Annotated in this window: 224 protein-coding genes and 4 tRNA genes (2 of these 228 only partly in view); 105 read left to right on the top strand and 123 right to left on the bottom strand. The window is 47.4% G+C overall.

Features of this window, described 5'->3' with window-relative positions:
- The 3 genes from gyrB to HH301_RS03285 all read left to right on the top strand — a co-directional run.
- Positions 1-1,751, top strand: partial view of a DNA topoisomerase (ATP-hydrolyzing) subunit B gene (gene gyrB, locus HH301_RS03295; RefSeq protein WP_169566643.1) — the 3' portion only. It extends 694 nt beyond the left edge of the window; only the last 1,751 of its 2,445 coding nucleotides appear in the window; the start codon falls outside the window, past its left edge; the stop codon is at positions 1,749-1,751.
- A gap of 73 nt (positions 1,752-1,824) precedes the next feature.
- Positions 1,825-2,211: a hypothetical protein gene (locus tag HH301_RS03290; protein WP_169566642.1), complete on the top strand. Its 387-nt coding sequence runs from the start codon at positions 1,825-1,827 to the stop codon at positions 2,209-2,211.
- Between the two features lie 106 nt (positions 2,212-2,317).
- Positions 2,318-4,426, top strand: a complete 2,109-nt coding sequence (locus HH301_RS03285) for a transglycosylase domain-containing protein (protein ID WP_169566641.1) — start codon at positions 2,318-2,320, stop codon at positions 4,424-4,426.
- Positions 4,427-4,432: 6 nt separating this feature from the next.
- Here the strand turns inward: HH301_RS03285 and HH301_RS03280 are convergent, their stop codons facing one another.
- The 5 genes from HH301_RS03280 to HH301_RS03260 form a co-directional block, all read right to left on the bottom strand.
- Positions 4,433-6,124, bottom strand: coding sequence for an acyl-CoA dehydrogenase family protein (locus HH301_RS03280; RefSeq protein WP_169566640.1), 1,692 nt, complete (start codon positions 6,122-6,124; stop codon positions 4,433-4,435).
- 94 nt (positions 6,125-6,218) lie between these two features.
- Positions 6,219-7,424, bottom strand: coding sequence for a multidrug effflux MFS transporter (locus HH301_RS03275; protein ID WP_169566639.1), 1,206 nt, complete (start codon positions 7,422-7,424; stop codon positions 6,219-6,221).
- 46 nt (positions 7,425-7,470) lie between these two features.
- Positions 7,471-8,208, bottom strand: a complete 738-nt coding sequence (locus tag HH301_RS03270) for a M48 family metallopeptidase (protein ID WP_169566638.1) — start codon at positions 8,206-8,208, stop codon at positions 7,471-7,473.
- A gap of 2 nt (positions 8,209-8,210) precedes the next feature.
- Positions 8,211-8,657, bottom strand: a complete 447-nt coding sequence (locus HH301_RS03265; RefSeq protein WP_169566637.1) for a YcgN family cysteine cluster protein — start codon at positions 8,655-8,657, stop codon at positions 8,211-8,213.
- Positions 8,658-8,689: 32 nt separating this feature from the next.
- Positions 8,690-9,913: a polyhydroxyalkanoate depolymerase gene (locus HH301_RS03260; protein WP_169566636.1), complete on the bottom strand. Its 1,224-nt coding sequence runs from the start codon at positions 9,911-9,913 to the stop codon at positions 8,690-8,692.
- Between the two features lie 180 nt (positions 9,914-10,093).
- Here HH301_RS03260 and HH301_RS03255 point away from each other — a divergent pair, with 180 nt between their 5' ends.
- Positions 10,094-10,630, top strand: a complete 537-nt coding sequence (locus tag HH301_RS03255) for an ankyrin repeat domain-containing protein (protein ID WP_169566635.1) — start codon at positions 10,094-10,096, stop codon at positions 10,628-10,630.
- Positions 10,631-10,650: 20 nt separating this feature from the next.
- Here the strand turns inward: HH301_RS03255 and HH301_RS03250 are convergent, their stop codons facing one another.
- A complete protein-coding gene (locus HH301_RS03250) occupies positions 10,651-11,331 on the bottom strand; it encodes a lipid-binding SYLF domain-containing protein (protein WP_169566634.1) in 681 nt (226 codons plus the stop codon).
- A gap of 236 nt (positions 11,332-11,567) precedes the next feature.
- Between HH301_RS03250 and HH301_RS03245 the strand changes: the two genes are divergently transcribed.
- The 4 genes from HH301_RS03245 to HH301_RS03230 all read left to right on the top strand — a co-directional run bounded on the left by HH301_RS03245 (position 11,568) and on the right by HH301_RS03230 (position 15,342).
- Positions 11,568-12,596 (top strand): MBL fold metallo-hydrolase, encoded by a 1,029-nt coding sequence (locus tag HH301_RS03245; RefSeq protein WP_169566633.1) that lies wholly within the window; start codon positions 11,568-11,570, stop codon positions 12,594-12,596.
- An 18-nt stretch (positions 12,597-12,614) separates the two neighbouring features.
- Complete coding sequence (locus HH301_RS03240; RefSeq protein ID WP_169566632.1) at positions 12,615-13,937, top strand: ActS/PrrB/RegB family redox-sensitive histidine kinase; 1,323 nt, start codon at positions 12,615-12,617, stop codon at positions 13,935-13,937.
- A gap of 74 nt (positions 13,938-14,011) precedes the next feature.
- Positions 14,012-14,539 carry an ActR/PrrA/RegA family redox response regulator transcription factor gene (locus tag HH301_RS03235; RefSeq protein WP_169569473.1) on the top strand — a complete coding sequence of 176 codons (528 nt, stop codon included), beginning with the start codon at positions 14,012-14,014 and terminating at the stop codon, positions 14,537-14,539.
- Positions 14,539-15,342 carry a DNA-methyltransferase gene (locus tag HH301_RS03230; protein ID WP_169566631.1) on the top strand — a complete coding sequence of 268 codons (804 nt, stop codon included), beginning with the start codon at positions 14,539-14,541 and terminating at the stop codon, positions 15,340-15,342. The genes HH301_RS03235 and HH301_RS03230 overlap by 1 nt, the downstream gene beginning before the upstream one ends.
- A 5-nt stretch (positions 15,343-15,347) precedes the next feature.
- Here HH301_RS03230 and HH301_RS03225 read toward each other — a convergent pair whose 3' ends face one another.
- Entirely contained in the window at positions 15,348-15,971 is a 624-nt protein-coding gene (locus HH301_RS03225; protein WP_169566630.1) for a VPLPA-CTERM sorting domain-containing protein, read from the bottom strand.
- 193 nt (positions 15,972-16,164) lie between these two features.
- Positions 16,165-16,764 carry a VPLPA-CTERM sorting domain-containing protein gene (locus HH301_RS03220; RefSeq protein WP_169566629.1) on the bottom strand — a complete coding sequence of 200 codons (600 nt, stop codon included), beginning with the start codon at positions 16,762-16,764 and terminating at the stop codon, positions 16,165-16,167.
- 403 nt (positions 16,765-17,167) lie between these two features.
- Between HH301_RS03220 and HH301_RS03215 the strand changes: the two genes are divergently transcribed.
- The 6 genes from HH301_RS03215 to HH301_RS03190 all read left to right on the top strand — a co-directional run bounded on the left by HH301_RS03215 (position 17,168) and on the right by HH301_RS03190 (position 22,973).
- Positions 17,168-18,409, top strand: coding sequence for a glycosyltransferase family 4 protein (locus tag HH301_RS03215; protein WP_169566628.1), 1,242 nt, complete (start codon positions 17,168-17,170; stop codon positions 18,407-18,409).
- 92 nt (positions 18,410-18,501) lie between these two features.
- On the top strand, positions 18,502-19,080 hold the full coding sequence (locus HH301_RS03210) for a D-sedoheptulose 7-phosphate isomerase (protein WP_169566627.1): 579 nt from the start codon (positions 18,502-18,504) through the stop codon (positions 19,078-19,080).
- 11 nt (positions 19,081-19,091) lie between these two features.
- Complete coding sequence (gene rfaE1, locus HH301_RS03205; RefSeq protein ID WP_169566626.1) at positions 19,092-20,570, top strand: D-glycero-beta-D-manno-heptose-7-phosphate kinase; 1,479 nt, start codon at positions 19,092-19,094, stop codon at positions 20,568-20,570.
- Positions 20,563-21,561 (top strand): ADP-glyceromanno-heptose 6-epimerase, encoded by a 999-nt coding sequence (gene rfaD / locus HH301_RS03200; RefSeq protein WP_169566625.1) that lies wholly within the window; start codon positions 20,563-20,565, stop codon positions 21,559-21,561. The genes rfaE1 and rfaD overlap by 8 nt, the downstream gene beginning before the upstream one ends.
- Before the next feature lie 271 nt (positions 21,562-21,832).
- Positions 21,833-22,480, top strand: coding sequence for a DUF547 domain-containing protein (locus tag HH301_RS03195; RefSeq protein ID WP_169566624.1), 648 nt, complete (start codon positions 21,833-21,835; stop codon positions 22,478-22,480).
- A gap of 94 nt (positions 22,481-22,574) precedes the next feature.
- Positions 22,575-22,973 carry a GFA family protein gene (locus tag HH301_RS03190; RefSeq protein ID WP_169566623.1) on the top strand — a complete coding sequence of 133 codons (399 nt, stop codon included), beginning with the start codon at positions 22,575-22,577 and terminating at the stop codon, positions 22,971-22,973.
- On the opposite strand, the gene HH301_RS03185 is transcribed toward HH301_RS03190, so the two are convergent.
- From HH301_RS03185 to HH301_RS03150, 8 genes are read right to left on the bottom strand one after another with little or no spacing between them, the layout of a single operon-like run.
- Positions 22,970-23,410 carry an MmcB family DNA repair protein gene (locus HH301_RS03185; protein ID WP_169566622.1) on the bottom strand — a complete coding sequence of 147 codons (441 nt, stop codon included), beginning with the start codon at positions 23,408-23,410 and terminating at the stop codon, positions 22,970-22,972. The two genes, HH301_RS03190 and HH301_RS03185, sit on opposite strands and share 4 nt — an antisense overlap.
- Positions 23,407-23,775: a helix-turn-helix domain-containing protein gene (locus HH301_RS03180; RefSeq protein WP_169566621.1), complete on the bottom strand. Its 369-nt coding sequence runs from the start codon at positions 23,773-23,775 to the stop codon at positions 23,407-23,409. The genes HH301_RS03185 and HH301_RS03180 overlap by 4 nt, the downstream gene beginning before the upstream one ends.
- 1 nt (position 23,776) lies before the next feature.
- Complete coding sequence (locus HH301_RS03175; RefSeq protein WP_169566620.1) at positions 23,777-24,412, bottom strand: Smr/MutS family protein; 636 nt, start codon at positions 24,410-24,412, stop codon at positions 23,777-23,779.
- Positions 24,413-24,458: 46 nt separating this feature from the next.
- Complete coding sequence (locus HH301_RS03170) at positions 24,459-25,145, bottom strand: LutC/YkgG family protein (protein ID WP_169566619.1); 687 nt, start codon at positions 25,143-25,145, stop codon at positions 24,459-24,461.
- A gap of 2 nt (positions 25,146-25,147) precedes the next feature.
- Positions 25,148-26,572 carry a LutB/LldF family L-lactate oxidation iron-sulfur protein gene (locus HH301_RS03165; RefSeq protein ID WP_169566618.1) on the bottom strand — a complete coding sequence of 475 codons (1,425 nt, stop codon included), beginning with the start codon at positions 26,570-26,572 and terminating at the stop codon, positions 25,148-25,150.
- On the bottom strand, positions 26,572-27,345 hold the full coding sequence (locus HH301_RS03160) for a (Fe-S)-binding protein (RefSeq protein WP_169566617.1): 774 nt from the start codon (positions 27,343-27,345) through the stop codon (positions 26,572-26,574). Before HH301_RS03160 ends, HH301_RS03165 begins: the two co-directional genes overlap by 1 nt.
- A 59-nt stretch (positions 27,346-27,404) precedes the next feature.
- Entirely contained in the window at positions 27,405-28,634 is a 1,230-nt protein-coding gene (gene mltA, locus HH301_RS03155; protein ID WP_169566616.1) for a murein transglycosylase A, read from the bottom strand.
- Between the two features lie 21 nt (positions 28,635-28,655).
- The gene (locus HH301_RS03150; RefSeq protein ID WP_169566615.1) at positions 28,656-29,351 is read right to left on the bottom strand and encodes a Tim44/TimA family putative adaptor protein; all 696 of its coding nucleotides are present in this window, start codon (positions 29,349-29,351) and stop codon (positions 28,656-28,658) included.
- A 168-nt stretch (positions 29,352-29,519) separates the two neighbouring features.
- Between HH301_RS03150 and HH301_RS03145 the strand changes: the two genes are divergently transcribed.
- Entirely contained in the window at positions 29,520-30,035 is a 516-nt protein-coding gene (locus tag HH301_RS03145; RefSeq protein WP_206378140.1) for an FxsA family protein, read from the top strand.
- 86 nt (positions 30,036-30,121) lie between these two features.
- A complete protein-coding gene (gene secB / locus HH301_RS03140; protein WP_169566614.1) occupies positions 30,122-30,619 on the top strand; it encodes a protein-export chaperone SecB in 498 nt (165 codons plus the stop codon).
- 65 nt (positions 30,620-30,684) lie between these two features.
- Here secB and dnaQ read toward each other — a convergent pair whose 3' ends face one another.
- From dnaQ to HH301_RS03115, 5 genes are read right to left on the bottom strand one after another with little or no spacing between them, the layout of a single operon-like run.
- Positions 30,685-31,353 carry a DNA polymerase III subunit epsilon gene (gene dnaQ, locus HH301_RS03135; protein ID WP_169566613.1) on the bottom strand — a complete coding sequence of 223 codons (669 nt, stop codon included), beginning with the start codon at positions 31,351-31,353 and terminating at the stop codon, positions 30,685-30,687.
- Positions 31,354-31,953, bottom strand: a complete 600-nt coding sequence (gene coaE / locus HH301_RS03130; protein ID WP_169566612.1) for a dephospho-CoA kinase — start codon at positions 31,951-31,953, stop codon at positions 31,354-31,356.
- Positions 31,954-31,955: 2 nt separating this feature from the next.
- Positions 31,956-32,807, bottom strand: a complete 852-nt coding sequence (locus HH301_RS03125) for a shikimate dehydrogenase (RefSeq protein WP_169566611.1) — start codon at positions 32,805-32,807, stop codon at positions 31,956-31,958.
- Positions 32,804-33,415: a Maf family protein gene (locus HH301_RS03120; protein WP_169566610.1), complete on the bottom strand. Its 612-nt coding sequence runs from the start codon at positions 33,413-33,415 to the stop codon at positions 32,804-32,806. Before HH301_RS03120 ends, HH301_RS03125 begins: the two co-directional genes overlap by 4 nt.
- Complete coding sequence (locus HH301_RS03115) at positions 33,412-34,242, bottom strand: pyruvate, water dikinase regulatory protein (RefSeq protein WP_169566609.1); 831 nt, start codon at positions 34,240-34,242, stop codon at positions 33,412-33,414. The genes HH301_RS03120 and HH301_RS03115 overlap by 4 nt, the downstream gene beginning before the upstream one ends.
- Positions 34,243-34,649: 407 nt before the next feature.
- Between HH301_RS03115 and hemE the strand changes: the two genes are divergently transcribed.
- The 6 genes from hemE to HH301_RS03085 all read left to right on the top strand — a co-directional run bounded on the left by hemE (position 34,650) and on the right by HH301_RS03085 (position 39,525).
- Positions 34,650-35,687 (top strand): uroporphyrinogen decarboxylase, encoded by a 1,038-nt coding sequence (gene hemE / locus HH301_RS03110; protein WP_169566608.1) that lies wholly within the window; start codon positions 34,650-34,652, stop codon positions 35,685-35,687.
- Positions 35,688-35,700: 13 nt separating this feature from the next.
- Positions 35,701-36,732, top strand: coding sequence for a ferrochelatase (gene hemH, locus HH301_RS03105; RefSeq protein ID WP_169566607.1), 1,032 nt, complete (start codon positions 35,701-35,703; stop codon positions 36,730-36,732).
- 15 nt (positions 36,733-36,747) lie between these two features.
- On the top strand, positions 36,748-37,197 hold the full coding sequence (gene hemJ / locus HH301_RS03100; RefSeq protein ID WP_169569471.1) for a protoporphyrinogen oxidase HemJ: 450 nt from the start codon (positions 36,748-36,750) through the stop codon (positions 37,195-37,197).
- Between the two features lie 245 nt (positions 37,198-37,442).
- The gene (gene rho, locus HH301_RS03095) at positions 37,443-38,699 is read left to right on the top strand and encodes a transcription termination factor Rho (protein WP_169566606.1); all 1,257 of its coding nucleotides are present in this window, start codon (positions 37,443-37,445) and stop codon (positions 38,697-38,699) included.
- A gap of 162 nt (positions 38,700-38,861) precedes the next feature.
- The gene (locus HH301_RS03090; protein ID WP_169566605.1) at positions 38,862-39,107 is read left to right on the top strand and encodes an AbrB/MazE/SpoVT family DNA-binding domain-containing protein; all 246 of its coding nucleotides are present in this window, start codon (positions 38,862-38,864) and stop codon (positions 39,105-39,107) included.
- Between the two features lie 10 nt (positions 39,108-39,117).
- Positions 39,118-39,525 carry a hypothetical protein gene (locus tag HH301_RS03085; protein ID WP_169566604.1) on the top strand — a complete coding sequence of 136 codons (408 nt, stop codon included), beginning with the start codon at positions 39,118-39,120 and terminating at the stop codon, positions 39,523-39,525.
- A 144-nt stretch (positions 39,526-39,669) separates the two neighbouring features.
- Here the strand turns inward: HH301_RS03085 and HH301_RS03080 are convergent, their stop codons facing one another.
- The 4 genes from HH301_RS03080 to HH301_RS03065 all read right to left on the bottom strand — a co-directional run bounded on the left by HH301_RS03080 (position 39,670) and on the right by HH301_RS03065 (position 43,996).
- Positions 39,670-40,236: a nucleotidyltransferase family protein gene (locus HH301_RS03080; protein ID WP_169566603.1), complete on the bottom strand. Its 567-nt coding sequence runs from the start codon at positions 40,234-40,236 to the stop codon at positions 39,670-39,672.
- 232 nt (positions 40,237-40,468) lie between these two features.
- Positions 40,469-41,443 (bottom strand): quinone oxidoreductase family protein, encoded by a 975-nt coding sequence (locus tag HH301_RS03075; RefSeq protein ID WP_169566602.1) that lies wholly within the window; start codon positions 41,441-41,443, stop codon positions 40,469-40,471.
- Between the two features lie 44 nt (positions 41,444-41,487).
- On the bottom strand, positions 41,488-41,967 hold the full coding sequence (locus HH301_RS03070; protein WP_169566601.1) for a methylated-DNA--[protein]-cysteine S-methyltransferase: 480 nt from the start codon (positions 41,965-41,967) through the stop codon (positions 41,488-41,490).
- A 4-nt stretch (positions 41,968-41,971) separates the two neighbouring features.
- Positions 41,972-43,996 (bottom strand): thioredoxin domain-containing protein, encoded by a 2,025-nt coding sequence (locus HH301_RS03065; RefSeq protein WP_169566600.1) that lies wholly within the window; start codon positions 43,994-43,996, stop codon positions 41,972-41,974.
- Between the two features lie 109 nt (positions 43,997-44,105).
- On the opposite strand from HH301_RS03065, the gene HH301_RS03060 reads away from it, so the two are divergent.
- From HH301_RS03060 to HH301_RS03035, 6 genes are all read left to right on the top strand, one after another.
- Positions 44,106-44,354: a DUF6489 family protein gene (locus HH301_RS03060; RefSeq protein ID WP_169566599.1), complete on the top strand. Its 249-nt coding sequence runs from the start codon at positions 44,106-44,108 to the stop codon at positions 44,352-44,354.
- A gap of 19 nt (positions 44,355-44,373) precedes the next feature.
- Positions 44,374-45,699: a tRNA uridine-5-carboxymethylaminomethyl(34) synthesis GTPase MnmE gene (gene mnmE / locus HH301_RS03055; protein WP_169566598.1), complete on the top strand. Its 1,326-nt coding sequence runs from the start codon at positions 44,374-44,376 to the stop codon at positions 45,697-45,699.
- Positions 45,700-45,795: 96 nt separating this feature from the next.
- A complete protein-coding gene (gene mnmG, locus HH301_RS03050) occupies positions 45,796-47,661 on the top strand; it encodes a tRNA uridine-5-carboxymethylaminomethyl(34) synthesis enzyme MnmG (RefSeq protein ID WP_169566597.1) in 1,866 nt (621 codons plus the stop codon).
- 9 nt (positions 47,662-47,670) lie between these two features.
- Positions 47,671-48,276 (top strand): 16S rRNA (guanine(527)-N(7))-methyltransferase RsmG, encoded by a 606-nt coding sequence (rsmG, locus tag HH301_RS03045; protein WP_169566596.1) that lies wholly within the window; start codon positions 47,671-47,673, stop codon positions 48,274-48,276.
- 14 nt (positions 48,277-48,290) lie between these two features.
- Positions 48,291-49,094, top strand: coding sequence for a ParA family protein (locus HH301_RS03040; RefSeq protein ID WP_169566595.1), 804 nt, complete (start codon positions 48,291-48,293; stop codon positions 49,092-49,094).
- Positions 49,095-49,112: 18 nt separating this feature from the next.
- Positions 49,113-50,060, top strand: a complete 948-nt coding sequence (locus HH301_RS03035; protein ID WP_169566594.1) for a ParB/RepB/Spo0J family partition protein — start codon at positions 49,113-49,115, stop codon at positions 50,058-50,060.
- Positions 50,061-50,071: 11 nt separating this feature from the next.
- Here HH301_RS03035 and holA read toward each other — a convergent pair whose 3' ends face one another.
- The 4 genes from holA to HH301_RS03015 all read right to left on the bottom strand — a co-directional run bounded on the left by holA (position 50,072) and on the right by HH301_RS03015 (position 54,774).
- Positions 50,072-51,091, bottom strand: coding sequence for a DNA polymerase III subunit delta (holA, locus tag HH301_RS03030; RefSeq protein WP_169566593.1), 1,020 nt, complete (start codon positions 51,089-51,091; stop codon positions 50,072-50,074).
- Positions 51,092-51,097: 6 nt separating this feature from the next.
- A complete protein-coding gene (gene lptE / locus HH301_RS03025) occupies positions 51,098-51,592 on the bottom strand; it encodes an LPS assembly lipoprotein LptE (protein WP_169566592.1) in 495 nt (164 codons plus the stop codon).
- Positions 51,582-54,140, bottom strand: coding sequence for a leucine--tRNA ligase (gene leuS, locus HH301_RS03020; protein ID WP_169566591.1), 2,559 nt, complete (start codon positions 54,138-54,140; stop codon positions 51,582-51,584). Before leuS ends, lptE begins: the two co-directional genes overlap by 11 nt.
- A gap of 76 nt (positions 54,141-54,216) precedes the next feature.
- Positions 54,217-54,774 (bottom strand): DUF3576 domain-containing protein, encoded by a 558-nt coding sequence (locus HH301_RS03015; protein ID WP_169566590.1) that lies wholly within the window; start codon positions 54,772-54,774, stop codon positions 54,217-54,219.
- Positions 54,775-55,210: 436 nt separating this feature from the next.
- Between HH301_RS03015 and HH301_RS03010 the strand changes: the two genes are divergently transcribed.
- From HH301_RS03010 to HH301_RS03000, 3 genes are all read left to right on the top strand, one after another.
- Positions 55,211-56,260: a porin gene (locus tag HH301_RS03010; protein WP_169566589.1), complete on the top strand. Its 1,050-nt coding sequence runs from the start codon at positions 55,211-55,213 to the stop codon at positions 56,258-56,260.
- A gap of 110 nt (positions 56,261-56,370) precedes the next feature.
- The gene (locus tag HH301_RS03005; RefSeq protein WP_169566588.1) at positions 56,371-57,210 is read left to right on the top strand and encodes a sulfotransferase domain-containing protein; all 840 of its coding nucleotides are present in this window, start codon (positions 56,371-56,373) and stop codon (positions 57,208-57,210) included.
- Positions 57,211-58,047 (top strand): sulfotransferase domain-containing protein, encoded by an 837-nt coding sequence (locus HH301_RS03000; RefSeq protein WP_169566587.1) that lies wholly within the window; start codon positions 57,211-57,213, stop codon positions 58,045-58,047.
- Here the strand turns inward: HH301_RS03000 and HH301_RS02995 are convergent.
- Positions 58,044-58,631, bottom strand: a complete 588-nt coding sequence (locus HH301_RS02995) for a thiamine phosphate synthase (protein ID WP_169566586.1) — start codon at positions 58,629-58,631, stop codon at positions 58,044-58,046. The genes HH301_RS03000 and HH301_RS02995 overlap by 4 nt on opposite strands.
- A 75-nt stretch (positions 58,632-58,706) precedes the next feature.
- Between HH301_RS02995 and HH301_RS02990 the strand changes: the two genes are divergently transcribed.
- Complete coding sequence (locus tag HH301_RS02990; protein ID WP_169566585.1) at positions 58,707-59,378, top strand: YggS family pyridoxal phosphate-dependent enzyme; 672 nt, start codon at positions 58,707-58,709, stop codon at positions 59,376-59,378.
- A 13-nt stretch (positions 59,379-59,391) separates the two neighbouring features.
- Here the strand turns inward: HH301_RS02990 and HH301_RS02985 are convergent, their stop codons facing one another.
- Positions 59,392-60,792 (bottom strand): MATE family efflux transporter, encoded by a 1,401-nt coding sequence (locus tag HH301_RS02985; RefSeq protein WP_169566584.1) that lies wholly within the window; start codon positions 60,790-60,792, stop codon positions 59,392-59,394.
- 100 nt (positions 60,793-60,892) lie between these two features.
- On the bottom strand, positions 60,893-61,408 hold the full coding sequence (locus HH301_RS02980) for a L,D-transpeptidase family protein (protein ID WP_169566583.1): 516 nt from the start codon (positions 61,406-61,408) through the stop codon (positions 60,893-60,895).
- Positions 61,409-61,461: 53 nt separating this feature from the next.
- On the opposite strand from HH301_RS02980, the gene HH301_RS02975 reads away from it, so the two are divergent.
- Positions 61,462-62,367, top strand: a complete 906-nt coding sequence (locus tag HH301_RS02975) for a DMT family transporter (protein WP_169566582.1) — start codon at positions 61,462-61,464, stop codon at positions 62,365-62,367.
- On the opposite strand, the gene HH301_RS02970 is transcribed toward HH301_RS02975, so the two are convergent.
- A complete protein-coding gene (locus HH301_RS02970; protein ID WP_169566581.1) occupies positions 62,364-63,353 on the bottom strand; it encodes a hypothetical protein in 990 nt (329 codons plus the stop codon). The genes HH301_RS02975 and HH301_RS02970 overlap by 4 nt on opposite strands.
- Before the next feature lie 148 nt (positions 63,354-63,501).
- Entirely contained in the window at positions 63,502-64,623 is a 1,122-nt protein-coding gene (gene ribA, locus HH301_RS02965) for a GTP cyclohydrolase II (RefSeq protein ID WP_169566580.1), read from the bottom strand.
- Between the two features lie 292 nt (positions 64,624-64,915).
- Between ribA and HH301_RS02960 the strand changes: the two genes are divergently transcribed.
- Entirely contained in the window at positions 64,916-65,605 is a 690-nt protein-coding gene (locus HH301_RS02960) for a response regulator transcription factor (RefSeq protein WP_169566579.1), read from the top strand.
- 8 nt (positions 65,606-65,613) lie between these two features.
- On the opposite strand, the gene HH301_RS02955 is transcribed toward HH301_RS02960, so the two are convergent.
- The 7 genes from HH301_RS02955 to HH301_RS02925 all read right to left on the bottom strand — a co-directional run bounded on the left by HH301_RS02955 (position 65,614) and on the right by HH301_RS02925 (position 72,170).
- Positions 65,614-66,918, bottom strand: a complete 1,305-nt coding sequence (locus HH301_RS02955; RefSeq protein ID WP_206378138.1) for a bifunctional folylpolyglutamate synthase/dihydrofolate synthase — start codon at positions 66,916-66,918, stop codon at positions 65,614-65,616.
- Positions 66,919-66,930: 12 nt separating this feature from the next.
- Positions 66,931-67,923: an acetyl-CoA carboxylase, carboxyltransferase subunit beta gene (gene accD, locus HH301_RS02950; RefSeq protein ID WP_169566578.1), complete on the bottom strand. Its 993-nt coding sequence runs from the start codon at positions 67,921-67,923 to the stop codon at positions 66,931-66,933.
- 15 nt (positions 67,924-67,938) lie between these two features.
- Entirely contained in the window at positions 67,939-68,751 is an 813-nt protein-coding gene (gene trpA / locus HH301_RS02945; protein ID WP_169569469.1) for a tryptophan synthase subunit alpha, read from the bottom strand.
- Positions 68,751-69,962, bottom strand: coding sequence for a tryptophan synthase subunit beta (gene trpB, locus HH301_RS02940; RefSeq protein WP_169566577.1), 1,212 nt, complete (start codon positions 69,960-69,962; stop codon positions 68,751-68,753). The genes trpA and trpB overlap by 1 nt, the downstream gene beginning before the upstream one ends.
- 12 nt (positions 69,963-69,974) lie before the next feature.
- Entirely contained in the window at positions 69,975-70,637 is a 663-nt protein-coding gene (locus HH301_RS02935; protein WP_169566576.1) for a phosphoribosylanthranilate isomerase, read from the bottom strand.
- Position 70,638: 1 nt separating this feature from the next.
- Positions 70,639-71,346 carry an orotidine-5'-phosphate decarboxylase gene (gene pyrF / locus HH301_RS02930; RefSeq protein WP_169566575.1) on the bottom strand — a complete coding sequence of 236 codons (708 nt, stop codon included), beginning with the start codon at positions 71,344-71,346 and terminating at the stop codon, positions 70,639-70,641.
- Positions 71,347-71,459: 113 nt separating this feature from the next.
- On the bottom strand, positions 71,460-72,170 hold the full coding sequence (locus HH301_RS02925) for a helix-turn-helix transcriptional regulator (protein WP_169566574.1): 711 nt from the start codon (positions 72,168-72,170) through the stop codon (positions 71,460-71,462).
- Between the two features lie 107 nt (positions 72,171-72,277).
- Between HH301_RS02925 and HH301_RS02920 the strand changes: the two genes are divergently transcribed.
- On the top strand, positions 72,278-73,057 hold the full coding sequence (locus HH301_RS02920) for a glutathione S-transferase family protein (RefSeq protein ID WP_169566573.1): 780 nt from the start codon (positions 72,278-72,280) through the stop codon (positions 73,055-73,057).
- Here the strand turns inward: HH301_RS02920 and HH301_RS02915 are convergent.
- The 6 genes from HH301_RS02915 to aroA all read right to left on the bottom strand — a co-directional run bounded on the left by HH301_RS02915 (position 73,035) and on the right by aroA (position 78,600).
- The gene (locus HH301_RS02915) at positions 73,035-73,409 is read right to left on the bottom strand and encodes a lipopolysaccharide assembly protein LapA domain-containing protein (RefSeq protein WP_169566572.1); all 375 of its coding nucleotides are present in this window, start codon (positions 73,407-73,409) and stop codon (positions 73,035-73,037) included. The two genes, HH301_RS02920 and HH301_RS02915, sit on opposite strands and share 23 nt — an antisense overlap.
- A 39-nt stretch (positions 73,410-73,448) precedes the next feature.
- On the bottom strand, positions 73,449-73,730 hold the full coding sequence (locus HH301_RS02910) for an integration host factor subunit beta (RefSeq protein ID WP_169566571.1): 282 nt from the start codon (positions 73,728-73,730) through the stop codon (positions 73,449-73,451).
- Positions 73,731-73,794: 64 nt separating this feature from the next.
- A complete protein-coding gene (gene sppA, locus HH301_RS02905; protein ID WP_169566570.1) occupies positions 73,795-74,700 on the bottom strand; it encodes a signal peptide peptidase SppA in 906 nt (301 codons plus the stop codon).
- A gap of 56 nt (positions 74,701-74,756) precedes the next feature.
- Positions 74,757-76,469 (bottom strand): 30S ribosomal protein S1, encoded by a 1,713-nt coding sequence (gene rpsA / locus HH301_RS02900; RefSeq protein ID WP_169566569.1) that lies wholly within the window; start codon positions 76,467-76,469, stop codon positions 74,757-74,759.
- A 152-nt stretch (positions 76,470-76,621) separates the two neighbouring features.
- A complete protein-coding gene (gene cmk, locus HH301_RS02895) occupies positions 76,622-77,251 on the bottom strand; it encodes a (d)CMP kinase (protein WP_169566568.1) in 630 nt (209 codons plus the stop codon).
- A complete protein-coding gene (gene aroA, locus HH301_RS02890) occupies positions 77,248-78,600 on the bottom strand; it encodes a 3-phosphoshikimate 1-carboxyvinyltransferase (RefSeq protein ID WP_169566567.1) in 1,353 nt (450 codons plus the stop codon). Before aroA ends, cmk begins: the two co-directional genes overlap by 4 nt.
- A gap of 200 nt (positions 78,601-78,800) precedes the next feature.
- Here aroA and HH301_RS02885 point away from each other — a divergent pair, with 200 nt between their 5' ends.
- On the top strand, positions 78,801-79,133 hold the full coding sequence (locus HH301_RS02885; protein WP_169566566.1) for a TIGR02300 family protein: 333 nt from the start codon (positions 78,801-78,803) through the stop codon (positions 79,131-79,133).
- Between the two features lie 98 nt (positions 79,134-79,231).
- Positions 79,232-79,307 (top strand) — tRNA-Ala (locus HH301_RS02880).
- Positions 79,308-79,343: 36 nt separating this feature from the next.
- On the opposite strand, the gene HH301_RS02875 is transcribed toward HH301_RS02880, so the two are convergent.
- Entirely contained in the window at positions 79,344-79,751 is a 408-nt protein-coding gene (locus tag HH301_RS02875; RefSeq protein WP_206378136.1) for a helix-turn-helix domain-containing protein, read from the bottom strand.
- Positions 79,752-79,854: 103 nt separating this feature from the next.
- Here HH301_RS02875 and tmpT point away from each other — a divergent pair, with 103 nt between their 5' ends.
- From tmpT to HH301_RS02850, 5 genes are all read left to right on the top strand, one after another.
- Positions 79,855-80,499, top strand: coding sequence for a thiopurine S-methyltransferase (gene tmpT / locus HH301_RS02870; RefSeq protein ID WP_169566565.1), 645 nt, complete (start codon positions 79,855-79,857; stop codon positions 80,497-80,499).
- A 118-nt stretch (positions 80,500-80,617) separates the two neighbouring features.
- A complete protein-coding gene (nthA, locus tag HH301_RS02865) occupies positions 80,618-81,238 on the top strand; it encodes a nitrile hydratase subunit alpha (protein WP_169566564.1) in 621 nt (206 codons plus the stop codon).
- On the top strand, positions 81,238-81,903 hold the full coding sequence (nthB, locus tag HH301_RS02860) for a nitrile hydratase subunit beta (RefSeq protein ID WP_169566563.1): 666 nt from the start codon (positions 81,238-81,240) through the stop codon (positions 81,901-81,903). The genes nthA and nthB overlap by 1 nt, the downstream gene beginning before the upstream one ends.
- Positions 81,900-82,262 (top strand): nitrile hydratase accessory protein, encoded by a 363-nt coding sequence (locus HH301_RS02855; RefSeq protein WP_169566562.1) that lies wholly within the window; start codon positions 81,900-81,902, stop codon positions 82,260-82,262. Before nthB ends, HH301_RS02855 begins: the two co-directional genes overlap by 4 nt.
- A 68-nt stretch (positions 82,263-82,330) precedes the next feature.
- Positions 82,331-82,606: a hypothetical protein gene (locus HH301_RS02850; protein WP_169566561.1), complete on the top strand. Its 276-nt coding sequence runs from the start codon at positions 82,331-82,333 to the stop codon at positions 82,604-82,606.
- Between the two features lie 57 nt (positions 82,607-82,663).
- Here HH301_RS02850 and HH301_RS02845 read toward each other — a convergent pair whose 3' ends face one another.
- On the bottom strand, positions 82,664-84,175 hold the full coding sequence (locus tag HH301_RS02845) for a 3-hydroxyacyl-CoA dehydrogenase (protein ID WP_169566560.1): 1,512 nt from the start codon (positions 84,173-84,175) through the stop codon (positions 82,664-82,666).
- A gap of 219 nt (positions 84,176-84,394) precedes the next feature.
- Between HH301_RS02845 and HH301_RS02840 the strand changes: the two genes are divergently transcribed.
- Together HH301_RS02840 and HH301_RS02835 are read left to right on the top strand one after the other, a co-directional pair.
- Positions 84,395-84,844 (top strand): Hsp20 family protein, encoded by a 450-nt coding sequence (locus HH301_RS02840; RefSeq protein WP_169569467.1) that lies wholly within the window; start codon positions 84,395-84,397, stop codon positions 84,842-84,844.
- 35 nt (positions 84,845-84,879) lie between these two features.
- Complete coding sequence (locus HH301_RS02835) at positions 84,880-85,098, top strand: hypothetical protein (protein ID WP_169566559.1); 219 nt, start codon at positions 84,880-84,882, stop codon at positions 85,096-85,098.
- Positions 85,099-85,163: 65 nt separating this feature from the next.
- On the opposite strand, the gene HH301_RS02830 is transcribed toward HH301_RS02835, so the two are convergent.
- The 9 genes from HH301_RS02830 to HH301_RS02790 all read right to left on the bottom strand — a co-directional run bounded on the left by HH301_RS02830 (position 85,164) and on the right by HH301_RS02790 (position 92,941).
- Positions 85,164-86,189 (bottom strand): M23 family metallopeptidase, encoded by a 1,026-nt coding sequence (locus HH301_RS02830; protein WP_169566558.1) that lies wholly within the window; start codon positions 86,187-86,189, stop codon positions 85,164-85,166.
- A gap of 89 nt (positions 86,190-86,278) precedes the next feature.
- Positions 86,279-86,737, bottom strand: a complete 459-nt coding sequence (gene ptsN / locus HH301_RS02825; RefSeq protein WP_169566557.1) for a PTS IIA-like nitrogen regulatory protein PtsN — start codon at positions 86,735-86,737, stop codon at positions 86,279-86,281.
- A gap of 56 nt (positions 86,738-86,793) precedes the next feature.
- The gene (hpf, locus tag HH301_RS02820; RefSeq protein WP_169566556.1) at positions 86,794-87,381 is read right to left on the bottom strand and encodes a ribosome hibernation-promoting factor, HPF/YfiA family; all 588 of its coding nucleotides are present in this window, start codon (positions 87,379-87,381) and stop codon (positions 86,794-86,796) included.
- A gap of 163 nt (positions 87,382-87,544) precedes the next feature.
- Positions 87,545-89,080, bottom strand: coding sequence for an RNA polymerase factor sigma-54 (rpoN, locus tag HH301_RS02815; RefSeq protein ID WP_169566555.1), 1,536 nt, complete (start codon positions 89,078-89,080; stop codon positions 87,545-87,547).
- A gap of 42 nt (positions 89,081-89,122) precedes the next feature.
- Positions 89,123-89,899: an LPS export ABC transporter ATP-binding protein gene (gene lptB, locus HH301_RS02810; protein ID WP_169566554.1), complete on the bottom strand. Its 777-nt coding sequence runs from the start codon at positions 89,897-89,899 to the stop codon at positions 89,123-89,125.
- Between the two features lie 14 nt (positions 89,900-89,913).
- Complete coding sequence (gene lptA, locus HH301_RS02805; RefSeq protein WP_169566553.1) at positions 89,914-90,480, bottom strand: lipopolysaccharide transport periplasmic protein LptA; 567 nt, start codon at positions 90,478-90,480, stop codon at positions 89,914-89,916.
- 14 nt (positions 90,481-90,494) lie between these two features.
- Positions 90,495-91,190 carry an LPS export ABC transporter periplasmic protein LptC gene (gene lptC / locus HH301_RS02800; protein ID WP_169566552.1) on the bottom strand — a complete coding sequence of 232 codons (696 nt, stop codon included), beginning with the start codon at positions 91,188-91,190 and terminating at the stop codon, positions 90,495-90,497.
- 3 nt (positions 91,191-91,193) lie between these two features.
- Positions 91,194-92,195 carry a KpsF/GutQ family sugar-phosphate isomerase gene (locus tag HH301_RS02795; RefSeq protein ID WP_206378135.1) on the bottom strand — a complete coding sequence of 334 codons (1,002 nt, stop codon included), beginning with the start codon at positions 92,193-92,195 and terminating at the stop codon, positions 91,194-91,196.
- A 131-nt stretch (positions 92,196-92,326) separates the two neighbouring features.
- The gene (locus HH301_RS02790; RefSeq protein ID WP_169566551.1) at positions 92,327-92,941 is read right to left on the bottom strand and encodes a ribonuclease D; all 615 of its coding nucleotides are present in this window, start codon (positions 92,939-92,941) and stop codon (positions 92,327-92,329) included.
- Positions 92,942-93,053: 112 nt separating this feature from the next.
- Here HH301_RS02790 and HH301_RS02785 point away from each other — a divergent pair, with 112 nt between their 5' ends.
- The gene (locus tag HH301_RS02785; protein WP_169566550.1) at positions 93,054-93,416 is read left to right on the top strand and encodes a YigZ family protein; all 363 of its coding nucleotides are present in this window, start codon (positions 93,054-93,056) and stop codon (positions 93,414-93,416) included.
- 2 nt (positions 93,417-93,418) lie between these two features.
- Here HH301_RS02785 and HH301_RS02780 read toward each other — a convergent pair whose 3' ends face one another.
- Positions 93,419-93,832 carry an OsmC family protein gene (locus tag HH301_RS02780; protein WP_169566549.1) on the bottom strand — a complete coding sequence of 138 codons (414 nt, stop codon included), beginning with the start codon at positions 93,830-93,832 and terminating at the stop codon, positions 93,419-93,421.
- A 112-nt stretch (positions 93,833-93,944) separates the two neighbouring features.
- A complete protein-coding gene (locus HH301_RS02775) occupies positions 93,945-94,673 on the bottom strand; it encodes a substrate-binding periplasmic protein (RefSeq protein WP_169566548.1) in 729 nt (242 codons plus the stop codon).
- Between the two features lie 535 nt (positions 94,674-95,208).
- Here HH301_RS02775 and HH301_RS02770 point away from each other — a divergent pair.
- On the top strand, positions 95,209-95,421 hold the full coding sequence (locus tag HH301_RS02770; protein ID WP_169566547.1) for a hypothetical protein: 213 nt from the start codon (positions 95,209-95,211) through the stop codon (positions 95,419-95,421).
- A gap of 9 nt (positions 95,422-95,430) precedes the next feature.
- A complete protein-coding gene (locus HH301_RS02765) occupies positions 95,431-96,126 on the top strand; it encodes an IS6 family transposase (RefSeq protein ID WP_169566546.1) in 696 nt (231 codons plus the stop codon).
- Positions 96,127-96,250: 124 nt separating this feature from the next.
- Here the strand turns inward: HH301_RS02765 and HH301_RS02760 are convergent, their stop codons facing one another.
- The 3 genes from HH301_RS02760 to HH301_RS17935 all read right to left on the bottom strand — a co-directional run bounded on the left by HH301_RS02760 (position 96,251) and on the right by HH301_RS17935 (position 97,806).
- Positions 96,251-96,895, bottom strand: a complete 645-nt coding sequence (locus HH301_RS02760; protein WP_169566545.1) for a hypothetical protein — start codon at positions 96,893-96,895, stop codon at positions 96,251-96,253.
- A 107-nt stretch (positions 96,896-97,002) separates the two neighbouring features.
- Positions 97,003-97,581, bottom strand: coding sequence for an Arm DNA-binding domain-containing protein (locus HH301_RS02755; protein ID WP_169566544.1), 579 nt, complete (start codon positions 97,579-97,581; stop codon positions 97,003-97,005).
- 12 nt (positions 97,582-97,593) lie between these two features.
- Positions 97,594-97,806 (bottom strand): hypothetical protein, encoded by a 213-nt coding sequence (locus HH301_RS17935; RefSeq protein ID WP_169566543.1) that lies wholly within the window; start codon positions 97,804-97,806, stop codon positions 97,594-97,596.
- Between the two features lie 165 nt (positions 97,807-97,971).
- Between HH301_RS17935 and HH301_RS02745 the strand changes: the two genes are divergently transcribed.
- The gene (locus tag HH301_RS02745; protein ID WP_169566542.1) at positions 97,972-98,193 is read left to right on the top strand and encodes a helix-turn-helix domain-containing protein; all 222 of its coding nucleotides are present in this window, start codon (positions 97,972-97,974) and stop codon (positions 98,191-98,193) included.
- Between the two features lie 190 nt (positions 98,194-98,383).
- Here the strand turns inward: HH301_RS02745 and HH301_RS02740 are convergent.
- Positions 98,384-98,470: transfer RNA gene (locus HH301_RS02740), tRNA-Leu, on the bottom strand.
- 160 nt (positions 98,471-98,630) lie between these two features.
- On the opposite strand from HH301_RS02740, the gene HH301_RS02735 reads away from it, so the two are divergent.
- The 9 genes from HH301_RS02735 (at position 98,631) to HH301_RS02695 (ending at position 110,232) form a co-directional block, all read left to right on the top strand.
- Positions 98,631-99,581, top strand: a complete 951-nt coding sequence (locus tag HH301_RS02735; RefSeq protein WP_169566541.1) for a complex I NDUFA9 subunit family protein — start codon at positions 98,631-98,633, stop codon at positions 99,579-99,581.
- A gap of 446 nt (positions 99,582-100,027) precedes the next feature.
- Positions 100,028-101,461 carry an NAD(P)-dependent oxidoreductase gene (locus HH301_RS02730; protein WP_169566540.1) on the top strand — a complete coding sequence of 478 codons (1,434 nt, stop codon included), beginning with the start codon at positions 100,028-100,030 and terminating at the stop codon, positions 101,459-101,461.
- Positions 101,462-101,477: 16 nt separating this feature from the next.
- Positions 101,478-106,028, top strand: coding sequence for a glutamate synthase large subunit (gene gltB / locus HH301_RS02725; RefSeq protein ID WP_169566539.1), 4,551 nt, complete (start codon positions 101,478-101,480; stop codon positions 106,026-106,028).
- Between the two features lie 236 nt (positions 106,029-106,264).
- The gene (locus HH301_RS02720) at positions 106,265-106,537 is read left to right on the top strand and encodes a hypothetical protein (RefSeq protein ID WP_169566538.1); all 273 of its coding nucleotides are present in this window, start codon (positions 106,265-106,267) and stop codon (positions 106,535-106,537) included.
- Positions 106,538-106,683: 146 nt separating this feature from the next.
- On the top strand, positions 106,684-107,352 hold the full coding sequence (locus HH301_RS02715) for a glutathione S-transferase family protein (protein ID WP_169566537.1): 669 nt from the start codon (positions 106,684-106,686) through the stop codon (positions 107,350-107,352).
- Positions 107,353-107,361: 9 nt separating this feature from the next.
- Positions 107,362-108,519 carry a tRNA epoxyqueuosine(34) reductase QueG gene (gene queG / locus HH301_RS02710; protein ID WP_169566536.1) on the top strand — a complete coding sequence of 386 codons (1,158 nt, stop codon included), beginning with the start codon at positions 107,362-107,364 and terminating at the stop codon, positions 108,517-108,519.
- On the top strand, positions 108,516-109,004 hold the full coding sequence (locus HH301_RS02705; protein ID WP_169566535.1) for a class I SAM-dependent methyltransferase: 489 nt from the start codon (positions 108,516-108,518) through the stop codon (positions 109,002-109,004). The genes queG and HH301_RS02705 overlap by 4 nt, the downstream gene beginning before the upstream one ends.
- A 109-nt stretch (positions 109,005-109,113) precedes the next feature.
- Positions 109,114-109,542: a protoglobin domain-containing protein gene (locus HH301_RS02700; protein ID WP_169566534.1), complete on the top strand. Its 429-nt coding sequence runs from the start codon at positions 109,114-109,116 to the stop codon at positions 109,540-109,542.
- 21 nt (positions 109,543-109,563) lie between these two features.
- Entirely contained in the window at positions 109,564-110,232 is a 669-nt protein-coding gene (locus HH301_RS02695) for a GGDEF domain-containing protein (protein ID WP_169566533.1), read from the top strand.
- A 9-nt stretch (positions 110,233-110,241) separates the two neighbouring features.
- On the opposite strand, the gene xth is transcribed toward HH301_RS02695, so the two are convergent.
- From xth to HH301_RS02650, 9 genes are all read right to left on the bottom strand, one after another.
- Positions 110,242-111,039 (bottom strand): exodeoxyribonuclease III, encoded by a 798-nt coding sequence (gene xth / locus HH301_RS02690; protein ID WP_169566532.1) that lies wholly within the window; start codon positions 111,037-111,039, stop codon positions 110,242-110,244.
- A gap of 29 nt (positions 111,040-111,068) precedes the next feature.
- A complete protein-coding gene (locus tag HH301_RS02685) occupies positions 111,069-111,665 on the bottom strand; it encodes a hypothetical protein (RefSeq protein ID WP_169566531.1) in 597 nt (198 codons plus the stop codon).
- A 69-nt stretch (positions 111,666-111,734) separates the two neighbouring features.
- Positions 111,735-112,343, bottom strand: a complete 609-nt coding sequence (locus HH301_RS02680) for a LolA family protein (protein ID WP_169566530.1) — start codon at positions 112,341-112,343, stop codon at positions 111,735-111,737.
- A 91-nt stretch (positions 112,344-112,434) separates the two neighbouring features.
- Positions 112,435-114,831, bottom strand: coding sequence for a DNA translocase FtsK (locus HH301_RS02675; protein ID WP_169566529.1), 2,397 nt, complete (start codon positions 114,829-114,831; stop codon positions 112,435-112,437).
- A gap of 9 nt (positions 114,832-114,840) precedes the next feature.
- A complete protein-coding gene (locus HH301_RS02670; RefSeq protein ID WP_169566528.1) occupies positions 114,841-116,031 on the bottom strand; it encodes an aminotransferase class I/II-fold pyridoxal phosphate-dependent enzyme in 1,191 nt (396 codons plus the stop codon).
- A 385-nt stretch (positions 116,032-116,416) separates the two neighbouring features.
- Entirely contained in the window at positions 116,417-117,646 is a 1,230-nt protein-coding gene (locus HH301_RS02665) for an ammonium transporter (protein WP_169566527.1), read from the bottom strand.
- Positions 117,647-117,930: 284 nt separating this feature from the next.
- The gene (locus HH301_RS02660) at positions 117,931-119,247 is read right to left on the bottom strand and encodes an ammonium transporter (protein ID WP_169566526.1); all 1,317 of its coding nucleotides are present in this window, start codon (positions 119,245-119,247) and stop codon (positions 117,931-117,933) included.
- Between the two features lie 10 nt (positions 119,248-119,257).
- On the bottom strand, positions 119,258-119,596 hold the full coding sequence (locus tag HH301_RS02655; RefSeq protein WP_169566525.1) for a P-II family nitrogen regulator: 339 nt from the start codon (positions 119,594-119,596) through the stop codon (positions 119,258-119,260).
- Between the two features lie 196 nt (positions 119,597-119,792).
- Positions 119,793-121,166 carry an amidase gene (locus tag HH301_RS02650; RefSeq protein ID WP_169566524.1) on the bottom strand — a complete coding sequence of 458 codons (1,374 nt, stop codon included), beginning with the start codon at positions 121,164-121,166 and terminating at the stop codon, positions 119,793-119,795.
- Between the two features lie 54 nt (positions 121,167-121,220).
- On the opposite strand from HH301_RS02650, the gene HH301_RS02645 reads away from it, so the two are divergent.
- Complete coding sequence (locus HH301_RS02645; protein ID WP_169566523.1) at positions 121,221-122,450, top strand: UbiH/UbiF/VisC/COQ6 family ubiquinone biosynthesis hydroxylase; 1,230 nt, start codon at positions 121,221-121,223, stop codon at positions 122,448-122,450.
- A gap of 3 nt (positions 122,451-122,453) precedes the next feature.
- Here the strand turns inward: HH301_RS02645 and HH301_RS02640 are convergent, their stop codons facing one another.
- The 5 genes from HH301_RS02640 to HH301_RS02620 all read right to left on the bottom strand — a co-directional run bounded on the left by HH301_RS02640 (position 122,454) and on the right by HH301_RS02620 (position 125,248).
- Positions 122,454-122,831: a gamma-butyrobetaine hydroxylase family protein gene (locus HH301_RS02640; protein ID WP_169566522.1), complete on the bottom strand. Its 378-nt coding sequence runs from the start codon at positions 122,829-122,831 to the stop codon at positions 122,454-122,456.
- Between the two features lie 14 nt (positions 122,832-122,845).
- Complete coding sequence (locus tag HH301_RS02635) at positions 122,846-123,052, bottom strand: Trm112 family protein (protein ID WP_169566521.1); 207 nt, start codon at positions 123,050-123,052, stop codon at positions 122,846-122,848.
- A 25-nt stretch (positions 123,053-123,077) separates the two neighbouring features.
- Positions 123,078-123,737 carry an LON peptidase substrate-binding domain-containing protein gene (locus tag HH301_RS02630; protein WP_169566520.1) on the bottom strand — a complete coding sequence of 220 codons (660 nt, stop codon included), beginning with the start codon at positions 123,735-123,737 and terminating at the stop codon, positions 123,078-123,080.
- Complete coding sequence (gene trxA, locus HH301_RS02625) at positions 123,734-124,642, bottom strand: thioredoxin (RefSeq protein ID WP_169566519.1); 909 nt, start codon at positions 124,640-124,642, stop codon at positions 123,734-123,736. Before trxA ends, HH301_RS02630 begins: the two co-directional genes overlap by 4 nt.
- Before the next feature lie 117 nt (positions 124,643-124,759).
- Entirely contained in the window at positions 124,760-125,248 is a 489-nt protein-coding gene (locus tag HH301_RS02620; protein ID WP_169566518.1) for a prolyl-tRNA synthetase associated domain-containing protein, read from the bottom strand.
- A 156-nt stretch (positions 125,249-125,404) separates the two neighbouring features.
- Here HH301_RS02620 and HH301_RS02615 point away from each other — a divergent pair.
- Positions 125,405-125,479, top strand: a tRNA-Gly gene (locus tag HH301_RS02615).
- A 46-nt stretch (positions 125,480-125,525) separates the two neighbouring features.
- Here HH301_RS02615 and HH301_RS02610 read toward each other — a convergent pair.
- Positions 125,526-126,398 carry a helix-turn-helix domain-containing protein gene (locus HH301_RS02610; RefSeq protein WP_169566517.1) on the bottom strand — a complete coding sequence of 291 codons (873 nt, stop codon included), beginning with the start codon at positions 126,396-126,398 and terminating at the stop codon, positions 125,526-125,528.
- Between the two features lie 170 nt (positions 126,399-126,568).
- On the opposite strand from HH301_RS02610, the gene HH301_RS02605 reads away from it, so the two are divergent.
- Genes HH301_RS02605 through HH301_RS02580 form a run of 6 tightly spaced genes read left to right on the top strand, consistent with a single transcriptional unit; the run spans position 126,569 to position 132,520 of the window.
- Entirely contained in the window at positions 126,569-127,795 is a 1,227-nt protein-coding gene (locus tag HH301_RS02605) for an amino acid ABC transporter substrate-binding protein (protein WP_169566516.1), read from the top strand.
- A gap of 28 nt (positions 127,796-127,823) precedes the next feature.
- Positions 127,824-128,696, top strand: a complete 873-nt coding sequence (locus tag HH301_RS02600) for a branched-chain amino acid ABC transporter permease (protein ID WP_169566515.1) — start codon at positions 127,824-127,826, stop codon at positions 128,694-128,696.
- Positions 128,697-129,614 carry a branched-chain amino acid ABC transporter permease gene (locus HH301_RS02595; RefSeq protein ID WP_169566514.1) on the top strand — a complete coding sequence of 306 codons (918 nt, stop codon included), beginning with the start codon at positions 128,697-128,699 and terminating at the stop codon, positions 129,612-129,614.
- Positions 129,611-130,342 carry an ABC transporter ATP-binding protein gene (locus HH301_RS02590; RefSeq protein ID WP_169566513.1) on the top strand — a complete coding sequence of 244 codons (732 nt, stop codon included), beginning with the start codon at positions 129,611-129,613 and terminating at the stop codon, positions 130,340-130,342. Before HH301_RS02595 ends, HH301_RS02590 begins: the two co-directional genes overlap by 4 nt.
- Positions 130,335-131,054: an ABC transporter ATP-binding protein gene (locus tag HH301_RS02585; protein WP_169566512.1), complete on the top strand. Its 720-nt coding sequence runs from the start codon at positions 130,335-130,337 to the stop codon at positions 131,052-131,054. The genes HH301_RS02590 and HH301_RS02585 overlap by 8 nt, the downstream gene beginning before the upstream one ends.
- A gap of 14 nt (positions 131,055-131,068) precedes the next feature.
- Positions 131,069-132,520, top strand: coding sequence for an aldehyde dehydrogenase (locus HH301_RS02580; RefSeq protein ID WP_169566511.1), 1,452 nt, complete (start codon positions 131,069-131,071; stop codon positions 132,518-132,520).
- 15 nt (positions 132,521-132,535) lie between these two features.
- Here the strand turns inward: HH301_RS02580 and HH301_RS02575 are convergent, their stop codons facing one another.
- Positions 132,536-133,402, bottom strand: a complete 867-nt coding sequence (locus HH301_RS02575; protein WP_169566510.1) for a LysR family transcriptional regulator — start codon at positions 133,400-133,402, stop codon at positions 132,536-132,538.
- Positions 133,403-133,510: 108 nt separating this feature from the next.
- Between HH301_RS02575 and HH301_RS02570 the strand changes: the two genes are divergently transcribed.
- Complete coding sequence (locus tag HH301_RS02570; protein WP_169566509.1) at positions 133,511-133,876, top strand: cupin domain-containing protein; 366 nt, start codon at positions 133,511-133,513, stop codon at positions 133,874-133,876.
- Between the two features lies 1 nt (position 133,877).
- Here the strand turns inward: HH301_RS02570 and HH301_RS02565 are convergent, their stop codons facing one another.
- Positions 133,878-134,687: an MBL fold metallo-hydrolase gene (locus HH301_RS02565; RefSeq protein WP_169566508.1), complete on the bottom strand. Its 810-nt coding sequence runs from the start codon at positions 134,685-134,687 to the stop codon at positions 133,878-133,880.
- Positions 134,688-134,737: 50 nt separating this feature from the next.
- Positions 134,738-135,274 carry a hypothetical protein gene (locus HH301_RS02560; RefSeq protein WP_169566507.1) on the bottom strand — a complete coding sequence of 179 codons (537 nt, stop codon included), beginning with the start codon at positions 135,272-135,274 and terminating at the stop codon, positions 134,738-134,740.
- A gap of 190 nt (positions 135,275-135,464) precedes the next feature.
- On the opposite strand from HH301_RS02560, the gene HH301_RS02555 reads away from it, so the two are divergent.
- Positions 135,465-135,932 carry a YtoQ family protein gene (locus HH301_RS02555; RefSeq protein WP_169566506.1) on the top strand — a complete coding sequence of 156 codons (468 nt, stop codon included), beginning with the start codon at positions 135,465-135,467 and terminating at the stop codon, positions 135,930-135,932.
- Positions 135,933-135,982: 50 nt separating this feature from the next.
- Here the strand turns inward: HH301_RS02555 and HH301_RS02550 are convergent, their stop codons facing one another.
- The 3 genes from HH301_RS02550 to HH301_RS02540 form a co-directional block, all read right to left on the bottom strand.
- Positions 135,983-137,986: a hybrid sensor histidine kinase/response regulator gene (locus HH301_RS02550; RefSeq protein WP_169566505.1), complete on the bottom strand. Its 2,004-nt coding sequence runs from the start codon at positions 137,984-137,986 to the stop codon at positions 135,983-135,985.
- A 155-nt stretch (positions 137,987-138,141) separates the two neighbouring features.
- Positions 138,142-139,245: a DNA alkylation repair protein gene (locus HH301_RS17585; RefSeq protein WP_169566504.1), complete on the bottom strand. Its 1,104-nt coding sequence runs from the start codon at positions 139,243-139,245 to the stop codon at positions 138,142-138,144.
- A gap of 24 nt (positions 139,246-139,269) precedes the next feature.
- The gene (locus HH301_RS02540) at positions 139,270-140,442 is read right to left on the bottom strand and encodes a M20 aminoacylase family protein (protein WP_169566503.1); all 1,173 of its coding nucleotides are present in this window, start codon (positions 140,440-140,442) and stop codon (positions 139,270-139,272) included.
- A 524-nt stretch (positions 140,443-140,966) separates the two neighbouring features.
- Here HH301_RS02540 and HH301_RS02535 point away from each other — a divergent pair.
- Together HH301_RS02535 and HH301_RS02530 are read left to right on the top strand one after the other, a co-directional pair.
- Entirely contained in the window at positions 140,967-145,802 is a 4,836-nt protein-coding gene (locus tag HH301_RS02535; protein ID WP_169566502.1) for an NAD-glutamate dehydrogenase, read from the top strand.
- A gap of 79 nt (positions 145,803-145,881) precedes the next feature.
- The gene (locus HH301_RS02530; RefSeq protein WP_169566501.1) at positions 145,882-147,216 is read left to right on the top strand and encodes an MFS transporter; all 1,335 of its coding nucleotides are present in this window, start codon (positions 145,882-145,884) and stop codon (positions 147,214-147,216) included.
- Positions 147,217-147,272: 56 nt separating this feature from the next.
- Here the strand turns inward: HH301_RS02530 and HH301_RS02525 are convergent, their stop codons facing one another.
- On the bottom strand, positions 147,273-147,587 hold the full coding sequence (locus HH301_RS02525; protein WP_169566500.1) for a heavy metal-binding domain-containing protein: 315 nt from the start codon (positions 147,585-147,587) through the stop codon (positions 147,273-147,275).
- A gap of 24 nt (positions 147,588-147,611) precedes the next feature.
- Positions 147,612-149,210, bottom strand: coding sequence for a bifunctional phosphoribosylaminoimidazolecarboxamide formyltransferase/IMP cyclohydrolase (gene purH / locus HH301_RS02520; protein ID WP_169566499.1), 1,599 nt, complete (start codon positions 149,208-149,210; stop codon positions 147,612-147,614).
- A 239-nt stretch (positions 149,211-149,449) separates the two neighbouring features.
- Between purH and HH301_RS02515 the strand changes: the two genes are divergently transcribed.
- Entirely contained in the window at positions 149,450-150,754 is a 1,305-nt protein-coding gene (locus tag HH301_RS02515) for a nucleotide sugar dehydrogenase (RefSeq protein WP_169566498.1), read from the top strand.
- Here the strand turns inward: HH301_RS02515 and HH301_RS02510 are convergent.
- The 3 genes from HH301_RS02510 to rsmB are packed head-to-tail and all read right to left on the bottom strand — an operon-like array spanning position 150,751 to position 154,452.
- Positions 150,751-152,400, bottom strand: coding sequence for a heparinase II/III family protein (locus HH301_RS02510; protein WP_169566497.1), 1,650 nt, complete (start codon positions 152,398-152,400; stop codon positions 150,751-150,753). The two genes, HH301_RS02515 and HH301_RS02510, sit on opposite strands and share 4 nt — an antisense overlap.
- Positions 152,401-152,423: 23 nt before the next feature.
- Positions 152,424-153,083 (bottom strand): ribulose-phosphate 3-epimerase, encoded by a 660-nt coding sequence (rpe, locus tag HH301_RS02505; RefSeq protein WP_169566496.1) that lies wholly within the window; start codon positions 153,081-153,083, stop codon positions 152,424-152,426.
- Positions 153,084-153,141: 58 nt separating this feature from the next.
- Positions 153,142-154,452, bottom strand: coding sequence for a 16S rRNA (cytosine(967)-C(5))-methyltransferase RsmB (gene rsmB, locus HH301_RS02500; RefSeq protein ID WP_169566495.1), 1,311 nt, complete (start codon positions 154,450-154,452; stop codon positions 153,142-153,144).
- 92 nt (positions 154,453-154,544) lie between these two features.
- Here rsmB and HH301_RS02495 point away from each other — a divergent pair, with 92 nt between their 5' ends.
- A complete protein-coding gene (locus tag HH301_RS02495; protein WP_206378133.1) occupies positions 154,545-154,730 on the top strand; it encodes a succinate dehydrogenase assembly factor 4 in 186 nt (61 codons plus the stop codon).
- On the opposite strand, the gene HH301_RS02490 is transcribed toward HH301_RS02495, so the two are convergent.
- Genes HH301_RS02490 through HH301_RS02475 form a run of 4 tightly spaced genes read right to left on the bottom strand, consistent with a single transcriptional unit; the run spans position 154,727 to position 157,404 of the window.
- A complete protein-coding gene (locus tag HH301_RS02490; protein WP_169566494.1) occupies positions 154,727-155,644 on the bottom strand; it encodes a DMT family transporter in 918 nt (305 codons plus the stop codon). The genes HH301_RS02495 and HH301_RS02490 overlap by 4 nt on opposite strands.
- A 29-nt stretch (positions 155,645-155,673) precedes the next feature.
- Complete coding sequence (locus HH301_RS02485; protein WP_169566493.1) at positions 155,674-156,087, bottom strand: EVE domain-containing protein; 414 nt, start codon at positions 156,085-156,087, stop codon at positions 155,674-155,676.
- Positions 156,084-156,377 (bottom strand): YciI family protein, encoded by a 294-nt coding sequence (locus tag HH301_RS02480; protein WP_169569464.1) that lies wholly within the window; start codon positions 156,375-156,377, stop codon positions 156,084-156,086. Before HH301_RS02480 ends, HH301_RS02485 begins: the two co-directional genes overlap by 4 nt.
- A gap of 16 nt (positions 156,378-156,393) precedes the next feature.
- A complete protein-coding gene (locus HH301_RS02475) occupies positions 156,394-157,404 on the bottom strand; it encodes an NAD(P)H-dependent glycerol-3-phosphate dehydrogenase (RefSeq protein WP_169566492.1) in 1,011 nt (336 codons plus the stop codon).
- A gap of 169 nt (positions 157,405-157,573) precedes the next feature.
- Between HH301_RS02475 and HH301_RS02470 the strand changes: the two genes are divergently transcribed.
- Positions 157,574-158,203, top strand: a complete 630-nt coding sequence (locus HH301_RS02470; protein WP_169566491.1) for a TetR/AcrR family transcriptional regulator — start codon at positions 157,574-157,576, stop codon at positions 158,201-158,203.
- 165 nt (positions 158,204-158,368) lie between these two features.
- On the opposite strand, the gene HH301_RS02465 is transcribed toward HH301_RS02470, so the two are convergent.
- The 3 genes from HH301_RS02465 to tsaD are packed head-to-tail and all read right to left on the bottom strand — an operon-like array spanning position 158,369 to position 160,618.
- Positions 158,369-158,860 carry a GNAT family N-acetyltransferase gene (locus HH301_RS02465; protein ID WP_169566490.1) on the bottom strand — a complete coding sequence of 164 codons (492 nt, stop codon included), beginning with the start codon at positions 158,858-158,860 and terminating at the stop codon, positions 158,369-158,371.
- A gap of 11 nt (positions 158,861-158,871) precedes the next feature.
- Positions 158,872-159,549: a ribose-5-phosphate isomerase RpiA gene (gene rpiA / locus HH301_RS02460; RefSeq protein WP_169566489.1), complete on the bottom strand. Its 678-nt coding sequence runs from the start codon at positions 159,547-159,549 to the stop codon at positions 158,872-158,874.
- Between the two features lie 13 nt (positions 159,550-159,562).
- Positions 159,563-160,618, bottom strand: a complete 1,056-nt coding sequence (tsaD, locus tag HH301_RS02455; RefSeq protein WP_169566488.1) for a tRNA (adenosine(37)-N6)-threonylcarbamoyltransferase complex transferase subunit TsaD — start codon at positions 160,616-160,618, stop codon at positions 159,563-159,565.
- A 66-nt stretch (positions 160,619-160,684) separates the two neighbouring features.
- Here tsaD and hemC point away from each other — a divergent pair, with 66 nt between their 5' ends.
- The 7 genes from hemC to HH301_RS02420 all read left to right on the top strand — a co-directional run bounded on the left by hemC (position 160,685) and on the right by HH301_RS02420 (position 169,241).
- Positions 160,685-161,626, top strand: coding sequence for a hydroxymethylbilane synthase (gene hemC, locus HH301_RS02450; RefSeq protein WP_169566487.1), 942 nt, complete (start codon positions 160,685-160,687; stop codon positions 161,624-161,626).
- A gap of 9 nt (positions 161,627-161,635) precedes the next feature.
- Entirely contained in the window at positions 161,636-163,792 is a 2,157-nt protein-coding gene (locus tag HH301_RS02445) for a uroporphyrinogen-III synthase (RefSeq protein WP_169566486.1), read from the top strand.
- Between the two features lie 8 nt (positions 163,793-163,800).
- Positions 163,801-165,141: a heme biosynthesis protein HemY gene (locus HH301_RS02440; protein ID WP_169566485.1), complete on the top strand. Its 1,341-nt coding sequence runs from the start codon at positions 163,801-163,803 to the stop codon at positions 165,139-165,141.
- Between the two features lie 216 nt (positions 165,142-165,357).
- On the top strand, positions 165,358-166,458 hold the full coding sequence (gene dctP, locus HH301_RS02435; RefSeq protein ID WP_169566484.1) for a TRAP transporter substrate-binding protein DctP: 1,101 nt from the start codon (positions 165,358-165,360) through the stop codon (positions 166,456-166,458).
- 345 nt (positions 166,459-166,803) lie between these two features.
- Positions 166,804-167,760, top strand: coding sequence for a TRAP transporter small permease subunit (locus HH301_RS17830; protein ID WP_169566483.1), 957 nt, complete (start codon positions 166,804-166,806; stop codon positions 167,758-167,760).
- Positions 167,760-169,115 carry a TRAP transporter large permease gene (locus HH301_RS02425; RefSeq protein ID WP_169566482.1) on the top strand — a complete coding sequence of 452 codons (1,356 nt, stop codon included), beginning with the start codon at positions 167,760-167,762 and terminating at the stop codon, positions 169,113-169,115. The genes HH301_RS17830 and HH301_RS02425 overlap by 1 nt, the downstream gene beginning before the upstream one ends.
- Positions 169,116-169,165: 50 nt before the next feature.
- A tRNA-Thr gene (locus HH301_RS02420) sits at positions 169,166-169,241 on the top strand.
- 58 nt (positions 169,242-169,299) lie between these two features.
- Here the strand turns inward: HH301_RS02420 and HH301_RS02415 are convergent.
- The 5 genes from HH301_RS02415 to HH301_RS02395 all read right to left on the bottom strand — a co-directional run bounded on the left by HH301_RS02415 (position 169,300) and on the right by HH301_RS02395 (position 177,180).
- The gene (locus tag HH301_RS02415; protein ID WP_169566481.1) at positions 169,300-170,337 is read right to left on the bottom strand and encodes a tyrosine-type recombinase/integrase; all 1,038 of its coding nucleotides are present in this window, start codon (positions 170,335-170,337) and stop codon (positions 169,300-169,302) included.
- A 2-nt stretch (positions 170,338-170,339) separates the two neighbouring features.
- Positions 170,340-170,573, bottom strand: coding sequence for a hypothetical protein (locus tag HH301_RS02410; RefSeq protein WP_025897218.1), 234 nt, complete (start codon positions 170,571-170,573; stop codon positions 170,340-170,342).
- 329 nt (positions 170,574-170,902) lie between these two features.
- On the bottom strand, positions 170,903-173,215 hold the full coding sequence (locus tag HH301_RS02405; protein ID WP_169566480.1) for an AAA family ATPase: 2,313 nt from the start codon (positions 173,213-173,215) through the stop codon (positions 170,903-170,905).
- Positions 173,216-173,332: 117 nt separating this feature from the next.
- A complete protein-coding gene (locus HH301_RS02400) occupies positions 173,333-176,041 on the bottom strand; it encodes an AAA family ATPase (protein ID WP_169566479.1) in 2,709 nt (902 codons plus the stop codon).
- Positions 176,038-177,180, bottom strand: a complete 1,143-nt coding sequence (locus tag HH301_RS02395; RefSeq protein ID WP_169566478.1) for a metallophosphoesterase family protein — start codon at positions 177,178-177,180, stop codon at positions 176,038-176,040. Before HH301_RS02395 ends, HH301_RS02400 begins: the two co-directional genes overlap by 4 nt.
- A 371-nt stretch (positions 177,181-177,551) precedes the next feature.
- On the opposite strand from HH301_RS02395, the gene HH301_RS17930 reads away from it, so the two are divergent.
- Both HH301_RS17930 and HH301_RS02385 read left to right on the top strand, forming a co-directional pair.
- Positions 177,552-177,827: a transposase family protein gene (locus HH301_RS17930; protein ID WP_420821149.1), complete on the top strand. Its 276-nt coding sequence runs from the start codon at positions 177,552-177,554 to the stop codon at positions 177,825-177,827.
- Complete coding sequence (locus HH301_RS02385) at positions 177,817-179,064, top strand: transposase (protein ID WP_169566476.1); 1,248 nt, start codon at positions 177,817-177,819, stop codon at positions 179,062-179,064. The genes HH301_RS17930 and HH301_RS02385 overlap by 11 nt, the downstream gene beginning before the upstream one ends.
- 260 nt (positions 179,065-179,324) lie before the next feature.
- Here HH301_RS02385 and HH301_RS02380 read toward each other — a convergent pair whose 3' ends face one another.
- Positions 179,325-180,335 carry a tyrosine-type recombinase/integrase gene (locus HH301_RS02380; RefSeq protein ID WP_169566475.1) on the bottom strand — a complete coding sequence of 337 codons (1,011 nt, stop codon included), beginning with the start codon at positions 180,333-180,335 and terminating at the stop codon, positions 179,325-179,327.
- A 167-nt stretch (positions 180,336-180,502) separates the two neighbouring features.
- Between HH301_RS02380 and HH301_RS02375 the strand changes: the two genes are divergently transcribed.
- The 3 genes from HH301_RS02375 (at position 180,503) to HH301_RS02365 (ending at position 181,521) form a co-directional block, all read left to right on the top strand.
- On the top strand, positions 180,503-180,778 hold the full coding sequence (locus HH301_RS02375; RefSeq protein WP_169566474.1) for a hypothetical protein: 276 nt from the start codon (positions 180,503-180,505) through the stop codon (positions 180,776-180,778).
- On the top strand, positions 180,757-181,206 hold the full coding sequence (locus tag HH301_RS02370) for an antitoxin Xre/MbcA/ParS toxin-binding domain-containing protein (RefSeq protein WP_169566473.1): 450 nt from the start codon (positions 180,757-180,759) through the stop codon (positions 181,204-181,206). The genes HH301_RS02375 and HH301_RS02370 overlap by 22 nt, the downstream gene beginning before the upstream one ends.
- Positions 181,207-181,353: 147 nt before the next feature.
- Complete coding sequence (locus HH301_RS02365; protein ID WP_169565982.1) at positions 181,354-181,521, top strand: hypothetical protein; 168 nt, start codon at positions 181,354-181,356, stop codon at positions 181,519-181,521.
- A 204-nt stretch (positions 181,522-181,725) separates the two neighbouring features.
- On the opposite strand, the gene HH301_RS02360 is transcribed toward HH301_RS02365, so the two are convergent.
- From HH301_RS02360 to HH301_RS02350, 3 genes are all read right to left on the bottom strand, one after another.
- A complete protein-coding gene (locus tag HH301_RS02360) occupies positions 181,726-182,475 on the bottom strand; it encodes an RES domain-containing protein (protein WP_169566472.1) in 750 nt (249 codons plus the stop codon).
- Positions 182,462-182,821, bottom strand: a complete 360-nt coding sequence (locus tag HH301_RS02355; RefSeq protein WP_169566471.1) for an MbcA/ParS/Xre antitoxin family protein — start codon at positions 182,819-182,821, stop codon at positions 182,462-182,464. Before HH301_RS02355 ends, HH301_RS02360 begins: the two co-directional genes overlap by 14 nt.
- 421 nt (positions 182,822-183,242) lie before the next feature.
- A complete protein-coding gene (locus HH301_RS02350) occupies positions 183,243-183,827 on the bottom strand; it encodes a TetR/AcrR family transcriptional regulator (protein ID WP_169566470.1) in 585 nt (194 codons plus the stop codon).
- Positions 183,828-183,929: 102 nt separating this feature from the next.
- Between HH301_RS02350 and HH301_RS02345 the strand changes: the two genes are divergently transcribed.
- The 9 genes from HH301_RS02345 to HH301_RS17725 all read left to right on the top strand — a co-directional run bounded on the left by HH301_RS02345 (position 183,930) and on the right by HH301_RS17725 (position 191,563).
- Positions 183,930-184,394 carry an MAPEG family protein gene (locus tag HH301_RS02345; RefSeq protein WP_169566469.1) on the top strand — a complete coding sequence of 155 codons (465 nt, stop codon included), beginning with the start codon at positions 183,930-183,932 and terminating at the stop codon, positions 184,392-184,394.
- Between the two features lie 526 nt (positions 184,395-184,920).
- Positions 184,921-187,041, top strand: a complete 2,121-nt coding sequence (locus tag HH301_RS02340) for a nitrous oxide reductase accessory protein NosL (RefSeq protein WP_169566468.1) — start codon at positions 184,921-184,923, stop codon at positions 187,039-187,041.
- A 14-nt stretch (positions 187,042-187,055) separates the two neighbouring features.
- Positions 187,056-188,066, top strand: coding sequence for an FAD:protein FMN transferase (locus HH301_RS02335; RefSeq protein WP_169566467.1), 1,011 nt, complete (start codon positions 187,056-187,058; stop codon positions 188,064-188,066).
- Between the two features lie 77 nt (positions 188,067-188,143).
- Positions 188,144-188,587 (top strand): pseudoazurin, encoded by a 444-nt coding sequence (locus tag HH301_RS02330; RefSeq protein WP_169566466.1) that lies wholly within the window; start codon positions 188,144-188,146, stop codon positions 188,585-188,587.
- Positions 188,588-188,626: 39 nt separating this feature from the next.
- Entirely contained in the window at positions 188,627-189,817 is a 1,191-nt protein-coding gene (locus HH301_RS02325; protein ID WP_338091354.1) for an NnrS family protein, read from the top strand.
- 152 nt (positions 189,818-189,969) lie between these two features.
- On the top strand, positions 189,970-190,137 hold the full coding sequence (napE, locus tag HH301_RS02320) for a periplasmic nitrate reductase, NapE protein (RefSeq protein ID WP_169566464.1): 168 nt from the start codon (positions 189,970-189,972) through the stop codon (positions 190,135-190,137).
- Positions 190,138-190,141: 4 nt separating this feature from the next.
- A complete protein-coding gene (locus tag HH301_RS02315) occupies positions 190,142-190,717 on the top strand; it encodes a ferredoxin-type protein NapF (protein ID WP_169566463.1) in 576 nt (191 codons plus the stop codon).
- Positions 190,710-190,949 (top strand): chaperone NapD, encoded by a 240-nt coding sequence (locus HH301_RS02310; protein ID WP_169566462.1) that lies wholly within the window; start codon positions 190,710-190,712, stop codon positions 190,947-190,949. Before HH301_RS02315 ends, HH301_RS02310 begins: the two co-directional genes overlap by 8 nt.
- Before the next feature lie 41 nt (positions 190,950-190,990).
- Positions 190,991-191,563 (top strand): NapC/NirT family cytochrome c, encoded by a 573-nt coding sequence (locus tag HH301_RS17725; protein ID WP_206378132.1) that lies wholly within the window; start codon positions 190,991-190,993, stop codon positions 191,561-191,563.
- A gap of 279 nt (positions 191,564-191,842) precedes the next feature.
- Here the strand turns inward: HH301_RS17725 and HH301_RS17720 are convergent, their stop codons facing one another.
- On the bottom strand, positions 191,843-191,989 hold the full coding sequence (locus HH301_RS17720; RefSeq protein WP_169566461.1) for a helix-turn-helix domain-containing protein: 147 nt from the start codon (positions 191,987-191,989) through the stop codon (positions 191,843-191,845).
- A gap of 297 nt (positions 191,990-192,286) precedes the next feature.
- Between HH301_RS17720 and HH301_RS02295 the strand changes: the two genes are divergently transcribed.
- A complete protein-coding gene (locus HH301_RS02295) occupies positions 192,287-193,078 on the top strand; it encodes a class I SAM-dependent methyltransferase (RefSeq protein ID WP_169566460.1) in 792 nt (263 codons plus the stop codon).
- A 208-nt stretch (positions 193,079-193,286) separates the two neighbouring features.
- On the opposite strand, the gene HH301_RS02290 is transcribed toward HH301_RS02295, so the two are convergent.
- Entirely contained in the window at positions 193,287-193,961 is a 675-nt protein-coding gene (locus tag HH301_RS02290) for a hypothetical protein (RefSeq protein ID WP_169566459.1), read from the bottom strand.
- A 375-nt stretch (positions 193,962-194,336) separates the two neighbouring features.
- Here HH301_RS02290 and HH301_RS02285 point away from each other — a divergent pair, with 375 nt between their 5' ends.
- Together HH301_RS02285 and HH301_RS02280 are read left to right on the top strand one after the other, a co-directional pair.
- Positions 194,337-195,710, top strand: coding sequence for an ATP-binding protein (locus HH301_RS02285; protein ID WP_169566458.1), 1,374 nt, complete (start codon positions 194,337-194,339; stop codon positions 195,708-195,710).
- A 223-nt stretch (positions 195,711-195,933) separates the two neighbouring features.
- Positions 195,934-196,137 carry a hypothetical protein gene (locus tag HH301_RS02280; protein WP_169566457.1) on the top strand — a complete coding sequence of 68 codons (204 nt, stop codon included), beginning with the start codon at positions 195,934-195,936 and terminating at the stop codon, positions 196,135-196,137.
- A gap of 341 nt (positions 196,138-196,478) precedes the next feature.
- Here HH301_RS02280 and HH301_RS02275 read toward each other — a convergent pair whose 3' ends face one another.
- Both HH301_RS02275 and HH301_RS02270 read right to left on the bottom strand, forming a co-directional pair.
- A complete protein-coding gene (locus HH301_RS02275; protein ID WP_169566456.1) occupies positions 196,479-196,838 on the bottom strand; it encodes an MbcA/ParS/Xre antitoxin family protein in 360 nt (119 codons plus the stop codon).
- Positions 196,839-197,187: 349 nt separating this feature from the next.
- Complete coding sequence (locus HH301_RS02270; RefSeq protein WP_169566455.1) at positions 197,188-198,141, bottom strand: AraC-like ligand-binding domain-containing protein; 954 nt, start codon at positions 198,139-198,141, stop codon at positions 197,188-197,190.
- Positions 198,142-198,362: 221 nt separating this feature from the next.
- Between HH301_RS02270 and HH301_RS02265 the strand changes: the two genes are divergently transcribed.
- The 6 genes from HH301_RS02265 (at position 198,363) to HH301_RS02240 (ending at position 207,794) form a co-directional block, all read left to right on the top strand.
- The gene (locus HH301_RS02265; protein WP_169566454.1) at positions 198,363-199,358 is read left to right on the top strand and encodes an ABC transporter permease; all 996 of its coding nucleotides are present in this window, start codon (positions 198,363-198,365) and stop codon (positions 199,356-199,358) included.
- Between the two features lie 26 nt (positions 199,359-199,384).
- Positions 199,385-200,380, top strand: a complete 996-nt coding sequence (locus HH301_RS02260; protein WP_169566453.1) for a sugar ABC transporter substrate-binding protein — start codon at positions 199,385-199,387, stop codon at positions 200,378-200,380.
- 70 nt (positions 200,381-200,450) lie between these two features.
- Positions 200,451-202,565 carry an ABC transporter permease gene (locus tag HH301_RS02255; RefSeq protein ID WP_169566452.1) on the top strand — a complete coding sequence of 705 codons (2,115 nt, stop codon included), beginning with the start codon at positions 200,451-200,453 and terminating at the stop codon, positions 202,563-202,565.
- A complete protein-coding gene (locus HH301_RS02250; RefSeq protein ID WP_169566451.1) occupies positions 202,562-203,650 on the top strand; it encodes an NHL repeat-containing protein in 1,089 nt (362 codons plus the stop codon). Before HH301_RS02255 ends, HH301_RS02250 begins: the two co-directional genes overlap by 4 nt.
- Positions 203,647-205,143, top strand: coding sequence for a sugar ABC transporter ATP-binding protein (locus tag HH301_RS02245; protein ID WP_169566450.1), 1,497 nt, complete (start codon positions 203,647-203,649; stop codon positions 205,141-205,143). The genes HH301_RS02250 and HH301_RS02245 overlap by 4 nt, the downstream gene beginning before the upstream one ends.
- A complete protein-coding gene (locus HH301_RS02240) occupies positions 205,143-207,794 on the top strand; it encodes an AMP-binding protein (RefSeq protein ID WP_169566449.1) in 2,652 nt (883 codons plus the stop codon). Before HH301_RS02245 ends, HH301_RS02240 begins: the two co-directional genes overlap by 1 nt.
- 824 nt (positions 207,795-208,618) lie before the next feature.
- Here the strand turns inward: HH301_RS02240 and HH301_RS02235 are convergent.
- The 6 genes from HH301_RS02235 to HH301_RS02210 form a co-directional block, all read right to left on the bottom strand.
- Positions 208,619-209,371: a DUF3750 domain-containing protein gene (locus HH301_RS02235; protein WP_206378131.1), complete on the bottom strand. Its 753-nt coding sequence runs from the start codon at positions 209,369-209,371 to the stop codon at positions 208,619-208,621.
- Between the two features lie 547 nt (positions 209,372-209,918).
- Positions 209,919-211,205 (bottom strand): TRAP transporter large permease, encoded by a 1,287-nt coding sequence (locus tag HH301_RS02230; RefSeq protein ID WP_169566447.1) that lies wholly within the window; start codon positions 211,203-211,205, stop codon positions 209,919-209,921.
- Complete coding sequence (locus HH301_RS02225) at positions 211,202-211,735, bottom strand: TRAP transporter small permease (RefSeq protein ID WP_169566446.1); 534 nt, start codon at positions 211,733-211,735, stop codon at positions 211,202-211,204. The genes HH301_RS02230 and HH301_RS02225 overlap by 4 nt, the downstream gene beginning before the upstream one ends.
- A 15-nt stretch (positions 211,736-211,750) precedes the next feature.
- Positions 211,751-212,749: a TRAP transporter substrate-binding protein DctP gene (gene dctP, locus HH301_RS02220; RefSeq protein ID WP_169566445.1), complete on the bottom strand. Its 999-nt coding sequence runs from the start codon at positions 212,747-212,749 to the stop codon at positions 211,751-211,753.
- Positions 212,750-212,771: 22 nt separating this feature from the next.
- Positions 212,772-213,719, bottom strand: coding sequence for a hydroxymethylglutaryl-CoA lyase (locus tag HH301_RS02215; RefSeq protein WP_169566444.1), 948 nt, complete (start codon positions 213,717-213,719; stop codon positions 212,772-212,774).
- Positions 213,716-214,864 carry a CaiB/BaiF CoA transferase family protein gene (locus HH301_RS02210; RefSeq protein ID WP_169566443.1) on the bottom strand — a complete coding sequence of 383 codons (1,149 nt, stop codon included), beginning with the start codon at positions 214,862-214,864 and terminating at the stop codon, positions 213,716-213,718. Before HH301_RS02210 ends, HH301_RS02215 begins: the two co-directional genes overlap by 4 nt.
- 113 nt (positions 214,865-214,977) lie before the next feature.
- Here HH301_RS02210 and HH301_RS02205 point away from each other — a divergent pair, with 113 nt between their 5' ends.
- The 3 genes from HH301_RS02205 (at position 214,978) to HH301_RS02195 (ending at position 218,232) form a co-directional block, all read left to right on the top strand.
- Positions 214,978-215,901, top strand: coding sequence for a LysR family transcriptional regulator (locus HH301_RS02205; protein ID WP_169566442.1), 924 nt, complete (start codon positions 214,978-214,980; stop codon positions 215,899-215,901).
- Positions 215,902-216,514: 613 nt separating this feature from the next.
- Positions 216,515-217,546, top strand: a complete 1,032-nt coding sequence (locus HH301_RS02200) for an amidoligase family protein (protein WP_169566441.1) — start codon at positions 216,515-216,517, stop codon at positions 217,544-217,546.
- On the top strand, positions 217,519-218,232 hold the full coding sequence (locus tag HH301_RS02195; RefSeq protein WP_169566440.1) for a gamma-glutamyl-gamma-aminobutyrate hydrolase family protein: 714 nt from the start codon (positions 217,519-217,521) through the stop codon (positions 218,230-218,232). Before HH301_RS02200 ends, HH301_RS02195 begins: the two co-directional genes overlap by 28 nt.
- Before the next feature lie 162 nt (positions 218,233-218,394).
- Here the strand turns inward: HH301_RS02195 and HH301_RS02190 are convergent, their stop codons facing one another.
- The 7 genes from HH301_RS02190 to HH301_RS02160 form a co-directional block, all read right to left on the bottom strand.
- Complete coding sequence (locus HH301_RS02190) at positions 218,395-218,604, bottom strand: cold-shock protein (protein WP_169566439.1); 210 nt, start codon at positions 218,602-218,604, stop codon at positions 218,395-218,397.
- 44 nt (positions 218,605-218,648) lie between these two features.
- Positions 218,649-220,052: a DEAD/DEAH box helicase gene (locus HH301_RS02185; RefSeq protein WP_169566438.1), complete on the bottom strand. Its 1,404-nt coding sequence runs from the start codon at positions 220,050-220,052 to the stop codon at positions 218,649-218,651.
- A 327-nt stretch (positions 220,053-220,379) separates the two neighbouring features.
- Complete coding sequence (locus HH301_RS02180; protein ID WP_169566437.1) at positions 220,380-223,037, bottom strand: molybdopterin-dependent oxidoreductase; 2,658 nt, start codon at positions 223,035-223,037, stop codon at positions 220,380-220,382.
- A 21-nt stretch (positions 223,038-223,058) separates the two neighbouring features.
- On the bottom strand, positions 223,059-224,831 hold the full coding sequence (locus HH301_RS02175) for an ABC transporter ATP-binding protein (RefSeq protein WP_169566436.1): 1,773 nt from the start codon (positions 224,829-224,831) through the stop codon (positions 223,059-223,061).
- A gap of 9 nt (positions 224,832-224,840) precedes the next feature.
- Positions 224,841-225,920, bottom strand: coding sequence for an ABC transporter permease (locus HH301_RS02170; protein ID WP_169566435.1), 1,080 nt, complete (start codon positions 225,918-225,920; stop codon positions 224,841-224,843).
- A 57-nt stretch (positions 225,921-225,977) separates the two neighbouring features.
- On the bottom strand, positions 225,978-227,339 hold the full coding sequence (locus tag HH301_RS02165; protein WP_169569463.1) for a CmpA/NrtA family ABC transporter substrate-binding protein: 1,362 nt from the start codon (positions 227,337-227,339) through the stop codon (positions 225,978-225,980).
- A gap of 339 nt (positions 227,340-227,678) precedes the next feature.
- Positions 227,679-228,528 carry the 3' portion of a CmpA/NrtA family ABC transporter substrate-binding protein gene (locus HH301_RS02160; protein WP_169566434.1) on the bottom strand. The gene runs 386 nt beyond the window's last position, so the window shows 850 of its 1,236 coding nt (coding positions 387-1,236); its start codon lies beyond the right edge, outside the window; its stop codon occupies positions 227,679-227,681.

The raw sequence follows: 228,528 nt of genomic DNA, 5'->3' as shown, positions 1-228,528 counted from the left end.
ATTATGAGGGCGGCATCGCAGAATTCGTTAAGTATCTGGATCGCTCGAAGTCTCCACTGATTGACACGACGATTGATTTTACAGCCGAGAAAGAAGGCGTCGGTGTTGAAGTCTCCTTGGAGTGGAACGACAGCTACCATGAAAATGTACTTTGCTTCACCAACAACATTCCGCAGCGGGACGGTGGAACTCATTTGGCTGGCTTCCGGGCTGCGCTAACCCGAACCATCAATAAATATGCAACTGCGACTGGTATTGCTAAAAAAGAGAAAGCCTCTATCACCGGTGAAGATGCCCGTGAAGGCTTAACTTGTGTGGTTTCTGTAAAAGTTCCAGATCCTAAATTCTCGTCACAGACGAAAGACAAACTGGTTTCCAGCGAGGTGCGACCTATTGTGGAAAGCACCGTTAATGAAGGGCTGGACCAATGGTTCGAAGAGCATCCAAGAGAAGCCCAGTCAATTATTTCTAAAATATTTGAAGCGGCTGCTGCTCGCGAAGCTGCCCGTAAAGCAAGAGAGTTAACCCGTCGTAAGGGGGCTTTGGATATTTCCAGCCTTCCGGGCAAACTTGCCGATTGTCAGTCCAAAGATCCAACTATTTCTGAACTATTCCTGGTGGAGGGTGACAGTGCGGGTGGATCAGCTAAACAGGGCCGGGATCGCCATAATCAGGCTGTTCTCCCACTTCGGGGTAAGATCCTTAACGTGGAGCGAGCTCGATTTGATCGGATGCTATCATCCCAAGAAATTGGCACTATCATTACAGCTCTTGGCACCGGTATTGGCCGTGAAGAGTTTGATATTGAAAAAGCCCGTTATCATAAAATCATTATCATGACAGACGCGGATGTTGATGGATCTCATATCCGGACCCTTCTGTTGACCTTCTTCTATCGGCAAATGCCAGAATTGGTCGAAAAGGGTTATCTCTACATTGCCCAACCACCTCTTTATAAAGTCACCCGCGGTAAATCTTCTGTTTACTTGAAAGACGAAGCTGCGATGGAAGACTATCTGATTGAACAGGGCCTTGATGAAGCTGTGCTAACTTTAGATAGCGGTGTTCAACACTCTGGCCAGGATCTTCGGGATATCATCAACCGAGCCCGCCTTTGTCGGAATTTGATTGATAGCATTGCCAGACAACATACCCGTGCCATTCTGGAGCAGGTTGCGATTGCAGGCGCTTTGAATGACGAAATTTTGAGCGACTCGGAAAAGGGACCAGAAGCTGCTAACTTTGTTGCCAACCGACTAGATGAGCTAGCTTCCGAGACAGAACGGGGATGGGTCGGCGAAATCCTACCTGATTTCAGTATCAAGTTCTCTCGTGAAGTTCGCGGGGTGACAGAAGCTCAGGTCATTGACAGTAATATGATCCATTCCTCAGAAGCCCAGCAGCTCGATTCAATGAAAGAGCAGCTTCAAGAGATCTACGCTCAATCTTCCACATTCACCTACAAGGACAAAAGCCAGAAAATCAGCTCACCGATTGAGTTGCTGGAAGCCGTTCTTGCAATTGGCCGCAAAGGCTTGAGCATGCAACGCTACAAAGGTTTGGGAGAGATGAACCCTGAACAGCTTTGGGAAACAACTCTGGATTCCGAAGCCCGCACATTGTTGCAGGTGAAAGTGAATCATGGTGATGAAGCGGATGAGGTTTTCTCTACTTTGATGGGTGATGTAGTTGATCCCCGCCGGGAATTCATTCAACAGAACGCCCTGAAAGTCAGAATGCTCGATACTTGATTGACAAGGCTAACGGAATATTCACACTATTCAGTCAGAGTTACAGAAATTGAAATTGTGAAATGGACGCCACATGAAATTTACGAAACTAATTAGCGTAGCTGTAGCTTCATCTCTTCTGGCTTTTTCTGCCCAAGCGGCGGGTAAAATCTCGCCTGAACTTAAGGAAGACGCAGAATATATGATGCGCAAAGTCGTTGAGGATATTCATGAACGCAATCTCAGTGCTGTGGTGACTGATACAACCTTGGATAAATCCATCAAAGTTGTTGGCCGCGCCGTGAAATTCATCAAGGCGCGCAAAGACAAACGGACTGGTGAGGTCTTTGCCTGTGCCCGCGTATCATTGAATGCAAGGATTACCGCCAGTAAAAAGAACTTTGAGAAAATCAAACGAACAGACGAAATTTGCACTGGAAAAAAATCAGGTGCTGTTAAATACGTCGCCAATATCAACTGATTTTTGAGCTTTCCATTAGCAGTCAGACAACTTATTTTTGCCGTAATGATTGCGCAGGTTTAGTTTACTAAACCTGCAAAACACAAGGGTAAGTCGAACTGCGTTCATGAAAAAACCAAGTCGCCGGTCAACACAAAAACCAGCCTCCTCCAATACTGAGAAACTGTCTTACGAACAAAGGCAACCGCCGCGTCGGGGCCTGAACGCTTCCCGTTCCCAAAAACCCAAGACACAAAAACCAGCGAAAGCGAAAGCATCCAGAGGAAACAAAACCACTCAGGTACCCGCTTCTTCGCGCAGCTCCCACCTTTTGGCTGGTCTCCTAAACTGGGGGGGAACTGTAATTCTATGGGGGGTTTTGCTCGTTGGCATCGTTATGGGTTATTTTGCCTATACCCTGCCTAGCATTTCCGGAATTGACGTCATTGAAAAACGTCCCTCCCTGATCCTTAAATCAGACGGCGGCCAAACATTTGCGACTTATGGGGATCTTTATGGGAGAATGCTAAAACCTGAGCAAATTCCTGTGCAAATGAAACAAGCTGTTCTCGCTACAGAAGATGCCCATTTTTACAGCCATTTTGGTATCAATCCCTTTAGCCTCGTTAGGGCCATGTGGCGAAACTATCAGGCAGGCCGAGTTGTTGAAGGCGGTAGCACCATAACCCAGCAGCTTGCCAAAAACCTGTTTCTCACACCAGAACGCAGCATGACCCGAAAAATTCGCGAAGTGTTACTCGCCTTCTGGCTAGAAGCGAACTACAGCAAGGAAGAAATTCTCGCGCTCTATCTAAACCGCATGTATTTCGGATCCGGAACATTTGGAATTGATGCGGCAACCCGAAAATACTTTAACAAGGACATCAGCAAACTTACGATCAATGAGGCTGCACTTCTGGCGGGCTTACTGAAAGCGCCAACCTACTATGCGCCTACGGTAAATCTCAAGCGGTCTCAACAAAGATCAACCGTGGTTATTCGCCGTATGCAGGCCGAAGAATTTATAACCAAGGCTCAAGCGGACAAGTTGGTGAAAAATCCGGCAACTCTCCGCCACGCTGGGAGTAACTTCAAAAATGTACGTTATTTTTCAGACTGGGTCGTTAGTGAAGTTCGATCTTATGTTGGTCGAAACGAAGACGATCTTGAAGTAACGACTAGTCTCGATCTCAACCTGCAAAAAGCTGCAGAACAGGCCATTGAAACCCAACTCTCCAAAAACGGGAATAAATTTGGGGTTTCTCAGGCTGCCCTTGTCGCAATGAGTCCGGAAGGGGAAGTCAAGGCGATGGTCGGTGGCCGAAGTTATGGAAAGTCATCCTTCAATCGTGCCACTTCTGCCTACCGGCAACCCGGATCAGTTTTTAAAACGATTGTTTATACCGCTGGTTTTGAAGCGGGCCGCCATTCGGACGATATCTATTATGATGGTCCCGTGAACATTAATGGGTGGAAACCGGAAAATTATACCCGCAAATATCAAGGAAACATCACGCTTCGGGAGGCATTTGCCAAATCCATTAATACTGTGGCCATTCGTTTGAGCGAGGATATTGGCCGCCACCGAGTGGTAAATATGGCCGCCCGTTTGGGACTTGGTGGTGACATGAAAGCACATCCATCTATTGCCTTGGGAACCCAGGAAGTCACCTTATTGGATATGAGTTCAGCCTATGCAGTTATCGCCAATGGTGGCCATGGGGTTATTCCTTACGCTGTGAAAGAAATTCGAAATCGAAAAGGCGAGGTTCTGTATTCCCGAAAAAGCTCTGGCCGGGGACAAATGATCAAGGGTCAAACCGTAAACGAGATGCGGGATATTATGACCAGCGCCATGAAAACCGGGACAGGGCGATCCGCAAACCCGGGATTCCCTGCCGCTGGTAAGACGGGTACCACACAGGATTACCGGGATGCCTGGTTTATTGGCTTTACACCAAAGCTGGTAGCAGGCGTATGGTTCGGCAATGATGATGGAACGGCAACAAAAAAAGTAACCGGCAGCAACCTTCCCTCTTATGCCTGGAAAGATTTCATGGTTCGTGCACTTGGAACCAAAAACCAGCCTGTTTTCACCGCTGTCAATGATACCACTCCAAGTGAAAACCAGGACAGCATTTGGGATAAAATTGTCCAAACATTCAGTAGCGGGGGAACATCTAACTCACCTCAAGTGAAGGAAGACTATCCTGCCGACAGTGATACACGCCCTTAAATGAGCCTATGCGGAAGCCTCTCCGACCAGGCTCACGCCAGCTCTTTCCAATATAAGATCAATTGGTGCATCTTCTGGCAAGGTCCCATACACATGGCCTCCCGCCATGCCCAGACGGGCGGATGCAAAACAATTGGCAATTTCTGTCGGTGCATTTCTGTGAAACAAAGATGCTTGGATTATCTTTGCCATCTGTTCTGTCAACCAGCGGGCCCGCGCCTCGCCGAGTTTACCACTTTCAAAGGCTTGAATGATCTCGCTTAAGGCCCGATCATAATCAGGATGCCAACCCATATCCTGTTTCAAATCGCCAAGAACCGCCATAAACGCTTTTGGCTCTCTAAGAATGGCCCGCATGACATCCAGACACATCACGTTTCCTGAACCTTCCCAAATGCTGTTGACTGGGCTTTCCCGATATATCCGCCCCATTGGACTTTCTTCTACATATCCCGACCCTCCATGACATTCCATGGCTTCATATGTAAAATTCGGGGCTCGCTTACAAACCCAGTATTTCCCGATGGCTGTAACGATCCGCTTGTAACCCTCTTCAACCTTGCTGCTTTCTGCCCGGTCAAAGCTACCCGCAACACGCATCATCATCTGGCAAGCCGCCTCACTCTCCATTGCCAGGTCTGCCAGCAAAACCCGCATCAAGGGCTGATCGATCAAACGCTTCTGAAAAGCTCTCCGGTTAGAAACATGATACATAGCGTGGATTAACCCTGCCCGCATCAAGGCGGCCGACCCCATTATGCAATAGAGGCGTGTATGTTGAACCATCTCTATAATGGTTGGAACCCCACGTCCTTCTTCACCCACCATGAGGGCATATGTATCGATGAATTCCATTTCACTGGAGGCGTTTGATTTATTACCAACTTTTTCCTTCAGCCGCTGGATGAATAGATTATTGCGGCTGCCATCCGGTTTCCAACGCGGTAGGAAAAAACAGGTAATCCCCTTTTCCGTTTGTGCCAGCGTCAAAAACGCATCAGACATCGGAGCGGAACAAAACCACTTGTGACCATTAAGCAGGTACTCAGCTCCCGGTCCTGTCGCTTCCTTGAAAGGTGTCGCTCTTGTGCTATTCGCACGAACATCGGATCCCCCCTGTTTTTCAGTCATGAACATACCCATTGTCATGCCTGATTTTTGGTGAACTGGAATGGATCGTTGGTCATACACATCCGACAAAAGCAAGTCTTCCAATTCTTTACGGAGATTCTCCTGGGCTTTTAACGCCGGATAAACCGCATATGTCATCGCCATAGGACAGGCAACACCGCCTTCGGTTTGACTGAAAATATAGGCAAGTGCCATTTGCGCCGCATGAGCGCCCTGTTTCCCGTCGTTCACCCAGGCAAAATTGTGGATGCGGCCTTTCATCGCTTTTTTCATCAGTTCATGATAGGCGGGATGAAACTCCACTTCATTCACGCGACGACCATATGGATCAAAGGGTTTAATTTCCGGTGAATGCCGGTCAGCCAGCCGTGCCAACTCCCTGCTTTCCGCAGTTCCCATGTCTGCAGCAAAGTTACGGATATGATCCAAAGCCCATCCAGCGCCTTCACGATCAATCATTTCCCTCAATGCAGGGTCAATGTCTAAATAATTGAGATCACCCATCGCTGCTGGCTGATTTTCAACCTCATGGGTTGGTAGTCCACTCATCGGGGCATGAAACGGCATCTGGGGATCCTCTTATTATCTCATTACTAAAGGTAATGTGCCGCATGAAACTACCCCCGACAAGATTATCGTAACGGAAAGTCCTTCAACTTTTTTATTCGACCGCCCGTTTTACGACTTTTCGACTGGCAAGACGACAGATCACGAAAGCCATCAACCCCATCACACTAACGGCTACGGTGAGGGAGAAAGCTGAACCCGTAAAGAAATGCGCCGTCAAAAACCCCGTCAAAGAAGCCAATCCTAGCAGCAGGAATCCACTTAAAGCGGATGCCGCTCCGGCTTTTTCCGGAAAAGGGTGAATTGCGGCCGCCTGTGATTGCGGCATGACGATTCCAACCCCCACATCATATAGGATCATAGGTAAAATGATGGCGAGTGGAACCTGGAAATCCACGTAGAAGAACAAGCATAGTAAAAACGCACCGAGGAGAGAGGCAATTGTTCCCAACAATAATGCTGTATCCAGTCCAAATCGGGAGGTCAGAATAGGGCCCAGCAAGGTTCCCGAAATATATCCAACGACCACGCATCCAAAATAATACCCAAACTGCTCTATCGGAACGTTCATAACCGAGACCAGAACATGGGAAGAGACTGAAATAAATGCAAAAAACCCTGAAAAGCAAAACGCACAGGTAAGCGCATATCCCATGAAAGGCCACGAGGATAATAGATCACTGTAATTTCTTAGAATATGGGCAGGATGAATAGCCTTATGATCTTTATTTTTTAGAGATTCTTCTATCAGTAAGGTGCTGAGAATTAAAACCAGCACTCCGTATATCATCAGCAATAAAAAGATACCTGGCCATCCTGTGTGCACTGCAACATAGCCGCCAATAACCGGCGCTATCGCTGGTGCCAAACCCATAATACTTCCCATTCGGGATAATTTTCTTGCCGCCATTTCACGCTCAAAAAGATCACGGATCATTGCCCTTGGAATAACAACCCCTGTACACACGCCTATGGATTGAAAAAACCGAGCGATTGTGAGGCCTTCGATAGAGGTTGCTTGTGCGGCTGCGTAACTGGAAGCGACAAAGATGAGTAAACCGATAAAAAGAACAGGTTTCCTGCCAAACCGATCAGACAACGGGCCAACAATGAGCTGAAAACATGCTAGCCCTATCATGAACACACTCAGCGTCCATTGGACTTTTGAAACCGAAACCGAAAAAAGAGTCTCTAAGACGGGAAAAGTAGGCAAATACATATCCGTAGCCAAAGGACCAAGAGCTACGGCTGAAGATAAAAAGACGGTAAACCAGATACTATTCTTACCCAAGTATCTCATTCAAATGGTCACTCCCAAAATGTGCAAATTTAACTTACAGTTTACGCTAAATAGTTGCATCATATTTGTGGAATCTACCTGCATTTTTTTTCATCCATTGAAAAGGATCTTCAAATTCAGGGTATATTTCAGCAAGAAATCGCCAAAATTGCGGACTGTGATCCATATGTTTCAAATGAGCAATTTCATGAGCAACAACATACTTCAATGCTTCTTCGGGCATTAAAATCAATCGCCAAGAGAAATTTAGGTTTCCAGAAACAGAACAACTCCCCCACCGGCTTTTCTGATCTCGAATAGTCACCCGACCAAATTTCAAACCACTTTTTTTGGAAAATAGCTCAGCTTCTAACAACAGCTTCTTGCGGGCTTCCTGTTTCAACCAATCCCGGACACGTCGCGCCAGATGCTCTTTACGACCAGATACATGTAAACGGTTCGCTTCCTGCCACACAGGCCTGTCGCCATTAGGAGAATGACAAATCAAATGGTCATCTCCTAAAATTGGAATGATCGCCCCAGGCTCAAAAAAGACAGGATCTTCGACGTTTTCCAGTGTCTCTAACACCCAATGCGCTTCCGCTTCAACGAATTTTTGTGCACGGGAAATCGAGACGCCTCTTGGCATCACTAATTCGACACGTCCATTATGCCGAACTTTCAACTTTAATCTTTTTGCGCGAGGGGAGTGAACCAGCCAGACATCAACAGCAGTTTCATTTTTAAGATGCTGAATCTTAAATCGGTCCGGTCTTGAGACGACGGGATTTAGAAAACCTGGCAAAATCAGGAGAAATCCTCCTCTGGCCAGTCAACAATGTGGTCCTCAAGATCACCGGCTTTTCGTTCAGAAATAACTCTTCCACGGGCGGAAATTCCCGCCTCATGAACTGTATCTGCTGATCCAGATACCAAGGGGTGCCACCAAGCCAGCCCCTTTCCTTCAGAAATTCGCCGATAAGCACATGTTTTTGGCATCCAGGCCAAATCTGGAATTTTCTTCGGTGTCAAGGTGACGCAATCCGGAACAAGACGACTACGTTCTGCATAATTCATACAGCGGCAATTTCCAATATCCAGCTGGCGACACGCGACATCTGTATACGCGATTTCAAGCGTATCTTCGTCTTCCAACTTGAGAAGACAACATTTCGCGCAGCCATCACAGAGTGACTCCCACTGCTGCTGTGTCATTTCCTCAAGTGGAACCGTTTCCCAAAAGGGTTTTTCCATCTCAGACCTTTGTCGGTTTTTCCCGTCAGGTCTTACTTATCATGCTTGCGGATGAATTTCGCAATACGCGGCGCAATAAATTTCTGGAATTTGGAGCCGTTAAACACACCATAGTGCCCAACACCTTTCTGCTCATAATGCTCTTTCAAGCCATCTTTCAAATTTACGCAGATATCGTGGGCGGCAACAGTCTGACCAATACCAGAAATGTCATCAAGCTCTCCCTCGACCGTCATCAAGGCAGTTTTCTCGATTGCACCTGTGTCCACAAGGCGATCACCCCGATACATCATCTCGCCTTTTGCAAGACTTTGCTTCTGAAACACAGTTTCAATGGTCTGCAGATAATATTCGGCGCTTAAGTCCATAACCGCATTATATTCTGCATAGAAAGCACGATGCTTGTCAGCACTATCCCCATCACCCTCTACAAGATGCTCGAACTGCTGGATGTGAGCATCCATGTGCCGTTCCAGATTCATGGAGACAAACCCGCCTAACTGCAAAAAGCCCGGATAAACCCGACGGAAAGCACCCGGATACCCGACAGGTACCGAATAAATCACTGTTCTTTCAAACCAGTCGAGAGAATGATCCATGGCAAGTTTGCAGGGAACCGTAGGATGACGACGTGTATCAATCGGGCTTCCCATTAAAGTCATAGAGCGTGGTGTGTTCGGATCTTTATCCTCTGACATCAGCGCTATTGCGGCCAGCACTGGCACACCAGGCTGGCAAACCCCCATAACATGGGTATCAGGGCCCAAAACGCTCATAAATTCACGAAGATAATCAATATAATCATCCAGATCGAACCCTCCCTCGGCCAAAGGCACAGAGGATGCGTCCCGCCAATCAGTGATGTAGATCTCATGATCTGGCAACAGGGTTTCAACTGTTCCGCGGAGCAAGGTCGCAAAGTGACCTGACATGGGAGCAACCATCAGAATTTTGGGATCTTTTCGATCGGTTTCCCGCTTGAAATGTTTCAGTTGGCCAAACGGCAGGCGGTGCACAATCTGTTCCGCCACCGGAACAGTTTTGCCGTCAATAATCGTCTCATGAAGACCAAAAGCCGGCTTCCCATGATACTGGGTTGTTTCAGCAAAAAGGTCGTAAGCGGCAGCCAAAGTGCGGGCTTGAGGAGTTTCCGACAATGGATTGAAAGGGCTTCGCAGGATCTGCGACTGAAACTGCGCGGCCATACGAACAGGTGACAAAGCAAGTCTTTGTAGTTCGTTAAAGTGGTACAACATGGAAGGAACTCCTGCCCCTCAAAGGGGAAAATCTCTAGACAGACGTCAGTCTACGCTTAATTACGCTGCATTGCAACATAACTCCATTTTATACAAAATTTCAGTTAATTATTTGCAACTATTTCCAGTAAAATGCTAAAATACAGGTGATTTTGGATTTTCAATGGAGACGAAAAAAGGATGACCCGCTTAATTGCAGGGCTTTTTCTACTCACATTCTTGACGGTACAAGCACATGCTGCTTCGCTGTTCGGTGAGCATGAAGTCTTTGATGCTGCTATTGAAAATGACGTTGAAGGCGTAGAATCCTATCTTCTTAAAGGGGAAAATGCCAACATCAGGGACAGATCGAAAGTTCCATTGATTACACGGGCAGCAGAATCTGGTTCTGCCGGAGTTGTTGAAAGCCTCATTCACAATGGTGCAAATGTAAATTTGACAGACAAACTGGGAAACTCACCGCTGATGCATGCTGCAGTTCAGGGGTATCCCGATATTGTTGAATTGCTCATAAAAGCAGGCGCCAAGGTTAATGACGAGAATAATCAAGGCGAAACCCCGCTGATTAAGGCTTCTAAGGAAGGTAATCTGGACGTGGTCAAAATCCTGCTCCAATTTGAAGCTGACAGAAACCGGACTGACTTTACGGGCCGGACTGCTCTGGATCACGCAAAAGAAAACCGGCAAAGAAGCATCGAAAAGCTCCTAAGCCGGTAATTTTTTCAAAATCTCTTATCTTACGGAGCTTCTGCGTTCTTCAGTGCATCCTTCAGGCCTTGTGCAGCTGGTGTATCTACGCTACGAAGAATGACAATATTCCGCGCTGTAACTGGTTTCCCATAATAAGCCTCCTGCCAATCATCCTTGGCATCAAGAAGCGAACCTTCAACAGAGGCACCTATAAATAGGCCTGCTGTCTTCGCGAAAGAGAAAACATCCACATCCATGTTCGTGGTAGAGGATGCCCCTACATTTTTTCCAACCGGGCCAACTGCAGCGCTTAGATCACCACCCAGCTTCACCTGATTTTTGATAATTGCATCAAGACCTTTGTCCGTCATGATCAGAAGGACAAGTTCTTTAGCTTCAGCACCAATTTGCAAGCCAACACTGGCCTGACCCATGGTATAAAAAGCTGGCGAACTCCACATTCCCTGATCATTTCGACCCAGCAAAACACCGGTGCCACCTGCTCCACCGACAATGAAACCCGCTTTCAGAAACTGTGGAAATATAACCACACCTTTGGCAACAGCCAGAAGTTTTCTAAACTCTGACATTTCTGTCATATCTTTCATGGCTTCAATGGTCAACTTGGCTTTATCAACAACCTGTTGCTGCTCATTTGCCGCCTGTGCCGACATGATAGGGAGCAGTGTGAGAGCTCCCACGATCAAACCTGCTATAAGTCTTTTCATTTTAACGCCTTTGTCCGTTTATCAGCTAACTGCCGAAAACTGTTCTCTCGCCTGTCCTGGCTCACCTTTAAGTGAGGCCAAACTATTCTACGTGTCTCTTCTAACTTGTATACTGATGTTTCCCAAATAGTCACATCAGCCAACATTTTCGTTGTAATTTCGACTCAATCTCATAAATGTGACCTTATTAAGATACGCTTGTGACAAGATATACAGTTCGGGTTCGGGGTAATTGATTGCTGAAAAAAAGCGAAAGACATAACCACCTGAGGGGAGAGCGCCCTTATCATCATCATAAGGGTCGGTTCCGAAACTTACCCAATCATGATCTCACGCGTCCACGTCGGAAATCCTACGTGTCGTTTATTCTCCGTATGATGCGCTACAGCCGGGAAGTTGTGAATATTCCTGAGGGTCACGTCATCGAACCAGATAAAGCGGCCTTGCATATGCGACAAGCCCACAACAGTCAGGATGATACTTTGACCTGGCTGGGCCAAGCCTGCTTTCTGCTGAGGATTGAAGGAAAAACGATCCTCACTGATCCCTACCTGTCCAGTCATGCCTCTCCAACTCGTATTGCGGGACCTAAACGCTTTGTGAGCTCTGGGATCAGGCTAAACGATTTACCAGATATTGATTATCTAGTTTTATCTCATAATCATTATGATCATCTAGACAGCCGGACAATCCAGAAGTTACGCCATCAAGAGAACATGACAGTCATTGTTCCTCTCAATCTTGGTCGTTACTTCCATCGGCGGGGATTTAAGAATGTTGTGGAGATGGACTGGTGGGATGAATTTCATTTAGAAGATTTGAAAATTACGGCTCTTCCTTCGCAGCACTGGTCAAAACGTACCCCATTTGACCGAAATAAAAGTTTATGGGCCTCATTTGCGTTTCACGGCAGCCAGAACCGGGTCTTTTTTACAGGAGACACAGGATATGGCCCACTCTTTCAAGAAATTGGCGAAAAATATGGTCCTTTTGACTACACCCTTGTTGGAATTGGAGCTTATGAGCCTCGAGAAATTATGAAGGCCCATCACACCAATCCGGAAGAGGCTGTTCAGATTGGAAAGGATGTCAGAAGTAAACATCTTGTGGGCATGCATTGGGGCACGGTCAGGCTCACCGATGAACCTCTCTTCGAACCGCCAGGACGTTTCTTGCAAGCCGCTGAAAAAGAAGGCTATGATGCTGATAAAACTTGGATCATGAGCATCGGAGAGAGTCGAATACTCAGTCCTACTGAGGGCTGACCGACCGAATTATACAACATGTCAGTATCAACACCGCTGGAAGATCAGGCAGAGCAAAAAACTCTACTGACAGCATCCGGAGGCGTTCGCCTTCAATCTCTGGTCTATATTCGCTGGCTAGCTATCTTAGGGCAGGCATTTGCAATTTTCTTGGTCCATGTAGGTCTGGGCTATGAGCTACCAATTGTCCCAGCCTCGCTACTCGTTAGTGCAAGTGCCATTTTAAATGTTCTTGTTTCCATAAATTCCCGTCCAGCAACCCGACTATCTGATAGAGGGGCAATCCTTTATCTCTTTTACGATGCTCTGCAATTGACGGGTCTTTTATACCTGACAGGGGGCCTTACAAACCCGTTCTCACTTCTCTTTCTGGTTCCAGTTACAATTTCAGCGACAAACCTATCCTTTAAGGGAACTATTTTTCTTGGTTTGACGACAATCGTTGCAATTTCAGTTCTGGCCCTTTTTCATGAACCCCTTCCCCTGCCGCCTGGCGAAATTATCCTTTCGGACACATATATACTGGCTATTTGGTCAGCACTCATTCTGGGAACGCTGTTCCTGACAACCTATGCCTGGCGAATATCCTCTGATAGCCGGCGAATGACTGAAGCACTAACAGCTGCCCGTTTCGCGCTGGCCCGCGAACAGCAACTCTCCGCTATTGGCGGAATTGCGGCTGCGGCGGCCCATGAGCTTGGAACACCACTCAATACAATCCTGTTGGTATCGGAAGAATTATCTAAAGACCTGCCAGAAGGTAGCGACCAGGCAGAAGATGCAAAACTCCTTCACACCCAAGCAAAAAAATGTGCAGAAGTTCTAGAGCAACTCTCGACAAAACCGGATACAAACCGCTTCTTGCAAACCGACGCCTATCATAACTATCTGCCCCTGCAGAGCTTGATTGAGCTGGTAGCAGAACGTTTAAAGGACAATGGCACCGAAATCCAAATCAATGTGCACGGTGATACGGCAGAACAGCCAAAACTGTACGCGACCCCGGAACTGCTTTATGGACTGGGCAATCTGGTCAGTAATGCTGCAGAATTTGCGCGAAAACTTGTCACAATTAAGCTCGAATGGTCTGACAAGCAGGTTGAGATCACTATTCAGGATGATGGACCTGGCTTTAGCGATGAAATCCTAAACCAACTGGGAGAGCCCTACACCTCGAGCCGCAGCGGCCATGGTGGAATGGGGTTAGGTGTGTTCATATCCGACATGCTGATCACCCACTCCGGCGGGCATCTGAATATAGGCAATGCTAAATCTGGGGGGGCGCGTGTGATCATTACCTGGCCCCGCAGTCGTCTTGAAAAGGCTAATCCCTACCTATAGATTGCATTTATGAGGCGTTTATATGCTAGATTGATGCGGAAAAGCGATCTGGCGCTCTATGGAGTTCTGATGTGATGGAAGAAAACCGCCTGCTGATTGTCGATGATGACGAGATCTTTCTCAATCGTCTGGGTCGGTCACTTGAAAAAAAGGGTTTTACAACGACCCTGGCCAATAGTGTTGAGGAAGGGCGCCGTCTAACGGCTTCTGTAAACCCACAGTTCGCTGTAGTTGATCTACGGCTTGAAGATGGAAATGGCCTGGAAATTGTGGAAGCCATCCGAAAGGTCAATCCGGAAGCTCAAATCGTGATGTTGACTGGTTACGGTAATATTGCCTCTGCGGTGGCAGCAGTTAAAGCTGGTGCCATTGATTACCTGGCAAAACCGGCCAATGTGGATGACATCGTGAACGCCCTTTACGCCCGCAAAGGGGAAAAACCAGAACCACCTGAAAACCCCATGTCCGCTGATCGGGTTCGCTGGGAACATATCCAGCGCGTATACGAGCTTTGCGACCGGAACATCTCCGAAACGGCGCGGCGGCTTAACATGCATCGCCGAACCTTACAGAGGATCATGGCCAAGAGATCTCCTCAATAATGAGCACCGATCAAACCAATCATGAGCTGATATGCGCGGACGCAACAGAAAAACTTTCAGAACTGGCAGATGAGTCAATTGATCTGATTGTTGCGGATCCCCCCTATAACCTCGGTAAAAATTACGGAAATAATGTGGACCTGAAGGAGCGGGAAGACTACCACAGCTTCACAAATACGTGGCTGAAGGAAGCCAAACGGATCCTGAAACCCAATGGCTCACTTTTCTGCTTCATGGGCGTTAAATATATCGCTCGGCTATATGTAACGCTTGAAGAAGACCTGACAATGGTGCCGCAAGGGTGGATCACATGGCACTATACACAAGGAATGGGCCGAAAACGTGGGTTTTCTCCTCGTCATGAGGATATCCTCTGGTTTTCTAAAAATTTGGATGCGACGTTTAACCTGGATGACGTTCGAATTCCCCAAAAATATTACCGAAAGCGCAATAATATGCAGGGAGCCAACCCCGGGGATGTCTGGCAATTCAGTCACGTCCATTATTGTGCGGCGGAGCGTCAACCACATCCAACGCAAAAACCAGAGGCTCTGATTGAACGCATTATTGCTGCGGCATCAAGCCCAGGGGATCTGGTTCTTGATCCCTTCCTTGGAAGCGGAACCACATCCCGCGTTGCTCAAGTCCTTGGCAGGAACTCTATTGGGATGGATATCAATCCAGACTATATCGAAATGGCAAAGGCGAGGCTCGCAGAACCCTTTCAAGGGTTTGACAGCGTGGATCCCAGAAAAGATCGGGCACCCAAAGATCTACCCAGCGCCAAAACTGAACCCGTCTAAAAGCTTCATTTCGCAAATTTGCGAAACCGCCCAATGAGACCAAGAACTAAAAGCCCAGCTGCATAAAGGGGAAGCGCTGCAGGAAGCGGTACAGCAGACACCCGTAAATTTGCAAATTCAAACGAGTTGTTCTGAGAGTAGAATTCAATCCTATTAAAAGGCTGTGTAAAGATCGTGATCTGAACAAATCCTGTTTTCTCTGGTGCCCCATTTTTAAGAAGTAAATCGCTGTTCAAAACATATACCGGTTCATCTCCCTGGAAAAACCTTACCTGCTGCTTCTCATCAACAGAACCCCACAAAAAAGAAACACTCGAATACAAATCACTAAACTCGTATGCCGCCGAAGCCCCTTTGCCGACAGCTGTATATTCCGGACCCAAGCCACCCTCCCAATAAGCTGTTTCAAACCAAGGGGACAGAAACTTGGAGTCCACTCCATCTGTCACTGTTATTCGCTCACGAACTTGACCACCATCTTGTCCATCCTTAATCGATGATGCCTGCAGCATGTCTATCGGTTTTGGTAGAGTCGTGCTGAAGTCAAACGTTGCAGACACAGCCGGTCTTGCAAGTATCACGCCCAGACCTGCAACACAAAGTCCCAACTTCAATATGCTTTTGATCATTTTCAAGCCCTCCAGCCTTTCCTTCAAAGACCGCTGGCTGAAAAAATTGTGATCAAAATTTTTGTGTCAGAAAAAGACAAAGAAAAAGGCGGTCGAAACCGACCGCCTTATAATCGAAATAGCTGGTAAACAGATTTTACGACTTACGCTACTTTCTACAATTTACGCTACTCTGTTACGCAGGTAAAAAATCTTACCTTTTTACGCGACGCATACGCCCAACCCAGCCAAGTACCAGGATGCCAGCTGCGTAAAGTGGAAGAGCAGCAGGAAGCGGTACAGCCGATACGCTGAGGTTGGCAATTTCAAATGAATTGTTCGGTGACATGAACTTAATTGTATCGAAGGCAGCCGCCAGGATAGCAATCTGCACAAAGCCATCGCCTTCTGTGGCGCCAGCATCCAAAACATCATTACTGTTCAGGAAATCAACTGCAGTATCACCCAGGAAGAAGCCAATCATTTGGTTCGCATCAACAGATCCCCACAGGAAGCTTACGTTCGTGTAGGTTTCGGAGAACTCGTAAACCGCTGTTGAGTTACGACGAACAGCTGTAAATTCTTCGTCTGGAGTAGATGTATTATCCCATGGTGACTTGTAGAAAGAATCCACAAGGTCAGATCCAACAAGATTTTCTTGAACTGTACCAGACGCCGATGTGTAGGAAATCATCGGCGTAATTGTTGTTGGCTCATTGAAATCCAAGCTGAATGTAGCAGCTCGGGTCGATTGAGCACTCAAGACTGTCAGTAGGAAAATACCGATAATTACTTTAAATACGCTATTCATCATTTTTTAACCATCCCGTCCTTCCAAAGGAGACTTTCTGGAGAGACTTGTTGATACGCGACTTAACATTTGAGGCAAGTATCTCTCTCCCGTCTTTAGTCGCAAGCCAAAAATTTTGGTTCAATTTTCGGCAAAGTTTATTTATTCACGTAAAATATTGATTTTTAAGGATAATATTGAAAATAGCTGTAAAATATCTGCAAAAACTGACTTATTAATAGAGTTAAATACGGCTATGAAGGGATTCAAATATACCTCATTTGAGGTATGAGAAAAAAATGAGAAATTGCGAATCAGTTTTTGCGAAAATTTGACTAAAATTATAAACACTTAAATCTTAAAACTGTTTTAAAGAGTTGGACTTATAAAGATTTCATAGCAAACTGGGGCTGTATGAGGGGTGGGCATGAAAGTCCTGTTTTTACATAATAATTTTCCAGCACAATATCGACATGTCGCTCGTGCACTTGCACGCGATAAGTCCAATCAGGTTGTTTTCGCATCCCACAGGGCTGTCGAGCGCATTCCAGGAGTTGCCAATCTAGTCTACAAGCCCCATCGGCAAACCCGAAAAGAAACCCACCACTATTTAAGATCAACAGAAACTGCCGTCATTAACGGTCAGTCTCTGTTTCGCGCCGCATTAGAGTTGAAGCAGAAAGGGTTTATTCCTGATATTGTTTGTGCCCATTCTGGATGGGGACCTTCTTTATATATAAAAGACGTTTTTCCCAATTGTCGCCTATTGAGCTATTTCGAATGGTATTATCACGCCTTGGGAAGCGATGCAGATTTCTTGAAAGAAGCGAAAATCAGTTTCGATGATCAATCTCGGATCCGCACCAAAAACCTGCCTGTCTTAATGGATCTTGCCCATTGTGACTGGGGGCAGGTCCCAACACGGTTCCAACAGTCCCAGTTTCCGGATGTCTTTAAATCAAAAATGTCCGTTCTGCATGATGGCGTTGATACGGACTATTTTAAGCCCGATCCTAACGCCAGGTTAAAACTGGAAAAACTTAACCTGTCAGAGGCTGACGAAATCCTGACATACGCCACGCGGGGTATGGAGCCCTATCGAGGGTTTCCAGAATTTATGCGGGCAGCTGCACGCCTTATGAAAGAGCGCCCAAACCTTCAGGTTGTCGTTGTCGGTGAAGATCGGGTTGCTTATGGCAAAAAACTCCCAGAAGGGGAGAGCTACAAAAAAAGAATGCTTGAAGAACTCGATTTTGATGAAAGCCGTCTGCATTTCACAGGTCTTCTGCCCTACAAGGATTATGTAAAAGTTCTTCAAGCCTCAACGGTTCAAGCCTATCTAACTGTCCCCTTTGTCCTTTCCTGGTCACTAATTGAGTCCCTTTCCTGCGGAGCGTTGGTTGTGGCTTCTGATACAGCACCAGTTCGAGAAGTAATAAAAGATGGCCAAAACGGCTATCTTACTGACTTTTTTGATGTAGATGCGCTGGCAGACCGAATTTCCTATGCGCTTGATCATCAAAAAGAGCTTGAAGGCATTCGAAAAGCAGCTCGAGAAACGGTCGTTCAAAACTATGCACTGAAAGACCTGCTGCCTCGGCAAGTGCGCTTGATCCAGGATGTCGCAAACGGTATCCTTCCACCCAAAGAAGGTATTCTTGTCGAATAACAAGGTCTCAATCGACAACAGTTGGTTTACAGAAGGCCTCTTATTCCGGTAATACCTGTCAAACCGTCCTTTCGAACAAGGAAACTCCTGTTTTGGATCCAAAAACCTATTTTGACACTGAATTGCAAGATCATGCTGAAGTGTTAGCGGCAACCCGAGAGACCCTGCTAACCCCGTTTTTGAAAATGCTGGATGTGTGGTCTGACTGTGTCACAAATGGGGGTAAAATCCTCTTTTTTGGCAATGGTGGTAGTGCTGCGGATGCACAGCATCTTGCGGCGGAATTGGTTGTCCGCTTTATCGATGATCGCGCCCCGATAGCTGCTATTGCCCTTAATACAGATACGTCCGCCTTAACAGCAGGTGCTAACGACTTTGGATATGATGATGTCTTTGCCCGGCAAGTTGAAGCGCTTGGCAAGCCTGGTGATGTGGTGGTGGGGATCAGTACTTCCGGAACAAGCCCCAATGTCGTGAAGGCCCTGGAAATGGCCAAATCAAAAGGTCTTATTGCAACCGCTCTAACCGGAAGAGACGGCGGTGTTATGAAAGATCTGGCTGATCCGGTGTTGATCGTGCCCGCAAACTCAACCCGCCGCATTCAGGAAATGCATATCACTTTAGGACACATGCTTTGCGGTGCGTTAGAGCAACGCCTCAAGCTGGTATAAAAGGCTATTTAATGAACCCGAATTCACTTAACGCCTTACTGGACAGGTTTTCTGACATTCATGTTCTGTGTATCGGTGATGTCATGCTGGATCGGTTTGTTTACGGCTCCGCCTCACGAATTTCGCCGGAAGCCCCCATTCCAGTGATCAGCATCTCCCACCAGCAAGCCATGCTTGGAGGTGCTGGAAACGTGGTTAGAAACATTCTCTCCCTCGGTGGAAAGGCGACCCTCGTTGCACTCATCGGGGAGGATAGCGAAGGTGGTGAGGTCGAGAAGCTACTAGCTGCTGAACCAAACCTGACTTCAGCGCTTGTCAATTCAGGTCGGCGGCCAACCACAGTAAAGACCCGCTTTATTGCAGACAGTCAGCAGCTTCTTCGGGCTGATGCTGAGGTAAATCATGATGTGGCTTCAGACACAGCTGCCAAATTAATAAAGAATTTCAAAAACGCTCTGCATGAAGCAAATGTTGTTATTCTTTCAGATTATGCGAAAGGTGTTCTTAACGACGAAGTATTGAAAACCGTTATAGACCTTGCACGTGCAGCAAATATTCCTGTAATCGCAGATCCAAAATCTACGGATTTCTCCCGGTATGAAGGGGTAACCCTACTAACCCCTAACCGCAAGGAAATGAGCGCGGCTGCAGGGTCCCCATGCGAGACAGATCGCGAAGTAGAAGAAGCTGCCCTTAAGATTTTTAAAGACACCCAGATTGACGGACTGCTCATAACCCGTTCCGAAGCCGGAATGAGTTTGGCAACCCGAACTGAATTTCATCATGTACCGGCACAAGCCAGAGAGGTCTTTGACGTTTCAGGAGCAGGAGACAGTGTCATTGCCTGTCTTTCCTTGGCTATTGGAGCAGGGGGCGAAGCCAAAGACGCAACCTTCCTTGCCAATCTAGCTGGCAGCATCGTTGTTGCTAAAACAGGAACTGCTGCGGTTAAAAAGGATGAAATGATCGCAGCCCTCCATAATGTTGAAATCCAGAGCGCAGATACAAAAATCACTTCACTCGGCGAGGCAAGATCAATTGTTGATGGTTGGCGTGCTAGGGGCCTTAAAGTAGGTTTTACCAACGGCTGTTTCGATCTGGTTCACCCTGGACACATCTCCCTAATCCGGCAAGCCAGAGCGGAATGTGATCGGTTAATCGTTGGCTTGAATACAGATGAGAGTATCAAGCGCTTAAAAGGTCCTGACCGACCTGTCACCAACGAAACCTCAAGAGCTATTGTTCTGGCCAGCCTTGAAGATGTATCGCTTGTGGTACCATTTGCAGAAGATACACCCATCAACCTTATTCAAAACCTGGAACCGGATGTTTTGGTAAAAGGGGCTGACTATACAATTGAAACCGTAGTTGGTGCAGATATTGTACAGGCTTACGGAGGCAGAGTTTTCCTTGCTGAACTGAAAGAAGGTTACAGCACGACCCGCACCATACAAAAACTTCTGGATATGGACAAAACAACCCATGACTAGTTCTTCACGGCGTATTCTGGTAACCGGCGGAGCAGGCTTTATAGGCTCCAATATAGTTGCAGCCCTTTCCGATAGAGGGGATGAGGTTATCGTCTGTGATTGGCTGGAAACTGAGGATAAATGGAAAAATCTGGCCAAGCATGTGGTAACCGATTTTGTCGATCCTGACGATCTGGAAGCTTGGCTTAAAAAATCAGACAAGCTTGATGCCGTCATCCATATGGGGGCTATTTCCGCCACAACGGAAACAGACGGGGATTTAATCCTGAAACGGAATTTTCGGCCAACTCGGCTATTATGGGATTGGTGCACGGCCCATAAGATCAGCTTTATATATGCGTCTTCCGCCGCCACTTATGGGGATGGCAATTGTGGATTTGATGATGATCAGTCAAGCGATGCACTAGCTAATCTGCAGCCTTTGAACCTCTATGGCTATAGCAAACATGCCTTCGACAAGTTTGTGGCACAGGTAGAGGCTAAATCTGGACCGACACCACCACAGTGGGCGGGCTTGAAGTTCTTCAATGTTTATGGCCCCAACGAATACCACAAGGGCAATATGAAAAGTGTAATTGCCCAAGCCTATCCCAAAGTTGCGAAAGGAGAGCCTGTAACTCTCTTTAAATCCCATCATCCGGATTATGAAGATGGGGGGCAACTTCGAGATTTTGTCTATGTAAAAGACTGCGTAAAAGTCATCCTATGGCTTTTGGAAACACCTTCGGTTAGTGGTCTTTTCAACTTGGGAACAGGAAGCGCAAGAAGCTTCAAAGATCTTGCCCTTGCAACCTATAAGGCCGCAGGAAAAGATCCAAATATCCAGTATATCGACACGCCTGTTAGCATTCGGGACAAATATCAGTATTTCACTGAAGCCAACATGCAAAAACTCCGGGCTGCCGGTTATGGCGGCAATTTTTATTCACTCGAAGATGGGATCGCTGACTATGTCCAAAGCTATCTGGCCAAGGAAGACCCCTATCTCTAACCGCTCCTGAAATTGTGAACAAACGTCACTTCTAATCCGCCAATAGATTTATAAGTCTATAGAAGCAGGTATCTTATTGAGAAGTTTTGGCACCGTGACGCAACTTTTAAAATTTCTACTATTTATCATCCTATTAGGGTTATTTCCCCTATTGGCTAAAGCTGCACCGGAAGCCAAACTTCATAATGCTCATTGGATTAGTAATAACATAAGTAATAACATTCATATTGACCATTCAGGGCTCACAAAACTCCTCAGAACATATAGAACTATGGGGAAAGATGGGGTTGCCCGGTTTGCCTATGATCAAGTTACTGAAGACGACAAACAAAACTTAGCCAATTACCTCGAAAGCTTGCAGCAAGTTAAAGTCTCAAAACTGGATCGAGACCAGCAATTTGCATTTTGGGTCAACCTCTATAACAGCCTCACCCTTAAGGTCGTACTGGACTACTTTCCAGTGAACACAATCCGGGAGATTAATATCTCTCCCGGCTTTCTCTCCACGGGTCCATGGGGCGCCAAACTGATCACAATTGAAGGGTTCGACTTATCACTGGATGATATTGAGCACGGTATCCTTAGGCCTATCTGGAAGGACCCCCGAATTCATTATGTTGTCAACTGTGCCTCTCTCGGGTGTCCGAACTTACCCGCGACCGCTATTGATCCAAAAAAATTGGATGAAACCTTAGACCAAGCAGCATCAGATTTCATCAATCACCCCCGTGCTGTTCGTATTGTTGATGGGGACGTAATTGTCTCCAGCATCTATTCTTGGTTCAGCGAAGACTTTGGCAACTCAGATCAGTCGATCCTTAACCACATGATAAAATACGCAAAAGAGCCTCTAAAAACTCAATTATCCAGCCGGAACACCATTTCTGATCACAGCTATGGCTGGCAGCTCAACAAGTAACGAAAACGACTGCCAATCTACCTAAGCTTCAATCTCCTGTTGACTACTCAACACTCTTACTCCTATTCTCAAATAAGAACATAAGGAGAACAAAATGGTTTCAGGAAGCTGTTGTTGTGGCGCTGTGAAGTTTGAACTAAGCGAACCACCCTCACTTGTCGGTACATGTCATTGCAGTCGCTGCCGAAAAGTTGGCGCTAGTACTATCGCTTTTGTTAAGCGTAAAGACTTCAAACTGCTTCAGGGAAAAGATAATATTTCCCAATACGTGCCGGAAGAAGGATATAAATACACAAGATCCTTTTGCAAAACTTGTGGATCGTCTCTTGGAGAGATTGGTTCTGAGGAGGACAGTTTTCCAATTCCGGCTAATCTGCTTGATGGCGATATTGAATTAACGGTCCAGTTTCATGAGTTTGTGCGTGAGAAACCATCCTGGTATGAGATTTCAGATGGGGCGAAACAGTTCGCAGGTCATCCAGAGCTAGACTAGAACAACAGTTCCGGCTTGGAACTTTGAGAAAGGCGTAAAGCTGCTTGCCGGGCAAACCGCAAGGTAACATTCCGACGGCGACTAGCGTTCAGCTTAAAATCCTGACTGGGACGAATGATTTCCCCGTGAAATTCATCTGCAATTATCAGACCCTGATCTTCTGGAAGTAGATCTGTCGGGAAAGTTTCATCCACAGCGAAATAATACCCATCGCAAAAGTCCAAATACTCCATCCATTTGGAATCACTGCGAAAATCGGCAGCGCCGCTTTTGACTTCCGCAATCAGGATATGACCTTTGTCGTTTATTCCCATGACGTCAACGCGCCTGCGAATTCGAAGTTTGACCTCTGTCATCACGGCATAGCCCATGGCCTCAAACAAGGTTTGTACGCCTCGAGCGAGCCGGATACCTTTATCTGAACGCTCAACTGTCATGATCGAACAGGGGTAGAACTTTTCAAATATTCCAGCATTTCCCCAAGTCGGGGCTCTGAAAGGTTACGGATTTCCCTGGCCAACAGGTTAGCGTACTCAGTGGCGGTAGGGGAAAGTCCACTTGTGTCCAGGGTTACTTTAGGGTGGGACAGGGCTGCCAGCCGATGAAGATCTTCCGCCTCGTCCCAAATAATATTGAAATAAGAACAAATCTGTTCAACAAGAGACCAGGAAGGCTGTCCCCGATGTCCATGTTCCAGCGCTGAAAGATATGCAGAACTGATCTGTAAGTCTTCTGCCATCTTTTTTAGGGACACATTCTGTGCCTCGCGCAAGGCTCTGACCCGAACGCCGAAGGGTGTCATCCTAACTACTCCCCGATTGCCTGTTTCGTCTTAACAATACATAAAAAGCACCACCGCCACCATGGCGGGGTTGGGCTGGGCGAACATCCAGAATATATCTGGCCAGATCCGGCTCTTTCAGCCATCTGGGAAACTCCTGTCGAAGCACACCTTTACGATTTCCACCCATATAATCCGCATCGTCAGTCTGGCGAAGAGAAGACCCTTTTCCGGTTATCACCAAAACACATCTTTTACCCTGCCGATGGGAGCTATGAAGGAAAAATTTCAGCCGGCTATGAGCCTCTTTTCGGGTATGACCATGTAGATCAATCCGACCTTCAATCTCCATCCTACCACGGCGAAGGCGCTCAGAGGTGTTGCGATCAATGCCATCTACCGTTTTGCGTGCACTATGACCTTCAAGCGCCTCTTCAAGGCCTCTGTAAAGGGCAGTGCTGGCCTTTCCACCAGAGCCCAATCGCTTTTTTAATAGCTTCTGAACCTCTTTTTCACCGGCTTTTTTGGCTCCTGCCACTTTTTTTGGAACTGCCGTCGTAGATTTTAGCTCATCTTCAAAGGGGGTATATCGATTGCTGGAAATAGGTTGAATCTCACCGGTCACATGCTGCCAAAGTTTTTGGTCTTCAGATGACAAAGACTTGCTTCTATCTCGTCTGCTGCCTGATCCCGATCCAGATATTTTACCCTTTCGCGCCATCACCCACCAATATCACATGCAGACTTTTTGGACCATGAGCACCCATAATCAAGGTTTGCTCAATATCCGCAGTTCGTGACGGACCCGAAATAAAATTCACAGTGCGAGGCATTCCTTTGTCCGCAGTTTTCTCCCGAAGTAGATCCCAAGCCTCCTCGTAAGAGCCCCGCATTCTGGAGATATCCAAGACGACAATATGGTTTTCCGGCAGAAAATTCACGGTTGAGGGTGTATCCGGACCTGATGCCATCATCAAGGTTCCACTTTCTGCGATCGCTGCAAAGGCTGGGGAGAGACCAACTTCATCCTCCTCAGCACCAGCCCCTTCAATCAGCTCCAGGTTCGGTGTTTTAGACCAGTCCAGACCTGAAACTTCTTTGGATGGGGTAACCTTGATCCGTCCTGGCAGGTTTCGCCCTTTCAGGTAATCACGGATCTTTTCCGGAATTTCAGAGGGGTCTTTCACACGATCGACAGTTGCCTGTAAGCCTTCAATTTTCTCGACAAAAAGGGAGATCTGATCTTCCAACGGGATTTGTCCACGTTTAGGGATCAGATTTTTCTGATGGCTTTTTATACGGGTTTCCAGAAGGTTCTTTTCATCAGCTGAAAGGCTATCCCGGTTTTTCTGGGCGCGGATCCGGCCAAGGATTTTTGTTCTTGCATCCATGGTCAATCTCCTCGTCCGCCTTTAGCTGCCCATTGTTCCATAAATGTCTTGCCCTGTGGTGCCGGTAAATCGCGACAACGGGTCCATCCATTATTAAACGGTAGCTTTTTCAGCCGACCTTTCTTACCAGACAGACTTGAAAGAACCCGAGCACCGATCTTAGTCATCAACCGATAGAGAGCTGGGCGCTTGGCAAAAAAGCCCCATATTTCAATCCCCCAGCGGTCCGGTTTCGGTCCGATTTGTTGCTCAAAAGCCTTTTCCCGCCAGTGGCGAAGTATTTTGGGAATTGGAATACGAACCGGACATACTTCTTCACAGCGGCCACAGAAACTGGAGGCATTCGGTAGATGATAAGCCTCTTCCAGCCCGACCATCTGGGGATTAAGCGCAGCACCAATTGGCCCTGGATACACCCAGCCATAACTGTGACCACCAACAGCGTGATAAACCGGGCAATGGTTCATACAGGCACCGCAGCGAATACACCGCAAAAGCTCCTGCAGCTCAGTTCCAATCATTTCAGACCGGCCACCGTCGAGTAAAACAACGTGGAAATTTTCCGGTCCATCAATATCGTCTGACCGTTTTGGGCCTGTTGAGAAGGTTGTGTAGACTGACATTTCCTGACCAGTGGCGGAGCGGGCAAGCACTCGCATCACCGTACTGACATCTTCAAGGGTCGGGATCACCTTTTCCAGACTTGCGACAACGATGTGGGTCTTGGGAAGTGATTGAGTCAAATCCCCGTTCCCTTCGTTAGTCACAATGACTGTAGATCCGGTTTCAGCCACAAGGAAATTGGCACCCGTAATCCCAACATCCGCGGTTACATATTTATGCCGAAGAACGGCCCGGGCTTCCCCGACCAGTTTTTCCGCATCTTCTTCCCGCTCGGTATACCCGTATTTCTGATGATGCTCGTGGAACAGCTCGGTAACCTGATCCTTGGTTTTGTGAACAGCCGGTCCAATAATGTGACTTGGCGGTTCATCTGCTAGCTGAATGATATATTCCCCCAGATCTGTTTCGATGGGTTCAATACCTTCTGCAGCGAGAAATTTATTGAGCGCTATTTCCTCCGTGATCATGGATTTACCCTTGGTCACGGTTTTGGCATCCACATCCCGGCAAATTTTCAGGATCGCATCCCGGGCTTCTTTATGAGTTGAGCACCAGTGCACATGTCCGCCCTGTTGAGTGACCTGATCCTCAAAATATTCCAGGTAATAATCCAGGTTATCTAGGACATGGTTTTTGATGTCCCGGGCCTGATCCCGCAAATCCTCAAATTCCGGCAAGGCGTCCGCTGCCGTCCGGCGGGCAGTCGTAAAACCCGTCTTTACGCGACCAAGGGCTGCCCGCAGGTTTTCATCCTGCATGGCCTCATGGGCATTTTCCTTAAACTGGCGGCTCGTGACTTCCATTAGCGACGCTCCTCCCCAATTCCTGGTTTATCACCCATATCAGCAAGGATCTCTGCGATATGTAAAACCTTCATTTTATGGCCCTGACGATAGAGCCGCCCGGCGATATTCATCAAACAACCCAGATCCCCGGCTGTGACCACTTCTGCGCCTGTCGCCCGAAGATTATCAATTTTCCGATCGACCATTTCTTCTGAAACTTCTGAATATTTGATGCAGAAGGTTCCGCCAAACCCGCAACAAGCCTCCCGATCCTCAGCTTCAATGAGTTCCAGATCCTCAACACCTGCAAGAAGGGACCGCGGCTGATCCTTAACCTTCATTTCCCTGAGACTTGAGCAACTATCGTGATAGGTCACCTTCTTTTCAAATTCCACGTCATCCACTTTGAACTTCCGTACATCTGCCAGGAAGGAGACCAACTCATGGGTACGAGCAGCCAGATCTTCAGCTTCCAGCAACATGTCAGGATCATCAGCAAATAATTCGGGATAATGCTTCTTAATCATACCGGCGCAGGAGCCAGACGGCGCAACCACATACCGAAACCCCTTAAATGCCTTGATGACATCTGCAGCGATTTGTTTGGTTGTCCGGCGATCCCCTGAATTATAGGCTGGCTGACCACAACAGGTCTGGGCATCCGGCACAACGACCTTACAACCCGTCTGTTCCAATAATTTTACGGTGGCAAATCCGACGGAAGGTCGGTTGATATCCACCAGACAGGTGACGAATAAAGCGACTTCGATTTTGTCTGTCTCATTGGACATGTATACGTTCTCCCAAGCTCAGTGGAAGGACTATACTGGACCTTTTATCGCTTCGCCAGTCAGCTTGATGAATTGTTTTGAGATTTCAGTCGCTCAGCAACCCCAATAGGCAGCAGCATCCAATATTGTCCCTTGGATTTCATGGCACCCGCTTTTTCATAAGCTTCATCCCCATGACCCCAAAACACATCACCGCGAACAGGTCCTCGAATGGCCCCGCCTGTATCCTGTGCCATAAAAAGCCTCTGAATGGGACCAATATCTGCAGTTGTGGTTTCTTCCTGAGCCTCTGTTGCCAGCCAAATCGGCACCCCAAGGGGCATCCATTTTCGATCCACCGCAAGAGAGCGGCCCGGGGTCAACTCAACCCCTTGAGCACCAACAGGACCTGATTTTTCCAGTTCCCGGAAAAAGATATAGGACGCGTTTTCCTGCATTAGGGCTTCCGCTTTATCAGGGTTCGTCTCCAGCCAGCTGCGGATCGCCTGCATGGACATATCCTCCCGAAGAACAGCCCCAGATTCAATCAGTGTCTTCCCAATCGCATAATAGGGATGCCCATTTTGCCCAGCATATCCAACTCTCAAGGATGATCCATCGTCGAGTTCCACATAACCAGACCCCTGGATATGAAGGAAAAAGGCATCAACGGCGCTATCAACCCAGACGATTTCCAGATCGCGGCCAGCAAGAGCGCCATCATCAATCTCTTTGCGATCTGCGAAAGGATAAAGCTCTCCATTTTTAACAAGTCCGGCAATTCGCTGGCCCTTCAGGCTTTCCCGAAAACGACCAAGATGCACCATGACCAACTCGTCGGGACGCATATATAACGGCGTATGATAGCGGTCGGACTTTGTCCGGCTCCCTTTTAGGCTGGCCTCATAATAACCCGTGAAAAGACCCGTTTCATCTTCGTTATTCAAAACCTGCACAGGTATCATTTGGCTTTCAAAAAAGCTACGGATCTGGTCTGGATCATCGAACAGATCCAGCGCGATTTCACAGATAGGCTTCCAGTCACTTACAGCCCCAGCTATACCCCCTGCACCTAATGATCTATTATCTGGTAAAGTACTGAGTTTATTACAGGATTTCGAAAGTGCCGCCATGAAGCCAGAAAAGTTTTCTGTCTGCCAACCCGGTAGATCCGAATAGGTAGATATCTTCAGGATCCGTTGATCCTCAAGCGCTTCCTTTTCAAAGTAGAAGAAATACCAGACGCCAACGCCTGACAACAAAACAAGACCTGCCAGACAGGTGACCCAGATCCGTTCCCAGCTTCGCAATTTTGCCCCCGGTGCTTACTTTTATTCTGCGCTTTTAGTGGTAATCAGCAGCCAGTTTGGATTTCTGGATTTCAAGCGACGTGCGAAAGTCCATTCCTCACGGACTGTGTGGGGATGAGGATCACCCTGAACCACAACACCGTCTTCATCTTTCGTCATAGAAATCATTTCTGTTTCAAAACGAACTGTGACTTCTGCATCCTTGCCATTGAGCACTGCACCCACAATCTCAGAGGATTTTACACTCAGAATATCGGTATGCATAACCTCGTTCGCCTTTTCCCGAGATTCAATGGCAGATACAAAGTTATTGTATACATCCTCTGACAGCAGATCTTTCAGCGTTGATCGATCCCCATTTGCATAGGCTTGAACAATCGCTTCATAAGCCATTTCAGCTTGAGACGGAAAAGCAGACGGATCGAAACTGGCATCAATAGCGTGAATATTTCGCAAAGTTGCTGCCAAAGGAGTATCCGCCTGAAACAGGATGTCATCTCGATTGAAATCAATATCGTTGTTCATCGGAACGATATTATCGCCACTATCATCAATAGACTTGGCTTCCGGTTTTTTAAATTCTTTGCGGGATATATCTTCACGGGGAGATTGTTCATGTCCCATACGGCGACCAAGAACACTTCTCAGCCTCAGGAAAATGAAGGCTGCAATCATTACCAATAAAATAATATCCAGGAACTCGAACCCATTTCCCATAATTAGTAAATCGCACCACTCTTGTTAAAAAATGCCAAAACCCGCTCTTGAACAGGCAATTAATCAACCGTAACCTCAATAGGAGGTCAGGTCTAGAAGCTTTCTAAAAGCTTGAAGTTTATTTGCCTGCATATACGTAGATAGAAACTCAAAGAAGGATAAACAAGTTTGCCATTGTTGTTTTTTGCCCTTTTAATAGGGATTCCTGTTGTTGAAATCGCTGTTTTTATCGAAATTGGCGGCGAAATTGGTGCGTTCAATACGATCGGGCTGACAATATTAACCGCTATTATCGGTATGGCACTGCTGCGCTATCAAGGGATATCTGTTCTAACCCAGGCGCAAGCCCGTCTCAATGCAGGGGAGTCCCCGGTTCGCGAAATCTTTAGCGGGATCATGCTGGCACTTGCGGGTTTATTTCTTCTCATCCCAGGATTTGTAACAGATACAATTGGATTTTTGCTGTTTCTTCCGCCCCTTCGCAGTCTAATCGCCAATCAACTGGCTTCCAGTAGCCGTTTCGTCCGGAGTGAGACCGTTTTTTCTCATCACTCTGATGGTCAATACCGAAGTGAGCCGATCATAGAAGGCGAATATCATGTGGTTGAGGACGCCGATGACTTGGAAAGTGGTCCAAAAGATCCCAATTCAAGCAGTCCGTGGTCAAAAAACAAGGACGACTAATATCCTTGCGGCTTGTTCAGCGCGATAAACCGTGCTAGCCAGTGGATAAATTTGCCAAACAAACTCGTCAGGAGACACGCTTTATTATGGCTGAAAACGAAGTGGATATTGATGCCCATGAGGCCGCCAATGCGGAACAGGGTCCTATTCTGTCTATTATTACGCAATATGTGAAAGATATTTCCTTTGAAAATCCAAATGCTCCGGCCAGTTTGAACCCGGAATTATCCCAGCCATCTGTCGAATTGGCTGTCAATGTTCAGGCCAAAGCTCTGACCCCTGAAAACTATGAGATTGAGCTAAGGGTTCAGGCGAATGCCAAGCATGATGATAATACTGCCTTTATTCTGGAGCTGGTTTATGGCGGTTTGTTCCTTCTGAAAAACTTCCCAGCGGAAGCTTTGGAACAGATCTGTATGATTGAATGCCCACGGTTGATTTTTCCATTTGCTCGTCGGGTAATCGCGGATGCAACTCGCGATGGCGGTTTTTCCCCGCTGCAGCTTGATCCAATCGACTTTGCTGGTCTTTACAAAGCGCACAAAGCACAGGAAAGCCAAAATGGAGCTGCTGGCAACGCCTAACAGCAAAATGAACTTATGCAAAAGCCTCCGAAATTTCGGAGGCTTTTTTTATCTCTCGATAATGTCTAGCTATTCCAAATAGGATCGGAGATTTTATTCAGAAAAGCAGTATGCGCTGCTAGTTCTTCGTCTGTTGGCGCATGTGGCCGGGGGGGACGAACTTCTATCCGCTTCTGACTGATGGTTTCATCATCAATTTCAGCTGCAAGAGAGAACCCGGTTTGGCGTCCACCGCGAAGCTCCAGATAAACCTCTGCAAGCAATTCCGCATCAAGAAGCGCACCATGCTTGGTTCGGGCTGAGTTATCGATCTTAAACCGGCGACAGAGCGCATCCAAGTTTGCCTGAGCACCTGGAAACATTTTGCGGGCCATTGCCACCGTATCAATTGAACGGCTCATGGGCAGGGGTTTACGCTTTAAACGGATAAGTTCCGCATTGATAAACTTCATGTCGAATTCAGCGTTATGGATCACCAGATTGGCATCACCAATAAAATTCATAAAGTTATCAATCTCTTCTGCCATGACCGGGTGGTTTTTCAGAAACTCCTCACTCAGACCATGAACTTTAAACGCCGCTTCAGGCATATCCCGTTCTGGATTAATATAGACATGATAGACCCGACCCGTGGCGACATAGTTTTCAACCTCAACACAGCCAATCTCAACAATCCGATCACCTGACGAAGGATCAAAACCTGTTGTTTCCGTATCCAGGACAATTTCCCGCATCTAGATCTCTTCCTTCAAGCTTTTGATCAAGGTCTTTACCTGCATCCGTGTTTCTTCTTCGGGACAGCCAGTTTCAATCACATGATGGGCTTTTTGCCGTTTATGTTCATCAGGTAGCTGCCGGGATAAAATAGTATCCAGCTTTTCTTCCGTCATGTCATCCCGGGCCAAAACTCTTGCCCGCTGTAAATGAGCTGGGGCACTCACAACTACAATCGTGTCGAAATTACTTTCCCCATTGGTTTCAAAAATCAGAGGTACATCCAAAACAACCATGTCATGACCATCTTTTTCAGCCTCAGCCAAAAACTCTGCCCGGTGGGCACCAACCATGGGATGAACAATTTTTTCCAGCCGACGAATAGCGTCTTCGTTACCCACAACCAGTTTGCTCAGCTTTGGCCGGTCCACCTGGTCATCAACGATTGCATCTGGAAAGGCTTCGCGGATGGCATCAACAGCCCGGCCACCCCGTTGATAAAATTTATGAATTTCCGCATCCACATTATAGACGGGGATCCCTTCCGCCTCGAACATTTTGCCAACGGTTGATTTTCCCATCCCGATGGAACCCGTCAGTCCAATTATTTTTAGACCCATTTTTACTTCAGTCCTTCCAAGACATGATGACGCAAGTCTTTATCCACTTCAGGATAGACCCCAAACCAGGCTTCAAATCCGGCTTTTGCCTGATGAAGCAGCATTCCAAGACCATCCACCACACTATGGCCTTTCAAACGCGCCTGTTTCAAGAGTTCTGTCTCAAGAGGGGCATAAACAATATCAGTTACCACAGCGGTTTTCTTTAGATCTGTAAGATCCAGTATCAGGGGTGGTTGCCCTTTCATGCCAAGACTGGTCGTGTTCACAAGTAAATCGGTCTTTGAAAGCATTTGTTCCTTTTCATCCCAAGGAACGACTTCAATAGGGATATTCTTCATTTCGTTTGCTAAGTGCTGGGCACGAGCTTGGGTACGATTAGTAAGAAATATTTTTGAAAACCCCATTGATTTCAACGCATAAAGAATAGCACGGGCGGCACCTCCAGCGCCTAGGACCAAAGCTGTTCCGTTAACGAAACGATCTAAATTAAGATGGTCTCCTAGACTGTCCCTAAATCCAATCCAATCTGTATTTTTTCCCTGAAGCTCGCCATTTTCACTGATAACCAGCGTATTTACCGCCCCGATTTCCGATGCAGCCTGCTCAAGCTGATCAATATAGGGAATAATGGTTTCCTTCAAAGGGAGTGTCAGATTACATCCCCGAAATTCATTTCCAGTTTGCTCTATGTGCGATTTGAGATCAGCAATTTGAGACATTAGTTCGTCTGGCTGAACTTCATGCGCTTCATAACTGGCATCCAAACCATATTTTTGAATCCAAAACCCGTGAAGGCGAGGAGAGGACGAATGAGAAACAGGATACCCCAATAAACCAGCACATTTCGTCATGACTTAAAAACCTTATGACCCCGCAAAAAATCAACCAACGGCAACAAGGGCAACCCGAGGATTGAAAAGAAATCACCCTCAATCTTATTGAAAAGCTGGGCACCAAGTCCTTCCAGTTGATAAGCGCCGACAGATTGCAAGATTTCCTCCCCCGCTTGATCTAGATACTGATCCAGAAATTCATCACTAAAACTCCGCATTTCCAGCGTCGCTGTTTGTGTATAGTGCCAAATAATTGTATTTGCTTTAGCGACACAAACTGCTGTTTGTAAGTGATGATTTTTCCCCTTCAGGGATAAAAGATGAGCTCTGGCATGACTCATATCTGCAGGCTTGTCGAACCAGACCCCATTACATTCAAGCATTTGATCCGCCCCAATGATCAGTGCATTGGGAAATTCCTTCGAAATTCGCAGCGCCTTTAATTCAGCAAGTGCAACTGCTGTGTCTTTGGCGTTCGCACCCGAAGCCTGAAGAGAATGTTTCAGTTCACTTTCATCCACGTTTGCAGCTTTTGTTTCAAACTGAAGACCAGCATTTTCCAGCAGCATTTTCCGTGACTGGCTGGCTGAGGCCAGAATAACCAGTGGCTTATCCTGTTCGCTCATATAATGCGACTTTCTTCTTTTTGATGGCGCTTATGGAATAACGTAATGATCTGTGCTGCTGTCTCTTCAACTGACCGCCGGGTAACATCAATTACCGGCCATTTATGTTTCGTACACAGCTTCCGAGCTTCCAGAACTTCATTCTTGATCCCTTCCATATCTACATAGTTTGTATCATGGGTCTCTTTGAGCGATAGAAGTCTGTTTTTACGAATTTGCGACAACCGATCCGGACTGGAGGTTAGCCCAACCACAAAGGGTTTTTTTACTTCAAAAAGCTGCGGCGGTAGGGGGCATCCAACAACAATGGGGATATTCGCAGTCTTAATCCCGCGATGGGATAAATAGAAGGAAGTCGGTGTTTTAGAGGTTCTGGAAACCCCAACAAGAATAATATCTGCATCTTCCAGACCATCAGGCATTTGGCCATCATCATGCGCCATTGTGTAATTCAAGGCTTCAATCCGGGCAAAATACTGTTGATCAAGCATATGCTGACGACCTGGTAAACCCCGGCTTTCCTGTCCCAGATACTGAGAGAGTGAGGCCATTACCGGATCCAGAATTGATACACAAGGAACATTGGCCTTACGGCAACCTTTTTCCAATGCTGCCCTAAGTTCCTTATTCACAACAGTAAATAAAACAAGACCAGGATTTTTCTGAATAGAATCAATGATATCATCAATTTGACGGATTGTTCGTGTCATTGACCAGACATGCTCAACCGGATCTTTTGCCTCAAACTGAACCAGCGCTGCCTTGGTAATTGACTGCAAAGTTTCACCCGTTGAATCTGATACCAGATGAAGATGAAGATCCCCCATTTAGATCATCCCGTTTTGCCTGTGGAAAATGTGGATAACAGGGATAACACGAGCTTTTCATGACTTCCAGAAACTTTACTCATGTTTATTCCTGTTCTTACAAGATTGTCACACACCTCTGGACATGTGTAGACAAGCTCATCTGAAAGTGGGGATAAAACAAAATTTATGTCTTCTTTCTGAAGTTATCCCCATAATCCCCATAATTCAGGCGATCTAATTTTGGCGATATACCGTATTTATCCCTAGTCACTCACTTCACCAGTTTTTTTCCACAAATTTTGAATTTTCGCTGTGAAAGAAATAGGATCCCCGTTATTCACAGGGATAAACAACTACTACCTCCTTTTATTTATAAATATATATTGGGAGGGATAACTTTTTGAGAAAAGGCAGGACCAGTTCCAATGTCATCTGACAAGCGATTTCTAAAAGCCCTAAACCGAGAAAAACTGGACAGGCCACCTTTTTGGCTAATGCGTCAGGCAGGTCGATATCTCCCTGAATATCGCCAAACCCGAAAAGATGCAGGATCTTTCCTAGATCTTTGCTACTCCCCAAAGCTTGCAGAAGAAGTCACCCTTCAACCGCTTCGCCGATATGATATGGATGCTGCAATTCTCTTTGCTGATATCCTATTGATCCCAGATGCCTTAGGTCAGCCTCTTGCATACAAAGAGGGCGAGGGACCTGTCTTAGATCCTGTTCGCTCGGCAAAAGAGTTATCCTCTTTCAAACTGGAGACACTTCATAATCGACTGGAGCCTGTCTATGAGACCGTTAATCGTCTGAGCAGCTCCATCCCAGCTCATTGTTCCTTAATTGGCTTTGCTGGGTCTCCCTGGACCGTAGCGACCTATATGGTGGAAGGAAAAGGGTCCAAAGATTATGTAGAAACCAAGAAATGGGCTTATTCTGATCCTGAAGGGTTTGATCAATTAATCGATCTGTTGGTTGAGGCAACCGTTCAATATCTTCTGAAGCAGATTGAAGCAGGTGCCGAAACAGTACAATTATTTGATACTTGGGCAGGTGTGCTTCCCGATGACAAGTTTGAAAGATGGGTAACCAAACCGACTGCCAAGATTGTTGAAAAAATTCGCCATATTCATCCAGGCTTTCCAATTATTGGCTTTCCAAAGGGGGTTGGTGCCAATCTGTTGAGTTTTGTTGATAAGACTGGTGTTACTGCGGTCAGTCTGGATACAGCCCAATCGTTGAGTTGGGCTGCAAAGGAAATTCAGCCCAAGGTCGTTGTTCAGGGTAATCTGGATCCAATCCTGTTGGTTGCCGGTGGTGATGCAATGGTTGATCGCATTCATCACATTTTGAAGATGCTGGGTGAGGGACCCCATATTTTCAATCTCGGGCATGGCATAATTCCCCAAACCCCGCCGGAAAATGTAGCTAAACTGGCAGAAACCATAAAGAATTGGAAAGCTTGAGGAGAATATAACAATGGCTCGCAAAGCAATCGTTTTGTTTAACCTGGGCGGACCAGACAGTTTTGAAGCGGTAGAGCCCTTTTTATTCAATCTTTTCTATGATCCGGCGATTATCCGATTGCCCAAACCATTTAGATATTTAATTGCTAAACTGATTTCGCGCCGTCGGGGACCGACCGCTCGCGAGATTTATGGACATCTTGGCGGAAAATCTCCGCTTCTCGAGCAAACAGAGAGCCAGGCTGAAAAACTTCAGAACCTGTTATCAACTGAAGACGATGAGTACGAAGTTTTTATCACGATGCGCTATTGGCATCCGCGGGCCTCTGATGTTGTGAAGAAGGTTAAAGCATTTGCTCCAGATGAAGTTATACTTCTGCCGCTTTATCCCCAGTTTTCCACGACTACAAGTGCGTCATCATTAAAAGAATGGCAGGAAGCTTCCAAAAAAGAAGGCCTGACAGCTCCAGCTTCCTCTATTTGCTGTTATCCAGCTGAGGAAGGGTTTGTACATGCCTATACAAGTCTCATTGAGTTGTCTTTACAAGAAATGACAAGCGAAGCGCCAAGGCTTCTTTTTTCTGCACATGGGTTACCGAAAAAGATTGTGGATGGGGGTGATCCTTATCCGTTTCAGGTAGAAAAATCGGTAGCTGCCATTGTCAAGAAACTGAACCGTCCCGATCTGGAGCATCTTGTTTGTTATCAGAGCCGAGTGGGTCCACTTGAATGGATCGGGCCGGATACAGAAGAAGAGATCAAACGAGCGGGATTGGAGAAAAAACCGCTTGTTGTTATTCCGGTCGCGTTTGTGTCCGAGCATTCAGAGACCCTGGTTGAGTTGGATATCGAATATGGGGAACTTGCCAGCGAGGCAGGGGTACCCGAATATAAACGAGTTCCTACTGTGACAGTTCATGATCGATTTATCGAAGGTTTGTCAAATCTGGTAAAGAACCGGAAAAAAGGACAGATGACGAGTAGTGAGGGGCAAATTATCTGTCCATCCGGGTCTATCGGCTGCCCACTGATTGCCGGCAAATAAGATATTTGGGGGACTATTTTGGATTTTCTCGCTGATTACTATCTCTGGATCAAAGCGCTGCATATTATGTCTGTGATTGCCTGGATGGCAGGTATGTTTTATCTGCCACGGTTATACGTTTATCATGCTGATGCAGAGCCCGGTTCAGTTCAGTCTGAAACATTCAAAATCATGGAGCGGCGCCTGCTTCGGGGCATTATTAACCCTGCAATGTTTATGACCTTCCTGTTTGGGGGATTGTTGCTCAGTATTCCAGGGATTGTGGATTGGTCTTCCGCCTGGATTTGGATCAAACTTGCCATGTTGTTCGTCATGGGCGGTTTTCATGGGTCTTTATCCAAGTGGCGCCGGCTGTTTGAAAGCGATTCCAACACGCGGTCAGCCAAATTTTATCGATATGTGAATGAAATTCCGACGGTATTGATGATCATTATTGTCGTGATGGTTGTGGTGAAGCCCTTTTAATGTGATTTTTTTGAAATATTTGATCTTTTTTCACTTTAGCCTGTTGACTTGCCAGGAGTATGCTGGCATTTCTTTTCCTCAACCGATGATCTCCCTATCATCGGGACCTGTTGTTTCAACCTAATTGGTTCCACTCAATAGAAACATCTTAATCGCTTGAAAATCAGCGTTATCCTTACTTTTCCTTCGTAAGAATATTTACCTTTCCTATTTCAATTGTGTCTAATTAATCCTCAGAGATTTACATGAATCTTCAAGAACTGAAAAAGAAAACTCCCCCAGAACTTCTCGCAGCAGCAGAAGCTCTCGATATTGAAAATGCCTCCACCATGCGTAAACAGGAACTTCTGTTTGCCATCTTGAAACACGAAGCTGACAAGGGGGAAGAGATCACCGGTGGTGGTGTTCTTGAAATTCTGCAGGACGGGTTTGGTTTCTTGAGATCACCGGATGCTAACTATCTGGCAGGACCGGATGATATTTATGTCTCCCCAAGCCAGATCCGAAAATTTTCCCTTCGAACAGGGGATACAGTTGAAGGTGAAATTCGAAGCCCTAAAGACGGTGAAAGGTATTTTGCCCTTCTGAAGGTTCAAAAAATTAACTTTGAAGACCCAGAAAAAGCCCGTCATAAAATTAATTTTGATAATCTGACACCTCTCTATCCAGAAGAGAGAATTCAGCTCGAAACACCAGATCCAACCAAAGAAATCAGTTCTGCCAGGGTTATTGACCTGGTATCGCCGCAAGGCAAGGGGCAGCGATCTTTGATTGTAGCGCCGCCAAGAACCGGTAAAACCGTTCTCCTTCAAAATATCGCCAATTCCATCACCACAAATAATCCGGAAGTCTATTTGATCGTTCTTCTTATCGATGAACGTCCGGAAGAGGTGACGGATATGAAGCGCTCCGTGAAAGGAGAGGTTATTTCCTCAACCTTTGATGAGCCAGCTGCCCGTCACGTACAAGTCGCAGAAATGGTGATTGAAAAGGCTAAGCGCCTGGTAGAACATAAACGGGATGTTGTGATCCTCCTGGATAGTATTACCCGTCTTGCCCGCGCCTATAACACGGTTGTTCCGTCCAGTGGTAAGGTTTTGACCGGTGGTGTGGATGCCAACGCCCTGCAACGCCCTAAGCGCTTCTTCGGTGCTGCCCGGAATATTGAAGAGGGTGGATCTCTTACAATTGTGGCGACAGCTCTGATTGATACAGGCTCTCGTATGGATGAAGTGATCTTTGAAGAATTTAAAGGCACTGGTAACTCCGAGATTATTCTGGATCGGAAACTCTCTGATAAGAGGGTCTTCCCAGCTATCGATATTACCAAATCCGGTACCCGGAAAGAGGAACTGCTGGTCGATAAACCAACCTTGCAGAAAATGTGGGTTCTTCGCCGTATTCTTAATCCAATGGGTACCACGGATGCGATGGAATTCCTGCTCGATAAACTACGCGGTAGTAAAACGAACGATGATTTCTTCGATAGTATGAATACCTAGTGATTCCTCAAAAATCTTAATTTTTATAGGCGTCAGCTTTTTTGGCTGGCGCCTTTTTATTTGCATTTTCAATTCCTTAGATCATATCAAGATTAAGGCTATATGTTTATAATTACGTATGTTATTACTAAAATTATCCTTTAAATTTAGGGATTAGAGACAATGGTGAAAAAGGATCTCAATCCATTTGAGACCAAACTCCGCAAAACCGGGAGCGCAGCTGGTGTGACTATCCCGGCAGAATTTCTTCGTCATCTTGGTTATGAGATAGGAGACACGTTGCGGGTGACCATTGATGGGGATGGTTTGGCCATTCGAAAAATCGATCCTGAATTTGATGACTTCATGGCACTCTATGATCAAATTGCAGTTCACTATCAACCATCCCTGAAACGCTTGTTCCGATGAGGCTTAACTGATGCATTTGCCAACACGATCAGTTATCCGGGAAGTTTACCGGCGGCAGCTCCGTCAGTATGGATCTGAGGCTGATCAGAATCTGGATCTTGATGATGTGAAATTGGGGGCGGCACTCGCCTGGCCTCGAATGATGATCACAGCAAATAAATCAGTCGATCTTTTTGAACTTGTGTCATCGCTTTTTACAGGTGTCCTATCAGAGCAACCTGCGCCAAAAGGAAATGCATCTCTTGCGATGGCGCTTGCCATGATTACACTTCGGCGGAATGGTTTAATGCTGGATGTTTCAAATGAGGAAGTGGCAGAGTTTTTTAATGACCTTGCTACAGAGCAACATACGGAACAGTCTCTAATTGGCTATTTCCAGAAAAATGCCATTCCGTTTCAGTTTAAGTCCACTGTTTAGCCGGCTTTACATTCCAAATATGGTTAAGCTTAAAAATTGAAGCAGATATGCTGAAATTGAGTGCTTTTTTATCCATAAATTTTAGTAATAATTTATGTAATTACATATGTTAAATAACTGATTTTATGGAATTAATACTTCTTGTTAGGCATCGTCACAAGAATCCCTATAAATTAGGTCAGGCCATCGTTTTTGCCAGTTTTTGGACCTTTTTCTTGCTTCAAAATCTGTTCTTTTCAAAGGATGTAGCGGATTTACGCGAAGGATCCCAGACAATAGATCCTCAACTCCAAAAGGCGCAATAATCTCTATATCTCTATCTTCATAGCGGGCTGCTATAGCGGTTGCTGTTTCAGGCCAATACTCCAGGGCGTTCTCCAAACTTTGATAGGCTGGATCCTGATTTTTAAGATGCATACGAGCTTGGTTACGGACTGACCAATTAACACCTGGATATTCAGTTTTCTGTTGGACCTCAATTTCTCGATCTTGGAGAGGTTCGGTTTTTTTCGGATCAAAATAAATCACGTCTACATCTGATCTTGCTGAAGAGATTTCGTTAGTTTCGAAAAGATGATCCCAAACTGCATTTCGAATAACACCTGCGCTAATCCAACAGTTCACTCTCTTCACAGAAGCGACCTGTCTTAAAAGCGGGAACAGGGTCTGATGGGTCTTCAGAAATGAAATCAAATCATCCTTTGTTTTCATGGAATATAATTCCTGTAACTGGATTTAGATCGAAAGCTAACTTCATGTAACTCACTGAATTCTGATTAGAAAATTGCCTATGAATAAATTGACAAAAATTGGTCGATAATAGGTGTCAAATTTTAGTTATTATTTATGTAATTACTAAATACTAAGTAGTTGAATTTATTAATACAAAAAAGCATCTCCAAAATATGGAGATGCTTTTTCAGATTTTACTCTGTTTTTTAAATTAGAGTGTGAAAATCGTGGATCCTGTAGTCTTCCGGGCTTCCAGATCTTCATGCGCTTTTGCAGCTTCTGACAGATGATACCGTTGTCCAATGCTGATTTTTAGAGTCCCGTCACTGACCAATTTGATCAGATCAGCTGCTGATTTTTCGAGGTCTGGACGCTCAGCGTTATAAGTCATCAGTGTAGGCCGGGTGACATAAAGTGAGCCTTTAGCAGCCAATGTTCCAAGGTCCAGATTATCAACAGGACCTGTTGCATTTCCGAAGGAAACCATCAGTCCTCGAGGTTGCAGACAGTCCAGAGAGCTCATAAAAGTGTCTTTGCCAATACTGTCATAAACGACCGGTACACCTTTACCATCGGTTATCTCCATTACCCGCTTTTGAAAGTCTTCTGTGCGATAATTAATGGTGTGGTCACAGCCATGAGCCTTCGCAAGTTCAGCTTTTTCTTCTGATCCGACAGTTCCTATGACAGTTGCACCAATATGTTTTGCCCATTGGCAGGCAATCAGTCCAACACCACCGGCTGCGGCATGAAAGAGGATCGTGTCGCCTTGTTTCACGTGAAACGTTCGCTGTAGAAGATATTCGACGGTCATTCCTTGCAACATCATGGCTGCTGCAGTTTCATCATCAATAGTATCAGGAATTTGTACCAGTCCATCTTCTGGCATCACACGTTCTTCGGCGTAAGCCCCGATAGGACGTCCCGCATAAGCGACCCGGTCACCAACCTTTACATATTTAACACCTTCGCCGATTTCTTGAACAATTCCAACAGCTTCCATACCAGGAACATTGGGGAGGGGGGCTGGATAGAGACCGGTTCTGAAATAGACATCAATGTAATTGAGGCCAACAGCGGAATGTTTTATCCGGACTTCACCAGGTCCCGGTTTTCCAACTTCCACGTCCTCCCATTTTAGAACTTCCGGTCCTCCTGGTTCTTTAAATGTAATGGCTTTTGTCATTTTGATACCTTTGTTGACTATAGGATGCGCCCTAAAAATATGATTTAAAGATTGAGCTCTTCTTGTTGTGGCGGCAAGGCCTTTTCAAGGGCCAATAGCCATTTTTTGGTTTGCAGGCCTCCGTCACCGGAATAGCCTCCCATTTCTCGTCCTGCAGCCAACACACGGTGGCAGGGGATTAGGATGGGAATGGGATTATGTCCGCAAGCATTCCCGACGGCTTGTGCAGAGCTATCGAGTTCTTCGGCGAGCTCTCCATAGGATTTGGTCGACCCACCGGGAATTTTCAACATAGCTGCGCAGACCGCCTTCTGAAAAGGGGTTCCGGGGGGATTGAAGGGAAGATCGAAATCCACGCGATTGCCATCGAAATAGTCATTTAGTTGTTCGATAGCTTCCCTCAGCAAGGGTGTTTCGCTTTGCCATTCCGCAGGGATCCAACCCCAATCCAGGGAAATGATCTCGCCGTCCTCTTCAGTAATTGTGAGATCCCCAACAGGGCTATGCATGGAAAGCTGAGCCATTTGTTTAATTCCCTTTCAGGATATTACTGAGATCAACAGGCGTTGTTGCCGGGAGTGAGCATACTGGACCTGTACAGACATATGCGGCAGGCTTTCCATCAATTCGAGTTTTCCCTTTGGCTGGATGGTCAAAAGGCAGGTTCTCTGTATCTGGAATGATATTGAGAACTTTTGCCGGCAGACTGAAATTTCGAATTTCTTTAAGTAAATCTTGGACTTCAGCTTCTTCACGTCCTCCAACAATAATGATTTGCTTCCCTTCGACGAGGGTTTCAAAATTATTGAGGAAAGTGGCAAGTGGGAAGAAATTCCGTCCAAGTTGAATGGAAAACGCGCGAACAATGTCGGTCGCCTTTTCAAAATAAGCCCGTTCGCCTGTCAGGTAATGGAGTTTGGCAAGAACTTCTAGGATTGTTCCATTGCCAGAGGGAACAGCATTATCAAATGCGGACTTGGCTCTGATAATCAAATCGGAGGCATCATCTGCTGTTTGGTAATAACCACCTTCTTTATCATCCCAGAAATGAGTGTTGAGCACTTCAACCCAGGTGATGGCCCGCTCCATATAAAAGGTTTTACCCGTAATCTCAAATAGGGTGAGGGCGGCTCGCGCCATATTGGTGTAATCTTCCAGCATGCCGGTATGCTTGGCTTGGCCCAAGCGGTAACTATGAAAAAGGCGTCCATCATCGTTCATGCTGGTTGTGGTGATGGCGGTAAAGGCGTTTTCAGCCTGTTCCACCCAGCGAACTTCAGAAAAATAATCCCCAGCCTTGGCAAGGGTTGCTATCATTAACCCATTCCAATCTGTCAGGATTTTGGTATCAAGTCCTGGCGCAATCCGGGTTTTCCGGACTTCAAACAATTTTTCTCGCAAAGGCAGCAGTGCGGCTTCAGTCTCTGGGTCCATATAGGTGGGATAGTGAAGCCGGTGAAGAATGTTCTTGCCTTCCCAATTTCCTTCAGCCTCAATCCCATAGATTTCTGCAAACTGGGCCGCTTGATCCCCAAGGATTTCAGTGATTTCCTCTAGATCCCAGACATAAAACTTTCCTTCAACACCTTCACTGTCGGCATCGATGGTGGCACTGAAAGCCCCATTTTCTCCGATCATTTCTCGAATTAGCCAATCAGCAGTCTCATAGATACGCTCTTTAAACAGATCGCTCTTCGTTTCCTGATGAACCAGAAGCATCAGATCCAGGATTAATGCATTGTCATAGAGCATCTTCTCAAAATGTGGGACAAGCCACTCCTGATCAGTTGAATAGCGGGCGTAACCACCTCCAAGATGATCGTAAATACCCCCTTGGGACATATGGGTGAGGGCCTTTATGACAATATCAGCAAGGGTCTCATTTTGGGTACGGACATAGCTCCGCCACAGGTTTTCAAGAACATAGGTCTGAGGAAATTTAGGAGCTGAACCTATTCCACCATGCTCTAAGTCAGCTTCATCCGCATATCGGAGCGCTATGCGATCCAGAACCTCAGAATTGAGTTTTGGGCGATCTCCATCCGGTATACTATTTTGATTTTTCAGCGCTTCTTTCAGAATATCGCGGTTTTTGGTGACTTTTTCAGGCTCGTTCTTAAAAATCTCAGAGACAGAATTCAAGACATGGATAAAACCTGGCCGTCCATAAGCACTTTCCTTTGGAAAATAGGTTCCGCCCCAAAAAGGCTCTCCCTTTGAATTAAGGAACATGGTGAGCGGCCAACCGCCTTGCTCTCCAAGAAGGGCGAGGGCAGTCTGATAAATGTTATCAATATCTGGACGCTCTTCTCGGTCCACCTTGATATTGACAAAGAGGTCATTCATTACCGCAGCGACTTCTGGATCCTCAAAACTTTCATGGGCCATGACATGGCACCAGTGACAGGCTGCGTAACCCACACTCAGAAGAATGGGCTTTCCCTCTCGTTTTGCCTGATCCAGGGCTTTGTCTCCCCACGGCTGCCAGTGGACTGGGTTGTCTTTGTGTTGCAGCAAATAGGGGCTTGTTTCCTGATCCAGGACATTTTCCATGGGTTTTCCTATTTATTTTGGGTGAAACACATCCATCTGATTGATCCACCTCAGATTTTCACTTACCTTCAATATCGTTCTCTTGCGGACAATACAAGGAGTCCTGTCCATGAAGGTTAACGTTGATATTGAGTGTACACCAGAGGAAGCAAGGAAATTTTTTGGTCTGCCCGATGTGGAACCCATGCAAAAGGCCGTGATGGATGAGATCCAGAGAAAGATGATGGAAAATATTTCCCGCATGGATCCAGAAAACATGATGAAGACCTGGTTCCCAGCAGGAATGAAGGGATTTGATCAGATGCAAAATATGTTCTGGAATTCCTTTTCGGGTTCGAAAGACAAGTCTGAAGATTAAAAAACGGATCTGATACCTTATGGATACAATTTTTGCACTGGCCAGTGGCCGGGGCCGGGCGGGTGTATCTGTCATCCGGATTTCAGGGCCTTCTGCTTTTACGGCTCTTGAAAAGCTCACCAAAAAAACTCTGCCTGCCATTCGAATGGCATCAGTCAGGGAAATTTGGTCGCTGGATGGATCTTATTTGATCGACGAGGCACTCGTTCTTCTATTTAAGGGGCCGGAAAGCTTCACGGGTGAAGATGTGGTCGAGATCCATCTTCATGGCGGTCCAGCCCTGGTAACTGCCCTTTTTGATAATTTGAGCGGTTTAGAAGACTTTCGCCCAGCTGACCCAGGGGAATTCACCCGTCGTGCATTTGAGAATGGTAAGCTTGACCTGACAGAAGCGGAGGGTATTGGCGATCTTGTCAATGCTGAGACCCATGCCCAGCATCAGCAGGCCCTACGTCAAATGCGGGGTGAACTGGGAGCTATTTACACAGCATGGAGAGAAGAACTCATTCAAAGCCTTGCGCATCTGGAAGCGGACATTGATTTTCCGGATGAGGATCTGCCTGAAGGGGTAGCCAGCGCTATTCGTCCCAAGATTGACCGGCTGAAAGGGGAGATGAAACAGCATCTTGCCGATGGCCATAGGGGTGAAAAAATTCGGGAAGGTCTGGATGTTGTTATTTTGGGCGCTCCGAATATCGGGAAATCCAGTTTATTGAATAAACTGGCGCGAAAAGAAGCGGCTATTGTTTCTGAACAAGCAGGAACAACCCGGGACATTGTGGAAGTTCATTTGGACCTAGCTGGATATCCTGTGACAATAGCTGATACCGCAGGTATTCGTGATGCTACTGATTTGGTGGAGCGTGAAGGCGTGCGCCGTGCCCGTGCTCGTGCTGAAGCGGCGGATATTCTGATTTTCATGACAGAGGCCGCAATGGGATCTGATGCACCGGTTGAATTTTCCGATCTGATGACAGATGAAAGTTACCGGATTTACAATAAGGCAGATCTGGGGGCTCAAAAACCGGGACCTACGGATCACCCTCGCCATTTTTATTTATCCGTGAAGACCGAGGAGGGATTAGATCTCTTCCTTCAGCAACTGGAAGAAGATGTGGTTAACCGCTTGGATGTTTCGGGGGCACCATCTTTAACACGTCTTCGTCATCGTCAGTCACTTGAAGACTGTATTGAGGCTCTGGATCGTTTTGACCAGGCGCCTGATCCGGAGTTGGCGGCGGAGGATGTGCGACTTGCGGTTCGGGCGCTGGGTAGAATCACGGGACGGGTTGATGTGGAAGATATTCTGGACGTGGTTTTTGGGGATTTTTGTATTGGAAAATAGGGGTTTTTTATTCTGTTTCACGTGAAACAGTGACCAATTCTTTATCCCTCCCATTATTGTTTTGACATTTGAATTTCTATTCCTAAATTGGCGCTCATGACTGTATATGACGTAATTGTAATTGGGGGTGGACATGCTGGCTGTGAGGCCGCTGCCGCTTCTGCCCGTATGGGGGCAAATACCCTTTTACTGACCCACAAGCTTGATACCATTGGTGCCATGTCCTGTAACCCTGCGATCGGAGGTTTGGGCAAGGGTCACCTTGTGCGTGAAATTGATGCGCTTGATGGGGTTATGGGCCGGGTCGCTGATGCTGCCGGTATTCAATTTCGTCTGCTTAATCGTCGGAAGGGTCCAGCCGTTCGCGGTCCCCGGGCACAATCAGATCGGAAGCTTTACAAAGCCGCTATGCAAGATGCTCTTAATGGGCAGGATAACTTGACGATCAAGGCTGCGGCTGTTGAGGATCTTATTGTCGAAAATGGAGAAGTTCTGGGGGCGATTACGGCTGATGGAACCGAAATCCGCTCAGGTAAAGTTATCCTCACCACTGGTACCTTCCTTCGGGGTCTGATCCATATGGGTGAGAAAAAGATCCCGGCAGGCCGGATAGGTGATGATCCGTCAAATGGACTATCGGTGACACTTGAGCGGGCTGGATTTGAACTGGGTCGGTTGAAAACAGGGACACCCGCACGACTGGATGGGAAAACTATCAATTGGTCCGTTCTGGAAGAACAGCCGGGGGATGATGAACCAGTTCCATTTTCTTTCCTGACGAAGGAAATTACGACCCCTCAGATTTGTTGTCATATCACTTACACGACGGAAAAAACCCATCAGGTTATCCGTGATAATCTACATCGGGCGCCGATGTATTCAGGTGAGATTACAGGAACGGGTCCGCGCTATTGTCCTTCAATTGAAGACAAAGTTGTACGCTTTGCGGATAAGTCTAGTCACCAGATTTTTCTGGAGCCAGAAGGGCTGGATGTGGATACGATTTATCCGAATGGTATGTCCACATCCTTACCGGCTGATGTTCAGGTCGCATTCCTCCGTTCAATTCCCGGATTGGAAAAAGTTGAATTTTATCAGGCTGGTTACGCCATTGAGTATGACTTTGTTGACCCACGTGAACTGCGTCATACGCTGGAAACCCGGCGTCTGAAAAACCTTTATCTAGCGGGACAGATAAACGGAACGACCGGCTATGAAGAGGCGGCCGCACAAGGTCTGTTGGCGGGGATCAACGCAGCCCGTGCTGCTGGTGGTGATGGGGCCTTTATCCTGGATCGGGCAGATGCCTATATGGGGGTCATGATTGATGACTTGGTGACCCGTGGCACGCAGGAGCCTTATCGGATGTTTACCTCCCGGGCTGAATATCGTCTCGTCCTCAGGGCAGATAATGCTGATAGTCGGCTGACAAATCTGGGTTTAGAAATCGGCTGTGTTGGCTTGGATCGCAAAAGAGCCTTCGAAGCTAAACAGGCTGATTTGGCAAAAGCTAAAACTCTGTTCGGAGATCTAACGCTGACACCGAATGAGGCCCGTGCGAAAGGGCTCAATGTTAATCAGGATGGTGTGAGAAGATCTGCTTCTGATTTGCTTGCCTATCCGGATATTGATCTTGAAATGATCGCTGAGATTTGGCCAGAGACTACGCAGTTTGATAAAACCATATTGGAGCAGGTTGCAATCGATGCTCAGTATAAGGGGTATCTGGACCGACAGAAGGCTGACATTCGGGAATTCCGAAAGGATGAAGCCCTGATCCTGCCAACCAATCTGGACTATGATAAAATCGGTGGGCTGTCATCAGAGGTTCGTCAGAAGCTAAAAGACACCCGACCAGACACTTTAGGTCAGGCGGCCCGAATTTCAGGTGTCACCCCTGCAGCTCTTACGGCCTTGTTGTCCTACGTCAAACGGGGCGACCATCGGAAAATCGCTGGATAACTACTAAACATGTCTAAACAGGAATTCCAACAGTTGACTGGTGTTTCACGTGAAACACTGGAAAAACTGGAAACCTATGTTGCGCTTCTGAACAAGTGGCAGAAGGCGATCAACTTGGTCAGTAAATCTACACTTCCCGATGTTTGGATCCGACATATTCTGGATAGCTATCAGGTTATTCAATACGGACCCAAAGAAAAATCCATCTGGGTGGATTTGGGAAGTGGGGCTGGGTTTCCAGCATTAGTGGTAGCCATGGCAACAGATCACGATGTTCATGTCATTGAAAGTGATCTTCGGAAGTGTCAATTCATGCGTGAAGTTTCACGTGAAACATCCACGCCAATTACAGTTCATACCAAAAGAATTGAGGCAATTGAGCCGTTTAAGGCTAATGTTATCTCTGCTAGAGCGCTTGCCTCACTCGAAAAACTGCTAGATCTGGGTCATAAATTTGCGACCGAAAAAACAACATTTTTGTTTTTAAAGGGACAAGATGTAGATGCGGAATTGACCAATGCCGCAAAATGTTGGAATATGGACGCTGTTAAACACTCCAGTTTATCCAGTTCTGAGGGCTGCGTTCTGCAATTGAGGAATGTCCGCCCGCTTTAGCACAGGGGGCGAGTATGGAAGAACTTCGCATCGTTGGATCCTCAAGAATTCTGGCAATTGCCAATCAGAAGGGCGGGGTTGGTAAAACAACAACTGCTATCAATCTGGCAACAGCCTTGGCAGCGGTTGGAAAAACCGTCCTGATCATTGATATTGATCCGCAGGGAAATGCCAGCACGGGCCTTGGTATTGATCGTCATGCGCGAGAGAAAAACGTTTACGACGTGATCATGGGCGATATTCCTATGAAAACGGCTATTTGTAAGAGCGTCATCCCCAACCTGGACCTGGTTCCTTCGACCGCAGATCTGACAGGGGCGGAACTGGAACTGATTGAGATGCCACATCGCAGCCACCGTCTAACGATGGCTCTGCAGGCTGTTAAATCGGATTATGACTATATCCTGATCGATTGTCCGCCCTCCTTGAACCTTCTAACACTTAATGCCTTGGTTGCGGTACAGTCCGTCATTGTTCCACTGCAATGCGAATTTTTCGCGTTGGAAGGTTTGAGCCTGTTGATGAAGACAATAGAGCGCGTCAAATCTACCCTTAATCCAGAGCTTGAAATTCAAGGCGTGGTCTTGACCATGTTCGATAAACGCAACAGATTATCTGATCAGGTGGCCCAGGATGTTCGCGATTATCTGGGAGATAAGGTCTATCAGACTGTTATTCCCCGAAATGTGAGGGTTTCTGAGGCTCCAAGTCATGGAAAGCCAGCCTTGATCTACGATCACAGATGCGCTGGTAGCCAGGCTTATATCAAACTGGCCAGTGAAGTGATAAAACGGGAAAAAAGTCAGTTCGCTGCTTGATAAATGGATCGAATTTTCATGTCTGAAGATGCAGGAAAAAAGAAATTGGGACGCGGTTTATCGGCTCTGCTAGGCGATGATGTCGCTGCAGATTACACTGAACTGGATAAAATCAGGACTTCTAAGGAAGTTCCGGTCGAACAGCTTCATCCGAGCCCGTTTCAGCCCCGCCAGCTTTGGGATCAGGAAGCGCTGGAGAGCCTGGCGGATTCGATAGCTGAAAAAGGGATGTTACAGCCCATTTTGGTGCGGCGGGACCCGAGCGGTAATGGAACTTTTGAAATTATTGCTGGTGAACGACGCTGGCGTGCAGCGCAAATCGCTCAGCTTCATGAAGTTCCGGTTATTATCAAGGATCTTAGCGATTCCGACAGTATGGAAATCGCGATCATTGAGAATATCCAGCGTGAAGACCTGTCTTCTATCGAAGAGGCAGAAGGATATAAGCGTTTGATCGATGAATATGGCTATACTCAAGATCAAATGGCCAAACATCTCGGTAAGAGCCGATCACATATTGCCAATACGATGCGTCTTCTTTCATTGCCAGCCAGCGTTCAGGAGATGGTCAATCAAAAAGAACTCAGCGCAGGTGCTGCCCGTTCCATTTTAATGGCTGATAATCCAGAGGCATTGGCCCGGAAAGTTATTCAGGAAGGGTTATCTGTTCGTGAAATTGAGAAAATCGTCAGTAAAAAACCCTCAAATAGAGCGAGCTCACCGTCCCGGAGTACGAAAGATCAAGATACGCTCGCTCTAGAAGGGGATTTATCTGCTGCAATTGGCATGAGAGTTTCCATTTCTCATAAGCAAAGTGGTGTCGGTCAGATCACAATTGCTTACGATCATCTCGATCAGCTTGATGATATATGTCGAAGACTTACCCGTAATACGGTAAATGAACTTTATGAGGAGGATGAGTTTGATGAGGATCCATCTTCCGCTCTAGATGAGGATTTTCATTAATTTTCAAATAGTTACCGATTTCTATTTGCCATAGATACCCGCATTAAGGCGCGTCTGCATAAAGTTTCTGCTGGTGCGCCTGTTTTTTTACATTCTATTTCTGCTTGTAGAATGATTTCAAGGCATTTGGCAAAATGCAGACTGGGCCGGTTTCCAATTTGGCTTTGTGCCTTATTCTGATTGAAAGGTGCAATCCCAGCTTTTTTGACAGCAATATTAAGCGGGTTTCCCTTTTCCTTTAGGGCAGCTGCCTTATGAAGCTGTTTTATCTGCCCCTGCAGCAAACGAAGGAAAGTAATTGGGGACTCGCCTGCAAAAAAAGCTTTATCGATTGATTTCTCCAGCCCGGCCAGATTCCCAAGGAGGGTGGCATCCAGAACGTCGAAGACGCTCTCAGCAGAACTATCTCCGATAACCTGGCGGACTTCTTCAAGGAGTAGGGGGGTTTTATCCTTCCCTTTATAGAGAACAAGCTTGTCCAATTCCTGACGGGATATGGCACGATCGTTCCCAAGGGAGGACCTCAAATATTCCTGAACGTCTGGCGAAGCAGTAATTTGCGCTTTTCCAAGAACCTCGGTGATAAGACTGCCAATGTCCTGTGCTCGGTCATGGTAGCAGGCCATAGTGACCCCAAATTTAAGGGCCCCTATTGATTTAACGAGTGCTGCCGTTTTCTTTAAATCTCCGGCCTCGATGATAAAGAGGGTATTGGAAAAATCGGCATCCAATGTGGCCTGGATCATTTTGGCATGGGTATTTGAGACAGCCCGCAGACGGACGACCCGCTCCCCGCCCATCATGGAAATTGCCTCTATTTCGTCGCGAATTCGGGCTGGATCACCTTCCAATTGAGTGGCATCAAGCTCACTGTAGGCAAAGGGATCATCAAGACTGTCAAGAACGGTAAGCGCAATCTTCTTGCCGCTTTCTCTTACCAACCCATCGTCCTGTCCGTAGAAAAGAAAAACCCGAAGAGACTTGTCTGGGGACTTCAAAAAGCTGTTCAGTTGACCAGTTTTGAATTCCATCTCATCTTACCGGGACAGGAATACAGACAACTGGCGGTGGATTTCTTCGGCGACAACGATTGCTGAACGCTTCTGCGCATTTTTTTCTGCAGCCAGGTTTGCAAAATCGGAATCAACCACATTGTAAGAGGCGACAGATTGTGCACTTCCTTTATAGACAGCTGTTTTCCCGGAAGAATCGAGGAGGGTGTACTGTCCGATGAGGGTAAGGTTATAACGGTTTGTCGAGTCAGACTTGTCAATCGCTAGACCTTGCTTTACCTCACGTAATTTAACCTTCAGCTGGTAAAGTGAGCGGCTTGGCAACCCTTTGGGGCTGACGCGATCGAGAAGTTCATTGCGAACAATTTGACCCACCCTGCCTTCTATGGGAAGTACATAAGTTTGATCGAGTGCAGCTGTGACTTTGGCATTTTGCGTTTGCCGACCGTACAAGGGCTGAAAGCCGCAAGCTGCAACCGAAAGGAGTATTACAAAGAGTATCGCAAGTCTAGATAACAATGTTTACAATCCGGTTTGGAACCACAATGACTTTACGGATTTGGTTATCGCCGATAGCGCGTTGAACCGACTCAATTTCAAGTGCGAGTGCTTCCACCTTATCCTTGTCTTCGTCTTTGGCAACCTCAAGAGTACCCCTTAGCTTACCTTTGACCTGAACAGCTACTGTAACCGTATCGTCGACCGTCAGCTCTGGAATTGCCGTTGGCCAGGTTGTGTCAGCCAATAAGGTTGAATGACCCAGGATTTCCCAAAGTTCTTCTGCCAAATGGGGCATCATTGGTCCAACCATGGACACCATGACTTCCATAGCCTCTCTCAATGCCCAGGCACCGCCTTCATCAGAGGGAACAAATTCAGCGAGAGCTTTCATATACTCATAAATTCTGGCGATCGCTGTATTGAAGTGAAGCTTTTCAATACTGTCTGTCACGAGACTCAATGTTTTATGGGTCTCTTTACGGAGGGTAAGCGCATCACCGTCGATAGTTGATGGGGCTTCGCTTCCAACCGGAGCAGCTTTATCAAGATTTTCTGTAACAAAGCGATAAAGACGCTGTTTGAAGCGCCAGGCGCCTGTTGCACCAGCATCAGTCCATTCCATATCCCGATCAGGCGGGCTGTCTGATAGAACAAACCAGCGGGCCGCATCCGCACCGAATTTGTCGATAATTTCCGCAGGGTCGACAACGTTTTTCTTGGATTTGGACATCTTTTCGACGCCGCCAACGGTTACTTTTTCGCCTGTTTCCACATGAACAAACTCACCAGCATCGTTGGTCACAACATCCTGAGGGAAAAGCCATTCACCAGATGCGCTTCGATAGGTTTCATGTGTCACCATGCCTTGCGTAAAGAGACCAGCGAACGGCTCTGCCAGGTCAATAGCGCCAGTTTCTGTCATCGCGCGGGTGAAGAAGCGGGAATAGAGCAAATGAAGGATCGCATGCTCGATACCGCCAATATACTGATCCACCGGTAGCCAGTAATCTACATCCTCCCGATTAACTGGATCCTCATCCCGAGGAGCACAGAAGCGGGCAAAGTACCAGGAGCTGTCAACAAAGGTGTCCATAGTGTCTGTCTCACGTGTTGCGTCTGCGCCGCAAGACGGACAGGATGTTTGTTTCCAGGTAGGATGATGATCCAGCGGGTTCCCCGGCTTATCGAAGGTAACGTCCTCAGGCAGCTCAACTGGAAGGTTCTCTGCCTTTTCTGGAACAGTGCCGCAAGAGGGGCAATGGACAACCGGAATTGGGCAGCCCCAATAGCGCTGACGGGAAATTCCCCAGTCTCGAAGACGGTAATTAATCGTTTCGGATCCGATATCATCTTCAGAAAGTTTTGAAATTGCAGCTTTCTTGGCGGCCTCAACATCCAACCCATTGAGGAATTCCGAATTGATGATCTCACCAGGCCCAATATAGGGCTCATTGCTTAGCGGGCCGGTTTCCCCATCAGGGCCGGCAACTACTCGGGTGATATCGAGACCATATTTTGTAGCGAACTCATAGTCGCGCTGGTCATGGCCAGGACAGCCGAAAATGGCGCCAGTTCCGTAATCCATCAAGACAAAGTTGGCCACATAGATGGGTAAGGTTTTGCCGGGAATGAAAGGATGATCTGTTGTCAGACCCGTATCAACGCCTTTTTTCTCAGCTTTTTCGATCGCTTCTTCGCTAGTCCCCATGCGGTGACATTCTGCGACAAATTCCGCGATCGCTGGATTTTCTTTCGCCAGTTCCTGAGTCAATGGGTGGTCAGCTGCAACGGCCATGAAGCTGGCACCAAAAAGGGTGTCTGGGCGCGTTGTGTAAATTTCAAGTGCATCATCCCGATCTGTGATCTTGAAATTGATGCGGGCACCTGAGGATTTGCCAATCCAGTTTTCCTGCATTAGGCGAACACGCTCAGGCCAACGATCGAGGGTTTTCAGGCTTTCCAGCAATTCTTCACTATAGTCAGAAATGCGGAACATCCATTGATTTAATTTGCGTTTTTCAACTAAGGCGCCAGAGCGCCACCCTCGACCATCGATAACCTGCTCATTGGCAAGAACTGTCATATCGACAGGATCCCAATTGACCCAGCTTTCTTTTCGATAAACCAAACCTTTGTCCAGAAAATCCAAGAAGAGTTTCTGTTGTTTGCCATAATAGCCTGGATGACAGGTCGCAAGCTCTTTGCTCCAATCCAGGGAAAGACCCATAGATTTCAGCTCTCTTCGCATGTTTGCGATATTGGCATAAGTCCATTCTGCTGGATGGATCTTCTTATCCCGCGCTGCATTTTCAGCCGGAAGGCCAAATGCGTCCCAACCCATCGGATGAAGAACATTAAATCCGCGCGCTCGTTTAAAGCGGGCAACAACATCACCCATGGTATAATTTCGGACATGTCCGATATGAATATTGCCAGACGGATATGGGAACATCTCCAGCACGTAATATTTGGGCCGAGATTTATCTGTTTCAGATTTGAAGGTCTGTTTGGTTTCCCAGGTTGATTGCCATTTGGCTTCAACCTCTTTCGCATTGTACCGGGACATCTGTATTATCGGGTCCGTATCTCTATTTATACTGTCTCTATAATTCTGAGGATTTAACTCAGCTGAAAAGGAATGTTTATTCGCCTTCGCGAGTGATCCGAAGTTCGCGCGCACGCCGAAGAATTGCATTTTCCAGGTTTGTGATTGTTTTGGGGGTGAGCTCTACCGGGACCCAGTTATTAGTGCTGTCAAGATTTTGCTTGAACGCAGAAACTCTGATCCCATCAGCACGAAGCCGGCGATCCAGAATATAAACGGTCACTTTAAAACGTTCTCCTGGAGACTCAGCGGGTGTGTACCAGTCTGTGATAATCACACCGCCAAACGGATCCGCGGAACTTAAAGGCATAAAGGAGAGTGTATCGAGAGATGCCCGCCACAAATACCCATTTACGCCAATACCACTTCCACCTTGGTTTTCTTCAAGTGATTTTCCACCACCGAGAATCCCACCCTCTCCGAAAATGGTTTCACGTTCTTTCGGGCGACCTGCGGGAAAAACCTGACCAGAAGCACCAGATTCAGGAAAGGATGAATCCGTACCTAGATTACTGCTGCAGCTGGAAAGCAGAAAAAGGCTTAAAAACCCGAAAGCTGCAAATTTAAAACTGCATTTCTGCGTCTTCGATTTCATTATGGTCGGATCCCTCGTTTCCTTCGTTTAATCCAAATTTGGAAGCCGGTCATTTTGTGGCCCCAAAAATCAATGGATTCAAAAGCTGCGCCAGTCTAAAGCAGGTTATAGGCAACGACAATAACCGAAAGAGCGACTTTTCGTTGTTTTTCCAAATTTTGGCCACATAACACAAAATATAGGTGCTTTTCAGCTCAGAAACACATTCTTTAGAGGTTTTGACTAAAAACTATCGATTAAGGACCCCCTTTCTGGTTCGCACTTTGTGACTTTTTCAGCACAGTTCATCCAAAACAGGAAAAACCCAGAAGGTCCATTGCTTGACCGTTCGGGGGTTAAAGTCTTTTATTTCACTTGGCTAACAAGGCCACCGTGCCTTGCGTCGTTTATTTCAAACTTTATTTTCTCTAGCTTTCATGAGCAGAGGGGAGACAAAATGAAAAAAGTAATCTTGGGCACAACAGCTTTGGTAGCTGCTAGTGCACTCACAGCAGGCACAGCTTCTGCTGCTGAAAAAATCAAACTCGGCCTCGGTGGTTACCTGCAGACTTCATTCGTAGTTGCTGACTACGATGATGGCGATCAGCTGCCAACAGACATCCGTCACGAAGGCGAAGTCTTCTTCATGGGTTCAACAACTCTGGACAACGGCCTGACTTTCGGTGTCAACGTTCAGTTGGAAGCTCGTGCAACAGGCGACCAGGTTGACGAAACTTACATGTACATCGACGGTTCTTTTGGTCGTGTTCTGGTTGGTTCTGAAAACTCAGCTGCTTACCTGATGCATTATGCATCACCATCACCAGTTCCAGCTTGGGGCTTGGTATCTCCTAACGCTGATGCATCTGGCTTGGGCATTAACCCATCCACATACATCAACGACATCAGCGACGCTGACAAAATCACATACTTCACACCACGCTTCTCCGGCTTCCAGCTGGGTGTTTCTTACACTCCAGACTCTGACGAAGAAACAGGTACAGGTGCATCTCCTTACGCAGTCATCAAAGACGAAGGCGCATCTGACGAAGGTTTCTCTATTGCTGCTAACTACACAGGCAAATTCTCAAGCGTTGGTGTAGCAGCTTCTCTCGGTTACGAACTGGTAACAAGCGACACTGCTGAAGATCAGGACGAAATCGCTGGTGGTATCGTTATTGATGTTGCAGGTTTCTCTGTCGGTGCTGCATACAAATTCACAGACAACGACGGTAACGTTGATGACGAAGAACGTCATGACTACAACGTTGGTCTGACTTATGGTCAGGGCCCATGGAAAATCGGCGTACAGTACGCTGGTGTAGATCTTGACGACGCTTCTGACGGACACCTTGACTCAGTAGTAGTCGGTGGTCAGTACGTTCTTGGCCCAGGAATCACTGCATTCGGTGGTGTACAGTTCTGGGATGCAGAAGACGATCTTGAAAGCGCAACTGTTGGTGATGGCGCTACGATCTTCTTCGTAGGTACATCTCTGTCCTTCTAATCTTAGAAGTACAAGTTGAGACTTTGAGGGGTGGCGATTTCGCCGCCCCTTTTTTATTGAAGCAGTGCCGGCTTTTCCCTTAAGTTGTCCAGGTTCAAAGGGAGAGTTTTATGGGTGGTATCATCTGGCTGGCATCGTATCCGAAATCAGGAAATACTTGGGTTCGGTCTTTTTTGCAGAACCTGATTTTAAACCCAGCAAAATCTGTCCATATCAACGAGCTATCTCAGTTTGCCTATGGGGATGGCCAGAAATATTGGTATGAACAGGCTGCTGGCGGAAAGCTTGATGGACTTAGTCCCGAAGAGGTCATGAAGTTGACCCCGAAAGCTCATCATTTGATGACCCGCTCCAGACCTCAATCCGTATTCGTTAAAACCCACAACTTTCTCGGTAAAAATTGGGATGTGCCTTTTATTACAGCCGAAGAAACGGCGGGCGCGATCCATATTGTGCGAAATCCGTTAGATGTATCCATCAGCCTTGCACATCATTTCGGCTTCTCGATCGATGAAGCCATTGATTTCATGAACAACCCAGACGCACAAACCCCGGAAGATGACTATAAACTAGCGCAAGTTTATGGAACCTGGTCCAGCCATGTGGCCAGTTGGGAGAAGTTCAATCCCCAGTATCTGCACCGTATGCGATACGAAGATATGCTTTTTAAACCTGGGGCGACATTTTCAAAACTGGCAAAATTTTTGGGCATAAACCCCCCAAAAAATATTCTCGCCAAGGCCATTAAGAACTCCTCCTTCAAGTCTCTAAAAGAGCAGGAGAAAAAGGATGGCTTTATAGAAAGATCTGATAAGGCAGAGAGTTTTTTTAGGTCTGGCAAGGCGGGTGGCTGGCGGCAGGAATTGACAGAGGAGCAGGTCAAGCGTGTTGTCGATGTGCACGGAGAGAAAATGGCAGAATATGGCTACTTAAAGGGGGTTAAAGTCTAGATGCCTTCGATTGTTTGGATTGCATCCTATCCAAAATCCGGGAATACCTGGGTTCGGATGCTATTAAATAACTATTTTCTCGGCGGAGAAAACCGACAGGATCTAAATAGTCTGGATTTGTCTACTTTTGGAGGTTCTAGCAAATCTTCATACCGGGCCGTGACTGACGAAGATGTGGATAAACTGACTGATCCAGACATTATGAAGCTGACCCCAAAAGCCCATGCTTTTATTGCGTCCAGAGGGGCAGGGCTGAAGTTTGTAAAAACTCATAACCTTTTGAATACATTGCACGGGGTGCCACTCATCACGCCTGAAGTCACGAGATCAGCGTTTTACATTCTCCGAAATCCACTGGATACCGTAATTTCTGTAGCCGATCATTTCGGGCTCTCTCTTGATCAGGCTATAGAGTTTATGAATAACCAAAGTGGAAGTACTGCACCTAACGAGACTATGGTCCGGCAAGTCTTTAGCTCCTGGGCTAATAACATCGCGAGTTGGACGCAGCGTCCTCCTTTTCCGGTTTGGGTAATTCGGTATGAAGATCTTCATGCCGATCCTACCAAAACCATGGGCAATGCACTGAAATTTCTAGGCGTAAATCTCGATGAGAAAATGCTTCAAAGAGCCATTCGTCAGTCATCTTTTAAGTCATTAAAGGCTATGGAAAAGAAAGATGGATTTGCGGAAAGGTCGCAACATAGCAAAAGCTTCTTCCGAAGCGGTAAAACTGGACAATGGCGATCCAAGCTGACTTCTGAACAAGTCGATCGTATCATTTCGACCAACCGTCCCTTGATGCAGCATTTTGGTTATTTACCAGAAGGCTACTAACTTTCCTCAAAAAGTGAAATCGCTCCAAAGCCCTTAAAGCCAGCCAGTTTTAGGCGTTTAAGCTTATTTGCTGTCACGCCGCCAAGTCCATAAACTGGCATATTTTTCAATAAGTTAATTGATGTTGAAGCCTTAATTGGAGACAGGGTTCGTGCGCCCGGGTGGCTCTTGGTGGGAAATAGGGGGGAGAGGAAAGCAAGATCAGCGCCGAGCCTCTCGGCTGTCAGGAGGGACCGCCTATTATGACAGGCGACACTGATGAGAAGGCCATGATAACGATGCTTTAGGAGCGGAATCCTTGGGATCATATACTCTGGTAAATGCACGCCGTCAGCTCCCATCAGATAGGCTACGGCTGCATCTTTTGCGATGAAGCATGGTAATTGTCTTCTTGCACATTGGTTTAGGATGACTGCTGCTAGCTCTTTTCTTTTTGGATGGTCGTAGTGGCGAAAAATCACACCTGTATCACTGGGCAAGCGGGCGATGACAGAGGGCAGATCCGTGGACCGGTTGTCATCAGTGAAATAGAAAGCACTTGGAAATAATGGGTCTATCGTTTCAGAAGATCGCTGTAAAAACATGAGCTACCTGTTTTTTTTATGTCCATTCTCTGCTATCTGCAGAATGGATCAGCCAATCACGTAGAAAGGTCTCAAATGTCGGACGTTGCCGCTAATCTTCAGGATATCAAGGCCCGGATCAAGAAAAGAGCAGAAAAATGGGGTCAGGACCCGGCTAAAGTCTCTTTAATAGCTGTTTCCAAGCAACAACCTATCGAGCGCGTCATTGAGGCGCTGGAAGCAGGACATCGAGTATTTGGGGAGAACCGAGTTCAGGAAGCACAAGGCAAATGGCCAGAGCTTAAAAGGAAATATGAAGGTGTGGAGCTCCACCTGATCGGACCTCTTCAAAGTAATAAGGCGAAAGAGGCTGTAGAGTTGTTTGATGTGATCCAGACCGTTGATCGACCTAAAATTGCCAAAGCCCTTGCTTCAGAAATGGAAAAGCAAGGGAAAAGAGTTCCGGTTTATATTCAGGTCAATATTGGGGCGGAACCTCAGAAATCAGGCATTGCCATTGAGGACACAGACGCTTTTGTTGCTGAATGTCGGGATGTTCATAAACTGGATGTTCAGGGGTTAATGTGTATTCCTCCTGTAGAAGAACAGCCAGCGCCCTATTTTGTTTTGCTTGGCAAGATTGCAGTCCGAAATGGTCTTGAGAAGCTGTCCATGGGTATGAGCAGTGATTATGAATACGCGGTACAGTTTGGCGCTCGCTATGTGAGGGTGGGCACAGGCGTTTTTGGCGCCCGGTCCCCCAGATAATTTTAACTTCAGCCTAAGTGGAGCTGCTTCTGGCTTGCATCCATCCGCGCAACCCTTGTTGATGCCTGACAACTCGACTGACGACGATCAGCGTGACGATCAGGGCGGCAGCCTCAGTAACGGGCGCTGCGTACCAAATTCCAACTTCCCCCATTAAGTGGGGCAGTCCCATGATCATCGGGAGACTAATCAGGTAAATTTTTGTCAGGCTAAGTGTCGCGGCTTTTGGGGCATCTCCAATGGCTTGGAAAAATCCCGGAAACATTAGCAAGGGTCCAAAAAGAACATAAAGAATAGCAAACAGGCTCAGGATTCTGTTTGTTTCTGCAATGACAGCTGGATCCTGTACGAAAATTCCAGCGATTTCTGATGGAAAAACCATAAAGAGGATCTGTAGCGTGGCACAATAGACGAAAGCTATGGTTACTGTCAGGCGAAGACAGCTGTAGGTCCGGTCCCATAATCCTGCCCCATAGTTATTACCGACAATTGCCTGCTGCGCAAGGGTTAGACCTAGAAGCGGCATATAGCCAAAGGTCAAGAGTCTGGTCACAATACCGTAGGCTGCCACAGAGACTTCATACTCTCCGGTATGCCACTGTTGGATTTGATAGATATTTGCGCCGGTAATTATTGATACGCCGACATATGTCAGACTTATCGGTGCGCCAAGCGCAAGAAACTGCCCCCAGTTTAAAGTGAGGTTTTTGAACCCCGTAAATCTGAAGCGAGCCGTATCTTTTCGCGTGTAGAAATAGATTAGGCATATGAGTGATGCGCCGCCCTGGGCAAGGGCTGTACCATAGGCACTGCCGGCCACCCCCATATCCAGCCCGACAATCAGAATGTAGTTGCAGGTGATGTTAAATACGTTCGCCAGAATAGAGATGAGGGCCATCATGCCCACCTTGCCTTGGCAACGCAGGCTGTCTGAAAGCAAAGCAACCAAAAAGAAGAGTGGACTATAGGCGATGGTCAGGCTGAGATAGATATCTCCCATCTCTGCGAGTGGATCGATGCCATTAGCAATCGCCTGAACCAGTTGAAAACCCCATGCCTGATAAAGAAGAATAAGGATCAAGCAGATGAAAAACGAAAGAAGTAAGGCGCTGAGCATTGATTGCTCTCCCAGCTCTTTCTTTCCGGCACCGAAATAACGTGAAAACACACTTGCAAAGCCGCTTGAAACGAGGGTTCCAAGAGCGATAATCATCATGAATAGTGGGAACACCATTGTCACAGCGGAGAGGGCATCAGGGCCTACATATCGGCCAATAAACCACCCATCGACAACTGTGTACAAACCGTTTGTAAAAGTCACCAATATGATTGGCGCGGCTGTTTTCAAAAATAGGGAGGGCAGGGAAGCCGTTAGGTAAGCGTTCTTTTCGGGAAAAGAAGTTGGGTCAGTCATGGAAAACTCACAACTTAGGGGATTGAAATATTAAGTGAGAAATGTGGCCCGCCCGACATTCAAGAAATAGAATAGACCGGCTATCGAAAAAAATGAAAGACTAATTTGGTAAAATCTCAATAAGTGTGTCGGTGCTTACAGTTTTCAGTAATTCCAGTAGATCTGCCTTTGCCAGGGCAACACACCCCTCGGTTCCGCTATACTCTTCAGTGGCAACATGCATGAAAATACAGCTACCTTCTCCAGGAACAGGGGGATTATCATTGTGACCCAGAATGACAACGATGTCGTAGAGATGGTCTTCCCTCGCCATAACCTCATGGCTGCCTGTGAAGGGTAAACTTACTTTACGGTTATATTCTGGAAGTTGTGGGTCATCACACCAGCCATCAGTTTGGGATATTGGATGCAGCGGAAGGTGCGTTTCTGGCGGTTCCGGCAACCGATCCTGGCGGTAGTAGACTGACCGAAGCGGAAAAGTACCAATCGGGCTAGCGTGATCACCTTCCTTCTTAAGGTGCGTTACCCCGGCTTTACCAAGAGCGCAGTCATACCTTTTCTCTCTGAATAAGAGAATACCTTTGTGACCATTGATCGCTTTCACTTGAATATGCATACCCTCAGATGTAAATCTGTTTGCCTAGATTGTCACACTGAAAAGTCCCCATCATGTCAACGAAACCCCAATCTGTCGACTTCCTGGCACTCCTCTCTCTGTCTATAATGTGGAGCTCCAGCTTCTTGTTTATCAAGTTCGCCGTTGATACATTGCCGCCGCAATCAGTGGCCGCGGGCCGGATCCTAATTGCGGCAGTTGTCCTTTATCTGGTTATGCGGATTAGGGGAGCAGAGCTACCTCGGGATCGGCGAAGTTGGCTGTTTTTCATTGCCGTGGGCATTGTCGGTAATGTGTTGCCCTTTAATATGATTAGCTGGGCACAGCTGACAACACCAAGCTCAGTGGCGTCTATCCTAATCGGGACTGCCCCGTTAATCGGTTTTGTATTGGGGCATCTATTGACTGAGGATGAGAAGCTGACCCCAGACCGGGTTTTTGGCGTTCTGGTAGGGTTTATCGGGCTCATTGTGCTGATCGGACCAGAAGCGATTTTGCAGCTTGGAACCAATGCGGTCAGTCAACTTGCTATTGTGGCAGGGGCAACTTGTTATGTAACCGCTGGCTTTATCACACGGGCTATGCCGCCTATGGATTCGTTCGCTCGGGCAGCGGGGGTGCTTTTAGTGGCCAGTATCATAGCTGTTCCAATCGCCATCTATGTAGATGAGCCATGGACACTGACACCCTCAATGGAATCTTTGGGCGCGCTGGTAGTGCTTGGGATATTCCCAACCGCGATTGCAACGATGGTTCTCTACTTCGTGATTATGCGAGTTGGAGCGACTTTTGTCGCGTTGAATAACTACCTGAACCCGGTTTTGGGTGTTCTGTGGGGTGTCTTGTTTGCGGCGGAGATTCCCACCTCGCAAACCTATATGGGGCTCGGCCTAATTCTCGCAGGGATGATTTTTACTCAACTAAAATTATCCCACCTAATCATACGTCCTCAATCTTAGCGAACAGACTGGTTCATATAGGCGTATGGGTTTTGTGAAGCGCTGAGACTTGCTGCGAGATCAACGCCTTTATCATAAGCGCTGGAGGCCTTGTGTCGCGTTACTGGAGTTGCGTCACTGACGATTTCAGGGGCGGTTGATTTTACTGCCTGATTTGGCTGTTCCGTTTTTGGGGTTAAGCCTGGTGCTTTGCCCAAAGAATTCATGAGCTGAGAAATCTGGCTGGCACTTAGTTCAACACCATGCTGGGTCTGAATTTTGTCGATTGTTTTTTGCAAATTTGGAGGCTGTGTTTTCCATTCCAGTCCCATAGCGAGCGTGGGCGCTGGTTTTGCTGTGTCAGGTGTTGCAGCGCTTGTCTGGGTGATGCTTTCAACTTGAGCTGATTGATCAGTATCTTTTTGTGTGGTCACCGGTGTGGATCGCATGGCAGCTGCCATCATCTGGGCTGCGGCTAATTGTTCTGCAGAAGCTTTTTGAACGGTAGGGGCTTGCTCAGCCGCAATATTTTTAGCAGCTTGGGCGTCAACAAGCGGCGATGGCGCAGCTGAAGCCTCGGGCGTTGCCGCAACCTGAACAGTGTCTGTTACCGCGTCATCCGAGAAGAGGGAGGCCACATGTTCCCCAATATCTTTTCCACTCTCCACCTCAACAACTGTGTTTACAACAGAAGATGCGAGACCAATGGCGCCACCAAAAAGGCCACCTCCGATGAGACGAGCTCCAGGTGCAAGTTCATCGCCTGTAATTTCGCGGTAAATAGTTGAAACAACTGGGATATGTTGAAGAGGGTTGATGATATCGAGAAAATCATCAAAGCCAAAACCATCTTTGCCGAAGAAGGAAAACTCTTCACCTTCGCTGGATGCTGATGATGTCGCTTCCGTAACTGAGGCCGATTTTTGCGCGTAAGTATGTTGAGCGCCGCCTTCAATCATGCGGTCCATATAGGCAAATTGGCTTTCGGTTACGGTACTGACTGACATCAAAATTTCTCCTTCGCTAGTAATTAAGCAAAGTCTATGCCAGAAAAGAGTCGCAGATTTCTGCCATTCTCAGATGCTTGGGGGAAAAGATAAAAGCCAGCCCGGCAGAATTTTCCGGAGCCATTAGCCTTTTTGACCTATTCACAAGTTAGAGATAATGGCCACTCTTCTTGCGTTTTGTTGCCAGATAAAGCTCATTATGGGTATTGGAGGGAAATTTATGGGAAACCCGCTCAACGACCTTGATGCCAGAGCGCTCCATCCCTTCGATTTTTTCAGGGTTGTTGGTCATAAGGCGAACGCTGTCGAAGCCCATATGCTTTAGCATTTCTGCAGCGGGCCGGAATATCCGTTCATCCGCATCAAAGCCGAGCCGTTCGTTGGAGTCGATGGTATCAAATCCATCCCCTTGGAGTTTGTAGGCTCTTAGCTTGTTGATAAGGCCGATCCCGCGCCCTTCCTGAGCCAGATACAGAAGAACACCTGAACCTTGATCGGAAATTGCTTTGATTGCACCGCGAAGTTGCTCTCCGCAGTCACATTTGAGGGATCCCACGAGATCACCTGTAAAACATTCCGAATGTAGACGGGCGAGAACCGGTTCGTGCCGTTTCGGATCACCGATGATTATAGCCAGGTGCTCTATGCCGCCATCAAGCGGACGAAAGGCTTGAATCTTTGTATTCTCGGAAGCTTGCAACGGTACGTTGGCGATAGCGACAGGCTTCAGTTGGCGGGCGGCTTGATCGTCATAGCCAAAGATTTCATCAACAGAGACAGCCAGAAGGTCTGCTTCTGCCTTTAATGTTTCAACTTTTGCAGGGTCCAGATCCGCGATGAGTACGGAGGGCAGGAGCCGCCCCAATTTTGCTAGCTTGATACCTGCCTTGGCCGTGTTAGGAGCCATTTCCTTAATCCGGTTAAAAGGCCCCCGAAACGGCTGGTCCAGATCATGTGTCGCATCTGCAAGAGAGCGAAGAAGTTCGGGTTTCATCCAGTCTTCGATGGAGAGCAAAATGGTATCATCACCCGTTGGCATGATATGCAGCACATTCGCCCGATGAGCGGTCAGAGCAAGACGAGCTGGAGTGCCTGCAAGGCTCTCTAAATGCTGGAGGGCACCGGCAAAAACTGTTTCGGTTGAGAGGATAAGAGCAGCGCTTTCATTATCTGTAATGATTACACAAAGAGCCCGCCTAAGATCAGCGAGAGCTCTATCCACATTTCGAAGGCTTTTAGAGGCGTCTGGTAAAGCTGCCGGATTTGTCATGGTTTCAGGTATCAAAGAGTGGTTTTTCTTTGCTTTGTAGCAGTCCTATATCCCTTTTACCAATTGTAAAAGTGTGAATATCACCACATTATAGAATATTAAGCAGCCTTTGTGACGAGATGGGACTGGCTAAACACGACAGCTCGCGTTGGGTAACAAGTCTGTGAGCTTTTGGGGAAAGTCTATCAAAACGACTTGAATATGGATAAATAGGTCAAATCTGTAAGCTGATTACAAGGGCGCTTAATTTGTACTGGGTTGTCTAAACAATCGAGCGTAACGGGAGCATAGGATGTCTGGAACTCGTAAAATTCTGCTGGTGGATGATGACGTAACATTGCGTCAAACACTTGCAGAGCAACTGGATCTCCATGAAGAATTTGAGACAGAACAGGCTGGAACAGCTTCCGAGGGGCTCGAACTCTTGAAGCAGAACCATTTTGATCTTGTGCTGTTGGATGTTGGCTTGCCGGATATGGATGGACGTGAAGCCTGCAAGATTTTGAGACGAAATGGCTCGCGCGCACCGGTCATAATGCTGACCGCACAAGATAGCGATAGTGATCAGATCCTCGGACTGGAATCCGGTGCCAATGATTATGTCTCAAAACCGTTTCGGATTGGGGTTTTGCTGGCCCGGATCCGGGCTCAACTGCGGCAGCATGAGCAGAGTGAAGATGCCGTTTTTGCCATTGGCCCCTACAGTTTTCAGCCGTCAAAGAAACTTCTTCTCAACGAGGATAAGGACGAGAAAATCCGCCTGACAGAGAAGGAAACAAATATCCTGAAATATTTATACCGGGCCGGCCAGAAGGTTGTTTCTCGGGATATCCTGCTGAATGAAGTCTGGGGATATAATGCGGGTGTCACCACGCATACCTTGGAGACCCATATCTATCGGTTACGCCAAAAGATCGAAGAAGACCCATCCTCAGCCGCAATCCTAGTAACTGAAACAGGTGGTTATCGCTTGGCCCCTTAAAATGGGGCTTAGCCGTTGGTTCTAAGGACGGTTCCAGCAAGATAGAGACTGCCAGCAATCAGCAGCCGACAGGGCTTTCGCATCAGGTATGGGATTAAATTGTCGGCGGCATCTTCTACACTGACTGCATATTCACAATCCAGGCCGGCAGCCCGCCCAAGCTCTGCCAGCTTTTTCTCAGGAGTTGAGGCAGGCTCCCCTGGAACTGGAACCATGATGGCCTTTTGCGCAAATTTCTGCATGTGACGCAGGTAATTGAGCTGGTCTTTCGTCTCCAGCATGCCACAGATCAGATAGGTCGGTTTGTCATCTTTTGTTTCCCATTCCAGGAAACACTCAGCAATCCGCTCTGCAGCAGCTTCGTTATGGCCACCATCCAGCCAGATATCGACATTATCTGGCAGCCGTTGAGCCAGATTTCCATGTTCCAGATGCTGCATACGGGCTGGCCAGTAAACGGATTTCAAACCTGCTTCGATATTTGCCGGCGTAACGGGGAAGTCTTTCAACGTCTCCAGCACAGCAAGGGCTGTTCCTGCATTTGGAACCTGATGAGGGCCGTTTAGGCTGGGTAAGCTATAGGTACCGCTATAGCGCTCTCCCTTAAAGGTCCAGTATTCATCGTCGATGCGGTTGGCAGACCAGTCATCTCCAAAAACAGCTGTTGAAACATTCAGCTCAGCAGCTCTTTGCAGAATGGCTGATTTTGCCACCTCGGTTTGGGGTCCGAGAATAAGCGGACTTTCTTTTTTGATGATCCCGGCTTTTTCCCGTGCAATGCCAGCGAGATCACTTCCGAGGAACTGCTCATGGTCATGACTGACCGGGGTAATGGCTGTTGCCGCTGGTTTTTCCACCATATTTGTGGCATCGAGCCTTCCTCCGAGACCGGTTTCCAGGAGAAGGATATCGGCCGGATTTTCGCTGAAAGCCTTGAAGGCTGCCGCTGTGGTAATCTCAAAATAGGTGATGGGATCTTCGCCATTTGCCTCTTCACAGGCGAGAAGCAGGTCTGATAATTTCGCTTCCGGAATAATATTGCCGCCCAAGACAATTCTTTCGGCAAATTTCACCAGATGAGGTGATGTATAGACATGTACCCGATACCCGGCCGCCTCAAGTATGGCTTTCAGGTAGGCAATTAGGGAGCCTTTCCCATTGGTACCGGCCACATGAACAACCGGTGGAAGGCGTTTTTCCGGGTGGTCCAGCTTTTCCAGTATGGAATGCATTCTGTCCAGAGACAGGTCAATTACCTTGGGGTGAAGCGCCATAAGGCGCTTCAGGATCACGTCACTATGCAGTCCCGGCAAACTGGAATACCCTTATTTTTCAGTCTTTATCTCGTCTGCTTTTGCAGGCTCGACTTTTTTGTCCTCTTCAGCAGGCTTTTCAGTGCTTTTTGTTTCGCTTTTTTCAGACTTTTTGGGTTCTTTTAAAGCTTTTGGAATTTCCGGCTGCACGGTTTTCAGCTTATTACTGGTGAGATCGACAATCCGGGCAAGCGTATCTTTCAGTTCATGCCGATGGACAACCATGTCCAGCATGCCTTTTTCTAGCAAAAACTCAGCCCGCTGGAAGCCCTCTGGCAGTTTCTCACGAATGGTTTCCTCAATCACACGGGGGCCAGCAAAACAGATGAGCGCTCCAGGCTCTGAAATCTGGATATCGCCAAGCATCGCATAAGACGCGGTTACGCCGCCAGTTGTTGGATCCGTCAGCACCACGATAAAAGGCAGCTTTGCCTCTTTCAGGCGCTGGATTGCGACAGTTGTTCTGGGCATTTGCATGAGGGACAGAATACCTTCCTGCATGCGAGCGCCACCGGCTGAGGTAAAGAGGATCAGCGGTGCTTTTTGGAGTATCGCCAGTTTGGCGGCTGCAATAATTGCCTCTCCCACTGCCATTCCAAGGGAACCACCCATAAAGTTGAAGTTCTGCACACCAACGACAGCCGTATTGCCTTTGAGCTTACCATGGGCAACAATCATGGCGTCTTTGTCGCCGGTTTTGTTACGAGCGTCCTTCAGTCGGTCGAGATATTTTTTGGAATCGCGGAACTTCAGAGGATCAACCTGCACGTCTGGCAGTTCGATAACGTCGTATTTTCCCCCATCAAATAAAGCTTCAAACCGTTCTTTGGGGCCTAAACGCATGTGATGGTCACAGTGACTGCAGACGCTTTGGTTCTGGGCAAGTTCGCTGTGAAACAGCATCTGGCCACATTCGGGGCATTTTACCCAGAGATTATCAGGCGTATCACTCGATTTCGTCAGATTGCGGATCTTTGGAAGAACTTTATTTGTCAGCCAGTTCATGAATAAGTCCTGTTGTTATTTGGAAACGCTCTGCACACCGGCAGAGAGTTCAGATGCCAGTTTTAGCAAGGAACTGACAGCTTCATCCTTTGTTTTAGCGTTGGCGATGCATTCGACCAAAGCACTGCCGACAACAGCTCCATCAGCGATTTCAGCGATTTCTGCAGCCTGTTGACCAGACCGGATCCCAAAACCGACGGCAATAGGAAGGTCCGTTGCAGCCCGAATACGTTTCAAGGCAACATCTACATCGCTGGCTTTTGGCGCTGCGGCGCCTGTCGTTCCGGCAATGGAGACATAATAAAGGAAACCTGAGCTGTTTTGCAAAACAGAAGGTAGGCGTTTGTCATCTGTGGTTGGTGTCGCCAATCGAATAAAATTGATGCCAGCCTCTTTTGCAGGGAGGCAAAGCTCTGCATCCTCTTCGGAAGGAAGATCTACCACAATTAAACCATCAACACCGGCTTCTTTGGCGTCACCAAGAAATTTGTCAACGCCATATGAGTAGATTGGATTGTAGTAACCCATCAGAATGATCGGCGTATCGTTATCGGTTTTTCGGAAGGACCTGATTAGCTCCAGTGTGGACTTGAGCGTTGTGCCTGCAGCAAGTGCCCGAAGCCCTGCCTGTTGAACGGCAGGTCCATCGGCCATTGGATCCGTAAAGGGCATGCCGATTTCAATAATATCTGCTCCCGCCTTAGGTAAACCCTCCAAAATCCGAAGAGACGTGTCATGATCCGGATCCCCGGCCATAACAAAACTAACAAAGGCGGCACGTCCCTGATCTTTCAAGGCCTTGAAGCGACGATCAATACGGGTTTCAATCAAAGCTCTACTCCCAGGGCATCAGCAACAGTAAAAATATCCTTGTCCCCTCGACCAGAAAGGTTGACCACAATGATATGATCTTTTGGCAGGTCCGGAGCATAATGTTTTAGGTAGGCAAGCGCATGACTGGATTCGAGCGCTGGAATAATACCTTCGAGCTCACAGCATAGCTGAAATGCATCCAGCGCTTCCTGATCGGTTGCACTGACATAATTGACCCGGCCAATATCATTTAGCCAAGCATGTTCAGGACCGATACCGGGGTAATCAAGACCGGCGGAAATGGAATGCGCTTCAATGATCTGTCCGTCATCATCTTGCAGCAAATAAGTTCGGTTGCCATGGAGAACACCAGGGCGACCACCTTTAAGAGAAGCGGCATGTTTATCGGTATCCAGACCATATCCGGCAGCTTCAACACCATAGATTTCCACGTCCTCATCATCGAGGAAGGGGTGGAATAAGCCCATCGCGTTAGAGCCACCGCCGATGCAAGCAACAAGGCTGTCAGGCAGACGCCCTTCGGCTTCCATCATCTGACGGCGGACTTCTTCGCCAATCACGTTCTGGAAGTCCCGAACAAGTGTCGGATAGGGGTGAGGTCCCGCGACGGTACCGATGATGTAGAAGGTATCTTCCACATTGGTGACCCAGTCACGAAGCGCTTCGTTCATGGCATCTTTAAGGGTGCGAGAGCCGGAGACAACCGGGACAACCTCAGCGCCCATGAGTTTCATGCGGAAGACGTTGGGCTTTTGCCGCTCAATATCTGTCTCACCCATGTAAATTGTGCAGGGAAGGCCAAAACGGGCAGCCACTGTGGCCGTTGCCACCCCATGCTGACCAGCGCCTGTTTCAGCAATAATCCGGGTTTTGCCCATCTGCATGGCCAAAAGGATCTGGCCCATACAGTTATTGATCTTGTGCGCACCTGTGTGATTAAGATCTTCCCGCTTCAGATAGATCTTAGCTCCACCAAAATGCTCCGTCAGTCGTTCTGCAAAATAGAGAGGGCTTTCCCGCCCGACGTAATGCTTCAAAAGGCCATTCAATTTTTCAGCGAAGGACGGATCTTTCTTCGCTGCCTCATAGGCGTCGTTTAGCTCCAGGATCAGGGGCATCAGTGTTTCAGCCACAAACTGCCCACCAAAAATGCCGAAATGACCTGTATCGTCAGGGCCGGTCCGATATGTATTCAACTGCGTCATGGGTTTCCCAGTTCAACTTTCCAAATTTATGCCATGGACCACTTCTAGAAAGCGGACCACTTCTGTCGGATCTTTTCTGCCGGGCTCAGTTTCCACGCCTGATGACGTATCCACGGCTTTAGCCCTGCTAATCCGCACAGCATCCGTTACATTGTCAGCAGTCAAGCCCCCTGCGAGCATCCAAGGACACGTTGTGTCCAGATCTGCAAGCATCGTCCAGTCAAAGCTTAGACCGTTTCCTCCAGGCAAAGCGTCTTTCATGCTTTTAGGTGCTTTTGCATCAAACAGCAACATGTCTGATACGCTTTCATAGGCTTTTGCCTGTAAAAGATCATCCCGGGTAGCAATTTTGACGGCCTTCATCACAGGTTTGCCGAACTTGACCCGAATTTCCTGGACCCGCTCCGGAGTTTCGTTACCGTGAAGTTGCAGGATATCAAGAGGGACTGCTTCTAAAGCGCTACGGATCAGCTCATCATCTGGATCAACAAATAATCCGACCAGTTTGGCTGATCCCCGGTAGTCGCCGAAGAGTTCTTTTGCCTCAGCGGGCATAAGAGAGCGAGGGCTTGGGGGAAAAAAGACGACCCCAATATACTCAGCACCTGCATCCAGCGCTGATTTGAGCGAAACCGGATCATTTAGCCCACAGATTTTTGCTGCTACCGTGTCCATATCAACCAAGGCTTTCCAGAATTTCCGTAACGGAAGCAGCGGGGTTGGCAAGTGCGCTAATTGGTCTGCCAATAACGAGATAATCGGCTCCATCCATCAGGGCTTCTGCCGGTGTCTTGACCCGCTTTTGATCGCCATGGTCGCTGCCCGCAGGACGGATGCCTGGCACAACTAATTTGAAATCAGGGCCAAACTCTGCCCTCAGCGTCTTGATTTCCAGGGGGCTACAGATCACTCCGTCCGCACCATTTTTCTGGGCGAGGTCCGCCAGGCGCAGCACCTGGTCGGAAGCTGTTGAGTTCACTCCCGTTGCTGCAAGGTCGGCATCATCCATACTCGTAAGCACGGTAACTGCCAAAATCCAGGGCGAGTGGTCAAATTCAGCGGCTGCATCCGCGGCCGCCCGGATCATGGCAGGTCCCCCGCTCGCATGAATGGTCATCATATTGGGAGCAATGACTTTTGATGCAGATCTGACGGCACCAGCAACAGTGTTGGGGATGTCATGAAATTTGAGGTCCAGAAACAGGGGTGTATCAGTTCCCGCGATTTTTAGGATGCCTTGCGGTCCAAAGCTGGTGAAAAACTCCTTGCCCAGCTTGATCCCACCCACGGAGGCCTTGATTGCCGAGACAATACTGTCAGCTTCATCAAGATTGTCCTTGTCAATTGCAGCAAGGACTGGATTTTTTGGAATGTTGCGGATCATGGCAGTCTTTTAAACCAGCTCGATTTGAATGAAAAGCAGTGGATAATAGCCTTTTTGACCGGAAAGTGAAGCGATAGGCGCATAAAATGTCAACTTTTTGACTTATAAGAAAATTATTGAGCTTTCTTCTTCATTTTTGCCTTCTGACGATCCTGTTCTTTAAGATGTTCTTTCAGTTGATCATATCTTTGACCGGTAAAAACTGTATTGGTCAGCGATAGGTTTTTAAAACGGTCAAGGCGAAAATGGCGTATGTCTTGGCGTAAATCACACCAGGCTACCAGCAGCTGAATATTCTGGAAAAACACAATTAGAAGCGGGCTTAAGACCCGGTTTGTAACCCGTCCGTCCAGCGTATGATAAGTGGTATCAATTTTCAGGCGGCGGCGGATAGCATCTCGAACCATGGGCATTGAAATACTAATCGGCTCTTGGGTTTGGTCTTTATAAACAACGTTTCGTAAGGATGAGATAAGGGCCTGCCGGTTCTTTGGCAGGACCGCACCAATTTTGGCGAGAATGTCTTCAGCGGCGCGCTGCATTTCAGGATCGCCGTTCGCCCTTACCCAGTCCACCCCCAGCATGACAGCGTCAATTTCTTCTTCAGTAAACATCAACGGCGGTAGGTGATAGCCGTCCTGCATCAGATAACCGGTCCCGCGCTCCCCAACAATTGGGACATGGTTCTTCATCAAGTCCTGAATGTCCCGGTAGACGGTTCGCACTGAGACTTCCAATTCAAGGGCAATTTCCTCAGCGGTTTGGGCTGTAGCCTTACGGTTAAGAATTTGAATGATTTGAAAAAGACGGTCTGCCCGGCGCATTGGTTTATCCGGAAAATTTCTTGAAGATGAGTGTAGACTACTGACAGTATGCTGTCAGTAGGGGTCTGGTATCAATGGTTTTCCGAATGTGATAACAGGATATTGAGATGTCAGAAAAACTTGTGGTCAATAATTTTCCACCCATCTTTGCCAGTCAGTTTAGTCCGTTTGGCCTGAAACTGGAGAGCTGGCTTCGTCTAGCAGGAATTTCGTATCGGAATGAATGGAGTTTTCGAAAACTTGGTCCAAAGGGCAAACTTCCATTCGTTGCAACTGACGGCAAAGTCATTGGTGATAGTGAACTTATAATTCAGTATCTTGCGGCGCGAACGGGTAAGGATCCGGATGCAAACCTGAACCTTGATGCCCGTGCGGAAGGATTAATGATTCGCCGGATGGTGGAAGAGCATTTCTACTTCGTTATTCTCTATTCTCGATGGCAGGATGAAGCTGTCTGGCCTGCTTTTTCGGCGGAAGTTTTTAGATCCGTACCCTGGCCCATTCGTGGGCTAATCAGATCGAAAGCTCAAAAATCGGTTTTGCAGTCGATCTTTAAGCAAGGTCTCAGCCGACATGAGCCGTCGGAGATTTATGGTAAAGCTCGAGCAGATCTGGAGGCACTCTCTATTAAGCTCGGGTCAAAACCCTATTTTTTGGGGCCTGAGCCGACGCTGACGGATACGAGTGTTTACGGCCATCTGGCGAATATTCTCTATCAGCCTGTAACCGGCCAGTTGCAGCAGGAAATCCGAAAATTTGACAATCTTTGTGATTATTGTGATCGCCTGAAAGCGATTTGGTGGCCGAAGGAAGAAGGAGCTGGTGGTTCAGAAGCTAAATTTATCGCCCCTGATCAGGCTGATGTTAGCCAGCGGCGCTCTGCTTAGATGAGGTGCTCTCGGAGTTTGTAAGTTGAAGCAAATGCTTTGCATCTTGGCCAACGGCTTTGTTCTGGGCTGCTTTTTCTTTTTCAAGTCGGGCAATTTCGCCTTTCAGGCGCAAGATTTCCTGTTTATTGGCCCGATTTTCGGATCGGGCCTTACCATCTGAAATCCAGGTTCGAATGGCACCCAGTATAACACCTAGAAAAGCGCCTCCCAAAATCAGGATGAAAAGCGGAATTTCCATGACATAAGGAAGAGGAAACAGGGAAAAGGTAACTGATTCTCTATTCCCGATACTGAGAATAATCACTGCCAGTCCCAAAAGGACTACAAAAATCCATGAAATAAGTTTCACTTTTTTTCCTGTTTTCTGGTGCCGAGCAGGATAGAACGATTAATTATCGTTCAGCTTTTCCCGCATTTCTTTACCACATTTGAAGAATGGGACGAGCTTCTGATCAACAGAAACCTGTTCACCTGTCCGCGGGTTCCGACCAACGCGAGACGCCCGTTCTTTTGTTGAAAAGGCCCCAAAACCGCGAAGTTCCACACGTTCACCGTTTGCCAGAGCATCCGAAATTGTATCAAAAATAGTACCAACTATTCGCTCAACATCGCGCAAATACAAATTTGGATTATTTTCTGCGATTTTAGCAATCAACTCTGACTTAATCATTCTGAGAAGTCCCCCACGTGTAACTCCGACTGCTACGGTCAATCGACGTTTAGTCAAATTTTCTTTAATTAGGTTGCCAAAGAGAAATCAACCCGTCAAGTGTAAGTCGTTCTGATATAACGCTTTTCCCCAATATTCCCTGTAAAAGCTCCTGTATCAGCCCTTTTGGCGTACTATAATCAGCAACAATCAACGGCAGAGAGCTTGGGATCTGCTTCTGTGATTCCAGCCATCTTCTGGCTTCTTCGAGGCCCCCGAGCTCATCAATCAGACCGGCCTGCAGGGCTGCTTTACCAATCAGTACGCGACCATCGGCAATTGCGGCAGCCTCCGCTCTTGAGATTGGACGATTGTCGGCAACCAGATCCACAAACCATTCGTGGGTTTGCAGGACCATTTCTTTCAAATTTCTTCGTCCAGCTTCAGAGAGGGGTTTAAAAGGCGAAGGCTCACCTTTTAGTTCTCCGGAGGTGATCGCATCGGCTTTTACTCCGATTTTTTCCATCAACTCGGACATTTCGGTTAGTTGAACAATTACCCCGATCGACCCTGTTATGGAGCTCTCGCCTGCAAAGATATGTTCACCTGCCAGGGCTGTCATATATCCACCGGATGCCCCAACAGTCCCAATAACCGTAATGACAGGCTTTTTTTGAGCTACCCTTTTCAAGGCTTTTAGCAGGCGTTCGCTGCCGTAGGTGGAACCACCTGGGCTATTTATATAGACAATAAGCGCTTTGGCGTCATCGTTCTGGGCAATTTCATGGATAACCTGTTGGCGTCGCTCATTCTCGACGATAACCGAGGTGACATCGAGACGCGCAACATGCTCCCCGTTTTCCGAGCCGGCAAAGCGGGCAACGCCGACACCGATGGCAGTCAGAATTGCCACAACAGCGAAGGCTCGCCAAAAAAACAGGCGCCGCTTCAAGCGGCGCCTGTCTAATATCGCATCGGTATCAATGGACATGTTGTCTCCGTTTCTGGTGGACCATCATTTCCTTAAATGCCGATGGTATCCAAAGTTTACTCGTCTGAACCTTCGGCTTTGCGCATAGCAGCACCGAGGATGTCACCAAGGGAAGCACCTGCATCAGAAGAACCGTATTGTGCGACGGCTTCTTTTTCTTCAGCAACTTCTTTGGCTTTGATGGAGAGTGAAACTTTCCGGGTTTTGTTGTCAATAGAGGTGATCTTAGCATCCAGCTTGTCACCAACCGCAAAGCGGTCTGGACGCTGTTCAGCGCGATCACGGCTCAGGTCACCCTTGCGGATGAAGCCAACAACACCTTCGGCAACTTCAACATCAACACCAGCGTCCTGAATTCCAGTAACAGTACAAGTAACAACTGCACCTTTTTTCAGTTCATTGGCGCCAGCAAACGGATCTTCTGACATCTGTTTGATGCCAAGGCTGATACGCTCTTTTTCGATGTCAATGTCCAGCACCTTGGCTGTAACTTCGTCACCTTTGTTGTAGTTCTGGATGGCTTTTTCGCCTGGCTCGCTCCAATCGATATCAGACATGTGAACCATGCCGTCAACGTCGTTTTCGAGGCCAACGAACAGACCAAATTCAGTGATGTTTTTAACTTCACCTTTAATGGTGCTGCCAACCGGAGTTGTTTCAGCGAATTTTTCCCAAGGATTGTCAAGGCACTGTTTCAGGCCAAGGCTGATCCGACGACGGGATTCATCCACTTCCAGAACCATAACTTCAACTTCCTGGGAAGTAGAGACGATTTTGCCTGGGTGTACGTTTTTCTTGGTCCAGCTCATTTCGGAAACGTGGACAAGACCTTCAACACCTGGTTCCAGCTCAACAAAAGCACCATAGTCGGTGATGTTTGTAACACGGCCAGTGAATTTGGCGTGCAGTGGGTATTTGGCTTCCAGGCTTTCCCAAGGATCTGTCTGCAGCTGCTTCATGCCGAGGCTGATGCGCTGAGTATCCTTGTTCAGACGGATAACCTGAACTTTCACTGTTTCACCAATTGTGAGAGCTTCGGATGGGTGGTTAACACGACGCCATGCAATGTCAGTGACATGCAGCAGGCCGTCAACGCCGCCCAGATCAACGAAGGCACCGTAATCGGTGATATTTTTAACAACACCCTCAAGTGTCTGGCCTTCTTCCAGTGTTCCGATCAGTTCAGCGCGAGCTTCCGCACGGCTTTCTTCCAGAACAGCGCGGCGCGAAACAACGATGTTACCGCGGCGACGATCCATTTTCAGGATCTGGAATGGCTGTGGAATACCTTTCAGTGGGGCAATGTCACGAACCGGACGAACGTCAACCTGGCTGCCTGGCAGGAAGGCAACAGCGCCGGAAAGGTCAACTGTGAAGCCACCTTTAACGCGACCGAAGATAATGCCATCAACTCGTTCGTTCGCATCAAATGCAACTTCGAGTTTTTCCCAAGCTTCTTCACGGCGAGCTTTGTCACGAGACAGAACAGCTTCACCAGCAGAGTTTTCAATCCGCTCCAGGAACACTTCAACAGTATCACCAACTTTAAGGTCGGCATCCTGTCCTGGGGCTGCAAACTCTTTCAAAGGAACGCGGCCTTCAGATTTCAATCCGACATCAATGATGGCGAGATCGTTCTCAACGCTTACAACAGTACCTTTGATAACTGTGCCTTCAAGGCTATCGCTAGTCCCGTAGGACTCTTCCAGCATGGCTGCAAAATCTTCCATGGCTGGCATGCCTTCTTCGGCGGTATTTGTATTGGACATATTTTGAATTCCTTAAATGATCCCATATCAGGCCAAACCGGTATCCGGCGGATCGATGGCCACTTGTTTTCCAGTCTTTTCTGTCACGCTTGGAAAACGCTATTCAAATGATCCCAGCGTGGGCGGGACCTTCTCTATTCATTCCGCCTGTCTTATGAAGCATCTTTAGATGCATCGATAATCTGGCAGGCTGCTTTGAGAGCCGCCTCTATATCCAATTTTGTTGTATCAAGCAAGTGGGCGTCTGCTGCTTGGGTCAATGGAGCGTTTTTTCGCCCCATATCCCGCTCATCCCGCTCTTTCAGATCACTGAGTACGGCCTCATAAGTGATGTTCTGACCTTTGGCCTTCAGCTCTTCAAAGCGCCGCTGGGCGCGAACCTCTGCACTGGCAGTTACGAACAGCTTTACGGGGGCGTCCGGGCACACAACTGTGCCAATGTCCCTGCCGTCCAAAACCGCTCCTGGCTTGGCTTTCGCTACATTTCGCTGATACTCAAGCAGAGCATCCCGGACCGGCTGGATCGCAGCAACTTTAGAGGCGGCATTGCCCGTTTCCTCGTTTCGAAGCGCTGGATCTGTTAGATCAATTTCACCAACATCGGCTGCCGCCTGAACGGCTTTTTGTTCGTTAGCGGGATCTTCTCCCCTTTTCAGCAGTAATAATCCCACAGCCCGGTAAAGAGCCCCTGTATCCAAGTATTTTAGGCCATATATATCAGCGATTCGCCTAGCTAGTGTCCCTTTTCCAGCAGCTACAGGACCATCTACAGCAATAATCATGAAGATCTTCCTTGTTGGATATTGGCACCGATGCTGTTCATCAGGGACGAAAATCCTGGAAAACTGGTTTCCATGACAGAGCCATCATCGACTGTAATGGGCTCTTCAGATCCCATCCCCATGACCAGGAATGACATTGCGATCCGGTGGTCGAGGTGGGTTTCGACAGTGGCGCCGCCTTTGGGCGGGACAGCACGGCCGTGTATGATCAGACCATCGTCCAATTCTTCAAGTTTTACCCCGCAAGCCTTCAATCCTTCGGCCATGACAGCGATCCGGTCACTTTCTTTGACGCGGAGTTCCTCAAGGCCTCTCATGGTTGTTGTCCCGTGAGCGAACGCCGCAGCGACAAAGAGAACTGGATATTCGTCAATCATGGATATGGCTCGTTCCGGCGGAACGGTCACTCCTTTGAGCAAGCCTCCATGGATCTCAATATCGCCAACCTGTTCGCCGCCCTGCTCCCGCAGGTTAGTGATCGTTAGATCAGCACCCATTTGCCCTAGTGTTTCAAACAAGCCGTCACGAAGGGGGTTTACACCCACATTTTCAATCACGATGTGGGACCCTGGGATAATCGCTGCAGCAACTGCCAAGAAAGCCGCAGAAGAAGGATCACCAGGGACAATAATGTCTGCCGCGGTAAGCTCTTGTTGCCCTTGGTAGGAAATGGTGCGAGCACCATCTTCAGCAGTTTCAACAGATATTTCGGCACCGAAATGACGGAGCATGTTTTCGGTATGATCGCGGGTTGGTTTGGGTTCAATGACCGTTGTAATGCCCGGTGTATCAAGGGCTGCGAGCAAAATACAGGATTTCACCTGGGCGGAGGCAACAGGTAATTCATAGGTAATCGGCATCAGGTCGCGACCGGTGACGCATAAAGGAAAGCGATCGCCAGAGCGACTTGTGATGGTCGCTCCCATCTGCGTAAGAGGGGTTGCCACCCGCTTCATCGGACGCTTGTGCAAAGATGCATCCCCAGAGAAAAAGCTGTTAAATGGAGCACTGGCTACCAGTCCCATCAAAAGTCGGGCCGCAGTTCCTGAATTCCCCATGTCCAGCACACTGTCCGGCTCGCTGAGGCTTCCAACGCCCACACCGTTGACAATCCAGTCGCCACTATCTTGTTTTTCAACCTGTGCACCGAGCTTTCGCATGGCTTCAGCTGTTGCCAGAACGTCCTCGCCTTCCAGAAGGCCTGAAACCCGAGTTTGGCCAATGGCCAAGGACCCTAGTATCAGGGAGCGATGGGAAATCGATTTGTCGCCGGGGACGGTGACACGCCCTTTAATCGGGCCGCAGGCTGATGAAGTGACCGGTCCGCTAATCATTTTGTCCATTGTCATAAATTTGTAGGTCGTCTTATCCAAAAAACATCAAGACAGTGACCAAGTGTTGAAAAATTTCCCGTTTTTAACAAGGTTTTTAACTTTTGTCACATATTCGTACAGCTTGGATGCAAGAAACTTTTGACACGCGATAAGGTTTCTGGCAAACGAGCAAAAAATTGCACGACTTTATCCATTGTATTCGGTGTGAGGAAAAAATGGCTAAACCGGAATGGGGCTCGAAGCATCGTTGTAAATCCTGCGGCAAACCGTTTTACGATATGCTTAAAAATCCGATTGTCTGCCCAGCATGCGGCACGGAACTTGTTGTTGAAAAGCTTTTAAAGCCTTCTAAAGCAGCCAAAGTTGATGAGACTGAGGTTAAAGCCAAAGCGGAAAAGGCCAAAAAGGTAGTTTCTGAGGATGAAGAAGACGTTAGTCTCTTGCTGGATGATGAAGAGATTCTCGCTGAAGATGACGTCGATCTCGAAGACGATGACAATGATGATCTGGGTGTTGTTGTCCGCTCTTCTGATGAGGATGATACCTAAAAAACCAAGCGGTGACCCTATGACTGAATTTTTGACTTGAATTTGGCAGAAGTTCAGCATAGTTTCCGCGCACTGAAGACGGAGACGTCTTCACATATGGGGCCATAGCTCAGTTGGGAGAGCGCTTGAATGGCATTCAAGAGGTCGTCGGTTCGATCCCGATTGGCTCCACCAGAATTCGAAAGCCTCGGCAGAAATGCCGGGGCTTTTTCATTTGCTATAGGCTTTGAATCTTGAAGCAACTTTCAGATAGCGCTGGAATTTAGGGCATTCCAGATGACTGGGGGCCGGACAGTTCGCGGCATGCCTGAGACCGTTACGCATGGCGGTCAGTGTCTTGATCGTCTCATCTAGCTCATCTGCTTTTTCAACCAGCTTTTGCCGATCAATTTCCCCTTTATGACCTGTTTTCAAAAGATCTGCGATCTCGTCCAGTGTAAATCCTGCGCTTCGACCGAGCGTGATCAGCGAAAGTTGCAAAACTGTATTGGAGAGATACTGCCGCCTCAAACCCTTGCGACTGCAGGATTGGATCAAGCCTTTTTCTTCATAATAGCGGAGGGTAGAAGGCGCTAGACCGGTTTGAGAGACGACTTCTCCAATATCCAAAACCTGCATGAAATTCCCTCTTGACCTAAAGTTCACTTGAGGTTGTAGCTTAGTTGAAAGCCAAGTTTGTTGGCAATATGTATGTCTTGATATCTTAAGGTGGAGAAGTGGAATGGAGGCAGATTTTTGGCATGATAGATGGGAAAAGGGACAATTAGGATTTCACCAGCCTGTGGTGAACGGGCGTCTACAGACACATCTTTCACAAGTGGCTTCGGGACCAGATCAGCGGATTTTCCTCCCTCTTTGTGGAAAAACACTGGATATGACCTGGCTTCTGTCAGAAGGGTTTCAGGTCTGTGGGGTCGAGCTCAGTAAACTGGCGATCCAACAGTATTTTGAAGAACAGAAGGTAGAGCCAATCGTAACCCGAGCTGGTGCGTTTGATCTCTATCAGGCGCCAAACCTGGATCTTTTCGTTGGTGATTTCTTTGATCTTACGTCTGAGACTTTGGGTCCCGTTGACGCGATTTACGATCGGGCAGCCTTGGTTGCCCTGCCAGAAGATATGCGACAGAAATATGCAACGAAGCTTATGGAGGTAACGGGAAATGCCCCGCAATTATTGTTGACCTTCAACTATGATCAGACCCTCTTGCAAGGACCGCCTTTTTCTATCACAAGCGAAATGATTGAAGACTACTACAGCAAAGACTATGAGATAAGTCTGCTAGAGAGTTTCACGCTCCCGAATGGATTGAGACCAACTGTACCTGCCGTTGAGCAGGCCTGGTATTTGAGACCAAATCTTGCATGAGGTTTGGGCTCTCTACTCTCTTCAAAAAAGCCGGACTAAAAAGTCAGCTTGCAGTCTGGTGGTGTTCTGTTTCATGATAAATCAAATCTACGACAGACAATGAGTTGGAGCTCCCTCCATGGGTCATAACCACAAACATGATGAACCCCCGTCAGATACTGTTCTAAGAGTTAAAACTTTGGAGAGCCTGCTGGTGGAAAAGGGACTAATTGATCCCAAGACACTCGATGCAATAGTAGATCGCTATGAAAATCGGGTGGGACCTCAAAACGGCAAGGCTGTTGTCGCCAAAGCATGGAGTGATCCGGACTATCTGTCTCGTTTGAGGGAGGATGGAACAAAAGCAATTGCTGAACTTGGATTTTCCGGCGCCGGCGGTGAGGAAATTGTTGTGGTGGAAAATACCAATAAGGTTCACAACGTCGTCGTCTGCACCCTTTGCTCCTGCTATCCGTGGCCGGTTCTTGGCTTGCCGCCGGTTTGGTATAAGTCAGCGCCCTATCGATCTCGGGTCGTGCGGGAGCCCCGCAAGGTGTTGGAAGAGTTTGGAACCCATATCCCAAAGGAAACTGAAGTAAGGGTTTGGGATAGCACTGCTGAAATGCGCTATCTGGTTATCCCCCGTCGGCCAGAGGGGACTGAGGGTTGGTCTGAAGAGGATTTGCAAAAACTGGTTACCCGCGATTCCATGATCGGTGTTACAGAGGCCAAACGACCTGGTGAAGAGGAGGCTGCCTGATGGATGGTGTACATGATATGGGCGGCATGCATGGGATGGGTCCTGTAAACCCGGAGGATGAAAGCGATCCGGTCTTTCATGCGGAATGGGAAAAACGGGTATTTGCCATCAACAACGCAATTGGCCCTTTGAAGATCCGGAGTATCGACGAATCCCGACATGCTCGGGAGCGAATGAAACCTGCGCTTTACCTATCAAGCAGCTACTATCAGATCTGGCTTGATGGGCTTGAGCGAATCCTGTCCGAAAAAGGGATTTTAACCGTGGAAGAATTGGCGAGAGAAGCTCGACCAGAACCCATTACATTGTCCACCGGATCCAAGATGGCGCCTGATCAGGTCGATGCGTTCCTGGATAAAGGCGGCTATTTCCTGCGGGAAGAGGGAAAAGCAGCCCGCTTTAAGGTAGGTGATTTGGTTCGGGGGCGGAACATTCATCCGCCAGGACATACCCGTCTTCCCAGCTATGCCCGTGGAAAACAGGGGGAAATCGTTGCGGATTATGGCCTTCATGTGTTTGCTGATAGCAATGCCCATGGCAGTGAGGACCCTCAGCATCTTTACAGTGTGCGTTTTTCCTCAACGGAGCTTTGGGGCGCTGATGGAACTGAGGGGGATTATATCTATATTGATCTTTGGGATGATCATCTAGAGGCCATATCATGAGTGAAATGGATCTGGCACTCACTGATATGCCCATTCCAAAAGATGATAATGGCCCAGTTTTTGAGGAACCTTGGCAAGCACAAGCCTTTGCGATGACCTTGCAGCTTAAGGAGCAGGGGCATTTTACCTGGAGCGAATGGGCTGATCTTTTTGGAGAAGAAATTCGAGCAGCCACCCGTCAAGGGAGGGCATGCGGTAATCAGGACTATTACCTTTGCTGGCTAGCTGCACTTGAAAAACTGCTGGTGGCAAAAGACTTTATGACAACAGACCAGCAGCAGACACGAAAAGCAGACTGGTTGCAGGCCCATCTGGAAACAGAACATGGCAAACCCATAGAGTTAAAAACAGTCAAATAATACTTTGATCCGGATCTCCAATCGTCCTATGTCTGAGGCAAGACTGGATATTGATAACAGGTGTTAATGTGACCAATAGTGAAAATTTTTCTCTCCCAGATGATGAGACACGGCAAAAGCTGGATAAAGCTGCTCAGATTATTACGGAGTATCTAGATAAAGCTCTTCAGGATTGCGTTGAAGCCGGGCTAGAGCGTGACTATTTCAACGCTGGTGTTGTAGCTACGTTGATGCAGGCGATGGAAACCAGTTTGGGCGGGTCTGCAGCAGTTGCTGGAGCGCTTCATCAGATGGCAGAGATGGCAGCTCAAAAAGCGGAAGCGGAAGCCTCTCAAGCAAACTGATTTTTAACTATCGAATAAAAAAGGCGCCTTTTGGCGCCTTTTTATTTAGTTCCGACCTTAATTTGGGGTATGGATCGGTAAGTTCAGAAGGGCCCGCCTGCGAAGCCAAAGGCTTGGCCGATATCTTTCTTCACCTGTAATTTCTTGAATGGTCTGAAGGATTGTGAGGGTGTTTAGAACACCCAGGTGTTCAGCCATCTCAACGGATCCATGGGGATAGTTGAGGCCCAGTTTCATGCCTTTGTCGATATCTTCAGGGCTAGCAATGCCGATTTGAGCCATTTCAGAGCCCAGGTTTGCTATCATCGCCTGAAGGCGCTGGGCAACAAAGCCAGGGCTATCCTTAATCCGGGTAACCTTATTGGTCACCTCATAAAGGGCGGCAATGACAGAATTCACGCAATCATCGTCTGCCCCTGGAGCAGTCATTACTGTGGCATGTTGATAGATGCCGGTCAGCATATCGATGGCGACAACGCGCTTAGCGTCCAGTTTCAGACGCACAGAAGCGCTCGTACAATCCTCACCAACAGGTGCGATCAGGATTGGGGAAGTTCCATCGTCTTCTTTCAGGATGCTTACAGCCAGATCCCGTAACAAGGATTCGATCTCCTGCGTCATTTCAGGGACATAGACCCGGCGCGCTTTTTCAACTTTCACCCGCTCTGCTGGCTCGGGATAGATGATTTGACCGTTTTCATCATATTGATAGAAGCCAGCTTTGGTTTTTCGCCCAAGACGGCCCGCTTCCATCATGCTTTCGTGGATCGGACTTGTGGCAAGGCGTTTATCCTGGAAATAGCCATTATAAATGATTTGGCTTACGGGGAAATTCACATCGATACCGGTAAGATCCGCAAGCTCAAACGGGCCCATGCGAAAACCGCAAGCATCGCGCATGATGGCATCTACTTCATGAGGTTCTGCAACTCCTTCTGCAGCCAGACGCATAGCCTCGGTTGTGTAGGCACGACCACCAAGGTTGACCAGGAAGCCCGGTGCATCCTTAACGACAACAGGGACCCGGCCCATACGTTTGCCAATAACTGTCAGGGCTTCTGTGGTTGCTGCGCTGGTATCTGTAGCATTGATGACTTCCACCAGTTTCATGAGTGGGACAGGATTAAAGAAATGCAGACCTGCAATCCGGTCTTTGTGGGTACAGGCGGAGGCAATGGAGGAAATACGGATGCTGGATGTATTGGAGGCGATGATCGCGTCTTTTGACACAATGCCTTCAATCTGTTGGAAAACTTTTTGTTTGATGTCGATATTTTCGACGATGGCTTCCACCACAAGGTCACAATCCTTGAACTCTTCAAGGGAGCTGGCGGCTTGGAGGTTGGCTTTCGCCTGATCACCATCTTCGCTGCTCATCCGTCCCTTTTCAACCGAACGGTCAATCATGCCGGCAATAAAGTCGCAGGCCTTTTGGGCAGCGCCTTCTGCTGTATCAAAAATTTTGGCTTTCATGCCACCTGTAGCAGAGACCTGAGCGATTCCGCGCCCCATGGCGCCGGCACCAACGACGCCGACAACAAGTCCATTTTTATTTGGGTCAATACTCATCATAATACTCCGGTATATTCTTTGTTTTTATCGGGTTTTGACCTTTATCCGCCTCTGTATGAGCAGATAATGATAATTCTTCTCTTCGCTGTCTTGATGCGAGGGTCAAGGCAACCTACATTAAACACAAAGGCAGCGCCATAGTGGGTTGCCAGAAAAGTGCCGATTTTCGGGCTTATTCAAAACTCGCTCAGATGAGGAGAAAGTAACGTGTCAACTATGTCTGTTTTTAACAGTCCTTTGTTGCTGGGATTTGACAGATTCGAGCATATGCTTGAACAGCTCGCCAAATCGAACGGCGAAGGATATCCGCCCTACAATATTGAACAGATTTCTGACAGCGATCTTCGAATTACGCTGGCTGTTGCCGGATTTTTTAAAGAGGACTTGCAGATAACGCTGGAACAAAACCAACTTATCATTCATGGTAAGCAGAATGAAGACACGGGGCGGGTCTATATTCATCGCGGTATTGCAGCCCGGCAGTTCAAACGGAAGTTTGTCCTGGCCGAAGGCGTGAAAGTTGTGGGCGCAGAGATGGATAACGGATTGCTTCACGTTGATCTTCGATTGCCGATCGAGAAATCAGATATTCGGCAGATTGAGATCAACGACAAAAACGGTGGGCAGAGTTTAAAAACCATAGGTTCAAACAAGGATTCGGATTAGGCCGGGCGAGTTTGGAGTTCAATAGGAGTTTAGTAATGCAGTATCAAGAAACAGCCATGCGCCAAATCAGTCCGGCAGCGCTTGCCGTTCTTGGATCTATGGATACCGCCTATGTGCGCCAGATCGAAGAAGAGGGAACAATTGTCTATGCAATTTTTTCCGCTGATGGTCAGCGTCTTGGTGAAGAGGACAGTCCAGAACTTGCCCTGATTATTGCCAAGCAAAATGATTTAGATGCGTTTCTCGTTAGCTAAAACGAGATAACCATATTGATGAGGCAAAGGGTCATCCCCTTTGCCTAAGAAAAAGTTGGTCGAACCTATTCGACAAGAATAGTGGCACTATCCTCAAAAATTTCCCCAGTAAGACGATGGATCTTGATTGCGCCTTTGTAAGCTCCGCGCATCCATCCGCCTTCAGGTTTCTCCATTCCAAAGAAACGATAAATACTGATCTGATCAGTACCGGCAGGTTTACTGGTGTGTGTCTTTACCACTTCCCCTTTTGGATCAATAAGCTGAAGCGTTATTTTATCGCCCTTTTTACTCCCAATGTAATAGGTCCAAAAGAACAGCTTGGGGGCGAGCGGGTTTAGAACAGTTTCTGCCTTATCCCCTTTTTCCAGATCTTTGCGGTCATCGGGCTTTGTTTCAGACATACCAGAGACGACAAAGAAGGTTGGGTTATAGGTCATGAGATTTAAAGCTTCTTCTGACCAATAGCTTGTTTCGAAATTATCGCAGCCAGATCCCTTTTTTAACCCTGTGAAAGGGTCCAGCCGAACGCCTTTATGGCGTAGCTCAAAATGAAGATGTGGGAAATCTGTCAGCCCCGACATTCCGACATATCCGAGAATTTGGCCTTTAGAGACACTCTGCCCCTTAGTGACTTGAATGGAGTCCCGCTTTAGATGTGCATAGAACGTGTTCCACCCACCTCCATGGTGAAGGATGACAACATTTCCTAGTCCTTCGCTGTATACTTCCCGTTGCTTGGCCTTTGAGTAGTCACTGAAATACTGATCCGGAACATTTTTTCGAAGGTTAAAGACCCGACCATCAGCCGCCGCAACAACGGGCACGCCTTTTTCCATCTGTTTTAAGGTTAAGATGCGGATATCCGTTCCGTCATGACGGTCATAGGTCAAGGATCCACAGGTATAATCATCAGACCCAGCCCCATGTTTTGTGTCCATATAGTGCTGGACGTAACAATCCACACCAATTGTACATTTTACCGGGAAGTCTAGCACTGGCGCGCGATTCCTTTGTGCATTTACATCGAGCGCAAATACGGAAAGCGACAAACACAGAAAAAGACCTGCTAATCGACTGGAAAACATCATGAGTACACGGATCCTGTTTGTTACAGAGGACTGGAAACTAGCAGTTTTCGTACGATCAGACTGTGAACGAATTCACAGTCTGGTTGTATTTAGGCGGCGACGGTGTCGTCTGTCAGCACAGCAAACAGAGCATCAGAATCTTCTGTACCTCTCAGGCGCTCACATCTTTCTGCACTTCTGAGTGTCCGCGAAACTCTGGCCAGAGCCTTGAGATGATCTGCTCCCCCTTCTTCCGGTGCAAGAAGTAGAAAAATCAGATCGACAGGCATGTCATCCATGGCGTCGTAATCAATTCCGGTTTCCAGACGTGCAAAGAAACCCTGAATTGATTTCAGGGATTTCAGTTTGCCGTGGGGAATCGCAATCCCTTGTCCTACGCCTGTTGTTCCAAGGCGTTCACGCTCAATCAATACGTTTAGAATCTCCCGCTCATCACATCCGGTATGAGCGGCAGCCCGGCGCGACATTTCCTGTAATGCCTGCTTTTTACTGGTTGCCTTCAGATCGGCAAATACAGTTTCCGGGCTGATCAAATCAGCTAATTCCATGAGTCTCTAACCAGTTGTTCTATCGTGATCGGGGATTGCGGTTCCGTTGTCAGCTGTTAGTTTTCCAGCTTAGGATCAATCCAGCCAATATTGCCATCTGATCGACGATATACAACATTCAATCCTTTCGTTCCTGAATTATGGAACATCATTGCTGGCAAATTTGCCAGATCCATCCGCATCACAGCTTCACCAACAGAGCAGTCTGGAATTTCCTGACTACTTTCAGCAATAATCATCGGTTGCCATTCACCGTTTGCTTCTGTCTCGTCATCAGGCTCTTCAGGTTCTGGTGCCAATACATAGGATTGGGCTGCCATATCCTGTTTTGCCCGAAGGCGTTCCTTGCTGTGATGATCCTTGAGCCGTCTTTTATATCTTCTGAGCTGTTTGTCAATGCGTTCTGCAGCTACATCAAAACAGGCGTGAGCATCTGAATGGTTGCCAGAGGCGGCAACCGTTATCCCGGAACCTAGGTGAACATTGCATTCAATATGAAAATCGTGCCCCCTGCGACTAAGCGTAACTTGCGCATCTATCGCGTTGTCAAAATATTTTGAAACCCTTTCCTCCAGCGAGTTTTCCACATACTCAGTAAGAGCGGCTCCAACATCAACCTGTTTACCTTTGACAATCACATGCATATTTTGACCCAATTCTTTTAAGTGATACTAAGGAAGATCGGCCTTTAAACTGGGCTATCCAGTCAACCGACCTCGTTTTTCGGACTGATTAAGTGGTATCAGTCGTAATAACCGGATTTATGGTCGGCGCGATATGGTGGTTCCATTTTCTTAGCTCCTTTTATCAGGTGGTGAGCAGTTTTTTCTGTTTCCGGCGCTGGACGGATGAGGGGATGTTCAGGGCATCCCGATATTTGGCGACCGTCCGCCGGGCAATGTCTATACCCTCCTTTTTCATGAGTTCCACAATCTTGTCATCAGAAAGGATAGCGTTAGGCTTCTCGTCGTCAACAAGTTGCTTGAGTTTGTATTTGACAGATTCAGCCGCATGCGCGTCGCCTCCACCTGTCGAATTGATGGCTGAGTTGAAGAAATACTTGAGTTCGAAGACCCCGAACGGGGTAGAAATGAATTTGTTGGCTGTTACGCGGCTGACCGTGCTTTCGTGCATTTCGATCGCCTCGGCGATAACTTTGAGGTTCATGGGGCGCAATTGAGCGATTCCATGCCGGAAAAAATTCTCCTGCTGGCGCACCAGTTCGGTTGCTACCTTGAGAATTGTATTGGCTCGCTGATCCAGTGATTTTATAAGCCAATTGGCAGAATGCAGGCATTCCGATACGAATTCTTTCTCTTGTTTTTTCAATCCCTTAGAAGTTATTTGGGCATGATATCGATTGTTTACAAGAACTTTTGGCAGGGTTTCGCTATTAAGCTCAATGTTCCAGGTTCCATCCGGGTTTTCCCGGACAAAAACGTCCGGCACGACGGTTGAGGCAAGAGATGGGTTGAATTGAAGTCCTGGTTTTGGGTCCAGCGCTTTAATTTCCGCGATCATCTCCATGATGTCATCCCGGTCGACACCGCAAACTGCCATCAATCCTTTGAGATCCCGGTTTGCCATCAGTTCCAGATTGTCTAGGAAAGCTTGAATTGCAGGATCTAGGCGGTTTTTGTCTTTAAGTTGAAGTGCCAAGCAATCAGCGAGGTCAGTCGCAAATACGCCAGCTGGTTCAAATTCGCGCAATATTTGAAAGGTTTCTTCCACAAATGCAGGGTCGCAGTTCAGCGTTTGACTGATTTCAGTGAGATCCTGCAGGAAATAGCCGGTATCGTTCACCAGATCGATTAGATAAGTCGCTACAAATTTTTGAGATGCAGGGAGATTGAGGAGATGTAGCTGTTTTGTGAGATGATCCTGAAGAGTTTCGTCTTCAGTGAGGACATCTTCAAAAGAAAAATCAGAGTATGAGCTGGTCGATGCGGTTGCGCCTGAGCTCGAAAGATAGTCACTTTCTGAAGGTTGCGGCGCATCCATAAGGCTGTCATTTGTAGCATCATTGTCGTAATCCACATCCAGTGGACTATCGTTGACAGACTGCTCTGCTGCTTTCTCGGTTAGGGAAAGGTCCTGTAGGCCTTCATATTCAGGAGTTTCATTTCCAAAACCGTCAGCGTTTTCATTAACGACATCGGCCGGTTTATCTGTATTGAGATCAGTATCCCCCCGCTCTAGAAGAGGGTTTCGATCCAATTCCTGCTCAACAAAGTCGCTCAGTTCCAAATTGGATAGTTGCAGCAATTTGATTGCTTGCTGCAATTGAGGAGTCATAATGAGTTGCTGACTCTGCTTTAATTCCAACCTGGGGGCTAAAGCCATAGTTTCTCCCGTTTTTTCCCGATTTTATTCTTTTTAGTTAAATCAAAGGTTAAAACGGTCTCCCAAATAAACACGTCGGACACCTTCATCCTCGATAATTTCAGATGGACTGCCTTCCATAATAACACGTCCGTCGTTGAGAATGTAGGCTCGGTCAATAATTTCGAGGGTTTCGCGAACATTATGTTCTGTGATCAGGACACCAATGCCTCTCTCCTTCAAATGAGAGATTAAATCCCGAATATCACCGACAGCAATAGGGTCAATACCTGCAAAAGGTTCGTCCAGCATGATGTAGCCAGGCCTTCCGGCCAAAGCCCGCGCGATCTCTACTCGGCGGCGTTCTCCGCCAGAAAGAGCTATTGCTGGTGTTCTTCTGAGATGAGAGATTGAAAACTCGGCCAGCAATTCTTCTAGCTGGTTCTCTCTTTTTTCCCGGATTGGTTCAATAAGTTCAAGAACGGAGCGAATGTTCTGTTCAACGGAAAGTCCCCGGAAAATAGAGGCTTCCTGCGGCAAGTAGCCAACGCCTAGGCGGGCCCTGCGATACATCGGAAGGTGGGTTACATCCATCCCATCTAAGGTAATAGAGCCATAATCAGCGCTTAAAAGGCCTGACATAATATAGAAGCAGGTCGTTTTACCCGCACCATTTGGGCCCAACAGGCCAACAGCCTCACCTCGGTGAACGGTGACGTCTACTCCCCTCAGAATTGGGCGCTTTTTGAAGGATTTGCCGATATTCTGGGCTGACAGGCCAGTGTTTTCAGCAATCAGGCGGGGTCCGTCTGTATCGGATTTGGATTCGCTCTCTGACATATACTTCACCTGAACTAGTTTTTCTTTTCAGGAACAAAGATGCCGCGTACCCGACCGCTGCTATTGCCTGTGCCTGTTCCAACTATCCGGCTTCTCCCGGAAACAAGATCCAAGACCATTTTCTGCCCCCGCAATATATTCTGACCCTGTGTTAATACCACATTTCCTTCAAGATTGATCTGTTTATTGATCACATCATAAGTTCCCTTATCCCCTTGCGCTGTTTCCCGGGGGCTGGATAGGAAAACTTCTCCAACAGCATCAATCTTGCGGATTTGGGGTGCATCACCATCAGTATTGGCGTTTTTTTCATTCTTGGTGTCAGAATAATGAACAATCAGCTTGGCTGCCTGTAATCGAATTTCCCCTTGCAAAACCTGAACATTGCCAGCAAAGGTGGCTTGTTGCTTAGCTTGTTGAACCTCAAGAGAATCAGCAAGAATTTCAATCGGTTGGTCTGTGTCAAAGCCCGAACCAGATAAGGCTGATTGCGCTCTTGAAGCAGAGGGAAGCATAAATATGCATGTGATGAGGATGAGTGGGACCAGCCAGACTTTCTCGCTTACAAGCTTGTGTTTCATACTGTCAGCAATCCTCATGGATACAGGGTCATTTTTACATTGCCTTCGAATTTTAGCGTACCTGAAAGCTGGTTGGCAATAAAACTGTCAGCCGAGAGCTCTCCGAGCGGTCCATGACTGCGTAATCCTTTCGGACTTAGAACCTTTTTCTCTGATAATAAGACCCGAGCTGTTTCGGCACTAATTTGGTTTCCATCGTCTGAGAAAATTTCGACACCGCCAACAAGATCCAGCGCTTCTGCTTCTGTATCCAGCCAGCCTTTGGGGGCGGCGATGGAAATCCAACGACCTGAGCTCAACGTGATATCGGCCTGCAGGTTGATCAGCTCAATCTGTCTTTCTGCGCCTGTTTGCTGGGTGGCGCTGTCAGCTGTGACCATGAATTGTTGATTTCCTCTGTCGCTAGAGAGGAACCTTGGGTTTGTCATGGTGAGCTTGTGGTCACTTTCGGCGATTTCAAGATATTCCAGCGTGATCTTTTCACTTTCCTCTTGGAGTCCAGGCAGAATGAAAGCGGTCGCAATCAAAATTACCGCGAGCGTGGGGAGGACCCATTTCATTACGGATACGAAACGGGTGTGTGTGCCGGTTTGTATGGCTTTCCGCCGAATTTCTTCAAGATGCGGTGAGTTTGTAGGTTCGCCCGGCTCAAGAGGACTATCGTCTGAAGCTTCCGACTGGGGCTTGGACGAATTTATGGGGCTTTCCATGACTTACATCACGCCTGCCCGTAGGCAGTCATGGACACTCAGTATACCAACGGGTTTGTTATTCTCAGCAACCAGCAAGCACGTAATTCCGTTGATGCCTGTGGAATTCATTTGAGCCAAGGCCTCAGCCGCCAAAGATCGAGGGGAAATGGTTTGTGGCTTGCGAGTCATGACATCTTTTGCTTGCTTGGTGAGCAGATCATGACCCATGTGCCGCCGAAGATCGCCATCTGTTATAATTCCGCTTAAATTCCCGTCAGCGGAGATAAGCCCAACCGTTCCAAATCCCTTGGTAGTCATTTCCAGAAGGGCCTGTTCCATCAATGCATCTTCGCTAATCAGTGGGAGTGCTTCTCCTGTATGCATCAAATCGCTAACCCGAATAAGGGAGCTTCCCAGTTTACCACCTGGATGAAATACATGGAATTGATCGGCTGAGAAGCCTTTACGTTCCAGTAGAGCAACAGCCAAAGCGTCTCCCAATGCCAGGGTTAGGGTCGTTGACGTTGTCGGGGCCAGTCCAATGGCGCATGCCTCCGGCTCATCCGGAAGGATCAAAGCGATATCACTCTGCCGGGCAAGTGTACTGTCCGCTTTACCAACAATTGCGATCAGGGGAATGTGGAACCGCTTTGTATAGGCAATAATATCTGAAAGTTCTTTGGTGCCGCCAGAGTTGGACAAGCAAAGCACAACGTCATCCTGGGTAATCATGCCCAGATCCCCATGACTGGCTTCTCCCGGGTGGACAAAATGAGATGGTGTTCCTGTTGACGCAAGTGTGGCGGCTATTTTCTTGCCAATGTGACCGCTCTTTCCCATACCAGAAACGACGACCCGGCCTTTGGAGGCACTTATGATATCAAGTGCCTGAACGAAATCACCATTTAGGGAGCTTTTCAGCGATAAGAGCGCATCAGCCTCTATCTGCAATACTCTTCGTGCAGACTCAAGGTCTTGATTTTCATCAGAAATTTGGGACTTGGCGTCAGGGTGCTGAATCATGCGCTCATCACAGCTTAAAAGTGTTTAACTGTCTGCAGGAGAAGAAAAAATTCGCCTGAGATGCCTGAAATATAGGCAATCTGACCTCGCTTCACAAGAGAGGATCGAAGGATACTGATTGGTGCAGCATATCAGGAATGTGAGAAAATGTCTGTATCGTCCCAACCGGCCAAGTCAAGGTCGGCGCGATAGGGGAGAAAATCAAAGCATTTCTGCGCAATTTCCGTCCGTCCTTCCCGCTCCAGCATAATAGCCAATTTGTCACGAAGCTGATGGAGATAAAGAACATCAGAAGCCGCATATTCCATTTGTGCTTCGGTTAGTTCTTCAGCGCCCCAATCTGAGCTTTGCTGTTGCTTAGAAAGATCAACACCGATTAATTCCTGGCACAGGTTTTTCAGGCCATGCCGGTCTGTATATGTCCTTACAAGACGGGAAGCAATTTTGGTGCAGTAGACAGGGGCGCAAGTGATCCCCAGATAATGTTTCAAGACGGCAATATCAAAGCGACCAAAATGAAAGAGTTTCAATCGGGACGGATCAGAGAGTTGCCGGGCAAGGTTTGGTGCATCATAAGTTTTCCCATCAAACTTTACCAGATGGGCGTCACCATCTCCTGCGGACAACTGGACAACGCATAGACGATCGCGATGGGGGTTCAGCCCCATTGTTTCGGAGTCGATCGCAATCTCGGATCCCAAATCAACATCTGTGGGAAGATCGTTGTGGTGAAGATAAATGGTCATGTATACACCTGACTTGCAAATTGTTTGCGGGATATTAGGCTGCAGGCAAGCTAGGATCAACCCGTATCCTTACCACTTGACCAACGCGGGTGACATATGATGGTTTCTGAGCATGAAAATCTTTGAAAACATTTTGACTGATCGGGGATCTAAGTATGCCGTTTCGGGTGGGCCCGTTCGCTCTCGAAGTGAGGCAGTTGAGTTTGTCAAAACCCTCAAAAAAAATAAAAAATTTGCCAAAGCCAACCATAATAGTTGGGCTGTCATTCTGAGTGAAGAAGGACCCGTCAAAAATGATGACGGCGAGGGCGGTGCTGGCCGCATTATCTTGCAGATGCTGGAAGGTGAGGGTCTTACCGATCACGTTATTGTTGTGTCCCGTTGGTTTGGAGGCACAAAATTAGGTGGTGATCGGTTTCGCCGGGTTCAGGATAGTGTGCGCTACTATCTTGATGAAGAAAAACCCCAAAATTAGGGTTATTCTGCAGCCTTGATGATAATCTCACGTGTGATATTGGCGACTTGACCAATCATGACAGAAGCTGAGCAATATTTCTCTGCAGACAGGGAAACTGCGCGTTCTACCTTGTCATTACTAAGGTTATTACCATACACGGTATATATCATATGGATGTCCGTAAAAACCTTAGGCTCAGTATCGGCCCGTGTTCCTTCAACCTCTACAATACAGTCCTGAACATCTTCGCGGGATTTTTTGAGAATATGGACAACATCAATGCCTGAACATCCGGCAACCCCAAGAAGCAGCAATTCCATTGGGCTGTTTCCAAGCCGGCCCTCTCCACCTGATCCATCCATAATCAGGCCATGACCTTTTTCATTGCTGCCAATGAAGCGGTAGTCTTCAACCCACTTTGCCTGAACTTTCATTTTTATCTGCCTTTAAATAGATTAATTTGAGGCGGAGGATACCGGCCCCTTGCTCAAATTCAATCCTAAATACTGTCTAAGTCCGAATTGAGTGAAACCTGCGTTGAGCTTTTTAGTTGGGAATAAGACCGTACTTTTTGAAAATCTCATCGATCCGGCCGGATTCCTGAAGAACTTTCAGCGCAGCTCTCAACTTTTCCATATGTGGATAAGGGTTCTTGCGATTTGTGGCGAGGTAAGTTCGGAAGAATTTTATGGGCTCACTAAAGGTGATTCCAGGATCCTCCAGCCCTCTTAAGGCTGTGCTGCCGATGATTTGATCTGTGTACCAAGCATCAATTCGCTTGTTGCGAAGCAGCTTAATAAGTTCGCTACCGTCCCCTGGCACACGATAAACGTTCTTGTATCCCTGCTCAGTAAGCCAATTGTCCCAACTGGATTTTAATTGGACACCAATATGCTTATCCCGGGCTGTTTCCGCAGTGAGCTTTACGTTGTTGAACGTAATGAAGTAGGAATTATTGTTGAAAATGTTCAGATCCCAGACGTATTTATCGTCCCTTGTGGGTGTTCGGGAAAGTGGAAAAATCAGGGACCCCGGCGTTTGTAGGGCCATATGCTGGGCCCGAGCCCAGGGAAGATGAACAATTGTGTATTCTTCTTTCGCCAGCTTGAAAAGCTCGGTCACAATTTCATAAGCGATGCCTGGCTTATCTGGGTCATCGATGACGACACTGGGGAAATAGGATGTATATATTGTCGTTGAATCTGACGCAGTGGCGGCATTGCTAATGTTAAAAGCAATTGCGATTGCGCATATGAAAGAAGCAATGCGGACCATGATATTCTGATAGAAACTTATACATCCCAATTAATGATTTACCAAAAATAGCGCCAAGGACCATTAAAATACAGCCTGATTATCGATCAAAAGGACAGATTTTCTTGTGTTTAGGACCAATTGGGTTGTTGTGGAGTAATAAGTGAACCACCAACCAGAATCGTTTTTGGCCGCGATATTTGCTGAGAAGCTCAAATTTTTGGAGAATGGTGCCCAGGAGAAGACTCGAACTTCCACTTCCATACGGAAACTGCACCTGAAGCCAGAACAGTAATGTTGGTTATATGGTATGAAGAGATTTTGATTGTAAATAAATGGCTAAAAAAAGGCAAATAATAATTGTATTAAGGTAGGTTTGTTTCCGATTAAAGCCATGTAAAGTCATAAATTATGGTCTATGTGGTATACCCTAAATTTGAATGACTCTGCTCTCTAGAACTTAGGGTGAAGGTCAAAGATATCTTTCGCTCAGCATCACATTTCTGGTAGCAAGCAAAGGTGGTAAGGCTTTTCACAAATGAAGTGGAATGACAGAATGCAGCTTGAGGATGTTACAGAGGGAGAGCTAGTCGTTCCCAGTAAACTGGCAACTCTTTTACGGACCGACGCAAAAGAGATTGCCTGGACGATTGGACTCGATGAGAGTGCCTTGAAACGCCGATCTTCCTTAAACGCTCAAGACACCCAAAGACGCCTTTGCGACCCTTGTCACATTAACTTTGTGGCGAGAAAATTTGTGATGATCTAAACTCGTTCGATGCAAAAGATCTCCTATTCCCGGCATCGCTTTCCATCTCAACTCATTCAGCATGCTGTCTGGCTTTACGCCCGATTTACACTGAGCTATCGAGATGTTGAAGATCTCTTGGCTACCCGAGGTTTGGATATTTCCTACGAAACGGCTCGTCGTTGGTTTCTGAAATTTGGACCGGCCATTGCTCGAAACCTTAGATCAACCCGACCTACTCCCAATGATACCTGGCATTTGGATGAAATGGTCATTGCTATACGGGGAAAACGCCATTTTCTATGGCGGGCTGTTGATAGTGAAGGTGAAGTCATGGAGTTCCTTGTACAGCCAAAACGAAACACCAAGGCTGCCTTAAAACTGATGCGAAAGCTTATGAAGAAACAAGGTTTTGCTTCAACACGGATTGTAACGGATAAACTGAAATCTTATCACAAGGCATTCCGAACCTTAGGCTTACCTGCTGAGCATGTTGACAATAAGCGATCGAACAATCGAGCTGAAAACTCACATCTCCCAGTTCGTCGAAGGGAGCGAAAAATGCAGAAGTTTAAATCATCTGGGTCTGCCCAGCGATTTCTAAATATTCACTCTGCTGCTTACAATAACTTTTACATTCAACGTCATCTAATCAATCGGGTTCATCTTAAAGAATGTCGGGTGGAAGCAATTGGCGCTTGGGAAACTGCAAGTGCCGCTGCCTAGATATTTTCACCAAGGGTTTTCTGCGTCTATCGCAAGTTAATGTGACAGTACCTAGTTTCGGTTTTAAAGGACATAAAAAAGGCGGCCCTTGAAGCCGCCTTTCAATTTAGTTTAAACTTTTGATTTATGTGGTCGCTTTTTGTTTGCGACGCCATCCAAGGAAACCCAGTACTGCGAGAGCAGAACCGTAAAGCGGTAGGGCCGCTGGCAATGGAACCGTAGAGACAGAGATTGCCGCAAGAGAAAAATCATTTACACCGAGTTCATCTCCAGGGTTGTGAGTAGGTGCTAAAAATTCTAACCACGCGACGTTCAAGTTATTTAGGGCAAACATCAAATAACCACTGGCCCCATTTGGTGTTTCAGCCCAGTTGGCATCTATTAACATTGAACCTATTCCGCTACTACCGCCCCCCCAAGAAACTTGAGCTTGTTCCCTTGTCTGTTGGTTCGTTGCTGCGAAGAGGTCGAGAAAATAAATCGACTCTACGACGCGAGCTTCTCCGAATGAAACGGTAACAGTCTCATTCGTACCGCCTGAAATTTCGTCATCGGTAATACCGATACCGTCAAGTTGGCACGCAAGCGGAGGGCTCGCGCAAGTATTGCCGTCTTGGCCGGTCCAGGTAAGCGCCCCCCCTGTTGCTGAGATTGTTGCTATTGTACCCGCAAAAGCAACTTGCCCGGAAGTCGGAGCCTGAACGGCATCTCGAACGGCAGCGCTAGTGAAATCAAGAAGCGTAGTGGCATGAGCAATAGTGCCAAACATGCTAATAGCCACAACACTCGCGCCCACTAATGGTATTAGTTTTTTGAACATGAACATTACTCCCATAGATAATTAATTTAGGTTTATGGTTTTAATCTGTACTTTGATCATTGCAGCTCCACACGCATATTTCTGGGGCATTGATTTAAATACAGCAACCCAGTCACCATACTTAATGCAATAAGGTGCCAAAAGGTTCGGAAACCACCTATATCGCTAATGACGATACTGTACGCAACATCAAGGCCATTCTGCTTAACCAAATCACTTCTGAATTTGAGAATGTCAGGCTTAGTGATTGCTATGAGCGGTTTGTCCCCAAAAACAGGTAGTAGGTATTTATCCAACGTAAGACGTTGATTTGATCTGTGACTGTTGCGCCATTCAGCTTCTTTTTCCGAAAACCAGGTTTCCGCGAAATCTGAGAATAATTCCCCCAAATTAGTTTGGGGATTGTTCTCAGTTTGAGCGGAAGTATAAAATCGTTTAGCAAAATTGGAGTTTGGGAAGTATTTTGAGTATTCGAAGGTTCCAAGCGTAATCTCTGCCTCAATTCTATCCATCAGCATCCGCAAGCGTTTCCTATTCGGAGCCGTATTGGAAAGTTTAGTGTACTCTCGACACCGAGTGTTTTTATATCTGAAGTCCAGATACAAAAGATCATTTCTATTGTTTACTGTACCCATCAGCCAACTTCTCTATTGAATGCCTACTAAGAGGGTGTTGAGTGAGGGCGCGGTATACATGTCTTCTTCTATCTTTTCCCAAAGATATAGAATCTTACGCCTCCCAAAGGGTCTGATGTAATGGATACCCTCAAGTAACACTGAATCTTTCAAGCGTTCTCGAATTGTTCGAGGGTCGTATTTGATCCGTGCAGATAGTTCTTCTGTTGTTAAATATGTACTCATGATGTTTTTGCCTCATATTTGGTGCGTTGGTGTCAAATATGATATAATCACATCAAATGTGCATTTCAAGTGAAAATATACCAAATTTGGTGCAAAAAGTCCGTTGACGGGGTAAATGATTGATGGAATGATCGCCTAATCCCTTACTTACGTTAGGATTCTGGTGTGATAAGATTTTTTTTGAAAGAACGGATAGCTGAGAAAGAATTTCGTGAAAAACGAAAGATTAAGCTTGATGAAATTTCCAAAGAATCCGGTGTAAGCCGTAATACACTCTCTCGAATCCTCAACACTTACGGATACAGTACAAGCACAGAGGTGCTTGATAAACTGTGCGAGTACTTTGAGTGTCAGTTGGCTGATTTGGCCGAGTATGTGGAAGATTGATGGTTAGAGGTAAAATACTAGGAATGTATTTTTGAGCTTATGTAGGAGGACCGAAGCATCTAAAGGAAGATGAGGCGTAGTCTCAGATTGGTCTCAATCTGGTCTCAAGACAAAAACAGCCCGATTTACGTTTGTAAACCAAGGCAGTTAAATGTAGGATAAATCCTTTATGTTTCAACTCTTTGAGAGTTGGTGCCCAGGAGAAGACTCGAACTTCCACTTCCATACGGAAACTAGCACCTGAAGCTAGCGCGTCTACCAATTCCGCCACCTGGGCAAGGTTGCGAGGCCCTCTGATATAAAGATCAGGGACTTCTGTCAACATTCTTTTCACTGAATTCGGAATTAATTGTGGTTTTGGCTTGGCCTTGGCTTCACAAGCCGTTAAATAGCTTTCAGAAAGACCTTACATCTGAGTTGAGAGAGGTAAAGTGACCATGTCCAGCAGTCTGATTACCATTATTGGGGGATCCGGATTTATCGGCCATCATCTGGTCGGGCGACTGGCTGCCCAAGGGCACCAGATCCGTATTGCTGTCCGCGACACCGAAAGAGCCGCCGTACTGATGACCCAAGGAAATGTGGGGCAAGTGGTCGGCATGCAGACAAACATCCGTAATCGTCAGTCGATTGAGCGGGCAGTTGCCGGTGCAGATATTGTGATTAATCTGGTCGGTCTGCTCTCAGAAGCTGGTGCACAGAGCTTTGAGAAGGTTCATGTTGAAGGTGCTGCCATGGTCGCAGAAGCAGCCAAAGCAGCTGGCGCCAAACAGTTTATGCAGATGTCTGCATTGGGTGCAGACCTTAAAAGCCCTTCCAAATACGCGCGAACGAAAGCTGAAGGTGAAGCGCGCGTGTCTGAAGTTTTTCCCGGAGCAACGATTATTCGTCCGTCTGTAGTTTTTGGTAATGACGACAGCTTTACCCTGAAATTTGGTCAGATGGCGACCTTGAGCCCTATTCTGCCCTTATTGAATGGCGGGAAGAACCTCATGCAGCCAATTTGGATTGAAGATCTGGTGGATGCCATGACAACAATTCTTGGTGATGCCTCACTTCAAGGCAAGATCTATGAATTCGGCGGGGCTGAACAGCTTTCACTTGCTGACATAATCGGAAGGATCAATGAGGTGACCCGTCGTTCCGTTACGATCCTCCCAACCCCGGAAAGTGCTATGAAGGTAATGGCTTTCTTTATGTCACTGCTGCCAGGTGAGCCGCCGCTAACACTTGATCAAGTGAAACTGCTGAAAACTGATAATATCGTGACAGGGGAGTATCCTGGATTGGCGGATTTAGGGATTGAGCCAGTTCACTTTACGCCTGCTACTCTTGCGTATCTAAAACGTTTCCGTAAGGGCGGTGGATTAAACGAATTGCATGCCTAGATCTCTAATATAGATCCTTAAAAATCGCCCACATGCCTTGCCGGGCGATTTTTTTTGCCTCATTTTCAGAATCGGGTGAAATACACTGCCTTTAAATTCGCGCAGAAATTCTATGGTTTTGGCGATTTAGGTCCGAAATGAGACTAAGTTTCGCCGAAAAATCCCTCAAAATTGATAAATTTTCCAAGATTTTGGAAGTTGTGCCGAAAATTAGGTCACGTTTGTTGACCATATTTCGTTTTTTTACTGGTCAAACGAGATTGTTCGGGGTAAAAGAGACTTCCTTTTCGCTGGGTGTGCGGTGAAAAGAAGTGGGATTTGGCCGGTGACTGACAAGTCACAACAGCAAAAATGACAATCCAATGTCCAAACGGCCAAGATCAGCAAGATTGTGTTGAAGAATAAATGAAACCCGGACTGAGCCCGGGAGTGAGTTAGAGACGCCTATGTCACAGAAAATGTTGAAATTCGTATCGCTTGAGAAACAGATGCCGACAAAAAGAAATGCATCTGCTCGGCGGGAAGACTTTAACGAGATCTATGAGGAATTTGCCCCAGACAAAGCGGTTGAGCAAGCAAGCCGTTGTTCTCAGTGCGGTATTCCTTTTTGTCAGGTTCATTGCCCGGTTCAGAATAACATTCCTGATTGGCTAAATTTGACAGCCAATGGTCGTCTTGAAGAGGCTTACGAGCTGTCTCAATCGACAAACTCGCTGCCAGAGATATGTGGGCGAATTTGTCCTCAGGATCGACTGTGTGAAGGATCCTGCGTTATTGAAAAGGGCTTTCAGTCAGTTACAATTGGCGCAGTTGAAAAATACATAACAGATACAGCCTGGGAGAAGGGTTGGGTTAAACCCAATGCACCGAGCCATGAACTGAATCAGTCAGTCGCAATTATTGGCGCTGGCCCAGGGGGTATGGCGGCCGCAGATCAATTGCGTAAAAAAGGCTATCAGGTTCATGTTTACGATCGGTATGACCGCGTTGGCGGCTTGCTCGTTTATGGAATTCCAGGCTTCAAGCTGGAAAAAGAGGTGGTTGAACGCCGTGCCAAACTGCTTGCGGATGGCGGCGTCACCTTCCATCTGAATTTCGAGATCGGCAAAGATGCGACGTTGGAAGAGTTAAGGGCCAAGCATGAAGCTGTAGTCGTTGCAACCGGTGTTTATAAGGCACGTGATATCTCGCTTCCTGGCAGTGGTCAAAAAGGCATCGTTCCAGCTCTTGATTATTTGACAGCCTCAAACCGTAAGGGACTGGGTGATACAGTTCCAGCTTTTGAAAGCGGTGAGTTGAACGCCGAAGGAAAGAATGTGGTCGTGATTGGCGGCGGTGATACAGCGATGGACTGTGTCCGGACGGCGATCCGTCAAGGTGCGAAATCAGTGAAATGCCTTTATCGTCGGGACCGTAAAAACATGCCAGGTTCCCTTCGCGAGACAACAAATGCAGAGGAAGAGGGCGTCGAGTTTATTTGGCTCTCTGCACCAAAGGCCTTCCATGGTGATGGTGAGGTAACAGCCGTTCGCGCCATTGAAATGCACCTGGGAATAGCAGATTCCACAGGACGTCAGGTGCCTGTAGAGCTTGAAGGATCCGAGTTTGACATTGAATGCGATCTTGCCATTAAAGCGCTGGGATTTGATCCAGAGGATATTCCAACCTTGTTTGATCAACCAGAACTGAAAGTCTCCCGCTGGGGAACTATTGAAGCTGATCCGCTGAGCAAGATGACTAACTTGGATGGGGTTTTTGCCATTGGCGATATCGTTCGGGGGGCATCCCTCGTGGTCTGGGCAATTCGGGATGGTCGGGATGCCGCAGCATCCATTCACCAGTATTTGCAAAAAGCCGCAAAACTGGCTCAGGCGTCCTAAGGTAAGTGAGAGGTAAATGATGAAAAAAGATAACTCAATTCAGTCTGGTGAAGACTTTGTAAAATCATGGACCGATAATGCCACTTATCTTGCTGAAAATGGCATGTATGATCCGTCTGAAGAACATGACAACTGTGGTGTTGGCCTCGTGGCTGCCATGGACGGAACTCCCAGCCGTAAAGTGGTTGTTGCAGGTATTGATGCCCTGAAGGCCGTTTGGCACCGAGGCGCTGTCGATGCAGACGGGAAAACCGGTGACGGCTGTGGCATCCATGTCCAGATCCCTCAGGATTTCTTTAAAGAGCATATCGCCCGCACCGGTCATGAACCACTGGATGGGAAACTGGCTGTTGGCATGATTTTCTTGCCACGAACCGATTTTGACGCCCAGGAAACTTGCCGGACGATTGTGGAATCTGAAATTTTGAAATTTGGGTACTACATCTACGGTTGGCGTCAGGTTCCGGTAAATGCCGGTATTATTGGCGAAAAAGCAAATGCGACCCGCCCGGAAATTGAGCAGATCATGATCGCGAATAACCGGGGTGTGGATGATGATACGTTTGAGCGGGAGCTTTATGTGATCCGCCGCCGGATCGAGAAAGCTGTTCTTAACGCGCATATTACGGGATTTTACGTTTGTACCCTGTCTTGCCGGTCCATCATCTACAAAGGTATGTTCCTGGCAGAGCAGCTCTCCTCCTTCTACCCGGATTTGCTGGACGAACGCTTCGTGTCCAACTTTGCGATTTATCATCAGCGGTATTCTACAAACACTTTCCCGACATGGCACTTAGCGCAGCCATTCCGCGTTCTCGCCCATAACGGTGAAATCAATACTATTCGCGGTAACATCAACTGGATGAAAAGCCATGAAATTCGCATGGCCCACAAAACTTTTGGGGATCGCTCCGACGATGTGAAGCCAATTATCCAGGCAGGAAGTTCTGATAGTGCGGCCTTGGATGCGGTATTTGAGGTTCTGGTTCGGGCTGGGCGGAGTGCGCCTATGTCTAAAACCATGTTGATCCCAGAAAGCTGGTCCAATACGCCATCCATGCCGGAAAGCCACAAGGCTCTCTATGCTTATTGTAACTCAGTGATGGAGCCATGGGACGGACCTGCCGCGATTTGTGCAACTGATGGCCGTTGGGTTATTGCGGGTCTGGACCGGAATGGTTTGCGGCCGCTTCGCTATACTCTGACTAAGGACAACATGTTGGTTGTTGGTTCTGAAACCGGAATGGTTCCTGTGAACGAACTAAATGTCGTTCGTAAAGGTCGCGTAGGTCCAGGCGAGATGATCGGTGTTGACCTCAAGAAAGGGAAATTCTATCCGTCTCGTGAACTCAAAGACAAGATGGCTGCCGCTCGTCCGTTTGAAAAATGGATTGAGAATGTTGTTGAGCTTGAAGGAACGCTTTCCGACGTTAAAGAGGAGCGGAAATTTGATCGCAAGGAACTTCGCCAGCGCCAGATGGGTGCCGGTTGGAGTATTGAGGATCTGGAACTAATCTTGCAGCCAATGGCGGAGGACGGAAACGAAGCTGTAGGATCCATGGGTGATGACACGCCTCTTGCTGTTCTTTCCAAGAAATACCGCGGCCTTCACCATTATTTCCGCCAGCGTTTCTCTCAAGTCACCAATCCGCCGATCGATAGCTTGCGGGAGCGGGCGGTTATGACGCTGAAAACCCGGCTTGGTAACCTCAATAACATTCTGGATGAAGATCCAAGTCAGGCTGAAATTCTGTCGCTGGAAAGCCCAATTCTCACGAGTGGCGAATTTGAAGCCATGCAGCGTTATATGGGTAACGATTGCCAGGTCATTGACTGTACATTTGACATTAAGGGCGGGAAGAACGCTTTGTCTGATGCATTGCGTCGGATCCGGGATGAGGCGGAAACTGCGGTTCGCGGTGGATGTGCTCATTTGATCCTGAGTGACCTTGAGGCCAATGACAGCCGGGCACCAATTCCAAGCATTTTGGCGGCTGGTGGCGTTCATACACATTTGGTGAATGAGGGTCTCAGGACATTCACATCTGTCAACATTCGAACTGCAGAGTGTCTGGATGTTCAATTTTTTGCTGTTTTGATTGGTGTGGGTGCGACAACCATCAACCCATATCTGTTGCAGGAAAGCATTGCTGATCGGTTTGAGCGGAACTTGTTCCCAGGTAAGGATCTGGAAACGTGCCTCAATAACTTTAAGAAAGCCGTGGACAAGGGACTTTTGAAAGTCATGTCTAAAATGGGGATCTCAGTTTTGAGCTCCTATCGCGGTGGTTATAACTTTGAGGCTGTTGGTCTATCCCGTGCGCTGGTCGCTGAATTTTTCCCAGGCATGCCATCCCGTCTTTCTGGGATTGGACTTCCCGGTATTCAGCAGATGGTAATCAGTCAACATCAGAAAGCATATCAGGAAGATGTGATTGCCTTGCCAATCGGCGGCCTTTACCGGAACCGGGCGAGCGGTGAAGTTCACTCGTTTGACGGAGAGCTCATCCATCTGCTGCAAACCGCAGTCGAGAAAGATAGTTATTCTCTGTATAAAAAATACAGCAAAGGGCAGCAGTCGCTACCGCCTGTTAATCTGCGTGATCTTCTAGACTTCAAATCTGATCGGGCACCAATTCCGATCGATGAGGTGGAGAGTATCACAGAAATTCGGAAGCGTTTTGTGACAGGTGCAATGAGCTTGGGCGCGCTTTCAAAAGAAGCGCATGAAACTCTTGCGATTGCGATGAACCGCATCGGCGCGAAGTCTGATAGCGGTGAGGGCGGCGAAGATGTTGCGCGTTTCACGCCACGTCCAAACGGGGATAATGCCAACTCTGCCATTAAGCAGATCGCGTCAGGCCGTTTCGGTGTAACCGCCGAATATCTCAATAACTGTGAGGAAATTGAGATTAAGGTCGCACAGGGTGCAAAACCTGGTGAAGGTGGACAGCTGCCTGGATTTAAGGTTTCGGAGATGATTGCCAAGCTTCGAAACTCCACACCGGGTGTGACCTTGATTTCTCCGCCACCGCATCATGATATCTATTCGATCGAGGATTTGGCTCAGCTGATCTACGATTTGAAGCAGATTAATCCAGAAGCCCGGGTTTGCGTGAAGCTAGTTGCTGAAGCTGGTATCGGAACCGTGGCTGCCGGTGTTGCGAAGGCGAAAGCCGATGTCATCATGATCTCCGGCAACTCCGGCGGTACAGGCGCAAGCCCGCAAACATCTGTTAAATATGCAGGTGTACCTTGGGAAATGGGCCTGCCGGAAGTTAATCAGGTCCTGACCTTGAATAAGCTTCGCCACTCCGTTTTGCTTCGGGTTGACGGCGGAATGAAAACGGGTCGGGATATTGTGATCAGCGCCATGATGGGTGGCGAGGAGTATGGCCTTGGAACGGGTGCGCTGGTTGCGCTCGGTTGTATTTTGGTTCGCCAGTGTCACTCCAACACTTGTCCTGTGGGTATCTGTACTCAGGATGAGGAGCTGATCAAGAAGTATGAAGGAACCGCGGATAAGGTGGTCAACCTGTTCAGCTTCCTCGCTGAAGAAGTTCGTGAGATTTTGGCTTCTCTCGGTTACCGATCTTTGGAAGAAATCATTGGCCGGAGTAATCTGCTAACACAGGTTAGCCGCGGGGCAGCTCATCTTGACGATCTTGATCTAAACCCATTGCTCGCTGAAGCAGATGCTGGCGATAACCCGCGGGTTTGCACAAATGTTGGGCCTGTTCCGGTTCCTGAAACTCTGGATGCGCAGATGATCATGGATGCCGCGAACGTCTTTAATAAAGGCGGTGAAAAGCGGCAGCTGGCTTATAGCATTCGTAATACCCACCGGGCCATCGGAACAAAGCTTTCATCCCAGATTGTGCGGACTTTTGGGATGACCGGGCTGGAACCTGGTCATATCACTGTTCGCTTGCGCGGATCGGCTGGTCAGTCACTGGGTGCTTTTGCAGTACAGGGGCTGAAGCTTGAAGTTCTTGGGGACGCTAACGATTACTGTGGTAAGGGCCTTTCCGGCGGTACCATTGTGGTTCGGCCAATGACCTCTAGCCCGATTACTTGGAATGAAAATACCATCATCGGCAACACGGTCCTTTATGGTGCGACTTCTGGCTATCTTTATGCTGCAGGCCAAGCGGGAGAGCGGTATGCCGTTCGGAATTCCGGTGCTATCTCAGTGATCGAAGGCTGCGGTACTAATGGCTGTGAATATATGACTGGCGGTAAGGTTGTTATCCTTGGTGAAGTGGGCAGCAACTTTGCAGCTGGTATGACCGGTGGCATGGCTTTCATTTATGATGAAAACAATGTTTTACCAGGAAATATAAACGAAGAGAGCGTGATCTATCAGCGTCTGCAGTCCAGCCATTGGGAGGCTGAACTGAAGGCCCTTGTCGAAGATCATTATACGATGACCGGATCGCCAATGGCTGAGCGTCTACTGGCTCATTGGGACATGGAGCGAGGACATTTCTGGCTGGTTTGCCCAAAAGAAATGATCAACAAGCTTGAACATCCTCTCTCTGATGATGAGGCGCTGGAAACAGCTTAAGCATCTGAACTTAGACCGGTGGGAATTCCCACCGGTTTTTTTCTGCCGATGACCCGGTAAATTCTTCCGCTACGTTGTCGGATTAGACAGTCTTTTACCTTATGCGTAACTGGCTAAGGTTTGCTAAGTCTATGTAATATAGACTTATTATCTTGTGGTATAAAAGTTTGTGAGATTGGCCCGGCTTTTGCTTCTCTTCAAATAACATATGAATTGTTATTACGGAGATATACGCAATGCATCAGATGCCCCAATCCATTTCACAAGCGTCTCAAGAGGATCTCGATCGGTTTGAAGACCCTATCATTCAGTTTGAAGATGTGATGTGGGCGGCCCGACGGTTTATCTTGATCTATGGCGGGGATGCGCCTTTTGAAGCTGAAAAGGTTGTCAGCAAAATGGATCTGGCTGGCAAGTTACATGTCGCTGAGATGTTTTCACGGGTGCGGGAAGAATGCGTTCGTTTGCTGAAATGCAGTGATAAATACCGCATGCGTGAGTTTCACTAGAGTTTAATGTAGGTCAAAGGCTGGAAACACGGTTTGATCTTACGAGACCAAGTCGTGGTTTTTCGGCCTTGAAAAATTCAGGCTAGGCTGATTAAAGTCAGACAAATTCCTTCTCCAAACACCTTGTCTGCGGTATTGTGCCTGCCATGCGTAAACTCTATCATTTCTGGATATCTCCTGCCTCTCGCAAAGTGCGATTGGTCCTGAACGAAAAGGGCCTGAAATACGACCTTGAGGTGGAAAAACCTTGGGAGCAGAGAGACGAATTTCTTGCGTTAAATCCCGCGGGTGATGTACCTGTCCTGAAGGATGAAAATGGTGCTATCCTGTCGAATTGTCAGGCCATTGTTGAGTATCTCGAGGACACTTATCAGGATGTGCGGCTGTTACCAGAGGATACGCTGGAAAAAGCAGAAACCCGCCGATTAGTAGCTTGGTTTGATCATAAGTTTCGGAGCGAAGTGACCGAAAATTTGGTTGAAGAGAAGATTCTGAAACGCTTGATGCGGACAGGAACCCCAAATACATCTGCTATTCGGGCTGGGCACCACAATATTCATTATCATCTGGATTATATTGAATATCTGACCGAGCGTCGGAATTGGTTGGCCGGTGAGGACTTTACCCTCGCAGATATATCAGCCGCAGCTCAGATTTCAGCGGTTGATTATTTGGGTGACGTCCCTTGGGACCAGCATCCAGGAGCGAAAATCTGGTATTCTCGAATTAAGTCACGGCCGACATTCAGGCCTTTATTGGCTGATAACTTACCAGGCATGCCAGCGCCTAAACATTATGCGGATCTTGACTTCTAGGGCAGCCTAATGGCTCAACTCTCCCAACAGGAAAAAAGTGATCTGATCCAGTTTGCACTGGATCAGGGGTTTGATGTTGTGAAAGTGGCGTCTGCAGATCTTGGTAAACTTCCGGGAGAGCGATTAGAGGCTTTCTTGGCAGCTGGATATCATGGTGATATGGATTGGCTGGAAAACCGGAAAACCTGGCGCAAAAACCCCAAAAACTTATGGCCTGAAGCACAGTCAGCCTTGGTGCTTGGCTTGAATTATGGTCCGCATACTGATCCTAGAGTGCTGGCTGACCATGCTGATAAAGGAATTATCTCTGTCTATGCGCGGGGTAAGGACTATCATGATGTTATCAAGAAACGTCTGAAACGAATTGCGCGTCATATGGTTGCGACTATCGGTGGTGACGTAAAAGTTTTTGTCGATACGGCACCCGTTATGGAAAAACCGCTAGCTCAGGCTGCTGGTTTGGGGTGGCAGGGTAAGCATACCAACTTGCTCAGTCGAGAATTTGGTTCCTGGTTGTTTTTGGGCGTCATTTTGACCACAGCTGAAATTGCACCGGACGCAGCAGAAACAGGGAGTTGTGGGAATTGTACAGCTTGTCTTGAGGCCTGCCCAACCCAGGCTTTTACCGCCCCCTACCAGTTGGATGCTTCCCGTTGCATATCCTACCTGACAATTGAGACCCGAGATCATATACCTCGTCATCTGAGACCTGCTCTCGGGAACAGGATTTATGGATGTGACGATTGTCTTGCTGCATGTCCCTGGAACAAATTTGCGAGCGAAGCTTCAGAGATGGCTTTTTGGGCGAAGGAAGAACTCAATGCTCCTGATTTGATAGATTTGGTGCGATTGGATGATCCCAGCTTTCGGGAACTGTTCAGAGGATCACCTGTTAAGCGGTTAGGTCGTAACCGATTTGTGCGCAACGTCATTATTGCTCTTGGAAATAGCGGTCTAGATCACGCTGTTAAAGATTTGGAGTTGCATCTTCAGGATGTGTCACCCATTGTACGAGTGGCGGCTGTCTGGGCGCTTGGGCAACTGATCTCAATTAAGCGGTTTCAACAGCTGTATGATCGGGAATATGGCAAAGAGCCAGATGAAGCCGTCAGGCAGGAGTGGCAAATTTCTCGGGATGAGCTGGAGACAGGAAGAAAAAAAGTATGAGTCGACTAGATAGTTTTATTCGGCGGGTCAGCGCCCAGCGCGATTGCTTAAACCAGGTTGCTGAAGATCTGAAGGGAACGGAAGGCAGTATTCTGGAATTTGGGCTCGGAAATGGTCGAACCTATGATCATTTGCGAAGCCTATTTGGTGCGGAAGACATATATGTGTTTGAGCGTAAAGTTAATGCACATCCCGACTGCATACCCGATGATGAACATTTGATTTTGGGAGATGTACTTGAGACTCTTCCAACAGCAAAGGATCGAATTGGAAGATCTGTTCGTCTCGCTCATTGTGATATTGGAACTGGCGACAAGGAGGCCAGTCTGAAACTGGCTGCCCAGATGAGTGTCTATTTAGATCAGCTTCTGCATAGAGGTGCTTATGTGGTGAGTGACCAGCCGCAGGAGGTTGAGGGGTGGGAAGCTCAACCACTTCCAGAGAATGTCGCTCCTGGTCGATACCATATTTATCGTAAAGCTTAAGTAGCCGGTTAGATAAGGGCAAAGCATATCTCAAAAGGGATAGTTCCTTAAGGGTATAGGTCTTTTTGCAGAATTGTTTTACAGAAACCTATAATTTAGAACCCATAGCATGAGCTATGATACTACAAGCCCGGATCAGCCACTGACCAATCAAATGGGTACTTCCTCACGTGAAATTGCCCGGCGCCTTCATGTTTTGAACCTAACCGACGAAGATTGCCGAAATCTTGCCTCAGTAGAGAATCTGGTGGTTGAGAAATTGCCCGATATCGTTGAAGAGTATTATGCGTTTCAACTCAGGGATCAGGAAATCTCTGCCATTATTGGCGATGCGGATACCTTGACCCGTCTGAAAGGGTATATGCACACCTACATCAAGTCGTTGTTTTCGGGTAACTTTGATCAGGTCTATGTGAACACGCGACTTCGCATTGGCAAGGTCCATAAACGACTGGATGTACGGCCGAAGCTTTACATGACCGCATACACAGAACTTCACACGCTGTTGGACCGGGTGTTGGAGGATTGTGTGTCTTAACCCGAGCCGATCAAAGAGTCGTTGAGCAAAGCCCTTCTATTTGATGCTGAACTCGTTTTTGATGCTTATGTAGAATCTTACGTAACCGAGATGCAGCTCGCGACACGGGAGGTGGAAAAGTATGCCTCTCAAGTTGGAATAAAACTGGATAGTATGTTTGCCCGAATGCATGAACGGGCTCAGAAAGATGCTGTCACAGGATTGCACAATCGACGGGCTTTGTACGATTACTTAAAGCATGAGTGCAATGTGGCAGAAAGGCACAAACTCTCTTTCGTTTTGATATATCTGGATTTGAATAATTTCAAATCTGTCAATGACTTACATGGTCACCATGCGGGGGATGATGTCCTGGAAAAGGTTGGGAAATGCCTTGCATCAGTGACAAGAGCTGTTGATGTGCCTGCTCGATATGGCGGTGATGAGTTTTGTGTCATCATGCCGCGTATTTGTCTGAAAGACATTGAAGCGCCTCTCAGACGATTGTGTAAGGATTTTGATCAACGTTGTTCTTATCCGGTGACCTTTAGTATGGGAGTAATCCAGGTGGGACCAACCCATTTTGAAGAGCCTGAAGAGCTGATCAAAAAAGCTGATGCCATGATGTATGAAGCGAAACAAAGGTCTCACCGTGATGGGCAGCATCATTGGCAGTTTGAGGGTAAGCTGGGCTCTCCTGAAAATGTCTGAATTTGAGTTTCAGGGTTTCAGGTCAAAATCCATAATAACCGGCGCATGATCTGAGGGTTTTTCGAGACCCCTGGCCTCAAGGTCAACCGTCATAGATTTTACGGTGCCATCCAGGGCCGGAGTGATCCATATGTGATCCAGTCGCCGGCCTTTGTTAGATTTCAGCCAATCTCGGGCACGATAACTCCACCAGCTAAAGAGTGGCTCCGATGCTGGAACCACTTGCCGCATGGCATCAATCCAGTCATGGGAAGCTTGCATTCGATCCATATGCTCAACTTCAATCGGCGTATGACTGACTACTTTCAAAAGTTGTTTATGACTCCACACATCCGTTTCCAGCGGAGCAATATTTAAGTCTCCGACCAAGATAAATTTATTGCTTTGATGCTTGAGATTTGTGAACCAGTCCGTGACTTCTGTAATAAAATCAAGCTTGTGGGCAAATTTATCATTTTGTTCCACATCCGGAATATCTCCGCCAGCCGGAATGTAGAAGTTATGAAGAACGGTTCCATTTTCAAACTCAACGGCGATATGACGTTTGTCATCCTTATCGCACCAGAGCGGCATATCCAGCGTTTTAAATGAAAACTTTGAGAATATCGCGACACCGTTATAGCTTTTCTGACCTGCAATCGCCTGATGCTCATAGCCCAGCTTATTAAAATTTTTAACGGGAAATTCGTTGTCTGTGACTTTGGTTTCCTGAAGGCAGATCACATCCGGGTTATGGGTAGCAACCAAATGATCGACATGTGCCAACCGGGCACGAACGGAGTTGATATTCCAGGTAACAAGACGCATAAGTTTTCCAAGGTTCAGGGGTAAGTTTGTCAGAACAGGTTAAAGCTATTTCCGGTGATAGCAATAGGCCAACGCCCCAGTTCGAACAATTTATATTTGAGGGCGAAGGGATGGGTATCTTCTTCACCTGCGGCAAGGACAAGTGCAGCCTGATGGCAGGTTTGAATGGCGGAACCAATTGCAGCCCGAATTAATTCTTCGTCATTGATACCTTCGTCTTCTGCCAGTGCTTCCACTGCATTTTGAACCAAAGGGGATGCGGTTGCCGAGATATGAGTAAGGGCCATGTTCAGGTCTTCTTCGCTCATCAATTCAAGAGCATCCATGGTCAAGGCTGCCCGAAGCTGTTCTTCGGTTTCCCACCAGCTGGAGTTCCAGTCGGGGTTTGCGGCAGCATAAGATGCCTCTTCCCAGTCCGTAATGGGGGCAATCATGGTTCCTGGAAAGCCCAGAGTTTCTACATAAAATTCTGCTGTCCGCTGAGTCGCGGCCCCAAAAGGGAGACCAACAGATCGAAACCAGTTTACGGATGGCAAGAGTTTGTTAAATCGCACCACAGAGACCAGGGTCGGATATTCTTCAATATCTGGCTGATCTTCAAAATCGTCGTCATAGTCGTTGGTCATTGAATGCATAAGTCCTGCTAGGCGTTTCGAGCAAAGTGCTTATCATGAATCATTCGCAATAAAAACGGATTACTCATAGAAAGGGTCGCGAAACACAAAGAGTTCTGGCTTGAATTGCACTCCTTCCTCTACGTCAGAAATGGTAACGCTTGTTGTGCTTCCTTGGGCGTCAGTAACAAGCCATTTTCTAAGTTCAAACGGACGTTGCGTAAAGACAAGTGTCAGCCCACCCTGTTCCGGTTCATCAGTGTCGATAATATTGACACGCAGAATTCCACCGTCTTTTTCAACAGAAGTCACAGTGACTTCGCCTTCAAGCCGGACATCTTTTCGAAGGATTACTGAAATTGGTGTGGAATAGAGGGGAAGCCTATTTGTTTCTTCAAGCTCTTTATCATGAAAAACCAACCAGGTTCCGTCAGCTACAACCAAGATTTGCGCAGGCGGTAAATATTCAAATCGAGCCCGGCCGGGTCGATTGATCATGACTGTTCCTCGGGCAATTTGTCCCTCAGCGTTCACTTGCAAGAAGTTGGCCTGCATTGTTGTGATGTCATTCAGATAGGATTCTACGCGCGCGATACTTTCTCGATCTGCATCAGAGAGAGGTTTTGTTTCGGCCGCAGAGACTTGAAAGGATATCAGTACAAGCCCGAGGGTGATTAAAAGTGAACGCATAAATCAGTTTCCGTTGCAATCTCGTGTTGAGGTTGAAGCTTCACTTTCCACATAAGAGCAGAGTTTGTCAAAACCAAGGAGAACTGTTCGGTTAGTTGTAAGGATCCTCAATATTGCGGGCGAGGACTTCTCGTTTTCCGACATGGTTGGCCGAACTAATTACCCCTTCTTTTTCCATTTGATCAATGATCCGGGCCGCTCGGTTATAGCCGATTTGTAGATGCCTTTGCACAAAACTTGTGGATGCTTTTCGCTCCCTGCAAACAAGCGCAACTGCTTGATCGTAAAGAGCATCATCAGATTTGCCGCCACTGCTGCCTGAGCCACCTTCAAGGCCTGGAATGTCCATCTCACTTTCTTCAGTGACTTCATCCACATAGGCCGGTGCCCCTTGTTCTTTTAGGAAGGCAACAACCTGTTCTACTTCTTCATCTGAGACAAAAGGCCCATGGACACGTTGCACTCTGCCTGCGCCAGGCATAAAGAGCATATCACCCTGACCAAGTAGCTGTTCAGCACCTTGTTCGCCCAGAACGGTTCGACTGTCAATTTTCGACGTGACCTGGAAGCTGATCCGGGTTGGGAAGTTAGCTTTGATGGTACCGGTGATCACATCAACGGATGGGCGCTGTGTCGCCATAATCACGTGCAGGCCTGCCGCCCTCGCCATCTGAGCTAGTCGTTGTACCAGAGCTTCAATGTCCTTGCCCGCCACAATCATCAAATCAGCCATCTCATCCACGATAATCACGATCATGGGAAGTGGTTCAGTATCTAGCGGCCTTTCCTCGAAGATGGGCTCACCTGTTGTGGCATCAAATCCCGTCTGCACGGTACGCTTGATTTCCTCACCCCGTTTAGCGGCTTCTCGAATTCGCTGGTTATATCCATCGATATTACGAACCCCAAGCTCGGCCATTTTGCGGTAGCGCTGTTCCATTTCTTTTACGGCCCATTTAAGGGCGCTCACCGCTTTTGCAGGTTCAGTCACCACGGGCGCCAGAAGATGCGGGATACCATCATACACAGAGAGTTCCAGCATTTTGGGATCGATCATGATGAACCGGCATTGCTCTGGCGGAAGACGATACAAAAGGCTGAGGATCATGGTGTTGACGGCGACGGACTTACCAGAACCTGTTGTACCCGCAATCAATAGATGTGGCATGCGTGCTAGATCAGCGACGACTGGATCACCGCCGATGTCTTTGCCAAGAGCCAGGGTCAGCTTGGAATTTGTGCTTTCATATGCGGCGGTTGACAGCAGTTCCCGCAAATAAACAGTTTCACGGCGCTGGTTTGGTAGTTCAATACCAATCGCGTTGCGTCCAGGGATTACAGCGATACGCGTGGAGACGGCGCTCATGGAGCGGGCGATGTCATCGGCAAGTCCAATAACCCTGCTGCTTTTCAGACCCGGTGCGGGTTCAAGCTCATATAGTGTGACAACCGGGCCTGGACGAACCCTGGTAATCTCACCTTTGATCCCGTAGTCATCGAGAACTCCCTCCAAAAGGCGGGCATTGTTCTGCAAGGCCTCTTCACTGAGTGGCTTATTCACCAGTTTAGTGTCTTGCAAGGCCAGGAGACTGAGCGGTGGCAGTTGGTAAATATCAGATGGACCAAGATCCAAAGCCGTTTGTTTTTCAGCAGCTACTCGTTTGCCTGTTTTTACGGCTGCCTTTCTTGTTTCGATCCTGGTTTCCTTTGCTGGTTCAGCTGACTCTGGGGTCGCGACCTTAGCTTTGGACTTTACTCTTTTCTTTGGTTTTGCTGGCGTTGTTTCCGCAAGATCAAGAACGTCATCATCTTCATCGTCGATTTGTTTTCTGAATTTCAGCCCTTTTAAAGAGGCAGAAGCTCGTACCAAAGTTTGTCCACCTTTGGCAACACCGCGACCCATAGCCATCCATTCCTGCAGTGGAAGGGCATAGGCTAGAACAAGGAGTACCCCTGCAATGACAGCCAGCACTATTGCTAGGGCAAAGCCTGGAACAGGTGTGCCGATGGTTTGAAACAGCACCATGAGGTTGTTGTAGATCACCTCTCCAACGATGCCGCCAAACCCCGCATTTAAAGGCCAGTTTTCCGGAACCGGTACTGCGGTGATCGCGGAGGCAAGCGCGGAAATTGCAAAAGGCATCAAAGCAACATGAACCCAACCCCATTTCAGGCCCTTACGTGTCCCAATTCGCCACGCCCAGGCAAGCAGTCCAAGGATGAGGCCGATTGAAGCAAGCCCAATTGTCTGCAGAAGCAAATCTGCGATATGAGCGCCCGGTACTCCTAGCCAATTAGAAGCTGAAGCATCTGTTGCGTGATTAAAATTGGGATCGCCTGCATCGTAAGAGACCAGTGTAATGGCTGCTAGTAGGGCAACCAAAGTCAAGCCTAAACCAAAGAGTTTAAAGGCAAGACGGGTCAGGAAATCAGTACTTCCGGTTGGTAAAAGAGATACAGTTTTAGTACCAGAACCTTTTAAATTCATATCCAATTTCTATAAACAGTTGGCCATGCGGGACAATGCTTCGTCCATCATATCCGGATCGAACACCAATGCCACGCGAATATATTCAAAACCTGGATTAATTCCGTCCGCTGTTGTTCCGCTGAGATATTCCCCCGGTAAAACCCTAACGGCCGCTTCTGTCCAAAGTTTTTTTGTCGCTTCTACTCCATTTCCAACGTTGAGCCAGAGAAAGAAACCTCCTGGTGGCCGATAAAAGTCGAAGCGGTTTCCTAGATGGCGTTCAGCGATATCAATATTGGTTTGATAAAGTTTACGATTTTCGATCACATGGCTATCGTCATTCCAAAGGGCAGCTGAGGCAGCGCACACTGGAAGCGGTGAGGCTGCACCTGCAAAATTTCGTAAGTTGATTAGAGTTTTGGTGGTCACCTCTTCACCGACGATAAAGCCGGAGCGAAGACCAGCTGCACTGGAGCGTTTGGAGAGAGAATGAAAGGCCATGACGTTGGACAGATCCCCTCCCAGATCTTGCAAAACCTGAAGAATACCTTCCGGTTGGTCCTTGTCATAAATCTCTGCATAGCATTCGTCCATGATCAGCATGAAATCATGTTTGCGGGCAAGTTGCAGGGCCTTTTCAAGATAAGCCCTTCCGGCAACTGTGCCTTGCGGGTTTGAGGGGCTGCAAAGATAGAAAGCCTCTGTCCGCTCCAGCAGCTCTTCATCTAACGTCTCAAGATCCGGGAAAAAGTTGTTTTCCAGTGTTGCATTCAGGAATACCGGCTCAGCACCAGCCATCACAGCCGCAGCGTGGTAGACGTGATAATAGGGGTTAGGGATAAGAATTGCAGGCTTTTGGCCAGATTTCCCCTGCCGATTGGTAACGATCTGCGCGAGCATATATAAGGCTTCTTTTGTACCATTAACCGGGGTGATGTGCCGTGAGGGGTCGATCATCCCCTCTTTCAGGTTATACCTGCGGTTTAGCCAGCCTGTTATTGCCTCCCGAAGTTCCGGTGTTCCATCCACTGGTGGATACTTTCCATAGAGATTATCTGTGGTTTGAAGAACATCTTTCATAAATTGGGGCGGTTGGTTTTGTGGCTCACCAATAGTTAATGCCAACGGTTTAAGCCCTTTCACTGGTTCCAATGGATCCAGAAGGGTGCGCAGGGCAACAAAAGGCGAGTTTCTTAAACCGGAGAGGTCAGGGTTCATTTTTGTTTATCCGCAGCAAAAGCAAAATTATTGGACTAGCCTGATTTGTGCCATGCAAAGAGGAATATTTCACCCTTTTTCTGTGTGTCCCGACTCACTGTAGCTGTTTTTGCGAATTTTATGGGAAAAAATGCAAGCAGAAAATGCTGCTATTTGGAAGGGGTACAAAACAAAAACAGATAACACTAATAGGCGAATATCTTTTGTATAAAATTCTATAATAGTTTTAGAATAAATCTAACCTACTGTGGATTCACCCGCCAAAATCCTTCGTGTTCTAATTTTGTTCTTTAAATAAGACTAATACTAATAGAATAAACCATAAGACCAGGGTATAGGGCAGTGATCACAAAAATGTGATCACTGAGATTTAACATAAATTCGGTTATTTGAGGTCTTCTTCTGGATAAGCGCCAATTTTGTGGATGCTCAAATCGGCTCCGTCAAACTCGGATTGTTCGTCCAGGCGAATACCAGTTGTCATCTTCAAGACACCATAAACAATCAAACCAGCAACTAGGGCATAGAGACAGCCCGCAACACTGACAATGAGTTGAACAGTAAAGCTGACACCACCTAGTCCACCGAGCGCCTCAGCTCCGAAAATACCGGCCGCTAAGCCACCCCAGAGCCCACATAAACCGTGCAATGGCCAGACGCCTAAAACGTCATCAATTTTGAAGCGGTTTTGGCAAACAGTAAATGCATAGACAAACAAGCCCCCAGCAACAAGTCCTGTGAGGAGTGAACCTAGAGGATGCATCACATCCGAGCCGGCGCAAACAGCGACCAAACCAGCTAGAGCGCCGTTGTGAACGAAGCCTGGGTCGTTTTTTCCAACTACCAAAGCGGCGAGGATTCCCCCAACCATTGCCATCAAAGAGTTTAAGGCGACAAGGCCAGAAATACCGTCGATTGCTTGCGCACTCATCACGTTGAATCCGAACCAGCCGATACACAAGATCCAGGACCCAAGGGCAAGGAAGGGAATATTGGAGGGCGGAATACCAATTACGCGGCCATCCTTTTTGTAGCGTCCTAATCGTGCACCCAGAAGTAGGACAGCACCAAGCGCAATCCAGCCCCCTACACCATGAACGACAATAGAGCCGGCAAAATCATGGAAGGTTGCACCAAAGGTTGCTTCAAGCCAATCTTGTAGTCCGAAATTTCCATTCCAGATGATGCCTTCAAAGAAAGGGTAGGCAAGTGCGGTAAGCACAGCCGTCGCCATGAGTTGAGGCCAAAACTTAGCTCGTTCAGCAATGCCGCCTGAAATAATTGCCGGGATGGCCGCAGCAAATGTCAAAAGGAAGAAAAACTTGACCAGATCATAGCCATTACTGGCAAAGCTATAACCCTCTGCTGTTGCGGTACCCGAGAGAACTGCTGCATTGACCAAGAAATCAATGCCATAAGCGACGCTGTATCCGACAAAGAAATAACAGATGGTTGAAACCGCAAAGTCCACCAGGATTTTAATTAGGGCATTGACCTGGTTTTTTCGTCGGACTGTTCCGACCTCCAGAAAAGCAAATCCCGCATGCATGGCAAAAACCATGATTGCGCCCAGCAGAATAAACAGGACATCTGTGCCTGTAGTTGTCGCGGCCATTTCACACACTCCATGTTTTGATTAGGTTTTCTTCGATGAACCTGTCATTTTTCCCTCATACAGCAAAACCTCCAATATTCTGGAGGTTTGTCTGCTATGGCATCTTTTAATCAAAGACCGTGCCAGTGTTGGAAGTGCTGATTTTTGGGGCGTTTGATGAAAATAAGGGCGCTAAAAATAAAACAATTGCCCAAAATATATTCATCTACAGATGAAAATTTGGGCAATTGTCACTTTTGCAGGCAGATAAAATGAGGGATATATCTGCCTGCTGTCAGTTACATTTAGCTGGAAGGTCCAAATTCAGGGTAGGCTTCCAAGCCAAGTTCAGCTTTGTCCAGGCCATTGGCTTCGTCTTCTTCGTCTGCCCGAATACCGACAGTGTATTTCAGGAGCAACCACAGGATTGTGCTTGTGATGATAACAAAGACACCGATGGCAACAATGCCAGTAGCTTGAACAACGAATGTTGCGTCAGCATCAGAGATAGCAACCGCGAGTGTTCCCCAGATACCTGCAACAAGGTGAGCAGAAATGGCGCCGACAACGTCGTCGATTTTTAGCTTGTCGAGCAGTGGAACTGCGAAGACTACCAAGGCACCACCGACTGCACCGATGATGATTGAAAGGCCGATTGATGGATCAGCAGGTTCAGCTGTAATGGAAACCAGACCAGCGATTGCACCGTTCAGAGCCATTGTCAGGTCCACTTTTTTGTAGAGGATCTGTGTCAGGATCATCGCGGAAAGAACGCCACCGACTGCCGCCATATTTGTATTGGCGAAAACGTTTGCCATTTCGATAACTGCTGAAGCAGAGCCCAGCGCAAGCACGGAACCACCGTTAAAGCCGAACCAACCAAGCCACAGGATGAAAGTTCCAAGAGTGGCTAGCGGAAGGTTCGCGCCTGGAATTGGTTGTACTTTGCCGTCTGCGCTATACTTGCCTTTACGGGCACCCAAGATGATTGCGCCTGTCAAAGCAGCCCAGCCACCAACGGAGTGAACCAGAGTAGAGCCAGCATAGTCACTGAAGCCCATTTCTGAGAGCCAGCCGCCGCCCCAGACCCATGAGCCCTGGATTGGGTAAATGATTGCGGTCAGCAGGAATACGAAAGCCAAGAACGGCCATAGCTTGATACGCTCTGCAACGGCACCAGAAACGATAGAAGCAGCTGTTGCCACGAATACCATCTGGAAGAACCAGTCAGAAGAAGCTGAGTAACCGCCGTCGGCGAAAGTGCCAGCCAGCGCATCAGCGTCATCTGGACCCCAGAAAGGGCTGAAGCTTCCGATAAAGCCAGTTACGTCCATATACATCAGGTTGTAGCCGACAAGGTAGAAAGTCAGGCCTGCAATTGAGTATAGCGCGATGTTTTTCAGGCAGATGGTTGCTGTGTTCTTTTTCCGAACCAGACCTGCTTCAAGCATTGCAAAGCCTGCAGCCATCCACATTACCAACGCGCCGTTCAGGATGAATGAAAATGAGTTGAAAATATAAGCGGTTTCCGGATCAACGGCTGCATTTGCCACCCCCGGAACCATTGCTAACACGGCCGCACTGAAGGCCAGTGTTTTCTTGTTTACTTTAAAATCTCGCATGGAAACTCTCCTAGAGGGCATCTGCATCTGTTTCACCGGTTCTAATCCGGATCACATTGTTCAGGTCATAGACAAAAATCTTGCCGTCACCGATTTGACCAGTCTTTGCCGTTTCTTTGATGGTCTCTACTGCCTGTTCAACCAGGTCATCTTTCACGGCCAATTCAATTTTGATTTTCGGAAGGAATGAGATCGCGTATTCGGCACCGCGATAGATCTCTGTATGCCCTTTTTGACGCCCAAAGCCTTTAACTTCGGTTGCCGTTAAGCCGTCTATCCCGATGGCTGTCAGCGCATCGCGTACATCGTCCAGTTTGAACGGCTTAATTATAGCCATTATTAGTTTCATTTAACTTCACCTCTCAGGCTGATCTGAGTGTAAGGGCTTGACGCCCAGCACGACCTCCCCATTTCAAGACCCGTGCCAACTTGAGAAATGAGTTAATTTTTTCTTAAAAACCAGCGATTTAGCCAATTTGAGATTAAAAATTGTGCAGCAGAAAAAAAATATACTGCACAATATTTAGTCATTTGCGCGTATTTGGCTATTTTTTGTGCATATTTTCAGATAGGACGATATCCACTGCCTCAGAAAGGCGCAGAAGTTTGTTTTCCTGGAAAGGTAATGCCATAAGCATCAGGCCCACGGGAAACTTACCAGCAAAGCCTGCGGGTTGTGTTGTTGCGCAAAGACCCAGCAGATTGGCTAAACGGGTAAGGCTGATCGACATAAGAGCTTTCTCAATATAAAAATCGTCATCTTCATACAGCTTATCAAGTTCTGGCGGAATGTCGGGCTGGGTTGCCCCTACAACAAGATCAAACCCTTTAACTTGTTCCAGATACTCTGCATGAAGCTTTTCAAGCCCAAACTGGAGTTTTAAAACATCTTCAGCCGAGAATTTTTCTCCTGCAAGGAACCGTTTTCCAATTGCGGAATAGATACGATCAGGTTTTTCCCGGATCAAGTCTCCCCACAACGCATAACCTTCCAGCATTCCGGGATAGCCATGTTGATTACAGAGATTTAGGACGTCTTTAAACGCAGGTACCGGTCCTTCCACAATCTCAGCTCCTGCGGCTGCTAGTTTGGTTAAGGCTTGATCAATAACTGTTTTGAATTCTGGGATAACCAGATCTTCAAAAACCGTAGTTGCTTTCAGAATGCGGCATCCCTTCAAACTGACGCCTGTTAGATCAGCGGCAGGCTTACCGCTCATTATACTGCAAAGGATATTGGCGTCGCCGAAATTGGTGGTTAGCGGCCCCACAGTATCTTGGGCGGGGGATAAGGGAACCGATCCTTTCAGGGAAATCAACCCATGGGTTGTTTTTAAGCCCTTGATGCCGCACCAAGCTGCTGGAATGCGAACAGAACCTGCAGTATCTGAACCAATGGCTGCCGGAGCCAAACCATGATGTACAGACAGTGCTGCGCCAGAAGAGGAGCCCCCGGGTACACGTTCAACCTCTGTATCAAAAGGGTTGGCCCCGGTTCCGGTCCACGGATTATTTCCCAGCCCCGAAAAGGCAAGGTCTGGCATATTTGTTTTTCCAAGGCAGACAAGGCCTGCCAGTGTTGCACGTTTCAGACATTCAGCATCTTCTTCTGGAACTCTGCCTTCCAAAAGCTGCGTACCAGCTTCAGTCTTTATGCCGGCTGTATCAAAAAGGTCTTTCCAAGATATCGGGACACCATCAAGTGGGCTACGGCGTGTTTTGGTTTTGGCTCTGTGAGAGGCGGCTTTGGCTTCTGTCAAAGCTCTCTCTTCAGTTAGACGTACAAAAATTTTGTGATCAGGATCGTTTTTTTTGATCCGATCCAAAAAATATTGCGTTAAATCAACAGGATCGATTTCCTGTTGTTCTATCTTGCGTCCTAACTCAAGAGCGCTAAGGTGGTGCCATTCTTTGGTCATTCTGATAAGGTCCTGTTATGCCGTTGGGCAAGCAATAGATAGTGAGTTGATGCTATGGTTAAAAACCAGACCCGTAAAGACATAACCGCAGATATCCTGATTGTCGGAGGTGGATTAAATGGCCTGCCGCTGGCAATTGCTCTGGCGGATGCTGGCCTGGACGTGGTTGTACTTGAGCGTGAAAGCCTGAAAGATACAACTGTTGAAACATTTGATGGCAGGGTTTCTGCAATTGCACACGCCTCAAGAAACTTGTTTCGGTCAATCGGCGTTTGGGACCATGTGGCTGAAAAAGAGCCTATGCTTGATATCCGTATAACCGATGGACCTTCTAAGCTCTTCCTGCATTATGATCATCGCCAGCTTGGCGATGAGCCGTTTGGACATATGGTTGAAAACCGGCACTTAAGAGTTGCGTTGCAAGCTCGAGCTGCAGAACTCGATAATCTTACATTGCTGGCGCCTGTCGAATATGATGAAATTGATCGGCAAAGCGATGGTGTTCAAGTTCGGCTGAAAGATGGGCGCCAAATATCCACGCGCCTGTTGGTTGCAGCTGACGGCCGGGGGTCTCCTATAAGGGAGATGGCTGGCATTGGTAAGGTTGGCTGGTCTTATACTCAAAACGGGATTGTTTGCACAGTTAAGCATGAATATCCCCATCAAGGCGTCGCTCAGGAACGTTTCCTGAACCCAGGGCCGTTTGCAATATTGCCGATGACTGGCAATCGATCCTCTCTTGTTTGGACTGAAAGCACGGAAACTGCGAAAAAAATCATGGCGCTGGATCCAGAGGAATTCCAAGCCGCCATGGCACGTCGTTTTGGAACTTATCTTGGTAAGCTGGAAGTGGTGGGACCTCGTTGGAGCTATCCATTGGCCCTTCATCAAGCGGATAGTTATGTAGCGGAGCGTCTTGCACTGGTCGGGGATGCGGCGCACGGTATGCATCCCATTGCAGGGCAAGGCCTTAATCTGGGACTCCGCGATGTTGCAGCCCTTGCGGAGGTAATTATTGATGCTGCTCGCCTTGGACTGGATCCAGGGAGCCCAAGTGTTCTTGAAAAGTATCAGCGTTGGCGGCGTTTTGATAGTTTGACATTACTGGCCATCACAGATGGGTTGAACCGGTTATTTACAACAGATCTTGAGCCGGTACGCCTTGCCCGAGATGTGGGAATGGCTGCAGTCAATAAGATGCCGGGACTAAAAGGATTTTTTATGGAGCATGCGCGCGGGACTGTCGGGGTTTTGCCAAGGTTACTGGAGGGAAAGCCCCTTTAAAGATCAGGGGTCGCGACTCAATCCGGCTTTTTCGAGGCTGTTAAGATAATTCTCCCAAACATCATCTTGTGTTAGGCCCAGGGTATAGAGAAAATCCCAGGAAAAGATGCCAGTGTCATGAAGGTCATCAAAATTAAGCCGGACGGCATAGTTTCCGACCGGTTCGAGTGACATGATGCCGACATGCCGACGACCTGCTACGAGCTGTTTCTGCGAGGGACTATGCCCCTGAACTTCTGCTGAGGGGCTTTCAACGCGCAATAGCTCAGCTGGGTATTCGAAAGATTTTCCATCACTGAAGGTAACATGCAGTCTTTTGTCGGCTTTTTTCAGCCGCACTTCAGTTGGGCGAGGACGCCCTGCTTTATCATAAAGATCCATGAGAGCCGTATCCGTTAATCGTCGATCCGGCGGGCTTCGTCTACCAGCATTATCGGGATACCGTTGCGAATTGGAAAGGCCAGTCCCGCTTTATCACTGATGAGCTCATTTGAGTCTCGATCATATGTCAATGTGGTTTTGGTCAAGGGGCAGACCAGAATTTCCAGTAATTTAGGATCAATAACCGAATTTTCGGATTGTTTGTTTTCAGTCTCGGACACAGAAAGAGTGCTCCTTGATATGGTCTTACTGAAGAGTTTTGTTCGTACTGCTTTGTTGCATCATCATGGTCAGCAAATCAATCAACAATTTGCAACGATCCGGTACATTTTCAGCTTCCAGTAAGGCCTGTTTCTCGGCGGGGGAAAAGGGGCAGATCATGGACAGGGAGTTAATCAAGTTATCATCCTCCAGATGATTAAGCATTTCCCAATCCGCTTCTTCATTTTCCAGCTCGAGGAAGTGTTTTAGTACGGCTTGAAGTGCATTTCTGTCGATACCTCTTCCAGAGCATGGCATACGGTCATGGTTGAAACGGTCATAATCTGCAACAACTTGCCGATAAAGAGTTGTTCGTTCAGGAATTTCTTGCTGAACCTGAAAGCGGCATATCCCTTCCAGCGTAATTTGGTAAATACCACTTGGATGTTCAGAAAACTCACAGATTTTGCCAGCACATCCGATGGAGTATAAATCAGGTTCATGCGCAGGATCATTGGGCACCTTTGGTTGGATAATCCCAATAACCCGATGGCCTTCCATGACGTCACGAACCAGATCCATGTATCGAGGCTCAAACACGTTCAAGGGTAATTGACCGGTTGTCAGTAACAAGGCCCCGGTAAGCGGGAAGATCGGCAAAACTGCCGGTAGTTCCTCCAAACCTGATGGGCCTTGATCACTCATGAGAATAACGCGGCTGATAGTTGTCTGCGAAACCGTTTGGATAGGTCGTGCATGGGTCCAAGAACTTCAAACATCTTTAAGAGCTCTTGGCGTGCCGCGCCTTCATTCCATTCTGGGTCTTTTTTAATGAGCGCGAGAAGCGTCTCTCCTCCCGTCTCATATTTTCCGGCGCTGATCAGAGCTTTCGCAAAGTCTAGAGCAGCTTGCAGGTCGTCGGGATTGTTGGCTGCTTTTGCTTCCAGTTCAGCCAACTCGCCTTGATCTGTGGCATTGAGTGCAATGTCCAGAGCTGCCTGGCTTGCAGAAACGACAGCGGTTAATTTGTCTTTCTCAGAGAGGGTATCTAACAGGGTTTGAGCGGCTTCTGTCTCTCCAAGCTTGACATAAACCCGAGCAAGATACGCCTTGGCTTCTACATGTTCGGGTTCTGCTTCCAGAACTTGGACAAAGGCGGCAAGTGCGGTCTCGGTATCATCTTCCTCCAAGGCAGCGATGCCAGCTTCAAGCGCGGCCTCAACCGGGGAGGGGCCAATTTCTCCCCCGAGATTTTTCTCGATAAACTCTTTTAGCTGACTTTCTGGTAGCGCGCCCATAAAGGCATCAACGGGCTGCCCATTTTTAAAGGCGAAGACAGCAGGAATACTTTGCACGCGAAGTGCTTGTGCGATCTGCGGGTTCTGGTCGATGTCAATTTTTACAAGCTCAACGGCTCCACCTGCCGAATTCACAACTTTCTCCAAAACCGGACCGAGCTGTTTGCAGGGGCCGCACCATGGTGCCCATAAATCCACAAGAACCAATTTTTCTTGGCTAGCTGCTACCACGTCATTGGTAAAGCTTTCCGTTGTTCCGTCCTTTACCCAATTTCCGGCGCCGGCTGCCGCTGCGTCAATTTGCATGTTCATCAGATCTTTTTCAGCCCAAGTTACTATATCAATTGTTCACGCGGTTCTGCGCAATGCAGAGTGGATAACAGGTTTACACGCGTCTGTTAAGGGTTCGCAGGGTCTATTTTCCCATTTTTACAAGCTAACAAACGTAACCTCATGTCCTGTGGCCTCAATGAAAAGTTTAAGGTCCTTCAATGAAATTTGCGTCGTTTGCGAATTTATCAAGGGGTGAAAGTTCAAAAACTCTTCCTTTTCCATTTCTGAATCCAGCAAAACTTTGACGCTAGCGTCCTTATCATTGATTAAAGCGAAGGGCGTGACAGATCCTGGAGTAACCCCCAAAAGCTCCATTAACAAATCTGGTTTTCCAAAGCTCAGGTTCTTGGCTCCTATTTTTTTTCGCAGTTCCTTTAAGTCGACTTTTGTATCCTCTAGACATACGAGAAGATAAATGTCGCCTTTCTTGTCTTTTAGAAACAGGTTTTTGCTGTGCCCACCTGATAAGGTTCTTGAAACCTGCTGAGCCTCCTCCACGGTGAAAACCGGGTCATGATGATGAGTTTCGGTCTTGATTCCCAGTTCTTCCAACTTCTGGAAGAGGATTTCGGGGGTTGCAGGCATAAAATGGCTCCCAGATTTAGATAATTTGCCCTTGAGAATAACGATTTACGGGGTTTTGAGCCAAGCTGAAAATAAAATGACATTTTTTTAAAATCGGGCTTGCAATCGGGATCAAGATAGCTATTATCCCGCCTCGCAACGATGGTTGCACGCGAAGCGGGCGTAGCTCAGGGGTAGAGCATAACCTTGCCAAGGTTAGGGTCGTGAGTTCGAATCTCATCGCCCGCTCCAAATTTTCAAAAAGCCTTGCCATTGATTTGGCGGGGCTTTTTTGGTTTTACGGCCAGGCAGCGAATGTTTTCGGTGGAATTTGTTCCTGCTTTTTAGTTCTAAATTGGCCGGGCGACATGCCAGCATGTTTTCGGAAGAAGCGATTGAAATAGGCTGCATCCTTAAACCCCAACTTATAGGCAATCTCTGAAATCTGTTGGGGCGACGTGAGAAGTTGCATTTCAGCCTCTTGAAAGAGTTTACGATGGATCTCTGCCAAGGGAGATCGACCGGTTGCTCTTTGTACGGCTGATGTTAGACGATCTTTAGTGACACCGATATGATCTGCATAAGCAGTAACAGTCCAATGATCAGTGATGTGTAATTCCACTAAAGATACAAAATTCTGGAAAATTGACCTTGGAATGGATGTGGAGCGGGTTATTTCGGTCGAGCTTGCTCGCCAAATTTGGATAAGAAGCAAGGTGAGATTATATCTAACGACATCTTGGGTTGCGGGTGCGTTGTTATAAAGCTCTTCATGGATTGTATCAGTGAGTATTTGCAGCTGTTTCACAGTTGATCCGGGATCAGGCTTTTTAATGATTGGCTCAGCCAGTGCTGCTCTCACATCAACGCCAAGGGATCCAGATGGGAGTGAGACCCCAAGCTGTAACTCTGGGATGCTGACAACCATTCCTCTTGTACCAGCCTTGATGGCAAATTTGGAGGAAACTCCTTGGGGAACCCATACAAAAATGGGAGCCTGGATCTCGTTTATTGTTTCTTCCATATGCAGGGTTGCCTGACCTGCAAGCAGGAGGAACAGATGGGATCTTCCGCCGCGAATAACATATTCGGTCTGGGTCAGGCTACTTTGCAGGATTTCGGCTTCAACATTTTCCCAAATGGGGGTCGAAAGCTGTTTTTGTGCCGTCATTTTATGCAACCTTTACCGCTTAACCGTCCTTACATTCCGTCAAAAGTACAATTTTTTCCGCATTTAGTCTATTTTTAAGCTGCGCTTCCTTCACTACTCTGTTCATTACCTAAAAACGATATGCCTTGGGCAGCCTCTTTGCTGAAACCAGGTAACTTTGGGAGGGAATAATGAAGGACAGAAGGAGAGTTCTGCGAACAGCTTTGTTCGCGGCGGCTGCGGTTACAGCGGCAACAACCTTGATGACGGGTCAATCTACTGCAAGTGCTGATACGGTACGTATCGGTTATGCAGTTTCCAAAACAGGTCCGAATTCTGCAGGTGCCGGAATTACAACAATTCCGAATTATATCTTGTGGGTAAAAGACGTCAACGAAGCAGGTGGATTGAAGCTGCCTGATGGAAGTCGGAAGATGATTGAGGTCATTGAATATGATGATCGGTCATCATCTGAAGAAGCGGTTCGCGCGGTTGAGCGCCTCGCGGTTCAGGACAAAGTGGACTTTATTCTGCCGCCGTGGGGTACGGGCTTTAATCTGGCGATTGCGCCCTTGATGGACAAGTTTGGGTATCCTCAATTAGCTGTCACAGCTGTGACGGATATGGCTCCAAAATTTGTCAAAAGATGGAAAAAGAGTTTCTGGTTCCTGGGTGGCGGCAGCGACTATTCCGAAGCTTTGGCTGAAATCTTGGGTAAAGCAAACAAAGATGGGCAGATCAACAACAAGGTTGCCGTTGTCTCTGTTGCAGATGGTTTTGGTATCGATTTGATTAAATCAGCGCGTCCAGCTTTTAAAGAGGCCGGATTAGAGCTCGTATTCGACAAGACCTACCCATTGGGCACAAAAGATTTTAATTCCTTGCTGACAGAGGCAAAGTCCTCTGGGGCGGATACATTTGTCGCCTTTTCGTATCCTCCAGGAACCTTTGGAATGTCAAAGCAGGCAAAGGTCTTAGGTTTTAACCCCAAGGTTATGTATTTGGGTGTTGGAGTTGGCTTTCCCGTCTTTACAAAAATCATGGGACCTGACGTTGATGGTGTCATGAGCCTTGGTGGAATTGATCCAAACAGTCAGAGTTTCAAGGACTATGCGGCTCGTCACGCAGCTGCGACGACTAACCCACCTGACTCTTGGGCTAGCAGTGTGACTTATGCAAGCCTTCAAACACTCCAGCAAGCGATTGAGCGGGTTGGATTGGACCGTGAGGCTGTTGCCAAGGAAATTTCAACCGGTGAGTTCGACACTATCCTTGGAAAAATCAAACTGGAAGACAATCAGCTTCGAAAGCTTTGGTGGACAGGTCAGTGGCAAAACGGTGCCTTTGCTGCGGTTTCGCCGTCTTCTCGGGATGGTGCCTCTTCCGTAGTCATTCCGAAGCCGGAATGGTCTAAGTAAGTATAGCAGTTCTTAAAGGTCGCAAAACATGCTGACAACCTCTCTTGTTATCGGGTTGGTTCTGGGAGGAACCTATGCATTGGCCGCGCTTGGCCTGACCATGCAATATGGTGTCTCCCGGATTATGAACCTAGCCTATGGGGAATTTGTAATTGTCGCTGCTTTTGCGACCTTTGTTCTGGTCTCAACATTGGACTTGGACCCTTTACTTAGTCTTTTGCTGGTGGGCCCGGCGGCATTTATCGCATCATACGTGATTTACGCTGTTCTGATGGCTCCGCTAGTCAAAAGGTCGCAAAAGGGGGGCAGTCTGGAAATAGACTCGATCCTGGTGACCTTTGGATTACTCTTTCTGATACAGGGTATTCTCCTCGTCATATTTGGAGCGGATTTCCAGAGTTATAGCTATCTGAATGTTCCCTTGAACCTGTTCGGCGTTATCATTGCCGCCAATCAAGTTCTTGCATTTGGCCTCGCGATGTTCCTGGGGGTTGGCCTTTTTCTGCTGATTAAGTTTACCCGGTGGGGATTGATTTTGCGAGCAGTGGCACAGCGACCAGAAAATGCGCCTTTGGTCGCTATTAATGTGGACCGGGTTGCGCAACTCGCTTTCGCTTTTGGGGGAATGTTGGCGGCCCAAGCTGGCGTAGTGATATCCATGTTCCAGACATTTACAGCAACAGCTGGTGTTGTTTTTACAATGAAAGCTTTGATTGTGGTGATTATGGGCGGGGTCGGAAATTTCCTCGGTGCCTTGTTGGCGGGCCTCATCCTGGGACTGGTCGAGGCCTTCGTTTCAGCCTACCTGGATCCGGGTCTGACACTGGCGTCAACTTACTTGATTTTTTTGGTTCTTCTGCTCTGGCGGCCTCAAGGGTTGTTTGGAAAAAGCGTGAGTTAAATGAAAATGAGTATCAAGTTTAGCCTCTTCGCTGGGCTGGTTGGATTACTGGGGTTTGCACCTCTTGTCTTTGAGGATTATGGCCTCGGGCTGATGATCGGCATTGTCAGTTATGCAATTCTCGCCCAGGCTTGGTCCCTGTTTTCAGGTCCAACCCGTTATATCTCACTGGCTACCGTGGCTTTTTATGGGGTTGGTGCTTATGTGGTGGCTGTCCTCAATGAGGATTTGGCTTATCCCCTGATATTGCTCGTAGCCGTTGGAATTGGCCTAGTGATGTCTTTGGCTGTTGGCATTGCAACCTTGCGTCTTGCAGGGGTCTATTTCGTGATTTTTTCCTTCGGTCTTGCGGAATTGGTTCGTCAGCTTATCACATGGTACGAGGTGAATATCACCGGGACGCTTGGCCGCTACATCTTCCTGCCATTTGAGGCTCAGCATATTTACTGGATGCTTTTGGTATTGGCCGCAATTACTTTTGGAATTGCCTGGTGGATTAAAAACAGCCGGACAGGAATGGCCCTTCGGGTCATTGGTGAGGATGAAGTTGTTGCCTCCCATGTTGGGATCAACATCACCAGAACCAAATTGCTCCTTTTTGCAATTAGCGCATCCATCATGACGCTCGTGGGGGCAATTCAGGCACCGCGGTGGGTCTATATCGAACCCAGTATTGTGTTTAATCCAACCGTATCCTTTTTAACGGTCATCATGGCCTTGCTGGGCGGACCGCATCGATTATTAGGGCCCATTTTTGGTGTTATTCCCCTGTTTTTATTGTTTGAATGGCTGTCAGCCAATTTCCCAAACCATTATTCAATTCTTCTGGGGGCCGTCTTCATCCTCATTGTGTTCCTGCTCCCTAAAGGGGTTTTGGAGTTTATTGATCGGTTCCGGTTGGGAGGGGCCGCAAAATGACGCAACTCTTGCAAACCATAAACCTGACAAAACGCTTCGGTGGCCTGACGGCAGTACGGGATGTGAGTTTTACCCTTTCAGCCGGTGAGGTGATCGGCTTGCTGGGGCCAAACGGTTCCGGAAAGACCACTTTGTTGAATATGATTTCTGGGGCACACCGGGCAACCTCAGGACAGATTGAATTTGAAGGTCTGCAAATTCAAAATCTCCGACCTGATCAGATTTCCAAACGTGGGATCGCTAGAACCTTTCAGCTTGTAAAGGTATTGCCATCCATGACTGTGCTGGAAAATGCAGTCAGTGGGCTGGCTTTTGGGTCAAATCCCAAATGGGGTCATGAGGCTGAAAGTAAGGCTATGGAGAAATTGCATTTGGTCGGACTTGCGGACAAAGCCGAATTACCAGCAGCTTCCCTCACCTATATTGATAGCAAGAGACTTGAGCTTGCAAGGGCGCTTGCAGCTGATCCGCACCTTTTATTGTTGGATGAATGGCTCTCTGGTTTGACACCGGAAGAGTTGAAGACAGGGATTGAGCTGATCAAATCCATTCGCGATGCTGGCGCCAGCATACTGATCGTCGAACATATTATGAGTGCCATCAGAGAACTTTGCCCCCGCTGCATAGTTATGAATGCGGGCGAGAAAATCGCTGATGGCCCGACAGATGAGGTTCTGCGACAGCAGGATGTTATCGAAGCGTATCTGGGAGCCCCGCACCATGCTTAATCTTTCAGGTTTATCCTTATCCTATGGAAAGCATTTGGCGCTGGACAATGTGTCGTTTGAGCTGGCGGTAGGTGAAACCATCGTGATCCTGGGTTCAAACGGGGCTGGAAAAAGTTCACTTCTAAAAGCGTTATCCGGGCTGGAAGCCTATTCCGACAATACTCGTATATCGTTCGATGGGGTAGACTTAACGAATATGGCAGCTCATCAGCGAGTGGATCTCGGGCTCTCCCTAGTGCCTGAGGGAAGGGGGTTATTTCCAGCTCTTTCCGTAGAAGACAATCTTTTACTCGGCGCGAATACCCGCAATGGTCGAGCACGTGAAAAAGAGAATAAAGCCTATGTGTTTGACTTGTTTCCCAAGCTGAAAGCAAGGGCAAGTCAACTGGTTGGGACTATGTCTGGCGGTGAGCAGCAGATGGTTGCGATTGCACGTGCGCTGATGTCTGCTCCAAAGCTTCTAATGCTGGATGAACCGAGCCTTGGTCTTGCTCCTATCGTTGTGAACGAATTGTTCGAAACCTTGAAATCAATCCGTGCGTCCGGGGTTTCCATGCTCATCGTCGAACAAAATGTCCAAGCCAGTCTTGGTGTTGCGGATCGAGGGTATGTCATGGAAACAGGTCGCATTGTCGGAGAGGGGAGTGCGCAAGAGCTTCTCTCAGATCCAAATTTGGAAAAAGCCTATCTCGGAACCTCTGCTGAAATTTAATCAGGAATATATTCATGAAAAACGTTGATCTCTTAATTAATGGCTCCTCCCAGGAAGCAGCTGGCGGTGCGTTTTTTGAGCGCCAAAACCCAATCACTGGCGAGGTGGCGACGCGAGCCGCAGCCGCGACGGTGGAAGATGCCTTAAAAGCAGCCGACGCTGCAGCCATGGCATTTCCAGAGTGGTCAGAAACATCACCAAAAGGCCGTCGGGAAGTTTTGTTGAGCGCAGCTGACGCCTTAAAGTCCAGATCCGACCAAATTGTCGAGGCTATGGCCAACGAAATTGGGGCTACCACCGCTTGGGCCATGTTCAATGTTGGACTGGCAGCTGATATGCTGGTTGAAGCAGCTGCTATGACCACCCAGATTTCCGGGGAGATTATTCCGTCGAACCGCCCGGGAAGTCTCGCTATGGCTGTTCGTCAGCCCGTTGGGGTTGTTCTGTCCATTGCACCATGGAATGCACCTGTGATCCTTGGGGTAAGATCCATCGCCATGCCGCTGGCTTGCGGAAATAGCGTGGTGATGAAAACTTCTGAGATTTGCCCGAATACTCATATGCAGATCCTGGAGGCTTTGACGGAAGGTGGTCTTCCAAACGGTGTGCTTAACGGGATATCGAATGCACCTGAGACAGCATCCGAAATTGTTGAAGCATTGATTGCACACCGGGCAGTAAGACGGATAAATTTCACGGGCTCAACCCGTGTTGGAAAATTGATTGCTGAAACAGCAGGTCGTCATCTCAAGCCTGCTTTGTTGGAGCTGGGCGGTAAGGCGCCTGCCGTTATTCTGGACGATGCAGATCTGGATCATGCTGTCGCGGCAGTGGCGTTTGGCGCTTACATGAACCAGGGTCAGATTTGTATGTCTACCGAACGGGTTATTGTGGATGAAGCCATTGCTGATCCCTTTGTCGAAAAACTAACCGAAAAAGTCCGAACCCTGAAAGCTGGCGATCCACGTGAAGGAAAAACACCTCTTGGGTCTGTCGTAGACAAAACGGCCGCACAACGTATTCAGGAACTGATTACTGATGCGGTGGACAAAGGTGCTGTTGTGCTGGCCGGCGGTGTTGTGGATGGAACGATTATTGGGGCTACCTTGCTGGATCGGGTCTCTCCCTCCATGAGAATTTATCGTGAGGAAACCTTTGGACCAGTTGCCTGTATCTATCGGGCGGGCAGTGTCGATGAAGCCGTTCGGATTGCCAATGACACCGAATATGGATTGTCAGCCTCTGTTTTTGGTCAAAATGCCATGCGGGCTATGTCGGTAGCTCAGCGCATTGAAAGCGGGATCTGTCATATCAATGGTCCGACTGTACATGATGAAGCTCAGATGCCTTTCGGTGGTATGAAGGAGTCTGGTTATGGTCGTTTTGGGGGTAAGGCTGGAATTGATCAGTTTACGGAGCTTCGCTGGATGACCATTCAGGATGGGCCGTTACATTTCCCGATTTAAGGGTTCGTAAAACTTTCAGGCAGCTTGCTTGAGAGTAAATCCACGGCGAATAAAGTCGGCAAGGTGATTGGCAAGGTCTTTTTGCCGACTTTCTGCAACGGATAACGTGATATGAAACTCAGGAAGCACCGGAAATCCGTCTCCGCTTTTAAACCAATCAAGTTTTGGTGGAACCAGGGTTTTTAAAAAGATTCCGACGGCCATATCCATCTGGATCATTGCTTGTACGGCATCGATATTGTTGCTTTCATAGACTCGTTTCCATTTTCTACCCGCCTGATCCAGGGCAGTAATTGTTGGTAACCGAAAAACGCAGTCATTGCTGGCAATGGAGAGCGGGAGCGGGTTCTGTTGCCTGATTTTACTGCCTCTCGCCGCAATCCAGACAAGCTGGTCCTTAAAGAGAGTTTCACCGGTTAGGGCTGAAGGTAGCTCTTCCATCAAGGTAATATCGAGTTTTCCATCCTGAAAATGTCTTTGTAGTTCCAGTGTTGGCGCGGCAATTAGGGTAATATTCACATCTGGAAACTGGTCGGCGAATAATCTCAAAGTTTGCGGTAGGCTTCCTTCAACCAAATCCAAGGGAACGCCTAAAGTCAGCTCTCCCTTAAACTCTGGTTCTGTCATATCGTTCCAGATCTGATCGTTAAGACGAATTAGATCCTGTGATCGGGCAAAAAGCCGATCTCCCTCCGCGGTTAGGTGCATTCCGTCCTTTTGACGCTTGAAAAGCTGACAGCCTAATTGATCTTCAAGTCTTCGAACCTGCTGACTAACAGCACCCTGCGTGAGATTGAGAAGTGCACTTGACTGGGTCATGTTCCCGGTTGCTGCAACGGTTCTAAAGGTTCTGAGCAGTTGGATATCAATATTTCGGTTCATGGTATTATATATTCTAATGATACAAATTAATATAATTACATTCTCTAATTATCTAATGACGGGTAAAGATTGACAAGTTTTATTTCGGGATTTGCTAAAGAGGAAAACATGCAAACAATTAATTTGGACCAGAAATTTGATCAATTTTCAAAATATTGGACGCCTCATATCGTCGCAGAAGCAAATGGCCAGCATGTGCGATTGGCAAAGTTGAAGGATGAATTTGTCTGGCATGCTCATCAGGATGAAGATGAATTGTTCATAGTTGTCAAAGGGACTTTAACAGTGAATTTTCGAGATCGGGTGGAAACTGTTCAAGCCGGCGAGATGTTAGTGATTCCAAAGGGTGTAGAGCATATGCCCGAGGCAAAAGAGGAAGTATATTTGATCAATATTACGAAAGCAGAGACTTCCCACACGGGTGATACGGAAAGCGAGATCCGAGTTGAGGTTTCTGATATGCCGAAGATCTAGTTTAAGCTGCTTTTACTTTTAGGGCCTCGGTGAACAGATTGCGTTTGGAAAAATTATATCGGGTGACCTTGGCCATATGGTCTTCTGGACCCAACAGGCGTATCACGATTTCTTCCACTTCAGCTCCATTTGTATGAAGCTCATGAACTTTTTCACACAGCTCTTGCATATTGGTCAGTTTTTGTTGGAGCTCAGCCTTGCCATTTTCCAAAATACCACGGTGCGGACAGAATAGCCGATCAAAATCGAGCTTAAGCGCCTTTTCTATGCTGCTCATCAGAAGACTAAGGTCTTCATCACTTCTTAGGTATTTCAAAGATTTTGAGATATAGAGGTCCCCAGAAAAGAGCCAACCTCGTTCTGGAACATGAAACACATGAAGGTCTTTTGCATGTCCTGGGGTATGATGGGCCGTCAGGTGCAATTCGTTGGAAAGAGTCAGACTTTGCGGTAGTGGATTGGTCTCAACTTTTCTTGGAGATCCCCAAATCAGTTTTTGCAAAAGGGGCGTTTTATATCCCTTACGCAGTTTGTCCTGACTAAGCGAAGGGGCGAGCGGTTTGAGATTAAAATACTCAGATATTCGGCCGGCATTGCCGCTGTGATCCTCATGATGATGGGTGAGCAAGACCTGCTCGACTGGCTTTTCATCTAAAAATCTTTTTACATATCTCCATTGATTGGAAGGTCCCGTATCAATCACAGTGCTGCCAATCCGGTAAATAATAAAAGTCGTGTTTACGCCGCCCTTAAACCGGCCGAAGCGGGCACCATCCACACAATCATATTTGTATCGTTTAAATAAGGGCATTGGCTGACACTTAAAGCAAATAGGGGCCCTTATTGTTAACGAATACTATCTTAGTTTTCAATCAGGGCTGCATCCATATCTTCTTTGTAAAACTGTTTGGTTGCACAGTTTTCTGAAAAATCTTCCCTGAGTTCCGCATATCGAACTGTGTTTTGCTCATAGCTTGCTGTCTCTTTTTCATAGGCAGCTGTTCGAGAGTTGTAATCTGATACCATTTGGTTGTGGTTTTTCACTCTCTCATTTCGGGCTTCCATCGCTGCATCATCATTGATGCCCTTCGTTGGGTTGGCATCCAAATAAGCTTGAGAAGCTTTGATTTTTGCGGCCAGGTCATTCAGGTCGGCAACAGTTTTATTGAACCCATTTGCCTGACTATCCAGAATGTTACTCAACAAATCAAGCTTGCGGGAAGCTTGTAAACACGCCTTAAGTTGTTCTGGGGTTAAGGTGTTGCCGTCATATGTTTTTGTGCCATCCAAGCTTTTGGGAAAACCGCGAAGGCTGTGTTCCTCAAGTTCGGCTGCTAAAGCATTGTTTCCCCAGCTAGCAAAGGCGCACAGTATGACCAAGCCCTTGAGTATTTTCATCGGAATGCTCCTTTTCGTTGAATCCCCAACCTGATTTATCTTTATCTTTGCGAAGAAAATGGCGCTTTCAAGACATTCTTTAAAATTGTCAAAGCAAGATAGGTTCTGGCACGTAATTTCACATCATGGAATGACAGAGGCGACAGAGAATTGTACAAAAGAATTCCCATTTAGAGCGAAGAGAGAAAATATGAGCGAGAAAACCTGGATTGTGTATCTGTCAGGTGAAATCCACACCGATTGGCGCGAAAGAATTATCAACGGTGCGAAAGACAGAAACTTACCTGTTGTTTTCCATGGTCCGGTTACTGTTCATGCGGACAGTGATGATTGTGGATCAGAAATCTTGGGATCAGAAGACCAGAAATACTGGTTCGATCACAAAGGAGCTCTGCTCAATAGTGTGCGCACCGAGACACTCTTGAAAGAGTCTGATTTAGTGATTGTAAGGTTTGGTGAAAAATATAAGCAATGGAACGCTGCCTTTGACGCTGGCCAAGCGGCGGCACTTGGCATTCCTTATATCACATTACATCCCGAGGAGCATGATCACGCGTTGAAAGAAGTGGATGCGGGTGCACGTGGTATGGCGCGGGAGCCAGAGCAGGTTGTTGATGCATTGGACTATGTTATTACTGGAACACTCCGCCGGAGTTAAGCGAGGTGCGGATAATGGTCTGAAGCAGTGTCTTAATTTGCAAACATATTTTAAGTTTCTTTGATCGCACTACTGATTGCCATTGCGAGTTCTTCGCGGTTAATCGGCTTACTGACAAACCCGTTCATGCCGGCGTCAAAATAAGACTGAATATTCTCCGCCATCACATCTGCAGTAAATGCAATGATTGGAACTTGAGATTTTAAGCCAGGCAGAAGACGGATTTGTCGCGTGGCATCCGGACCTGAAAGTTCAGGCATGCGGACATCCATTAAGATAAGGTCGAAATCATTATTCCTAACTGCATCGACTGCTTCCATTCCGTTAATCGCAAAACGACTTTGGTGACCCATGTTGTTTAAGATTGCCTGGATGATGGTTCGATTAAACTCATTGTCTTCTGCAACAAGGATGGAAAGTTCTTTAACTGACTGAGGTATTTCTTCTACGCGTGATGAGCTATCTTCTATTTCCGCAACTTCGCGAGGTTGATAGTAAGGGAATGTGAACCAAAAAGTACTTCCTTTCCCAGGAACGCTGTCTACACCAACTTTTCCACCCATAAGTTCAACTAGACGCTTGCATATGGAAAGTCCCAGACCCGTCCCCTGATATTTACGGCTGATAGAAGCGTCCGCTTGGATAAAGTCATCAAACAACTTTTCTTGGATATTCTTATCGATACCAATACCCGTATCCACGATACTGAATTTGAGCAAGTTATCCTCTGCTTCTTGAGTGCAATGGAGCGTAACAGAACCACGATCTGTAAACTTAATCGCATTCCCGACTAAATTCATGAGGACTTGCTTTAGTCTTGTCGGATCTGCAGAAATTCTCTCAGGTAGATTGGGATCGAGCTTTACTGCGATTGATAGCCGCGACTTCTTTTCCGGTGGACAAGTCTCAGAGAAAAGCTGAACGACTTCTTTTGCTATCAAAGAGGGGTCGAAGCTGACGTCTTCAATTTCGAGCTTGTTAGCTTCTAACTTAGATAGGTCTAAAATATCGTTGATGATTGTGAGTAAGGATGTTGATGCCTGTTTTAGGTTTTCGACTTTTAGCTTGATGTCTTTACTTAAGTTTTCATTCAGCAAGAGGTCAGCAAAACCAATCACTCCTGTCATCGGAGTTCTGATCTCGTGACTCATACTTGCCAAAAATTCTGATTTTGTTTTGTTTGCCAGATCTGCTTCTTCCTTTGCGGCAAGGGCTGTATTTATTGCTGCTCTGGCTTTTAAGTATAGATGCGTTATGGCGGTGAGTAAGAGAGTTAGAATAAATCCGATTATTATTGCAATCTCGGGCACACTGTTGGTTTGAGAGGAATAAAATTGTGCTGTCGGTATTGTTTTGACGGCGATCCTGTGTCCCATCATCTCCACATAGTCGGTGTGGCCGGAAGAAGTACTACTTGAGTTGGCAGAAGCTTCGTTAAAAACCGCTTCATCGTCTATTTTCACGGAGTAGGAAAACTCTTCTCGACGGTCAGATTGCTGGAAAATGTGCCTAAGCCAAGGTTCAATGCGATAGACTGCCGAGACAAAACCGTCAAAATTTCCATTCAGATAAATTGGCAAGTATACGATGAAGCCTTTGCCACCTTGCACCAAATTTATTGGTGATGTCATGGTTGTATTATTTTCATCTCTTGCTGTTTCCAGGGCTTGTCTTCTTCTTTGTTCCTGCCCAAGATAAAAGCCAATCGCCGCTTCATTCCCTTCTTCGGGTGCTATCCAGCGGACGTAGAAGTTTTTGTCTACCCAGCCTACCGCATGAAGGCCTTCGAAATCGACCGTGTATGCCTTTGCATCGCTTAAGAATTCGTGTTTGGGGGTACCGCCGCTGGCCGCCCAGCGCCCAACAATTCTCTGGAGAGCAGGAAGTCCAGAGTTAATATTTGCAGCTAATAAGTCGGTGACATATGAAGTTTGACTGATAATTTGTCTGGCTTGGGCTGTGGTTCGCTGGTTATCGAGATAAAGCCAGACTAAGACGCTAGAGAACAGACCAATAATAAAAACAATCGCTGGCAACCAAACTGAGTTTTTCAAAGAAATCCCCTAACGATTTTTACGTGGTATCAAAGTAACAGCCGCCTGCAAGATGCGATGCTCCTCATTCTATCGACGATACATTAGAAGTATTAACATATTATGTTTTAAGCCAATTGCTGGTGACTTGACGCTTCAGAAGGAATGTTGGCGGTTTAGCCTAAAAGTTGAAAATTGGCGGATGTAATTTCTACACCATTTACCAGGACGGAAATTTGGTGATCGCCTGCATAGTGTTTTCGGGTGGTGAAATCGGTAAATCGGTGGGATTTTCGAATTAAAATTTCCCCGTGTTTGGGCAACCCTTCACTAATCATGAAGACTTTTCGTGAGGTCGTCCCGTTGAATTTGACAAAATCCACCGCGTATTCGATGCGAAGTTTTTGGGGAAGCGTTCCCTTTATCATGCCCGTGAAGCTAAAATCCTGTGTCTCCCCAATTCCTATGGTCGCTCTGTTCAGTTTTAATTCTGGCGTAGAAATTTCAACAGGTGTCGCTCCAAATAGGGCCAGTGCGTTGGGGTTGCCCTGTTTGAGGAGCGTTCGAAGGCCATGTTTTAAGATCCAGTCCGTGTTCGGGTGTGTTCCCCGCCATTTCTCAGCAAAAGCCAAAACAATTGAGGGGTGATCCTTGGCGATATCATTTAGATTGTTCGCGACACTTTTTTGGACAAATTTGCTGTCGTCTTTGCAAAGTGTCTCCAAAATTGGAAGAATTGGATTTGGGTCTTTTTTAAATTCTGGTAAGCCTATGGCCCAAGGTAGGCGTGGCCGACATCCTTCAGAAGCCCACCTGCGGACATGAGGATGAGGATGTTTTGCCAGTTCATAGAAACGGCTCATCACTTCAGCAGGGGAGTCAATTAGGAAGGGTCGAATAGCCAGTTCAGATGTGGTCCCCTTGCATGTAAAAAATGTAAGGGCCTCAAGTGCAAGGTTGAGGGATATGTCGTTTTTTCGTCTTACAATGTAATCCGGAATGAAAATCGACAGCATATCTGCATATTTTTGGGCGTCCCCGCTTACTCTTGGCAGCAGTTGCTTCAGAATTTCGATTGCTGGTTCCGGATCAGCAGGCAGAAAAGTAACCAGAGCATCGGTGAGGCGGGAAGAGCGCTCCTTCAAGGAAAGATCTTCCCATGGCTCTGCCAGTACATGGGTTTTGAAGCTATCCACATTCAAAGGGAGAAGGGTGGATAGCTCTGCAGCTATCAGGTGAATATAATCTTCTGAGTAAAACGACCTGAGTTCGGCTGCCACTGGTTTTTCCTTTATTAGGTTTTGTCAGCTCCTGGGAAGTTCCTGTTCCACCAGTTTTACCCAAAGACTTGCTCCGATACTCAGAATTTCATCATTAAAATCATATTTGGGGTGGTGAACACTGTGAGTATGATCCTCGTCTGCCTGACCAAGGAAGATATAGGCACCAGGACAGGCTTCCAACATGAAGGAGAAATCCTCGCTTCCCATGCGGACCGGCGCATTGGTATTGACATTTTCTGCACCAACAATCGCTTTAGCAGCACGGGCGACAATTTCTGTTTCTTTCTCATGGTTGACGGTGCAAGGGTAATTCCGTTGATACTCAACGTCAATTTCCACGCCAAAGCTCGCAGCATGACCCGCACAGATCTCCTTGAAACGCTTTTCGACCATGTCCCGAAGCTCTGGTGTTGTCGTCCGAATAGATGCTGTCAGTTTTGCATCGTGGGCTATGACATTTTGAGCAGTGCCAGCATGGAATTCGGTAACGGAAACCACCACGTTGTCAATCGGGCTCACATTTCGCGAAACGATCGTTTGAAGCGCTGTATGAAGCTGCACTCCGACCATCAGTGGATCAATTGACCTTTGGGGATGTGCTGCATGCCCACCTTTTCCTTTGATAGTGACATAAGCTGCATCTGCAGAGGCCATTAGCGGTCCTGTTTTGATGTGAAAAGTACCTTTGGGCTGGTCTGGCATATTGTGAAGACCATAGACACCGTCACATGGAAAGCGCTCAAAGAGGCCGTCTTTGACCATGGCATCTCCGCCTCCGCCGCCTTCTTCGGCTGGCTGGAAGATAAAGTGAACCGTTCCATCAAAATTTGGATTTTCTGAAAGATGTTTGGCGGCCCCCAATAGAATGGCAGTATGTCCATCATGTCCGCAGGCATGCATCTTGCCTTCGTATACGGACTGATATTCTAAGCCGGTGAGTTCCTGCATGGGCAAAGCATCCATATCAGCCCGGATGCCGATGGAGCGCCCGCTATTACCCTGACACTTTAATGTACCGACCAGACCGGTTTTCCCAATGCCTTCTGTAACTTCAATTCCCCAGCTTCTCAGTTTCTCTGCGACAATTTGAGCGGTTCGAACTTCTTCAAAGCAGAGTTCTGGATGTTGATGAATATCCCGACGCCAAGTCTGCATATCATTCTGTAACTCGGCGACACTGTTATAAATTGGCATGCTTTACTCTCTACGTTTGGGGGTTGGTAAATAACTGGCCGGAATATTAGCGCGAGAAAAAGCGGCGGCTCAAGATAATTGTTTGATACCAATATAAATTCGCAACCCAGTTTCTTCTCTTGGGCGCATGTCATTTCGGGCAGGGGCGTTTCTGTTGACCTAAGGTATTAATCATGGTTAATCTAATGTAACCATTAAGCAAACGGTTGTTTGGTAACTATTTGATTTATTTTAAATTTTACGGTTGAAGTCACCTGCTGGCAGGCCTAATAGTCAATCTATCCTTTTGGTAAGGTTGTAGGGTGAGGGCTGTTAGTAAGGTGTCGATTGAAAAAACAGTTGAACCGGGTTTAGCGGCGATTACTTCCAGTTCGTTAGATGTTGAGTCATGTATTTGTTATGTTGCGCTGCAATATTGATTTGGTAAATATTTGATATCGACAACAAATATTTAACACTCATCTTGCATGTTATTACTTGAGATCAGCTAAAATACTTGAATATGAGGGAATGGGGTACTGATCATGGCGGCGAGTGCACAAGAGCTCAAAACTGAGAAAATAGCAGAAGTTCTGGCTGTGATTGACAGTCGATTGGAAAAATCGCAGGCATCAGATGTCCGCTATTTTGTCGGAAAATTATATGAGCGCCTTGCGCCTGACGATGTTTTGGGTATCCAGCTGGAGAATTTATATGGCTCGGCCCTGTCTCTCTATAAATTCGCCGCTAGCCGAAAACCTGGTTCAGCAAAGGTTCGTGCCTTTAGCCCCACGTTAGAAGAGCATGGTTGGCGGACGTCCCATACCGTTATTGAAATCGTCAATGATGATATGCCCTTCCTCGTTGATAGTGTTACGGCAGCGCTCACCCAACGTGGGATAAATGTTCATCTGGTTATTCACCCAATTTTCTATTCTGAGCGGGACAAGGCCGGACAACACATCAAGTTTCATCCAGCCCCCAAATCTGGAAAGCAAAAAGGAAATGCTGAATCCTTCATGCATCTGGAAGTCGATGAGGTAAGTGATCCCGTAATTTTGAAGGAAATAGAGGATGAGCTGGTTGCGGTCCTCAACGATGTGCGACTCGCTGTGACTGACTGGAAAGACATTCTTGGTCAGGTCGACACGATTGTTAAGAAGTTGAAATCATCTCCTCCGCCTGTTGAACCAGAAGAAATCGATGAAGGTAGAGCTCTGCTTGAATGGATGGCAGATGATCACTTCACGTTTTTGGGGTTTCGGGAATATACTTTCACCAGCTCCGGTAAACGTAAAGTTGAAAACTGGGAAGTAGTAGAAGGTTCAGGGCTCGGGATCTTAAGAGATTCCAAGCGCCGGATCATGACCGGTAAGGCAGAGATGTCGCCTGAAGTGCGCGAATTCCTCCATCGCCCTGAATTGATTATTGTCACGAAGGCAAATGCCCGTTCTACCGTTCATCGACCAGTTTATCTAGATTATGTCGGGGTCAAAAAATTTGATAGTAAAGGGCAGGTTGTTGGGGAGTACCGCTTTACTGGTCTTTTTACATCTGCAGCATATAACCGCATTCCCCGCGATATTCCGTATCTCCGCCGGAAGGTTCAGAAAACACTTGAACTATCTGGCCTGACCAAAAGTAGTCACGATCAAAAAGCTCTTGCGCATATTCTGGAAACCTACCCACGGGATGAATTATTCCAGATTGATGTTGAAGAACTGCATGAGATTTCTCAAAAAATCCTCGCGTTACAAGAGCGGCCAAAGATCAGTGTGTTCCTCAGAAGAGACCGCTTTCAAAGATTTGTCTCGGCGCTGGTTTATGTGCCGAAAGAAAAGTTTAATACGGATCTTCGGCGTAAGTTTGGTGGCATTCTCGCTGAAATGCATGGCGGAGAGATTTCCGCTCATTATTCACAAGTCGGGGATGATGCACTAGCACGTATTCATTTTCTAATTGAGCTTTCAGCAACCAGTAATTCGGATGTAGATGAGACGGTTTTGGAAAATCGGCTCGTTTCGGCTGCCCGTGAATGGTCAGATGACTTGAGCGATGCGCTGCTCGAGCGATGGGGAGAAGAAAAAGCTCTCAAGTTGAACGCAAAGTATGGGGAAGCCTTCCCCGTGGGATATCGCGCCCGCTTCAATGCCAATCTGGCCCTCCGAGATATTGCTAAATTGGAAGAGGTCCTGGAAAATGGGCAGGTAGGCTTGAACCTCTATCGGTGGGTTGAAGATCCTGAAAGCAAAGTCCGTTTTAAGGTTTACAGTCCAAATGAGCCGCTTCCACTTTCAGATTGCCTGCCAATGATCGAAAACATGGGGCTTAAGGTACTGGCGGAGAACCCTTATCAAGTAAACGGAGAAAAACTAGATACCTCCATCTGGATCCACGATTTTGAGTTAATTGAGCCAGGTGGGGTTGAGCTGGATTTGCATCAACTCAAGGCCAAGTTTGAAGAAACATTCTTACGCGTCTGGAGAGGAACAACTGAGAGTGATGGGTTTAACCGGCTTGTTATGCTGGCAGGATTAAGCTGGTCAAATGTTGCTGTGCTAAGGGCTTATGCGAAATATCTCCGACAAGCCGGTATTACATTTTCGCAGTCTTATATGGCGAATACCCTTGCAGCGAACCCCCAGATTAGCAGGCTTTTGGTCAAGCTTTTTGAAATTCGTTTCGACCCCAAAATGAAAAAGGACCGAAAAGCGGCTTTCAAGGAAACTAGAGGTTCAATCATTGAGGCATTGGAGCAGGTCGCGAGCCTGGATGAAGATCGAATTCTGAGACGGTATCTTAATCTGATTGAAAACACATTGCGGACCAACTTCTATCAAAAAGATGTTGGGGAGGAAGAGAAACCATACTTCTCCTTTAAGCTTAACAGTCAGAAAATTGACGAGTTACCTCTGCCAAGACCTCATGTGGAGATTTTTGTCTACAGCCCGCGCGTTGAAGGTGTGCATCTTCGAGGTGGCACGGTGGCTCGCGGCGGTCTTCGTTGGTCCGATCGGCGTGAAGATTTCCGAACTGAGGTTCTCGGGCTGATGAAAGCCCAGATGGTCAAAAACACAGTGATTGTTCCTGTGGGCTCTAAAGGTGGATTTTATCCGAAACGTCTGCCAGTTGGCGGCACCCGAGAAGAAGTGCAGCAGGAAGGCATTGAATGCTATAAAATTTTTATCTCCGGGTTGTTGGATGTAACTGACAATTTGGTTGCGGGCTCAGTCGTACCGCCGAAAGATGTGGTGCGTCATGATGGAGACGATCCATATCTCGTTGTTGCTGCAGATAAAGGAACTGCGACTTTCTCTGACATCGCAAATGAAGTTGCGATTAGCTATGGCTTTTGGCTCGGTGATGCTTTCGCGTCTGGTGGCGCGGCTGGCTATGACCATAAGAAAATGGGTATCACTGCCCGTGGTGCATGGGAATCTGTGAAACGGCATTTTAGAGAGCTTGGCAAAAACATTCAGGAAGAGGAGTTCACTGTCGCTGGTATCGGCGATATGTCTGGCGATGTGTTTGGCAACGGTATGCTGCTGTCAAAACATATCAAATTGGTCGCAGCTTTTGATCACCGAAACATCTTCCTGGATCCTGATCCAGATCCGGCTAAATCTTTTAAAGAGCGGGAAAGGATGTTCAAGTTGCCGCGCTCTTCGTGGGAGGACTATGATCCTAAACTGATCTCTAAAGGAGGTGGGGTTTTTAGCCGTCAGGCTAAGTCCGTAGAATTAACGCCAGAGATTAAAAAACTACTTGGATTAAAGGCCTCCAAGCTAACTCCTAACGAATTGATTTCAGTTATTCTGCAGTCCGAAGTTGACCTTCTATGGTTCGGCGGTATCGGAACCTACATCAAAGCTTCTCATGAAAGTCATAGTGCTGCGGGTGACAGAGCCAATGACGCTATCCGGATTGATGGTAAGGAAGTTCGGGCCAAGGTGATTGGAGAGGGTGGTAATCTCGGGGTAACTCAAAATGGCCGTATCGAATATTCGTTGAAAGGTGGCCGCCTTAACACCGATGCCATCGATAATTCTGCCGGTGTGGATTGTTCTGACCATGAGGTTAATATCAAGATCCTGCTTCGCACCGTCCTTGACGATGGGGAGATGACCGACAAGCAGCGAGATCGGTTGCTGGCAGATATGACTGATGATGTTGCAGAACATGTTTTGGAGGATAACTATCTGCAAACACAGGCATTAACAACCGCCACTCGTCAGAGCATTGCTAATTTTAATGAGCAGATCCGGTTTATGAGAGAACTTGAAAAGCAAGGTCGCTTAAACCGCACTGTTGAAAACCTTCCTGATGATGAGGAACTGGATCGCCGCGCTAGCGCTGGTGTTGGCTTATCACGTCCAGAAATGTGTGTTCTATTAGCCTATGCAAAGATGACACTCTATTCAGATATCCTTGAGACTGATTTGCCGGACGATCCGTTTTTTGAAAGTTGGTTGAAAGAATATTTTCCACCCCAACTTCGGGCGAAATACGCTAAATATATCTCTACCCATCGACTCCGTCGGGAAATCATCACAACCGTCGTGATCAACTCTTTGATCAACAGGGCTGGGATCACTTTTGTGATGCAGATGGTCGAGGAGCAGGGAGTTAGTGTTGATGATGTTGCCCGGGCCTATGCCTTGATAGTCGAGGTGTTCGATCTGGAGAAAGTTTGGGCAGAGATTGAATCTCACGACAATAAAGTAGATACAGTTGTTCAGGGGCATATGATTGATGCAACGCAGATGTTGCTCCGGCGGGCTACACTTTGGTGTCTTCGCCATTTACCACTTCCATTTGATATCTCAACTCAGATTAAGGAATTGGCCCCGGCAATGAAGGAGCTCGAAAAAGAGCTAGAAGGTCTCTTAAGCGAGGCTGGCCGCAAACTTTATCAGGATCGGGTGAAATATCTGACGAGCAACAATGTGCCAGATGTTTTATCGCACCGTATTTCTGCCTTTGCACCTCTTCGCTCATCGCTGGATGTGGTGCAAGTAGGCCGTTTGTCTTCGCGACCAATTGCAGAGGTTGGTGAAGTCTATTATGCCGTGGGTGCTAATCTGAATCTGGATTGGTTGCGGAACGCAGCGGAAGCCATAGACCCAGAAAACCATTGGGAGCGTCTGGCAATTACTGCCATTATTGATGACCTCTATGGTCAACAGAGAGCATTGACGAATTCCGTATTTGCGGATGCCAACGGCCATAAGGGCATTAAGGCACTTGAACACTGGGAAGAAATTCACTCCAGCCCAATCAGGCGATCTCGTGAATTGATTGAAGAGTTTAAAACCAGTGGCGGAGTGGATATTTCCAAACTGGCATTCGCCAACCGTCAGTTTAGATCCATGATTAGTTAATAAAACTGTCCTGCAATTTTGCTTCTCCTCTCCCGCTTTTCGCGTAGACTGTCGAAAAGCGTGGGAGGGGAGCGCAGTTATGCAGGAAGCGTCTAAACTCGGTAAATTTTCATGGGCCATGTTTGACTGGGCAAACCAGCCCTACTTCACGGTCATTACGACTTTTATCTTTGCGCCCTATTTCACGTCAGTTGTGATCGGTAATCCGGCTGAGGGTCAAGCCTATTGGGCTTACACGCAAGCGATAGCAGGGTTTCTTATTGCGATTTTAAGTCCAGTATTTGGCTCAATTGCAGATGCAGGGGGCCCCCGAAAACCTTGGATTTTAGTATTTGTAGTTCTCTGTGCACTAGGGAGTTTTGCGCTTTGGTGGGCGGTTCCTGGGCAAACAACAGGTATCTATCTGATCCTTGCAGCCTTGGTCGTTGGCACCGTTGGGGTCGAGTTTTCTCTGGTGTTTAACAATGCCATGTTACCATCTCTGACTTCACGGGACCGGATAGGCCGTTTATCTGGTCTGGGTTGGGGAATGGGGTATCTGGGGGGATTAACAGCCCTCTTTATTGTACTGCTTGGGTTTTCATTGCCGGATACACCGCTATTTGGACTGGATAAGGCCGCTCATGAACATGACCGGATTACAGGGCCCTTATCTGCCGTTTGGTTTGTCATTTTCATCATTCCGATGATGCTTTTTACGCCAGATGCGAAACCTTCAGGCATTGCAAAAGGGAAAGCGGTTCGGGTTGGGCTTTCCCAACTAATCGCAACGTTCCGATCCTTAAAAGACTACCGGAACATCCTTTTTTTCCTGTTTGCCCGCATGTTTTATAATGATGGCATTCTTGCTTTGATCGGTTTTTCCGGGATTTATGCAGCAGGCCTTTTTGGCTGGGAGACAATGACCTTGGGGATCTTTGGGATCCTGATCAATGTCTTCGCGATTGCCGGATCGTTTGTTGGCGGGGCTTTGGATGATCGATTAGGCTCCAAACCGACAATTGTCATCTCTGTTCTGGGTTTGGCTGTGGCCTCTATGGGGGTTTTGTCCATCAGCGATGGAGAAGTGTTGTTTGGTTTGCCAGCGGCCATGCCTACAGAAGACAGTGCGATGCTTTCCAGTCCTGCAGAGCTCGTTTTTATTGGTTTTGCATTTATTATGGGTTTTTTCTTTGGACCTGCTCAAGCGGCAAGCCGAACCCTGGTTGCTAGACTATCTCCGCCCGACAAGATGGGTGAGTTTTTTGGGCTTTTCGCATTTTCCGGGAAGGCAACAGCTTTTGTGGCGCCATTTTTGATCGGTGTGGTTACCGATATCACCGGTCAGCAGCGACCTGCGATGATTGTGATTTTCTTGTTGCTGATTATTGGAGCTGCTTTGATGAGCTTTGTTCGTGAAGCAGAGGCAGACTAGGAATAAGAAAAGCCGGGAAAGATAATTTCCCGGCTCTTTCTTTTCAGCGATTTTTCTTATTCGACGGTTACAGCCGTCCCGGTTGCCACCATCATCAGCATGCTTTCGCCCATGACTTCTGTATCCAGGCTAATGCCAACAACAGCATTGGCTCCGAGGGACTGAGCTTCTTCCATTAGCTCTTCAACAGCGAGTTCCCGGGCCTTACGAAGTTCTTTCTGATACGCGCCAGAGCGTCCTCCTAATACGTCAGTGACACGGGCAAAGAAATCCCGAATAAAGTTTGCACCCATTACGGCTTCACCCGCAACAACGCCGTGATACTGAGTGATTTTCTTACCTTCAATAGAACCTGTTGTTGTAACGATCATGTCTAGACCCCTTTAGTTTCAGGATTAATGGCGGAAGTGACGCATACCAGTAAAGACCATTGCAAGTCCGGCCTCGTCTGCGGCCTGAATGACCTCATCATCACGCATGGAACCACCGGGTTGGATCACGGCTGTCGCTCCAGCTTCTGCTGCAGCAAGCAAACCATCTGCAAATGGGAAGAATGCGTCGGAAGCAACGACAGATCCTTTTGCCCAAGCTTCTGTTTCGCCCGCATTTTGCGCTGCCTCCAATGATTTAGAGGCTGCAATCTTTGAACTGTCCACACGGCTCATTTGTCCTGCACCGATACCAACAGTCGCACCATCGCGAGCATAGATAATAGCGTTTGATTTAACATGCTTGCCAACTGTGAACGCAAATTTCAGGTCGGCCATTTCCTGTTCGGTCGGGGCACGTTTTGTGACAACTTTCAGCTCCGGTGTTGCTGTCAGCGCGTTGTCCCGCCCTTGGATCAGGTAACCACCAGCAAGAGATTTTACGAGCCTTCCCCCATAACTTGGATCAGGAAGGCCACCGGTCAGTAAAAGCCGCAGATTTTTCTTTGCGGCGATCAATGCTTTTGCTTCGTCTGTTGCATCAGGGGCAATAATGACTTCCGTGAAGATTTTGACGATTTCTTCGGCAGTTTCCGCATCCAAAGTCTGGTTGGTCGCAATGATGCCGCCAAATGCTGATGTTGTGTCACAGGCAAAAGCAGACCGATAGGCTTCTGCCAGTGTTTTTCCTGTGGCGACACCACAAGGGTTGGCGTGTTTAATGATCGCACAAGCAGGACCACTAACCTCTGGTTTAAACTCGGCTACCAGTTCGAATGCGGCATCTGTGTCATTAAAGTTGTTGTAGGAAAGTTCTTTGCCCTGGACCTGAGTTGCTGAGGCAACACCGATTCGCTTCTCTGAGTTCGCGTAGAAAGCAGCAGACTGATGAGGGTTTTCGCCGTAGCGCAGTACTTGTTGGCGTGTTCCTGCTAAAACCAGACGATCCGGAAATTCCTCGCCAAGCTGTTCTGCATACCATGCTGAAATTGCAGCATCATATGAACCGGTCCGGGCATAGGCTTTGGCTGCCAGTTTCTTTCGGGTTTCAATTGAGGTCTTTCCATCGTTTGCGGAGAGTTCATCAATAATCAATTGATAATCTGCGGCATCGGTTACAACGTTCACAAAGCCATAGTTTTTGGCAGCGGAACGGATCATGGCAGGTCCACCAATATCTATATTTTCGATACAAGTGTGGAAATCCGCGCCTTTGGCAACGGTTTCTTCAAACGGATAGAGATTAACTACCACGAGATCAATGGGGCCAATGTTGTGTGTTTTCATAGCTTCAACATGGTTTGCATTGTCGCGAAGAGCCAAAATACCTCCATGAATAATCGGATGTAGCGTTTTAACCCGACCGTCCATCATTTCAGGAAACTTGGTGTGATCTGCAACTTCAGTCACTGGAACACCGGCCTCAGCCAGCATTTTAGCACTGCCTCCGGTGGAGAGGATTTCCACATTATGGGCGTTCAGGGCTTTGCCAAGTTCGACTAAGCCAGTTTTATCAGAAACGGAAATAAGGGCACGGGTGATAGGTTGCAAATCAGAAGCAGACATTGACATATATCCTGTAGCGGAAAATTGGGCTTTCAGACTGGGCGCGTCATAGCATGATGGGCGCAAAACAGGAACCGTCTTTCCGTATTTATTTTTTCAGTCATAAGGAATTATTTACAGGTAACTTGTCTTATTTCGCGAAATAGTCACGATCTTTACTAATTGTATATGTATTGATTGCTAAGTTGCGCTAAAAGGACTTCACTAGAATTCAGATTTTAAAGAAAGAAAATCGAGATATGTCTAACTCTTCAGATGTTTTTGCTATTCACAAACCTGTTCAAGAGTTGTTTGTTTCTGTTGTAGGGCTTGGCTACGTCGGCCTTCCACTTGCAGTTGCATTAGCACGACAGTTCAAGGTAATTGGATATGACATTAGTGGCTCTCGTGTAAAAGAGTTGAAGGGTGGATATGATCGAACCTTTGAACTGGATAGTCCCGCTCTACGTGCGAGTAGCATGACGTTTACGACGGATATTTCAGAAACAAAAGATGCGGATGTCCATATCGTTACCGTCCCGACACCTGTTGACGAGGGCGATAAACCTGATTTGGAACCTCTACGCTCAGCTTGCCGTGCCGTGGGCCCGATCTTGAAGAAGGGTGCTGTGGTCGTGGTTGAAAGTACCGTTTACCCAGGTGTTACTGAAGATGTATGTGGCCCGCTTTTGGAAGAGATTTCAGGCTTAAAATGTGGTGAAGAGTTTTTCCTTGGATATTCACCTGAGCGGATTAATCCAGGTGATAAGGTTCACACTGTAGATAAGATTATCAAAGTGATTTCTGGTCAAACAGAAGAAGTCGCTGATTTACTTGAAAAAATTTATGGCGCGGCAACAACCGGAGGAACGTTTCGAGCGCGGAATATTAAAACTGCTGAAGCGGCCAAGGTTATTGAAAATGCACAAAGGGATATCAACATTGCCTTCATTAATGAAGCAACGATGATCTTTCAAAAATTGGGTATTTCTGCTTACGATGTTCTAGAAACAGCAGGCACGAAATGGAACTTCCTGAACTTCACACCTGGTCTTGTTGGCGGACATTGTATTGGTATTGATCCCTTTTATCTCGCCCACAAAGCAAGTGAAGTTGGGCAGGACCCGGATCTGATCCTGACAGGTCGCCGAATTAACGAAAATATGGGCAAATTTATTGCCAACACCATAAGTGGCCTAATTGACAGTTCCAGCAAGGTATTGGTTTTGGGTCTGACATTTAAGGAAAATGTGCCCGACCTTAGAAACACCAAGGTAACGGAAATCATCTCAGGACTCGAGGCGCATGGTCATCTTGTGGAAGTCCATGACCCAATGGCGGATCCGGAAGAAGCACGCCAGTTTCTGGATATTGATCTCAAGGAAAACCTGAACTCCTTGACCAAGTATGATGCCATTATCGGTGCAGTGGCTCACTCAGTCTATAAGGACCTGTCGGTTCCAGCCTTGGAAGGCATGATGACGGAAAATGGTCTTCTCGCTGACATCAAAGGAATTTGGCGAGATGTCACTTTTTCAAACGGTATCAAGCGTTGGCAGCTTTAGCCTTTCGAATCGCTTGTTGAGTCGCTTTTCTGGTGCAGGGCCCATTTTATTGTCAGGGTTTCTGCGCCATGGAGACGTCCCCTTAGAACAATTTGCTTGTTATGCCGTTTTTCACCAGGACGGCTGCAGTAGATGCTTTCCTCTAAGCCGGCTTCTGAAAGGCTTGTGAGGAATTGCCAGCCCGTTCCCTGACGTGTCATCATCAGTAGGCTTCTGCCCCCTAAGCTTTTGGAGATACTAATGTCTGGATGAATATGGAAGCGAACAGCAAAATCAGTTGTATCGGCAGCCGGATCTAGTGTTTCGACAGTATCTTCCCCGCGAATTTCTCGTCCATCAGAGCTTAAATATATCCGCCGAAGGTGACGAATTTTTGCTGATTGCTCAAAGCAGGGATTGCGATAGACAAGAAGTAAGCTTCCACCTTCTTCTTCAACACTGACCTGAATTGGTCCTTCAGCTCCTTCCTTCACTGGGGCGGGAAAGACCGCGTTCGCATCTCCCACAGATAGGGTAGAGTGAGCGGCGGTTGCTGCAAGTGCCTTGTGCCAAGGTGATTCCGGGTCTGGGTGAGCTCCACAATTCACAATAATACGGTCGCGACCGTAGCTAAACTCAAAACTCCCTGCGCCATGATAGGGAAGGGCATTTTGGGGGCGACCTGCAAGCCCGGTTTCAAAAAGGATGAGAGATCGGCCCGCCTTTAGTCGTTCAAACCCGCCTTCTTTCATACTGTGAGGAGAACGGCCGAGAATATTACTGATTGCTAGCAGTTGATCGCACGTTCCCTCCCCCATGAGTTTTGACCCATTGAAGAGGGCGAGATCACCATCGCCATGCTGGAAAAACCGAACTGCGGTTGTCGCCCGGTCAATGGCTTGCTCCAGTCCTTCCGGGATCGGCGCTTCCATTCTATTTAGGGTTTCTCTTAAGCTAATAAGGTCTGCCAGAGTTTCCAGAAGCTGACTAGGGTTTCGACTGACATGACAACCATCGCTTAGGATTACCTTTTCAATTTCAGCCATAAGCTTCTGAAGCAAGCGGTGGGCTTGCGGTTGTGTATCTGTAAAGCAGACATTTCCAAGGTAAAGGGCAAGATAAAACAGAAACTGGTCTTTTTCTCGAGCAAAATATCGGCAGTATCTCTGCAGGTGTTGCAATTGTTTGCGCAAGGAGCGCAGGAACTTGTAATTAAAATCTCCATCATTGCTGGTTAGCAAGAAGGGGCTTTGTTGCATCCAATTGACCAGGCGTCGGGCGATAATATCCGGATCCCAGATAAGCGGTTCATATTCTTCAAAAGAGTGAACCCAATTTGTTAGAAGTGCCCGGACGTGACGTTTTGCGGCATCGCTGCCATTCGCTGAGAAATCCCTCACCCAGTTAAAGCGATGAAGTTCACGATGCCAGTGATGCGGCATTTTTTGAGCAAGCCAAGGTTCTTTATTGTTGAGCTTGTTCTCAACGCCTTCCAGCAAAAAGCAACCTTTGAAGAGGGTATCCGCCTTATCACCTACTCCAGGTATCACATCTACAGGTGTATGAAGGAGCCGCTTGGGTGTTCTGATTTTCAGGCTGCTTGAATAAAGGGAACTTGAAAAAACCATGTCTTTGATCGTCCGTTTAGGGGACGGTTTATTGGACATAATTCCTCCAGATTTAGTCATCATTACCCTCTTAAAGCGTCGATATTGGCTTTATAATGCTCAGGCCCACCTTTGAAGACGGCACTGCCGGCAACTAGCATGTCAGCGCCAGCTTCGATAACCAACTTTGCAGTCTCCGCGTTAATGCCACCGTCCACTTCAAGATCAATGTCCCGCCCACTAGCGTCAATCATGGCGCGAAGGGTACGAATTTTATCGAGCTGCGAATGGATGAATTTTTGACCGCCAAAGCCTGGATTGACGCTCATCACCAGAATAAGATCAACCTCATCCATAACATGCTCAAGAGTTGAAGCAGGTGTTGACGGATTGAGTGACACACCAGCCTTCTTTCCATGGGATTTAATAACCTGCAGAGTTCGATGAAGATGAGGACCTGCTTCCTGGTGGACCGTAATGATGTCAGCGCCAGCATCAACAAATTCGGGTATATAGATATCAACTGGTGAAATCATGAGGTGGCAATCGAAAGGCTTGTCACTAAAGTTACGGACGGATTTGGTGACCGCGGGACCAAAGCTGATATTGGGGACAAAATGTCCATCCATAATATCCACATGGATAAAATCAGCCCCAGCTTCTGTAATAGCAGCAATTTCGGGTCCCAAATTGGCAAAATCTGCCGCCAGAATGGAGGGGGCAATTCTTACAGGTTTACGCATTCCAATCCTCATGTGCTTTGACATGCACTATTTAATATACATCAACTTCAAATGCAGTTTAGTCCTTAACTAACCGCGCAGCAAAGAAACCATCCATACCACCCAAACCGTTTTCGCTTAATCCATCAAGATGACAGGGAAGGCACCTTAGGTCACCTTCTTTGGTCACGACATCTTCGAGGCCATTGAGTTCCTTTGGTGTTATGGCGTTTCGTTTCATTTCTGGATGTTTTTCCAGGAATTTAGCGATTTGCCATTCCCCTTCTTCTGGTTGGAGTGAGCAGGTACTATAAACAAGTGTTCCGCCGGATTTTAACTGAGAAATTGTGGCATCCAGAAGGCGTTCTTGCAGCTCTGCCAGTTTTTTTACATCTTCTTGAGTTTTCAGCCAGGCAACGTCTGGGTGACGGCGAATTGTTCCGGTACTGGAACAAGGTGCATCAAGCAAAATAATATCGAACAACTCTTCTGGCTTGAAGGTCGCAGCGTCTGAGACAACAATGGTTGCATTGAATGAAAGCCGCTCCAGGTTTTCTTCTAACCGCCGAAGTCGAGCTTTTGAGCGATCCAGAGCTGTAACTTCGGCACCTTTTGCAATTAGTTGAGCCGTTTTTCCACCCGGCGCAGCGCAGAGATCAAGAGCCCGTTTGCCTTTTATGTTACCGAAGAGGCGCACTGGCAGACTTGCCGAATAATCCTGGATCCACCAGTCCCCATCCTGAAATCCAGCAAGGGATGTAACTGACCCACCGGCAGAGCGCCGTAATTGTTCTCCGGGCAAGATGATGGCTTCCAGTTTTTCAGCCCATTGTTTTACTTCCTCAGGATCTTCATTGGATTTGAGGGTAATATCCAACGGCGCCTCTTTACGAAGGGCATCTGAAATTTGTTGAGTTAATTCCACACCATAAAACTCGGACCAGCTTTTCCAAAGCCAAGCAGGAAGGTTGGCCTTGCTTTGGTTCATTTTGGTTAGCAGCTTTTGTCCTTGCCGATCTGTTCTTCTCAAAAGGGCGTTTACTAGCCCCCGGAACTTACTGTTAGCTGGAACAAGTTCAACGGTGTCATGAATAGCGGCATGGACCGCGATATCCATGAACAGGATCTGGGTTATTCCAACCCGAAGGATATGGCGGATGTTCTTTACGGATTTTGGTAAGGGTCGATCCAGCATTTTGTCGATCAAGGCATCAATTATGCCGAGATGACGTAGTGTGGTTGAGACAAGCGCCCGGGCTAGGGATCGGTCACGATCGCTTAGTCCTTTCAAATTCTCAAAAAGAATATCTTCCAGAAGCTGGTTCTTATCCAGCACCTGGGCCAGCATGGTGACAGCGCGAAGTCGGGCGTTGGGCTTTTTGTCGGTCATTGGGGCTATCTAAGGCAAAAGTTGATGGCGGTCTATAGCGCTCTTTAGAGGATTATGATAGGAAAAAGCTGAATTTCATAACCGAGGTTAAGATGGAAGAGAAAAAACCCTCAAATATCCCAAGCACTGATGCGGATGCAGATAAAGTCGAAAAAACCGAAGCAGCTAAACCAGCTCATAAGCTAAAGCAGGCTGACGGTGAAATTGGTGGTCCGGCTGGACTGGAACCCACGCGCTACGGTGACTGGGAGCGTAAAGGTATTGTGAGCGACTTTTAGATAGTTTTCCCTTTTCGCTCCGCCAGCCAGATTCCGCCGAGAACGAGTGCCAATGCAGTTGCATGGTACAGGTGGAAAGGTTCACCTAGAAATAACACTGCCATAATAGATGCGAAAATCGGGACCAGATTTACAAAAATCCCGGCCCGGCCCGGCCCTATCAAGGCCACTCCGTTGATAAAGAAAAGCTGAGCAAGGAAAGAGGGCAGGATTGCAATTGCAGCAATCAGGATCCACCCTTTCAAGGTGGGTGCCTGCGCGGTTCCCGTAACCAGTTCGTATGTGAGGAGCGGAAGACAGGAAATGAAAGCAGCAATCGCGAGACCTGAGAAGAAAGCAAGAGCGCCGACATCAGGTTTATTTCGAAGGGCAAGTGTGTAACCGCCGTAGCACATGCAGGCAATAACTAGCAGCAAATCTCCCCGGTTAAATGCAAGATCGGCCAGTTTTTCAAGGCTGCCGCCAGACGTGACAACGATAACCCCAAAGACAGTCAAGCACACGCCTGAGATCTGTTGAATGCTTACTGGCATTCTGTAGACAATAAATGCCCCTAACAGCACAAAGATTGGGATTGTCCCCTGCAAAATTCCAATATTCACAGCTGTGGTGTAGTAAGCAGAGATGTAAAATAGGGCGTTAAATCCTGTAAACCCGATGGCGCCCATACAAACCACATAAAACAGCCTTGGTTTCAGCACATGCCAATCCCGCTTCAGGTCTTTTTGCGCAAACAGCAGTAAAAGGACCATGACGCTCGCCCACCGTAAGGTGACTAGAGTGAGCGGTGATACCTCACCCACTGCCATGCGACTGAACACAGCATTTCCACCCCAACACATGGTGGTCAGGGTCAGCAATATATAGGCGCGTGTACTCGGCCCAAGGGCGGAGAAAAGGGGAAAACCAGACATGCCGGAAACCTTGGATGTGATTTCGGGTGCTAGAGGCCACCCATTTTGCAGATTATGTTCCAGCAGGTTTCGTCTACAGGAACAACGGATAGGCGACTTTGGCGGATCAATGCCAGATTAGCAAGCCTTTCATCCGCCTTAATGTCTGCAAGGGTGACAGGGGCTGGCATGTCTTTTACGGCTTTGACGTCAACCATACCGAACCGACCTTTTGGGTCCGTGTGATCTGGATAGTATTCCTTTATGACTTCCACGATGCCGACGATCTGTTTTTCCTTCACGGAATGATAGAAAAAACATTGATCTCCAACTTTCATAGCTTTCATGTTGTTGGAAGCCTGATAGTTGCGAACCCCGTCCCAATAGGTTCCTGCTTCACCAGCTTTGACCTGATCATCCCAGGACCAGGAACTAGGTTCTGATTTGATCAGCCAATAATTCATGATGATAAACCTGATCCCAAAACATGTTTCCAGGGTTTTACATCAACCCGTTCAAACAGACCTGCTTTTCCGTAAGGATCCTGCGCAGCCCATTCTTGAGCGGCTTCCAGGCTTTCTGCTTCAAAGATCAGCAAAGATCCCGTCATACCACTACCATCTTCAGTAGTTGTGGGTCCTGCGGCTTTAAGCTCATCCCCTTTAGCTTTGAGAAATTCCAGGTGGGCGGGGCGGTTATCCATACGGACTTGCAGATGATCTTTTTTATCGATGCAATAGGCTATGAAGAGCATTTTCGTTTCCATTCCTTCAGTCAAAGCCAGCCAGTTTTTCATCCCGAAATGGTCGTGCCAGCAATTCCTCGACCATTTCAGTTACAGTAGCGCCGCCATTCAGCAGTTTATGGACTGCTTGGCAAATTGGCATCTCAATTTTAAGGTCTGCGCTCAGTTTACTGAGAGCGGCAGCGGTATGGACGCCTTCTGTCACTGTGACACGACGTTCTAGAATATCTTGAAGTTTTTCACCGCGCCCTAGAGCTTCCCCAAGGGAAAAGTTCCGAGAAGAGGTGGAGGAGCAGGTCAGCACCAGGTCCCCAAGACCCGAAAGCCCCATTAGCGTCTCTGCTCGGCCGCCCATCTTTTCGCCAAGCCTGAGTATCTCCGCCATGCCTCGGGTTATCAGGGCCGCCCGCGCATTTTCACCCAGATTGGCTCCTGCAACGATCCCACAGGCGATAGCCAGGACATTTTTAATCGCACCGCCCATTTGCGCTCCGATTACGTCTGTTGTCACATAAGGCCGGAAGGTGCTTTTTCCGATTGCCTTGGCTAATGAAAGACCTAGCTGTTCGTCTTGGGTTGCGAGGGTTGTGGCAGAAGGAAGACCCCTTGCTACCTCTGATGCAAAGTTTGGTCCTGATAAAATAGCGTAAGGTTGACCTGGCAAACTGGTTTCCATCACTTCGCTCATCAGGTTTCCTGTTTGGCTCTCCACGCCTTTTGAACAGATGATGAGTGGTACATCCTCTTTCAAGAATTGCCTTAGCTGTTCTAAATTCTGACGTAAATGTTGAGCAGGAGTAACGTTTAGGATTATGTCGGCATCTACTGCGCTTTTAAGGTCATGTGTGACTTCTAAAGTCTCTGGGAAGGGTATCCCCGGCAAGTAGGTTTTGTTTTCTCGCTCACCTGTGAGTTTAGCAGCAAGTTCAGTGCGACGAGACCAGAGACAGACTTTGTCCCCTTTCTGTGCAATAGATATGGCTAGGGCAGTTCCCCATGCCCCAGCACCTAACACTGAAATTCTTTGCAAGCTCATCCCACCTTGTATCCTAAACCGAATGAAATCGGCGCCTTACTGTCTTTGAGTGTTACTAGCACGAAGTCTTTTATTTAAAAATAGGGGAGCTATGGAAAATGAGGACAAATCGAGCAAATTAGGATATATATTTAATAATTATAATTTATTTCATTATTAAGGATGTGCCATGCCTAAAGTCCATCCAGAGCGTCAAAATCAATTACGCGCCGCCATTTTAAAGGCAGCCCGTCACCGATATTTAACGCAATCACCCAGAAAGACGACCCTCGAAGAAGTCGCAGAAGACTGCGGAATTACAGCGCCTCATCTTTATAATTTTTATAAGAGCAAACTGGATTTAGCTGAAGCTGTCGCCGTGTCTATCCTTGAGGAATGGCAGTCAAAACTTGCTGAAGTTTTGGATCAGGAGGGAAGTGCAAAAGAGGTACTACAAAACTGCTTTGAGCAGGAAATAGAGCTCACAATCGAGGCTGCAAAAATGTATCCGGGTTATGTGCCGTTGATGGAGATAGTACTCAAAAAGAGAGAGCGTTCCTTCGCCCGGGCCCAGAGAAGATATTTACGCCCACTGTCTCTCTATTTAGATCATGCAATGGCTCGCGGAGAAGTCGTGCGGCAGGATCCGTTTTGGGTAGCAGAAACTCTTCATCTCGCGACACATGCCTTTCGAAATGAGTTTGTTACGAAAGGTAAGGATTTTCCTGATCTGAAACAAAAGCTGAATGATGTAATGAGCTTAATGCTGGAAGGAGTACTGATAAAAAAAGAGCCCTCCGCCGGGAAAGCGGAGGGCTAGGTCTGAGCTAGAGAGGATAAGCACTGCTTATTCTCGAGACCCATCATAACGCCGTATTTTGCAATTGCAACTCATTCTTAACTGCAAATGATAAAAAAATGGAAAATTGGGGTAAAAAAATTGCGTAACTTATTGTTTTTTATGAAAAATAAAAATTCAAATTTTTTATTGTTGAATTGATTTTTGCCAGAAAAGTGCTTCACCAGCCTCAGGATCCAAGCTGTAAGGCGCAAATCCAAATTTTAAATAAGCCTTTTTCGCCACATTATTTGCCGACAAAACTTCCAATGTTACTTTACAGCAGCCTTTCTCGAGGGCGACTTTTTCAACCTCTTGAAGCAATCGTTGAGAAAGACCAAGACCTCGATATTTCGAAAGCACGGCAAGATCATGAATATTAATTAAGGGCGCCGCTGCAAAGGTAGAAAATCCAAAGAAGCAGTTGGCAAGGCCAGCTGGTTTGCCATCAACAAAAACCGCGAGGGAAAGCGCATTAGGCAATTCGGCCAATTTCGCTGCAAGTGTTTTAACCGTTTGGTGCGGAAGAGGCTCTCCTCCGCCCATTGGATCCTGAGCATAGGCATCTAACAGCTCTACCAAAATCATAGCGTCTTCTGGATTTTGGTAATTTAATCGTTTTGAAGTGATTTCTGGCATGGAACTTATTCTTATGATCTTTCGAACTGTTTGACGCCCTCGTCGGTTCCAATGAGAACAAGGTCCGCATAGTCGATAAATAAGCCGTGTTCGACGACGCCGGGGATAGTACTCAATGTTAATGCGAGCTCTTCCGGATCCTCAATCTGTTCAAATGCACAGTCAATAATTAGATTATTTTCGTCAGTGTAAAAAAGTTTATCTCCCTGCATGCGGAGGGATGGTTGACAGCCTAAGGCTTCCATTTTTGGCAATAACGCACCTGAAGCAAAGGGAATGACCTCGACTGGCAATTTAAACTTGCCAAGTTTTTCGACCATTTTTTTGTTTTCGGCAATTACGATCATTTTGTCGGAGAGGGATGCGACAATCTTCTCCCTAAGGTGTGCACCGCCGCCCCCCTTAATGAGGCGCATCTGGGGGTCAACTTCATCAGTTCCATCAATAGTCAAATCAATGACAGATACTTCATCAAGGCCAACAACTTTAATTCCAAGTTTTTTAGCCTGGCTCGCCGTCGCTTCAGAAGTTGGAACAGCAATAATATCCAGTCCGTTTTTGACTTTTTCACCGACGAGATCAACCATCTTGGCTGCTGTGGAGCCAGTTCCAAGACCAACAACCATTCCATCTGTAATATGAGTGACGGCTTCTTTAGCCGCCGCAAGTTTTTGTTCGTCTTCTGTCATTTCTTTTCCTAGCTCAAGCCTTATGTCCGGCGAAGGGGGCGGGTTCTGCATCTGGGTCGAGAGGCCATCTTGCGCGAGCAGCAAGATCCAGAGGACTAGTTTGCCCTAATTTTAAATGTTCGACGCCTGCCCAAGCGATCATAGCGCCATTGTCAGTGCAAAGAGCAGGTGGTGGAACGGTTAATTTCAATTGGTGTTTATCTGCAAGTTCGTTCAATTTGTGCCGCAAGGCCTGATTTGCAGCTACGCCGCCAGCTACAACCAATGTATCGGCATCTGGATAATCAGCCTTAAATATTTTGACAGCTTGTTGAACCCGACTGATTAGAGCTTCGGTGGCAGCTTTTTGAAAACTGGCCGCCAAATCAGCTTTATCCTGATCAGAAACAGGTTCTGGAAGAGATTCTAAAGAATGTCGAACCGCTGTTTTAAGTCCGGAGAATGAGAAATCACAGCCAGGTTTCCCCTTCATCGGCCGGGGTAAATCAAACCTATCTGCATTGCCTTCTTTCGATGCCTTTTCAACGGCCGGCCCTCCGGGAAAACCGAGGCCCAGCATTTTGGCAGTTTTATCAAATGCTTCTCCTACGGCGTCATCAATAGTCGTTCCAAGGCGCCTGAACTGTCCAACACCCTCGACAACGAGGATTTGGGAGTGGCCGCCAGAGACAAGTAACAGGAGGTAGGGGAAGGCAACATTGTCTGTCATTCGAACGGTAAGCGCATGTCCTTCCAAGTGGTTCACACCAATAAGCGGGATATCACAAACCGCACTGATTGACTTGGCTGTCATTAGTCCGACCAAAACTCCACCGATCAAACCGGGTCCGGCGGTTGCGGCAACACCATCTAGATCCTGAAAACTTATGCCTGCTTCTTCGACAGCTTGACGGGCCAGTTTGTCCATTTGGGTGACATGGGCTCTGGCCGCAATCTCAGGAACCACGCCTCCAAAAGGGGCGTGTTCTTCAATCTGCGACAAAACGACATTTGACAAGATCTTGCCATCTGCCGTAACGACTGCGGCAGCAGTTTCATCGCAGCTACTTTCAAGACCTAGGACAATCATTTGAATTCTGTTTGAATGCGGTGCAAATTGGCTATGGCTGTATCACTGAATAGGATAACTCGCAATATGACGACCGAGAAAAAGTTAAAAATTGGAACACGGGGAAGTCCACTTGCATTGGCTCAGGCTTATGAAACTCGTGATCGGTTGCTGGCAGCTCATCCTGATCGGCTCTCTGAAAATGATATGGAAATTGTTGTTATCAAGACAATGGGCGACAAAATCCAGGATCGGGCGTTGAGCGAAGTTGGCGGTAAAGGATTATTCGTCAAAGAGATTGAGGAAGCCCTGTATCGCAAAGATATTGATATGGCAGTTCATTCCATGAAAGACATGGAAACCACTTTACCAGATGGTCTTGTGATTGACTGTATTCTGCCCCGAGAAGATCCGCGGGATGCCTTTATTTCTGCAACGGGAAAGACCTTGGACGAACTGCCTGAGGGCTCTGTTGTTGGTACTTCAAGTTTGCGGCGTCAGGCCCAGATCTTGAATCGCCGCCCAGACTTGAAGGTTTGTATTTTCAGAGGCGCTGTAGATACCCGCCTTCGAAAATTGAGAGAAGGAGAGGCTGATGCGACGTTACTGGCAATGGCTGGCTTGAAACGCTTGGATAAACTGAATGTGATTACTCAAGCTCTCGAGAAAGAACAAATGCTTCCCGCTGTAGCTCAAGGTGCCATTGGGATTGAATGTCGCGCGGACGATTCGGATCTTCGCGTGCTGCTGTCTGCAATTGACGATCCCATCAGCAATATTCGGATTAGTGCTGAGCGGGCAATGCTTGCTGTTCTCGATGGTTCGTGCCGCACACCCATAGCAGGTTATGCTGAAATCACTTCGGAAAATAAACTGGTTCTTAGGGCAAGCCTTCTTTCTCCTGACGGAAAGGATCGATTTGATGTCATGGGCGAAAGTCAAGTGGATGACGGTGTCGCTCTTGGCCAGGAGCTGGGGCAAAAACTTCGTGGGATGGCTGGTCCGGATTTCGCCGCATTTCAAATTTAGTCATTAGACATGCAATTCCTGATCACCCGACCAATATCTGTTTCAAAATCCCTGACAGCCAAGTTGGAAGCTGAGGGCCATACTGTCGTTTCGTCCCCGCTTCTTGAAATCAGACCAGTGGATCGGAAATCACTTGATCTGAAAGGGGTTCAGGCGTTGATCGTTACCAGTATCAACGGGTTAGACAATCTACTGCCTTTGATTCAAAACCGATCTCTGCCTATATATTGCGTCGGCAACAAGACTGCTGAAGCGGCTATTCTGGGTGGATTTGAAACTGTTAAGTCAGCTGATGGAAATATCGACGATCTTGCAAAATTAATCCAGAATTCTGTAGATCCCACTCAAGGTGTTTTGTTGCATGTTGGCGGGAAGCGCTTAGCAGGTGATTTACAGGGTGTTTTGGAAAAAGCGGGTTATTTTTACCGCCGTGAGATCCTTTATGATGCTGCAAAGGTAGAAGGCTTTACAAGCGAAGCCTTGGATGCATTCAGGCATGGTAAATTACAGGGAGTCTTGTTATTCTCCCCTTATACAGCGGAAGTATTCTGTGAGTTGGTACAGTCGGCTGGTCTTCAATCACAGTTGGCACATATGGATGCCTGGTGTTTGAGCGAAAATGTTGCCAATAGATTGGACGGACTTGGGTTCCATGGAATTCATGTTGCTAGTCAGCCGAAAGAAAAGTCATTACTGAACCTGATCAATGAGAAGATTGGTCAAAGCGCCCAGCAAAGAGAAGCTGAGCAGAAGGGGACCAGGGAGCACACCGTGTCAGAGAAGTCAAATACCGGGGATAAAGACCCGCAGGTAAAAAAAGATACTGAAAAGTCATCCGTAGATTCAAAATCAGCTTCAAAAACTGCGGTACCACCAAGCGATGCTGCAAAATCCACTTCAAGCTCGGGTTCATCTTCTAAAGTTACAAACGGATCACCCAGTTCACCCAAGGGATCAGCAACTACACCAGTTTCAGAAAAGAAATCAGGTGGCTCTCGGGTTCTTTGGACTCTCGTTGGACTATTTTTTGTATTTTGCCTCGGGATGGCAGCTTGGCCACTTCTTTATCCTTCTGTCTCCAAGTATCTGCCAGAAGAAACCCGCGCAATTCTGAGTGGGCAAGGTAGCTCCAATGAGCTTGAAAAGGTTCTGGCGCAGCGATTGTCAGAGTTGGATCAAAAAATAGCAGCCTTGCCAAAAACGACTGAGGTTGTGGTGCCAGAGAATGTGACGGCAGCCCTTGCAGAGATTCCTCTCTTAAAAGATGAAGTCAATAGCTTGAAGTCCCAAACCTCAAATGCACCTGAAGGTTTGGAAGATCGTTTGGATACCTTGGAAATGCGGCTTCAGGAGTTGGATGTGGCTGTTAAAGGGGTACAAGAGAATGTTGCGTCCATATCATTGATGGGTTCTGGTGGAGAGACTGAAGGAGAGGTACCAGCGAATGCTGCGGCGGTCGCCGAACTTACGGCACTCAGAAGTGCACTTGAAAATCTTACAGGACAGATTCGATCTCTAAAAGAAGAACAGGCGGCATCGATTACGGATTTGGCTTCGCAGAAGTCACAACTGGAAACACTATCTGCCGCGCTGGAAGAAACAGTGAAAGAATCGCGGTCCAGTGAAGTAAATAGTGGTGATGCGTTGTCACTCTTGGCACTTGGGCAGCTTCAGCGGAAAAGCCAAACAGCTCAGCCTTTCGACGGCGCCTGGCAACAAGCCATGGCTGTGCTGCCAGCTAAACTACAGCCAGATTTGGCTCTTCTTTCTGATGTTGCGAAGACAGGAGCGCCAACCTACCGTGATTTGACAGAGGGGTTTGGCTCTCTCGCAACCGACGCTGTTCAGGCATCGCGACTGCCCGAGAGTGAAACTTGGTATGGAAAAACTCTCCATAATCTTGCATCTCTTGTGAAGTTCCGCCGTGTCGATGGAGCAGAGGCTGATAGTGTTGATTTTCAAGTCACTAAAGCGGAAATGGCTCTGTTTGATGGTGACCTAGCTACAGCGGTTAATGTTGTAAAAGGGCTCCAAGGTGAGCCAGCAAAGGTGATGGCGTCATGGCTCAAAGGGGCGGAAGCAAGGCTTCTGGTTGATAAAAGTCTTGGCGACTTGATTAGTAAGGCATCCACTGCGGCACTCGATAAAACAGGCAATGAGAACTAGGGGTACAGATGATTAGAGCTGTTTACTTATTCATCGTCATTGCCATTTTGTCTGCTGCTGGGGTCTGGCTTGCAGACAATCCAGGTGCTGTCAATTTGCGATGGGGGAACTATGTAGTTGAAACAAGCATGGTGGTCCTTGTTGGGCTTGCCGCAGTTTTAGCGCTTGTTATATCCCTTCTGATTTTGGTTTATCGATGGATTCGGTCAAGTCCCGGACGGATAGGTGGACTATTTGCTAGCCGAAAGCGAAGCAAGGGAATGGACGCTATCAGCCATGGAATGGTTGCAATTGCTTCTGGAAATCCGGATGCAGCACGGCGAGCAGCTATTGATGCTGAGAAACACCTTAAAGGAGAACCTCTCACCTTGCTTTTGGCTGCCCAGGCCGCTGAGTTGAATAAGGATGAAAGAGCAACCGAAGTTTACTACAGCAGGATGACTGAGCAGCCTGAAACAGAGCTACTCGGACTTCGTGGGTTAATTTCTCAGGCTAAGCGAAATAATGATTTACCTAAAGCACTGGATTTGGTGAAACGGGCCGATCGTTTAAAACCAGGTACTGAATGGGTAACCCAGGATTTGTTGCTTCTGAATATTCAGTTGAAAAAATACGAAGACGCTCTCCAGGCGCTGGATAGTCACTTTAAAGGTAAAGCGTCTCGAACTTCTGAATTTCAGAGAATGCGGGCAATACTTACCTATGAATTGGCATTGGAACAGGTTCAAGCTGGTAAGATTGATATAGCCCGCCAATATCTTCAGCAATCGCGAAATGCGGATAAAACATTTGTCCCAGCAGCTGTAAAAACTATTCAGCTCGCAAGTGAGGATCGCAAGCGTGAAAAACTGATTTCTGCAATTTGGACAGAATGCCCTCACCCAGAGGTGGTGGACGCTATTCAGAAGCTAGTTCCTGTGGAGAGTGAAGGCGACTGGCTTGCCAGGGCGAAGCGTTTGTTTGATCACGTGAACCCGGGCCATCGGGATAGCCTTTTAGCGTTAGCCAAAGCGGCTCTTGCTGCGAGAGAATGGGGAGAGGCTAGAGCTTATCTTATAAAATTGGTGGATACAGATCCGACGGCCGAAGTGTACAGACTTCTTGCAGATCTTGAGGAGCGGGCAAACGCTGATGCGGCGGCGGCTAGAAAATGGATTCAGAAAAGTGTGGAAGCAAAACCGGATCCTGCCTGGCATTGTAATGGATGTGGCCGTCAGGAGGCGAGTTGGCAGCCAACCTGTCCTACCTGCCATAAATTTGATGGTTATGTTTGGCGATCTCTGGAGCGGGGCGGTACTCCGGATCTGATTGAAGCAGAGGTGGTAACTGAATTGCCTGTAAGTTCTTAAGCCAATTTAATCTAAATTATTGAATTTAAAAGCTTCTCTCCTTTCGGAGAGGGGCTTTTTTTTAGTTTATTGCATTCCATAATATGGAAAATCTTCCATTCTGGTCATTTGAAATTTCAAATTTTTGATGAGCTGATGTAGGCTTAAAAAAATAAGAAAAAACTAAAATAAAAAAATAGGAGACAGGGGCGCAAAAACCATAATTGGGAAGAAATGATGAAAGATCAAAAACTCAGCAGGCGAAAAATATTGGCAGGATCTGCCGCAGCGGGTGCCGCTGCGATCGCGGCTCCATCAATTGCCACAGCAGCCGGTGAAACTACCAGTTGGAAAGTTCAAACCTCTTGGCCAGGAGGTATTGGTCTCAATATCTTTAAAGAATGGTGTGCTTCCATTAAGGAAAAGTCTGGCGGGGAACTGGAATTTATTCCCTTTGGCGCGAAAGACGTAGTTGGCGATTTTCAGTTGTTTGACGCGGTTAAGAACGGTGTTCTGCAGGCGATGAACCCTTTTACTCTTTACTGGGCAGGACGTATTCCGGCGGCTGTGTTCTTATCATCATATCCGCTTGGTCTTAGAAACCCTCATGAATGGGATGTGTTTTTCTATGGGCTTGGTGGCCTGCAAATGGCTCGGGATATCTTTGCTAAGCAGGGAATGTATTACGTTGGCCCGATCCACCATGGCCCGAACATTATTCATTCAAAGGTTCCGATCAGATCTATTGATGATTTCCGCGGGCGGAAGATGAGATTGCCAGGTGGCATGGTTGCAGAAGTGTTCCAGGCGATTGGAGCTAAAACTACACTTCTTCCCGGTTCGGAAATTTTCCCGGCACTTGAAAAAGGGACAATTGACGTAGCAGACTATGTTGGTCCTGCGATTAACCATGCTCTCGGGTTTGGTCAGGTTACGAAATATATTTCAATGGGTCCTCCAGGCTTCATGTCTGTGTACCAGCCTGTTGATGTTATGGATCTGACTGTTGGAATGGATGCGTGGAATGCGTTGAGTCCTGCTATGAAACAGTTCGTTGAAATGGAAGTAAAATCATATTCAATTGAACATCATGCCAAAATTCAGAAAGCTGATCAGGAAGCTTGGAAAAAGTTTGAGGAAGAAGGAACAGAAGTCACACGTCTTTCTCAAGATGACATCGAGGCCTTGACTGAAGTTGCGGTGGAGCGTTGGTTCGCTTGGGCGAATAAGGATGCAGATGCAGCTAAAGTCTTTAAGGTTCAGTTGGACTATATGATGTCTGGTTCTCTGGGTTATGTCACACCGGAAATGATTGAGAACTACAGTCTAAAATACTGATCCAATCCACATATTCGAGAGGGTCCGCTGAATGGCGGATCCTTTCAGTTTTCTGTATATCTAAAGTAGGAGTACGGAGAGATGCCAAGCGTCGACTTCGTTTTGCCCCATTGGCTGTATTGGTCAGGGCTTATCATATTCCCATTAATAGCAATGGTGCTGTCCAGACGGTCAGGCAAGTCTGGATCAGCAAATAAATATTCACTAGGAACTGCTTATTTTGTTTGGTTAGTAGGTGGTTTTCTCGGGCTGCATCGTTTGTATCTGAGAAACTTGTTGGGGTTAGTTTTTTGGCCCCTTTTTGCTCTTATTCTCTATGCGTCTTCCGTGGAACGAGATGCCAGGGTGGTATACTCAGATGCTACAGCGTCGCTTGAGGTTGTCGATAAAACAATAGAGCGAAAAGAAAAAGCAATTCTCAAATCACAGGATCGGATTGAAGACTCCAGAAAAAGGTTGGAGACGGCTGAAAGCGGTTCAAGTTCCTACAAACGTTATGAAAGCCGTATTGAGAAAGAAACAGCCAAGATTGAAGATAACCAGACAGATATTCGGCAGATCAAATCAGAAGTCGCTGGGCTAAAGGATAAGGCAGCGGCAGCTGAAAGTAGACGGGAAAACTGGAGTAATTTTGCCTTTTATGCAGTCTCGTTGATAGGGGTTTTCTTGCTGGTGGATCTGTTTCTTATTCCGTCACTGATGAAAAAGGCGGAACGGAACCTCGCAGAAAATCCGGAAGGAGAGATTGTTCGTGATCAGGTTGAAGAAGACAGCCGGTTCGTGGGAACCGGTGTAGCAGGAATTCTGGATCGTATTTCTCTTTATTCCGGTGAATTTGTAGCTTTTTGGTCGATTATCGCTGTTTTCGTTTATTACTACGAAGTCGTTGTCCGGTATGTTTTTAACAGTCCGACCAATTGGGCGCATGAAAGCATGTTTCTCATGTTTGGTATGCAGTATCTGGTGGCAGGAGCCTACGCCATGCTGACTGGAAGTCATGTTCGTGTTGATATTTTTTACGCAAAATTCTCGATGAGGGGTAAAGCCTTTGTCGATTTGTTGACATCCGTTTTCTTCTTTATCTTTGCGGGAACGCTCCTCGTTACAAGCTACATCTTCTCAGTCGACGCAATTGGTCAAAATGAGGTTTCCTTCACGGAATGGGCCATTCAGTACTGGCCTGTTAAATGTGTGATGATAGTGGGTAGCTTGTTGCTGATTTTGCAAGGCATATCATTGGTTCTCAAAGATATCCGAACCCTGATCAATCCTGAAAATGTATCAAGTGGGGGAGCTGTCTGATGGGTCTTGAAATTGAAATTGGTTGGCTCACCCTGATCATGTTTGGCAGCTTGTTGCTGCTTCTTGCGGCAGGGTTACCTCTTGCCTTTGTTACCGGTGGCTTAGCCTGTGTCTTTTTGTTTGTTCTGGGTGATGCTCAGACGCTCAACATAGTGCCCAGTCGTATTTTCCCATTGATGACGGATTATCAGCTTTCTGCGATCCCCTTGTTCATCTTTATGGCTGCCATGCTGGAGAGAGCCGGACTAATCAAGGAGATGTTTGATGTTATCTACAAGCTTCTTGGAGGGTTGAAGGGTGGCCTTGCGTCCGCAACAATTATTGCCTCTACAATCCTTGCGGCCATGGTTGGCGTGATTGGGGCAGCTGTTGTCACCATGGGAATTATTGCGCTGCCAGCTATGTTGGCTAGAAATTATGATACCAAGATAGCGATGGGCTCTATTATGGCCGGCGGCACGCTTGGTATTTTGATCCCGCCTTCGATTTTGGCCATTATTTATGCGGTAGTTGCTGAGCAATCTGTTGGAGAGCTGTTTATCGGGGCCGTAATCCCCGGCTTGATGCTGTCCGGGTTCTATATCCTTTATGTGTCGGTCATGTCGTTCCTGGATCCTGCAAAAGGCCCTCCAATCCCTGTTGAGGAGCGGATCAGTGTTAGGGAAAAGTTTTTGCTTTTGAGGCAAATGGCTGCACCCATAATTTTGATCCTGGTTGTTTTCTCTGTCCTCTTTTCAGGTGCTGCGACACCGGTTGAGGCTGCAGGCATCGGAACATTTGGGGCTTTCATCGTCGCGGCTCTTCATCGGCAATTAAATTGGAAAACAGCGCGAGAAGCGGTCATAACGACACTCAAAGCCTCCTCCATGGTGATTTGGATCATGTTCGGCGCGACAATCTTTGTTGGCCTGTATGTGTTGCAAGGGGGACAGACCTTTGTAACGGAATCCCTGGCAGCAACCGGGTTGGGACCATGGGGCATTTTAATCCTGATGCAAATCCTGCTTATAATTCTGGGTATGTTTCTGGACTGGGTTGGAATTTTGCTTCTCTGCGTTCCAATTTTTGTGCCTATTATTAAAGGACTAGGGGCTGCCGCTTTTGGCTTGGATAGTTCGGGCGATCTGGTCTTGTGGTTCGGGGTTCTCTATCTGGTGAACATGCAGATGAGTTTTCTATCGCCTCCATTTGGATATGCACTGTTTTATCTGAGAGGTGTTGCACCAAGCTCTATTCCCATGTCCGATATCTTTAAGGCAGCACTTCCATTTTTGGGATTGCAGTTTCTGGGCCTCGCTCTCTGTATGTATTTTCCAGAGATTATTACTTGGTTGCCAAGCTTGGTCTACGGCTGATTACAACTACTTGTCACGGTCTTCCGTGACAAGTATAAATACCCGCAAGTGCCGCTGTAGCTCAGCTGGTAGAGCACCGCATTCGTAATGCGTAGGTCGCGTGTTCGAGTCACGCCAGCGGCACCATAAAATCAATGACTTAGCCGAGAGCATGCATTTTTTTTAGACACCTTTAGACGGTGTTTTAGACACTTTTGTATTTGCTTTGTTCCAATTTCTGCATAGCTGTCTGAGCCTGCCGCTTTTGATCAACCGTTCTGACATACCTTTCAACGGAGTCATTTGTGGTATGACCTGTGACGGCTCTGATCTCGTTGATTGTGCATCCCGCTTCTGCCAATCGCGTAGCCACAGTAACGCGAAGGCCATGAAAGGTAAGCCCCTCGCCTATTTTTCCTTGTTTAATAAGAGAGCGCTTCAGTTTTTGAAACTGAGTTTGAAAACCGCTAGATGTGTATGGCTTGCCGCGTGTGTTAAGGACAATCCATGGCGATTTTCTATCCATTTTATCCAGTATCGCTTTGAGCTCCGCGATTACAGGCACCCACACAAAATCTCCTGTTTTGGATTGTTGGCATTGTATGAAGCCGTTCTGGTAATCACTCCACTTGAGACTTAACATGTCACCACTTCGAAGTGCAGTATATGCACTCAGGCCAATCCCAGCTGCTATTTCAGCCGTTTGCGCGTTTTCAAGAACCGTTGTGATTTCTTCATTGGTCCAGGGCCTATTTGCAGGAGGCTTGTGTTTGTCTCTGGGAATTTTTCGGAGTTTTTCTGCCGGGTTCTTTTTGCAAATATCGTTTCGAACGCCGAAGTTAAATGTGAGAGACATAACGCTCCTAAGCTTGTTCGCAAAGTCTCTTTTTCTTTCCTTTAGCGCATGGTTTTTCAGTTTTTCCAAGGAGACAGGAGTTATTCTTTCGAGGCGTGCCATCCTTGTACTGCTGAGATAACTGAATATTTTTTGGTAGTCTGACTTAGTTCTTGGTGCCAAGCGACGGAACTCTTCACTTCCACGATACCTTTCGACTAGCTCTCCCCACGTTCCGGGTATGGAACTAAATTTTTCTGGCTCATAAAGGTGATTGAGTTCTTCTACTTTGAGCGCAAAGCGAAGAGTTCCGTACTTCTCTTTAATTCGAATGCCAGATTTACGGTGGTAATAATATTTTGTGCCGTTTGACCAGTATGCCTTAATTCCGCGGATTTTGACGTCCATGATCAGTGCTCCATATAAGTGGCTACCAGATCAAGGGGTCCGCGATTAGTCAATCCGGATACGAATTGATCCAGCTCTTCCCTGTCATATAGAGCGCGGGAGCCAAAAGGCAGGCTTTCAACCGGAACATATTTCTCAAAAGTTGCGATGGAAACATCCAGATAAGCTGCTGCGGTGGATTTACTCATCATGCGCGGCCAATCTGGATATTCAGAGAGTGAGAGTTTTCTAACCATGAAACCTCCAATCAGGTTCTCTGTTTGGAAGGTTTGTTCTTAAAATCTCAAATGACCATTTGAGTATTAAAGAAGTATGACGAGAGACTTTTAAAAAGTAAAAATACATAGATAACACATATTAGTTTAGCGGTTGATCTACATATATGCTGGTTGAAAAAAAATACTCCTGAGTGAGAAAATTATTTAAGTATGGGGTTGAAGTTTTCAACTTGAGAAGTTTGGGTTTTAGCGTTGGGTTAGTTGAATATCACTGTGAAGACAATATAACTTACATACTTAAAAAAATATATATGGTTTAAGGGCAATCAGTTTGTGAGTGTAGCTTTTTAAGTTTTAATCAAGTTTATCTGACCTATGGCGAAATGTTCAACAACAGCGATTGCCTCTTCACAAGCGAGCTTTAGGTCTTCCGGTGAGGGAGTTTCGTCATAGTAGGTTCCGTGGCTCAAGGAATTGATCAAAACGCTCTTGATCTTAAAACCTTCGTCTCCTGCCAAAAATGAAATAAAATTCTGTAAATCATGCGATTTATCTGGCCTGCAAAAACGGCCAACAGCCTCCAATACTTGTCTAATAGCATTCCCAGTGCTGTGATCGGGGTTATCACCGTTCGCAACTTGATATACGTGTTCAAGCTGTTGCTCAAAGGGGGCAACATAGCTGTGTAAATGAATTAATTTATGCGTAATTCCATCTTTGTATATTGAGAATGTCGCGTCCTTTTTAATGACGCTGTTGGTCCGCGATATATTGAAGAAATAGCTACTGTGTGTGAGCACCAACAGGTTTGGCCTCTTGTTTTTATTGCCATCTATTTTGGCTGGGTTGATCGACACCTCTCCCTGATCTGAAATGCTCAGGTTTTTAAGCGTTTGAGCGATTGAGAACACGAAGTCATAGGACATCGAAGTCACCGGGTCGTCGAAGACGAGGAACAGTTTTCTATAGTCACTGTCTGATGCGACCTTGCGGTGTATACAGGCCACAAAATAGCAAAATGCTATGGCTGTTTTTTCGCCGTCGCTGAGTGTGCGATGCGGCCCCCTTTCCATTTCCTTATCACCCCGTTTCAGGATGAAGTTCTCGCGATCAAAGACATATTTATCGGCAAAAAACTCTTTCAGGAGCAGCGCAAAGGTCTCCGCTACGCGCTCTTTCGCATTCGTTGAAGGAGCTGCCTTTTCAAGCTCGCTTAGTTCCTTCTGTTTGGCTTGGGTGGCCTTGTTGAGGTTCCTCAGGGCTTCGATGTCGGACCAGCTATTGAGGGCAAACTCTTGCTCAAAGACGGTACAGGCTTTTCGCTGTAGCGCCTTGCGCTCATCGTCCGCTTTTTCTACGGCCTTAGTGAGTTCAGCAACCTTGGTATTGTTGTCCTCGATAATCCCTTTGAGCGCAGCGATGTGAACGGCGAGATTATCAGTAGACAGCGAATGTGCTGAAGCAAGTGCCTGTGTTTTTTGTTCTAACGACGTTTTGAGTGCGGAAATTGCGGTGCGCGCATCTTTTAGAGCAGTCTCACCATCAGCGACTTCGACATCCTTCTTTGAAGGCACATGGTGCTTTAGATCGTCGAAGCGCAACTTCTGCCGTGTGAGCTGTGTCTCAATATCTTTGAGTCTCGCTTCGTTTTGTTTGAGCTTGCGGGAGTAGTCTCTCAGCTCCCTTTTGTGTTTCTCCTCCTCGTCGGCGAAGTAGCTGACATAGGCATCAATGATGGCCTTCGGATCAGGGGCTGTGATTCCTTGTTCGCAGAAGGGGCACGTGGTGCGATGCTCTTCCTGAACAAGCTGAATGCCAGTTTCATAGAAACTGTGATGGGCATCGATCTTCTTTTTGATCTCATCGGATACGCTGGATGGTGATGTCACCTTCTGGAGCGACGCTTCGAGAGCATCCAAGTCGATGTCGTCGCTTCCAACGGCGTCTACGGTTCCCGGATAGACAGGCTCTGCTGGAATGGCCCTCAGGCTATCTAAGTCAGAGAGAATACCGGCAAAACTCTGCTTCGGTGCATCGGGCTTGTCGGGAAAACGCTCCAGAAGGCTTTCGAGATTCAGACGCTTATATTCCGATAGATTCTTATTGATCCCCGCTTTGTCTACGAGGTCTTGGATTTTGGCCGTATCGTGTTTCGTTCGAAGAGCCGAGCCGGCTTGTTGCTCTGCTTCACGCGCCTTTTGCAACGCCTCCTGCGTGTCCTTGAGTTCAATGTTTGCACTATCGACGGCGATCTGATTCTCGATCTCACCATCAATTTCGTACTGACGATCCCTTAGTTCCTCATGAACAAAATCTTCAGAGAAGACGTGGAAGATAGTGTCAGCGACATTGGCGGTGACTTTGTCGCCAGGCTTCTCTAGCTGAAGCGCTCCCAGAACATTCGTTCCACGCGAGAACGAAAATGAACCTTTAGCATCTGGCGACTCGTCTGAAACTAGAGTGAAGGCTGCTTCAGAAACATCTTTGTCTTGCCCCTGCCAATCGAGATAGCGGAACGCTCGGGAAAGAAAGGATTTACCGGTGCCGTTTCGAGCGAAGACTAGATTTTGAGCATTCTTAGAGAGCTCTCCGTCTATGGAGAATATCGGTCCCAAGTAAGTAGCCTTGATCGCGAAGGCTGGGTTCGGAGGAGTACTCATTTCGACCGCCTTAGTATTTTAAAGGGCGTTCTTGAGAATGTTGCCATTGCTTTCACCACGAACTTTCGAGATTGGTTTAAGTCATAATTTGCGAACAGCTCATTTTCCGAATTTTGATCAAGCTGAAACTAGCTCTTCTGTGTTTACGGCTTTCAGCGAAAGGTGTTTACCTCCGACGCCTTCAAACAACTGCTCACGACACGTCAGTACAATAATCTGAACTTGCTGCCCCACCATGTTCAGAATGTCAAACATGCGGTCCATCCTGCGATCATCCGAAAATACCAGCGCGTCATCCAAAACGACGGTTGCAGGATGTCCCTGTTCAACAAGCATCTCTGCAAAGGCGAGACGCACGAGGACGGCGATCTGCTCCTGCGTTCCCATACTAAGGTGCTGGAAAGACTCTTCATAACCGTCTTGCCGAACAACACCGACGATATGTAGGTTTTCGTCGATGGTGATCTCCGCGCCGGGGAACAGGAGCTGCAGGTATGGACGAACCCGCTTCAACACTGGGGAAAGATAGCGCTCTTTTGCTTCAGTTTCGGCAGAACGTAGAGTCGTTAAAAGGAGTGAGAGGATAGCGACCTCACGCTCGTAGCGTCGAAGCTGTTCTTCGGCCAGTTCTAACTCGCGTTCTTGCTGCTGGATGGCCTCGTCGAGACCGGCTCCCTCAAGGGCTTCAATATGTGACCGGAATCCGGCAATGTTCTCTTTCAAATCGGTGCGCTTGTCACGCCTCTCCTGGAGCGCCTTTTCCAGCCTTGAGATGCGCGCCTCCAGTTGTGGCAATGTCTCGCCCTCGCGCTGTTCTTCAAGCGAGGAGACCGCATTTTCCTGATCGGCCAGGGCCTTTCGAGCTTCGGATATGGCGGAATCCAGATCGTCGTCGGAAGTCTGTTTTTCGGCTTCGGTCAGATCGTTCTTCAGTCTTTCGAGACGTTCCTTCCCGTCTTCATATCGCGTCCTGACGCTACCCAAGTCGGTCTGGATACGGCCAATCTCTTCTTCTGGGCCGACAAGGCTCGCACGGGCGGCGGTGAGCGTGTCTCTTGCTTCCTGCGCAGCATCCTGAGCAGAAGTTAGGGCATGCTCCGCCTCCTTCTCCGTCGGTAAGGCATCGATCCCAAGATCGTTGAGCTCCCTTTCAAGGATTGCCTTCATGCCCGCAATGTGGTCGGCAAGAGGTTCCGCGCCGGCGTCGTAGTCGTCTGTTGCCGGCGCGTGCAGCTCAGCTTCCTGCTTTGCAAGTTCGGCATCCCGAAGCAGCTTTTCGCGCTTGGTAAGCTCCTTCTCGGCTTCATCGACCGACTTGACGCCGCAGTCTTCAAGCGCAGCCTTGAGAGCTTGATTCCCCGCGCGCTGCTGTTCGATCAGCTTGTCGCGGTCCTTGATAGCGGGCTGAACAGTAATACTCCCGTAGTCTGGGATAGTGATCGTCGTCGGCTCGACCGCTTCAACCGAAGCCTGGTCGGCGGTAAGCGGAGCATCATTGACTTCGATTTTGGACAATGGGTCGGAAGCCATATCGAACGTAACGAGTGTCGCAGCAGCGGAGAGGCGCGAACGAGCAGTTTCGAGTTCCTTGGCTGCATCTCGTATCGCTTTGAGATTCTCGTCTGTTACGAGAATGGCTGCCGCACCCTGTAGCGCAGCCCGTTGTTTTTTTTCAGCCGCGTGCGCTTTGTCGTAGCGCCCCTGAAGTTCGCGAATTCGAGAGTCGCGTTGGACGACGTTGAGAACGCGGCGTGCCTGTGAGACGGCATTGTCTGCCTCGGTTACAGCATTCTCTGCATCCTTCGTAGCGTTACGAAGCTTTTCGACCTGCTTTCGCAAGTCCTGTTCGGTTTGGCGTACCTCGTCGAGCTTTTTCTTCGCCGCCTCGACGGCTTCGCTTTCCATTTCGATTTGTTTCTTGAGATCGCGGCGCGCAGTGAGGACCTGCTCGGCCTGTTCCAGATTTCGCTTTTTCAGCTCAACTTCGGTCACCGCTGCATCGATACGAGATTCTAATTTGGCGAGTTCGGCATGCCGGGTTCGAGCCGCGTCGAGGTTCTCCTTGTCCGTCTGATCGTGTTCTCCCGACGAAAGGCGGGCGAGTGTCTCCTGCGCTGCTTCGAGGTTCTCCAAGGTGGTCGAAAGATCGCTTCGGCGGGTTCGCAGCCCTTCAAGTTCGGCGCGCAGGGAATCAATTCCATCGATCAGTTCCTTATAGTCACCTCGTGGCCTGCCAGTTAAGGTGACAAGCTCGGAGAGCTGCTTGTCTACCGCGTCGGGTAAGGCTCTGCCGCGCCTGCCCCCCAGAACCTCACCGACTTCCGATTCCAATGCGCTGTGGAGGTTTGAACGCGCGCTATCGGGAAGATCGAGCGCGCCGAAGGATTGGCCTTGCTGAACCCAGAGCACATTCCACATGCCCAGGGTTTCGGGTTTGGCGCCCGACTTACCGGGCTCATCGAACCCGAGAAGGTCACGAAGTGTGTCCTCTGCTTCATCGCCCTCCAGCTTTCGCCCGTCCGGACAGAACAGATGAGCGTACGGCTTTTTAACGAAGCGCTTTCTGATCCGATAAATTCCGTCATCGACCTCAAACGCCAGCTCGACGACGGGCGCGGCCTGGTTTCGGTCATTCTGTAGTGCCGTAATCGGTTGCGCCTTCGAGCTGTACTTCTCAAATAGCGAGGCACGCAGCGCGTCAAGCAGCGTTGACTTCCCCATCTCATTGGGGCCAACAATGACATTCAATCCGTCGCCGATATCATCAAGACACATCGGCGTCGTGAACTTCTTGAACTGATTAACAGCGATGGAGCGAATTTTCATTGGCTCCTCGTCTGCAATTTCATGTGCTCGACATACAGCCTCTGGAGCGCCAGCGCGGCAATCTCGCGATCCGGATCGCTTGTATCATCGGACTTCTGCTTCAGAGCATCGGCGGCGGCTCGTACAAACCCGCCCCGATCGATCTGATCTAGATCCTCTTCGCTCGGGCTTGGGAAAAGACGGGTATCATCCACTCTGAGATAACAGAAGGCAGCAGAGACCTGCTCTACTATCTGCTCTTCAAAATATTGCCGATCCTGAAGCGAGACCGCCCCCTCGACGTAAAGGCGTACCAGAATCCGGTTCAAGTCATCGCCACTGCCGCGCAGGGTCGTGGCAAGGGCGTTGATATCCTCGCGGGTGTTAATCTGCTTGCGGTAGGTCTTCCACCGATAATGACCGGTGTCTAACGGGCTAACGACTGGGAGGGCAGCAGCATTCTCAATCTCGACAAGAAGCGCCTGTCCGCCGCCATCGACATCAAACGCATCAGTCTCGTGTGTGCCGCTATACCAAACCCTATTGTTGATCTTTTTTTGCCCGTGCCAATCGCCCAGAGCCAGATACGCAAGCCCTGCCGATTGCGGCCTGTCCGGGTTGATGTAGTTCGGAACGTCCTTGTCATCAGAACCGAAACCAGTGACCGTCCCATGCGCGAGCCCGATGCGGATAAACCCGTCAGGGACATCTACCTCATCCATGTACGCCGTAGGGTCCTGAAGCGTGCGCTTATATTGGAGCGGAGCCGGAAGCACGGCAAAGCCGTCGCTTTCGAAAATCCGTGGCTCTGAGTCAACGTGAACAATCACATTGTCCGGCACGCCCCTACGCAAGAGCTGATCCCAAAGACCGTGCGGACGGTTGGGGTCATGGTTTCCGGGCATTAGATGCCACATCACCTTCTCAAATTTCCGCATGCGTTCGAGCGGCTGATTGAGAGAGCGCGGCGACAATGCCTCCATGTCGTAAACATCACCAGCAACGAGAACATGACAGGCACCGTGCTCTACCGCCTGTTCACCCAATCGGGTTATCGCCGCCAGACGTGCCTCTTGAAGTAATCCCATAGTTCCGTTACTGACAAAGCGAAAAACCTTGCCAATCTGCCAATCAGACGTGTGTATCAGGCGGAGGGTCATTAATGGGTATCTCCCAAAACTCTACTTCATCTTTTTAACGTGGGTCCTATTCAGCACTCAACTATATTTGTTTGATGGAGATTAGTCGTTGTCACAAATCTACTATTTGGCAGTTTGGTATATTTTTTCGCTGCACACAAGAGTTGATTTTAAGATAATTTGGTGTGTAAGGATTGTAGAATCAGAGTAAGTTTTCTGTTGTTTTCTTATTCTAGAGCCACAACCATTGATTAAATTAAATTTTTATTTATGAAGTAAGGGCCTCAAAATTTTTTACAAATCTAGGAGTGTTTTTTGTCGTTTTGCATAGATAGATCTGCAGAAGATTTTTCAATCGTGAAAAATCAAGATCTAAAAAAGTTTAAATTGATATGCGTTTTAATGTAATTGAAAATCAACACTCAATCTCTGGATTGAGATATGCGCCTGGCCCTGAGTTTGATCATTCCAGAAAGGTCTGGATCTACGAGGCCGAGACCACCCATTGGCCCGACTGTCCCAATTGCGAACGTCCCATGCACAAACATCGTTGGCGACCGAGAACCATTAACGATATGCCGATTGGCGCTTACCCTGCTGAACTCCAGGTGAAATGGCATGGTTTCCGTTGCAATTGTCTGAGCAAAGGAGCACAGAATGTCCATTGATCAGTTTACTCATTATGCAAAAGCAAAAGTTCCCGGAATTTCCAGCGAGCTGAGCTGCACCAATACACTGGCCGAGTTTGTTGGCAAATATCGGCATTTGGTCGGCTTGACAGTTTTGAGTAACATGACAGGCGTGTCGCGTCATCGGCTGAAATCCATCGAGAACTCAGTACAATCCAGTCAGTCCTTTGACGAGCCGAGACGGCTCAATCCAAGGATTGTTCGGATCGATGATCTCTCAGCTACGCGTACCTACGAGGTTGAAAAGGGCCGTAAAGCTTTAAAGGGGCATTTGGTTTTATCGGGGGAAGGATACACTGAAGATGCCTTTCAGCGAGGAATACGAGATACCGGATTTCTGAATATGGTGGCGGGGACAACGCGGGCAGATGCGGTTCGACTGTTTCGCCAGACTCTTGATTGTGACGCGGTGCAATATGTGACGCTGGATTTATCACAGACCCTGATTAGCGCGGCTTATCAGGCGTGCCCTAACGCTGTTGTGGTTGCTGACAAATTCCATGTGCTTAATTTGGTGACAGCTGCTTTTGAAAAAGTCGCAATTGACCAACGTTTTAAACTTCGCAAAGAGCGGCAGAGTTTTCATCGTGCTCGAAACTATATGAAACGACCGCCTAAAAACCTGAATGATTCAGAAAAACGCGAGATGGTGGAATGGCTTGTCCGCTTCCCGGATCTACATCAGGCCTATGAGCTCAGACGGGTCTTTTTTGAACTGTTTGAAATGGACCTCTCACCACAGGACGCGCGCCGGGCCCTGCTGCGGTGGCTGGATTTTCTGCCGGTAAAAGGACCGGTTGGGACCGCGTTTCGGTCGGTTGGTCGGACCGTAAAAAAATATCTGGATTTGATCTGTGCCTATTTCCCCTGTCGCCTGACCAACGCGCCCGCAGAAGCGTATAACCGGCGCATCAAGGAAATTGTTGCTGTAGGCGGTGTTCGGACCTTGGAGGACTTGATTGAGCGGGCGAGGGCAGAACATAGCTATGAGGCCCGCTTGGCGTTTGGGCGCATTCCTACCAAACCACCAAAGCGTCGTCAGCCGCTTTGGGATCATGTCCCGGTAGAGAATTCTGCAATCTGGGTGCGACCGGTAAAGGCTCGGGACGGTGAATTGCCTTTGCCGTCCCACCGACCGACGGGACTTTTGGAAGCCACCGATCAATTGAGCGCCCTGTCGATTGCAACTCTTTTATGGCCAGAGAAATTCCAATAAACCTTTGGAAAGCACCAAATAACCCGTCCCGCTGGGGGCGGGTTTTTTTGTATGTGGAAGTTAAGATTAGATGGCTCCGAAACCCGGGAGCCCCGCAGATGAAAAATCAGGTGGTTTTGCCCTCCCGGTGCGGTAAAGGCGCATCGTCGGAAGGGTCTGGAATTCTGCCGGTTTTGGGGGCACGAGTCCGATAAATAGGATTAGCGGACTCGTGGAAAAAACCACCCAAAATTGACAAGTGCCGGGACGGGGGCTGTCAGTCAGTCGGTTATATGGATATAGCGCGATACTCCTTCTAGGGTTTTATGGCCGGATCGGGCGCGGATTTGCCAGAGGCTGTCGCCCTTGAGGCCGGCCCGGGTGATATAGCCGCTTCTAAGGCTATGGGCGCTGATCAGCTGGCTCCTTTCGGCAATATCAGCGTCCGGATGACCTTTTGCTTTCAGCATCGCCTGGTAGCGGCTTTTGACCAGGCGGGCGATGGAGCGGGGGGTGAGGGCCGTCTTGGCGACCCGCTCAAAGCGATCGATACCTCTAAAGACGGCCCCCTCGTCAATCTGGGCGTCTTTCAGCCAAATGTCCAATGCGGAAACCGGACAGAGCGCGGGATCTGTCTCGCGCGGCAGGATCTTGGTCTGGCCGAGGCGCTTGGCATCGTTCTTGGCGCGGCGGATGACGATTTTTAGAGACTCCGCTCGAAAGCTGAGATCGGCGACGGCGAGAGCCGAGAGTTCACTGCGGCGAAAGGCGCCAAAGAAGCCGACCAATAATATCGCGGCATCGCGGCGATCCCGAAGGTTGGTCTTAAGAGTACCCACCATGGCGGCGAGCTCCTCATAAGAGAGCGGGCTCCGCGCCGCTACCGGGCGACCCTCGAGGCGGTAGATCCCGTCCATGACCTGGCGGAGCAGCGGATGATGCGGATCAAAGGAGCGGCCGCGGGCGTAAAAGCCATCGGCAATGCCAAAGATGCGGCGGTTGAGGGTGGTTGGCGCCAGATGGTCGGCGGCGTCCGAGAGATACAGCCCGACCAGCGGCTCGCCGGGCCCGTCGGAAATCGGCGCCAGGCCTTGCGCCGCACACCAGGCCTCGTAAGCCGTCCAGTCCTCGTGATAGGCTTGTTGGGTGGTATCCGCATGGGCCGCTTTCAGATAGCGGCGGGCGCGCTTCAAGGCGGGCTCGAGCGAGGGCGGAAGGGCCGCAAGAGCGGGACGGCACCCCTTGGGCTCGGGTGCGGTTGGCTCCCCCTTCTGGATGCGGTCTTTAGGCATCGGAACCTTCCTTTGAGGCTTCACCTAGAGCGGCCCCACCAGAAGTCAAGCGTGGGGGCACGGATCGCCTCTGTTGCAGCCGTTTGTCGGTTCCTGACTGTCGATTTTCCCTGCTCTTTTGGAAGAGGAGCACTATATTCATTTTGTATTTGCAAGGACAGGGTGAAATGCAGCTTGAGGAGGTTACAGAGGGAGAGCTGGTCGTCCCCGGCAAACTGGCAAAACTCCTGCGGATCGACGCAGAAGAGATTGCTTGGACGATTGAACTTGATGAGAGTGCCTTGAAACGCCGATCTTCCCTACACGCTCCAGGCCCCCAAAGACGTCTTAGCTATCTATCAAAATATTTATATGAATTGAACAAACGGCTTCACATGATATATTTTCATGCACCAAATGACGCAATAAAGGAGCATTTTGAGTGTCTACCCATGCATTCATGAACATTGAAAATCCTTACAGGTCTCTTGGATTGCGTAGCCTTAACCCTAGACCGATTGATATTGTAAAAGCCGTAGAGACCGGCTTTACTCTGAGTAACATCAAAGCAATTGCTCGATATTGCCTTCTAGAAGACAACTCTAAATCAGTTGAAAGCCTTGTCTCTCGTTCTACTGTTGACCGATTAAAGCGGGCTCCAACAAAGCGGGTATCCAAAGAAACTAGTGAAAATTTATATGCTGCATGGAAAGTAGCTGTAGAGACTAGAAAAATTTATGCAGATGATGTTGAAAAATCAAAGTACTTTCTCAACAAACCGCACCCAATGCTGGATGGAAAATCCCCGTTACAATTAGCACTCTCTTCAAGTGCAGGCGCAGATATGGTGGTAGATTTACTCAAGAGAACCCGGGCGGGTTTTGCCGTTTAATGAACGGCCATTGCAGCTTAGACAACGCCTTGAGAGGTCTGGGGAGCCGTGGGCTTTTGTACCGTTCTGTTCGCCATCCAGACGGAGATTGAGATGCTCCTCGATTTGTAGACACCTTTTTGCTCATTATGAGGTTAGGAGGTTGCTATGGGCAAAGCCAATTTCAGTGGCTCGCCCCTTATGGCTAATGCCTGGTACAGATCAGAACCTCTCGCCGGTTTTGCGGGGTGGACGGCCATGCAGCTGGTTCAGGCAGGAAGGATCGAGGAACTCTATTTATATCTGGAGGCCGTTGATGCCGGCGTGTTTGCCTGATCCGGGTTTTTAGCGGGTCATCTCCTTAAAGGCTCAACCGGGGTCTTGTTTGCTGGGCTGTTATATCCCCACATAAAAAACCCTCTATGCACAGCCATGCGATAGAGGGCTTTGTAATCTAGAAATCAAATACGTTGGATTTGCGTTTATCCGATCTTGATAAAAAACCTTGGATCGGGATTTTCAAGAGAAGACAGCGTGAGCTCAAGCTGGTTCAGGAAGGTTTCCATCCAGCAAAAACAGATCCCGTGGAAATTCCAGGAATTGGGTTCGATCAAGTTTAAGGCCCACCCGGCTTCGTGTGGCCTCACAATAGCATTTGAGCAGTTGAACAGGCTTTTTGGAGATTAACCCTGCTGGCTCAAAAATGGCGACATTTAACCCGGCTTTGGGGCAGCGCGCGGACTGATAGCTAATCCCCTGGATCTCGGCTGCTCTTAGCTCACTGCCGAGCGCCTTGGTTGGCTGATAGTTGGCTTTGTGTTGCAGGGTGTCTGCATAGGCGGTAAAGGGCTCTTTGGTCAGATCGAGACCAGGCTCACACTTGAATCGGGCCGAAAAGAGATCATAGCTTGCCCGGATCACCGGATTGGGGAACGCCTCCTCAACTCCTTCTAAAAATACGAACCGATAATAGGCCAGTTCTGCCGCCGCTGTTTCCTGCAGGAGAGATCCATAGAAGATGGACATTTCATGTCGGGCCCCAAAACGCGATCCCCATTTTAAGGGAGGGTATCTGAATGGGGTGGCCAGTAAGTAATCATCCGGCGCCGTTTCTGGATAGGAAGGTTTGGTCGCATCCAGTAACTCTTCAAGCCGCATTTGCTCATCGAGAGTTTCAACCAGCTCCATGGTGGCGATCTCTGACTGGTCCTCAACAACCCGCCACAAGAGGCCCCTGAGGGTTTCGGGTTGAGCTTGGCTCAGAACCTCTTTCCACTCAGATCTTTCCACGCATGCCGTCCAGGTAAATGAGGACGCTATTCAGTCCTTGTACGGACTTTACAAGCTCTCTTGGAACACCGTTCAGATGCTTGTTGCGTGTTCCAAACCAGTGTTTCATGTTTTTCGGATCCCCACCGACCAGGGTATGCAGGGCGCGATAGCAGCGGACAAAGAGAAGAGCCAGCTCCCCAGCCTTGGTTGCAGGGTCAATACCGCGATTGATGGCTGTCCGGTCCCGTCCAATGATCTTGGCCAGTTCCTCAAGTGGGATCCCCAGATTGGAGGCTGCATTCTTGGCGGCTTTGGCGAGGATGGCTTTATCATCCATGTCTACTGCCTGCTGCTGTCGTGTCATAACGCTGCTCTCACATAAAAAAGATGTAATAGCTACAATATTATCAGCCATGTTGTAATTGCGTCATTATATTTAGGGCATGTACCCGTTTCCGTCAAGGATTGGAGTTCTTCGGACATGGTGGGTAGACAGGTTGCTCTTTAAAAATTATCTATTTTGATTATTTGATTTTGGTCTAATAAAGCTCATAGCCTGAAGACTGTAGGTTCACAACAAGCAGTCAATGCTGCGCAGGTACAGGGAGGGGTAACGCCCCGAGCAAAATCATAACCAAAAAACCAAAATATCAAGAAATATATTAGCTATAATAGTGGCTTAGGTCATAGGTTCAAATAGGGCTGCGACCATACTGTAAACCAAATCATAAGATGGGTTGTGTTACAAAGAGGCAGTTCTATGATAGATTGATCAATCTTAGCCGCTACTTCGATTGAAGCGCTGTCGTTAATGCCTGTACCATTTCGGAAGTAGAATGCTTTAATGGATCATTTGCACTGTCGGCAAGTCCAAACATGACGACCAATCCCAATACCGCTGAGTGGATTGCAAAAGCTTCCTGACGTTCAGTGATGGAACCACAGCCAAGTTTATCCGCAAGAGCACTGTACATTCTATCGGTGATTGGATGCACCTTGTCCAGTAAGGCTAAACTGTGAGTAACTTCTGCGTTCGGTCGGATGGTCTGTGGCAACAAATACATCATCCGAAAACGGTCGAGATCTGCAAAATGGAAATTTGCAACGGTCCCCACGAACGCTTCTATTGCAGCGTCTCGGGTGGCCGTATATGAGATTGATTGGATGGCTGTGTTCGCCTCTGCTTCCAGCCAAGGGAGGAACATTGCCGCTAAAAGATCGTGCTTTGTGGGATACCAGTAAAGCACGGCTTGTTTTGTGCGGCCGAGTCGGCGGGCTATGGCATCAAAGGAAACTGCAGCAAGTCCGTCTGAAGTAAGAATCTCGCGTGTAACTTCTATGATTTGATCTTTGGTGTTTTGTTGCGCCATGTTGTTTGCCCTTGACTAATTACCCATGGTAAGTTACATCATTTACCATTGGTAAGTAAAGGTGAAACAGAACCCCGTTGCAATTTTAGATGAGGTCTCCGTATGGATGCCATGAATTTGGAAAACCCTGTTTTCGTGACCTATTTGATAGCATCCGCAATCATGGTAATCAAAGTAATGGGACAAGGGTGGGTGACAGTTTACAGGATGCTGAAAGTTGGATCTGGTTACGCCAGCCGTGAGGATTTGAAACAGGGTCTTATCAATAAAACTCCTGATCCTACTCAGCTTGAAGTTAATGAATACGTCGACCGATCTCGAAGAATACATAGGAACGATCTTGAAAATATTCCGTCATTCTGGATAGCTGGTCTGCTTTTTGTTGTGGTTAATCCATCAGTTCTGCTGGCGCAGATCCTGATGTATGGATTTGTGATAGCACGCCTTGGACATTTCTGGGCTTATTCAACAGAAAGATCACACGAAGTTCGTGCGACATTTTACACAATTGGTTCGGGAGTTGTGGTTTATATGGCATGCCATGTTCTTTTTGTCGTGCTTATGTGAACTTACTTATTGGCTGCAAAGTCCCCCTTACTTCCGTTTAAGTAAATTTAGTAAAAAATATTTCTGGATATCTGTTTTGGAGGAATACAAATAGGCCTGGAATGGCTGTTTACCCCCACTATTTTGACCGATATTTTTATTGACTGTCGTTGCTTGCGCACCCCCGCATCCAAAACGTAAAAACCCGTCAATTGCCGGGTTTTTACGTTTTGTTATTGTAGACTAGGGTGAGGAGCGCACGGAAAGGTCAATCAGAACTTTTCCATACGGAGCAAAACAGCATAATGTTTTCCTCTAAATGACTCGCTTCACCTCCTATGATTTCATGGCTGGAAATCCACTGGGAGTTTGCGAAAGCGCAAATAACGATGTTCAGATCCCGACTAAGGTCCATTCCAACAAAATTTTAATAAGCGAAATACTCCTTCCGAAAATTCAGGGGTATGCGCTGTTCAAATTAACTTGGTAAATGGGATTTATTAGGATGACATTGTTTATCCGACTGTTTCTTATTAGGAGAAAGAAAATGAAAGACGATTCAGAGAAAATTGCAGACGTCTCCCGGCGTTCATTATTGAGTGGTTCAGCCGCTGTTGCGGGTCTGGGGGCGCTTGGAGGGACGACGGCCTTTATGGCTTCGCCGCGTATTGCCCACGCTGCTAAGGGAAATGCAGAAGTAGCACCTGGTGATCTTGACGAATATTACGGTTTTTGGAGTGGAGGGCAGTCCGGCGAAGTACGGATTTTAGGTATACCCTCCATGCGGGAATTGATGAGGATCCCTGTTTTTAATCGCTGTAGTGCAACTGGTTGGGGTCAGACAGATGAAAGTATAAAGATCCTCACCGAGAATATGCTTCCTAAGGAAAAGGAATTCTGGAAGGACAAAGGCGGTTTTCCGCTTAATGGCGATACTCATCATCCTCATATGTCTTTTACGAACGGAACCTATGATGGCCGTTATATCTGGGTCAATGATAAAGCGAATACCCGGATTGCTCGAATCCGCTGTGATATTATGAAGGTAGACAAAATTATTTCTATCCCCAATGCAGCCGATATTCACGGAATGCGGCCACAAAAATACCCGAAAACCAAGTATATTTTCGCTAACGGCGAACATCGGGTGCCGCTGCCGAACGATGGCTCTGTTTTAGATGATCCGTCAAAATATCACGCTGTATTTTCCGCGGTTGATGGTGAGAAAATGAAGGTTGCATGGCCTCTTGGAATTTCAAAGAACTTTGGTGATCTTAAAGCGTTGCAGGATGTAACCTTAACTTTGAACCGGGGAGAGTGCTTAGCTCTGGTCGGTCATAATGGTGCCGGAAAAAGTACCCTGATCAAGATTTTGTTGGGGCTGATATCCCCAACACGCGGCATGGTTCATGTTATGGGTGCCGATGTTCAAAAACGCCACTTTAAGAAGTCGCGACAGCATATCGGATTTTTACCGGAACAAATTCTCTTTCAGAAAAACATGACAGGAAGAGAAGTGCTACTTTTTTATGCCAAGCTAAAAGATGCACCCCAAGCTCAAGTAAACGAGCTCTTTGAGAAATTTGAACTTGAAGCCGCGGCTGACTACCGAATTTCAACTTATTCGAAGGGAATGCGGCAAAAACTTGGATTGGCTCAAGCCTTGCTGGGTGAGCCGGAGTTCCTCATCTTGGACGAGCCAACCTCTGGTCTGGATCCTATGGCTCGGCAAAAAATTTATCATATTCTTGGGGAAGAAAAGCAAAAAGGAACATCTATTTTGATTTCCTCACATGTTCTTACTGAGATTGATGATCGCGTTGACCGGGCGGTGATCCTTAATTCTGGTCGTGTTGTTGGAGATGGCACCATGGCGGGTCTGACTCAACAGCTAGCCGTTCATTCAAAAATCGTTATTGAGGCAACGCCTGAAGCCTGTGATCAAATCAAAACCGTTTTTGCCCATGACCTGAATGTTCAAAGAACAACCCAGAGACATCTGGTCATACATTGTGAGCAGGCCCGTAAGATCCCAATATTAAACAGCATCTATGCGCTTGGTATTCAGCTCAATGATATTCGGATAACTGACCCAAGCCTTGAGGAAATTTTTGGTGCCTACATGCACATGGATCGGAGAGGGAAGTCACTTATAGTAATCATTTCTATGATTTTTGGCTTCTCCTTAAGCGCTTGCCAGGAGAACCTGGAAGTTTTGCCAGAGCCTCTGGCGCTGACGAATGAAACTGTTGGGACTTATTGCGGAATGCTGCTTGCAGAGCATTCAGGCCCAAAAGCCCAGGTTTTTGAGAAGCATAGATCAAAACCGCAATGGTTCAGTTCTGTAAAAGATGCGATTACATATCTAACCTTACCGGGTGAGGCCCAAGATGCCGTTGTGACATATGTCCATGACATGGGGAAAGCCGAAAGCTGGGAGAAACCCCAGAATGTTGGGATTTGGATCGACATACAGGAAGCATTTTTTGTGGTTGGAAGCCGTAAGCCTGGGGGGATGGGAATGCCCGAGTTTGTCCCATTCAGCGAGCTGGAACCCGCCGAGAACTTTGCTGATCAATATGGCGGCCGGGTTGTTCGGCTTGGGGAAATTACCAACGAAGACTTGGACTTGGCGCATATGCCCCCTGTCGCCCTAACTCGTGAGTAAGAGGAGCCTAAGACATGCAATCACACATCACAAGTAAGGCCTCTCGAAGGTCGTTTCTGATTATGGCGTCGGCTTCTTGTGCGACTTCTCTATTGCCCTTTTCTAGTGCGGCGGCGAAAGAGCAGACTGTTCGCTGGACTGGGTCGGCACTTGGTGCTGAGGGTGTAATTCAGTTGCACCACACAGATCCGGAAAAGGCTCGCTCAGTACTCTTGCATTGCGAACAGGAAATTGAGCGATTAGAAAACCTGTTTAGTCTCTATCGGCCTCACTCGGCACTGAGCCGTTTGAATGAAACAGGGGCACTCGAGAACCCGGATTTCCAGTTTCTGGAACTTCTGTCATCTGCACAATCATTCGCTCAGCAAACCGATGGAGTGTTTGATGTTACAGTGCAACCACTTTGGCAGTTTTATGCAGATTATTACGCTAAATCTGGGAATAGGAAGAAGAAGCCTCTGAAGGAAGACATTCAGCAAGTGCTGAAAACGGTTGGCTATCAGGATCTAGATCTGTCCCCAAGCCGGATTGCCTTTAAGAAACCTGGCATGGCGATCACCTTAAATGGGATCGCTCAAGGGTATATTACGGATCATATCAAATCAGTCTTACAGTCTGCTGGGTTTAAACACGTTCTGCTGTCATTGGGTGAAGTGGCCGCTATTGGACCAAAATCGGAAAGGAAGCCGTGGCGTGTTGGACTTGAGGCAGGAGAGGGTGGGGACAGTATCTCCAATTTGATTATCCCGCTTACCGATCAGTCGGTTGCTACTTCGGGTACCTATGCCAGCCCATTCGCAGGGAAGACCGGTGCCAATCATCTGCTCAATCCAAAAACCGGTGAGTGGTCACGCGCGAAAGGCTCGATATCTGTTGTATCCAAACGAGCGATGATAGCCGACATGTATTCTACAGCCCTGTCGCTTATGACGCCGACGGAAAGGGAGCGTTTGCTTGCCCGGTCTCAGCAGGTTGACGCTGTATATTATTCATCAGGCTCAGAAGGCACGAATTGGTTTTCATAGCTTTCTTATGAGTTCAGGTTCGACCGCGATGGTATCTGATGTTTCAGTCAATACAAACGGAATGTGGAGAATTCAAAATGAAAATTGTCGCGTACATCATCACATTGCTTGTTGTCGGAATGACAATCTCAGCAGTTCAAGCAGCAGAATATGAAGTAAAAATGCTAAATCGCGGTGAAAAAGGAGTGATGGTTTTTGAGCCGGACTTTGTGAAAGCTGAGGTCGGTGATGTTATCCGGTTTATCCCAGCAGACAAAGGGCACAATGTTCAGTCCATCAAAGGAATGCTGCCTGAAGGGGTAGAGAAATTTAAGAGTGCTTATAACGAAGAGTTTGTTCTGGAGGCCAAGGAGGAGGGATTTTACGGCGTCAAATGCAGCCCACACTATCCTATGGGAATGGTTGCTCTGATTTCAGTGGGAACTCCTCAAAATACTGAGCAGGCTAAAAAAGCCAAGAACCCACCCAAAGCCAGAAAACTTTTTGAAGAATTATTCAAGGCTGCTGAAGATCTGAATTAGGTCATCGATAATTGTGATGCTGATGAAGCAGATGGAGTGATGGATATGCTTGGAAACCCCCGTAAAGATTATGCTGGACCTGCAATTTTTTCCTTTGGCTTTCGTCCATTTTTTATGATTGCTTCGATATATGCGGGGGCTTCAGTGCTACTTTGGATACCCTTATTTATGGGGCATCTTGAAATCTCTTCAACATTTGCGCCCGTCGATTGGCATATCCATGAAATGCTGTTTGGTTTCGCAGCAGCTGTTATCTGCGGATTTCTGCTAACTGCTGTACCTAATTGGACAGGCAGACTGCCCGTACAGGGTTTCCCTCTATTGCTTTTGTCTCTTCTGTGGCTGGTTGGTAGGTTGGCGGTAACTTACTCAGTACAGATCGGATGGATAGCGGCAACTATTCTGGATTGCATGTTTCTGTTTGTCTTATGGTTGGTTGTCGCGAGAGAAATTGTTAGAGGTCAGAACTGGCGCAACTTGAAGGTCTTGGTACCGCTCAGCGTATTGCTCAGCTCAAATCTTCTCTTTCATCTGGAAGCAAGTATTGGCGGAATTGCCGATTACAGTAGAAGAATGGCACTTGTCGCTATCATTGCCTTTATCCTTATTATCGGTGGCAGGATAATTCCAAGTTTCACACGAAACTGGCTGGTTAAGTTTAATCCTGGTCGATTACCTGCTCCCTTTAGTCTTTTTGAAAAGATAAATCTTATGGCTTCAATGGTCACGATGGTTGGATGGATCCTGCTGCCTGAACAGGAATTGGTTGGGTATGGGTTTTTGGCTGCGTCTGTACTGTTATTTGTTCAATTAGCTCGTTGGGCTGGGGGGAGAACGTTCGCAGAGCCATTGGTTCTCATTTTGCACATTAGCTATTTATTCATTCCCGTTGGATTTCTGCTGATCGGGCTCTCTATCCTATATCCTGATAAATTATTGCCTGTAGTAGGGATACATGCGCTGGGAACCGGTGCTGTAGGCGGCATGATCCTCGCTGTAATGATGCGGGCCAGTAAGGGCCATACAGGGAAGCCGTTAGTCATGAAACCAACCGATGTTGTCCTTTATGCTGCGGTCGTCATTGCTGCTATTTCAAGAGTAATTTGTGCATTGTTTCCAGAGAGTATGACCTGGTTAATAACGTTTTCGGGTGCTTTTTGGGCCGTTGGTTTTGTCGGGTTTTCCATCGTCTATGGGAGATATCTCCTAAAGCCAAAACAAATAGTTTGAAGCAGTCTGCTAGAGCATAGGAATATTTATATTTGATATTTCTGATTTAAAATATAGTGTTATCGCTGATGGTACCCAAGGGAGTCTGATTTGGCGCGTAAGAGTGGAAAAGAGACACATTTGGTCTATCAACTGAGCTGGAGGGAAAAATCATGTCTGAGGAAGAAGCCGGAGATGCAAAGGCCGGCCGAAAGCATGAAATCTTATTATTTTTGTTTTTAACAGCAATCCTGATACCGGGACTGACTATTGTATTGGTTGGGGGCTATGGTTTCAGTATCTGGATGTATCAAATCCTTGCAGGTCCCCCTACAGGCTAGGACCATGCCAGATCTTTCAGAAAAACCGCTATCACGCCGGGAATTGTTGTTTCGATCCGCCCCTGCAAAAGCAGATATGCCTGATCCATGTATCATTCGACTTCCATGGGCGGATAGTTTTGTTATTGAAACCGCTTGCACTGGGTGTGGGCTATGCATTTCTGAATGTTCTGAAAATATCATCACAATTTCCAGAAGCCAAAAAGCCACAGTCGATTTTGACAAAGGTGAATGTGTTTTTTGTGGTGCTTGTGCAGATAGCTGCCCGGAACCTGTTTTTTGGGAAAAAGAACAGCGGGAAACTAAAGACCCCTGGGATGGGGTGGCGGTTGCTGGTCAAGCTTGCTTATCAGGTCAGGGAATTACCTGCGAGGTTTGCAAGGATCAATGTCCAGAAGAAGCCATTTCCTTTCCAGCAACCTTGGGTGGTTCAGCGTTACCAACAATTAATTCTGATGACTGTACCGCTTGTGGTGCCTGTGTCGCGCCCTGTCCAGTAGACGCTATTCACATTGATTGGAACAAGGACTGTGAACAACAAGTCTTCCGGGCATCCAACGAGGAGGGGCGACATGAGTGAACCACTTTTTATCGCGAGCTATATCGCTCACGTCCAACGTGAAGAATTTAATCATGTGAAAGAAATCATTGAGCGAACTGAGTTTGCAGAAATTCCGGCATTGGATGAGATGGGGAAAATAGTGGTTGTTATCGATGCTCCATCAGAGGGGCTATTGCTGGACACGGCAGAGGATATTCGGGGAATTCAGGGCGTTCTGTCCTTCTTACCTGTTTACCAACATGCCGAATAAAATCGAAGTTTGAGCTAACTAAAATATGAGGGAACAAGGTCATGAAGTTTTCACGGCGGGACTACATCAAGGCCAATGCAGCAACCATAGCGGCGGGTGTTGCAGGAATTAAAACAGCGGATGCTGCATCTCGGCGTGGAAGCATGGTTACGCGGGTTGAAACTCGGGGACGTAACAGAGTACCTGTCGGGTTGGTCTTTGTTCCCTGGTTTGATGCAAGCCAGTTGATCAACAAGGTTACGCTGGATGCTACGGATCCGATTTCCAAGCAGACAGACTTCAAGAAATGCGCTGTCAAAATTGAAGCAGCTCGTAAGATGCAGGCCTCCAAAGAAGTGTTTGGTAAGGTGTTTGGTACAATTAATACTCGTGAGAAATTTCTGGATCAACGGCGACGTCTGGCTGGTCATGAGTGGGCACGTTTGTCAGCTAATGACTCTTTGGAGTGTCGGAACTGTCATAGTGCGGAAAGTATGGATATCACTGCGCAAGGTTCCCGAGCAGCAACAGCTCACCAAAAGTTTCTGTTTACTGGTGAGAAAACCTGCATTGACTGTCATAAAGGGATTGCCCACGAGCTCCCAGATATGACGGGTGTGCCCGGGTGGGAATAGTCTGGTTGAACTGCAAACTAGAAACAATCAGGCAATTTGTTTCTGGGTACTCAGGGGCTTCAAGGCTAGGCTGTAATCTTTGAGCATGAAGTTTAGGGGACCCAAGTAATAGGAATTCAATACACTCTTTGCCAGTGGACTGGAACGTTGCTTCTTTTTCCCTTAGCTAGGAAGAAAGCTCATGATGCCCTATGCCAATGAGAATCGTTTCCCCCGCCAGCGATATGAGCAAGAAATCGGTCTTCACTTACAATTATTGATAAGATTAATGCTCATAAATTATTTCGCAGATCTGGAGGGCTTCAATACTTCTCTTGGAGACATTCCAAATTTGCGTTTGAACAGGGTACTGAAATGTGCCGAGCTATTGAATCCAAAATTAAAAGCGGTAGAGGTGATGGATCTTGTAGTGCCATTCGCGAGCACGTCATAACAGAACTCAAGTCGCCGGTTCCATATACCCCATCCTCAACACTGAGACGTTCAGCAATACACTCTTCATCTCCTTAGAAAGACTTGCTAATTCCACTTTAAGCCCAGAGTGACCGACGCTGCAGAATGCTCGAATGTCTGAACTACAGAGCAAGCCAAAACACGACACGATCTTAGACGGCTTGACCATCAGTTATGTCACCAAAGTTCCCTAGGCAGACCGTGTTTGACCTGAGACATGGCAAACGCATAGACTGTTCATAGTACGACAAGCGACAAAAGGGTTTTTCCATGACATTTCAATTGGCAGGTAACGGCCCCAAGATTTACGAAGAAGTTATGGTGCCCCTTTGGTTTGGCCGTTGGGCTGAGGCGCTTGTTGAGCAGGTTTCGCCACGCACTTCGGAACGCGTCTTGGATGTTGCTTGCGGAACAGGGGTGACGACCCGACTGGTGAAGTCAAAGGTTGGACCAAGCGGGAAGGTCACTGGTCTGGACATCAATACGCCAATGCTTGCCAAGGCAAAAGACTTAGCTGGCGATCTGGATATTCAATGGATTGAGAGCGATGTATGCGGTAGCGGACTGCCTTCACAGTCTTACGATGTCATTCTTTCTCAGCATGGCTACCATTACTTTCCAGAAAAGCCCAAAGCTCTGAGTGAGTTCTTGCGGCTTTTAGTTCCAGGCGGGCGTTTGGTCTTCTCAATCTGGGATGGACATAGCCCCTACACAAAAGCCCTCTGCGCCGCTGTCGCCCGCCACATATCCCCCGAGATTGCAGAAAAGCAGAGATCCCAAAGGCAGACGCCAGCGGCGGAGGAATTGAAACAACAGGTTGCGGATCAAGGGTTTTCGGATGTAGCCGTTCGGCGGCAAGTGCTGATGATCGATGTTCCGCTAGCGCCCAAGTTTGTGCCCATGCATCTAGCATCTATGCCAATTGCAGGCGCGTTTCTCGCACTCGATGAAGATGCACAAAATGCTTTGATCCAAGAGGTTGCGGAAGAACTCGATGAGTTTGTTGTGGGAGATAGACTTGTTTACCCTGACGCCGTGAATGTCGTGACAGGACGCAAATAGCATCCTCGCGTCGATTATGCCTGCGTGAATTCACAACCTCGTTCGGTTTATGTTTGGTTGCTTCATTACTGCGTCCAGCGCTGAAAGCCGCCATTCGCTCAGTCGCAGCGAATGGCAGGATAGCCCGCAAAGCCGTCTTTGCTAGGTAGCAGTTGCCGCGAACCACTCCTTCGACTGGCCGCAGGTCGTTGGGGGAATGGTAGACTAATCATTCTCTTATCGCCCGCTTTTTGATGAGCCCGAATGCGAGTAGCGCTGAAGCGAATAGAGGCAGGGCCGCCGGCAAAGGAACAGAAGAGATCGTATCAATAACAAAGAATTGTTCTCGGCCACCTGAATTTATCGGCATAACAAGCGTAAAATAGATTTTGTCGCTATCGTTTAAGCCTTCCAAAGAAAACTCTGAGAAACGCCAGTCAGAGAAACCATTACCTGCATTAGTTTCCGTTAAAGCCGCTCCGTTCTGGTCTGAGAACTCAAACAGTATAGGACCTCCGACGAGGTTCATGGAAAAATAGCTCAAGGTTTGGTCGCCGTCGCCTTTTGCAACATTTACATCGACACCAATATCAAACAAGTCCCCGGTCAAATAGTCTCGAAAATCAGAAACCAAATACTCAGGTGACTCAATAGGCGAAGGTATTCCGTATGAGCTTGGGTTTCCTATTGTTGGTAGATCCGTCCACCCTGGAAAAATTTCTGGATTTGAACCGCAAGACGGCTCTCCTATGACACATGGTCCTTGGTCGTTTTGCTGGATACCCGGGGCGGTTTCAGCTGTTAAGGTGAGAAGCGTGGCGGCGTTAGCAGGAGCAACAATAAATGTTATCAGAATTACAGAGAGTATGATCTGCAGGATTATATTCAATCTTAGTAAAGCCATCTTGATACTCCACGACATGTATGAGTCTCAAAAAACAGACATAAATTTTATATTCTAACTAGTGAAATATTAGCACATTTTTCATATAAGGTAACTAAACTTTAATATTTTGGGGTCCGGGTGCCTTTTAAATTAGTGGGGCGTGTATTGGAACGAATCCTTGAGTTTAAAATCCAGCCAATTTTTGGGAAGAGATCTGCTTGAAAGGAACAATGTAGAGTTTGTCACAGAGAGCCATTGGCTCAGGAGTAGCTTAATCAAGGGTCCTGAATTGAAGCTGTAGGTTTATAAAATTATCGCCGACTTGTTGTTTTCTATATACTTTTAAGCATATTCTTATGCAAATGTTCCGGAGTTCTTGACAGAGAAAATGAAATGAAACTCAGCTTTGCGGCAAAGGTTGCGCTTTTATACCTCTTGATTTCTCTCATCTGGATTTTTGGATCCGACCGAGCCGTAGAGGTCCTCCTTCACGACTACAAAGACATCGCTCAGAACTTCAAGGGTTCATTTTTTGTTCTGGCAACGGCTGGTATCATCTACTTCTTAATTAGACGTTTTGAAATAAGAACAAACAGAGACAAGGACCTCCTGCTGCAGAAAGAGAAAGAACTGGAGCTTGCTCAGTCAATCTCCAAGGCAGGTCATTGGCGGACTAATCTAAATGAAGACAGTCAAGAGGATCGCGTTCATTTTTCACAGTCCATCTTAAAATTGTTGAATTTTTCTCCGAATACCAAGGGATATACGCCTCAATCCGTATTTGATTTAATGGGGTCTGAGGATCTGGAGAATTTCCAATCTATTCAGCAGGCGGCCATTCTAAGTCGAGCGGAGAAACCTTATGAAGTTACGCTCACTCTTGATACCGGCAAGAAAATATGGGTGGCGGGTAAAATTGTCCCTAACGTCGATGGAGAGGGAAGTGTTTCTACTCTGTTTGGTGTGGCGCAGGATGTAACAGAACAGCGCCTGATGGAAGATAAACTTCGCCAATCTCAAAAGATGGAAGCTTTTGGTCAGTTAACAAGTGGAGCGGCACATGACTTCAACAATTTGTTGGCCATCATTCAAGGAAATGCGGAACTCCTTTCAGAAAAAGACGAGTTTGAGGACGGTCAAAATCGTCGCATGCTGGATACAATCCTGATGGCGACAGAAAAGGGGGCAAAATTAACGCGGAGTATGTTGACCTTTGCCCGTCGACAAAAATTAGAGCCAACAATTACCGCTCTAGAGGAGGAAATTAAGAATACAGTTTCCATCTTGCGGCGAACTATTGATGAAACGATTGAGTTAAGAACTGACATTGAACCGAACACTGGCCATTGCAAGGTTGACCGGGTGATGCTTGAAAATGCACTCATTAACATGGTGGTCAATGCGCGAGATGCAATGCCATATGGGGGTTCTGTTACTTTGGGTCTTAGACGGTATGAGGCTACTGAACCTGAAAGTCTACTTATGGAAGAGTTGTCTCCTGGCTCATATTTGGAGCTGTCAATCTCTGATACTGGGTCAGGTATGAGCCCCGAGACGGTCAAGAAGGTCTTTGAGCCGTTCTTCACGACCAAGGAGGCCGGAAAAGGGACGGGATTGGGTTTAAGTATGGTGTATGGGTTTGTGAAAGAATCTCAAGGCCACATAGATATTAATTCTGAATTGGGTAAGGGGACGACAATTAAGCTATATCTTCCAAATATAGAGCAGTCTGAAAATCAAGTTTCCAATGTTGTATCAATGCGTTGATCTTCTTCAATCAACAGGCAGTTTATATATTAAATTTTACGAAAATAAAATTTGTTGCAACTGAAACATTCCTAAAGTAGAAACTTTTTCACATTTTGAGGGGCGCTGAAAATACCTCTTGTTTGGCCTTGCGTTTTAATAAGGAAAAGCGAGAGTTTTTATTTGTATTGAGTAGTGAAGGATCTCGAAACTTAACAAGAGTTTCTTGATTAAGGTGCCGTAAATGAAGAAGCCTGCTGTTTTTATCAAATCGGAATCCAGTGTGTTTGCTTTTGATGACTTGTGTATCGTTAAAGAGCGTTGGAACAGAGTCATGGAACTCGCCCAAAAGGAAGAAATCTCTGAAATATTTGTGGATGGTCAGACAATGATCGAGTCAAATCGGATGTTGACCTATGGACTGGTTGGTTGCTTTCAGAAGACTTGAGAGAGACTGGTATTTCACTGCATTTAGTTAATGTTGAGAGTGCTCTCCAACAGTTATTGCAGTTCATTATTGGCCATTACTTTAAGGATATCTCTGTCACCATAAACCAGGCAAATCAAGAGCAATTTAGTTTTGTTCACTGTCCGTAGTTCATTTTGATTACTGTCTAGCTCTATTTACCGCTACAAAATTTTATCTTTCAAATGTTCTTCAGTTATGGAACTGCGGTGAGCGTTGAGTATCTGCTTAGGGCCCTGGCTATTTCTGACTGGTCTTCAACAACGCGCCATAAGAGACCAGTAAGGGTCTCGGGATGAGCCTGGCTCAGAACCTCTTTCCACTCAGACCTTTCCACGCATGCCGTCCAGGTAAATGAGGACGCTATTCAGTCCCTGCACGGTCTTTACGAGCTCTCTTGGAACACCGTTTAGATGTTTGTTGCGTGTCCCAAACCAGTGCTTCATGTTTTTGGGATCTCCGCCGACCAGCGTATGCAGGGCGCGATAGCAGCGGACAAAGAGAAGAGCCAATTCCCCTGCCTTGGTTGCAGGGTCAATGCCGCGATTGATGGCTGTCCGATCCCGTCCAATGATCTTGGCCAGTTCCTCAAGCGGGATCCCCAGATTAGAGGCGGCATTCTTGGCGGCTTTGGCCAGGATTACTTTATCATCCGTGTCTATCGCCTGCTGCTGTAGTGTCATAACACCGCCCTCATATAAAAAGATGCTTTGGCTACAATGTTATCGAATATGATGTAATTGCATCATTATATTTAAAGCATGTACCCGTTTCCGTCAAGGATTGGAGTTCTTCGGATATGGTGGGTAGACAGGCTGCTCTTTAAAAATTATCTATTTTGATTATTTGATTTTGGTCTAATCAAGATCATAGCCTGAAGACTGCAGGTTCAAATCCTGCCCCCGCATCCAAAACGTTAAAGAAAATATATGCTATTACAGTAGCTTAACACTGAAATTTATACCACCCGCAACCAACACTAATTGCTTTCCTTAAAATCAAATTGAAGACAGTAAGGTTACTTAGTTTAAGTTATTTCGCAGACCTAGAGGGCTTCAAGACATCTCTTGGAGACATCCCAAATTTGCGTTTAAACAGGGTGCTGAAATGTGCCGAGCTATTGAAACCAAAATCAAAAGCGGTAGAGGTGATGGATCTTGTGCCGTCACTTGCGAGCACGTCATAACATAGTTCAAGTCGTCGGTTCCATATCCACTCAGAAACGCTCATTTCATTTTGCTGAAAGAGAAGATGTAGATAGCGCAATGATATGTTATTTGCACGCGCCACTCGCTCAAGTGACAAATTGGGCTCAGATATATGAGCTTCGATCCAGTTCATAATAGATCGAAGGCGAGCTTGTTGGATGGAGCTTTCCGCTTCTGGAGCGTCTGCTCCTTGCGACATCAGTGAGAAAGCGAGGACATCCAGAAGCTGGTTGCCGAGAAGATGGCGCTGTTCGCTCTTTAAGCGTTCATCTTCTTTGGCGAGCATAGTACAGAATTCTGTAGCTATTCTTCCTAAGCCTAGAGTGGTGTTGATGGTTTGAGAAACTGGTATTTGGTCTTTTGGGAAGCGCTCTGCAAATTTATCTCGCGGAATTTCAAGATAGTAGGAATGAACTTCACCAACACATTCAAGCTCATAAGGTTCAGTCGCGTCAAAAATCGCTCCTCTTGCTGTGTTGGAAATGCATGTTTTCCCTTTCTGGAGTACATTTACATTACCGCGGTGAAGAAGTTGAACATAGAAGCATTCTTTATCTAGACGAGCGATATGTTGCTTGTTTCGGTGTATGCGTTGTTCAGAGATAAGGATATCCGTTAAGACGATATCTCCAAACTCAGCTTCTCTTATAAATCCGCGATAATCTTCAGGGTGCGTAGCTTTGACTTCAACATTTACGTAGGACTCGCAAATGGCGTCCCGCCAAGCGTTATATCGATTTGCACGTGCCAAATCCTTCGTCGAAAAAACGACATTCATAGGCTCCTCCCATACCATTTTTTTTGATCTTTTTTACGGGCGTTAGCCGCTTTTCCGTGTGATCAATTTGTAATGGTTTATGAATTATATCTCATGTGGGGTGTTTCTCGCAAGTCGCCTGTAGATTGCACGCTCAGACAAGTTTTCTACATTCTCAGGCAAGAACCGACCTGCTGAAACGATTAGATTTTGTTTCCGGCCATTTGCAATGGGGGAACAGAATGCTGGGAGGAAAAAAGGGGTTGCCGCTGAGTTGGCAGCTAAGTCAGGAGCAGATCGTCTTTGGATTGGCAGTCTTCCTTTGTGTTGGCTTCGCAGTTGGATTGGAAGGCTTTTTAACAACCAGTAATCTTCTGAACCTGATCCGGAGTGTGTCAATTCTTGGTATTCTCGGCGTTGCCATGGGGCTTGTTGTTATCGGGCGGGGAATAGACCTTTCGTTGGTGGCGGTAATGGCTGTTTCAGTCGCCTGGGCTTTGCAACTAACCGCAGATGGAATGCCACTTTACCAGTCAATACTGCTTGGACTTGTGTTCTGTCTTATTGTTGGGATGATCAATGGGATCCTAGTTGCCTATGTTGAGATACCCGCGATATTTGCAACCTTGGCAATGGGGACACTCATCTATGGTTTTGGTCGTTATTTCCTGTTGAAATTAGACGTTGTCTACATGCCGGATGGACTGCCTTATCTCACTTGGATTGGCCAAGGAACACTTTTGGGTATTCCCGTTCCTATTTATTTATTCGCTGTCGTCTGCCTGATAGCGTTTCTGTTTCTGCAATACACCAAATCAGGCCGGTATCTAAGGGCTGTCGGCGACAACCAGTTGGCGGCTCGAATTACAGGTGTGCCTGTACGGCCCATGATTGTTTTCCAATATATGATTTCGTCCTTGATTGGCTTTGTCGCAGGCATCGTTACAGCTGCCTCTGTGGCGAGCATGAATACACGTGTCGCAAATTCCACCTTTGTATATGACGTTATTCTTGTCGTGGTGCTCGGAGGAATAGGCCTGTCTGGAGGGCGCGGCAGGGTTCGAAATGTCATTGTTGGGACGTTGCTCATTGGAATTTTGCTCAACGGTATGACGATCATGGACCTTCAATACACAGTACAAAATGTGATCAAGGGCATCATTCTTCTGCTGGCCATTGTGATCGACACAATTCTCAATCCGCGCGATGAGCAGACTGCTCAACAAGGTGACATCTAAACATATATTTTTTTTGGGAGGAAAATATGCGTAAATTCAAGTCTATATTACTGACACTTGCCTTAGCAATTGGTGTTAGCTCGGTATCAGCACAAGGTCTGGATGATCCGACAAGGGCACCATACTATGAAGCGTTTAAGGGGAAGACGGTGGCCTATGTTCCGGTTGCCATGGGCTTTGACTTGACGGAGGGTTGGGCCGCAGGTCTCCGTCAGGCGCTTGAGCCATTAGGCGTAAAGTTTGAAGTTCGAGACCCGAACTGGAGTACAGATGTCGGGGCACAGGCTCTAACCTCTTTGATTACTGAAAAACCGGATGTGATTGTCGTCCATAACCCAGATGTTCAATCTTATGCCCGGCTTCTCAAAAAGGCTGAAAATGCCGGCATCTATGTGGTTCAGGTCAACATGCGATCCAGTTACTCGACTGATGCTTTTGTCGGGGTCGATTACGTGGGCTTAGGAGAAAAGATAGCTCAAAGATTGGTCGATAAATGTTCCCCGAAAAATGGGGGAAATGGAAAAATTGCCGTAACTCAAGGTGTTTTGACTGCGGCAGCCAGTGTGTATCAGATGCAGGGCATTACCAGAGTTTTAGAAAAGCATCCTGATATGAAGCTTGTTTCAAACCAGGCCGCGGATTGGGATGGCACAAAGGCCAAGAATATTGCAGCCACCGTATTACAACAACATCCTGACCTGTGTGGTATTGCGGGTTTCTGGGACGTGATGGATGTGGGAACTGGGGCTGCTATCAAAGAGTCTGGGAAGAATGTTTATTTAATCACACAGGGTGGCGGAAATCAGGCTGCCTGTGACGGTTTGTCCAACGGTACCTATTCCGAGGTCGTTGTCTATAATGTTCCTGGCCAGGCACGTGATATGGCAAATATGATCAAGCAGTATTTACAGTTGAAACAGGAGCCAGGCTCCATGAAGACAACTTTATTCACGCAGCTTGAATTTCTAACCAAAGAAAATATGAAGCCTGGTTCCTGCTGGAGTTTGCCGTCAAACGGCTGATCCATCTCCTCTGGGCACGGGCTGAGTTACTGGCCCGTGCCGCGTTTTCTTGTGGATAAAGGTAATCATTATGAATTTAGCCGACACTATTACGCGTTGGCGTTATCGACTTGTGCCCGATCATCTGCTAGGTGAAATCCTAACTAAAAACTGGGTCGATAATGTCATTCCCCTGTTTTTCCTTATTGCCGTGATCGCGGTCTTCGGGTCAGCTATTCCGGATTTCTTCAGTGCGTCTCAATTGATAAATCTGACCCGGCAATGGGGTGAATTCAGCTTACTGGTACTGGCACTGACCATTGTCATAGTTGCAGGCGGTATTGATCTGAGTGTTGGCTCCACATTTGCATTGGGGAATATAGTTGCTCTTGCTCTGCTGAATGTTGCGGGTTGGTCCATGCCAGCGGTAGTTGTTGGAACGCTTGCCGCTGGAGCATTCGTTGGGCTGATCAACGGATTTCTTGTTGGTTACTTGAGGCTTCGGGCATTTCTGACGACGCTTGTAACATTGATCATTGTGCGTGCAATCGTAGATATGCTGCTGCTGAAATACTCAGTCAAAATCGCTGGATCCTTTATCGACTCAGATCCTTGGTATTTTCTGGGAGAAGGATCAATTGCCTCAATCCCGTTCAGTGTTGTTGTGACACTTCTTGTGGCTCTCATAATTCATATCGTTCTTAGCCGTTCCCGCATTGGTTGGCATATTCTAGCAATTGGTGGATCTCGTAAATCTGCTCATAATGTCGGTATATCAGTGCGCAAAGTTGTTTGTTCCACTTATATCGTATCTGGGATGTTGAGTTCTCTCGCTGGTTTGCTCTTCGCATCCCGTCTAGGTGGTGCAGGAGCAGATACTGGACTGGGGCTAGAAATCATGGCCCTTACTGCGGCAGTAGTCGGCGGCAATAGCCTAGGTGGCGGTCGGGGATCGGCAGCTAAGGCGATCCTTGGGTCCATAACCGTTATGTTAATGGTAAATGGCCTTGTGCGCCTTGGGGTCACGAGTGGTGCAAACTCCCTTCTGCTCGGTATGGTTCTACTGTTAGCCGTTGCCATCGATGTAAGGTGGCTGAAAAATCGCCATAAACTCTTGTCCAATATTTATGTTTCGCCGACTTTTGCAAATTTACCTCTAGCTCCCAGCACACAGGCGCCTTCGCCATATGCGGTGAATGATCGGCTAAGACCTGTTGAGCAAATTGGGTTAGGTGAGATTGATGGTCCAGAAGATGTCATTCTGGACGACAACGACAATATTTATACCGGTAATCGGACAGGCGATATCATTCGCTTTCTAGCTCCTGATTATTCTGAGCAAGAGGTTTATGCACATATTGGAGGACGTCCGCTGGGCCTCGCCTTTGCATCCGATGGATCACTTCTTTGCTGTATTGGGGGAATGGGTCTTTATCGCGTCGCAAAGGATCGAACAATTGAGAAGCTGACAGATGAGACTAATCGGTCTTTGTTCTCCATTATTGATGATTCCCGTTTGCGCCTTGCTGATGATCTCGATGTTGCACCGGATGGAAAGATTTTCTTTAGCGAAGCGACCGTTCGATATGAAATGCACGAATGGCCGGTTGATAGTCTTGAATCTCGTGGGAATGGCAGGATCATTTGTTATGATCCTAAGGATAAATCTACCCATACCGTCTTAAAGAACCTAGTTTTCCCTAACGGGATTTGCATGTCCCATGATGGTCAGTCGTTTTTATTTGCTGAAACATGGGCCTGTCGGATCTCACGGTACTATTTTGCTGGACCAAAGACAGGGACCGTTGAACCTGTTATCCCGAATTTGCCTGGATATCCAGATAACATTAACAGAGCATCTGATGGCACCTATTGGCTGGCATTGGTTGGAATGCGGACACCTTCTGTTGATTTGGCGTTGAAGATGCCAGGTTTCAGAAGGCGGATGGCGCGTCGAATTGCGCCAGACGAATGGCTTTATCCCAATATTAATACAGGCTGTGTCGTCCGTTTTGATGACGAGGGAAGAATACTGGAAACTCTATGGGATCAAGGTGGAGAAAATCATCCCATGATCACTTCGATGCGCGAGCATAAGGGGCATCTTTATATTGGCGGCATTAACAACAATCGAATTGGAAAACTAAAGCTTGAGAATACTGATCCAGAATGGACCGGTCTTAAGTCATACAGGGGGCGCGAATGAGAACCAAGTTATTTCAGTTGTGGGATAATTTGCTTGGTCACGGTGAAGCAGCTGTGACGGTTCCCCCTCTCGATGGAGCATTGCAGCCAAATCATCAGCTTGATGAGACGTCTTCTCGCTATCCGTTAGTTGATGTTGATAGTTTGGTGACCTTGGGAAATGAGTTGTATGCGTCCTCTGGTAAAGAAATTTTCAAATTTCAAAGCAATAGAGGTTGGCATAGATATAAACAATTTTATGCGGATATCGCGAGTATCGCGGCAACGAACGACGGTGGGTTGGTTGTCGCTTTGGTGACTGGTGAAGTTTATATCGAAGGCGGGAATTTTGATGGCTCAAGTTACCAGCTCGGAGAAAAGTATAATTGCATAACTGCAGTGGTCGTCTCTGAGACAGATATATTTGTTGCACATGGCTCTGAAGATAACGCTTTTGATGAATGGCAACGGGATTTGTTGGAGCGCAGGGCATCCGGAAGTATTTGGCGCATAAATAAACTTTCGGGAGAAAAAACTCTTTTGGCGAATAAACTGGCCTACCCCGCAGGTTTAATTGTTGAAGAAGACGCCCTGGTTTTCTCAGAAGCATGGCGGCATCGGCTTGTTCGGGTAAGCCTTAAGGACCCTGAGTTCCATGAAATCCTTTATTCGGACTTACCTGGATATCCAGGCAGACTGGCTCATGCAAATGATGGGTATTGGTTGGCTGTTTTCGCACCACGGTCGCAGCTTGTTGAGTATGTACTCCGGGAAAAAAAATATCGGAGCCGAATGATGTCCGAAATTTCCCCCTCATGTTGGATTGCGCCAAAATTGCGATCCGGGCAGCATTTTTATGAACCTTTGCAAGGCGGTGGCGTTAAGCAGTTGGGGGTCCTGAAACCTTGGGCGCCAACAATGTCTTTCGGCCTCTGCGTCAGACTAAACAGTAATTTTCAACCGATCTATGCATTTCACAGTCGCGCCGATGGGCATACCCACGGGGTTACAGACATGGTGGAAATAAGTGGCAACCTATATGTGGCTGCTCGTGGAGATGATGTTGTTGTTTCAATTTCTCATCAGGAATTTGGAGGTGAAGGATGACCCCAATACTTGAACTCAAGAATGGCACAAAGGAATATAGGGGAATTCCCGCAGTAAAAGAGGTTACCTTTACGCTTCTTAAAGGCGAAGTGCATGCTCTTCTCGGAGAAAATGGGGCGGGTAAATCGACACTAACCAAAATGTTGGCTGGTGTTGTTGAGCCAACCAGTGGTCAGGTGCTTATGGATGGTCAAGAGTTGACTTTAAAATCACCGTCACAAGCGCTCGATATGGGCATTGCCATGGTTTATCAAGAAACCAGCTTGGTGCCTTCCTTAACGGTAGCTCAGAATTTATACCTTACAGATAAAAAGCATTTCCACAGGCTTCGTGGAGCCTACATCGCAGGTCAGCAATTTCTGCAATCTTTGAATTTCCATGTTGATCCGACAGCGCAGGTAACCACGCTCGGCGCTGGACAAAAGCAAATGGTCGAGATCGCAAGGGCTGTTCATAATAATGCTAAAGTGATTATTTTTGATGAGCCGACTTCTACTCTGACTCCAGAAGAGAAATATCAGTTCTTCCAGTTGGTTGAGCGGCTAAAGAAGCAAGGCGTTTCAATTGTATTTATTTCTCATGCACTGGAAGAGGCTTTGCAAATTTCTGATCGCATCACCGTTATGCGTGACGGTCAGCATGTCATTACTGATGAGACTTCAAATTTCGATAGAGATAGCATAATCCAGGCAATGGTCGGTCGGTCTCTCACATCTGAGTTGCATGGCTCAAATAGCAAGCGTGCCTCTCGTCCTCCAGGAGAAAAGGTCATCAGTGTTCAGAACTTATCTATGCAGAATATTGTGCGGAACTCGTCGTTTTCTGTATTTGCAGGTCAGGTCACGGGTATGTTCGGGTTAATCGGTTCTGGCCGCACAGAAATGGCAAAAATCATAGCTGGCGTATTTAAACGAAACTTCTTTCATGGTGGACAGGTTCGTCTAAATGGTCGTTCTGTCCGGTATCGGGTCCCGCGTCCCGCTGTCCGTGATGGTATAATCTATGTGACTGAGGACAGGAAGATCGAAGGATTTTTTGAGACGATGTCGATCTCAGAAAATATCTATATGGGGGCTTTGGCGGGGAAACAGACAAAGGCCAAGCTCGTCAATATGCGCGAGATGAAAGAAATCGCCAAAACCTGGACCGAAGCTCTGAATGTTAAAGCCATAAATGGCGATGCCCGTGTTATTGAACTGTCCGGTGGCAATCAACAGAAGGTGGTCATTGCTAAGGCTTTGGTTCAGAAGCCAAAATTTATTATTTTTGACGAACCCACCCGAGGCGTGGATGTGGGTGCAATTGTTGAAATCCACCAGTTGATTGAGCGGTTAGCTGAAGAGGGAATTGCTGTCCTTGTTATATCCTCGTATTTGCCAGAAATACTTCAGTTATCTGATCGTGTTTTAGTCTGCAGGCAGGGGCGTGTCGTCGAAGAGTTTGACAGATCGAAAGCGAATGAAGAAACGATTATGTATGCGGCGGTGCACTGATGGAACGCAAACTGAAAACAACGCGGCCGGTTAAAACCGTCAGAACAATAGAAGATATTCGATCGCTGGAGGACCAGCCTTATGATGGACTGGTAACCGCTCATAACCTATTTGATCTTCTCGTGGCAACTGCCAAGGACGTCGGAAATTCCAAAGCGGTTACAGTATTGAACTCAGCAGATCCGTCCGATGTTGGGGGATCTTGGACGCATCGGGAATTGCTGGCTGAAGTGACAAGGTCAGCCAACATGTTTAAAGGATTAGCTGGTCCGAATAGTCAGCCTGTTGTTGCCTTTTTAGCACCGACACTTCCGTATCTGCCTCTCTTACTATTGGGAGCTCAGGTTGCCGGGGTTGCAAGCTCGATTAATTATTTGCTGAATAAGGAAACCATTTTCGAATTGTTGAACGCTGAGGGTGCAACAATTCTTGTAATTCCCGCGCAATCCCTGGATGACATGTGCTGGTCGAAAGCGGCAGGCGCGTTTGAAGAAGTTCCAACACTTCAAAATATCATTGTGATTGGCGATAAGTCAGAGCTGGGTTCTGAATATCTAAATTTTGTGGATGCTGTTCAGAAGCACTCATCAGATATGCTGGAATTTGATCTGACTGCGGATCGAAATACCGTCTGTGCGCTGTTTCATACGGGCGGAACGACAGGAAGACCTAAACTCGTCCAACTGACACATGGTAACCAAATTCACGCGGCCTTTGGATTTGCTCAGGTGTTTGGGTATAACGAAAATGACGTAGTTATTAATGGGTTCCCCTTTTTCCATGTTGGCGGCACCATGACCGTTGGATTGTCTGTTTTGGCTGCGGGTGGCCATATTATCGTACCCTCTCCTTACGGCTTGCGTTCACCTGCAGCCATCCAAAATTACTGGAAAATAGTTGACCATTTTAAGGTGACTGTTGTCGGAGGTGTGCCAACTTCCATCGGCTCGATAACAAACTCCTGGACTAACGATTTTGATACGTCTTCAGTAAGGATGGCGGTAACAGGTGGGGCAGTCCTTCCTGAAGAGGTGGGCCGCCGTTTTGAGCAGACAACTGGAATTCAACTGTTTGAAACTTATGGAATGACGGAGACTGCTGCCGCGATTGCCTTCAATCCAGGATATGGGGAGCCTGTATCAGGAAGTGTAGGGTTTCGGGCACCCTTTTCAGAAACTCGTATCGTTAAGCCAACTTCTTTCGGGATGGAAATGTGCAAGGCGGAAGAAAGTGGGTTGGTTCAGGTTCGCGGACCGCAAGTTTTTCCAGGATATCTGGAAGTTGAACATAATGAGGGAACATTGGATCCTGAAGGATGGCTGACGACTGGCGATGTTGGATATATGAGCCGGGATCAACGACTTTTCCTGACAGGACGCGAAAAAGACCTCATTGTGAGAAGTGGTCACAACATTGATCCTGCAGCTATTGAGAATGTCGCAAATCGTTTTGAGAATGTGGAGATTTCAGCTGCTGTTGGTATGCCTGACCAGTATGCGGGTGAAGTGCCGGCTTTGTTTGTTGTTGAAAAGTCCGGCGCGAAGATCGATCTGGCAGCTTTGCAGAAATATCTTGAGATAAATGTTCATGAAGGGCCCGCTCGCCCAAGAATAATTGAAATTATTGAGGAACTTCCAACCACAGCGGTTGGTAAAATCTTTAAACCCGCTTTACGGGAATTAGCGGTCAAGAAAAAGGTTGAAATGGAACTCCTGGAGCTTGGCGGGACAGATATTGAGGCTAAAATAACGGTTGGCGTTGACCATCAACTTAAAACTGTTGTCGAGGTCGAGTTGCGAAATGGACAGCCAGATCTAGCTTCGGCGCTGGAAACTGCACTTAAACCTCTTCCGCAAACGTATCGCATTAAGAACTCAGATCCTGTCAAATTGTCAGTAGATGGCCATATCGCTGTGCTGAAACTGAACAGGCCTGAAAACTTTAATGCGGTTTCTCAAGATCTGATGCGCTGCCTTAAAAAGCATCTGGTGGTTATTGCGGATATGACAGACTTGAGGGCCGTCATAATAACAGGTGAGGGCAAGGCGTTCTGTGCGGGAGGAGATTTACTTGAATTTGAAGAAGCGCTCCAATCAGACAAGCAAACTCTTATTGATTACCTGCGATATAATCAGGAGGTCCTTCAAATGGTTGAGGATCTTCCCATTCCCGTGATTGGAGCCATAAATGGGGTGGCCGTGGCCGGCGGATTGGAGCTGCTTTTATGTTGCGATATTCTGATCGCTGCAGAAGGGGCGCAAGTTGGAGATGGTCACACCAAATACGGCATCGTGCCGGCTGGCGGGGCAACAGTTCGTCTGATGGAAAAATTGTCACCCGGTCATGCCGCACAGCTTTTTTATACGGCTCAGCTGGAGCCGGTTGAAACGTTACAGCAATGGGGACTGATAAGTGAGATAGTGCCTGGCGAGAAACTGATGGATAAGGCCAGAGATATTGCCATACAAATCTGTAAATGTAGTCCGGAAGCGATCAGACACACAAAAGCATTGATATATCCCAAAAATCGAAATGATGATCGAAGAGCTCGAATGGAGAGAGAGCTTGAGCATTTTTTTGAACATGCGGATGGTAAGGATTTGGCTCATGGCTTAGCGATGTTCCGTTCCAAACAGGCAATCCTTTATTAGGCCAATTTGCGTTTGTTCATTCTTTTTACTAGTAAGTCTTTAAGAAAGATCCTTGGACTAGGGTGTACAATATAGGACTGTGCTAAAATGAACTGTTAATTCCGATCCTATTTTTGAAGCCAGGAATTAACGGCTGAAAAAATTATCCTTGTAAAGAGATGCACCTGGAGGTAAGCCCACGTGCAAGGACATAATCCACGCCAAAATTAGACCATGGAAAACAGCAAATAAAGATGGTTGCGAGCCCCCGCAACCAATACGTCAAAACCTCCTAATCAGCGGGTTTTTGTTTTAAATAATTTGGGTATCTGTTTGAAGTTACAGATAGAGAGGAGTTTAATAGCTAAAGTGACGCTTTTGTATGCAGTGATTTTTAGACAATTAATCCCTCAAAATGGGTAAAATTGGGCCATTTTCCGATTTTTAGACGTTCTAACCTATTGAAATTATTGATATCCATGTGCATTCGTAATGCGTAGGTCGTAGGTTCAAATCCTATCAGCGGCACCATAAAATCAATGACCTAGCCGGCAGCATACATGTTTTGCTGATGAAAATTCAGGTGGTTTTACCCTTTCAGAGCATTACAAACGCATCTTCGGAAGGGACTGGAAATCTGCCGGGACGGGGGCTGCTCATCAGTCGGTTATATGGATATAGCGTGATACCCCTCCTAAGGTTTTATGCCTGGTACCGATCTGTGCCCTTCGCTGGCTTTGCGGGTTGGACCGCCATGCCTGATTAGGGCCTGTTGGCATGAGTCTTGTGCTTGTCCCTGGGAATTCTTCTAATTTTTTCTGGAAGTGAGAAACGAGGCATCGCCATCACTGGATCAAAGAAACCCTACCAAAGCCCGGCATTTTGAGGGTCAGATCATTGAAATCAAACCCGGCTGTGAGTCCTAGCATATGAAATTCTAATCCTTCTTCTGCGGCAAAGGTTAATCCCCCATATCCGCGCAGGGAAAACTGATATCCGGTCCCACTGATGGCTGGCCCAAGGATATTGCCGCCCACAAGGTAATCTTTTCCAATAGCGGTGGGCGGTAAATCCAGTTTTAGTTCAGGAATTTCACGCCCGATATAGGCGATAAAGCTGTTTGAATTTGGGCCCGGCCACACCGTATAGGCATTTTTATAAGGATATGAAGCTACCACTTTTGGCAATTTCCGGATAATATCTTCCGCTGTTTTTCCCCGAATATCCTGAATGACATAAGGGCGGTTTCCAGCCCAATAATTATCTGGAATATTTTTTCGAATGGTTAAATGGGGGGATCTCCATCCGATCACCTCATATCGGATATATTCATTTGCCCCGGCTGGTTTTGCGGAAATCCAGGTATGAATGGCAAAACTGCCGCGCCACCCCCAGGTGCGTGCCCCCAAAACCTGCACAACAGCATCCGAGACAGTTTGTGGATCTGGTGATTGAAAAGTCCGATCATAGCGAGCCCGTGACCAATGGGCCCACTGTTCCCCATAGGTGCTGGCATAGGAAATAATTTGCGGCGCGATGAAAGGCAAAAGCGCAATTATAGTCACCAGAAACAGTCTTTTGATAATTCGAAACATCATCTTACCTCTTTTATATAAGAGATGAGGAAAACATGAAACTCCGTCAAGAGCAGGGCATAAACATGAAAATGTTCTGATAAAAAAAGCCCTGTGATTCCTACAGAGCTCTTCTGGGGCAAAAATGCTTGTCTTTATGCGGCTTTCTTGTTCCCCTTCTGTGCAATAGGAGCTGCTGGGGAATAGAGTGTGATGCTCGCAAAAAAGCTATTAAAGAAAGACTGTTAGAAGAACTCTTTCAATTTGCACTAGCAGCTCGGGATGCAATTGATTACGTCGAGGTGTCCACGCGTTTGACATATGAAGAATTTGAAAAAATGTGAGAGAGGGGGGCTTTATGGGGGTAGCGGCTCCCTCAAATTCGGCCGCTAGTCGGTCGACTAGTGTTACTGTGGCTCAAATTATGTTCCTGAGGGGATATGTTCGATTGAATAAGAAATAAAACTACAGCAAGCCTTTATATTAGGCTTGCTGTATGGGTTAAAAATTTAGAAAGCTCCCCGATTTTAGGTACGTTAAATAGTTGAAATTACAACTGCATACCTTCTAGTTAGCGCCCATATCCTGCAACTTCTGGAAGCCAGGTGGCGAGTGATGGAAAGACCAGTGTAATGGTAAGACCGATGATCATCAGCACCACATAGGGCAAAGCGCCGCGAATAACTTCAGCGAGCGGTGCATCAGCAATTCCCTTGATCACAAAGAGGTTCATTCCAACAGGCGGGGTGATCAATGCCAGCTCCAGATTGATCATCAGAAGAATGCCATACCAGATCAGATCAATATCAAACTGGACTAGAGCGGGTAAGATGATTGGAGTGGTAATAAGGATAATGGAAATGGTTTCCATAAACATGCCTAGCACAAAAATCACTGCCATCACCACCAGAATAAAAGCCATCGGTGAAAGTCCAAGAGTGAGTACATTTTCAACTAGCTCAATTGGCAATCGAATAATGGTTACCGCATGACCAAAAAGCGCTGCTGCTGCCAGGATCATAAACAGCATTGCTGTGGTCCGAACTGTTTCAAATGCTGTTTCATACAGCTCTCTAAATCCAAAATTTCTGTATACCAAGGCACCAACTAATAATGCATAGATACAGCCGATAGATGCAGCCTCTGAGGCTGTGAAAATTCCAAAATAGATGCCGCCTAGCACGATCGGGGGCATCATGAGTGCCCAGAAGGAACGGCGCATGGCAGCTGTACATTCTTTCCAACCCACCCAATTATTATCGCGGATATTTTTATTGGAATAAGCCTGCCACACACACCAAATTGCAAAAATCAGGGCCATCAGAATACCTGGGATCAGGCCGGCAAGAAACAGTGCCCCAATGGAGGTTTCCGTGACGATGGCATAGAGGATTAGGGGACCAGAAGGTGGAATCAAAATTCCAAGTGTGCCGCCAGCCGCAATCACACCATAGGATTCATGCGGGCGATAGCCAAACTTCTTCATCTGCGGTATGGCGCTTGAGCCGATTGTTAGTGCAGTTGCGACAGATGAACCCGAAATCGCTGCGAAAATAGTGCATGATAGAACCGTGGCAACGCCCAGCCCGCCCTTTAAATGACCAACCATGGCATTTGCAGCTTCGTAGAGATCATCCACAACTTTCGACTTGATCATTACATGCGCCATAAAAGCAAACATTGGAATGGCAGTTAGCAAGCCATTGTCCAATTTACCAAAAACTGTATCGGCAGCACTGGAGATGCTGCCTTCAGTCACCAGCATGATAATGATGGATGTCAGACCTAAGCCCACAAAGATTGGGATCCCTGTCAGCAAAAGAATAATTAGCAGGGCTAAAATCAGAAGCGTCGTCATGTCCGCCTCCCATTCAGTACCACATCGATAAATTTAAGTGATGCGATGAGTAGGCATAGAGCTGACCCGACGACCATAGTCGATTGAGGGATCCACAATGGTGCCTCCAGATAGCCATCCGAGAAAACACCAAAATCAATAGAGAACATAACACTGTTCCAGGCACTCAGCATGATTACGCCCGCAACGAATGCAGTTGCCAGATAGTACCAGAGGTCCAGTATATACCTGTTACGGCCTTTGGCTTTGGTCGACAGGAGATCAACGCTGATATGATCGCCGCGACGAAGGGCTTCAGCCATTCCCAACATGACAATCGCCACGACCAGGAAACCGGAAAGCTCATCTGTCCAAGTTAGTGGAGTGCCCAATACATACCTTTGGAAGACACTGTACCCTGTCATGAAGAGTGTAAAAATTACCAGGCAGGCGGCAATAATCGCAGCTACAAAAGACAAATATCCTGCAAGGCGAGACGCAAGAGAGGAGGTGCCAGGCACCTCCTCCAGTAGTCCGGAATCACGGTTCATTCCCGCTAATCCTCTTTAAAGTTTGTTGATCAGCTCAAGCAGTTTTTTGCCGTCATCGCCAGTTGCTTCACCGAAAGATTTATCAAACGCAGGGCTCATGATCCCTTTCAGAACGTCAATCTCTGCATCGGTCGCAATATGGACTTTCATGCCTTTTTCCGCAAGTTGCTCTGGTGCGTTGGACGCAGACTCTTCGGATGCTTCAATGGCCCATTTAGCTGCTTTAACACCAGCCTCATCTACAGCCGCTTTACCCTTATCAGTAAGACCATCATACCATTTCGGATTAACGTATCCGTGGAAGTAGATGCTGAACAGTGGCAGGACAGTGACATGATCTTGAACTTCAAAATACTTACGCGAAACAGCAGCAGAAACATCTGTTAGGCCCGCGTCGATTACGCCTGTGGAAAGCGCTTGATATACTTTGCTGCCTGACATGGCTGATGGAACTGCACCCATGGCAATAAATCCAGCATCAGGTACAGGGCCAAGTCCCCGAATTTTTACCCCTTCAAAATCAGAGGGTTTGATCAGCGGTGACCCCTTGGACGTAATTGCTGTGCTTCGGGTTGTGAACAGCCAGACAGCGTTTTTAACCCCTTTGGTGAGAAGTTTTTCTTCAAGGAATTTTGCGGCTTCTGAACCTTCCCATTTCTGCAAGGCGTCAAGGCTACTAACAGCAAACGGGCCTAAAGTCACGTTCATGATTGGCAGAGTTTTACCCCACTGTGGGTTAATCGAGAATGCGCAATCAATGTCACCTTTGGCAACGGCAATTGCATTCTGTTTGGCAGGTGTAAGGCTGTTTGCGCCAAAGATCTGCACATCGATCTCACCGCCTGACAAGGTTTCGATTTCAGCTGCCCAGCGATCAATAACCTTCGCGATATGGTGTGCAGGTGGTAGTTGGTGACTGCAGCGCATTTCGGTGGCGGCGGTCGCTGCTGTAGTTGTGGACATAACGCCTGTTAGGGCGCCAAGACCAACGGCAAATGCCAATAGCTTTTTCATGTTTCTCTCCCTCAAAAATTTATTATTCCTCGCCGATTTGTGTGAGACGGGGTAATCCTGCTTTCGCGATGGAACCATACAATGCCTCTTCAGGCATAGACCTCTGGATGACATCGCGCACCCCCAGAAGGTCTTCAATCTGGATCCCGGTATCAATGCCTTCTTTCTGGCAGAGATAAACAAGATCTTCGAATACGATATTTCCCGTAGCGTTCGGTGCAAAGGGACAGCCGCCAAGTCCTGCCATGGCCCCATCAATGATCGTGGCGCCGTTCTGCATGGCGGTGATGGCGTTGGCAAGGCCAAGGCCACGAGTATCATGTAAATGAATACCAAAAACCTGATCGGGGAAGGTTTCAGAAAAGGCACGGCATAGGGCCGCGACCTCGCTTGGGCCAGCATAGCCTACCGTATCCGCAAGACTGACCACATCAACGCCCACATCAAAGCAGCGTCTTGCAAGTTCTAAGACTTTTTCTGGATCAACTTGGCCACTGATGGAACATCCAAATGCCATGGCAATTCCAACTGAAACAATTGGCGGCTGCTCTGCATTTGCAGCCAATTCAACCAGATATTCTATCTCGGTGATCGCTTGATCCTGGCTTCGATTAATGTTGGCTTTGCTATGGGCCTCGCTCGCAGAAAGGACGGCGGTAACCTCTGCAACATTGCTGCGAACAGCGGCTTCGGCTCCTTTGCGATTTAATGCAAGGGCAGATCCATGTGTGCCTTTAAGGGTTTTCAAAAAGGCAATCAGGTCCAGAATGTCTGCAAACTGCGGATATCGATGAGTGGGAAGAAACGATCCTAATTCAAAGCAGCGTACTCCCGCATTATATTCCCGCTGGATCCAGGCTAGTTTTTCAGAAGTTGTAGGGTGTTGCTTTACCATCTGCAAACCATCCCTAAGACCAACCTCACGAAGTATGACTTTGCCAGTGGGATATATTTCCGACAGTTGTGTCATGGCAGTTTCTCAGACTGTTCAAGTTGAGCCAGAATGTCTTCGTTATCCGCACCCAGAATTGGCACATCAAGGTTATCACCTAAGTGATGCCCATCCAATTCAAGTGGCAGAACGGGAGACCGGAAAGTTCCACCTTCCGGGTGGTGGGAGGTCACGAGGCCACCAGGACGCAGAACATGTGGATCGTCAAATAAGTCTTCCGGTGCATTGATCCGGGCGAAAGGAAGAGAAAGTGCTTCCAGTTTTGTCAGAAGATCAGAGGACGAAAACGGTGCCAGTTTCTTGCGGATTAGCGGAATAGTCCAATTGCGAGCTTCAATCCGATCAGTTGCAGTTTTGAGATTGGCATCTTCCAACAGTTCCGGCAGATCAAAGCTTTTACAGAAAATGTTCCAGTGTCCCTCGGTGACAACACCGATAAAGACTTTTTCACCATCACTAGTATCGAAGATATCATAGACAGGCCAAGCATGTGTTCTTTGCGGCATCGGGGTTGATGGAACACCTGTTAGATCAAACTGCACCATATGCTGGGCCACCATAAACAGCGCATTTTCAAATAGTCCAATCCGGATATTTTTACCCTTGCCAGTTTTTTCACGCTCCCAAAGAGCGGCTATAATCCCAATAACCCCAAACATACCTCCCATAATATCATTGGCGGAGGAGCCAACCCGAAGGGGTTTTTCGCGTGAGCCTGTCATCATTGCAAGGCCAGACATCATTTGAACCACTTCATCAAGGGCAGGGCGGGCTTCGTAAGGACCAGATAAAAATCCTTTATGGCCTGCAATAATCAAGCTTGGGAATTCTGTTTGCAGGCTGTCTGCATCCAAAGCCTGTTTTTCCAGGGTTTGATCCCGGAAGTTTTCAAGAAACACATCCGCAGTCCCGATTAGCTTGTGAAGTGTTTTAAGATCGTCTTCCTTTTTCAGATCAAGTGTGACGCTTTTTTTGCCGCGATTGAACAGGGGAAAGAAGGAGGTTCCCATGCCTCGCAAGTCCCGTGTTTTATCACCAGTGGGAGGCTCAACCTTGATAACCTCAGCGCCCAATTGCACAAGAATCATACCGCAAGCCGGACCCATAACCATATGGCTCATCTCAATTACACGGATACCTTCAAGCGGAAGCGGATCTGTCATTAACACACCAGTCAGAGTTTTATTATTTTATAGGTTGATACTGTATTGCCTCAAATGCCATCTTAAAAATATAATCTTTTGAATGCTGCATTCTAAAATTTAGATGGAAAAGTATGAATCTTCGTCAAATGGCCTGTTATCAGGCAATATTTGAACTCAAAAATCTGTCTCACGCCGCTTCAAGGCTGAATTTGGCCCAGTCTGCGATCAGCCACCATCTTGCCAATTTGGAAGAGGAACTGGGTGTTCCCTTGTTCATTCGCAAGCCTCGAGGGATGGAGCCAACTGCGGCCGGCATTAAGTTATATGAGCATGTGAAATCGATTTTGCGGGCTGTCCAACTGGCAGAACAGGATGTTCGAAATGAAAGCGAGGAAATCAGTGGGGATATAGCGATTGGTCTACCTCATTCTGTGATGCGGGCTATCGGGCTTTCCCTTATGCAATCAGTTCTTCGGGATTTCCCGAAAGTTCGTCTATCTGTTGTGGAGAGTCTATCGGGTGGTACCTTTGCTAATCTTCTATCTTCTGAGGTGGATTTGGCGTTGTTTTATAACCCCCAAAGTGATGAACGGATTTCAATGCGCGCCCTCTTGCAAGAGGAGGTTCTTTGCGTCGGAAAAAGAGAGATCATAGGCAATAGTGACAAGCCCCTTGCGTTTGATGAGCTAGCAAACCTACCGGTTCTTTTGTTACGTGAAGGATTATCGACACGGGCTGTCGTTGATCGGCCAGGGTTATTGAATAAGCTGGAGGCGAGGATCCCACTGCAGCTCAATTCGATTAACGGTATTATGACTGGCTTAAAGGCTGGTCTTGGTTGCACCCTTGCGCCGCAGGTATTTGTGGCTGAAGATCTTGAAAAAGGTGAATTGCATTCTCGTAAACTTGTGGGACCGACACCGACGCGCCGGCTTTATTTTGGCAATCTGAAAGAACGACCCTCCACACGACTGATGGAAGCAATGACTGAATTAATCCTTCACTTGATTTTTGAAGAGGTGGATTCTGGTCGGTGGTCGGCGCAGATTGTCTGAATTTACTAGGTTTTTTTTAGAGTCTCCATGTATGGCAGTCTGGATCTTGTTTGACATTCAGGTGGCGCGGATGATGTCTGAGTGGCTACTCCTTGGCGTGAACACCAAGGAGTAACTTGTGGGGGGATCCCCTTGGGTCTTACTGATTAGATAAATGAGATATGGAGCGAAGAAGAGAATACCGAACGGTGGAGTGCAGATGCCAAGGAAGATGCCGTTTCGGGAGTAGCCACTGCGCCAAACCATCCAGATACCAGACAGCACTAAATAGGCGGTAAAGTCGATAATGAATTGCCCTTGCCAATTCATTGCAAATATTGGGCTGATATTGTTCGGGCAGGCGCTCAATAATATCGCAATATTAATGCGTGCGGTTTTGAAGCGCGGTTGTTTGCGGTTTTTCTCATCAAGATGATTTTAGAGTCGATGTAACTCTGTTGTGTTTCTGATAGTCTAACCACACCGCTAAATCATGGCATTTTTCTTTAAAAGAGATTGGCTTATCGCTAACTCGTTTGCCACATTGTTTATGTGGCGCTTTCGGCATAGTGTCGTAGTGACGATAAATACCTTAGTATTTATAGCTAAGCACTTGATTTGGAGAAAAGCGATAGTGACCGAAAAGAAAGAAAACATACTTACGCCTCCAATTGACCGGAATACCGCTGGCAAAATTCGCTGCGTGGGTATTGAGATCGAGTTTGCTGAAGTATCCTCAAAGCAAGCCGCAGAATTGATACAAATTTGTTTTGGCGGCAATGTGGAGGCAAGTAACTCATCGTTTGTGTTTTCTGTGAGCGATACGCGGTGGGGTGATTTTCGCGTTGAGCTTGATACGCGTTTTGCCCACCCTGAAAGAGATTTTGGCGATGTTCTAGAAGACAGCGGTTTGCCAGTAAGTGATGAGGGGCTGCGTGAAGTACACAAAGTTGACGCTCAAGTCCGTGAGTGGATTGGCAAAGCATCATCTAGCGTGGTCCCTACCGAAATTGTCTCGCCACCGATACCTTGGAATGAATTGGGTGACCTAGATGAGCTTATTGAAGGTTTGCGTGCGCGTGGCGCTAAGGGAACAGATGACAGCCCCGTATATGGTTTTGGCGTTCATCTAAATCCCGAAGTTGCAAGTGAGAGTGTCGATCATGTCTTGAGTATCTTAAGGGCGTATATTTTACTATCTGATTGGCTACGTGAACAAATTCAGGTCAACGCGACCCGAAGAATTTTGCCGCACATTGATCCATTTCCCAAAAAATACGCGGTCATGATTTTAGCACGTGATTACGCGCCAGATCTAGAAACCTTGATCACGGATTATTTCTCGATGAATCCAACCCGGAATCGAGAGCTCGATATGTTGCCGCTTTTTAAACATTTAGCGCCAGATACATTGGCGGATTTGACCACTGATGAACGGATCAAGGCACGACCGACCTTACATTACCGACTACCTGATACGCGCCTATCTGATCCGGACTGGACTATCTCTCAAGAATGGAATCGTTGGGTTGTCGTGGAACGTCTTGCCTCAGACAAAGAAAAACTGCGGCGCTTGTCAGATCGCTATCTTGAAACCGCAGACAATCCCGTTTCCGCATGGTTGAAAGAGGTGAGCGTATGGCTCGAAAATCTCGCAAGCCCGTGATTGGGATTACGATATCTAACCATAAAAGCAAAATCATGCGTTTCTTCGACTGGTTGGCGGTATGGCGGGCTGGCGGAAAAGCCGTGTTTTTAGCTCCAGGGCGGGCATACCCGTCAGAATATTTGGACGGTCTGATTATTGGTGGTGGTGACGATATCGGCGCCGAGTTGTATGGCTCTGAAATCAACATGGACGTACGTATCGATCCCGAGCGTGATGCATTGGAAATGGAGTTGCTTCGGTGTATCGCAGATAAAGATGTGCCAGTTCTCGGTATTTGCCGCGGTGCACAAATGATGAATGTATTTTATGGCGGCACTTTATACAGTGATATTCGCGGTATGCCGCGTGAGAAAACAAATATCCGGACCGTCTTGGCTCGTAAAATTGTAACCCTTGAACCGGGTACTAAAGTGCGTGCTGTATTTGGTCTGGAAACGGTGCGTGTAAATAGCCTACACCACCAGGCTGTAGACAAAGTCGGGAATGGGATCACAGTGTCAGGGCATGACCGCGGCGATTTTGTTCAAGCGTTAGAACGTGCAGACAAACGGTTTTTTATCGGGGTACAGTGGCACCCTGAATTGCTCGTCTTTGACACACGCCAGCAGGCGTTATTTCGCCACATGATAGAAGCGGCCCGCGATGGAGAAAAGTTAGATAGCACCTGTTTAGGTGGACCTTAGGCTTGTGGAGAGACCTTTGTTACTTCCACACCGATTTTGGATCCCTTTAAGTGGGTAAAATTAAATTCGTACCGGTTTGACCTACCGAATAACAAAAAAGGCGCACCCCTTCACTTATGCGGAATGCGCCTTCTCAGATACTAAAATAGAGCTGTTAAAGCCTTATCTTACCTGCAGGTTTACTGCAGAAGATTTATTACGAGCTTTATCAACTTCCAAATCAAAACTGATAGAATCTCCCTCGTTCAAGCCGTTCAGGCCTGCCCGTTCAACAGCGCTGATATGTACAAACACATCTGAGCTGCCATCTGTTGGAGCAATAAAGCCATAACCTTTAGTTCCGTTGAACCATTTTACTGTACCATTTGCCATTTTGATCGTTCCTTTAAGTTTGATCTTTACAAGTCACAATTGACTTATCTCTTACCGCTACGATGCGGTTTATTTCGTTTGCCCGAGCCCGCGTTTGCGAGCATACGGTTCAGTCCTGCCATCGAGTCTTTTGAACTTGATGGCGTATCCTTAGATTGAGAGGTTTTTCCAGCAGTTGATTTAAACCGGCGACGGCGGCGTTTCGCGCCATCTTGATCCTTTGATTTTTTAAAACTTGGACCATTTGAGTTTACTTTTTTAACCGCTCCAGCTGGCTTTTCTGCTTCCGTCAAAGGTTGATTAGTACTCTCAAGGCGGGTTCCAATCAGTTTTTCGATATCTTTGAGAAGATCTTGCTCTGCCGGAGCACATAACGAGATGGCCTTGCCGGTCCGTCCTGCGCGAGCTGTTCTCCCAATTCGGTGAACATAGGATTCAGAAACATTTGGGAGTTCATAATTCACCACTAAAGCCACATCGTCTACATCAATACCGCGTGCTGCGATGTCTGTTGCGACAAGAATGGCAATATCTCCATTCCGAAAAGCAGAGAGAGCCCGTTCCCTTTGAGATTGGCTTTTATTGCCATGAATGGCAGCAGCCGATAGTCCGGCGCCTTCCAGATGACGGCTTACTTTATCGGCACCGCGCTTTGTCCGGGTAAACACAATAGATCGGTCTTGCCCCAACAAGATCTCTGTTAATGCGGCTCGTTTTCTTTCCGCCGGGACATGCTGGACTGACTGGACAATTCTCTCGATCGGTTTTGATACGGCTGTCACGGCTATTTCAACCGGATTGGTTTGAAAATCAGTTGCCAGTTTACGAATTTCCCGAGGCATTGTCGCAGACATCATTACCGTTTGTCTTGTTTGTGGTAATTGCCTCATAATTTTTCGGATGGTTGGCATAAATCCTAGATCCAGCATCTGATCTGCCTCATCTAGAACGATTGCACTTGTATGTTTCAGGGAGACTGCATCTGCAGTTATGTGATCCAGTAATCGTCCAGGGGTCGCCACAATGATATCAACCCCTGAAGCAAGAGCCCGAATTTGTGGCTTCGGTTTTACGCCGCCAACAACGACCGCAACAGAAATCTTTGTGAATTTTGCATAATTTTCAATATTTTCTGCAATTTGAGCAGCCAATTCACGAGTTGGCGCCATAATCAAAGCGTGGCATGTCTTTGCCTCTGCCCGGTTCCCATCAACTAAAATTTTCTGGAGCAGCGGCAAAACAAAAGAAGCCGTTTTTCCGGTTCCTGTTTGAGCAATACCTAACACATCATGTCCGGCCAACATGGCTGGAATAACATCTGTTTGAATTGGGGTCGGGTTTGTATAGCCTTCGGCATCGATTGCGCGAAGTAAAGCCTCGTCGAGAGCGAGGTCTGTAAACTTGATCAAGTCGTCACTTTCATACACCTGCAGCTCAGCACATATCATCCGTGCGGCATGAAGGTCTGTTTTATGGAAGCTTGCGTAGGAGAGCTGCCTTGTTAAATTGGATCCAATAGGATCTTTCAGGCAACACTATCAATACGACTAATTGCGAGAATATTGCGCTGTTGGTGATACATAAAATATCAACTACGCCCAGCGCAGGTGGACACATGCTCACACTTTAGGATTAATAGCAACTGAAATCCGCATTAACATGAAATAAAATTAATAAAAACCTGTCTTGAATATAGCGGAAAAGGGTATTCGGGGACTTTTACAAGTTTATATACACCCAGGGTCACCAAAATCTTCCACGTCCTAGTTCCGCTCTCATTGTGCTGCGACGAGCATATTTTTTTTGATTATTTCTGCTATTTCAGAGCGGCAGGATCCACAGTTGGTGCCGGCTTTTGTCTTTTTCCCAATAGCACCAACATTGCAGTAGCCAGCCTGAACGGCAGCGGCTATCTCGTTTGCGCCGACACTTAAGCATGAGCAGACAATGGCGCCTTTATCTATTTCATTAACTGGGGCCCTGCCCGCTATCAGTTTGTACCGCTCAACGGGATCTGAAAAATCTTCTTCAAACTTTGCGCATAACCAACTTCGCGATACAGAGACAGGGGACGGACCCACGTATAGAACGGCTTCTATTCTGGTTCCTTTAAACCAGGCGTACCGGGTTTGACCTTTGGTATTGTCCTCATAAAAGAGAGGCTCTGATCCTGAGCGAATTGACAGACAATTTTTTAAGGTTGTCAGATCTTTCTGATAAGTTGCGTAACCAGCGAATTCTGTTCTCCAACCGCCTTCCGTTTCAACGCTTGCCCAATAGGCGTCGTCTGGCAGGGTAGGTTTGTTACGGGTTAGCAGGAACATATAGATCTCTGCATCAAATTTCTGCAATGAAATGGTTGTGTTTTTGGATGCGGGCTGTCCAGAAATGGGATCGGCTATGGGGGGGAAAAGACTGTTTACCCTTGCATTTGACGCAAACTGATCTGTCCAGTGCATGGGCACATAGATTTGCCCTCTTTTCTGTCGGGAGGTGAGTAGGGCTCGCACTAAAATACGTCCAAAATCGTTTTTCAACTCGACAATATCACCAGCTTCAATATTCAGCGCTTCTGCATCGTGGGGATGGATTTCTGCAAACGGTTCAGATAAATGGGCAGAAAGGCGAGTAGATCGGCCTGTCCGGGTCATGGTATGCCATTGGTCTCTAATCCGTCCGGAGTTAAGTTGATAGAGATTGGTTTTAAGTTTTGTCTCTGGCGACTCTATCGAGATAACCCGCGCCTTTCCATCTGATGTGAAATAGTTTCCGTTTGAGAAAAATGGGGTTGAGGAAGTTTCCTTATTTTCAGTAATGGGCCAGCGAACGGGATTCAAATCGTCATATTCAGATTGGGATAGGTTCGAATGGGCACCGATATCAAAATCTCGGGATCCATTGTTATTTTCTGCAGACAAAGCAGCATGCTCTCGATAAATGTCAGCCGCAGACGAATAGGAAAAGGCATCTCTAAATCCCAGTCTTTTACCCATTTCCGCCAATTGCCACCAGTCTGGTTTGGCTTCTCCAGGAGCAGGCAAAAAGGCGCGTTGCCGAGAAATTCGCCGTTCAGAATTTGTGACGGTCCCGTTCTTTTCGCCCCATCCGGTCGCAGGGAGGAGGACATGGGCATATCGGTTGGTATCAGTATTCTCGTAAATGTCGGATACGACAACAAACGGACATTTCGATAGAGCGTTCTTAATGAAGTTGGAATTTGGCAAGCTGTCTACAGGGTTAGTAGACATGATCCACAGGGCCTTGATATCTCCGCGATCGACGGCATTGAAGAGATCAACGGCCTTCAGTCCTTGGTTGGTTGCGATTGTTGGGGAGTTCCAGAAGGATTGGACTATATGCTGGTGCTCCTTATTATCCAGATCCATATGGGCAGCCAGCATGTTCGCAAGGCCGCCAACTTCCCGTCCACCCATGGCATTGGGCTGGCCAGTGATAGAAAAAGGACCGGTTCCCGGCTTCCCAATGCGCCCGGTAATCAGGTGGCAATTGAGGATTGCATTAACTTTATCCGTACCGATGCGGGACTGGTTTACGCCCTGGCTATAAACAGTGATCGTTTTTTCGGTCTTCTGGAAAAGCGCATAGAATTGCTGAAGAAGATCTAGCTCCAGTCCAGTTTTTGCCGATATTGATTCAAAGGTCAGGGCCTCGCAATGGGCCAGAGCGTCGTTGAAACCTTGAGTGTGGTTCGCAATATAGTCTTGGTCATGTGCCCCGGTTTTTACGAGATGAGTAAATAAGCCCATGAACAGTGCAACATCACCGTCAGGATCAATTGGTAGATGAAGATCAGCAATATCGGTCGTCATGGTCCTTCGGGGGTCAATAACCACAACTTTCAAATCAGGCCGTTGGTCTTTCGCGACTGCTAGGCGCTGGTACAAGACCGGGTGGCACCAGGCAAGATTGCTGCCAACCAGAACAACAAGGTCCGCGTTTTCCAGATCTTCATATGATACGGGAACAGTATCACTGCCAAAGGCGCGTTTATGGCCAGCAACACTGGAAGCCATGCAAAGTCGGGAATTTGTATCGATGTTTGCCGAACCAATGAAGCCTTTCATCAGTTTGTTGGCAACATAGTAATCTTCGGTGAGAAGTTGTCCTGAAACATAGAAGGCAACTGAGTCAGGTCCGAATTTGGAAATGGCGTCTTTGAATTGTGAGGTTACAAGATCAAGTGCTTCATCCCAGGTTGAGTGTTTTCCATTGATGGTTGGTTTAAGCAATCTACCATCGACCGACATGGTTTCAGCGAGTGCAGAACCCTTCGAGCAGAGCCCGCCATAGTTTGCGGGATGATCTGGGTCGCCTTCAACTGATATCAGTCCGCTATCGTCAAACTTTGCGATAATCCCGCATCCCACCCCGCAGTAGGGGCAAGTGGTCTTGCACTCTCCAGCTCTGGTCACGCAGCTACCTCTTCTTTGCTTTCATGATGCACACCCTGCCGATAAGAGCTCTTCGGGTTTGGATTGCTGCGTTTGGCGGGCAACCCTTTCCTTGCGTTTTGCTGTAATCCCAGCCAGTTGTTCTGGGGTGGGATTGGCGCCGCCTTCATAGGCATCCAGGAACTCCAGTAATTCTTCGCGATATGCGTAGTAATCCGGATGTTCCAAAAGGGCCTTGCGTGACCGCGGACGGGGAAGATCAACTTCCATGATGTTGCCTATTTTTGCGTTAGGACCGTTTGACATCATCACAACCCGATCAGCCAATAGGATCGCTTCATCCACATCATGGGTGACACATATGGCGGTAACCTGGGTGCGTTTCCAAACGTCCATCAGTACATCTTGCAACTCCCAGCGAGTTAAGCTGTCCAGCATGCCAAAAGGTTCATCCAGCAGAAGTAATTTGGGTGAAAGTGCAAAAGCCCGCGCAATTCCAACCCGTTGTTTCATTCCGTTGGAAAGATCCGCCGCCAGCTTATCCATAGAGTCGGCAAGGCCAACTTTAGAGAGATAATATTCGACCACATCTTTACGTTCTAACTTGTCCGCATCTGGGTAGACCTTATCTACACCCAGACAGACGTTCTCATAGGCGGTGAGCCAAGGCAGAAGGGATGGGGCCTGGAAAACAACGGCACGGTCTGGACCCGCTCCCTCGATATGGGTTCCGTCGAGAATAATCCCACCTTCAGAAATATCATTGAGGCCTGAGACCATCGAAAGGACAGTTGATTTTCCGCATCCGGAATGACCGATTAGGGTGATAAACTCGCCCTTGTTCATTTTCAGATCGAACCCATCAACTACGGTTAGGGGGCCTTTAGATGTTGGATAAACCTTTTTGACCTGGCTGAGTTCCAAATAGCGATCCTCATGAACAGATTCTGCGGCTTTGACGTAAGCTGTTGGCACTTTTTCCCGTTGGGTGATGGGCACAATATCGGGAAGGTTTATTTCCTTTTCGGTATACACACCGCGTTCTGCACCGATGTCCATCAAGTATTGAGTAATCTCACCTCTGAGGCGGATAAATTCCTCGCTACTGTTAATCTCTGCGCGATCCCTTGGCCGGGGAAGATTTACTTTGAATTCTCGGCCTAAAGTCGCGTTCGGCGCTGGTGTCAGGGCAATTACCCGATCCGCTAGCAGAATGGCCTCATCAACATCGTTAGTGATGAGGATGATGGTTTTTTCCTCTTTCTGGGAGATATCAGCAAACTCATCCTGTAATTTAGCGCGGGTCAGCGCATCCAGTGCAGACAAGGGCTCATCCATCAGAAGGACTTCCGGCTGCATGGCAAGTGCCCGTGCTACAGCTACACGCTGACGCATACCACCAGACAGTTCCGCAGGTCGTCTATCAACCGCGTGGGAGAGCCCAACCATGTCGATATAGGTTTGTGTGATCTCTGCTTTCTCTTTACGTGATTTGGATTTGTGAACTGCATTAACTGCGAGAGACACATTTCCAAAGACCGTTAGCCATGGCATTAGCGAATAGGACTGAAACACCAGCCCACGCTCTGGTCCGGGACCTGTCACTTGTTTGCCGCGGAAAATGACACCGCCAGTGTCTGGTGTAATAAGACCAGCCAATGCAGAAATTAGTGTTGTTTTTCCGGATCCCGAGAAGCCGACGATAGCGATGAATTCACCTTCTTCAACCTTCAGGTTGATATTATCCAACACTTCGGTTCGGTTTGCGCCTTCACCGTAATGCTTGGACATTCCTGATATTTCTAAAAATGACATTCGCTTGCCCTATCGGTTTGAAGAGAACGTAAAGGCCGTCTGCAGCGCATACATGATACGGTCCAGAATGAAGCCAATGATGCCGATGGTCAGAACGGCGACCATGATTTTGGCAAGGGATTGAGAAGATCCATTCTGAAACTCATCCCAGACAAATTTTCCAAGGCCAGGGTTCTGCGCTAGCATTTCTGCAGCAATCAGCACCATCCACCCAACACCAAGGGAAAGTCGCAATCCAGTGAAGATAAGGGGGAGAGAGGAAGGTAGAACCAGTTTTGTAATTGTTTTCGCAGTCGGGAGTTGCAGAACTCGACTGACATTCATCAGATCTTTGTCAATGGAGGCGACACCAAGGGCCGTATTGATAAGGGTTGGCCAGAGGGAACAAAGCGTTACGGTCACCGCTGATATCATCATCGATTTGGGCATCCAGTCCCAGGGCTCGATATAAAGGGCTGACACAACCATTGTTACAATCGGAAGCCAGGCAAGCGGAGAGACCGGTTTGAAAATTTGGATCAATGGATTGATCGCACCGTTCACAGCTTTAGAAAGACCCGACGCAATTCCAAGGGGAACAGCAAAAATCGTCGCGATCAGAAAGCCAAGCCCCACTGTACCAAGGGAGGTGAAAATCTGATCAATATAGGTTGGGGCGCCTGTGTAGGAGCGATGTTTAACTTTGTCTGCCTTGCCAGCTGCAATCAGTTTTTCATTGCGTTTATCTTGCCGTTCATAAAATGCATCCGCTTTTTCTCTTTCTCGTATGTGATCCCCCCAAAGATTTACAGTTTGCTCCCAAACCTGAGAGGGTCCTGGAATTGCACCGAGAGAGGTTTGGACGCGAGGCGCTAACACAGCCCAAGCAATAAGAAAAATCGCAATCCCCATAAGCGGATAAAGTAGAACTTTTCTGAGCTCAGTTAGCTGCTCTTGCGGGTTATCACCCGCTAACATTTTGAGAATAGGAACTAACCAGGAGAACCCGAGGGCGTTCAGCCAACCGGACGCACTGTTAATAATGGTGAATAGCTTCTCTTTTCTCTGACTAGCCTTACCAGCTGTTATAACTTCAGAAGTATTTGTCATATTTCGGGTCCTTAATTTGGGAAGGTAGGGGCCGCAAGAGCGGCCACCCTTGCTGGTTTACCCTTCGACCAGAGCATCGCCCTTGATCATCTGTTTTGACTTCAGACCAATATTGAGGGAGTCGATATAGGCGTTTGGTTTTTTGCCATCGTAGGGGATGCCATCAATGATATCGGCTGCGGGTGTAGGTTCCCGGTAACCATCAGTTCCCCAAGGAAAGTCAGCTTTTTCTACATAGCCTTCGTCCACAAGCATTTCAGCCGCTTTCAGGTAGATATCGGGGCGGTAAACAGATTTGGCGACTTCGTCATACCAGGCATCGCTTTTGTGCTCGCCGATTTGGCCCCACCGGCGCATCTGAGTGAGGTACCAAACTGCATCCGAATAAAATGGGTAGGTTGCGAAATGACGATAGAAGACGTTGAAGTCTGGAACATCACGCTTGTCGCCTTTTTCGTACTCGAAGGTTCCAGTCATGGAGTTGGCGATCACTTCTTTGTCTGCACCCACATATTCGGAACGGGATAGGATCTCAACAGCTTCCATCCGGTTGGCATTGTTATTTTCATCCAACCATTTTGCCGCCCGGATCAGAGCCTTGGTCAAGGCAAGGGTTGTGTTTGGATTTTGTTCAGTGAACTCTTTGGTTAGACCAAAGACTTTTTCTGGATTGTTTTTCCAGATTTCATAGTCGGTAACAACTGGAACACCAATGCCTTTAAACACGGCTTGTTGGTTCCATGGCTCACCCACGCAGTAGCCATAAATTGTACCGGCTTCCAAAGTTGCGGGCATTTGTGGGGGAGGCGTTACAGATAACAAAGCATCTGCTTTGATCTGACCGGATACATTTTCAGAACTATAAAAGCCGGGGTGAATACCGCCCGAAGCCAGCCAATAGCGAAGTTCGTAGTTATGGGTGGACACAGGGAAGACCATACCCATATTAAACGGCTTACCTTCTGCCTTGAACTTATCCACGACTGGCTTTAGGGCGTCGGCCTTGATGGGGTGGACAGGTTTACCATCAGGGCCTGAGGGAATATGTTCTCTCATCATTTCCCAGATTTCATTGGAAACAGTAATCCCGTTGCCGTTGAGATCCATAGAAAATGGGGTGACGATATGAGCCTTGGTACCAAAGCCGATTGTCGCTGCAAGTGGCTGCCCGGCCAACATATGAGCCCCGTCTAGTTCGCCCGTTATTACCCGGTCCAAAAGAACTTTCCAGTTTGCCTGTGGCTCCAGTGTGACGAAGAGGCCCTCATCCTCGAAGTAACCTTTTTCATAGGCAATGGCGAGGGGTGCCATATCTGTCAGCTTAATAAAACCAAACTTCAGTTCATCCTTTTCCACATCCAGCATGTCCGCTTTGGATAGTGAAACTGTTGCTGCTGCTGCAAGGAGTGCCGCACTCATGGCCAGAACGGTCCGTCTTGCAAATTTTAAAGCACCCATTTTGAGCCTCCTGTTATTAACCTGTGATCAAATTTGACCAAAAAAAAAGCTGCTATGCGGCTCCGCAGCGGTCATTTCTGACCGTCGAAACAGCATGGCAGCTTTGCCAGTGTACCCGTCGCTGGGCACTTAAATGTGTATGGCCTTACAGTAGCAAGCACTGTGCCAATTTTTGTTAATTTAAAAACTCTTTAAAATTCAATATTTTATAAGAAATGTTACTTTTATGATTTTTGAGCAGGCAGATTATTAGTTGTGCAGATGCATAAAATTTGTGCGGTGCAACAGATGTTGAAAGCACTATTTTTGATCAGCTTGAGCCCTGATATATGTCTCAAGATTGTCCGGATCAAAAACTTGCCCATCAAAGAAACCATCTGGACCAAGGGCTAACTGGCCTTTCATCGTGCCGACAAACTGAGTGTGCTCAAGTGCTCCTTCTACCTTTGCATTGGCAGAAGGGATTGGCACCTGGAGGTCTGCAAGTGCAGCTCGATATAAATCCGGTCGATAACAGGATTTCAGCTGTTCCGCATGCTCCGGGGACCAGTCTGTGTGACCCCATCGCACCATTTGACTGTAAAACCAGAGTCCGTGACTGAACCAGGGAAAGGTTGCAGCGCGCTCGAAAGGAATGAAGAAATCCTGGATTTGGGAAATCTCGCCGTTCTCAGTTTTAAACTGGCCGCGAAGTGGCTTTTCAAGGATTTCAGCGGGCACCCCAATATAGTTGCTATCGGAAAGAAGATGAGCCAGTTCTTCTGTATTTTCTGATGACCCACACCATTCTGCTGCCTTGTAGAGGGCGCGGATTGTAGCCGAAAGGGTTGTGGGGTGATTGGCGGCAAATGTGTCGCTGGCACCCAAAACTTTCTCTGGGCTATTTCTCCAGATTTTGGATTTGGTTGTCAGAAGAGTTCCTGCGCCGTCCTCTATGGCGATGCTGTTCCAGGGTTCTCCGACGCAAAACCCATCCAGCATGCCCGATGAGAGGGCATCTGGCATCAGTGGTGGCGGGATGACCACAATTTCCACATCGGTGTCTGGATGAATTCCGCAGGCAGCCAACCAGTATCTAAGCTCGTAATTATGGCCGGAGAAAGGGTGAACAACGCCAAAAACCAGAGCATCTTTACCTTGCTTTTGGCGG

The organism is Sneathiella limimaris (assembly GCF_012932565.1).
In the GTDB taxonomy this organism is placed as follows: domain Bacteria; phylum Pseudomonadota; class Alphaproteobacteria; order Sneathiellales; family Sneathiellaceae; genus Sneathiella; species Sneathiella limimaris.
Note: the sequence above shows the minus strand (reverse complement) of the source record. Positions and strands in the feature narration are given on the sequence as shown.

What these genes read in the sequence shown, in the direction of transcription:
- HH301_RS03290 (WP_169566642.1), top strand. Translation starts at nt 1,825, where the DNA reads ATGAAATTTACGAAACTAATTAGCGTAGCTGTAGCTTCATCTCTTCTG.
- HH301_RS03285 (WP_169566641.1), top strand. Translation starts at nt 2,318, where the DNA reads ATGAAAAAACCAAGTCGCCGGTCAACACAAAAACCAGCCTCCTCCAAT.
- HH301_RS03280 (WP_169566640.1), bottom strand. Translation starts at nt 6,124, where the DNA reads ATGCCGTTTCATGCCCCGATGAGTGGACTACCAACCCATGAGGTTGAA.
- HH301_RS03275 (WP_169566639.1), bottom strand. Translation starts at nt 7,424, where the DNA reads ATGAGATACTTGGGTAAGAATAGTATCTGGTTTACCGTCTTTTTATCT.
- HH301_RS03265 (WP_169566637.1), bottom strand. Translation starts at nt 8,657, where the DNA reads ATGGAAAAACCCTTTTGGGAAACGGTTCCACTTGAGGAAATGACACAG.
- HH301_RS03260 (WP_169566636.1), bottom strand. Translation starts at nt 9,913, where the DNA reads ATGTTGTACCACTTTAACGAACTACAAAGACTTGCTTTGTCACCTGTT.
- HH301_RS03255 (WP_169566635.1), top strand. Translation starts at nt 10,094, where the DNA reads ATGACCCGCTTAATTGCAGGGCTTTTTCTACTCACATTCTTGACGGTA.
- HH301_RS03250 (WP_169566634.1), bottom strand. Translation starts at nt 11,331, where the DNA reads ATGAAAAGACTTATAGCAGGTTTGATCGTGGGAGCTCTCACACTGCTC.
- HH301_RS03240 (WP_169566632.1), top strand. Translation starts at nt 12,615, where the DNA reads ATGTCAGTATCAACACCGCTGGAAGATCAGGCAGAGCAAAAAACTCTA.
- HH301_RS03235 (WP_169569473.1), top strand. Translation starts at nt 14,012, where the DNA reads ATGGAAGAAAACCGCCTGCTGATTGTCGATGATGACGAGATCTTTCTC.
- HH301_RS03230 (WP_169566631.1), top strand. Translation starts at nt 14,539, where the DNA reads ATGAGCACCGATCAAACCAATCATGAGCTGATATGCGCGGACGCAACA.
- HH301_RS03225 (WP_169566630.1), bottom strand. Translation starts at nt 15,971, where the DNA reads ATGATCAAAAGCATATTGAAGTTGGGACTTTGTGTTGCAGGTCTGGGC.
- HH301_RS03220 (WP_169566629.1), bottom strand. Translation starts at nt 16,764, where the DNA reads ATGATGAATAGCGTATTTAAAGTAATTATCGGTATTTTCCTACTGACA.
- HH301_RS03215 (WP_169566628.1), top strand. Translation starts at nt 17,168, where the DNA reads ATGAAAGTCCTGTTTTTACATAATAATTTTCCAGCACAATATCGACAT.
- rfaE1 (WP_169566626.1), top strand. Translation starts at nt 19,092, where the DNA reads ATGAACCCGAATTCACTTAACGCCTTACTGGACAGGTTTTCTGACATT.
- rfaD (WP_169566625.1), top strand. Translation starts at nt 20,563, where the DNA reads ATGACTAGTTCTTCACGGCGTATTCTGGTAACCGGCGGAGCAGGCTTT.
- HH301_RS03195 (WP_169566624.1), top strand. Translation starts at nt 21,833, where the DNA reads ATGGGGAAAGATGGGGTTGCCCGGTTTGCCTATGATCAAGTTACTGAA.
- HH301_RS03190 (WP_169566623.1), top strand. Translation starts at nt 22,575, where the DNA reads ATGGTTTCAGGAAGCTGTTGTTGTGGCGCTGTGAAGTTTGAACTAAGC.
- HH301_RS03185 (WP_169566622.1), bottom strand. Translation starts at nt 23,410, where the DNA reads ATGACAGTTGAGCGTTCAGATAAAGGTATCCGGCTCGCTCGAGGCGTA.
- HH301_RS03180 (WP_169566621.1), bottom strand. Translation starts at nt 23,775, where the DNA reads ATGACACCCTTCGGCGTTCGGGTCAGAGCCTTGCGCGAGGCACAGAAT.
- HH301_RS03170 (WP_169566619.1), bottom strand. Translation starts at nt 25,145, where the DNA reads ATGGATGCAAGAACAAAAATCCTTGGCCGGATCCGCGCCCAGAAAAAC.
- HH301_RS03165 (WP_169566618.1), bottom strand. Translation starts at nt 26,572, where the DNA reads ATGGAAGTCACGAGCCGCCAGTTTAAGGAAAATGCCCATGAGGCCATG.
- HH301_RS03160 (WP_169566617.1), bottom strand. Translation starts at nt 27,345, where the DNA reads ATGTCCAATGAGACAGACAAAATCGAAGTCGCTTTATTCGTCACCTGT.
- HH301_RS03150 (WP_169566615.1), bottom strand. Translation starts at nt 29,351, where the DNA reads ATGGGAAATGGGTTCGAGTTCCTGGATATTATTTTATTGGTAATGATT.
- secB (WP_169566614.1), top strand. Translation starts at nt 30,122, where the DNA reads ATGGCTGAAAACGAAGTGGATATTGATGCCCATGAGGCCGCCAATGCG.
- dnaQ (WP_169566613.1), bottom strand. Translation starts at nt 31,353, where the DNA reads ATGCGGGAAATTGTCCTGGATACGGAAACAACAGGTTTTGATCCTTCG.
- coaE (WP_169566612.1), bottom strand. Translation starts at nt 31,953, where the DNA reads ATGGGTCTAAAAATAATTGGACTGACGGGTTCCATCGGGATGGGAAAA.
- HH301_RS03125 (WP_169566611.1), bottom strand. Translation starts at nt 32,807, where the DNA reads ATGACGAAATGTGCTGGTTTATTGGGGTATCCTGTTTCTCATTCGTCC.
- HH301_RS03120 (WP_169566610.1), bottom strand. Translation starts at nt 33,415, where the DNA reads ATGAGCGAACAGGATAAGCCACTGGTTATTCTGGCCTCAGCCAGCCAG.
- HH301_RS03115 (WP_169566609.1), bottom strand. Translation starts at nt 34,242, where the DNA reads ATGGGGGATCTTCATCTTCATCTGGTATCAGATTCAACGGGTGAAACT.
- hemE (WP_169566608.1), top strand. Translation starts at nt 34,650, where the DNA reads ATGTCATCTGACAAGCGATTTCTAAAAGCCCTAAACCGAGAAAAACTG.
- hemH (WP_169566607.1), top strand. Translation starts at nt 35,701, where the DNA reads ATGGCTCGCAAAGCAATCGTTTTGTTTAACCTGGGCGGACCAGACAGT.
- rho (WP_169566606.1), top strand. Translation starts at nt 37,443, where the DNA reads ATGAATCTTCAAGAACTGAAAAAGAAAACTCCCCCAGAACTTCTCGCA.
- HH301_RS03090 (WP_169566605.1), top strand. Translation starts at nt 38,862, where the DNA reads ATGGTGAAAAAGGATCTCAATCCATTTGAGACCAAACTCCGCAAAACC.
- HH301_RS03085 (WP_169566604.1), top strand. Translation starts at nt 39,118, where the DNA reads ATGCATTTGCCAACACGATCAGTTATCCGGGAAGTTTACCGGCGGCAG.
- HH301_RS03080 (WP_169566603.1), bottom strand. Translation starts at nt 40,236, where the DNA reads ATGAAAACAAAGGATGATTTGATTTCATTTCTGAAGACCCATCAGACC.
- HH301_RS03075 (WP_169566602.1), bottom strand. Translation starts at nt 41,443, where the DNA reads ATGACAAAAGCCATTACATTTAAAGAACCAGGAGGACCGGAAGTTCTA.
- HH301_RS03070 (WP_169566601.1), bottom strand. Translation starts at nt 41,967, where the DNA reads ATGGCTCAGCTTTCCATGCATAGCCCTGTTGGGGATCTCACAATTACT.
- HH301_RS03065 (WP_169566600.1), bottom strand. Translation starts at nt 43,996, where the DNA reads ATGGAAAATGTCCTGGATCAGGAAACAAGCCCCTATTTGCTGCAACAC.
- HH301_RS03060 (WP_169566599.1), top strand. Translation starts at nt 44,106, where the DNA reads ATGAAGGTTAACGTTGATATTGAGTGTACACCAGAGGAAGCAAGGAAA.
- mnmE (WP_169566598.1), top strand. Translation starts at nt 44,374, where the DNA reads ATGGATACAATTTTTGCACTGGCCAGTGGCCGGGGCCGGGCGGGTGTA.
- mnmG (WP_169566597.1), top strand. Translation starts at nt 45,796, where the DNA reads ATGACTGTATATGACGTAATTGTAATTGGGGGTGGACATGCTGGCTGT.
- rsmG (WP_169566596.1), top strand. Translation starts at nt 47,671, where the DNA reads ATGTCTAAACAGGAATTCCAACAGTTGACTGGTGTTTCACGTGAAACA.
- HH301_RS03040 (WP_169566595.1), top strand. Translation starts at nt 48,291, where the DNA reads ATGGAAGAACTTCGCATCGTTGGATCCTCAAGAATTCTGGCAATTGCC.
- HH301_RS03035 (WP_169566594.1), top strand. Translation starts at nt 49,113, where the DNA reads ATGTCTGAAGATGCAGGAAAAAAGAAATTGGGACGCGGTTTATCGGCT.
- holA (WP_169566593.1), bottom strand. Translation starts at nt 51,091, where the DNA reads ATGGAATTCAAAACTGGTCAACTGAACAGCTTTTTGAAGTCCCCAGAC.
- leuS (WP_169566591.1), bottom strand. Translation starts at nt 54,140, where the DNA reads ATGTCCCGGTACAATGCGAAAGAGGTTGAAGCCAAATGGCAATCAACC.
- HH301_RS03015 (WP_169566590.1), bottom strand. Translation starts at nt 54,774, where the DNA reads ATGAAATCGAAGACGCAGAAATGCAGTTTTAAATTTGCAGCTTTCGGG.
- HH301_RS03010 (WP_169566589.1), top strand. Translation starts at nt 55,211, where the DNA reads ATGAAAAAAGTAATCTTGGGCACAACAGCTTTGGTAGCTGCTAGTGCA.
- HH301_RS03005 (WP_169566588.1), top strand. Translation starts at nt 56,371, where the DNA reads ATGGGTGGTATCATCTGGCTGGCATCGTATCCGAAATCAGGAAATACT.
- HH301_RS03000 (WP_169566587.1), top strand. Translation starts at nt 57,211, where the DNA reads ATGCCTTCGATTGTTTGGATTGCATCCTATCCAAAATCCGGGAATACC.
- HH301_RS02995 (WP_169566586.1), bottom strand. Translation starts at nt 58,631, where the DNA reads ATGTTTTTACAGCGATCTTCTGAAACGATAGACCCATTATTTCCAAGT.
- HH301_RS02990 (WP_169566585.1), top strand. Translation starts at nt 58,707, where the DNA reads ATGTCGGACGTTGCCGCTAATCTTCAGGATATCAAGGCCCGGATCAAG.
- HH301_RS02985 (WP_169566584.1), bottom strand. Translation starts at nt 60,792, where the DNA reads ATGACTGACCCAACTTCTTTTCCCGAAAAGAACGCTTACCTAACGGCT.
- HH301_RS02980 (WP_169566583.1), bottom strand. Translation starts at nt 61,408, where the DNA reads ATGCATATTCAAGTGAAAGCGATCAATGGTCACAAAGGTATTCTCTTA.
- HH301_RS02975 (WP_169566582.1), top strand. Translation starts at nt 61,462, where the DNA reads ATGTCAACGAAACCCCAATCTGTCGACTTCCTGGCACTCCTCTCTCTG.
- HH301_RS02970 (WP_169566581.1), bottom strand. Translation starts at nt 63,353, where the DNA reads ATGTCAGTCAGTACCGTAACCGAAAGCCAATTTGCCTATATGGACCGC.
- ribA (WP_169566580.1), bottom strand. Translation starts at nt 64,623, where the DNA reads ATGACAAATCCGGCAGCTTTACCAGACGCCTCTAAAAGCCTTCGAAAT.
- HH301_RS02960 (WP_169566579.1), top strand. Translation starts at nt 64,916, where the DNA reads ATGTCTGGAACTCGTAAAATTCTGCTGGTGGATGATGACGTAACATTG.
- accD (WP_169566578.1), bottom strand. Translation starts at nt 67,923, where the DNA reads ATGAACTGGCTGACAAATAAAGTTCTTCCAAAGATCCGCAATCTGACG.
- trpB (WP_169566577.1), bottom strand. Translation starts at nt 69,962, where the DNA reads ATGACGCAGTTGAATACATATCGGACCGGCCCTGACGATACAGGTCAT.
- HH301_RS02935 (WP_169566576.1), bottom strand. Translation starts at nt 70,637, where the DNA reads ATGGACACGGTAGCAGCAAAAATCTGTGGGCTAAATGATCCGGTTTCG.
- pyrF (WP_169566575.1), bottom strand. Translation starts at nt 71,346, where the DNA reads ATGATCCGCAACATTCCAAAAAATCCAGTCCTTGCTGCAATTGACAAG.
- HH301_RS02925 (WP_169566574.1), bottom strand. Translation starts at nt 72,170, where the DNA reads ATGCGCCGGGCAGACCGTCTTTTTCAAATCATTCAAATTCTTAACCGT.
- HH301_RS02920 (WP_169566573.1), top strand. Translation starts at nt 72,278, where the DNA reads ATGTCAGAAAAACTTGTGGTCAATAATTTTCCACCCATCTTTGCCAGT.
- HH301_RS02910 (WP_169566571.1), bottom strand. Translation starts at nt 73,730, where the DNA reads ATGATTAAGTCAGAGTTGATTGCTAAAATCGCAGAAAATAATCCAAAT.
- sppA (WP_169566570.1), bottom strand. Translation starts at nt 74,700, where the DNA reads ATGTCCATTGATACCGATGCGATATTAGACAGGCGCCGCTTGAAGCGG.
- rpsA (WP_169566569.1), bottom strand. Translation starts at nt 76,469, where the DNA reads ATGTCCAATACAAATACCGCCGAAGAAGGCATGCCAGCCATGGAAGAT.
- cmk (WP_169566568.1), bottom strand. Translation starts at nt 77,251, where the DNA reads ATGATTATTGCTGTAGATGGTCCTGTAGCTGCTGGAAAAGGGACACTA.
- aroA (WP_169566567.1), bottom strand. Translation starts at nt 78,600, where the DNA reads ATGACAATGGACAAAATGATTAGCGGACCGGTCACTTCATCAGCCTGC.
- HH301_RS02885 (WP_169566566.1), top strand. Translation starts at nt 78,801, where the DNA reads ATGGCTAAACCGGAATGGGGCTCGAAGCATCGTTGTAAATCCTGCGGC.
- HH301_RS02875 (WP_206378136.1), bottom strand. Translation starts at nt 79,751, where the DNA reads ATGCAGGTTTTGGATATTGGAGAAGTCGTCTCTCAAACCGGTCTAGCG.
- tmpT (WP_169566565.1), top strand. Translation starts at nt 79,855, where the DNA reads ATGGAGGCAGATTTTTGGCATGATAGATGGGAAAAGGGACAATTAGGA.
- nthA (WP_169566564.1), top strand. Translation starts at nt 80,618, where the DNA reads ATGGGTCATAACCACAAACATGATGAACCCCCGTCAGATACTGTTCTA.
- nthB (WP_169566563.1), top strand. Translation starts at nt 81,238, where the DNA reads ATGGATGGTGTACATGATATGGGCGGCATGCATGGGATGGGTCCTGTA.
- HH301_RS02855 (WP_169566562.1), top strand. Translation starts at nt 81,900, where the DNA reads ATGAGTGAAATGGATCTGGCACTCACTGATATGCCCATTCCAAAAGAT.
- HH301_RS02845 (WP_169566560.1), bottom strand. Translation starts at nt 84,175, where the DNA reads ATGAGTATTGACCCAAATAAAAATGGACTTGTTGTCGGCGTCGTTGGT.
- HH301_RS02840 (WP_169569467.1), top strand. Translation starts at nt 84,395, where the DNA reads ATGTCTGTTTTTAACAGTCCTTTGTTGCTGGGATTTGACAGATTCGAG.
- HH301_RS02835 (WP_169566559.1), top strand. Translation starts at nt 84,880, where the DNA reads ATGCAGTATCAAGAAACAGCCATGCGCCAAATCAGTCCGGCAGCGCTT.
- HH301_RS02830 (WP_169566558.1), bottom strand. Translation starts at nt 86,189, where the DNA reads ATGATGTTTTCCAGTCGATTAGCAGGTCTTTTTCTGTGTTTGTCGCTT.
- ptsN (WP_169566557.1), bottom strand. Translation starts at nt 86,737, where the DNA reads ATGGAATTAGCTGATTTGATCAGCCCGGAAACTGTATTTGCCGATCTG.
- hpf (WP_169566556.1), bottom strand. Translation starts at nt 87,381, where the DNA reads ATGCATGTGATTGTCAAAGGTAAACAGGTTGATGTTGGAGCCGCTCTT.
- rpoN (WP_169566555.1), bottom strand. Translation starts at nt 89,080, where the DNA reads ATGGCTTTAGCCCCCAGGTTGGAATTAAAGCAGAGTCAGCAACTCATT.
- lptB (WP_169566554.1), bottom strand. Translation starts at nt 89,899, where the DNA reads ATGTCAGAGAGCGAATCCAAATCCGATACAGACGGACCCCGCCTGATT.
- lptA (WP_169566553.1), bottom strand. Translation starts at nt 90,480, where the DNA reads ATGAAACACAAGCTTGTAAGCGAGAAAGTCTGGCTGGTCCCACTCATC.
- lptC (WP_169566552.1), bottom strand. Translation starts at nt 91,190, where the DNA reads ATGGAAAGCCCCATAAATTCGTCCAAGCCCCAGTCGGAAGCTTCAGAC.
- HH301_RS02795 (WP_206378135.1), bottom strand. Translation starts at nt 92,195, where the DNA reads ATGATTCAGCACCCTGACGCCAAGTCCCAAATTTCTGATGAAAATCAA.
- HH301_RS02790 (WP_169566551.1), bottom strand. Translation starts at nt 92,941, where the DNA reads ATGACCATTTATCTTCACCACAACGATCTTCCCACAGATGTTGATTTG.
- HH301_RS02785 (WP_169566550.1), top strand. Translation starts at nt 93,054, where the DNA reads ATGAAAATCTTTGAAAACATTTTGACTGATCGGGGATCTAAGTATGCC.
- HH301_RS02780 (WP_169566549.1), bottom strand. Translation starts at nt 93,832, where the DNA reads ATGAAAGTTCAGGCAAAGTGGGTTGAAGACTACCGCTTCATTGGCAGC.
- HH301_RS02775 (WP_169566548.1), bottom strand. Translation starts at nt 94,673, where the DNA reads ATGGTCCGCATTGCTTCTTTCATATGCGCAATCGCAATTGCTTTTAAC.
- HH301_RS02770 (WP_169566547.1), top strand. Translation starts at nt 95,209, where the DNA reads ATGCAGCTTGAGGATGTTACAGAGGGAGAGCTAGTCGTTCCCAGTAAA.
- HH301_RS02765 (WP_169566546.1), top strand. Translation starts at nt 95,431, where the DNA reads ATGCAAAAGATCTCCTATTCCCGGCATCGCTTTCCATCTCAACTCATT.
- HH301_RS02760 (WP_169566545.1), bottom strand. Translation starts at nt 96,895, where the DNA reads ATGTTTGGCACTATTGCTCATGCCACTACGCTTCTTGATTTCACTAGC.
- HH301_RS02755 (WP_169566544.1), bottom strand. Translation starts at nt 97,581, where the DNA reads ATGGGTACAGTAAACAATAGAAATGATCTTTTGTATCTGGACTTCAGA.
- HH301_RS17935 (WP_169566543.1), bottom strand. Translation starts at nt 97,806, where the DNA reads ATGAGTACATATTTAACAACAGAAGAACTATCTGCACGGATCAAATAC.
- HH301_RS02735 (WP_169566541.1), top strand. Translation starts at nt 98,631, where the DNA reads ATGTCCAGCAGTCTGATTACCATTATTGGGGGATCCGGATTTATCGGC.
- HH301_RS02730 (WP_169566540.1), top strand. Translation starts at nt 100,028, where the DNA reads ATGTCACAGAAAATGTTGAAATTCGTATCGCTTGAGAAACAGATGCCG.
- gltB (WP_169566539.1), top strand. Translation starts at nt 101,478, where the DNA reads ATGATGAAAAAAGATAACTCAATTCAGTCTGGTGAAGACTTTGTAAAA.
- HH301_RS02720 (WP_169566538.1), top strand. Translation starts at nt 106,265, where the DNA reads ATGCATCAGATGCCCCAATCCATTTCACAAGCGTCTCAAGAGGATCTC.
- HH301_RS02715 (WP_169566537.1), top strand. Translation starts at nt 106,684, where the DNA reads ATGCGTAAACTCTATCATTTCTGGATATCTCCTGCCTCTCGCAAAGTG.
- queG (WP_169566536.1), top strand. Translation starts at nt 107,362, where the DNA reads ATGGCTCAACTCTCCCAACAGGAAAAAAGTGATCTGATCCAGTTTGCA.
- HH301_RS02705 (WP_169566535.1), top strand. Translation starts at nt 108,516, where the DNA reads ATGAGTCGACTAGATAGTTTTATTCGGCGGGTCAGCGCCCAGCGCGAT.
- HH301_RS02700 (WP_169566534.1), top strand. Translation starts at nt 109,114, where the DNA reads ATGAGCTATGATACTACAAGCCCGGATCAGCCACTGACCAATCAAATG.
- xth (WP_169566532.1), bottom strand. Translation starts at nt 111,039, where the DNA reads ATGCGTCTTGTTACCTGGAATATCAACTCCGTTCGTGCCCGGTTGGCA.
- HH301_RS02685 (WP_169566531.1), bottom strand. Translation starts at nt 111,665, where the DNA reads ATGACCAACGACTATGACGACGATTTTGAAGATCAGCCAGATATTGAA.
- HH301_RS02680 (WP_169566530.1), bottom strand. Translation starts at nt 112,343, where the DNA reads ATGCGTTCACTTTTAATCACCCTCGGGCTTGTACTGATATCCTTTCAA.
- HH301_RS02675 (WP_169566529.1), bottom strand. Translation starts at nt 114,831, where the DNA reads ATGAATTTAAAAGGTTCTGGTACTAAAACTGTATCTCTTTTACCAACC.
- HH301_RS02670 (WP_169566528.1), bottom strand. Translation starts at nt 116,031, where the DNA reads ATGAACCCTGACCTCTCCGGTTTAAGAAACTCGCCTTTTGTTGCCCTG.
- HH301_RS02665 (WP_169566527.1), bottom strand. Translation starts at nt 117,646, where the DNA reads ATGGCCGCGACAACTACAGGCACAGATGTCCTGTTTATTCTGCTGGGC.
- HH301_RS02660 (WP_169566526.1), bottom strand. Translation starts at nt 119,247, where the DNA reads ATGCGAGATTTTAAAGTAAACAAGAAAACACTGGCCTTCAGTGCGGCC.
- HH301_RS02655 (WP_169566525.1), bottom strand. Translation starts at nt 119,596, where the DNA reads ATGAAACTAATAATGGCTATAATTAAGCCGTTCAAACTGGACGATGTA.
- HH301_RS02650 (WP_169566524.1), bottom strand. Translation starts at nt 121,166, where the DNA reads ATGACCAAAGAATGGCACCACCTTAGCGCTCTTGAGTTAGGACGCAAG.
- HH301_RS02645 (WP_169566523.1), top strand. Translation starts at nt 121,221, where the DNA reads ATGGTTAAAAACCAGACCCGTAAAGACATAACCGCAGATATCCTGATT.
- HH301_RS02640 (WP_169566522.1), bottom strand. Translation starts at nt 122,831, where the DNA reads ATGGATCTTTATGATAAAGCAGGGCGTCCTCGCCCAACTGAAGTGCGG.
- HH301_RS02630 (WP_169566520.1), bottom strand. Translation starts at nt 123,737, where the DNA reads ATGAGTGATCAAGGCCCATCAGGTTTGGAGGAACTACCGGCAGTTTTG.
- trxA (WP_169566519.1), bottom strand. Translation starts at nt 124,642, where the DNA reads ATGAACATGCAAATTGACGCAGCGGCAGCCGGCGCCGGAAATTGGGTA.
- HH301_RS02620 (WP_169566518.1), bottom strand. Translation starts at nt 125,248, where the DNA reads ATGCCTGCAACCCCCGAAATCCTCTTCCAGAAGTTGGAAGAACTGGGA.
- HH301_RS02610 (WP_169566517.1), bottom strand. Translation starts at nt 126,398, where the DNA reads ATGACGGCACAAAAACAGCTTTCGACCCCCATTTGGGAAAATGTTGAA.
- HH301_RS02605 (WP_169566516.1), top strand. Translation starts at nt 126,569, where the DNA reads ATGAAGGACAGAAGGAGAGTTCTGCGAACAGCTTTGTTCGCGGCGGCT.
- HH301_RS02600 (WP_169566515.1), top strand. Translation starts at nt 127,824, where the DNA reads ATGCTGACAACCTCTCTTGTTATCGGGTTGGTTCTGGGAGGAACCTAT.
- HH301_RS02595 (WP_169566514.1), top strand. Translation starts at nt 128,697, where the DNA reads ATGAAAATGAGTATCAAGTTTAGCCTCTTCGCTGGGCTGGTTGGATTA.
- HH301_RS02590 (WP_169566513.1), top strand. Translation starts at nt 129,611, where the DNA reads ATGACGCAACTCTTGCAAACCATAAACCTGACAAAACGCTTCGGTGGC.
- HH301_RS02585 (WP_169566512.1), top strand. Translation starts at nt 130,335, where the DNA reads ATGCTTAATCTTTCAGGTTTATCCTTATCCTATGGAAAGCATTTGGCG.
- HH301_RS02580 (WP_169566511.1), top strand. Translation starts at nt 131,069, where the DNA reads ATGAAAAACGTTGATCTCTTAATTAATGGCTCCTCCCAGGAAGCAGCT.
- HH301_RS02575 (WP_169566510.1), bottom strand. Translation starts at nt 133,402, where the DNA reads ATGAACCGAAATATTGATATCCAACTGCTCAGAACCTTTAGAACCGTT.
- HH301_RS02570 (WP_169566509.1), top strand. Translation starts at nt 133,511, where the DNA reads ATGCAAACAATTAATTTGGACCAGAAATTTGATCAATTTTCAAAATAT.
- HH301_RS02565 (WP_169566508.1), bottom strand. Translation starts at nt 134,687, where the DNA reads ATGCCCTTATTTAAACGATACAAATATGATTGTGTGGATGGTGCCCGC.
- HH301_RS02560 (WP_169566507.1), bottom strand. Translation starts at nt 135,274, where the DNA reads ATGAAAATACTCAAGGGCTTGGTCATACTGTGCGCCTTTGCTAGCTGG.
- HH301_RS02555 (WP_169566506.1), top strand. Translation starts at nt 135,465, where the DNA reads ATGAGCGAGAAAACCTGGATTGTGTATCTGTCAGGTGAAATCCACACC.
- HH301_RS02540 (WP_169566503.1), bottom strand. Translation starts at nt 140,442, where the DNA reads ATGCCAATTTATAACAGTGTCGCCGAGTTACAGAATGATATGCAGACT.
- HH301_RS02535 (WP_169566502.1), top strand. Translation starts at nt 140,967, where the DNA reads ATGGCGGCGAGTGCACAAGAGCTCAAAACTGAGAAAATAGCAGAAGTT.
- HH301_RS02530 (WP_169566501.1), top strand. Translation starts at nt 145,882, where the DNA reads ATGCAGGAAGCGTCTAAACTCGGTAAATTTTCATGGGCCATGTTTGAC.
- HH301_RS02525 (WP_169566500.1), bottom strand. Translation starts at nt 147,587, where the DNA reads ATGATCGTTACAACAACAGGTTCTATTGAAGGTAAGAAAATCACTCAG.
- purH (WP_169566499.1), bottom strand. Translation starts at nt 149,210, where the DNA reads ATGTCTGCTTCTGATTTGCAACCTATCACCCGTGCCCTTATTTCCGTT.
- HH301_RS02515 (WP_169566498.1), top strand. Translation starts at nt 149,450, where the DNA reads ATGTCTAACTCTTCAGATGTTTTTGCTATTCACAAACCTGTTCAAGAG.
- HH301_RS02510 (WP_169566497.1), bottom strand. Translation starts at nt 152,400, where the DNA reads ATGTCCAATAAACCGTCCCCTAAACGGACGATCAAAGACATGGTTTTT.
- rpe (WP_169566496.1), bottom strand. Translation starts at nt 153,083, where the DNA reads ATGCGTAAACCTGTAAGAATTGCCCCCTCCATTCTGGCGGCAGATTTT.
- rsmB (WP_169566495.1), bottom strand. Translation starts at nt 154,452, where the DNA reads ATGACCGACAAAAAGCCCAACGCCCGACTTCGCGCTGTCACCATGCTG.
- HH301_RS02495 (WP_206378133.1), top strand. Translation starts at nt 154,545, where the DNA reads ATGGAAGAGAAAAAACCCTCAAATATCCCAAGCACTGATGCGGATGCA.
- HH301_RS02490 (WP_169566494.1), bottom strand. Translation starts at nt 155,644, where the DNA reads ATGTCTGGTTTTCCCCTTTTCTCCGCCCTTGGGCCGAGTACACGCGCC.
- HH301_RS02485 (WP_169566493.1), bottom strand. Translation starts at nt 156,087, where the DNA reads ATGAATTATTGGCTGATCAAATCAGAACCTAGTTCCTGGTCCTGGGAT.
- HH301_RS02480 (WP_169569464.1), bottom strand. Translation starts at nt 156,377, where the DNA reads ATGCTCTTCATAGCCTATTGCATCGATAAAAAAGATCATCTGCAAGTC.
- HH301_RS02475 (WP_169566492.1), bottom strand. Translation starts at nt 157,404, where the DNA reads ATGAGCTTGCAAAGAATTTCAGTGTTAGGTGCTGGGGCATGGGGAACT.
- HH301_RS02470 (WP_169566491.1), top strand. Translation starts at nt 157,574, where the DNA reads ATGCCTAAAGTCCATCCAGAGCGTCAAAATCAATTACGCGCCGCCATT.
- HH301_RS02465 (WP_169566490.1), bottom strand. Translation starts at nt 158,860, where the DNA reads ATGCCAGAAATCACTTCAAAACGATTAAATTACCAAAATCCAGAAGAC.
- rpiA (WP_169566489.1), bottom strand. Translation starts at nt 159,549, where the DNA reads ATGACAGAAGACGAACAAAAACTTGCGGCGGCTAAAGAAGCCGTCACT.
- tsaD (WP_169566488.1), bottom strand. Translation starts at nt 160,618, where the DNA reads ATGATTGTCCTAGGTCTTGAAAGTAGCTGCGATGAAACTGCTGCCGCA.
- hemC (WP_169566487.1), top strand. Translation starts at nt 160,685, where the DNA reads ATGACGACCGAGAAAAAGTTAAAAATTGGAACACGGGGAAGTCCACTT.
- HH301_RS02445 (WP_169566486.1), top strand. Translation starts at nt 161,636, where the DNA reads ATGCAATTCCTGATCACCCGACCAATATCTGTTTCAAAATCCCTGACA.
- HH301_RS02440 (WP_169566485.1), top strand. Translation starts at nt 163,801, where the DNA reads ATGATTAGAGCTGTTTACTTATTCATCGTCATTGCCATTTTGTCTGCT.
- dctP (WP_169566484.1), top strand. Translation starts at nt 165,358, where the DNA reads ATGAAAGATCAAAAACTCAGCAGGCGAAAAATATTGGCAGGATCTGCC.
- HH301_RS02425 (WP_169566482.1), top strand. Translation starts at nt 167,760, where the DNA reads ATGGGTCTTGAAATTGAAATTGGTTGGCTCACCCTGATCATGTTTGGC.
- HH301_RS02415 (WP_169566481.1), bottom strand. Translation starts at nt 170,337, where the DNA reads ATGGACGTCAAAATCCGCGGAATTAAGGCATACTGGTCAAACGGCACA.
- HH301_RS02410 (WP_025897218.1), bottom strand. Translation starts at nt 170,573, where the DNA reads ATGGTTAGAAAACTCTCACTCTCTGAATATCCAGATTGGCCGCGCATG.
- HH301_RS02405 (WP_169566480.1), bottom strand. Translation starts at nt 173,215, where the DNA reads ATGAGTACTCCTCCGAACCCAGCCTTCGCGATCAAGGCTACTTACTTG.
- HH301_RS02400 (WP_169566479.1), bottom strand. Translation starts at nt 176,041, where the DNA reads ATGAAAATTCGCTCCATCGCTGTTAATCAGTTCAAGAAGTTCACGACG.
- HH301_RS02395 (WP_169566478.1), bottom strand. Translation starts at nt 177,180, where the DNA reads ATGACCCTCCGCCTGATACACACGTCTGATTGGCAGATTGGCAAGGTT.
- HH301_RS17930 (WP_420821149.1), top strand. Translation starts at nt 177,552, where the DNA reads ATGCGTTTTAATGTAATTGAAAATCAACACTCAATCTCTGGATTGAGA.
- HH301_RS02385 (WP_169566476.1), top strand. Translation starts at nt 177,817, where the DNA reads ATGTCCATTGATCAGTTTACTCATTATGCAAAAGCAAAAGTTCCCGGA.
- HH301_RS02380 (WP_169566475.1), bottom strand. Translation starts at nt 180,335, where the DNA reads ATGCCTAAAGACCGCATCCAGAAGGGGGAGCCAACCGCACCCGAGCCC.
- HH301_RS02375 (WP_169566474.1), top strand. Translation starts at nt 180,503, where the DNA reads ATGCAGCTTGAGGAGGTTACAGAGGGAGAGCTGGTCGTCCCCGGCAAA.
- HH301_RS02365 (WP_169565982.1), top strand. Translation starts at nt 181,354, where the DNA reads ATGGGCAAAGCCAATTTCAGTGGCTCGCCCCTTATGGCTAATGCCTGG.
- HH301_RS02355 (WP_169566471.1), bottom strand. Translation starts at nt 182,821, where the DNA reads ATGACACGACAGCAGCAGGCAGTAGACATGGATGATAAAGCCATCCTC.
- HH301_RS02350 (WP_169566470.1), bottom strand. Translation starts at nt 183,827, where the DNA reads ATGGCGCAACAAAACACCAAAGATCAAATCATAGAAGTTACACGCGAG.
- HH301_RS02345 (WP_169566469.1), top strand. Translation starts at nt 183,930, where the DNA reads ATGGATGCCATGAATTTGGAAAACCCTGTTTTCGTGACCTATTTGATA.
- HH301_RS02340 (WP_169566468.1), top strand. Translation starts at nt 184,921, where the DNA reads ATGAAAGACGATTCAGAGAAAATTGCAGACGTCTCCCGGCGTTCATTA.
- HH301_RS02335 (WP_169566467.1), top strand. Translation starts at nt 187,056, where the DNA reads ATGCAATCACACATCACAAGTAAGGCCTCTCGAAGGTCGTTTCTGATT.
- HH301_RS02330 (WP_169566466.1), top strand. Translation starts at nt 188,144, where the DNA reads ATGAAAATTGTCGCGTACATCATCACATTGCTTGTTGTCGGAATGACA.
- HH301_RS02325 (WP_338091354.1), top strand. Translation starts at nt 188,627, where the DNA reads ATGGATATGCTTGGAAACCCCCGTAAAGATTATGCTGGACCTGCAATT.
- napE (WP_169566464.1), top strand. Translation starts at nt 189,970, where the DNA reads ATGTCTGAGGAAGAAGCCGGAGATGCAAAGGCCGGCCGAAAGCATGAA.
- HH301_RS02315 (WP_169566463.1), top strand. Translation starts at nt 190,142, where the DNA reads ATGCCAGATCTTTCAGAAAAACCGCTATCACGCCGGGAATTGTTGTTT.
- HH301_RS02310 (WP_169566462.1), top strand. Translation starts at nt 190,710, where the DNA reads ATGAGTGAACCACTTTTTATCGCGAGCTATATCGCTCACGTCCAACGT.
- HH301_RS17725 (WP_206378132.1), top strand. Translation starts at nt 190,991, where the DNA reads ATGAAGTTTTCACGGCGGGACTACATCAAGGCCAATGCAGCAACCATA.
- HH301_RS02295 (WP_169566460.1), top strand. Translation starts at nt 192,287, where the DNA reads ATGACATTTCAATTGGCAGGTAACGGCCCCAAGATTTACGAAGAAGTT.
- HH301_RS02290 (WP_169566459.1), bottom strand. Translation starts at nt 193,961, where the DNA reads ATGGCTTTACTAAGATTGAATATAATCCTGCAGATCATACTCTCTGTA.
- HH301_RS02285 (WP_169566458.1), top strand. Translation starts at nt 194,337, where the DNA reads ATGAAACTCAGCTTTGCGGCAAAGGTTGCGCTTTTATACCTCTTGATT.
- HH301_RS02280 (WP_169566457.1), top strand. Translation starts at nt 195,934, where the DNA reads ATGAAGAAGCCTGCTGTTTTTATCAAATCGGAATCCAGTGTGTTTGCT.
- HH301_RS02275 (WP_169566456.1), bottom strand. Translation starts at nt 196,838, where the DNA reads ATGACACTACAGCAGCAGGCGATAGACACGGATGATAAAGTAATCCTG.
- HH301_RS02270 (WP_169566455.1), bottom strand. Translation starts at nt 198,141, where the DNA reads ATGAATGTCGTTTTTTCGACGAAGGATTTGGCACGTGCAAATCGATAT.
- HH301_RS02265 (WP_169566454.1), top strand. Translation starts at nt 198,363, where the DNA reads ATGCTGGGAGGAAAAAAGGGGTTGCCGCTGAGTTGGCAGCTAAGTCAG.
- HH301_RS02260 (WP_169566453.1), top strand. Translation starts at nt 199,385, where the DNA reads ATGCGTAAATTCAAGTCTATATTACTGACACTTGCCTTAGCAATTGGT.
- HH301_RS02255 (WP_169566452.1), top strand. Translation starts at nt 200,451, where the DNA reads ATGAATTTAGCCGACACTATTACGCGTTGGCGTTATCGACTTGTGCCC.
- HH301_RS02250 (WP_169566451.1), top strand. Translation starts at nt 202,562, where the DNA reads ATGAGAACCAAGTTATTTCAGTTGTGGGATAATTTGCTTGGTCACGGT.
- HH301_RS02245 (WP_169566450.1), top strand. Translation starts at nt 203,647, where the DNA reads ATGACCCCAATACTTGAACTCAAGAATGGCACAAAGGAATATAGGGGA.
- HH301_RS02240 (WP_169566449.1), top strand. Translation starts at nt 205,143, where the DNA reads ATGGAACGCAAACTGAAAACAACGCGGCCGGTTAAAACCGTCAGAACA.
- HH301_RS02235 (WP_206378131.1), bottom strand. Translation starts at nt 209,371, where the DNA reads ATGATGTTTCGAATTATCAAAAGACTGTTTCTGGTGACTATAATTGCG.
- HH301_RS02230 (WP_169566447.1), bottom strand. Translation starts at nt 211,205, where the DNA reads ATGACGACGCTTCTGATTTTAGCCCTGCTAATTATTCTTTTGCTGACA.
- HH301_RS02225 (WP_169566446.1), bottom strand. Translation starts at nt 211,735, where the DNA reads ATGAACCGTGATTCCGGACTACTGGAGGAGGTGCCTGGCACCTCCTCT.
- dctP (WP_169566445.1), bottom strand. Translation starts at nt 212,749, where the DNA reads ATGAAAAAGCTATTGGCATTTGCCGTTGGTCTTGGCGCCCTAACAGGC.
- HH301_RS02215 (WP_169566444.1), bottom strand. Translation starts at nt 213,719, where the DNA reads ATGACACAACTGTCGGAAATATATCCCACTGGCAAAGTCATACTTCGT.
- HH301_RS02210 (WP_169566443.1), bottom strand. Translation starts at nt 214,864, where the DNA reads ATGACAGATCCGCTTCCGCTTGAAGGTATCCGTGTAATTGAGATGAGC.
- HH301_RS02205 (WP_169566442.1), top strand. Translation starts at nt 214,978, where the DNA reads ATGAATCTTCGTCAAATGGCCTGTTATCAGGCAATATTTGAACTCAAA.
- HH301_RS02195 (WP_169566440.1), top strand. Translation starts at nt 217,519, where the DNA reads ATGGCTCGAAAATCTCGCAAGCCCGTGATTGGGATTACGATATCTAAC.
- HH301_RS02190 (WP_169566439.1), bottom strand. Translation starts at nt 218,604, where the DNA reads ATGGCAAATGGTACAGTAAAATGGTTCAACGGAACTAAAGGTTATGGC.
- HH301_RS02185 (WP_169566438.1), bottom strand. Translation starts at nt 220,052, where the DNA reads ATGATATGTGCTGAGCTGCAGGTGTATGAAAGTGACGACTTGATCAAG.
- HH301_RS02175 (WP_169566436.1), bottom strand. Translation starts at nt 224,831, where the DNA reads ATGTCATTTTTAGAAATATCAGGAATGTCCAAGCATTACGGTGAAGGC.
- HH301_RS02170 (WP_169566435.1), bottom strand. Translation starts at nt 225,920, where the DNA reads ATGACAAATACTTCTGAAGTTATAACAGCTGGTAAGGCTAGTCAGAGA.
- HH301_RS02165 (WP_169569463.1), bottom strand. Translation starts at nt 227,339, where the DNA reads ATGAGTGCGGCACTCCTTGCAGCAGCAGCAACAGTTTCACTATCCAAA.